The organism is Rickettsia sp. MAE-05, from assembly GCF_057319745.1.
This window is the reverse complement of record NZ_JBLTIO010000001.1, coordinates 457,378-625,210: the sequence shown is the minus strand read 5'-3', so window position 1 is coordinate 625,210 and position 167,833 is coordinate 457,378. Positions and strand designations below refer to the sequence as shown.

Sequence of the window (167,833 nt, the reverse complement as noted above, 5' to 3'; positions counted from 1 at the left end):
GAAAATTTAAACGAACGTTATTACATCGTGCTGCTGAGCGCAATAATATTCAAAAAGCTCAAGTGCTAATAAGCCATAATATTAATGTGCAGGCTCAAGATATCACAGGTGAAACTGCATTACATATGGCAAGGACACCAGAAATAGCAAAAATATTATTGAAAGCGGATTCAAATATAGAAGCTAAGAATAATTTAGGGCGCACCCCTTTGCATACTGCAATTCTTTATGCTAATAAGCCACAAGTTAATATTAAAAGTAACTATGGAGTAATATTAGAATTAATAAAAAGTGGCGCTAATATTGATGCTGAGGATTACTATGGCTTTACTCCAATAGAGTATGCTATTCGTACTAATAATCCTAAAATATTTAAATTGTTGATAAAAAATAAAGCTAAATTTAAAGAGAACCAGTATGAGCTATTTTGTCAAGCTTTGGAAAAAGGTAATTTTACTGCAACTAAATATTTATTTAAAAAAGAATTTTTAGATACAATAGATGATAAAAATGGACAAAATTATTTATACCATGCTGCTATTGGAGGAAATAACGAAATATTAGCATATTTAATAAAAGAAAAACATGTAACAGGAAAAAAAGTACTATCTCAGTTTATTGATTATCAAAATAATACTCCAATACATATAGCAATTCAAAATAGTAACTTTGAAATAGTAGAAAATTTTCAAAAACTTGGTTTTGATATCAACGCTAGAAATAAAGATGGTGAAACTGTTTTACATATTGCCGCAAAATCACATAATGGTGAACTAATTAAGAAATTAATAATGTTAGGGGCAGATATAAATATTAAAAATAAAATTGGCGAGACTGCTTTAGATGTAGTAGAAGAAGAGTTTAAAAATACTAATAAAAAGTTAAGTAATAAAGAGTTACAAGAGCTTTTCGAAGAATCAAATATAATAGCAAGAACAGGGCGTATTGAAGATGAGATTAAATATCTATATCAATACCGTCAAGATGGAGAATATAAAAATATTGAACGTGATGGTAATAGAGGAAGAAGTGCTACACTCTTAGTGCCGGAGGCAAATATCTCGTTATTTCCGACAGGTATAGGTTTATTATATAATGCAGATGAGTCTACTATTAGGCATTTTATGCCACATGATTTTTGGACAGATAATGCACGTAGAACAGACGATTTTTTTAATATGAAAATTGATAGTAAAAAGTTTGTTCAAACCCAATCAAAAGAAAAGTTTTTAGAAACATACAGGCATTTTCTAAAAGACAATCCTCAAAAAGATTATAACGAGATAATTGCTAATTTATATCCTAAAGGATTAGTAGGTATAGCTTTACAAGACGATGATCTTGATCATAAGGTATATGCTCTAGCATCAAAATATTATGTTTCTGAAAAATATAATATGGATTTACCTATGACCATAGTAAAAGATAAGAAATTAATACCTTGGGATCCTACAATAGCAGAAATTAAGAACTTATTACAAAAGGCTAAGGTTAAGGTTGAAGATTATCCTAAATATGGTTTTACTCATGAAGGCGAAGAATTAATTTCATTAAATAAGAATGAAGTAACATATAATGAAGTGAAAAAATTTTTTGACAATATAGACAGTAATAATACAGAAAATAATTTACACAAATTATTAAAATTAGTAAACAAAAGATTGCAAAATGATAATTTGTCTACAATTAATGATTTAAAAGATTTTATAATCCATAAACAAGATATTAAAAACTTAGTTGAGGCAAATTTCCCAGAATTAAGTAAGCACGCAATAGAAGAAAAAGCAGAGACAACTTTATTAGATATGCAAAACTTACGGTCTAATAAAGATAGTTTTCCCCAACTTAAAAATTATAAATCTATAGAAGATCTCTTATCAAAAGAATTAGCTGAAGAAAAAAGAATCCCTAGCATTATTAATAATTTAAAAGAATTATTACAAGACGAGATAATAGAAAATCTAAAGCAAAATCAAAGCTACAAAGAATTTAAAGAAAAAGTAACTGATATTATAAATACAGATAATAAAAAGGAACTTTTATCAGTAAAGCAAAAACTAAGAGATTTAAATGCTTGGTGTGAAAAAACTGTAGATACTAATAAATCTCATGCTTTGAGAAACTTTGGTAAGGTAGTGAAACACGCTATGCTGGCTATTTTAAATGCAGGTAATAAAACAGCTTTTGAGAAAGAAAAAAAGAAAATAAATTTTTATCTAGATGCTATGAAATATAGTAAACAAAATAGCTTAGCTGCTGTAGAAAAAATAAAAGAAAATATGGTAAAAGCACATACATTTACTCCACAAAATTTTAAATCTAAAAATTTAGGTAGAAATATATAAAATATGAGTAATTTTAACCTTAAAAACGCCAGTTTAGGATAAGGAGTGCAGAAAGAAGGAAATAAGAATAAGATATTTACAAGAGAAGAGTGTTGGGTTACAAAAGTTTTTGACAAAAAAACGAGCACCCAACAATGAAAAGACGTATCACAAGTTTATTCTACATACTAGATAATTTTTGCAAAATATATGAAGAATGGGAGAAGCAAAAGTTAATACCAACAGATAGGAAACGTGAAAGATCAGGAAGTTTAAGCCTTTCAGAGCTTTTAACTATCGTATTATATTTTTATTTATCTCCGTGCAAAGATTTTAAAAACTATTATTTATATCATCTGTCATATAAATATAGAGGTTATTTTAAATTACCAAGATATAGTCGAATAATACAATTATGGCCAAGATTAATTCTACCGCTTGTTATAATGCGGCAGCTATTTAGAGGAGAGAAAACAGGAATTTATTTTATAGATTCAACCAAATCATCAATATGCCATGCAAAACGTACAAATAGCAACAAAGTATTTAGCGGTATATCTAAAATGGGTATGAGTAGTTATGGATGGTTTATGGGCTTTAAATTACATATTGTAATTAACAATAAAGGTCAAATTATGGCGATTAAAATAACAAAAGGAAATGCTAGTGATTTATCTGCTGTAGACTCAATTACTAAAGGGTTATACGGTAAATTATTAGGGGATAAAGGATATATTTCCAAGGAATTATTTACCAATTTGTTTAGACGTGGATTACGTTTATTTACAGGGATACGTAAAGATATGAAGAATCATTTATTGGAAATGGAAGATAAGATTCTATTACGAAAAGGATCATTGGTTGAATCTGTATTTAATGTGCTAAAAAATAGGATGAATCTAGAACATTCAAGGCATAGATCTCCTCTAAATTTTCTAGTGCACATACTCGCTTGTATTAATGCTTTTAATCTAAATAAATCTCTTAATTCCTTGCCCAATTTATTCTTTATTCAGTCTGCCTTATCCTAAATTAGCGTTTAAAAACCGGCTTTTTCAATGAAACAGAAAATTTATGACCTAAAATCAGATACACAATCTCGTTTTGCAATAGGTATAGCTTGTAGAAATCAAAATGATCAAATCGCTGGTCTATTTGTAAATACTGATCCTCCTAATTCTGTAATATGCCGTGAAAGCGAGTTTCAGGCAAGCAAGTTTGAATTATTAATTACTCAGGGGCAAGCAAATAAAGTACTAAATATAGCTAATGCTTATCATAAAAAAGAAGGTCTCCCTATATTTGAATCTGCTCAAGAAGTAATAAAGCACATTAGAAGCCTAAAAGAAGCTAGGGCATCAACATTTACAAGAATAAGCGGTTTAAGTAAATTAAATCCTGACGGTTGGATTAAAAGAGAAAAATATGATATAATGTATAATATTCAAAAAAATTTTATTAAAAATGGAGCAGAAAGAGGTGTAGAATATGCAATCACAGCACTTGCGTTGTATAACTTAGGAATAGGAATAATTGAAAGTAGTAGTACTGACGGTCATTGGGGAGTAAAAGCAAGATATGTTAATGAGATAGGTAAAGGGACAAATGAATTAGGAACTATCCATACTATAATCGGTAAAGAACTAAAAGAAGCAGCTAAAAATGCCCATATGGGGCATTTTACATATAATGGAATAAAGTTAGACTTGAATATAGTAGAAGAAAAACAAAAAGAGATTGAAGAGGCAAAATTTAATGGAAAATTAAATATAATGGGTATTAAATATAATAATGATAGGTTTAATACTATTGAAGTTTTTCCAGCAAAATATAATAGACAATTAAAAACTGAAGCTTCTAAAATCCTTTCTCCATCTTTAACACCAAATTGCCCAATTAAAAAGAAAGGCTCTGTCGGCATCATTAAGTGAAATAAATGGCTCGGTCCAAGTAATCATATGCGTAAAGTTAAGGAAAAGGCATCGTCATATATGGACGCCTGGTTAAAAACAAGTACTAAAAATAAAAAACAGTTAATGATAAATGAAGCAGTCATATATTCGGCATCAAAGTGCCATAATGGTTTCTGCATTCTGCCTAAGATCCTAGAGAGATTCACTCAAGTTAGCGGTATCTAGGTACCATGACGTTAGCTCGGATTTCATCCAGAATGCTTATGTATTATCTCTTTAACCCGCCGTTTTATTATTCTACTTTGTTTTTATTTCTTTACCCCTATCTAGTTTAAAAATTATATAGTTTATAATTTATCCTAAATCTTAAGTACTATTATACCAATTGGTAATTTCTGTTCTTTACCAGACAGGCATAAGCGATTCTAGCCAATTTATTAGCTATAGCTACTGCAATTACATTGAACGATTTCCCTTTTTCTTTTAATCTTTCAATAAATTCTGATAACGCCCCTGATGTCTGATTAGTTTTATAGCTTCTCATCAATAAGGCCCGATACTAAAGATCGTGCAAGGAGCGGCAAAGTTATTGAAAGTACCGAGTTAAGAAATGACTTTCATAGTTAGAATAATTGTGCTATAAAAGCTTTCAGATTTTTTGCAGTTTTGGTTAATAATGTACCGAGACTGGGGATTATAGGAACTTTTTATGAAACGATTAAATTCAAAATTTACAGACTCACAATATAAATTAATTTCTTCCACTCAAAAGAAATTTCGTTGGTCATGCCTCCATATTGCAGTTACGCCTATTAAAAAGCTATACGTTCAATAAGAGTACCAATAACCTTATCATGAATATCCAATGACTTGGAAAAGCAGATTGTCTTACGTGCAAGCCTCTTGCATCTCGTTCTAAGGTTCAAGTTACTTCGTTCTATCCGTTGAGTGTATTTTTTACTGATAATATGCTTTTTAGGGTCTAATAACCTAGCATAACTCCCCCATCCATCTGTATAGTAAAAAGTCACCTTGAAATTCTCTAGTTTTTTCAGTAATGATTCTAATGTGCTATCACATCTTGTACCAAACGTATAAGCAACTACTTTTAACGAAATCTTATCCAAGGCATACCAAAGCCATCGTTGTCTGGATTTATTCTGTACATAAGACCATTGTTCATCTATCTCAGGAGCAATAATTACTTCTGTTGTACTGATAGAATGATTTATTGTTTTTAATACTAGATTTTTTAAAACACGGATAACTGTATTGATACCCACTTTTAATACTCTTACTGTATCTCTAACTCCAGAGCCGTTGATTGACATTTCTACTATTTGCTCCTTAACTCCAGGCTTAGATGCATTATTAATATACTCCAATTGAAAATATCGATTACACCGCTTGCATTGATATCTCTGTTGTTTTGAAATTGAATATCCTGACTTTATTACTTCTTCTGTGTTGTTACAATATCTACACTTAACATCTATTTTTGCCATAACTCCTTAACTATAATTCTCTCTTATTACTGTTTGAGGATTATAGACTATTTACTCTAAACTGCAATACGGAGGCACGACCGATAATATTAATAACAATAAGCGATATTATTATAGCAATCAAGTACTGGAGATAGAACAGACGGTACAAAAATCACATAGGGATAAGATATTTGATAAAAATAATAGAGTTAAAAAAATAGATTTAAAATTATGTGTATTAAATAAGTTAAGAAATAAACTTAGGAGTAAAGAAGTTTGGGTAAAGGGAGGTTATAAGTATCGTAATCCTGAAGAGGATTTACCACAGGATTTTGATCAAAATAAAGAAAAATATTTTAATATTCTGAGGCAACCACAAGACGCCGATACTTTTATCAATACACTAAAAGCAGAGTTAAAAAACTCATTATTTAGATTAAATAATTCTATTCCCCAAAATAAATTCGTGCATATTCTAAAAAAGCCAAAAGGTCATATAAGGGTTGCCAAAATAAAAGAGCAAAATCCACCAAAACAATTAGAATTAATAAAAGAAGAGGTGTTTAAGCGTTGGCCATCAACTAGCTTACTTGATATTTTAAAAGAAGTAGATCTGTTTGTTAATTTTACAGATGACTTTGTTGCAAGTGGTCCTAAAACAGGATTAGATAAAGAAATTATTTGTAAGAGACTACTTTTAGCTATTTTGGGATATGGTACAAATACTGGTCTTAAAAGTATGAGTAATGGAGAGATTAGTTACCAAGATTTACAATATATAAAGCTTAGATATTTTGATCAAGAAAACTTGCAAGCGGCTATTCGTAAAATAGTGAATAGTTTACTAAAGATTCGCTTCACATCACTATGGGGCGACAATACAACATCAGTCGCTTCAGATTCAAAACATTTTAAAGCATCTGATCAGAATTTGATGAGTAGTTGGCATCCTCGTTATCATAGCAAAGGAGTAATGATTTATTGGCACGTTGATACTTCATCTGTATGTATTTATTCGCAAATGAAAAGCTGTCATTCTTCAGAAGTAGCGGCAATGTTAGAAGGTATATTGAAGCATGCAACAAATGCAAATATAGACAAGAATTACGTAGATACACATGGTGCAAGCGAAATAGGCTTTGCATTTTCTTACCTATTTTCCTTTGCTTTGATGCCAAGATTCAAAAATATTCATAAACAAAGATTGTATTACACTGATAAAGAAGAGCAAAAAGGCTTAAACCATATAGAAGACATATTAGTGCGTCCTATTGACTGGGAGCTAATCAAAAGACATTATGAATATATTATACAACATGCTATCTCATTGAAATTAGGAATAGCTGATACAGAAGGATTACTCAGAAAATTTACTAAGGGTAATGTACAACATGAAGCATACCAAGCCATTAGAGAGTTAGGAAGAGCAGTAAAAACTATTTTCCTATGTAATTATTTTAATTCTCTAGAACTAAGACAAGAAATACATAGTGCATTAAATGTTGTAGAACGTTGGAATGGTGTTAATGACATTATATTTTATGGAAAAACGGGAGTATTTCGTAGTAATAACCCACTAGAGTTCAAATTATCTACTTTATGTTTGCATTTATTACAACTATCAATGGTGTACATCAATACTTTAATGCTACAACAAATATTAGTGGAATCATCTTGGTTAGAAAGGATGAGTAATGAAGATAAAAGAGCGATTTCTCCTCTAATTAGTGAACATATTAATCCATATGGTAGTTTTAGTTTAGATCTAAATAAGCGTTTAGCAATTAATGTTGACCAGGCTCTTTTTGCAAGGGAGGCAGCATAACCATGAATAAAAGAACTCCACCAAGAAAAAAGCTCTACAATTAGCTAAATACCTAAGATCTGAATCACCGGATTATGGCTATTTACGTACTGTATTTATGTATTTAAGGCAAGAATTAGAAGTAGTAGTTACAGCTCAACCTAAAAAATTACCTTATGTTCCAAATGAAGAAGAAATACAGAAATACTATGATGTAATATGGAAAAGTAAAAATATACAGGACATTATAATTATAAAAGTATTAATATATACAGGTATAAGAGTAAGTGAGCTGGTAAGGTTAAAAAAGCCTGATGTTGACCTGAATGGATGTCAAATTAGAATTATTGCTGGAAAAGGAAAAAAGATAGAATAGTACCGTTTCCAAAAAGTTTTCGGGAAACATTAGCAATGTATATCACCAGTACCGCAGAGAATAAGACATTGTACTTATTTGAGTCAAGCTGGAAAAAACCATATTCTGATAGAGGAATTAGAAGAATATTAAAAAATATAGTAATTTAGCTGGTATGAGGCAGAATATTTCTCCACATAAATTACGTCATTTTTTATTTACTTGGCTTAAAAAAAGAGGAATAGACGACGCACTCATCCAACCATATTCTGGTCATGAAACCCGCAAGTCTCTAGAGATTTATTCAAAATTATCATTATCAGAAGCTCAAAAAATATATGAAGAAAATATCAAGAATTTTCCAGTTTAAGCTGCTCAACTTTGCCGCTCCTTGCACGATCTTTAGTATCGGGCCTATTTGCTCCTTAACTCCAGGCTTAGATGCATTATTAATATACTCCAATTGAAAATATCGATTACACCGCTTGCATTGATATCTCTGTTGTTTTGAAATTGAATATCCTGACTTTATTACTTCTTCTGTGTTGTTACAATATCTACACTTAACATCTATTTTTGCCATAACTCCTTAACTATAATTCTCTCTTATTACTGTTTGAGGATTATAGACTATTTACTCTAAACTGCAATACGGAGGCACGACCCTAACATTTTCAATACCTTGATTTAGTTAATATAATTTAGGCTTTATTAAGAGAAATTAGATTATTATATTTTTGTAAAAATTAATAAGATTTGTACTAAAATAGCTACAATATATTAATTTACTTCTTCTTAATAAAAAGTAAATTAATATTAACTAAATATTTTTCTAGATATTAAGATAATATTAAATTTATATTAATAAAAATTAATGTTTGTGACTTTTATAAACTATAATATTAATAGTTGCTTGGATCAATTTCACCTCTGTCATCCCGTGGCTTGTCCACGGGGTCTAGTTAAAAATACTAATATTATTAGTATTTTTAGTTGTTTTACTGGATACCGTGGACAAACCACGGGATGACACCGAACGAGTTTTTCGAGCTATAAATTTTGTTGCATAATAAAACTATCACTTATATACTGTCGCTAATGATTAATTTGCTTAAAGTTTCATATGGTAAGTAGTAATTTTTATAAAAATTTAGGACCACGAAAACTAACGGCAATTATAGATTTTTTACACGACATTATAGAACCTCCTAAGATTCATGAAGATATAGCTATTCATGATATTAAAATTCTGCAGGAAGCATCACCAAATGATATTAGCTTCTTAAGCAATCCTAAATACTCCGAATTTTTAAAAACTACCAAAGCTGCTGCTTGTATAGTGCCGAAAAATTTTACGGGGGAAGCAAATCCAAATACTGTTTTAATACATGCGGAGAATTCATATTTTGCTTACGGCAAATTAATAGATTTTTTCTATACTCCTATTAAATCATACCCTACTAAAATAATGAAATCCGCTATTGTTGCAGATTCGGCGACTATCGGAAAAAATTGTTATATAGGTCACAATGTAGTTATTGAAGACGATGTTATTATAGGTGATAATAGTATTATAGAAGCCGGAAGTTTTATAGGTAGAGGCGTAAATATCGGCAGAAATGCCAGAATAGAGCAGCATGTTTCAATAAATTATACAATTATAGGTGATGAGGTAGTAATACTTGCAGGTGCAAAAATCGGACAGGACGGGTTTGGGTTTTCTACCGAAAAAGGCATACATCATAAAATATTTCATATAGGAATAGTTAAAATCGGCAATAATGTTGAAATCGGTAGCAATACTACTATTGATAGAGGTTCGCTTCAAGATACTATTATAGAAGATTTATGCCGCATAGATAATTTAGTGCAAATAGGACATGGCGTAAAAATAGGCAAAGGCTCTATTATAGTAGCACAGGCAGGTATTGCAGGTAGTAGTATAATCGGGAAATATTGTGCTCTTGGAGGGCAAGTAGGAATCGCTGGACATCTAAATATAGGCGACGGGACACAGGTAGCGGCACAAGGCGGTGTAGCACAAAATATAGAGGCAGGTAAAATTGTCGGCGGTAGCCCTGCAGTTCCTATCATGGATTGGCATAGACAATCTATTATTATGAAACAATTAGTAAAGACCTCTAATAGCAAATTAAAAAAGTAGTTTGCTATTGAAAAAATACTGAGTCGTCATTGCGAGGAGACATTGTTGCGTGGACCAGTTTTGCCTCTGTCATTCCGTGATTTATTCACGGAATCCAGTTAAAAATACTAGCATGCTAGTATTTTTAGTTATTTTTCTAGATCCCGTGGTCAAGCCACGGGATGACACCGAGTGCTTTTGTATATCCACATGCAATGACAGAACATTTACATTAAAGAAGAGACCTAAATAAATGATCATAGATATTACCGAAATCATGGATTTAATACCTCATCGCTATCCATTTTTATTAGTAGATAGGGTACTTGAAATTGATCTTAACAAATCAATAAAAGGTATTAAAAACGTTACCGTTAACGAACCACAATTTACAGGACATTTTCCGGCAAGACCTGTTATGCCGGGCGTTCTAATGGTTGAGGCTATGGCACAATTAGCTGCTATATTAGTTGCTAAATCTTTAGGCTCTACTAAAAATAAAGAAGTGTTTTTAATGGCTATCGAAAATGCAAAATTTCGGAGAATCGTTCAGCCCGGTGATACTATGTATATCCACGCTACTATTGACCAACAAAGAGCTAATGTGTGGAAATTTTCAAGTACGGTTACGGTTGAAGGTGAAATGGCTGCAGAAAGTAAATTTACCGCAATGATTAAAGATAAATCGTAAGGGATATAGTGTCAAATTCTAATATACATCCGACTAGTTTAATCGCAGAAAGGGCAAAGCTCGGTAAAAACGTAAAAATTGGACCGTATTGTATTATAGGTCCTGAAGTTGTGCTTCATGAAAATGTCGAGCTAAAATCTCATGTGGTAATTGAAGGGATTACTGAAATCGGTGAAAACACTGTAATCTACCCTTTTGCATCAATCGGCCAACCTCCACAAATCTTAAAATATGCTAATGAGCGATCAAGCACGATAATCGGCTCTAATAATACTATTAGAGAATATGTTACGGTACAAGCAGGAAGCCAAGGCGGCGGAATGGTGACAAGAGTAGGAAATAATAATTTATTTATGGTCGGCGTTCATATCGGTCATGATTGTAAAATCGGCAATAATGTAGTGTTTGCTAATTACGTAAGCCTAGCAGGTCATATTGAAGTAGGTGATTACGCAATAATCGGCGGGCTATCTGCCGTACATCAATATGCTAGAATCGGTAAATATTCGATGATTGGCGGGCTATCACCGGTCGGAGCAGACGTAATACCGTTCGGGCTTGTAAGTAGTAAACGTGCGGTGCTTGAGGGGTTAAATCTAATCGGCATGAATAGAAAAGGATTTGATAAAGCAGACTCTTTAAGTGCCTTAAAGGCTATCGAAGAAATTTTCTCAGGTGGAGGTAATTTTGCTGAACGTATTAAACAAGTTGCCGAGAAATATAAAAATAATTCTATAGTAATACAAATTATCGATTTTCTTAATCAAGATAGTAGTAGAGCATTTTGTCGTTTTGAGAAGTGAGTTTATAAATAGTGTACGGACATCCTTATGTCATTCCTGCGAAGGCAGGAATGACATAAGGACTCCCTACAGTTGCTCGCAATGACGGAGCATTTTTTCTTGTAAAGAATTTTGGCGTAAACGAGTTTTTAAGCTCTTAAAATCAATTATTTCTGCTTTTTGATTTTGACAAATACATGCAAAAATATATTTCTGCTCTCCTTTAACCTTTTGTATACATTGTCCGCAGATTCCTTTCATCATACATTGCATCGATGAATTAACGCTAATTATTAGCTCCGTATTTTCACCGAATATTTCATTTTTTAGGCTTTGCAATTCTTCTATTATGTCAGGAGAAGCATTAATTATTACTATATCCACTGAAACTAATTTACGGATTTTTATATCAGGATAGGTAACAAATATAACTTCATTATTATTTTCTTTTAGAACTTTTAATAAGCCTATATTACCTACTTCGGAATCAACCATAACTATTTTTTTATTTTGAGGTACTTCTAGCGGCGAGCCTGTCGGTCCCATTAAAGCTACTTTCTCATTTTCAGATAATGTTTTACATAAGCTAGTAGATTTACCGACTTCATAAATTACAAATCTAATTAAACCTTTTTCTACATCTATATCGGTAGGGCTTAAGGCTACCGGCTCTATTAACTTAGAAGCATCTTCAGAATAATTTTGTAAGCGAAAGAACTGTCCGAACCTAAAATTTTTAGCAGCAAGCGGTGAGTGAATTATAAGCTCAAAAATTTTATCATCTAGAATATTTATTTTATTAACCCTAGAAGTTAGCAAATAATCAAGCTGTGTACAAAAATCTTTATAACTATTTTTAAAGCTAGGGGAATTATTTATAAGTCTTTTATTAATAGCCTCATACCCTTCTTTGCTACTAGCAAGAGCTTTCACTACACTACCCGAATATTTAGGATTACAATCACCGAAATAACTGTATTTATCCTCATCGAATTGAGTATTATTTTCTATACCGATTGCCATAATCACGGTTTTAGCTTTAACGTCATTGCGAGGAAATGCGTAGCATTGACGCGGCAATCTTGTTAAGCTAAGTTCCTCAGATTGCCACGCAGTCTTTGACTGCTCGCAATGACGAGTCTTAAATTCCATCCCCTCCACATGACCGTATTTATCAACATTAATCCTTAAAGGTTGCATATTTTCTTTAAAATCAACACCGAGTGCTAATGTATATATTAGCTCTTCGTGATTTAATTTATATGCCGGCGAATCTTGCAATCTTCCACGATAATAAACAGTAGCTCCTCCAAGCTTATTAAAAACCTTTCTTAATTCTTCATTACTCTTAGCCTCTTTAAATAATTTTGCATGAGCAATAAATTCTTCAGCTATTTCTTTATCTTCATCCGTTAAATCTTTTTCTATATAATTTTCAGCAAATTCCTCTACTTGCTTTTTATAGTAATATAAACTTTCCGTTGCTGCATCTAAGGAAGTAAGGCCGCCGCCTATTACCGCAATCGGCATTCTAATTACCATATTAGTATTAGAATTTTTCAAAAATGCTCCTCCGCTTTGCAAAGTCATTAAGAAATCAGAAGCTGTTTTTACGCCCTTAGCTTCAAAATTTTCTATATCTAAAACTTTCGGCTGACCTGCTCCAATGCAAAAAGCTATATGGTCAAAACCCAAATCGAAAGCCTGTTCTTTCGTTATATTAAAATCTAGAGCTACCCCGTCATAATATTTGAAATTGTTATTTCTCTCGAGTATTAACCGTAATATATCAAGATTGTTTTTATCCCACCGCACGGTAATTCCATATTCTGCTACTCCTCCAAATCCTCTTGGCATTCTTTTCGATAACAAATTTTTATATTCATGCCAAAATTTGATAGGCTTGTGAACTTCAAAAGGTAGCGGAGTAATTTTCAAACCATCAATAGCCGTGACATTGTGACCTGAACGCAGCAAATAATAGCTAAGGCTAAAACCTGCAGGACCAAGACCGGTAACTAAAATATTATAATTAGTAGATTCTTGTGGTAGCGGTGCATAAATATTAAGCGGATTCCAGCGGGTAAGAAGTAGATATATCTCGAGTCCGTAAGGTAATTTAAGCGTTTCCTCTAAAATATTTGATTCTATTAACGGGATATTTACCGGATCTTGCTTTTGGTAAATACAAGCTTTAGAACAATCATTACAAATTCTATGACCCGTTGCTGCAACCATCGGATTATCAATAATAATAATAGCAAGAGCACCTAAGTTAAAACCTTGTGCTTTAACATAATTCATTTCGGAAATTTTTTGTTTTAAAGGGCAGCCTTGTTTTAAACCGTCTGAGCTATGCGACTGCAAGGAGCGTGGCAATCTCGTCAAATCTCCTGAGATTGGAACAAAGCTTCGCTCCTCGCAATGACGATTCTGAGGTTGCAGTAATCCCTTGGAACAGCTATCCTTATCCTGCTTATGGCAATAAATACAATAATGAGAATCGTTTAAGGCTTCATCTAGATTTAAAAAAGAATCTGTATAGTCAAAATCTACTCTCTCATTTTTTTGATATTTTAATATTTTTTTATCGTCTATTAGATTTTCTTTATCTAGTTTTTGAGGGAGGTTGAATAGGATGTCATCCCGTGGCTTGTCCACGGGATCAACTTTTCCATCATTGCGAGGAGAGGCAAAGCCTCGACGCGGCAATCTCAGGACATTTTTATGAGATTGCCACGCTCCTTTCAGTCGCTCGCAATGACGATTTGTGTCGGACAAGCCACGGGATGACACTCTGCACGCTGCATACCTAGCTGCTATATCTAACTCTTCTGCAAAATTCTCTTCATCCTGTTGCCATATAATTATTTGTTTGGCAAATTCTTTAGAGGTAAAATTCGTACCTATTAAATCAGTTAGCTTTAAATACACATCTTCAAAATCAATATCTTTTATTTTTTCCGGTGGGTATTTTTTTACGGCAACACGCTGAACAAATTTTCTTTTACATTCATAAATAATATCAAAATCTTTATGTTTTAACCTTGATATCGTTACTTCTTTTGAAATACAAAATAACTCTGCTAAAAAATCGTCTAAATGAGGGGAAATTTTTAGCAAAAATTCGGAATAATCTTGTGGAATAATGGAGAGAGGAGTCGATCTAAATAACATTAAATCTTTATACAGAGATTTATCGGCTTTAAAGAGATAATCTAAAAATATTTGATCTAATTTTTTAAGTCCGGTTAAATCTAATTCATTAAAATCTAGATTAAAACCAAGTTTCATAAATAATAAATAACTCTTTTAGAAAATTGTCTATAAATTAAATAACTGATACAAACAGTAATAAATGCAACTATAATAGACTTAACTATCAGCATCATATCCGGTAATGTTCCGTCAATCACCAACGCTTGTACGGGTCTTATAACTAAAAAGAACGGATTAAATTCAAAATATATTTTTTTAGATTCGGGAATTAGTGAATAAGGATAAACTATCGGTATACTCCAATAAATAACTCCAAGAATAACACTCAACATTTGTGGTATATCTCGAATATACGGCGTTAAAAATGCTACTGCGATAGAACCGCTAATCACACATATTATTAAGGGCAAAATTAATATCGGCATAAATATTATTTGCCAAGAAAATTTTTCCGGAAATAATAAAATAAAAGCAAAATACATTGCCGAAAATGAGCAAATTAAAGTATATAATTGCCCTAAACTATCCGCAACAGGAAAAAAAGTCTTAGAAATTCTAACTTTTTTTATTATTTGATCACGTGTAACTAAAGAACTTGAACAAATCGTTAGGCTGCTTACTATAAAACTCCATAAAGGAATACCGCCGACTAAGTTCATTACCATAAATTCTCTCGGTTGTCTTAATAAAAAACCGAAAAAATATGAAATTACCATTATGTGAATAAAAGGCTGAATTAAACCCCATAAAGAACCTAAAAAAGAATCCTTATTTTGCCTAATTATAGAAGCTTTAACTAGTAATGCTATTGCCCGCCAGTATTTTTTAGAAAAAAAATACTTTATCATTTATGAGTTTCTCCATTAGACTTCTTGGATAACCTATCTTATAAAGAGGAATTTGAAAGAAACACGGTAGCACTGCACCGCAGCGTACAAAAGCGTACGTGAGGATTCGAGTACCGGATTGACGTACAAATTACCTTTAGAAGTAGGTTATCCAAGAAGTCTATTATAAATTTTAAACATTTCTGATGGTGTTCCATCACCTATAATATTGCCGTCTTTTAATAAAATACATCTTTCGCAATTATCTTTTATAATTTCTTCTTGATGACTTACTATTATCGAAATAGGGGTATTTTTAAATTTACTTTTCATTAAATTAAGAGATTTTTCTATAAAACGGCTATCTCCTGCCGCAAAAACTTCATCAAGTAATAGAATTTGGGGATTTTGAAATATTGATACAGAAAAAGCAAGTCGTGATAACATTCCTGAACTATAATTTTTTATCGGTAAGTCGATTTTATTACCTAGTTCCGAAAAATCTATAATCTCCTTTTCAATTTTCCTGCTATATTTATCTAACATATTATTATATAGCATCAACATTTTTATATTTTCACGACCGGTTTGTTCCGGCTCAAAACCGACTCCCATATCTATAATTGCAGCAATATCTCCATGAACTTTAACCGTACCGGATTTTAACGGATATATTCCGGCGATTAGCTTCAAAAGAGAGCTTTTTCCGGAACCGTTACTTCCTATAAAAGCTATTTTTTCTCCTTCTTGGCAAGAAAAGTTAATATCGTTTAATATAGGTATATTTGGAGAAAGAGAAACTCCTTTTTTCAAAAAAAAATGCTTTAAACCTTGAGCTCTTTTATGAGTATCTATACCTTCTACATAACCATTTGTTATTTCTATAAATACTTTTGAATGGCTAAGTGACATAACTATTAAATAGATTTATTAATCCAATCTAAAAGAGAGTTTTTTTGCTGTGAACCTATTTTAGTATCTTTTTGTTCACCGTTTTTAAATAACATTATCGTTGGAATACTACAAATCCCGTATTCTGAAGGAATGTTAGGATTTTCATCAATATTCATTTTAAGTACTTTTACTTTGCCTTTTAATTCTTTACTGATTTCATCTATTATCGGTGTTAACATTTTGCATGGTCCACACCATTCTGCCCAAAAATCAACCAGTACCGGTAAATCCGATTCTAATACTTCCTTTTTAAAAGAGCTATCCGTTATTTTATCTGCCATAATTTCTCCTTTGTGTTTTTGTAGTATTGTACATATGGCTTTTATGTCATTCCCGCGGAAGCGGGAATCCAGTACTTTAAAATTTTTTGAAAAGCTCGATTTATCTCGCTTTACCCTAGATTCCCGCCTACGCGGGAATGACATAATGTTGTTTTCATATTCATATGGACAACATCTATATTTATAAATAAAATTATAAAGTACAGGCTTCTACTTGTAAATAATGAAAATCTTTTTATTTATTATATTTATTTTTTCTATTATAATATATCCGCATTATTAAAGCCGCTGTTTCCTCTATTGATCTAGTTGACACGTCAATTACCGGCCAATTTCTTTGATCACAAATTTTTCTAACTTCTAAACATTCTTTTTGTACTATATTAAAATCTGCATAGCTTTTATTTTCGTTAATTTGCAATAAATTTAACCTAGCTTCTCTTATCTCTATTAATCTATTTGGATTAATAACGAGTCCTACTACTAATTGATCTATGTCTTTTTCCATAAAATCAGGAAAGGGACAATTATAAACATAAGGAATATTGGCAGCTTTTAGACCGTTATACGCTAAAAATACGGAAGTAGGTGTCTTAGAAGTTCTAGAAGGACCTATCAATATTATATCGGCCTCCGACAACTCATTAAGCATTTGTCCATCATCATGTCTTATGGCGTAATCTATAGCATTGAGCGTATCAAAATAAGTTTTATCGAACTTATAATTGTAATTTTGTTCTTTTTCTATTTCAATACCTGAAAAAACAAACATTTCTTTAATAATCTTACCTATTACAGAAATACATGGAATTTTTAATTCATAGCAAAATTTCGTTAAAGCTTTTCGGAGTTCTTGATCAGCAATCGTGTATAATACTATCCCGTGTTTAGATTCTATTTTACTTAATACTTCATTTAGCAATTCCAAATTTCTAATCATTGGCCAATGATATAATTTTGGTTTTACGGAAGTAAATTGTGCAAGAGCAGAATTTGCTGCATATTTTGCAGTTTGCACGGAAGAGTCTGAAACCAAGTGAATAATTAGCTTTGTCATACTTTACACATGTAATTGTGGATAAATTTTTTAATAACTTATTATTTTTCCTATTAAAATCTATTAAAAATTTCCTCAAATCCTTATTAAATCAAGTAAATCTAGTGTATTTTCTTTTAAATAAATAGTTTGTGGATAAAATTGTGAATAAATCTCATTTTCCTTTGAAAAAATAGTCTTTTCTAAGCTATAAACGAATTTTACACTTAATTATCTACTTGTATAAATTCATTATAAACTTATGTGAATTATAATTAAAAATACCGATATTTTTAAGAAAATTTTAATGAAAGTTTTGTTGATAACTCTGTTTAAAACATTTAATCTACATAATTCTGTTTACATAAACAACAAATAATAAATATATTTATTAATTTAATATTTTTAGTAATAGTATGAAGCAAATTATAAATCCATTAAAAGGAAATAGTAATAAGATACCTATTTGGTTTTATGCGTCAAGCAGGTAGATATTTGCCGGAATATAAAAAGTAAGAGAAACAACAAAAAATTTTCTAGATTTTTGTTATGATGTTAATAAAGCAACGGAAGTAACTTTACAACCGATAAAACGTTATGGGTTTGATGCAGCTATTATTTTTTCTGATATATTAGTTTTACCTCATGCTCTTGGATGGGAAGTAGATTTTAAAGAAAACATAGGACCTATATTAAAGCAGTTCAAATCACAAGAAGATTTTAAATATCTACAAAGCAATCCGAATAATAAATTAGAGAAAGTTTATGAAATAATAAAAAAGTAAAAGAAGAATTACCTTCCACCACTTCCTTAATAGGATTTGTAGGTAGTCCTTGGACAGTGATGAGTTACATGCTAGAAGGAAAGGAAAACAGGATTTTAAAACGAGCAAAAAATTTATATATGAAAATAAAATACTTGCTAAAGAATTGTTGAATTTTATTATGGAAAAAACAGCTGATCATCTTATGAATCAAGCAAAATCGGGAGCAGATGTTTTAAAACTTTTTGATTCATGGTCAGGAGTACTTGGAGAAGAGGAGTTTACTGAATTTGTAATAGAGCCGACAAAAAAATTATATTAAAAGTAAAAAGATGCTTTTCCAAAAATTCCTATAATTGCTTTTCCTAAAGGCAGGATTATTGTACGAAAAATTTATAAAAGAAGTACCTATAGATATTTTAGCCGTAGATCAAATGGTTCCTCTTGAAAAAATGAAAGAATGGGTGATAAAGTAATAGTACAAGTAATTTAGATCCAGTCGTATTATTAACTAATAAAGAAATTATCAAAGAAAAAGCTTATAAAATTCTTCAGACAATGAAAGGAAAGAATTTTATCTTTAATTTAGGGCATGGTATTTTACCTGAAACACCTCCGGAAAATGTAGAGTTTTTGACAGAATATGTTAGGTTATATGAAGAAAGAATAGCAATAGTACTTTTAATTTAGGCGGTCAAAAAACCTTGAATCCGTAAAACCTTTTTTATTTAATTTATTCTATGACAAAGCTATAATTAATCTACCGAATCCATTACGCTATATTATTGCAAAAATAATTTCTACTACTAGAGAAAAAATCTCAAAAAATTTATTCTTTAATCGGTGGTAAATCTTCTTTACTTCAGAAACAGAGGAGCAGAAATTAGCACTAACCGAAAAACTAAAGCAGCTCATAAAGAAGATTTCGCTATTTTTATAAATATGAGATATTCAGCACCTTTTGCTAAAGAAGTAATAGGTCAAATAAAATATAATCCAAGTGAAATAGTATTATTGCCTCTATATCCTCAATTTTCAAGTACTACGACAGGATCTTCGGTTAAAAATTTTTTACAAAACTTTGATATTGATATTCCAATTAAAACAATTTGTTGTTATCCTCTAGAAGAAGATTTTATAAAAAGCCATGTTTCATTGATTAAGGAAAAACTATACGATGACGATAAAAATTTTCGTATATTATTTTCTGCTCATGGATTACCTGAAAAAATAATAAAAGCAGGCGATCATATAGTTTTCAGATAAAAGAAACAGTAAAAGCAATAGTTAAAGAATTAAATATGAAAGATCTAGATTATAAGATAACTTATCAAAGTAGAGTAGGACCTATAGAGTGGTTAAAACCGAATACGGAAGATGAAATAGAGCTAGCAGGAAAGTTAAAAAAAGACATAATTATCGTACCTATATCCTTTGTATCCGAGCATGTTGAAACACTAGTAGAACTTGATATTGAATATAAATTAATCGCAGATAAATATGAAATTCAATATATCCGAATTCCGACACTTGGAACAAATAAAATTTTTATTAATAGTTTGACAAATATATTGCTACAATTTATTAATAAGGTTGATACTAATTTAGTTACGAGTAGTTCTAGTACAAGAATATGTCCAAACGAATTTACTAAATGTTTATGTAAATTAACAAATTAACAAGGAAAAGAATGGCAAATTACTATCTATGGTTTAAGTCAGTCCATCTGATATCTGCTATATGTTGGATGGCAGGGCTTCTTTACTTACCTAGAATATATGTTTACCATACCAAAGCTAAAATAGGTAGTGAGCTAGATAATACCTTACAAGTGATGGAGCTAAAATTACTCAGGTTCATTATGAATCCGGCAATGATTAGCACATTTATATTTGGTTTAATAAATGCTCATATTTACGGGTTTGTTGCTCTTGATACTTGGTTTCACGTTAAAATGTTTGCAGTGTTAATTTTAGTGATATTTCACGGTTTACTTGCAAGATGGCGAAAAGATTTTGCAAATGGCAAGAACATCCATTCAGAAAAATTTTACCGTATAGTTAATGAGATTCCAGCTATTTGTATGGTTATTGCAGTAATAATGGTTATAGTGAAACCATTTGATTAATATTTAATCTGTTCTGTCACCGTGGCTTGACCACGGTATCTATAAATACAGCTTAAAATATTAAATAGTAGGAATGACATAAATGAAAGCAATGCCTGCTCACCGATGATATTTATACTTTAGCTACCAAATATTGCTTCTAGTTCTGCTAAGCGTTTCTCTATTGCGTCTATATCTCTCTTTTTCAAAGGTCTTTCTAACAGCTCTGCTATCTCAATTTTTAGAATTTCTAAATTTTCTTTTGAAGTAAACTCTGCTGCGAGTTCAGATAGGGTTTTGGTATTTTGGTTGGACATATGGACACTCCCGATTGATTAAGCTTAAATTGCTCAAGTTTTAACCACCGAAGAGAAATAAACCCTTGGTGGTCGGGGAAGTAAGAAAACCATCAACGATAGCCATAATAGTCTTTAGGTTTAAAGTATGCACTTTAAACCTTGGACATAACTATTATAACCCCGACCAAAATAAAGCCGAGGATAGTGTCATTTTATGGTCGACACAGATACCACGTTGATTAAGAGGTTCTTACGCCCCAAAATAGCATTTTGCTATTTCAGTTAAAGTTTATATCTAATTTCCTTTAAAAGTCAATCTATAACTTATTTTATTTAAACTAACAGTTTATTTACCTAAAAGATTTTTTATTTCTAATATAAGTTGTAAAATTTATTTAGAATATCTATAATTCATAAAAAATAATATAGAACATTATGAATAATAGCGATGAACTTAATAAGTTAGTAATTTTTAAAGATAAAACCATTAGAAGAATTTTGCATAATAATGAATGGTGGTTTTCAGTAGTCGACGTAGTAGGAACATTGACTGATAGTGCTATCCCACGGCGATATTGGTCAGATTTAAAAAAGCAATTATTAAAAACTGAAGGATTTACTGAGTTGTACGAAAAAATCGTACAGCTGAAACTTTTAAGTATTGATGGTAAACATTATCAAACAGATTGTGCAAATACAGAATCATTACTTCGTATTATACAATCTATTCCGTCTCCAAAAGCAGAACCATTTAAACAATGGCTTGCTAAAGTCGGTTATGAGAGGATTCAAGAAATTTCTGATCCGGAAAAGTCAATTGATAGAGCAAGGGATAATTGGAAACGACACGGGCGTAGTGAGAAGTGGATTCAGCAACGTATGATGGAGCAGGAAACACGAAATAAATTAACTGACTATTGGAAAAATCATGAAGTAACGAAAGAGAGTGAATTTGCTATATTAACTAATATTATTCATCAAGAATGGACAGGTATAAGCATTAAAGAACACAAAAATATAAAGGGCTTAAAAAATCAAAATTTACGTGATCACATGAACGAAGCAGAATTAATTTTTACTGCTCTTGCTGAATTATCTACTCGTCAGGTAGCAGAAACTAATAATGCAACAGGCATGGAAGAAAATAAAATTGCAAGTAAAATAGGAGGAGGTATAGCTAAAAATGCTAAAACGGCCTTGGAAAATAAAACCGGTAAGAAAGTAATCTCAACAGAAAATTATTTACCGCCTAAACTTACAAAGTAAAAAAATTTGTTATAGACCGTGAGGCGTTATTGCGTGGATTGGTAAAACCCACTGTGTCACTAGTTCGCTTGCTAACTAGGTCCATAAAAATAATAAACAAATACTAATAATTTTAGTATTTTAACTGGATCCCGTGGTCAAGCCACGGGAGGACAGAGATGAAATTAATCCACGCAATAATGCTAGAAGCCAAGGATTGCATCAGTTTTGTAAAAAATACTCTCACTTTTGACAGAGGTTTCGTAGCGTTTTACTATTTCGGTTATGGTTCTATATTAACTTCCAAAAAGTCAATTAAACTTTACTTCAGGTGGTAGCGACATTAATATTGCTTCAACATTTCCATCGGTCATTAAGCCGAATTTAGTACCGCGGTCATATAGCAAATTAAATTCTACATATCTACCCCGCCTTATAAGTTGGTATTCTTTCTGCTCAGTTGTCCAAGGTAAAAATAACTTACTTCTAACGATTTCAGGATATACCGACAATAAAGCTCTACCTACATCCTGCGTAAAAGCAAAATCCTGTTCAAAATTACCACTATTTAAGTAATCATAGAATATTCCGCCTACTCCTCTCGGCTCTTTTCGATGCTTTAGATAAAAATATTCGTCACATTGCTTTTTGAATTTAGGATAATAGCTAGAATCATACTTATCGCACGCTTCTTTAAAAGCTGTATGAAACTTTGCAGTTTCGTTTTCTTCCGGATAAAAAGGTGTTAAATCGCCACCGCCGCCAAACCAACTTTTAGAAGTTTCTATATAACGAGTATTGAAATGCATGGCAGGAATTAGCGGCGATTTAAGATGTGCGACTAATGAAATGCCTGTTGCAAAGAATTTCCCGTCTAGCTCTGCTCCTGGAATTTCACTACGGAATTCGGGAGAAAATTCACCGAATACGGTAGATATATTAACCCCGACTTTTTCAAATACTTCTCCTTTCATGAGAGACATAATACCGCCGCCACCGCCGTTACGTTGCCAGCTTGTACGTACAAACTTAGCTGGTTTTAAACCTTTTGTCTGTGCATATTCTTCTTCGATTTTTTCAAATTCTTTGCACAATAAATCACGTAAATTAGTAAACCAATTACTTGTTATTTCTTTATTTTCTATTTTCATAATTATTAAGCAACGATTTAATTACTTTCCTCATCATATACATAATCACTAAAAATACAGCAGCAATGATCATGATATAAAAAGCCGGAGCATAAAATAAACCTGTATGCTCTACAAGCCAACGGGAAATAATAGGTGAAGTTCCGCCGAATATCGCTATTGCAAAATTGTAGCTGAAAGCAACACCAGTGAATCTTTGTTCTGCCGTAAACAAGGATATAACGAATATATAAGCCGTACCTGCTATACTTCCTGCGAGCATACCAAGCATTGTAAGAGCTATAATTTGTTGCCACATCTCTTCTGCTGACATAAGTAACATGGTCGGTAAAATCAATATCAAAATAGCAGTACCAACAAGCATTGCCATTTTAAATTTTCCGATAATATCGGCAGTACCGCCGGCAAGCGGCATCGCTATCATTGCAATAAATGAACTATACGCTAAATATGATAAAGCAATAGTATTGCTAAGATGCATTACATTATAATAGAAAACATTTATATAAGTTTTTACTAAATACATAACACTGCTAGCAATAGCCCCTATACACATAGTTAAAAACATCGATCTCCAAGCAGTTCTAATTACATTGGAAAAAGGTGCTTTAAGAACTTGTTTCTTTTTCTCAAGCATTTTAAAAATCGGTGTTTCCGAGACACGTAATCGCAAGTAAAATCCGGCAAGACCCATAAATCCACCAAGCAGAAAAGCAAAACGCCAAGCAAAATCTATATGCGAAAAATAACGTTCAATTATAATACCGATAAATGTTGCAATTAAAGTACCTGCGATATTTGAACCATGTACTAACCCTGCCGTAAAACCGGCTCTTAAGTTTTGACGATGTTCAAGGATAAAAATAGCCGCTCCCGTTCCTTCACCGCTAATACATAAACCTTGAATAAGCCGCATTATAACTAAAGTTATAGGGGCATAAATCCCAATACTTGCATATGAGGGTATAAGACCCATAATAAAGGTCGGAATAGTCATACCTAGCATCGAGATTATTAAAGCGATACGTCTACCGTATCTATCACCGATATAACCGAATAATATACCTCCTATCGGTCTTGTCAGAAAGCCGACCGCAAATACTCCAAGGCTTAGAAGAGTTTTAATGAATTCTGATTCACCTGGAAAAAAAACTTGTCCAATAATCAACGAAAAAACTGAATATACCGTAAAATCATAATATTCGAGTACATTACCTGAAATAGCAGATAAAAAAATGAACTTAGACCTATTCATCGGGCTTTAAATAACTTAATTACTAATTAGTTATTATAGACGAGTTACATCATTTATAAAGTGTAAAGTTTTGAAATATCATTTAAACTAATTGGGATAAGAAAGTTTTAGCAGGAACGATTACAGGATAGTTATAACTGAAGCAATCAATTTCCTTATATTCCATGTTAAGTACTACTTGAAAGGCAAAAGGGCAATTTAAAAGTTCTTGAAAATATTTTAAATTTGAGTTTAATTCTTGATTTGAAGAAGTTTTAGCTTCAACTAACATCCATGGTTTGTTATTTTTTGTTACTAAAAAATCTACTTCTTTCTTTTGTTTATCTCTAATAAAATATAATTCATATTCACCAAATCCTAAATCACTCCAAAAATGACAGAATTTTAATAAATGATTTGCAATAAAATTTTCATATCTTGCTCCCATATCTTCTATAAGCGACCAGTCCCATAGATATATTTTTGGTTCTTTTATTAAACTTCTAGGAATATTATTTGACCATGGATAAATACGATAACTATAAAAAAACGACTCAAATGATTCAAGCCATCTTGTAATGGTTGGAATCGATACTTTAATTTTATTTGCAAGAGAGCTATAAGATGCTTGTCCTCCTATAGAGGAAGTCAAAAAGCTTCCTAAGACTTCCATTTGAGATAACTCTTGGATTTGTGTTAACTCTCTAATATCTTCTTTAAAAAGCTGAGTATTTTTAGTTTTCTTCCATCTATGCCAAAATGTGGAAGAATTCTTAAGATAAGGATCAGGAAAACCACCAAATTTAAATAAGGATTCAAATTGTTCTTCAGATATTTTTTTTGGTAGATTTATTTCTTTGGTTAGACTACTAAAATTTTTTATTACTTCAGCTAGTGTCAAAGGGTGCATACGATATGGGAAATATCTTCCCATCATACTATCACCGCCTTTTTTATATACTCCAAGCTTTGAGCTGCCGGTAACTATAATGTGAGCTTGTTCTCCATAAACATCATAAAATCCTTTTAAAAAAGTTTGCCAGTTTGAGAATTTATGTAGCTCATCAAAAATCACGATAGGGTTATTTTGATCCGGAATATGTAGATTTATAAAATCTGCTATTGCTGTTGTTCCTTTTAAAATTAGCAAACGAGCCTTTTCTTCATCCCAATTTAAGTAGTAATTTTTATCTATTACTTTTTTAGCTAAAGTAGTTTTACCGACTTGACGGGCTCCTTCTATAAAAATCATTTGCCTATTTTCTTGCAAGTGATTTTTTATTACTAATTCATAAATCCTTTTCATATATTTATTATGACTATTATAACGTGCATATTAATTTGGTCATAACTATTATAATATACACGTTATAATGGTCAAGTACTTATAACCTAGTTATCTATCTAGTGGGAACTACCGGAATTCCTACTTTTGTAAGTTTAGCACCTTTTGGCTTTTTAATTCCTGCAAATTTTTGGTCTTCTTGTTGTTTTCGTAGTTTTTCTCCTATTTTTGCAGCTTCTCTGCTACCTTTAAGAGCACTTTTTACAGGCTTTGTGTTAAGATTCGTAACACCTTTTGAAGTCTTAATATCTTCATCTTTATCAAAATATCTTATGTCTGTAGCAGTACTTAAATGATAAACTCCACTACTTTTTTGTATAAACTGATTTTGATTTTGTAAAGCTTTGCCTTCTAAATCTAAGAATTTACCATTTTTTTCAATAGCAAATACTTTTCCATTTTTTTGAAGAATAGTTTCATCAAGCTTAATATTCTCATCTAATACTACTTTTCCAAAATCACCTACCTCCCCAATTTTTGTACCACTAAGATCATATGCGTAAAGTTTTTCTTCATGGAAATCTAAGTTGTTTAAAAAATTCTCTATGGAATTCTTATCATTAGTAAAATTGCCTAATTCATAGGTGCCTATAATTTTTTCTTCTTTGCTTACTACTTTTTCCGTATATTTTTCTTCTTTAATAACTTTTTTAGTATTTTTAATAATTCCAAGATAAGCTAGAGCTTTTTTAAACTTACCTAAATTACGCTTTACCTCAACTTCTACGGGTCTAGAAAATTCTTTTTCTTTTACTTCTTCAACTTCTCCTATAACTAACTGCCCATCTATAGGTCTACCCAGTTCATCTTTAAAATGAATTAATTTGGCATTTTTTACTCTATTTAATTCAATTTCTTCAGTTTGAAAATGTAGATGTTTTTTTTCTGGCATAAATTCCTCCTTAGATAAATTTTGGTTTATTTCAACTGTAAAGGAGTAAATTAAATTTTTGCAAGAAATTTTTATTGTTAGTTATTTCTCAATAACTAACAAATATTAAGAATTAAAAACTACTGTGCCGTCCAGCCCCCATCTATCAAGAGTCCACTACCTGTTATTGATGATGCTTTTTCATCACATAAGAATATTACTAAGTTTGCTATTTCATCAGCTTCTACAAATTTTTTCGTAGCTTGAGATTTAAGGATTACATCCCGGAGTGCCGATTCTTCACTGATATGTCTAGCTTTAGCAGTATCTGCTATTTGATTCTGCACGAGCGGTGTGTTGACGTAACCTGGGCAGATAGCATTAACTGTAATATTATTCTCAGCCACTTCTAAAGCAACGGTTTTGGTAAGCCCAAGAATACCATGCTTTGCTGCTACATATGCCGACTTAAAAGGTGATGCAACATATGCGTGAGCGGAAGCGATGTTAACAATTCGCCCGAAGCCGTTTTTTTTCATAATCGGTATTGCATATTTCGTAGTATAGAAAGAGGCTATTAAATCTATACGCAAAATTTGCTCCCATTTATCTTCAGGAAATTCATCGATAGGAGCAACATGCTGAATACCGGCATTATTTACTAATATGTCTATTTTACCGAATTCTTTTATTATTGCCTCAAACATAGAGCGAATTTCATTTGGCTTTTCTAAATTTATTCCTTGATAAAATACAGCTCTTGCTCCAAGTTCTTTCAATTCTGCTGAAATTTTGGCTATTTCCGCCTCCTTTGCAAAACCATTAATAACTATTTTAGACTCAAGTTTTGCAAAATGTTTTGCTATTTCAAGCCCGATACCGCTAGTAGAACCGGTAATAACTGCTACTTTGTCTTTCATTTTCACCTCCTGCTATGTGTAATAACCGTGGCTTGTACCGGCTACATCGTCATTGCGAGCAGCCGTAGGCTGCGTGGCAATCTCATGAAGTAATAACAAAACTCCTGAGATTGCTTCGTCAATTGCTGTGCAATTTCCTCGCAATGACGATTTAGCCGGTACAAGCCACGGCATGATATAGTTAATCAAGTATTATTTGTCTTTTATTTAAAAGTAACTTATATTAGATTTTACTTAAAGAAATAATGTATATACTCGTTTAATTTGAAAAAGTGGCGTTGTCGTTCTACAAGGGCTACGGTACTCACATATTAATATATGCTCCGTTCCTCGCCTTGTGAACTCCTAGCTCTTTTCCAAATTAAACTTCGTCTACTCTTCATTTTAATTAGAGTATAATTTATGAAAATTGTTAATAGTGTTGATGTATCTGTATCTTGTCAAGGCAAAGAATATCCATATGACCATCCAAAAGTTTATTTAGAGATTGATAAAGAGAAAAAGGAAGTTATCTGTCCGTATTGTAGCAAGAAATTTAAACTAGTAACAAAATGACTATAAAATTTCTGTCAGAAAGTACTATAAACCGAATTGCTGCCGGTGAGGTTATAGAAAGACCCGCATCGGTAGTAAAGGAATTAGTTGAAAATGCTGTTGATGCCGGTAGTACTAAAATAGATATTATCTTAGAACGTGCCGGTAAAAATCTAATCATTATTTCCGATGACGGTATCGGTATGACTGATAAGGAATTAGAAATTGCCGTTGAACGTCACACAACTTCTAAGCTTGATGAAAGCGATTTCCTAAATATTCATACTTTCGGTTTTAGAGGTGAAGCACTGCCGTCTATTGCTGCCATTAGCAAAATGCTAATTACTTCTAAGAAACAAGGGGCTGACAAAGCATTTCAGATTAAGTTAATCGGCGGCAATGAAAAACAAGTTACTGTTTCTGTCCATAATGAAGGTACAAAAATAGAGATACGTGATTTATTTTTTGCAACACCTGCTCGCTTAAAATTTCTAAGAGCCGACAAGACTGAACTTGCAGCAACCGTAGACGTGGTTAAGAAAATCGCTCTAGCACATCCTGAAATTTCTTTTAGCTTAACACATGATGACAGAAATCTGCTAAAGTTTAAAGGACAAAATAAAGATGCAGAAACTAACCTAAAACAGCGTATAATCGATGTAATAGGTGATGATTTTATAAAAAATGCCGCTTATATAGATTTCAAAACTCCTGATTTCTCTATTTGCGGCTATACTAGTATCCCGACATATAATAGAGCTTCAAGTGAAGATCAGTTTTTATTTATCAATAATAGACCGGTAAAAGATAAGTTGCTACAAGTAGCTTTAAGGGTAGCATATCAGGATTATTTAACTCGTGATCGTTATCCGCTATGTGCTATATTCTTACAAATTGATCCACAACTTGTTGATGTTAATGTACATCCGGCAAAAGCAGAGGTTAGGTTTCATGACCCGAATTATGTACGAAACTTATTAATAGAAGCAATTAAAAATGCTTTAACGAATAAAAGCCATGTTACTTCTACTACTATTGCCTCTGATGCTCTTCAGTTATTTAAAAATCCTTTAGCTAACAAACAACCGTCAGTAAGTAAAGCTGTAAGCGTGAATAGTAAACCGACAGATTATAGACCTGCTATGTCGCCTAGTTTTAAATCTACGCCAAATACTGCTTGTCAGAAGCTAATTGATACGCTACCACATGCTAAAATAGAACAAGAAGTAAAAAGACGTATAGAACATGAGCAGCAAAGCCATAAACAATATAAGCTTGGAGCAGCTAAAGCACAGCTTCATACTACTTATATTATTTCACAAACCGAAGATAGTATAGTAATTACCGACCAGCATGCAGCACATGAACGTTTAGGATATGAAAAAATAAAAGATTACCTTAAAACGGAAGAGTTAATAAAACAGCGTTTGCTTATTCCTGAGATAGTAGAACTGCCAAATGAAAGAAAAGCAGATTGTTTATATGAAAATAGAGAAAAACTATATAAACTTGGTTTAACTCTAGAAAAATTCGGTGAGAAATCTATTATAGTGACTGAAATTCCAAATATCCTTGGAGATGTAAACGTACAAAAGTTAATTCAGGATCTCGCTGATCATTTATCGGATTTCGGTGAGAATATAGCTTTGACGGAGTTAATAGAGCATGTGACGGAAACTTATGCCTGTCATTATTCTATTAGAGCAGGACGAAAATTATTGGCAGATGAAATGAATGCCTTACTGCGTCAAATGGAAAATACGCCGTTTTCAGGTCAATGTAATCACGGCAGACCTACTTATATTGAGTTGAAGCTTAAGGATATCGAACGCTTATTTGGACGGTAACTCGTTTAATTTGAAAAATTGGCGTCATTGCGAACGACTGTAAGGAGTGCGGCAATCTCAGGACATTAAAACTAGATTGCCACGCAGCCTACGGCTGCTCGCAATGACGCATCTCTCTTTATTTTGCAATGCCTAGTTTTTACTTGACTATTTTTCAATTTCGTTTTATTCTGCTTTTCTTGAGTAGTAACAATAGACTTCTTGTATAACGCCGCTAATAAGGAGGAATTTGTAGGAGACACGGAAGTGCTTGCCACCGCAGCGCACACTTTAGTACGTGAGGATGCGAGTACCGGATCGACGCACAAATTACCCTTAGAAGCAAGTTATGCAAGAAGTCTAATAAATAATATCTTGATTTAAGGTGTCAGATAATGGCAAAGAAAAATAAAAATGTTTTGGTAAGGCTAGTAAGTACTGCCGGCACAGGTGTTTTTTGGGTAAAAAAACGTAATCCGAAAACCCAAACCGAGAAGCTTTCTTTTCGTAAGTATGATAAAGTAGTTAAAAAACATGTTCTTTTTAAAGAAGAAAAAATAAAATAATTGTAAGTAATATATGGCAGTAAAAATTCGTTTAGCTAGAGGCGGTGCTAAAAAGCGTCCTTTTTACCGTGTAGTAGTAGCTAACGCAACAGCACCTCGTGACGGTGACTTTTTAGAAAAAGTCGGAACTTATAATCCAATGCTTGCTTCAGATAATAGTGAGCGTGTGGTTTTAAAAAAAGATCGTATAGAATATTGGCTTGGCACCGGTGCTAAACCAACTGAACGAGTCGCAAAATTTATTGAGCAAGCAGGTGTTACTCTTCCTGAGAAAGTTAAAAAGGAAATGGAAGTTAAAGCAAAAAACCGCAAAGCTAGACCAAGTAAAAAGGAAGCTAAAGAAGCTTAATTTATAGTGTATTTTCGTCATTGCGAGGAAAAATTGAAAATTTTGACGAAGCAATTTCGTGCCAAAGTCCTGAGATTGCCACGCTCCTTGCAGTCGCTCGCAATGACGGTTTAGTATCCACGCAACAATGCTCGCCTGTGCGTGAATGATTTTTACACATATCCTTTCTCTATAATCACATTAATATGCCGGATTAGCTCAGTGGTAGAGCAACCGCCTTGTAAGCGGTAGGTCATCAGTTCAAATCCGATATCCGGCACCATCAAAAATTTTCTTGTCATTTGTCATATTGGGGCTATCTTTGTATAGATACCAAATCGTCATTGCGAGGAGGTATTGTTGTATAGATACTGAAGGTTGTCATTGCGAGGAAATTTACAATAGTAAATTGACGAAGCAATCTCAGGAGTTTGTTATTATTTCATAAGATTGCCACGTCGCTTCGCTCCTCGCAATGACGGATAAACAGACCCACACAACAATACTACGCAGGAACGACATAAGAGCCATGCAACAAAGCCGTTTTTAACTAAGATTAACATCCTTTAAACTATGATAGTAATCGATAAAACATCTTATAGGGCTGTGGGGTTTGATAAACGTATTAAATTCCTAGTGCTACATTATACACAGTGTGATTTTAAGCAGTCTTTAGATTTTCTAACCGGTGAAAAGTTAAGTAGCCATTATTTAATAAACAATGAAAACCCTGAACATATATTTCAATTAGTAGAAGAGCATGATAGAGCATGGCATGCTGGAGTAAGTTACTGGCAAGGTCATGAGCGTATTAATGATACATCAATCGGTATTGAAATCGTAAATCCTGCATTTGAAATAAATGCAAAAAACAATAATATAACCTGGCTGCCTTATTCAAAGCAACAAATTAACAGTGTCATAAGTTTGTGTAAACAGATTATCGCTAGATATGATATTAAACCCACTAGAGTGGTTGGGCATTCTGACATTGCTCCAGGTAGAAAACAGGACCCTGGTCCGCTATTTCCTTGGAAACTATTGTATGATAACGATATTGGAGCATGGTATGATGAGCAAATTTTTAACAAGCTATTGCCTCAAGTCGACATAACCGATATTAAAGCAATTCAGCAAAAATTTATTACATACGGTTATAAACTTGAAGCTACTGGAATTTTAGATTCTAAAATGAAAGATGTTATAATTTCGTTTCAAATACATTTTCGCCCTAGTAATTTTTCCGGCGATTTGGATGCTGAAACCATAGCAATTTTAGATGCCTTAATATTGAAATATAAATCTGAATTAATATGATAAGATTTATAACTATATCGAATCTTATGGATTATCGAGTTACTTTGAAATTAATGGAAGATTACGTTAACAGAGTAATTAGTGATAATGAGCCGGAAATTGTTTATTTAGTCGAACATTCGGAAGTATATACAGCCGGTACTAATTATAAACAAGAAGAATTATTAAATTACGATGATATTCCGGTAATTTACACAGGACGTGGCGGTAAATTTACTTTTCATGGACCGGGTCAGCGTGTTATTTATCCAATTCTTAATTTAGCCTTACCAAATCGACACAAAGATTTAAAGCTATATATAAAAATGCTTGAAGAATGGATTATAAATAGCTTAAATTATTTTGGAATTAAAGCATATATTATTAAAGATAAAGTAGGAATTTGGGTAAAAGTAAGGAAAGATGAATTTGCTAAAATTGCTGCAATAGGTGTTAGAGTAAGAAAATGGGTTACATATCATGGTGTAGCTATAAATATTTCAACAGATTTAAGTAAGTTTAGTGGGATTATTCCTTGTGGACTTGAAAATTCTTTAGTAACATCTTTAAATCAGTTAGGAATTCATATTGAAATGTCTGAATTTGATAAAATTATTCAAACTGAATTTAATAAAATATTTAAATGATCAGAAAATTTTTACTCACAATTTTAGCAATTTTTGCTCTTTGGGTCGGTGGTCTTGGTTATTATTTATATTTAATAAATTCTTATAAGCTCAATAGTAATACCACTAATGCAATAATAGTATTTGCAGGAGGAGGACATAAAATTGAAACCGGTATTGCTTTGCTTAAAGCAGGCTATGCACCTATATTATTTATTACCGGTATAGAATCTACAGAGCAATTAAAAAATTTGTTAAAGGAACGTAATGTTATAGAACAGCAGGTAATACTTGCTCCGAATAAAATAATGTCTGAAGAAGATAATATTAAGAAAGCGGTTGATTTTATTGTAACTTACAATCTTACTTCAATAATTTTAGTAGAGCATAATTATAATATGCCTTTTATGCTAAATAAGCTTGAAAAAGCGATTCCTTCTTCTAATAATATCTATATAGTGCCATATCCTGTTTTTTCCAAACAAAAATATGATATGTTATTAAAATCCTATCACCGTTATTTAATGAGTATAGTAAACTGATCCCCACTTTGTGCTTCGTTGTTAGCATTGTTGTGCAGATCAATTTTATCTCTGTCATCCCGTGGCCCTTCCACGGGATCCAGTTAAAAATACTAAAATTATTAGTATTTTTTATTGTTTTTATGGACCACGTGGGTTTTATCGGTCCATGCGACAATGTCTTTGTTGTTCGTTGGCTTGCCTATTATAGACTTCGCTCCTCACACCCGTCACAAAATGGGTCTGTTACTCAAGGTAGAGCTTCTTAGGTTCTTTACTCTTTGCTAGTACAATATTTTAGAACGGTTACGCCAAATAATGCAGAAATTAAAGAGCCTATTATTACTGCAGCTCTCATAGAGTTTGAAGGACAACTACTCTCAAACGTAATACTACCTATAAATAAACTTAGGGTAAATCCAATTCCTCCAAGTATAGATATAGAATAAAATTTTAACCATGAGGTATCACTTGGTAAATTACAGAGTTTAAATTTTACAAATGGATATGAAAATAGCATAATACCTAATTGCTTACCTACAAATAAACCAAATATTATCCCGTAAACTAAAGCAAGGATTGAGTTGGAACAGGCGCCTTTAAATACAAAATATTCTAAAAGGATACCGGAATTCATAAATACAAAAAGCGGTAAAATAAAGTAATTTACAAAAGGACGAGTTAAGTTTTCAAGTTTTTTAAAAGAAGTGTTAAATTCTCCTTTTATATTAACAGGTATAAAAAGTGCTATAATAGCTCCGCATAAAGTACCGTGAATACCTGACTCCACCATATTAATCCATAATAATAAACCTACAATTATATAATAAAATAATTGTTTAACTTGTCGATAATTCAATATAAACAAGATGAATATAATTACAGAGGAAATTAATAATGCCGGAGTATTGATTGTTTTAGTGTAAAACAAGGCTAGTATAATTAACGCAAAAGCATCGTCAATTAATGAGAAACCTATAATAAAAGCTCGTAATTCTAAAGATATATGTCGACTGAAAAAAGATAAAATACCAAGGACAAAAGCAGTATCGGTTGCTATAGGAATAGCCCATCCTTTTATTAATCCCGGTTTATCATAATTAAAAAACATGTATATTAAGGCAGGAACTACCACACCTCCAAGGGCTGCCGCCGCAGGTAATATTAGTTTTTTTTATTTTTATATTCACCTTCTACTAGGTGAAATTTCATCTCTAAACCTATTAATAAAAAGAAGAAGGTCATGAGACCGTCATTAACCAACTCTATAAAAGTTGTTTGTAAACTTACATTTCCTATTGTTAAAGAAAATTTACTGTAAATAAAAGAAGAATAATATTTTGCTAAGAAAATATTATTGCTGACAATTATTGCTAAAGTAAAAGCAATAATTAATAATATACCGGCAAAAGTACCAGATTTAATTAATTCTCTTAATTGATTATTTATGCCCATGATTTTAATATTAGTTATAACAAGCTCATAATAATAAGTTATTTAAATTCATTAAGAAAGTCAAAAATCTATATAAATTCATAGCAATAATTTATTTTTTAGTGAGATAAAAAGTTGTTTTTATACTTTTATAAACTTGTATAATAAGTGTAAGAAGATATAAATATGATATATTATGCACCTTAACTACTTAAAAGATTTGATTGGTTTTAAGTCTGTAACTCCTGAGAGTGACGGGGCTATTGAGTATATTGATGATTTGCTTAAACAGCACGGCTTTAAGACCGAAATAAAAATATTCGGCGATTCTAAAAGTGAGCAAGTCACTAACCTTTATGCTGTTTTCGGTAGCAATGAGCCTAATATTTGCTTTGTTGGGCATGTAGATGTAGTGCCGGCAGGTAATCATGAGCTTTGGCATAATGCGAGTCCATTTAAGGCTAGCCAGCAAGACGGTAAGATATATGGCAGAGGTGCGGTGGATATGAAAGGGGCGATAGCATGCTTTCTAGCAGCTAGCTTAGATTTTATAAAAAATAATACCAGTTTTAAAGGTTCTATTAGTTTCTTACTTACTAGTGATGAAGAGGGAAAAGCAAAGCATGGTACTAAAGAAATGCTGCAATATATTTATGATCAAGGGCATAAAATTGGTTTTGCTATTGTCGGTGAGCCTACTTGCGAAAAAGAGATAGGCGATACAATTAAAATCGGCAGAAGAGGAAGTGTTAACTTTAAATTAAATATAGAAGGTTTAGCAGGGCATGTAGCTTATCCTCATAAAGCAAATAATCCGTTGCCTTGCTTAATAAAAATATTGAATGAGTTAACAAATATAAGACTTGATGAAGGGACGGAATTTTTTCAAAGTTCAAATCTTGAAGTGACGAATATCGATGTCGGTAATAATACTTCAAACGTAATTCCGACAAGTACGGAAGCATCTTTCAATATACGTTTTAATAATTTACATAGTGCAGAAACTTTAGCAAAACAGGTAGAAGAAATTATTAAACGATATTGCAAAGAATATAAAGTAGATTATAAGTTAGAGTATAGTAGTTCTGCTGATAGTTTTATTCAAAATCCTAACGATAAAATAAAAGAATTTGCTAAAATAGTAGAGCATATACTTAAAATAAAGCCTGAATTCTCTACAAGCGGCGGTACGTCGGATGCAAGATTCGTCAAAAATTATTGTCCGTTAGTAGAATTCGGTTTATTATCCGAAACGGCACATAAAATAAATGAATACACAAAAATTAGCGATTTACAAAAATTATATGATGTGTATTATAATTTTTTGATGGAAATACTTTAATGTCATTCCAGCGTGGATACCAAGTCGTCATTGCGAGCAGCCATAGGCTGCGTGGCAATCTCGTCAAATATCCTGAGATTGCGTACGTACAATTATATTACATAATTTCCTCGCAATGACGGATAAACCCGATCCAAGCAACAATGCTGAGCTAGGAATAACATTACCATATGCGGATGTGATGAAACTGGTAGACATGCAAGATTTAGGTTCTTGTGCCGCGAGGCGTGGGGGTTCAAGTCCCTTCATCCGTACCATTTCTCTAATTTTGTAATCATTTAATTTCATAGTCTATTAATTACCTTGAAGTTACTTGTATATTAAATAAGCTTCTTGGTCGTGCCTCCGTATTGCAGTTTAGAGTAAATAGTCTATAATCCTCAAACAGTAATAAGAGAGAATTATAGTTAAGGAGTTATGGCAAAAATAGATGTTAAGTGTAGATATTGTAACAACACAGAAGAAGTAATAAAGTCAGGATATTCAATTTCAAAACAACAGAGATATCAATGCAAGCGGTGTAATCGATATTTTCAATTGGAGTATATTAATAATGCATCTAAGCCTGGAGTTAAGGAGCAAATAGTAGAAATGTCAATCAACGGCTCTGGAGTTAGAGATACAGTAAGAGTATTAAAAGCGGGTATCAATACAGTTATCCGTGTTTTAAAAAAATCTAGTATTAAAAACAATAAATCATTCTATCAGTACAACAGAAGTAATTATTGCTCCTGAGATAGATGAACAATGGTCTTATGTACAGAATAAATCCAGACAACGATGGCTTTGGTATGCCTTGGATAAGATTTCGTTAAAAGTAGTTGCTTATACGTTAGCTTCTTAATATTTTAATGATTTTTTAATTTAATAAGAGTAAGCTATGCGTCAACCTCTCAGCAACACAAGTGAAGTAACAGAAGTTCCTTCTCAACCCCCTACTTCCCAAGAATCGATAGCTACCACAACTATCTTTACATCAACCTTATCTGTGAAAGTAAACCAACCGGCAAATAAGGAAGAGGATAAGGAAAAAGAAGAATATGCAAAATTTTTGGAAGGTTTTACTAAAACTCGAATCAAAAAATATTCAGAACCTTTTGTTAGGCAACCTTTGGATCAAAGTAAAGTAACAGATTTAGAAAGTGAAAAAGAGAAATTTGAAAGCTTTTCGGAAAGTTTTACAGAAAGTCGACGCACGCTCCTTTCAACACCTATTTTGAGAAAACGTTCGGAAAAAAAAAGTAGAAAAGAAGGAAGGGCTGCAAGTTTCAAGTTTAAAACAAGAAAATATAGGAACTAATGAGTTACTGGAAAAAATGCTTATTAAGTTAAAAAACGAACCTACTAATGCTGTTAGTTACGAAGATAAAGTTAAAATAAAGAACATACTATGTGAAATACAAAATTTCGCTTCTGAAAAAGTGATTGAGGATATTAAAAATATTATACATAATAATAATATAACTAGGGAAACGCTAAATTATTTAAATGAAAATCTTGGGAGATTTATAGTCAATAAAACAAGTATAGCAAATGATGAAGTGTTAGTCCAAGGAGCAGACAATACTGATATACATTAATAATACGAACTTAGGATAAACACTTATCCTAAGTTCGATAAAAATACTGAATAAACAATTAATTATAAAATTCCATGCAGCAATTTAGTATTTATCAAACAAGCGATGAATTGCTTCTAAAATCGATATTGCTTCTGATAGAAAAATGCTATCACTCTGATCTTAAAAGCGTGATATTAACTGCAGATGCAGATCAACAAGAAATGCTCAATAAAAATCTTTGGACTTATTCACGTAAGCAATTTATACCTCACGGTAGTAAATTTGATCCGCAGCCTGAAAAACAACCGATTTATATTACCGATGAGTTACAAAATCCTAATAATGCTAGTGTGCTTGTTATTATTTCGCCTACGGATATAGGAAAAATTTTACAAGCAAAAGAATATATAAGAGTTTTTAAAAGGATAATTATAATAACCGATTTACCGGAAGATTTAAAAGAATTAACGGCAAAAATAAATAAATTTACCGAGCAGGAAAATAAAATCGATTGTTTTACTCAAAATCTTCGTGGAACGTGGAATAAGGTAGAATAAGCTTAGGTCCTGTGCACTTTTAATAGAATAATCATAATTATGGCTCTTTTTAGCTGCAAATTATCAGATTTTTTTGAAATATGAATAACTATTCCTTCAAAAATCTTATTAATTTTCGCTTAAAAATATCTCATAATTATAATCATTAATCAAAAGTGCACAGACCTAGAGTCTATCTATAAAGTAATTTTAAAGCTAATTAAATTCTTTTTTGCTACAAATTATAAATTTTTTTTGAAATAGGGTTAGCTATTCCAGCAAAAAACTTATTAATTTTCGCTATAAAATCTCTTTAATTATCAGTTAAAATTACTTTATAGATAGACTCTTATATTCTTTTACGTACAAATAAATATAATCCGATCGTTAAAGCAATAACCAAATTGGAATAACAAGCAAAAATAAAATCTAGATTTTTTGAAGCAAAATTTTGCAATATAAAATGAATTGAAGTAACTAGCAATATTGTTAAGGCAGAAAATAATACCGGCATAAAAGTTGTTTTTTTGCTATAAGGATATCTCAAAAAAACTGCAAGAGCTAAAAAAGGTAATACAAAATTATATAAAGGCCAAATTATTCTTTGATGTGCTTCAGCAATTAATTTAATTTTTTTAGTAATAGCTAAATCATGAGGAGGGGCAAGTAATTCGCTGATATAATATTCGTTTGCTTCTTTATTATGTTTAGTTCTTTGCGATACTAATGGATTATCATTTTGTAGTTTTATCATTAAAGAATCGAAAGTTAACTGAGTTAAATTACCGTTTACGTCATATTCTTGTCTTATGCCTTTATTAAGTTCAAAAATCGGGCTATTATCATATATATTAAGAGTACCTGAACCCGCAAATACTACTGATGGGTTATCAGCGTTGCGATTATCAAATATTATTACGCCGTTCATAATATTTCCTGCTGATTTTTTATCTATAAAAACAGTGATATCTTTCGTTACTTTATTAAAAGTTTTCTCTTCAATCATACTTGAGATATAATTATTCTTTATAAAGTTTAAACGTGATTTTAAGTTTATATGAGATAACGGCAGAATGGTAGAAGATATATAATAAGCAAGTAGCATAACTATTAATGCGACATATAAAGCAGGCAATGCTAGCTGTATATTATTAACTCCCGAAGCTTGTAATATAATTAATTGTCGCTCGACTTTTAAATTATTATAGATATAGATCACGGCAATAACCGTTATTACCGGTAACAGAATAAATAATAAAGTAGGAAGTACTAGAACTATTAAACTGAAGAAGTCCATAACTTTTATACCTTTATCAAATAAGTATAAAAGTTTTAATATTTGCGTTATCCATACTATACTAGTCACTGAAAAAGTAACAACTATAAGCAGCGGTAAGATATTTTTTATAAAGTATTTTCGGTATAGTAGCATATAAATGATTTAATTTAGAAAATTGACTATAATCGTCATTACTAAGAAATTGCGTAGGAATTTGAACGATTGATGGGTTTATAGAAACTCGTTCTTGGTTCATTTCAAAATCATTAAAAACCAAGTTCACTATGTGAACCTAATCGTATTAACTCCAATGTATCAGCATCGGGTTTTCTATAAATTAATACTAAATCCGGTTTAATATGACAATCTCTACAATCTTTCCAATTACCTATAAGAGCATGATCTCTCATATGTACAGGTAATATTATATCAGCAACCAAGTATTTAACTGCTTTCAACAAAATATCATCCAAATTTATTCCGTGTTTTCTACGTTTTTCACGCTTATAATCACGTTTAAACTGTGCGGTACGTTTAATCGTTCTCATTTAAATCGGACAACAAATTATTTATATTACCAACATGAACTAATTTGCCGCTTCTTGCAGCTTTCATGGCCTTAATTGTTTCATCATTTGGGATAAGCGGCTCAAACGGTAACGCTTTTTCACGAGCAACACGAAATAAAAGCATACGCACAGCGTCGGATAAAGTAAGTCCCATAGTAGCAAGCACTAAAGCTGCTTCTTCTTTCACATCTTCATTAATACGGGCTCGCACAATAGAATCAGCAGACATAAAAATCTTCTTTCAATAATGTAGCTACATTGTAGCACTTATATAAAAAATTTTCAAGATTAAAAATCAAGTTTTTTATATGTAGTAAGAATTAAATCCCCAATCTTTTTTATTAAATTACCCGCAAAAACTCGATAAATTAATTTACCTATCACTATTGTTATAAATGTAATAGCAATACCGTAAATTATATCACTTGGGTAATGCATGGCAAGGCTTATACGAGATAAAGACACGAGTATGATAACACAAATCATTAAGATTTTTAACGGTAATTTAATATAATCCCAAATAAAATATGTTACCAAAACGCTAAGAGCCGCGTGGCTGCTTGGAAAGCTTGAAAAGCATCTTTCATTTGCAGTATTTATTATGGTCATGAAACTATCCGCAGGAAGACTGCAATAAGGGCGAGGAAAATTAACTGAAAATTTAAGAGCGGTAAAAATTAAACCGAATACCCCGTATATTATACCGATTTCAACTAATTTATTATAATTGTGCCAAAATTTATTTTGCCGTTCATTATCATTTTTAATTTTCTTTAATTGAATATAAAAATATATACAGTATAAAATATATATTAAGGCGAAATTAGCTATATTAAAACAAAACGAAATTATTTTAAAAAAATAAGGTATTAGACCAATGTTAGTAACTTTATTCAAAAATAAGAATATTTCTTGATTTAAGCCGCAAAAATTATAAAAAACTTCAAACATTATTTTAAATATTTATGTTACAAGTAACAATACTTGGATGCGGAGCATCTCTCGGCGTACCGGTGATCGGGTGCGATTGCAGTATATGCTTATCGAATTCAAAGTACAATAAAAGAACTAGATCGGCAATATATATTAAAGATGAAAATAGTCAAATATTAGTTGATTTCGGTTTTGATATTAGAAATCAACTATTACGAGAAAAGCTAAATAAGCTCGATTGTGCTATATTAACACATTATCATTCTGATCACGTTAACGGCATCGATGATTTACGGGTATTTACTTTTATGCAAGGTAAGCCATTTGAAATCTATACAGATCACGATAGTACGGCAAAGCTCCATACAAAATTTGATTATCTATTTGATAATAAGTTATTTAAACTTGGGCGGTTGTTCACAACTCAATCTGTTAGTTTTTTTGATAAAATTAAAATTAATACTATTGAGATACAATTTTTTAGACAACATCATGGTCCTATAGATAGTTTAGGTTTACGTATAGGTGATTTTGTTTATTCGCCCGATGTAATCGATTTTCCTCCTGAATCGGAAGAGTATTTAAAAGATATAAAAATATGGATATTAGATTGTATGGATTATAAATCAAATCCGAATCATGCAGGACTTGATAAAGTTCTAGAATGGCGTGAAAAATATAAACCTGAGCAGATATTATTAACCAATATGAGACACACGATAGATTATCATGAAATTACGAAAATGCTTCCAAATAATGTTAAACCGCTTTATGACGGTTACAAATTTACGGTTTAGTTTATGATTATTTTAGAAAAAGTTTGTAAGCGTTACGGCAAAAATTACGCAATTAAGAATATTGATTTAGATTTTACTACTAAAGAAACTACTGTAATAATTGGACCTTCGGGAAGTGGAAAAACTACTCTGCTTAGAATTTTAAATAATTTAGAAGAACCGAGTAGCGGTGCTTTTTTGATAGACGGAAAGAAGCTATTATCTAAAGATAGGAGAAAGCTTCGTTTAAAAGTCGGTATGGTTTTTCAAAATTTTAATCTCTTTCCGCATTTAACGGTAGGAGAAAACCTAATTTATACACCGGTAAATGTATTAAATTTGCCAAAAGAACAAGCAATTTCTGTGGCAAAGGAATTACTTGCAAAATTTAAGCTAACGCAAAAATTTGACTCATATCCGGCAAATTTATCAGGCGGACAAAAGCAGCGAATAGCAATAGCAAGAGCCTTGATGATGAAACCGGAAATTTTGCTATTTGATGAACCAACCTCAGCACTCGATCCTGAAAACATTAAAGATGTTATAGAAAATATAAATTTATTAAAAGATCAAATGAGTATGGTAGTAGTCACGCATCATTTGAAATTTGCAAAATTAATAGCAGATCGTGTTATTTTTATGGATCAAGGGCAGATTTTAGCAAATCAGCCTGCTAAGGAGTTTTTTAATAAACCGGCATCGCATCGAACTAGGTTGTTTTTAGAGAATATCGGTGATTTAATGTAATATACGCACAGTGTCATGCCGTGGCTTGACCACGGCATCCAGAAAAATAAATAAAAATACTAATTTTTAACTGGACCCCGTGGTCAAGCCGGCGTTGCTGCATGGCTCATTTATGTCATTCCTGCGAAAGCAGGAATCCAAAAAAAAGTATAAATACAGTAATGAAATTAAAAGCGGAGGTTATCTCGCTTTATGATGGATTCCCGCTTCCGCACATGGGTGTCAACTTAAGGATCGATGTCATTCCCGCGAAAGCGGGAATCCAGTAAAAAATGGTAAAAATAAAAAAATCATATAAAAATTTAGTATATAATTTATTTAGAAAGCCGGATTCCTGCTTTCGCAGGAATGACATAGAATCAATAAATAATATCGCCATATGAATAAAAAGCTTATCTTATTTTTTAGTATAATATCATTATTGTTATGTTCTACAGTCTTTGCACAGACACGAGTAGAATTACCACAAAAACTAAAAAGTTTTATTAAAAAGCTTGAATTGCAAAAAGACGAATTACAAGGAGGAGCAATTGCAATTTTATACAAAGGTGAAGTTATTTATAAAACAACGTTTGGAAATCAGAAAGGTAATAAAGGAGCTATTACCGACAAAACTTTATTTCCGTTAGCATCGGTTTCAAAAGCTGTTTCAGCAACGGCAATTGCATTAATGGTAGATCAAGGAAGTTTAGATTTTGATGAAAAATTCAAATTACCATACTTAAAAAATACTATTAGTCTTAATAATATTTTAAGTCATACCACAGGTTATCAATTCTCAGGAAATATTGAAATTGAGCAAGGAATGAGTCGCTCAAAGCTTTTAATGCTGCTGCAAAAACAACAAGCTAGTTGTAAACCAGGGCAATGTTATAAATATAGTAATATCGTTTTTAGTTTGCTTGAAGAAGCTTTAAATTGTAAAAAATCAAGTTTAAATGCTGCAATAGATAATTTGCGTACAACGCTTAAAACGCAAGATATACAAATATTACCGCTAGAGCCGAATATACAACTTGCTTATCCGCATTCTAAATCAATAATAGACGGACAAGAGGTAATAACATTACTGCCGTTTCCGCCTTACTACCCAAAGACGGTACCTGCATCTGCCGGTATTTTTGCATCGATAGATGGAATGATTGAAATATTCAAACTTAGTTTTGGTTATAAACCGAATCTTATTTCTAAAAGTACTTTAGATCGTATGTATAAAATAGTAAAATCAAACAAAGATGTTTTTGAATTTAAATGGCAACCGATGTGGTCTATTGATAAAAAAATGATTGAGTCATATTACGCTCTTGGATGGCGTATTCTTAAAGTAAAAGGACGCTCAAATAAGGATTTAATTTTTCACTCAGGCTATATTAACGGTATTAATTCTTTTATTGGTTTTATACCCTCAGAAGAACTTGGAATTATTATTCTAGTGAACCAAGAAGGTAGTTTTCCACTTAAAAATGGGCTGGGACTTTGGTTTGATTATATAGGTTAAAAAAATTATATTATATGAATAAAAAACTTATAAAACTTATTTTTATAATTTGCAGCACCGTAATTGTAACTGGTTTGTTATACAAATATATCAATCAGCATTATCCAAAATTTTTCAAAGAGCCACAAAATATAGGGAGTTTTTGTGCGTCGTTATTAATATTATTTAGTATAATTTACAGTACTATTAGCCAAAATGAAGTGCGTAAATTTTGTTTGCAATTAGCAATGTGGGCAGCAATTTTTTTAGTTATAATAACCGGTTATGCTTTTAGGTTTGAGCTGAACTATGCTTATCATAGGGTAATGTCTGCTTTGATTCCCTCATATAAATGGTCTACTGAAGTCGGAGAAATTATTATAGCTCGTAGCGGGGACGGGCATTTCTATATCAATGCTTTTGTAAATAACGTTAAAATAAAATTTATGGTAGATACCGGTGCAAGCGATATAGCTTTAACTAAAGAAGATGCCCAAAAATTAGGCTTTGACTTAACTAAATTAAAATATACTAGAACTTATCTAACGGCTAACGGCGAAAATAAAGCTGCTCCTATAACCTTAAATAGTGTAGTAATCGGTACGGAATTTAAGAACATCAAAGGACATGTAGGTCTAGGTGACCTTGATATTTCACTACTCGGTATGTCGCTACTTGAACGTTTCAAAGGTTTCAGGATTGATAAGGATTTATTAATTTTGAATTATTAGACTTCATCGTCATTGCGAGGAAAAATTGAAAATTTTGACGAAGCAATCTCAGGATTTTGGCACAAGATTGCCACGCAGCCTATGGCTGCGTAGCTCATGACGATTTTAAACCATAAACGCCGTATTAAAATGGCATTTTGAAACCAGGCGGTAAGCTCATACCGTTTAAAGCTCCTGATAAAGAATTTTGAGAATCTTCATCACATTTTTGTTTAGCATCATTAAAGGCAACTTTAATTAAATCTTCAAGCATTTCTTTTTCTTCTACTTTTAATAAAGATTCATCAATTGTAATCTTTTCAACTTCACCTTTACCGGTTGCAATAACCTCAACAAGCCCACCGCCGGCTTTACCGGTATATCTTGCATTTGCCATTTGCTCTTGAGCTTCTTGCATTTTCTTTTGCATTGATTGGGCTTGCTTTAAAAACTGATTAAAATTTACCATAATTCTATCCTTTAATTTTTAGCTTTTAAGTAAAATATCTGAAATTACTATATTTGGGAAATGTTTTTTAATTAAACCAAAATCATTACTTACTTCAATCTTACCTATTAACTGATTCTTTAAGGTTTGCTTGCTCTGTTCCTTTATGATTACTATCTCAAGCTTTTCTTTAGTAAAAGCAACTAACAAATCTTCTATTTGTTTTTTTATTTTGCTTGTAATTTCAAGGCTTACGAGTTCTAATCTATTATCACTGAGATTTTTAAGTTCTGTGTTATTAAGTAGAAAGTAATATATATCTATCTCATTATTTTTATATAGATATTCAAGAAAATCTACAATTTCAAATTTTTTTTTTATTTCCGGATTAATTGGTTGATTTAAATTTTGATTATTACCGTCAAAATCTGCAAGCAAGGATAACGATGTCGAATATATAGATTTTATAACTAACATTTCCGTTTCTGTTAGCCCGTTATAGGAAATTTTTATTTCCCCTACTCCCTTATTATATATTTGCCATAAGATTGATAAATGCGGCAAACTGATTTTATCTAATATGCTTTTAGTTCTATCGTTAAATGATTCATATATTGGCAAACTATAATTAGGTAACATTTTTACTTTATTAAGATACGCAATAAAATCTGCTACCGATTCTATAAAAATCTCAAGATTAACCGAAAAACCGTAAAGTTTATTTATTAAATTTATAGCTTTTTCCGTCTCTTTGCGAATTATATATTCCACAAATTCTATTATAACGGAAGCGTCAACAAGCCCAAGCATTTGATTAATTACTTGAGGGCTAATTATATTATCGGATTTTGCAGACATACTAGCTGCTTGATCTAAAATAGACACTGCATCACGTGCCGACCCTTCAGACTTATGAGCTATAATTCTAAGGGCCTCTATATCGGTTTTTAAATTTTCCTGCTTAGTTATATATTCAAGTAGCTTAAAAATCTCTTCAAAATTCAACCGCCTTAAATCATAACGTTGACATCTTGAGATAATAGTTGCAGGTATCTTTTGTACTTCCGTCGTTGCAAAGATAAATATTATATGAGGCGGCGGTTCTTCTAAAGTCTTAAGAAGTGCATTAAATGCTCCCTTAGAGAGCATATGCACTTCATCGATAATGAAGATTTTATGCTTCCCTTGCAGAGGTTTATATTCAGCGGATTCTATAATTCTACGTATATCATCTACGCTAGTTTTACTTGCTGCATCAATTTCGATTATATCAGGGTGATTATGGTTATTAAAGCTGATACAGTTTATACACTGCTCACATGTTTTAATAGTCGTATTTTCAGTAATTAAAGCAGAGCAATTTACGGCTTTAGCAATAATTCGGGCGGAAGTAGTTTTGCCGACCCCTCTAATACCTGTTAAAAGATAGCCTCCGGTGAGCCTATCATTTAAAATAGTATAGCTTAAAACTTTGACTAATACCTCTTGCCCCTGAAGCTCGGTAAAATTACTAGGACGATATTTCCTTGCAAAAGGAATATACTGATTAGATGAATTTATATCTGTCACGATTGTTATAAGACTCTTTATGTCATACCTCGTCATTGCGAGGAAAAATTGAAAATTTTGACGAAGCAATCTCAGGATATTTGACGAGATTGCCACGTCGCTTCGCTCCTCGCAATGACGATTAATTGGTCAAGCCACAGCATGATAATATAACTGTATTTACTCGAAGTATTTTTGAAATTGAATTTTATTTTTTAAGAGTGAATAGCGGAGCGTACACTTAAGTACGTGAGCATATGAACTCTTAAGTAAAATAAAAGAGCAATTTTAAAAAGACGAGAAGTAAATGCTAGTAATGACCCACCGAATCCCACTCCGGCTGCTTCCTTTCAGACCTGACCGACTAAACAGGCACAATGCCCACTACTAGCATAATTAACATAACCTGTTTATTTTCAAGAAACAATATATTTTTTTTCTATTTCCGATTTTGTTAATCTTTCAGGTGGACCGAATATTTCAGGGTTTTTTAATTTGAATAAATCATCGGAAAATTTTTGTACTTTAGCTATTTTATCAAAAGTAATAGTGACTATATTATTATCTTCAAATATTTTTAATGCTTCAATTTGTTTAGTAGCTTTATTAAAAGTAATTTCGCTACGCTTTTCCGTTAGAGTATGATATATAGTAATTTTAGAAATATTTCTTTCATTAACTACCGATTCAAAAACAAAATCCTTGTCAAAATGCTTGTTATCTTCTAATAAAAAATTAAATGTATTTTCGCTTCTATTAATACGGCTTACTTGCTCCATATCATAATCATACATCGATACGAAATTTTTAGTACCTATTATAACTAAAGGGAAAGGAGGATAATAATTACATCTAAAATTATAAGGTTTGTGGATTAGTAATTTTCCTTTAACTATTTTACCGTACGAATCTTCTTGAGTAAAATCTATAGCAACCGATTTTATCGTATGTAGATAAGTTTTTAGCTCCGAAATAGTTGTTTTATCATCTGCTCCAAACGCTACGACTGAATTTATAAAAACACAAATAATAATTAAGAATATTTTTTTCATTTTTATTGTTTTATATTTTAAATTATGTTTAAAATACCTTAGTTATATTGTTAAAACAAATAATATTTATGAAAATCGTTGCTTTAAAAGAAAAAGCCAAGCATGAAACGCGAGTTGCTATAACGCCTGAAGTAGCAGGATTGTTAGTCAAAAAAGGCTATGCGGTTACGGTAGAAAAAGATATAGGGCTTCATGCCGGTTTTCTTGATGAAGAATATGTTGCTCTAGGTGCTAAAGTATCTTCGGTACCACTCGAAATTATTTCTGATGCCGATATTATATTAAAGGTGCAACCTTCATCCGTTACGGATAAATATAGCGAGCTTGAATTTGCAAAAAAAGGAGCAATTGTTATAGGCTTATTGTCGCCTTATTTAAATCATGAATATATCAAAGCAGCAGCTAAAAAAAATCTTACGACTTTTGCTATGGAATTTGTGCCGAGAATTACTAAAGCTCAAAATATGGACGCTTTATCTTCTCAAAGTAACTTAGTAGGCTATAGAGCGGTAATTGAAGCAAGCTATCATTACACAAAGGCTTTTCCTATGATGATGACGGCAGCAGGGACGATTTCACCGTGTAAAACTTTGGTGCTGGGTATCGGCGTTGCGGGTCTTCAAGCTATTGCAACGGCAAAAAGGCTTGGTAGTATTGTTGCGGGATATGATGTCAGAGCTGCTACCAAAGAGCAGGTAGAAAGCTTAGGAGCTAAGTTTGTTTCACCGGAACTACAAGAAGATTTGCAGGATAAATCAGGTTATGCTAACGAAAGTTCGGAAGATTACAAAGCTAAACAAGAAGAGTTCTTAGCAAAAATTATTAAAGGATATGATATAGTTATTACTACTGCACAAATTCCAGGGAAAAAAGCCCCTCTGCTTGTTACGGAAAAAATGCTAGAATCTATGAAGCACGGTTCAGTGATTGTTGATATAGCGACCTCTACAGGAGGAAATGTGGAAGGTTCAGAACCTGATAAGATCGTTACTAAACACGGTGTTACCATAATAGGTTTATCAAATCTTGCTACTAAAATTGCTACCGATAGCTCAAAACTCTACTCTAAGAATTTATATAATTTTCTTAGTTATGCCATGCAAGACGGTAAATTTAATATGGATGATGAGTTAGTACGTGATATGTTGATTACTAAAGACGGCAAAGTTGTGAGTGAGAAAATCAAATGATTATATCTATCGTCATTGCGAGCAGCCGTAGGCTGCGTGGCAATCTCATGAAATGATACTCCTGAGATTGCTTCGTCAATTGCTATGCAATTTCCTCGCAATGACGACTCGGGTATCCACGCAACAATGACATAATAAGAGAAAAAATATGAATCAATTACCGATAATGGCTAAACAAGCGGCTGAAATTGCCCATAATACTCAAGAATTATCAGATAAATTAAAAGATTTGGTAATAGATACTAGTTGGCAAACAAACACAAGTACTATAGACCCGCTAGTATTTGCTATAACCATTTTTGTATTAGCTTCTTTTGTTGGATATTATGTAGTGTGGAAAGTAACGCCTGCACTCCATACTCCGCTTATGTCCATTACTAACGCTATTTCAGGTATTATAGTTCTTAGTTCTATGATTGCCGCAAGTAGCTCTGCTTTTGGGTTTTTCGGTTTACTTGGGTATTTTGCAACGCTGCTTGCTTCTATAAATATCTTCGGCGGATTTATAGTAACAAAAAGAATGCTCGAGATGTTTAAGAAGAGGTAGTTATAAGTCGTCATTGCGAGGAAAATTACAAAGTAATTGTACGTCCGCAATCTCAGGAGTATTATTTCATGAGATTGCCACGTCGCTTCGCTCCTCGCAATGACGGACAAGTCAAACTACAACTCTAGTTCTTTATATTCAACGGTAACTACTTCGTATGATTTAGATCCTTTCGGTGTTGTAACTTCTACAAAATCACCTACCGATTTTCCAATCAAAGCTTTTGCTATAGGAGAAGCGATTGAAACTCTTTTTCTAGTTATATCGGCTTCATATTCTCCTACAATAATATATGTTACTTCTTCTTCAGTATCGTCGTCAATCAAAGTAACCGTAGCTCCGAATTTTATGTTATCTCCTGATAATTTACCAATATCAATAATTTCCGCTCTTGCCGTCATATCTTCAAGCTCTTTAATACGCCCTTCTATAAACGCTTGTTTCTCACGTGCCGCTTCATATTCCGCATTCTCGGATAAATCGCCGTGTTCTCGTGCTTCGGCTATATCTTCACTAATTTTTTTACGCTCTACATGTTTTAAATGTTTAAGCTCGTGTTCTAATTTTTCAAAACCTTTAGCGGTGATAGGAAATTTTGTATTCATAATTATATTGTATAGATTTAGTAATTTTAGTATACTATTTTCAATAATATAGATTTCAGCAAGTATATTTGTAATAGTTAAATTTGTCAAATAAGCCTTTTTAATTATTTTTCACATACCTAAAAACATATTAATGATTCTATGGAAATTAAAGATTTTGACTTTGAGAAAAAGCGTAAAATTTTCCACCTATCGGCTATAATATTTCCGTTGCTTTATTTATTTATTCCAAGAACCGCTATTACGTTATTATTATTTATAATAACGGCTATTACATTATATTTAGATGTATCACGTCATAATAATGCAAAAATTAGTGAATTTGTAACTAGATTTTTTTCAAGAGTTATAAGGCCCCTAGAAAATAACGGTTCTTTTGCTCTAAGCGGCATTAGCTTTATGATGCTCGGTTTTTTCTTAACTGCTCTTCTTTTCCCTAAAAATTTAGTGATTTGTTCGTGGTTGATTTTAATTATTTCAGATTGTTTAGCGGCTCTTGTCGGCGTTAAAATAGGAAATAGCTTAGGTAACGGTAAATCTATAGCAGGTTCTGTTACTTTCTTAGCTTCTGCAATTTTTATAAGTATATTAGTGTATTTCTATTTAGGGTACAATACGAGTTTTATTATTATCATTATAAGCTGCATAGGGGCTACAGCAGCTGAATTTTATTCAAAAGATTTAAGAATTAACGATAATTTATCTATACCGCTTTCTTATTGTTTATCTACAGCTATTCTTTCTTACATATTGTGATATACTCGCCCTACTTGAAAAATTGGCTACGTCGTCTTTGTAAGTCCTCGGATGCTGAACGTTTTAGTATACGCTCCGCTCCTCGGCTTACAGGCTCCTTGCTCTTTTCCAAGTTGAACTTCGTATAATAAGGAAATATATTATGAGAGTTGCACCGGAATTTTATGAGTTATTAAGAAACCGTATTAACATATCCGATGTAGTACGGCAAAAAGTAGCTTTAACTAGAAAATCCGGTAACTATGTAGGTTTATGTCCTTTCCATCAAGAAAAGACCCCATCTTTTACAGTTAGTGATAGTAAGAGATTTTTCTATTGTTTTGGTTGTAAAGCAGCCGGTGACGTTATAAAATTTACTTCTAATATTAGCGGTTTATCCTATAATGAGTCTGCTATAAAGCTTGCAACCGATTATGGTATAGAGATACCGAAATTAACTGCGAAACAGAAAGAATTTTATGAAGAATCCGATGAAATTCTAAATATTTTAGAACTCGCCAATAAGTTTTTCAGGACACAATTAACGCCTGAAATATTAAATTATCTACACGAAAGGGGTATTACCGAAGAAACAGTAAAAGAGTTTTCAATAGGCTTCGCTCCGAAGAATAATAAATTTGAAAAGTTTTTTCACGATAAAAATATAGATATTATAAAACTCGGCAAAGCCGGCTTAATAGGCAAACGAGAAAATGGCGAAATATATAATTTATTTTCTAACCGTATTACTATTCCAATTAGAAATATTTACAATAAGATTGTAGGTTTTGGCGGCAGAGTACTTGGTGAAGGGCTACCTAAATATTTAAATTCACCTGAAACTACAGTATTTCAAAAAAGTGAAACTCTATACGGTGAGCATAAAGCGATAAGCAGTAGCTATAAAAAAAATCACTCGATTCTAGTAGAAGGTTATTTTGACGTTATAGCACTACATCAAGCAGGCTTTAGCGAAGCGGTTGCGAGTCTTGGTACTAGCGTTACTGAAAATCATTTACATAAATTATGGCGTGCCGGCGATGAAATTATATTATGTCTTGACGGAGATAATGCAGGTATAAAAGCTAGCATAAGAACTATTAACTTAGCATTATCGCTTATTAATAGTGAAAAGAAAATTTCTTTTATTAGGTTACCAAACGGACTTGATCCCGACGATACAGTAAATAAAAACGGTGCTGATTTTTTTGCAAAGCTTATAGATAAAAGAATAAGCCTATCAGAAATGATTTGGTATATTGAGTATAGTGGCAAGAGTTTTAAAACTGCGGAAGAAAAAGCTAATTTAGAGAAAAATTTAAAAGATTACTGCAGTAAAATATCGGATAGTAATTTAAAAGCAAGTTATTACAGGTTTTTTAAAGATCAAATATGGCAAAATTTAGTCACAAAGCAGAAGAAAGCTACAACTAAAAACTCAAATTTGGCTCCTATAATTTCAAGTCACGGCTATTCAGAGCTTGAAATGCTAGAACACGCTTTTTGTGCTTTGTTGATTAAATTTCCTATAATACTTGAAGAAAAAGATATTAGAGATTTCATCTTAAATTTAAATTTTAATAATAAATCGCTTGAAGAATTCCGTAATTGGTATTTAAACGAGATTATAGATAATAACGTAGAAGCAAGTGAAATTACTGCAATTGTGGAAAAAACTAGCTTTTTTGATATTTTTTTATTATTATCAAAAACGGATAATTTGTTTTTAGATATCTCATTTAATAAAAATAATATCAGACTGGATTTGTTATGGCAGTGGCTACATAAGAAATATTATCTAATAAATTTACAACAAGAATACGCTATTACCATAAACAGTACAGACAATCAAGACTTTGAAAAAGTTTTATTGTATAAAAAAGAAATTCTGAGAATTGCAAATGAACTTCAAGTTTTAAACGAATCTTTTATTAATCACACGATAACTTAATTATTTCAAACTTCTTTTAAAAGAAAAAAGCATATAGGTATTTAATGAGCAATAGCAATATAGACAATGATCTAGATAAAATAGATAGTTTACTTAAAAAAGCTAAATCTAAAAAGATACCGGTCACTTATGATGATATAAACAAAGCTCTTCCTCTTAATAAAAATCCTTCAATAAGACAATTAGAGGAAGCTATATTAAAATTTTCCGATGCAGGAGTAGATATTTTAGAATCTAACGAAGATGATGAAATTAAGCTTGATATCGGAATGGATGAAGAATTTAAGCTATCTACCAATGTTGATAATGAACCTGAGGATGAGGTAGAAGAAGAAAATATAGGTACTACCGATGATCCCGTAAGATTATATCTTAAGGATATGGGAGGCGTCGATCTTTTAACTCGTGAAAACGAAGTAGAAATAGCAAAAAGGATTGAGGAAGGGCGTAAAACAATGACTGCTTCCTTATGCAAAAGCCCTATTGCTATGCGTTGTTTTATAGTATGGTATGAAGATTTAGTTAATGAAAAAATGTTACTACGTGATCTGATAGATTTAGAAGCTAACATGTTACATGACGAAACACCCGAAAATGATGAAGAACATAGTAGTGAGACCGAAGGAGAAGAGCATGAGGATAATCACTTATCTATGTCTAGAGTAGAAACGCAGATATTACCTAATATCATAGAGCGTATGAAAAAGATTTCTTTTATCTGCGAAGAGCTACTCATTGAAGCTAAAAAATGTTATGAGAAATCTTTTGAGCCGAAGGTTTTACAAAATAGCAAAAAATATAATAATAATTTGGAATTATTGATAAATGAAGTTTCGGAAATACATTTTAATTCTAAAAGAACAGAAGAAATTTTAGGTAAGATGTATGGAATAAATCGTGATTTAATTAATAAAGAAACAGCCTTTTTAAAACTTGCTGAAAAATACGGAGTAACTCGCCAAAATTTCCTAGATGAATATATAGGATCGGTGATCAATGCAGCATGGAAAGAAAAAATGCTGAAAAATAAAAAAGTCGCCTGGAAAGAGTTAATTACTAAAGAATCGGATTATATAGATCAAATGATTGCCGAATTATCGCTTATAGAATCTAATACCGGGCTTTTAGTTAATGATTTTAAAAAACTAGTGAATACTATACAAAAAAGTGAGAGACAAACGCTACAAGCAAAAAAAGATATGATAGAAGCGAATTTACGTTTAGTTATATCTATCGCTAAAAAATACGCTAATAGGGGATTGCAGTTTTTAGATTTAATTCAAGAAGGTAATATAGGACTTATGAAAGCGGTGGATAAATTTGAATATCGCCGTGGCTATAAATTCTCTACTTATGCTACCTGGTGGATTAGACAAGCTATAACAAGAGCTATTGCAGATCAAGCAAGGACTATACGTATTCCTGTGCATATGATTGAAACAATTAATAAGATACTGCGTACTTCAAGGCAAATGCTTAATGAACTCGGCTATGAACCGACAGCAACGGAAATCGCTAACCGTCTTTCAATGCCGCTTGATAAAGTGCGTAAAGTCATGAAAATAGCTAAAGAACCTATAAGCCTTGAAAATCCCGTAGGTGATGATAGTGACGGCGGTCAATTAGGCGATTTTATCGAAGATAAGAATGCAGTAGCACCGATTGATGCGGCAATTCAGTCAAACTTACGTGAAGTTACCACTAGAGTACTTGCAACCCTTACGCCACGTGAAGAAAGAGTGCTTAGAATGCGTTTCGGTATAGGTATGAATACTGACCATACATTAGAAGAAGTAGGGCAGCAATTTAAAGTAACTAGGGAACGTATAAGACAAATAGAATCCAAAGCTTTAAGAAAGTTACAACATCCTATTAGATCCAAAAAGCTTAATAGCTTTAGAAGCGGTGGAAAGCGTGGTGAAGGTAATCCATCAGATTTACTAGAAGCATGATATACTCATTTAATTTGCAAAATTGGCTACGTCGTCTTTGTAAGTCCTCGGATGCTCACGTATTATTATACGCTCCGCTCCTCGGCTTACAGACTCCTTGCTCTTTTCCAAATTAAATTTCGTCTATCTACTTTCATTTATAGCAGTATACTCATTATAATTTACAAAATTGGCTGTGTTGTTGCATGTACATGTTATGTCATTCCCGCGTAGGCGGGAATCCAGCATAAAGCGAGATAAATCGAGCTTTTAATTTCAAAAATTTGCTGTATTTATACTTTTTTCTGGATTCTCGCCTACGCGGGAATGATATCGAACGGATTTTTTGGTCCACGCGGGCAATGCTTGCTCTCAATGACGGCTTAGGTATCTTTTCCGCAGGAATGACAATAACAATCCCCTTATGTATCGATATAAGATTACTATTGAATATTTAGGCACGAATCTTGCAGGTTGGCAAAGGCAAGCAGGAGTAATGTCGGTACAGCAGATATTAGAAGAAGCGATTTATAAATTTTCCGGTGAACAGGTAATATTGTTTGGGTCAGGAAGGACAGATGCCGGTGTTCATGCTATAGGTCAAGTAGCACATTTTGATCTTTCAAAACATTTAGAACCTCACAAAATTATTACGGCTATTAACTATTTTGCAAGACCGTATGCTGTAGGAGTATGGAATTGTGAATTAGCCTCCAATAGTTTTCATGCTAGATTTTCAGCTACCTCCCGTCATTATATATATAGAATTATTAATAGGTCTTATCCATCCGTAATTGATTTAAATAGAGCATGGTGGATTAGTTCACCTTTAGATATTCTAGCTATGCAAAAAGCTGCCGCTTATCTATTAGGCAAACATGATTTTACTTCCTTTAGGGCTAGCTCATGTCAATCAAAATCACCGATTAAAACTTTAACTGAACTTAATATTGTTAAAGAAGACGAAGAAATAAAATTATATCTTTCAGCCCCATCATTTTTGCATCATATGGTGCGTAATATTGTCGGTAGTTTAGTGCTTGTCGGTAAGAATGTTTGGCAGGCGGAACAAATTAAAGATGTTCTAGAAGCCAAAGATAGAAAAGCCGCCGGTCCTACTGCTCCCGCATCCGGACTTTATTTTGTGAAAACAGAGTATTAACAACCATAGTATTACTCCTATCTACTTGCCAATAGTATAACCTCCGTTCCGTATTGCAACTTTCAATATTAACACTATTTACAAAAAATCAAAATAGTATTAATTCACTAAAAAATTAATGATCGGTTAATTATTATGATGAATCAAGGAGCTTTACAATCTAAACTCAATAATCCCCAAGCTATTACTTTTCCTGAAGGTAAAACCATTTTGGCCACCACGAATACTTCTAAAGAATTAGCATGTGTGTCAGAAACAAATCTAGACTTACAATTATTATATGACTCTATTGCTCCGGTAAAAAATGTTAAGTCTGCTGTAGAAATGGTGATTTATTTATTAAATTATTTATCTCCAAAAAATGAAATAATCGCTATGCAAAATACTATGCAGGCATTATTTATTAATTATAACTATGAAGAATTTATAAGTAATAAATTGCTTGATAGATACAAAATTACAAAAATATTTATGACTATCAAATAGGAAAAAATTCTTATTTATATGGTTTTAAATCAAACAAAATTAATAACTTGGAATACAAAGAAAGTATTTTTTTAAAAATACAAGCTACGGAGGTTGCTGTATACGCCGCTATAAAAAATGATCATAAACAAACCGCTGAAGAATTAATAAAAGAAGTATTAAAAAATGCAGACTTACACTTAACCGTGTTTTCAGCAAGTAAATATGATAAATACACCGAATGTTCTAACATTATTGCTAAATTAATAACTCTATTAGAACCGGAATCACAAATTAATGCTTTTCAAATATTAAAAAAGCATTATCAAGAAAATTTGCCGGTATTAACAAATTTTTCTAATGCTTTACTTGTAGAGGGACATTTTGATGAAGTAATAGAGTTGTTAGAAGATAAACTAGCAAACATAGATAATAAAGCTTCTTTAGCAAAGGTACATATAGGTAGTTGCGGTCATGCCTCCATATTGCAGTTACGCCTATTAAAAAGCTATACGTTCAATAAGAGTACCAATAACCTTATCATGAATATCCAATGACTTGGAAAAGCAGATTGTCTTACGTGCAAGCCTCTTGCATCTCGTTCTAAGGTTCAAGTTACTTCGTTCTATCCGTTGAGTGTATTTTTTACTGATAATATGCTTTTTAGGGTCTAATAACCTAGCATAACTCCCCCATCCATCTGTATAGTAAAAAGTCACCTTGAAATTCTCTAGTTTTTTCAGTAATGATTCTAATGTGCTATCACATCTTGTACCAAACGTATAAGCAACTACTTTTAACGAAATCTTATCCAAGGCATACCAAAGCCATCGTTGTCTGGATTTATTCTGTACATAAGACCATTGTTCATCTATCTCAGGAGCAATAATTACTTCTGTTGTACTGATAGAATGATTTATTGTTTTTAATACTAGATTTTTAAAACACGGATAACTGTATTGATACCCGCTTTTAATACTCTTACTGTATCTCTAACTCCAGAGCCGTTGATTGACATTAATTGAATATCCTGACTTTATTACTTCTTCTGTGTTGTTACAATATCTACACTTAACATCTATTTTTGCCATAACTCCTTAACTATAATTCTCTCTTATTACTGTTTGAGGATTATAGACTATTTACTCTAAACTGCAATACGGAGGCACGACCGGTAGTTGCTATTATAACCTTGGAGTCGCATATTCCTATAAAGCAGATTATCAAAATACAAAAAAATATTACTTAGCTGCTTTAGAATATTTACCGAATGATCAAGAAACGATTTTAGAGTTAATTAAAATTCATATAGAGTGTTATGAATTAGAAGATGCTGACAATTATATAAGTACATTGTCATCTAAAGATTTAAAAGCTACTCTTGAAATGGTTAGTAACTTATCTAGTGTTTCTACAAAAAAGTTGAAAGTAATTAATAAAGCTACGCTACCTAAATCGCTACACTCTTCAATTTTAAATTTAGAATATATAGCTAAATTTAATGAAGGTAGGTTTTCGAATAATGATAAAATTACTGCTTCTGAAAAACTTCTTAAAACTTGTCCTAACGATACAGAATTACTATCAACTGCGATTCATACTAAGCAATTTAATTTTGCAAAAGAAATTATAAAAAAAATTCCTGATGAAGTGCTATTTCAAAGTAAAACTCTTTGGAAATTTAAAACTTTACTCCAATTAAAATCCGATTATCAAGCTATTATTGATAAAAATAACCTTCAAGCAGCAGAAGCAGCTGATTTAATTAATATCTCGAATACTGTTTTAATTGCTAATGAAGAATTTAGTTCAGTTCCTGAAAAGGTAGAAAACGCTTTAAAATACGATCCTCAAAACGAAGAAACTTTAGAAATCGGTATAGCTGCTTCTTTATTAAATAATAATAAAGAAAAAGCAAGAGAATATGCAAATCAATTAACCGAAGAAAAACAGCAAGAAATTTCTGCAAATTACTCTACAGATAACAAGGCAGAAAATATAGAAGAGCTTATTAAAGAATATGATGCAAAAGAAATACATGCTCATTATCAACGGGTAAAACAACAAAAACTTTTTGAAATTAGTCAAAAAATCACTAATAACCAAATTATTAGCAGCTGGAATGTTAATAAACAGATTATTAAAAAAGATGATGCTTATTCTGTAGGTAAATATAAGGGGCTTAATTGTTTTGCAAAAATTGCGAAAGAAGTTGAAAAGAAACTAGATAAGAACCTCATTGATTCTTTTACTCGTGCTATAGAAAAAGGTATTACATATTGTAAAACAAGTATCAATGGAGTTAAATTTTTACAAAATAAAGCAGTAGAAGTTAAAATTGACGGCGAAATGCGTTTATTTACCAACATTTTTTATAAAAATTCTCAAGAAGAACTATTACTAAATTTTGATCATTACGGCAATCATAATGAGGTAGAAAATTTTGCTAATAACCATAAATTAGTAGAAGCACTCGGTGATTTAACGGTATTATAATATATAGTTGCGTGGATACCGATGTCATTCCTGCGAGGCATTGTTGCGTGTATACCACCCCGTCATTGCGAGCAGTCGTAGACTGCGTGGATCAATTTCACCTCTGTCACCCCGTGGTCAAGCGAACTAGGTGACACAGTGGATTTTACCAGTCCACGCAACAATACCTGCTCGCAACCACGTCCTAAACTAGCACACTATGATACTGTTAATAAACTATGTAATTTTTCCTGGATGTTAGTTAACTTACCTATATCATTTCCTCCGGCTTGAGCAAGGCTTGCTTGTCCACCTCCGCCGTTGCCTCCCAAGAATAAAGAGAGTTCTTTTGCAATTATCCCTGCATTGTATTTGTCTGTTATAGCTTTGCTCACCGCAACCGTAATAGATAATTTATCGTTATTACCCGTAATATATACTACTATTAAATCTTCTACTTTTTTCGTTAAATTTTCTGCAGCCTGACGCAATACTTTATTGTCTAAATTCTCTATATATCGATAAATTAACTTAACTCCTTTTATATCGTCAGCTTGCTTTTCAATTTGCTCTATACTTAAATCTAGACGAGCTAAATGAGTTTTTTCTAACTCTTTCTCAAGCTCTTTATTACGTTCTAAAATATTATTAACTTTAGTAATAAGCTCGTTTTTATTAGTCTTTAAACTGCTTTCTATTGATTTAAGTAAACTGTCCTTTTCTCTCATTAATTTAATTACGAATTCACCGCAAACTGCTTCAATTCTGCGAACACCAGCTGCTATAGCACTTTCGCTTATAATTTTAAAAGAGCCGATGTCACCGGTACGTCTGACATGCGTACCGCCGCATAATTCTAAAGAAGTCTCACCCATCTTAACTACTCTGACTTCAGAGTCGTATTTCTCGCCAAACAGTGCCATAGCTCCTTGTTTGACTGCATCTTCAGTTGTCATTAATGTAGTATCTACTTCATGATTATCTCTAATAATCTCATTTACCTTATCTTCGATTAAAGTGATTTCTTCATTAGTCACAGCTTTAGAATGGCTAATATCAAAACGTAAATAAGTCGGAGCGACTAAAGAACCTTTTTGTGTAACATGTTTACCAAGCACCTCATGTAGTACTGCATGTAATATATGCGTGGCCGAGTGATGAATCCTTAAATTTTGTCTATATTTTATGTCTATACTAAAATTAGCATTTTCGCCTATTTTAATCTGCCCTTTTTTCAAAATACATTTGTGGACTATAATAGAGCCTAGATATTTTACAGTATCTACTACCTCTATTGCAGAATCTTTTGCAAATATCGCTCCAATATCACCCATCTGACCTCCGGACTCACCGTAAAAAGGTGTTTGGTTGCTGATTAGCAGAAATTGCGTATCTATTTCTTTTATATCATTAACTAAATTATTATCTTTAATTAATGCGATTATTTTACATTCTGCTTCATTAAGAGTATATCCTAAAAACTCAGTGCTGCCATGCTGCTCTTTAATATCAAACCATATCTGATCGGTTTTGGACTCACCGGAGCCAAGCCAAGATTTTCTAGCACGTTCTTTTTGTGCAAGCATTTGCTCTTCAAATCCCTTATGATCAACGGAAATATCACGATTTTTTAGAATATCTTCGGTTAAATCAAGCGGAAATCCATAAGTATCATATAGTTTGAACGCTATTTCCCCCGACAACTCATTACCTTTTGTTAGCGTTTCTGTTTCTTCGGTAAGTAGCTTTAATCCACGTTCTAAAGTAGTTTTAAACCTAATTTCCTCTTGTTCTAAGATGCTGCTGATAAAGCTTTCTGCTCTCTTAAGTTCAGGATAAACATTCCCCATTAAATCAACAAGTTTTGGCAGTAATTTATACATAAGCGGCTCTTTGCTGCCTAACATATGAGCATGCCTCATGGCTCGCCTCATAATACGGCGAAGTACGTAACCACGCCCCTCATTTGAAGGGATAACACCGTCAGCTATTAAAAAGCTACTTGCTCGTAAGTGGTCGGCAATAACTCGGTAAGAAAATTTAGCTTCTCCCTCTATTTTCACTTTTACTATATTTTCGGTAAAATTAATTATTTCCTGAAATAAATCTATGTCATAATTATTGTTAACATGCTGTAATACTGCCGTCATACGCTCAAGGCCCATACCGGTATCGATAGATTTTTGCGGTAACTCTATTCTAGTATCTTTATCGATTTGTTCATATTGCATAAATACCATATTCCAAATCTCGATAAATCTGTCACCGTCTTCGTCCTTAGTGCCAGGTAGTCCGCCGTATATTTGTTCTCCGTGGTCATAAAAAATTTCAGAGCAAGGACCGCAAGGACCAGTATCGCCCATAGACCAAAAATTATCGTTTGTTTTAATCCTTATTATGCGATCATCCCCAAAACCTGCTATTTTTTTCCAATAAGAAGCTGCTTCGTCATCAGTATGATAAATTGTTGCATAAAGCTTGTCTTTTGGGAGTTCAAATTCTTTAGTTAATAAATTCCAAGCGTAATATATTGCTTGTTCTTTAAAATAGTCACCGAATGAAAAATTACCTAGCATTTCAAAAAATGTATGATGTCTTGCTGTATAACCCACATTCTCAAGGTCGTTATGCTTGCCACCGGCTCTAAGAGATTTCTGACTAGTTACCGCTTTGTTATAAGGTCTTTTTTCTTGTCCGGTAAAAACATTTTTAAATTGTACCATTCCGGAATTAACAAACATTAAGCTAGGGTCATTGTGTGGAATTAACGAGCTAGCCGGTACATGTGTATGATTATTTGCTTTAAAGTAAGTTATAAATTTACTTCTAACTTCTTCGGTGGTAAATTTAGTCATGGTAAGATATATTATTTAATGTTATGTCATTTTCGTATGGATGCCTAAGTCGTCATTGCGAGGAAAATTATGTAGTAATTGACGAAGCAATCTCGTGCCAAAGTCCTGAGATTGCCACGCTCCTTATCAGTCGCTCGCAATGACGGCTTGGGTATCCACGCAGAAATGACGTCCAGTATAGTAAAATACACTGAATTATGATTAAAATAAATTTATTTATGAAAAATATTTTTGATTCGATCAAATTACATTTTGTTACAAAATTAAAAATATTTTCTTTCAAAAGAAAAAAGATCGTGGTGTTACTAGGTAATAAAGGTGTATTTCTTAGTATTTTTCTTGATAATAAATTATTAGATAAATTATTTATCCCTACTCGGGAACAGATAGACTTAAACCCTTATAAAAATTTTTTTAGTAAATTTCCAAAAAGCGATATTTATTTTTTACTTGACGGTAGTGAATGTAAGACACGGCACGATCAAATACCTATATTACAGTCAATAGTTAAAATTGATCCTATTGAACAATTTATCGAAGGTTATTTTAATAAAGAAGACATTATAGCACATTGTGTTTACGAAATTACTACTACACCAAGTGAAATTTGGTCGACTTTAATTATGTCGTGTCCATTTGAAACACCTTTAAGTGATATAATTTCATGTATTATAGATAAAAGATCGCTTGATTTAAAAGGAATTTACTTTTTAACGTTAGAGCTAAAAGTTATTATAAATAAAATAGTTCAGAATATAGAAAATGATAAATATAATGATTATTTCCAAATTTGTGTATATGTCTCACAAGCTAGCGGTATAAAATTTATTATCAAACATAAAAATAATATAATAATAATTAGAAATCTTGAGTATCCATTTGATAAAACAACCGGCTATATTCAAGGTATTATAGAACAAGAAATTAATGATTGCTTTATATTATTTAAAAACTATATAAGTAATCTTGACCAAAGAGCCTGTATAATTCTTATAGTAGATGAAGAATTAAAATCTTTATTAGAATCAACAAATTTTGAAAATCGCCCTGTAATCTTTATACCGGTTGATAATATACTAAATAAGCAAACTCTAGAAAAAGAAAGATTTATAGATACGAATATTAGTAGGCTGTTTCTAGAATATAAGAGTTTTCCTGCTTATAATAATAATTTAAAATCAATAAAAAAACTAGTTACTATAAAGGATCTGACATTTAAATTATATAGTGCATTACTTATAATATTAATATTAGTGGTCGGTATTATCAAATATAATACAAAACAGAATTACAAAGACATAAACTCTATTAATGAAAAATATTATGCAACAAATCAAGAATATGATAGTATCAAATATAAATATCCTTATATTAAAAATACTACTAGCCTAGCTGATTTATATGTAATAGAAAAATTACTAGAAGCACCGGTACCGCTACCGTTTGATTTACTTAACAGACTTATAATTACTTTAAATCCGGCTTTTAAATTAGAAGAAATTAAATGGGAATTAACAAATATAGATAATATTTTGTTAGTTTCTAAGAGACAATTAATAATCAAATTAATACTTAAATATCATACTAATAATCTATCGGTAGATGAATCTCTAAAGATGCTAGATGATCATATGCAAAACGTAAAAAATAAATTACCTAATTTGCAGATAGATTATGTTATATATAAGTATAAAATACTTGATATATTCGGTAAGGTAGTAATTCCTTTATCGGTTAATATAATTGACGATAAGACTTGATTAAACTAAAAACGTCATTGCGAGCGATCTTTGATCGCGTGGCAATCTCATGAAATAATAACAAGTTCCTGAGATTGCTTCGTCGAATTACTATGTAATTCTTCTCGCAATGACGAAAAACCAAAGCCTAATAACCCAAGGTAAAGATAATGTTTGAAAAATATATTATGTATTTAAAGAATCTTATATTCTTTCAATTTATTATATATTTCTTCTTTATTTCCTTAACTATTTGGATAATAAAAAATTTCCAGCAAGAATACAGTAAATCTATTCTTGATAAACAAGTTTCACAAGAAAATCTAACAGAGGAAGTTTTAAAGCTTTATTCTGTCATTAACTCTAAAGAAGAAATATTAGAATCTTACAAAAAATATGTAGATTTAAGCGTTCCAAGTAATGTGAGTTGCTTAAATTATCAAGAACTAATTCCTAAAATAAAAAGCTTAAGCAATAAATATGATTTAGTAGAACCTATAGACGTATCTATAAATTCAGTATTTTTTAAAAATAATGTTCAGGCGATTGAAGGAGGAGAAGGTGAATCGATTCATGTAAATAATTATAGCATAAATATAAAATATGCCTGTGCAGATTTTTTGACTTTTTTAAAAATATTCTCTGAAATTTATTCTTATATGCCTCCTAATACTCTTATATCTTTTGTACGAGTGCGTAATGAAGAAGTGTTAACGCCTAAGAATATATATAAACTTTCAGTGAATCATGCTCCTAATCTTATTTATGCTAAATTGATATTATATATCAGAGAATTAGCCTCAAAATAAATTACTAAAATGAATAATACAATAGTACTTAATAACATAAATACTAATTTATTTAAAAAAGATATTGTTAATAATTTTGTCAATAATCTTACGAAATCTACTTGCTCTACTATTGCAAATATGCTTGCTATAGATTATACGCTAAGGCTTAATTCTAAGCCGGAAGCTGAAAAATATATTAATAAATGTATTTCTAGACTCAAAAATTATTTAGGTATGCGGGTTATTAACGATGATAATTTTTCCGTAGCATTAGAGTTATTTGCAATAATGATTACTTCTGAAGACGAAAATGAGCAAAATAAGAATAATATTTTAGAGCAATCACAAGATATAATAGCAGAAAATCTTGTAGAAGTTTATTTTGGAGATGAAAAAATAAATAGTACCGAAAAAGAAAAAATTAAAAATATATTTAAAACTCTTTTAAAAGAGAAGAATTTTGACAAAATAATAAATTATGCGGAATCTCATAAAAAATTATTTAAGGCTTCTGTAATGTATGCAATGAAGAAATATAATAATATTGATGAAGCAACAATCTATATAAAGAAAGAATTTAATAAAATATTAGAAATGTCTTTAGCATTTACACAAAAAAGTAATATATTTAAACAAGCAACCGGAAAAATCGCCGGTGCTGTTTGTGCTTTATTAGTCGGAGCAATTAGTGTTGCGACTGCGGGAGCGGCTTTTTCTATCATAGTTGTACCGGCATCGATTTTTGCAGTCAGATATGCACCTGAACTTGGTGAAAAAATTGGAGGATTAATTTTAAATAATGATAATGCAATAAAACTAGAACAAAGCAATATAGATAAGTTTATGAAAACATTACAAAATGATAAAGAAAGTCTTCTCTCTCAAGAAAAAACAAAAAACATCAAACAAAATATTAAAGTTTCTCCTTCTCAAATAAATGCTAAATTAACTAAGAAAGTGGTTAATGAAAAACATAGATAGGGTATACTTGCCCCACTTGAAAAATTGGCTACGTCGTCTGGTCGTGCCTCCGTATTGCAGTTTAGAGTAAATAGTCTATAATCCTCAAAGAGAGAATTATAGTTAAGGAGTTATGGCAAAAATAGATGTTAAGTGTAGATATTGTAACAACACAGAAGAAGTAATAAAGTCAGGATATTCAATTTCAAAACAACAGAGATATCAATGCAAGCGGTGTAATCGATATTTTCAATTGGAGTATATTAATAATGCATCTAAGCCTGGAGTTAAGGAGCAAATAGTAGAAATGTCAATCAACGGCTCTGGAGTTAGAGATACAGTAAGAGTATTAAAAGTGGGTATCAATACAGTTATCCGTGTTTTAAAAAATCTAGTATTAAAAACAATAAATCATTCTATCAGTACAACAGAAGTAATTATTGCTCCTGAGATAGATGAACAATGGTCTTATGTACAGAATAAATCCAGACAACGATGGCTTTGGTATGCCTTGGATAAGATTTCGTTAAAAGTAGTTGCTTATACGTTTGGTACAAGATGTGATAGCACATTAGAATCATTACTGAAAAAACTAGAGAATTTCAAGGTGACTTTTTATGCAAGAGGCCTGCACGTAAGACAATCTGCTTTTCCAAGTCATTGGATATTCATGATAAGGTTATTGGTACTCTTATTGAACGTATAGCTTTTTAATAGGCGTAACTGCAATATGGAGGCATGACCAATTCTTTTTACAATTTAATTTTTTATACAAGAATTATGCTAGGCTACGAAAAAGAACAAAGAAGTTTGACAAAAGAACAGAAGCAAGCCGTAGGGTTGTTATCTATAGGAACCTTATTGGAATATTTTGATCTTATGCTTTATGTGCATATGTCCGTACTTCTTAATGAACTTTTTTTCCCAAAAGCTGATGCTTATGCTACTTCGCTTTACTCTATAGCAGCTTTATGTGCTACTTTTATCTTTAGACCGCTCGGGGCTCTCGTTTTTGGATATTTAGGCGATACATATGGGCGAAAAACTACAGTAGTTATAACAACTATGATGATGGCTACTTCGTGCATAGTAATGGCACTACTTCCTACTTACAATGAAATTGGTATAACAGCTTCTATTATAATAATATTATGTAGAATTGTTCAAGGTATGTCCTCAATGGGAGAGGTAATAGGAACAGAAGTTTATTTAACCGAGTTTACTAAACCTCCAATACAATATCCTATTGTAGCCTTAGCTACGGTTTTCGCTACTGTAGGAACTTTCGCAGCTTTAGGGGTTGCTACTATTGTTACTTCTTATGGCTTTAATTGGCGTTATGCATTTGGTATCGGTGCAATTATTGCCGTTGTAGGAACATTAGCAAGAACCGCATTACGAGAAACTCCTGAATTTGCTAATGCAAAGCTTAAATTACTTAAAACTTTTGAAAAAGCTAATAGGGATATAAAAGTATTAGAAAATAATCCTATTTGGAAAGAAAAAATTAATAAAAAGACAGCAATAGCTCTATTTATAATGGATTGTGCATGGCCTGTATGTTTTTATTTTGCATATATTTATTGCGGCGATATTCTTGTAACCAAATTTAACTGTACTCCTGAACAAGTTATAAAACAAAATTTCAAATTATCTATAATAGAACTTATAAGTATAATAATAGTAGCAGCATTAAGTTATAAGATATATCCTTTAAAAATTCTAAAAGCATTATTAGGTATTTTTACTATTACAATATTACTATGTCCATATTTATTAAATAAGGCTTCTAATCCAAATCAAATATTCATTATTCAATCACTTATCATGGCTTTTGCCCTTAATGTTATGCCGGCTGTACCAAATTGTTTTAGACATTTTCCAATCTTTAAACGCTTTACTTCCGTAACATTTACATATGCTTTATCAGCTGCTTGTATGTATGTTATTAGCTCTTTTGGTTTTCCTCATTTAATAGAAGTCTTTGGAAACTGGGGAGTATTAATTATTATGATTCCAACAAGTATTGGATTTGGATTTGGTATATTTCATTTTGAAAAATTGGAGAAAGAAAGTGGAAATTATCCAACGAAATCTTTCACCCCTTCTCCAGTGATATCTGCTTAATTGATAAATATTTTTATATTTTATTATTAACCGGCAGTAGGTACAAAATCACCGCCTAACATACTAACATCATCATTTATATTTTGGCTATCAATTATTTCGTTAAGCTGGTTTTCTATAATCATAAGTTTTAATTTTGTAGATTTATCAACTATAAGCTCTTGCATACTAGCAGTTATTTTGTCTATATCGGTTGTATTATTAAGTTCTTTAGCTTTGTGTATTATCTCATCTATAGTGTCTTTTATTATAGCTTTATCTTTAGCATTTATTGCAATATTAGTGTCTACTTTATCGTTTATTCCATCAGCCAACTTTTGAAAACTCATTAAATTTTTATTTCGCTGTAGGTATTTCTCAATTATAGTTTTGCTTGTATTATCTATATTATCTTGCTCTAAATCTATATGCGTAATAGTAGTATTTTCTCTTAAAGCTTCAATAATTACTTTTATTCCTTCAGATGTTATTTTATTACCTAAAATATCAAGATGCTTTAAAGTTCTATTATTTGTTAAGAATTCAGCTATTAACTTTACTCCCTCATTATCTATATTATTGTTGTGTAAATCTAGATGTACAATATTATTGTTGAACTTTAAAGCTTCTATAATTGCTTTAATTCCTATAATACCTATGTTGTTTTCACCAAGGTATAAATTAGTAAGAGTAGTAATTTGTAAAATTTCAGCTAATATAGATATTTTTTGATCGCCTAAATTACTGCAACTAAAATCAAACTTCTCTAAGTTTTTGCTCGCTTTTAGGACTTCAGTAATAATTTTTAAACCTGTATCACTTATTTCACTGCCTGAGAAATTAATAGTAATTGTCTCAATGCTTTTTAATTTATCAGCTATTAGCTCTGCTAATTCATCGCTTATTGTTTGAAAACAAATATTAATAGAAGTAGGATTGTGGAAAAAGTTATTTACAGTTTCAATGAGTTCCTTATTTATGGAAGTGATAAGTATTTTTGCTTGTGGCTCGTCTTCGTTCTTATATATATTTGTTTTATTGAATTGATTATTTAGTTCGTTTATTCTTAAAATGAATAAGTCATATATTTTTTTAAAATTATTTTTTATAACTAAACTTAATACTGTTTCATCTTTATTATTAACATGCTGAATAGCTTGAATAGTCATTCTAGGTATTAGTAACTCACTTACCTTTTCTAAGCCATTCCATACGGCTAAAGTTAAGGCAGTATCACCTCCATTAGTTATATGATTAATAGCCTGATCCGCATTCTTGAAATTAGTTGCACGCATACCTCGCTTAAACCTTTCCATGCAGCACAAGTTAAGGCTGTAGTACCGTAAGTTTTGGTAATAGTATTAATGGCTTGATCTGTCATTTTGGGAATTAGTTGCAGGCATACTTTACTTAAGCCTTTACTAGCAGCCAAAGTTAATGCCGTTTCGCCGTTATTATTAATTTTGCTAAGCGTGTCGTTATTTAGCTCTTTAACTAACTTTTCTGCTTCTGCTGCTTTATTATCTCTTATTGCTGAAATTAGTTGATTATATTTTAGCTCATCAAGCTTTAGGCTCTGCTGTTGTTCTTTATATTTCTTTTCGGCGTTTGCTTTATTTTCTTCATATAATTTGTTTTCTTTCTGTAAAGATTTTGTAATTTTTATTGCTGCTTTATATTTTTCTATAGCTTCACTGTATTTTTCTTGACTGCATAAATTATTACCCTCTGCATTTAAGCTTTCTGCTTTTTTCTCGACTATATTTTTATTTCTATGTAAATATTCATTTATTGTTTTTAAGCTTTCATCCCCTATTTTGTTATTTCCAAGATCAAGAGTTGTAAGAGTAGAGTTAGATTTAAGAGAGTCAGCAATTAATTTCGCTCCTTCAGCCCCTATTTGGTTACTATCAAGATAAAGAGTTGAGCTACTCTTTCTTAAACTATTTGCCTCATCCTTTAATCCTCTTTTTTCTAGAAATTCTATTAATCTCTCATGCGGCGTTTTTGTTGTCGCTACTTCTTGTAGATTTCCTTTAAACATAACTATATCCTTATTAAATTCTATAAATCTTAATATTTTGTTAAAAATGAGCTTATAGACGAAAATCTAAATAAAGAGCTATAAGAAAGCAATAGAAATTTAGCTAAAGGTATGAATAAATTAGTTGGGGTTGATTTAAGGAATCTATGAATAGATTAAGGATTAGAGGAAATAATAAAAAATTTTAATAAATGCTAATAATTACAATTATTAATTTAGCATATCAGTTAATTATTTTAAATAATTAGTTTCTACATTTGAAGTGGCAGCAGCCTCATTAGCAATTGAGGCTGTAGCTGTTTCACTTTAAAATAAAGACCGCTCTAATGCTCGGCGTTTAACCAAACCTTGCAGCTTGGCACCGCCTTTAGCTTTTACCCATCGCAGCAACTCATCAGCAGCGTTTGAGTATTCGCCTCGGTTTAACTTTTGCCGCAAGGTTGATGCTTGAAATGCCGCAGCTCCACAGTTAAAAATAAATGAAATTAAGGCGACTTGTTGCTTAATTAAATTATTAATATTTCTTTTTGTGGGGTGGTAAATTTACTATTTAGAAGAAAGAGAAAGTTGCTTAGTTTAGAAATTCGGTGAAAGATAATTAATAAAAATTAGTTTTATCGAACCTTTCATTAAACGGCAAAAAGCTTGATTTTATGCTGCATCTGCGGTTTGATATTTTTGTAGAAATACTGAAAAATGAAGAATGGCGCACCCTAAAGGATTCGAACCTCTGACCCACAGATTAGAAATCTGTTGCTCTATCCAGCTGAGCTAAGGGTGCTAAACATTTACGGTAAACTTTATATCAGTTTTAATAGTTTTTTTCAAGTATTCTTTTATTATCATAAATAAATGTGATAAATAACATAATGAATAAATTCTATAATTACAATTCTTCTTCACATCAGGTTTTACTTAATCTTAAAGTAAAGCCTAATTCTAAACAGAATCTAATTAGCGATTTTGTAATCATCAATAATATCCCATATTTAAAATTATCTATAAAAGCAACACCGGAGCAAGGTAAAGCTAATGAAGAAATCATAAATTATCTAGCAAAAGAATGGAAATTATCACGCAAGGATATAGAAATTATTAAAGGTCATACTCATAGCTTAAAAACGATATTGATAAAAAATATTGACGAAGACTATTTAAATTTGATTATTAATTCCTATATTAAATAAATAAAGTTTTGTTACAAGATGCCAAAATCGTCATTGCGAGCGACTAAAAGCCTTGTTGCATGGCTACCAAATCGTCATTGCGAGGAGCAAAGCGACGTGGCAATCTCAGGACTATAGCACGAGATTGCTTCGTCAAAATTTTCAATTTTTTCTCGCAATGACGAAAAAACTGACCTAGTAACAAAGCTAAAAACAAGAATTTATAAATTGGTTTAATATGACACAAGAAAAAAAGAAATTTGACGCCGAGGTTGGCAAGATTTTAAATTTAATGATTCACTCTCTTTATAGTAATAAAGAGATTTTTATGAGGGAGTTAATTTCTAATGCTTCGGATGCTTGCGATAAATTACGTTATTTATCTCAAAGTAATAGTGAATTAGTAGCTGGCGATAGCAATTTTAAAATTACGGTTAAAGTCGATAAAGATAAAGGACAAATCATCATCCGTGATAACGGTATCGGCATGAATAAAGACGATTTAATTGAAAATCTCGGTACTATTGCAAGATCAGGTACGGCAAATTTTCTTAAAAGTCTTTCCGGTGATTCTAAAAAGGATAATATGCTAATCGGTCAGTTTGGTGTTGGATTTTATTCAAGCTTTATGGTAGCTGATAAAGTGACTGTAACTTCAAGAAAAGCCGGGGAAGATAAAGTCCATGTTTGGGAATCGGACGGACTTGGTGAATATACCGTCTCAGATTCAGATAAAGAGTTCACAAGAGGCACGGAAATCGTTTTACATATCAAAAAGGAAGAAGATACATTCCTTGATCATTTTAGATTAAAACACATCGTTAAAAGCTATTCCGATCATATAGCAGTACCGATATATTTCTTTGATGAAGCCGGTAATAATGAAATCCAGCTTAATTCAGCTTCTGCATTATGGACAAGACCGAAATCAGAAATTACGGAAGAACAATATAAAGAATTCTATAAAAGCTTATCTTATGCTATAGATGATCCATGGGTTACTCTGCATAATAAAAATGAGGGAGCTATAGAATTTACCAATCTGATTTTCATTCCCTCAAGCAAAACATTTGATTTATTCCATCCTGATCGCAAAAGGCGTGTAAAATTATATATAAAAAGAGTATTTATTTCCGATGAGAATATTGATTTAATCCCGTCATATTTAAGGTTTTTACGAGGGGTAGTCGATTCAGAAGACTTACCGCTGAATATTAGCCGTGAGTCATTGCAACATAATAGTGTACTTGAGAAAATCAAAAATGCTATTACAAAAAGAGTACTTGGCGAGCTTAAGAAAAAGAAAGAGGAATTACCTGAAGAATATAATAAGTTTTGGGCTAATTTCGGAGGTGCTTTAAAAGAGGGTTTATGCGAGGCTACAACCGATCATGAAAAATTATTAGAGGTATGTATATTCAGAAGTGCCTTGCATAATAAAATGATTAGCCTTGACGAATATATAGCAGGATTTAAAGAGGGGCAGAATACTATATATTATTTAAGCGGGGATAATCCCGATAAATTACTTTCAAGCCCACAAATCGAAGGACTACTTAGTAAAAATATCGATGTATTACTTTTTACCGATACAGTGGATGATTTTTGGGTAAATGTTAATAGCGAATATAAAGGACATGCTATTAAATCAGCAACAAGAAGCAATATCGATGTAGAGCAAACTACTTCACAATCTGAGGAGAAAAATGCAGATAGTAAAAAATCCGATGACGAATATAAATTGCTAACCGATTATTTTAAAGAAACACTTGGGGAGTTAGTAAAAGAAGTTAAGATCTCTAAAAAACTAACCTCAAGCCCTGCTTGTCTTGCCGTTAGCGACGCTGCTATGGATATTCGTATGGAGAGATTTTTGATTGAGCAGAAACAAATAGCTGCTGCATCTGCCAAAAATTTAGAGCTAAATCCTAAAAATAAAATCATAGAGAAAATCTTTAACGACTTAAAAGCAAATAATAAAAATAATGAAGAATTGGTTAATCTAATATTTGATCAAGCCTGTATTTTAGAGGGCGAACCGGTTGCTGATACCGGGGCATTTTCAAAGAGATTAAACGATATTGTACAAAAAGCTATATTATAACTTTAAACTTTTTTAATTTTAATGTAGAATGGTTGCTTAGATATCGTCATTGCGAGGAGAATTACATAGTAATTCGACGAAGCAATCTCAGGATATTTGACGAGATTGCCACGCAAGTACTACGACTGCTCGCAATGACGGGTATACAATTCACATAAAAAACTTCAAACAAATAATAGTTCTAATGTCTTATTACGATACTATATTTAGCAAACATATAGACAAAATTAAGAGCGAAGGAAGATATCGAGAATTTAAAGCCTTAAAAAGACAAGCCGATAATTTTCCTTTTGCACAGCACGAGAATAAACAAATAGTTATGTGGTGCATTAATGACTATTTGGGTATGAGTAAACATGCAAAAGTAATGCAAGCTTCTATAGATGCCTTGCTAAAATACGGTGTTGGATCAGGCGGAACTCGCAATATCGGCGGTAATAATATTGCCATTCTTAAGCTTGAAAAAGAACTTGCAGATTTACACAAAAAGCAAGCAGCTTTAGTTTTTACATCCGGTTTTGTTGCAAATGATACAACGCTTGCAAGTCTTGCTAAAATCATGCCGGATATAGTATTTTTCTCCGATGAACTAAATCATGCTTCAATAATTGCAGGAGTTACAAGTTCAAGAGCCGAGAAATATATATATAGACATTTAGACGTTAAGCATCTAGAAGAGCTTTTACAATCAGTCGATATTAATAGACCGAAAATTATTGTTTTTGAATCGGCTTACTCTATGGACGGTTTCTTCTCACCTATCAAAGATATAATCAACTTAGCCAAAAAATATAATGCTTTAACCTTTATCGATGAAGTTCATACGGTCGGTTTATACGGTAAACATGGAGGCGGTATTGCCGAGCTTCTTAATTGTAACGATCAAATCGATATTATTCAAGGTACACTTGCCAAAGCATACGGCACTATCGGCGGTTATATCACTAGCAACCATAATTTAGTCGATGCTATAAGGCTAACCGCTCCAGGATTTATTTTCACTACTTCATTACCGCCGGTAATTTCTACCGCTGCAACGCATAGTATTAGACACCTTAAAGAATCGAATGAAGAACGAATAAAACATCAAGAAGTAGTTACAAAACTTAAAAATTCTTTTGAAAATTTTAATATACCTTATTTGAAAAATGAAAGTCATATAGTGCCGATAATTATTGGTGATCCGATTAAAGCAGCTAGTGCCTCAAATATGCTCCTTAATGAATACGGTATTTACGTTCAACATATCAATTTTCCAACCGTACCGAGAGGTACGGAACGCCTCCGAATCATCCCAACCCCTGCCCATACCGATAAAATGATAAATGATTTATCTATAGCCTTAGTGCATATATTTGCCGAACTTGATATAGAATTATCTTCTACAAAAGAACTAAACGAAGAAGTACGCTTGAATCTTATTGCATAACTTCACGTCATTGTGAGGAATTTGCAACTTTGTTGCATGGTTCGTTTTATGTAATTCCCGCGTGGCATTGTTGCGTGGATCAATTTCACCTCTGTCATCCCGTGGCTTGACCACGGGATCCAGTTAAAAATACTAATATATTAGTATTTTTTATTATTTTTATGGACCCCGTCGTCAAGCGAACTAGGTGACACAGTAGGTTTTACCGATCCATGCAACAAGACCTTCTCGCGCAGGCGGGAAGCCAGAAAACAACCTTAATACTAGTACAAAAATTACATATTAATTAATAAAATAAACCTAAAAAAACAAGTTTTTTTAGGTTTTACTGGATTCCTGCTTCGGTCGTGCCTCCGTATTGCAGTTTAGAGTAAATAGTCTATAATCCTCAAACAGTAATAAGAGAGAATTATAGTTAAGGAGTTATGGCAAAAATAGATGTTAAGTGTAGATATTGTAACAACACAGAAGAAGTAATAAAGTCAGGATATTCAATTTCAAAACAACAGAGATATCAATGCAAGCGGTGTAATCGATATTTTCAATTGGAGTATATTAATAATGCATCTAAGCCTGGAGTTAAGGAGCAAATAGTAGAAATGTCAATCAACGGCTCTGGAGTTAGAGATACAGTAAGAGTATTAAAAGCGGGTATCAATACAGTTATCCGTGTTTTAAAAAAATCTAGTATTAAAAACAATAAATCATTCTATCAGTACAACAAAAGTAATTATTGCTCCTGAGATAGATGAACAATGGTCTTATGTACAGAATAAATCCAGACAACGATGGCTTTGGTATGCCTTGGATAAGATTTCGTTAAAAGTAGTTGCTTATACGTTTGGTACAAGATGTGATAGCACATTAGAATCATTACTGAAAAAACTAGAGAATTTCAAGGTGACTTTTTACTATACAGATGGATGGGGGAGTTATGCTAGGTTATTAGACCCTAAAAAGCATATTATCAGTAAAAAATACACTCAACGGATAGAACGAAGTAACTTGAACCTTAGAACGAGATGCAAGAGGCTTGCACGTAAGACAATCTGCTTTTCCAAGTCATTGGATATTCATGATAAGGTTATTGGTACTCTTATTGAACGTATAGCTTTTTAATAGGCGTAACTGCAATATGGAGGCATGACCTCCTGCTTCTAGCTAGGAATGACATAGTATACACGCAACAACGCTTTCAGTCTCTTAGCCCACGACAATATAGATAGTTACTAAGCAATACCGATGAGCTTACAAAAACTATTGCATATTTCGGCTCATTAGTTTATTTTGATTAGCAAACTATGTACAGAATTAATGGATTATTAAAATGGGAATTACCGTATTAAAAAACGAAGGATTGGATTTTCATGCAAGAATCTCTACTCCTTTAAGTGAGATAGATGACGATATTCAAAAAGAATTACTTGATTTAACCAAAAAAGTTAAAATAGCAGGTTTTAGAGCCGGTAAAGTACCGGTTTCAATTGTTAAGAAAAAATACGGTACTTCCGTCAGGAGTGATATAATAGAAAGAAGAATTAACCATTCGGTAAATCACGTTATTAAAGAGCATAATCTAAATATAATCGGTAGACCCAAAATTGAAGAATTGCAAAACGAACCCGATAAAGCTTTAGAATTTACCGTAAAAATAGAGCTATTACCTAAAATTACTATTCCGGATTTAAAGAAAATCTCACTAGATCGTCCAAAATTAGAAGTAAACTCTAAAGATGTTGAAGAACAACTAGAAAAACTTGCCGCACTAACAAAAAGCTATACTAAAGAAAGTAAAGCAAAAATAAAAGACGGAGATCAAGTTACTATTGATGCAATCGGGTACATCAAGGATGAAGCTTTTGAAGGCGGTAAATTAAATGATTTTAAGGTAGTAATAGGTAGTAATGCACTTATTCCAGGTTTTGAGAAACAATTAATAGGTTCTAAAACAGGTAGTGAAGTAGATGTTAATGTTACTTTTCCTGAAAATTACCATGCTAAAGATTTAGCAGGTAAGGATGCTCGTTTTGCAGTACAAATTAAATCAGTACATACTGCAGAACCTACTGTTATTGATGAGGAGTTTGCTAAAAAATTCCAAAGTAATAGCCTTGAAGAATTGCGTACACATTTTGCTAAACAAATAGAAAACGAATCGGAAGAAGCTATTAATACTATAATGAAAATGAACTTATTTGATAAGTTAGAAAAATTGTTAGATTTTGACGTACCGGAATCTTTATTAGAGCAAGAAAAAAATATTCTAAAGTCCGAAACCGATAAAAATGACCAAGATGAATCATTATTAAAAGATAAATCCCCTAAAGAAATAACAGAATATTATAATAAATTAGCCCTACGCCGTGTGCGAATAGGCTTATTACTTGCTGAATACGCAAAATCTAAAAATTTGCAATTAGAGCCTGATGATTTAAGAAAAGTTATTATGCAACAAGCACGTAATTTTCCTGGGCAGGAAAATATGATATTTGATTTTTATAAAAATAATCCTAGAGCAATTGAAGGACTTAAAGGTCCTGCCTTAGAAGATAAAGCTGTACAATATATATTTAATAACGAAATAAAGCTTAAAGAAAAGAAATATACTAAGGAAGAGCTAGAGAAATATCTAGAGGCAGAAGAGCAACGTATTACTTTGATTTAAAGTTTATTAATTGTCATGAGTGAACGTGGCGTTGTTGTATATGGCTCGAAGAATTCCCTCGGTGTCATACCGTGGCTTGTCCACGGTATCCAGAAAAATAACTAAAAATATCAATATTATTGATATTTTTAACTGGATCCCGTGAATAAATCACGGGATGACAGAGGTGGACTGGTCCACGCCAATCGGTATATATTACTCCTGATTTTTTATAGTCTTTAAAGCTAGTTTAACTATTTTATTTACCCCTAGGCTAGTGTAGGTAGAGATAGGAAAAATTTCTTTATTAGTAGCTTTTTGCAACTTATTTATTTTTTCTTGTATTTCCTCATCGGTAAGAACATCACATTTATTAAGACATATGATTTCGATTTTATTTTTTAGATAATCGGAATATGACTCAAGCTCAAGACGTACTGTATTATGATCTGCCATTACATCATTACTAGAGCCGTCTATTAAATGTATTAATACATTGCATCTCTCAATATGCTTTAAGAATTTATCGCCAAGACCGTGACCTTGATGAGCCCCCTCAATTAAGCCAGGAATATCGGCTATAACAAACTCTTCGTCATCAACATACACCACTCCAAGATTCGGCACTAAAGTAGTAAAGGGATAATCGGCAATTTTAGGCTTAGCTGCCGTTACAACCGATAAAAAAGTAGATTTACCAGCATTCGGCAACCCCACAAGCCCAACATCAGAGAGGAGTTTTAAGCTTAAATGAATCCACATTTCTTCAGCAATTTCCCCTTCCGTACGCTTTCTTGGAGCTTGATTAACCGACGTTTTGAAATGGCTGTTACCAAGACCGCCGCTTCCTCCTTTAATTATTTCAAAGCTTTGGTCATCCTCAGTGAAGTCATGCAATAATATATTGCCGTCCTCGGAAAAGATTTGAGTACCGATGGGAACATCAAGAGCTAACGATTTTCCTGATTTACCGCTTCTATTTGAACCTTTACCGTTTTCACCGTTTTCTGCGGTAAAATGCTGTTTATATCGATAATTTACTAGCGTATTAAGATGGTGATTACTCCTGAAAATAACACTACCGCCACGTCCACCGTCACCGCCGTCCGGTCCGCCTCTATCAATAAATTTTTCACGATGGAAACTAACGCAACCATTGCCGCCATTCCCACCTTTTATATATATTTTAACTTCATCAATAAAATTCATTATGTACCTCGGTGTCATACCGTGGCTTGACCACGGTATCCAGTAAAAATATCAAAAAATATACACCTTGAACTGCTTTTCTAGATACCGTGGTCAAGCCACGGTATGACACAGCGTGTTTTACCTCTCCCCGATACCCTTATACTCTCTATGTACATAACCGGTGTAAAGCTGTCTAGGTCTGCTAATTTTTTGTTCAGGGTCTTCGTGCATTTCTTTCCATTGTGCCATCCAGCCTACGGTTCTTGCTATTGCAAAAAGTACCGTGAACATTTGCGACGGTATACCCATAGCTTTATAGATAATACCTGAATAAAAATCAACATTTGGATATAATTTTCTCTCAATAAAATATTCATCTTTAAGAGCGATAGCTTCAAGTTCTATTGCTATTTGCAGGAGTGGGTTGTTTTCTAGCTGTCCGAGTTCCTTTAATACTTCTTTACAGGTTTCTTTAAGTACTGCGGCACGCGGGTCATAGTTTTTATAGACACGATGACCAAAGCCCATCAACCTAAACGGATCATTTTTATCCTTAGCTTTAGCTATATATTTAGGAATATTCTCAGAACTACCGATTTCTTTAAGCATATTTATTACCGCTTCATTAGCCCCGCCGTGAGCAGGTCCCCAAAGTGAGGCAATCCCTGTACTTACGCAAGCAAAAGGGTTAGCCCCAGATGAGCCGGCAATTCGGACTGTTGAAGTAGAAGCATTCTGCTCATGGTCAGCATGCAGAATAAATATTTTATTAAGAGCATTTTTTATTATTGGATTTACTTTATATTTTGTACAAGGCGTTGCAAACATCATATGCAGAAAATTTTCAGTAAAATCTAACGAATTATCAGGATAAATAAACGGTTGCCCTATAGAATATTTATAAGACATTGCGGCGATAGTTGGTATCTTAGCAATCATTCTAATAGCGGTAAGTTCGTAGTCTGCTTCTTTAAAATTCAGTAAATCAGGATAAAATGCCGAAAGAGAACCAACGGCCGCAAGCATAATAGCCATAGGATGAGAAGAGCTACAAAAGGTTTGAAATAAATAGTGTAATCTTTCATTCACTAATGAATGATGAGCAACCTGTTTAGTGAAATTATTATACTGCTCGATGCTTGGTAATTCTCCATAGATTAGCAAATATGCCACTTCTAAAAAATCACTTTTCTCGGCTAAATCTTTAATGTCATATCCTCGATGTCGCAAGATTCCTTTATCACCGTCTATATAAGTGATAGTAGACTGACAAGAAGCAGTAGACATAAAGCCCGGATCATAAGTAAAACAATCGGCTTCCGAAGATACCCTGCTTATATCAATTACATCCTCACCAATACTTGCTTTAAGTATAGGTAATTTAAATATTTTTCCTCTGATTTTTAATTCGGCAAATTCTGAATCATTATTATTTTCATTGGTCATATGGATATACCCTTTGTTGTTATATATCAATATAACCTTAATTTCAGAAAATTAGAAATGAATTATATGAAATCAGTACAAATTGTATAAGTTTATTTATTAAATTGATTAATTTTATTTAAAATAGTAAAATCTAAGAAATTTTTAATTTAATAAATTTAGTTATTTTTATGATAGTGCAGAAAAGTTATATTGATAATAACGGTAGGCTTGCAATTCCTATCAAAATAAGACAAAAATTAAAACTTAAAATAGGGGATGAAGTAACAATTAAATATAACAGAATTAATAGTTTCAACCTTTCATTCAAATATAGAAAAAGCAAGAAACATTTTGAATAAATATAAGAATGTTGATTTACATAAAGAATTAAAGCTTATTAGGTGCTGTAAATATTTCTAACATTTGATAAATTCGTTTAAAGCTTTTTTTACTATTCCATTTAAGGTATAACCGTGTTGCATAGCATACAGGCTTACTTCTTTATGTAATTCAGGCTCGATTCTAACATTAAAACTACCTTTAAACGGTTTATCGGGAATTTTACCGACTATATTACAATCTTCTAAGTAACTATCTATAGCTTCATGAAATGACTTCACTAAAGTTTTAGCATCAGAGCCTTCATAAGTTATTAAATCTCTTATAAATTCTACTTTGCCAAAAAATAATTCTTCTGAAGCGTCAAAATGTACTGATCCTAAATAACCTTTATAACTCATAAAATCGTTTTTTATCATATTAGTCCCTCTTCTTCTAATTTTTTAATTATTTGTTCAATTAAATAAGGTTTTATAATTGGTTTAGGGTGAGGCTTATGTAGATTAATAATTAAAGCTGTTTTTTTATTATAAAATTTCCTTCTAGAACCGCCGGTTTTACCCGTTTTAAGTTCTTCAAAATGTAAGCTACCTAGCAGTCTAGTTAACTCATCCCAAGTAAAGTCTTTTGGCTTTGATTTCAATCTTTTAATAAGTTTATCTATTGAACTCAATTTAATATTTTTTTAATTATAACATAACTATAGCATTATTTATTAACATAAGCAACTAAAATTAGTTACATAATATAAAAGTTTAGCTAGTAACCAAATCTTTATTTACAAGATACTCCTTAATCTTTAGTAAATCATACCAAGAGGTGCGTTTTTGCATAGGTTGGCGAAGTAAATAAGCAGGATGGAAAATTGCCGTAGTTTGGATAGGAGTGGATAGATATTTATTGGTATAAAAATAATATTCTTGTCTAATTTTAGTAATACCCGAATTTTTTCCAAGTAAGCTAGTTGCAGCCGTACTACCGACTAGAATAATTAGCTTCGGGTTAATAAGAGCAATATGTTTCTCGACAAACGGTCTACAAATATCGACTTCTTCGAGTGTTGGCTGTCTATTAGCGGGAGGACGCCAAAATACCGTATTAGTAATATAAGCGTTATTTTTCCGTGAAATTCCGATAGCATGCAGCATATTATCAAGTAAATTGCCGCTTTCACCGCAAAAAGGTATTCCTTTCAAATCCTCAGTACTTCCCGGAGCTTCGCCTATTAACATAATTTTAGCTTGTGGGTTACCATCACCGAAAACGGTATTAGTAGCGAATTTCTTAAGTTCACAACCGTTAAAATTTAGTAGAGATTCTTTTAGTTCTTCGATATTATTAGCTTTATCGGCAAGAGATCTTGCTTGGGTTATATTATCATGCACTTTATCATTCATATTGAATGCAGCTTCTTTTGTAGGCATAGGTTTTACTTGTGGTTTCTCAGTTAGTTCAATATTATTATGTACCTTTAATTTCGGCGGATGCTCAGAGCAGTAATATTCAACACCGATTGCACTTAACCATTTAAGCGTATTATTCATTATCTTAAAATAAAATATGTTAACATATAATGTACCAAACGAACTAAATAATATAAGACTCGACAAAGCTTTATTACATCTTTTTAAGAATGTACAGGGTAATTCAGAAAATTTCAGACAAGATGAATTTCAAGGCGAGCCTGCGGAGCGTATATTAATACGTGAGCACAGGCGAGACCTGCAAAATTCGCTTGTATCAAGTTTTCTGAATTACCCTGTTTCTAGAAACCAAATCCAAAAAGCTATTAAGAATTCGCAAGTACAGATTAATGATGTAATTATTTCTGATCCTGATGTTTTGGTCAAGGAGAATGATGTTATATTATTTTCTTTTAAAGAACCTGAAGAGCTAAAAATTGCAGCAGCAAATATAGCACTTGATATAATTTACGAAGATGATGATTTGATAGTAATTAACAAAGCGGCAGGTATGACGGTACACCCAGGGGCAGGACATCATGATGATACGCTTGTTAATGCATTACTTTATCATACGAAGAATCTATCGGATATAGGTTCAGCAGAAAGACCCGGGATAGTGCATCGTTTAGATAAAGACACTACAGGTTTGATGGTGGTTGCTAAAAATAATAAAGCCCATATGTTGCTTGCAAATCAGATAGAACAAAGGCAGGTAATACGGAAATATAAAGCTTTAGTCTGGGGAGTGATTAACCCGCTAGAAGGAGTCATTAAGAATAATATCGGTCGTAGCCGAGTAGATCGTCAAAAAATGACCATATTAAAATACGGTGGTAAAGAAGCCGTGACGCACTACAAGACTCTAGAGCTGTTTCACAAGGGTACTATTAGTATGGTGGAATGCAGGCTTAGTACCGGCAGAACTCATCAAATCAGGGTGCAGCTAAGCCATTTAAAGCATTCGGTAGTAGGCGACCAAACTTATGGTAATAATGACCGAAAAATTGCTCATTCACCTCCTGAGCTAAAAGCAAAATTAATCGATTTTAAACGCCAAGCTCTGCATTCTTGGTATTTAAGTTTTACTCATCCGACTAGTAATGAAATTATGGAATTTTCTTGTGAGTTGCCAAGGGATATGGAGGAGATTATAGCCACCGATGCATTGCACAAATTCATTGAACTTAAGAAACAAGCTCCTTTGGGTAATATAGAAGATATTTTAGAGATGAAAAATCTAGGTAGAAAATGAGAACTTGACATAAATTGTATTACAACTATAATGACACTATGTGTTTATAATTGTAATACTTAAGAGTTATGTCTGCACTTACTGTAAGATTACCCAATGATTTAGCCGAGGAAGTAGCTAAAAGGGCTAAAAAACTTCATATTTCACGTAGTCAATATATTAGAAGATCTATTGAAACTATGAATAAAAGCCTATATGAGCAAGAAAGAAAAGAAAAATTATTTGCAATTAGTATGCGTACAAGAAAAGAAAGCATGAAAATAAATTCCGAATTTTCTAATATAGAGCATGACCCTGAAAATTAATCTCGGAGAAATTTGGCTTGCCGATTTAAATCCTAGAGTTGGTAGTGAGCTTGGTAAAACAAGACCTGTATTGATTATTCAAGATCAAGTATTATTGGACGCAAAACATCCTTCTACTTTAATCATTCCGCTAACAACTAATTTAATAGACGATGCTTTCCCTTTACGAATTCGTATTAAAGCTCATAATAAATTAGAAAGAGATTCAGATCTTTTAATAGACCAAATACGTAGTATAGATAATAAACGGTTAATTTTAGGTCCTCTAACTACTTGCAGTCCTATCATTATGCAAACAATATATAAAGCAATATTAGAAATTATAGGAGTTGGACCTGTTCCGTGCAATATTCTATAAAACAAGTCTTGAGTAAAGCATCAGATAAATTAAATAAAATAGGTATCAGTTCGTCGCAATTAGAAGCACGAATCTTACTACGGCATGCTATAAATACACCTATCGAATATTTGCTTATTAATCTTGATGAGCAGTTAAATGAAGCTGAGATAGAAGCTTTTGAAACACTGTTAGAGAGAAGATTAAAGCATGAACCGATAGCATATATTACAGGTGTCAAAGAATTTTACTCACGTGAATTTATTGTTAATAAACATGTGTTAATTCCAAGAAGCGATACTGAAATTTTGGTGGAAATAGTTCTAGGGCTACTCAAACCGTCATTGCGAGCGACTAAAAGGAGCGCGGCAATCTCAGGAATTTTGCCTGAGATTGCTTCGTCGACGCCTATAGCGTCTTCTCGCAATGACGAATACACACAAATCCTCGAGCTTGGCATCGGTAGCGGTTGCATTGCTATCAGCCTATTATGCGAACTACCCAATGCTAATGTAATTGCCACCGATATAAGTCTTGATGCAATAGAAGTTGCAAGGAACAATGCTCTTAAACATCACATAACGGATCGCATTCAGATTATTCAAAGTAATTGGTTTGAAAATCTAGGAAAGCAAAAATTTGATGTTATAGTTAGCAACCCACCATATATATCGCACACCGAAAAATCAGAGATGGTACTTGAGACACTGAACCACGAGCCGCATCTTGCATTATTTGCTGAAGAGGACGGCTTACAGTGTTATAGAATAATTGCCGAAAATGCAAAAAAATTCTTAAAACCAAACGGTAAGATTGTATTAGAAATAGGTTTTAAACAGGAAGAGGCGGTAACCCAAATTTTCTTAAGTAATGGTTATAATATTGAAAGCGTTTATAAGGATCTACAAGGTCACAGTAGAGTAATATTATTTTCTCCTATTAATCTCAATCGTTCATATGCAAGGCGAATCGGTAAAAGCTTATCAGGGCTGCAACAAAATTTATTAGATAACGAACTACCGAAATATTTATTTTCCAAAGAAAAGCTTATTGATGAAAAACGTAAAATCTTTTTAGAAATAGGTTTTGGTATGGGCGAGCATTTCATTAACCAAGCCAAAATGAATCCTGATGCACTTTTTATCGGGGTAGAGGTATATTTAAACGGCGTTGCAAATGTTTTAAAGCTTGCGAGTGAGCAGAATATCACAAATTTTTTATTATTTCCTAACAATTTAGATTTTATATTAAACGATTTACCAAATAATAGTTTAGATGGAATTTATATTTTATTTCCTGATCCATGGATAAAAAATAAGCAAAAAAAGAAACGCATTTTTAATAAGGAACGTCTTAAGATTTTGCAAGATAAGCTAAAAAATAACGGTAATTTAGTGTTTGCTTCCGATATCGAAAATTATTTTTATGAGGCAATAGAGCTAATAAAGCAGAATAGTAATTTTGAAATTATGAATGAAGATTATTATCTAACCTCACATGATAATTATGTAATTACCAAATATCATCAAAAAGCTATTAAGGCGAATAGAACACCGAAATTTATCATTTTGCAGCACGTTTCAGGCGATCATTAATTGCAGCCCCTATATTCACTCGAGGTATAGGGCTAACAGCTATACCTCGTGCATCATGAGAGGCAGCATAATCGTCTAGGACTCTCAAATAAGCATAAAGATTTGCAGCAGCTTCTATAAGGTCGCCTTTAAGGCTTAGATTTAATGAGAATCTTCCCGTAAGATTGCTATTGCCAAAATTTAATCCAATTTCTCTATCCTCTAAATTTATAGCATTTAATCTAACCGGCACATTAGGAGAATAGTGCTTTGCAAGCATTCCAGGAGCTTTTACAGCGTCATTTGTTACTTTAAAAACTTTTACCCCAAGTACTTCTTCTAAAATTTCAGCAGTTATAAAGCCCTCTCTAAGAATAGTAGGAGTAGCGGTTGTTGTATCGATTATCGTTGACTCTAAACCATATTCAGATTGATAAATTTCAGGTGCTAAAATAAAAATTTCCTGATTATCCTTAAAATGTTTTGTAACATGCTCGGCGTTAGTCGAACTAATATAGTTTGAAGGGTTAGCACTTGGTGCGGCTATAGGTACACCTGATTGTCTGATAAGTTCTAATGCTAGCGGATAAGACGGTATCCGAATCGCTATTGTATTAAGCCCTGCCGTTACACTAGGAGCAATATTTGCATTCTCTTTTAAAGGGACAACTATAGATAATGGTCCAGGCCAAAATTTTTCTGCTATCTTTGTAGCTAAATCATTAAACTTTCCTATTTCCTTTGCTTGCTCTATGGATGATACATGCACAATAAGCGGATTAATAGCAGGACGATTTTTAAACTGAAAAATCTTTAAACACGCCTCATTATTTGTAGCATCTGCTCCAATTCCATAAACTGTTTCGGTTGGAAAAACAACTACCTTGCCGGATTTTATAAATTGAACTGCTTTACTGAACATTAATTTAGTTATTTTGGTTTTGTTATATATCTGCTTCTCTATGTCATTCCCGCTTCTAGCGACGTTGTTGCGTGACTCATTTATGTCATTCCCGCGGAAGCGGGAATCCAGTACTTTAAAGATCTTTAAAAGACTTTTTTAAAGCTCGATTTATCTCGCTTTACGCTGGATTCCCGCTTTCGCGGGAATGACACCGAGCGGGCTTTTTGAGCCATGCAACAACACTGCTTCTAGCTAGGAATGACATAGGAAAGTTTCAATCATAAGCGGTTAAACTTGGCTATCTTATCAAATAACTCGCAAATATTATGTAATAACGATAAGCGATTTTCTGCGATTTTTGGATCAGGATCATTAACTAGTACGTTATCAAAAAAGTTAGTAATGGGAGTTAATAGAGATGATAATAAATTTAAAGCTTTCTTATAATCTTTATCAGCTATACTATCTATAATTTGTGGTGAAATTTTTTGGATTACTTCAAATAATTCTTTTTCAGGTTGTGTACTAAAGAGGCTCACATCAACTAAGCCGGTAATTTTCTGATTACCGATTATATTGCTAGCTCGTTTGTAAGCATTTAATAATTGCTTGCCTGCATCTTCTATTAAAAATTCTTTTAACGCCTCAAGCTTAAATTTTGTATCTACTAAATTTAAGTCAAGAGCTGCATTAATTAATGCAATATCATAGTCATTTTTAAAGTAAAATTTTGCTCTTTCTTCAAAGAAAGATATTGTTAAATCCTTATTTTTATGAGAAGAATCTCTATATAAGTTTATAGAAAAACTAATTAAATCATTTAAATTTAGCTCTAATTTATTTTCAAGTATTATTCTTATTATGCCAAGAGCTTGACGTCTTAAGGCATATGGATCGCCTGAACCTGTTGGGGCTTCATCCGCTATCATTAAACCGACTAAACTATCTAGTTTATCAGCTAAAGCAAGCAAAGCAGCATTCCCGCTCGGTGTATTATCATTAAGTCCTTGCGGTTTATAATGGTCTCTAATTGCAGCGGCTACTTCTTCACCTAGCCCCTCATGCTTTGCATAATAATAGCCCATAATACCTTGCAAATCAGGAAATTCTCCAACCATCTCAGAAACAAGATCGCTTTTGCAAAGTTTAGCTGCTGTAATTAAATCTGTATTGTCTAGAGCTATATAACTACAAATTTTAGCTACACGCCCAACTTTTTCTCTTAAGTTACCAAGCTTTGCATGAAATGTTACAGCTTCTAATTTGCCTAATCCTGATTCTAAAGTTTTAGCTATATCTTGTTTATAAAAATATAAAGCATCCGAAAGACGTGCAGATAGTACTTTTTCATTACCTTTAATAACGAGTTCGGCATTTGCAAATCTACCATTACTGACAAAGAGAAAATATTGTGCGAAATTTCCTTCTTTATCGAATAGACAGAAATATTTCTGATGTGTACGCATCGAAGAAATAAGTACTTCTTTAGGTAGCTCTAAGAATTTTTGTGGGATTTTTCCAAGTAGCACAACAGGAAATTCACTAAGCCCTGCTACTTCTTCAATTAAACGATTATCTTCTTTTATGTTTAGATTACGAGAATTTGCCAGCTCTAATAAGCCAGTTTTAATTATTTCTTCTCTCTTTGTTCTTTCTAAAATAACATGATTTTCTAGAAGTTTATTTTTATAATCCTCAAAATCTGTTACTTCTAATTTTTTATTATCAGTAAGACGATGCCCGTACGTAATATTATTAGCGGTTAAATGCCCAAATTGCAGTGGTAGTACTTCGCCATCAAATATACATAAAATATTTCGCAGAGGTCTAATCCATTTTATTTGGTAATCACCCCAAAACATCGATTTTGCCCAGCTATATTTATTAATAGCTTCTATAATAATCTCGGGCAAAATTTCTTTTATCTCTCTTTCTTCTGTTTTTTTAACAAAGAAATAATATAGCTGATTATTAATTAATTTAGTAGAAAGCTCTAATTTACTAACGTTATGAGCTTTACAAAATCCATTAATTGCAGCTTCCGGAGCATCTATACTCGGTCCTTTAATTTCCATTTCTTTCGGTAGAGTTACTTTCGGTAAGTGGGTAGCGTGCAGCGTTATCCTACGAGGTCCTGCAAATAGTTGTACTTTTGCAAATATTTCATTTTCTTCAAAAATTTTCGTGAATATGTTTAAATAACCCTCTTCAGCATTTTTTTGCATGAATGCAGGTATTTCTTCACTAAATAGCTCTAATAATAATTCACTCACCGCTTAACTCCAACCATTTCATACAACAAATTTTAGCTAAGTGCCGTACTCTTAAAATATAAGAGGCACGCTCAGTAACGCTAATTACCCCAAGTGCATCTAATCGATTAAAGGCATCGCTTGCTTTTGTACATTCATAATAAGCAACATGTGGTACATTTTCTTTTACTAACCGCTCACATTGTTCTTCGCTATCTTTAAAATGTCGTACTAACATCTCACTATCTGCAAGCTCTAAATTATATTTTGAGTATTGTCGTTCAGCCTCGAAATCAACTTCCCCGTATTTTAAAGCTTTTTCTCCTATTTGCCCATTCCAATCCAGTTCCTTTACTTCATCGACACCTTGAATATATAATGCAAGCCGCTCAAGCCCATAAGTGATTTCACCGGCAACAGGACGGCATTCAATACCACCGATTTGCTGCATATAAGTAAATTGGGATACTTCCATACCATCACACCATACCTCCCAACCAAGCCCCCAAGCCCCGAGCGTCGGCGACTTCCAATCATCTTCAACAAAACGAATATCATGCGTTTTTAAATCTATGCCTAAACATTCTAAGCTTTTAAGATATAAATCTTGAATATTATCCGGCGATGGCTTTAAGATAACCTGAAACTGATAGTAATGTTGCATTCTGTTAGGGTGCATGCCGTATCTGCTATCGCCTGGTCTTCTTGATGGCTGAACATATGCAACAGACCAAGGTTTTGAGCCAAGACATCTAAGTACCGTTGCAGGGTGAAATGTACCTGCTCCAACATGTGCATCGTAAGGCTGCAATATTGCACAGCCGTAATCCTGCCAGTAATTTTGCAAGGCTAGTATAATTTGCTGAAATGATAGTTTTTTCATAAATAATTATGGTTATTATGTCATTCCCGCAGAAGCGGGAATCTAGTAAAGCATATAAAAAACAAATTTTTATATGCTTATTTATTAAATATGCACTTTTGTACAATGTCACGCAGCTTTGTTGTATGGCTCAGAAAAAGCATACAATGTCATTCCTGCGAAAGCAGGAATCCAAAAAAAATATAAATACAGCAAGTTTTTGAAATTAAAAGCTCGCTCTATCTCGCTTTATGATGGATTCCCGCTTTTGCGGGAATGACATAAAGAACAATGACCGGTCTACGCAACAAGACCTACGGCTGCTCGCAATGACGAAATAGCATAACACAAAGTTCTTAATAATACTCCTTACCGATCTCGATTTTAGGGCGGTTATTAGCTACACGCCAATCGTTAGTATCACGGAAAGAATAAACACAGCCGCAAAATTCTTGCTTATAAAAATTCTCTTCTTTGGCGATTTCATACATCCTACTAGCACCACCGTCTTTACGCCAATTGTAAGTCCAATATGTTATCCCCTCATAATGAGATGCGGCTCTAATCCCTGATTCATTAATTTGATTCATATCTTTCCATCTAGAAATACCAAGCGAGCTAGTTATAACTTTAAAGCCGTTCTCATAAGCATATAAAGCCGTACGCTCGAAACGCATATCAAAACACATTGTGCAGCGTTTACCTCTCTCAGGCTCAAACTCCATCCCTTTAGCACGCCTAAACCAATTTTGCGGATCATAATCTGCGTCGATAAATTCTATATTATGCTTCTCAGCAAACTTAATATTTTCATTCTTACGAAGCTCATATTCTTTTTTAGGATGAATATTAGGATTATAGAAAAAAAGCGTAAACTTAATACCAGTATCGATCATTTTCTCCATTAAAGGACCAACGCACGGAGCACAACAACAATGGAGTAAAACCTTACTTTCACCATCCGGTACTTCAAAAATTTCACTCATGATTAGCTGACCAAATTCTTTTTATATGTCTCTTTATAGAATTTTAGGATTATAGAAGATAACAAAGCAAGTGCAATTAAATAATATGCAATAGCATAATTGTCTCCGGTAACTTTCGTTAATATCATTGCTAACATTGGAGCAGTACCGCCAAATATAGCAGCTGCAAGGTTGTATGAAAGTGCAACACCGGTAAATCTTATGCTAGTTGGAAATATCTCTACTAAAACCGTTGGGATAGGTCCCATATAAATAGCGATAATTCCAGCAAATATTACTTGAGATATTATAGCTAAAGTAAAGTTCATTGATCCTAAGGCTAGAAAAATAGGATAGACTGATAAAATTAACAAGATAATCCCCCATATTAGTACAGGACGCCGCCCCACTTTATCCGAAACATACGCAGATATAGGAAATACTATCATCATTACGATTAATATTATACTACTAACAATTGCGCTTTGCTGACTAGTATAACCAAGCGTTTGCATAAAATTACCGATAAAAACCGTAGAAGTATAAAAAGGAGCAGTTACGGTAATATAAAGACCAAGTGCGATAATTAGTTCTTTTGGGTATTTTGTTAATGTTTCTCGTAAAGGAAAACGTGCTAAACGCCCTGTTTCCTTAGCTTTTTTATAAATAGGACTTTCTGCTAGGTTTTTTCTAATATATAAACCTACAGAGCTAATAAATAAACCGGCAATAAAAGGTATTCTCCAACCCCATTCAAATAGCATATCGGCGGGCATAAAATAAGAAAAACCGGCTGCTGTAGCAAGTCCAAGCAGCATACCGCCGCACATACTAACGAATGAGCTACTCCCCGCAAGTCCTCGCTGCTCGAACGAAGCATGTTCTACAATATACGAAATACAACCGCTAAACTCCCCTCCTAAAGAAAAACCTTGTATGAGTCTTATAACAGTTAAAATAATAGGAGCGGCAATACCTATAGTTTTATAGCCTGGTAAGAGACCTATCCCGGCAGTCGGTATTGCCATAGTTATAATACCCATTACCAAAGCGGTACGTCTGCCGAATCTATCACCGATATTACCGAAAATAATACCGCCGAGCGGTCGTACTATAAAGCCTGCAGCAAATACCGCAAAAGTTAAAGTCTCTCGCATTTCTGAATCCGGAAAAAAATGCTGCCCTATAATATAAGCAAATTGAGCATATAATGCATAATCATACCATTCTAAAGCATTGCCGATCATGCCGGATATTACTACTTTTCTCATTAAGTTATTTTATTGATTTTAAAAAAGATAATAAGAGGAATATTTTATATTCTCAAGTAAAAACATAATCCGAACAAAATAAGAGAGTAGTTATACGAAGATCAAATTTAAAAAGAGCAAGGAGTCTGTAAGCCGAGGAGCGGAGCGTATATTAAACATTCAGCATCCGAGGACTTACAAAGACGACGGGTCATGCCTCCATATTGCAGTTACGCCTATTAAAAAGCTATACGTTCAATAAGAGTACCAATAACCTTATCATGAATATCCAATGACTTGGAAAAGCAGATTGTCTTACGTGCAAGCCTCTTGCATCTCGTTCTAAGGTTCAAGTTACTTCGTTCTATCCGTTGAGTGTATTTTTTACTGATAATATGCTTTTTAGGGTCTAATAACCTAGCATAACTCCCCCATCCATCTGTATAGTAAAAAGTCACCTTGAAATTCTCTAGTTTTTTCAGTAATGATTCTAATGTGCTATCACATCTTGTACCAAACGTATAAGCAACTACTTTTAACGAAATCTTATCCAAGGCATACCAAAGCCATCGTTGTCTGGATTTATTCTGTACATAAGACCATTGTTCATCTATCTCAGGAGCAATAATTACTTCTGTTGTACTGATAGAATGATTTATTGTTTTTAATACTAGATTTTTTTAAAACACGGATAACTGTATTGATACCCACTTTTAATACTCTTACTGTATCTCTAACTCCAGAGCCGTTGATTGACATTTCTACTATTTGCTCCTTAACTCCAGGCTTAGATGCATTATTAATATACTCCAATTGAAAATATCGATTACACCGCTTGCATTGATATCTCTGTTGTTTTGAAATTGAATATCCTGACTTTATTACTTCTTCTGTGTTGTTACAATATCTACACTTAACATCTATTTTTGCCATAACTCCTTAACTATAATTCTCTCTTATTACTGTTTGAGGATTATGGACTATTTACTCTAAACTGCAATACGGAGGCACGACCAAAGAATTATACTGTTTTGTATAAAAGTCAATAAAGGATTTTTAAATAGATTAATAATATTTCTTAATGCTTAATTACAAATTAGAGGAGTATCTAATATATTAGACCAAACTTTATCCCAACCTTTTGCATGAGAAATATTAGGAAAAGTTTTCTTTTTTACACATGGTGAGTTACTTGTTTTTACGTAAAGTTCTGCTATGAAAGGCGGAACTCTTTTGTCATCCATGCCGGAGAGATGTAATTGAGGGATATTATTAACCTGTTTTGCATAATTTATCGGGTTTAACGATTTAACTAAGTAACCACGATAATTATGATATTTATCAAATTTTTCAGTATCTAAATTACCGGCAATCGTTATAATATCTTTAACATTACTATTTTGAGCGGCAATTAATATTGTAAGCCCGCCCCCACCGGAGAAGCCGACTAAGCTAAATTTTTGTCCGTTATTAATAATATTTATGACATTGTTAATTGAATCTACGACTTCCTGCCCCATTCTTTTATCTAACCAATAATCGCTAACGCATTTTGGATTCATTTCTAAAGGAGTATATTGACAAGGTCGTGCTATATAAACAACATTCGGTCTTTTATCCATTGTAGCAAGCTTTAAGAGCATCGGATTAACAGGGGTAGGGTTGTCAGAGTTAACGCCGCCATCTGCAAGATGCCCATCTCCCTCAATATAGAATACGAAAGGTAGGTTATGGTCTGTAATACGCTGATAAGTCGTAAGAGTAAAATCACCACCATTTACTAGCCTCATCTGAAAGTTATTTTGAGTTGCTATATCTTGTGAATGCTTTACCCTACTAGCTACATCATGGGTAGTAGAACAGCCTGAAAGAAATATTGGTATTAAAAATATTATTGCCCAAATAAATTTTTTCATTATTACAGAGGTTTAAAATTACTGATAAGTTTTTCTAAATTCTTAGTCATAATAATATCGATCTGTCCTGAAGATTTTAGTTCTTCATCTGTTAATTCTTTTAAACCGCCACTTAAAGTAATTTGAACAATCTTATAATTTCTAGAACGCCAAAACTTTAAATAGGTATCTATATCTTTCATCCAAAATGGTGACCATTCTTGGAAAACAGTTAAGTTCGGAGAACGATCAATTAATTTTTGAGCTCCATAAACGGCATTTTTTTCAGCACCTTCAATATCCATTTGTAAGATATCGATAGTTTGAATTTCTTTTATACTGTCAATATTTACTGCATCAACTGTAATAAGCTCCTCTTTTTGTGTGGTGTCGAGTCTTTTAATATGGGAAGCACCGGTATTACCAGTATCTTTTGCTAAAAAAGATACTGTAGTATTTTCAGAGAATGCGGCTTTAGGGTATATTTTAGCATTAGTAATATTATTTAAAACTAAATTAGTTTCTAAAAACTTTAACACATAAGGATTAGCTTCAAAGATTGAAATTTGTCCTTCGTTTGCTAGCTTACTAATAAGAACTGCATGTATACCGATATGTGCCCCTAGGACTAGTACTTTATCTCGTGGTTTTATTATTTGACGCAATGCATTTTGGAGATGTGGCTCCCATTCAAGAGTGTCTGCAATATAATTACTTACATCCTCTTTAGCTTTTAATAAAATATTTAAATTGTTTTTATCTTTAAATAAGCACCCCTCTAAAGTTAGAGTTTAAATTCAAGAGATTAGTATTACAATATGTCACTGGGCAGGGAGTGGATTCGGTCGTCACACATGTAGGATTACAAACAGACTCAAGTTTTGAGATTAATTGCTTATAATAGTTATTTCGTTTTTTGTGCTTATAAATTCCTACTCCTAGTAAAATTATTATAGAAATAATTAATAGCGTTATAATTTTGTTTTTATTTAATGTTGACATTTATGTATATCCTTGATTTGCTTATTAAAACGGTATTTCATCGTCTAGGTCGCTATGGTCAAAGGAATGATTTTTAGCTTCAGGATGTTTATATTCGCTATGCCCTGAATCTTGAGTATGATTATTAGAGTTTTTACTATCTAATAATATTAATTGTGAATTAAAATTTTGTAACACAACTTCCGTGGTATATTTTTCTTGACCTGAATTATCATTCCACTTACGGGTTTGCAATGAACCTTCAATATATAATTTACTACCTTTTGTGACATAGCGTTCTACAACAGATACTAACCCTTCGCTAAATATCACTACTCTATGCCACTCAGTTCGTTCTTTTCGTTCGCTGGTAATGCGATCTTTCCAAGTTTCGGTTGTTGCTAAGGAAAGATTAATGATTTTTTTCCCTTCGCCCGTAGTTCTAATTTCCGGATCACGCCCTACATTACCTATTAATATTACTTTATTTAAACTACCTGCCATAGATTACTACCTATTTTAAAATATTATTATTGCAATAATAAAATAAAAGAGCCTATAATACTACAGGTTTTTTAAAAAATATCTCAAAAATTTTGTAGTGAAGTGATTATGAACCAAGAATATATTAAGGTACGCGGTGCTAAAGAGCATAATCTAAAAAATATAAATGTTGATATTCCAAGGAATAAATTTGTTGTTATCACCGGTCTTAGTGGTTCAGGCAAGTCTTCTTTAGCTTTTGATACTATTTATGCAGAAGGTCAAAGGCGATATGTTGAAAGCTTATCTTCATATGCAAGGCAATTCTTGCATTTACAAAATAAACCGAATGTGGAATCTATTTCTGGATTATCGCCTGCTATTGCAATTGACCAAAAAACTACTTCTAAAAATCCTCGCTCTACGGTTGGAACTATAACGGAAATTTATGATTACCTTAGGTTATTATATGCAAGGGTGGGTATTCCTTACTCTCCGGCAACCGGTCTTCCGATACATAGCCAAACAGTTTCTGAGATGGTAGATATAATTAATGAACTACCTAAAGGCACGAAAGTATATTTACTTGCTCCTATTGTTAGAGGACATAAGGGGGAGTTCAAACGTGAAATTATGAATCTGAAAAAGCAAGGCTTTCAGAAATTAATAGTTAACGGTGAAGTTTGTGAAATTGATGATTTACCGAAACTTGATAAAAATAAGAAGCATAATATAGAAGTCATCGTTGATAGAATAGTTCTAGACGAAAGTTTAGGTAATAGGCTTGCAGATAGCTTAGAGAGTTCGTTAAATCTTGCCGAAGGTATTACTTATTTAGAAATTGTAGAATTACCGCCGGCAGTTAAGACCGAATTTGAAAAAAATCAGCGTATTACTTTTTCCGAAAAATATTCTTGTCCGGTATCCGGTTTTCAGCTTACTGAAATAGAGCCTCGAATTTTTTCTTTTAATAGCCCTTTTGGAGCATGTCCTAAATGTGAAGGAATAGGTAAGGAGTTTTTCTTTGATAGAGAATTAATTGTTCCAGATCAAAGAATTTCTATTAAAGACGGTGCAATAGTGCCTTGGGGTAGCACATCTTCTAAATTTATCCTAGAGACATTAAAGGCTCTTGCCGATCATTATAAATTTTCTATTGAAGTACCTTTTGTAAGTTTATCACAAAATGTTAAGGATATTTTATTTGAAGGTTCAGGAGAAGAAGCAATAAAATTTGAGTTTCACGACGGTTCTAAAACGCAAATAATAAAACAACCTTTTGCCGGTATAATACCAAGTTTGCAGGAAAAGGACCGTACTATAGAGTCGGTTTTAATTAAAGAAGAACTAGCTAAATTTAAGTCAGAACATAAATGTACTGCCTGCTCAGGGTTTAGATTAAAAGACGAAGCATTATGCGTTAAAATAGCGAATTTTCATATAGGCGAAGTAGCAGGTATGAGTATTGCAGCCTTGCAAAAATGGTTTAGTCACTTAGAAGAAAAATTAAATAAAAAGCAATTATTTATTGCTGAGCGTATACTCAAAGAAATTACTGAGAGATTAAAATTTCTTATGAATGTTGGGCTTGATTATCTAACGTTATCACGAGAAGCAGGTACTTTATCGGGAGGGGAAAGTCAGCGTATTCGTCTTGCATCTCAAATAGGATCAGGGCTTAGCGGTGTTTTATATGTACTTGATGAGCCGTCTATCGGTCTTCATCAACGAGATAATACAAGATTAATTGAGACACTAAAAAGGCTTAGAGATCTAGGTAATACCGTTTTGGTAGTCGAGCATGACGAAGAAACAATGTATGAAGCTGATCATATTATTGATATAGGACCGGGAGCCGGTATTCACGGCGGTCGTGTTATTGCAGAAGGCAATGCAGAAGAAATAAAGAATTTTGAAGAAAGTATTACAGGTAGGTATCTAAGTGGTCGTCAAACAATCAAAGTACCATCTGAAACAAGAGTAGGGCATGATAATAGGTCAATTGAGTTACTTGGGGCGGTTTCTAACAATTTAGATAATGTTGATATCAAAATTCCGCTTGGTACGTTTACCGCTATAACGGGAGTATCGGGAAGTGGTAAATCAAGCTTGATGATTCATACTCTATATAAAGCGGCTCTAAAGCATTTAGAGCCGACTAGCAAAGTATTTCCGGGAAAATATAGAGAATTAAAAGGACTTGAATATATTGATAAAATTATCGATATTAATCAATCCCCGATAGGTAGAACTCCTCGTTCAAATCCTGCGACTTATACAGGTGCCTTTACCCATATTAGGGATTGGTTTGTGGAATTACCTGAATCAAAAGCTAGAGGGTATAAAGTAGGCAGATTTTCGTTTAACGTTAAAGGCGGTAGATGTGAAGCATGCCAAGGTGACGGGCTGATTAAAATAGAGATGCACTTCTTACCTGACGTATATGTAAAATGTGATATTTGTAATGGTCACAGATATAATAGAGAAACACTTGAAATAAAATATAAAGGCAAATCTATTGCCGATATTTTGATGATGACGGTAGAAGATGCAATGCAATTTTTTGAGAAAATCCCGTTAATCTATGAAAAACTAATTACCTTAAATGAAGTAGGTCTAGGCTATATTAAAATCGGTCAGTCTGCTACTACTCTTTCAGGCGGTGAAGCACAACGCGTTAAGCTTGCTAAAGAATTATCAAGACGTTCAACCGGTAAAACGCTTTATATACTTGATGAACCGACTACGGGGCTACATATTGACGATATTAATAAATTGCTGAAAGTTTTGCATAAACTCGTTGATATGGGTAATACCGTTTTAGTTATCGAGCATAATTTAGATGTTATAAAAACGGCAGATTATATTATTGACGTCGGTCCTGAGGGCGGTGACAAAGGCGGTAAGATAGTTGTATGCGGTACTCCTGCCGATATCGCTGCTTGCAATGATAGCCATACAGGCAGATATTTAAAGCAATATTTGGAATAAGTCTAGTGCCTATGATCGTGGTGGTGGGTATAGAAGCCTAGAGAAGAAAGTGCATTTGAGAATTCAGAGTTAGGAGTTATTTCGTTTGGTATTCCGCTACAACATATATGACCGTTTAAGCATATCACTTGATCGGAGTTTTTTATTACGGTAAATAAATCGTGAGAGATCATAAAGACCGTAATATTTAGCTTTTTACGAATCAGATTAATAAGCTGATAAAATTCCTGCTGGCTTGTTACGTCTAAAGATTGCAGCGGTTCATCTAAAATAATTAAGTCAGGATTATTAACTATTGAACATGCAAGAACTACCTTTTGAAACTGCCCTCCTGAGAGCTTAGAAATTTCTTGATCTTTTATATGTTCCAAATCAATAAATGAGTTAATCTCTTTAATATTGTTATTAAAATTACTTGGTGCTAACAAATCTAAAAATTTTTTCACCGTAATAGGTAAATCAGGGCTTAGGTCGAACTTCTGTGGTACATATCCGATTTTTAATTTGGAATCAATTATAATCTCGCCGCTTGTCGGTTTTTCAAGCCCAAGCATTAACCGTACTATGGTAGTTTTACCTGCACCGTTAGGTCCGATTAAAGTAGTGATATTGTTTTTTTTGACGGTAAAGCTAACGTTATTTATCGGCAATTTATTACCGAATTTTTTAGATACGTTACGAAACTCGATTATAGGTTTTTGCAAGATAATATTTTGTGTTTAAAGTTTTATTCCTAGCTAAAAGCGTGGTTGTTGCATGGTTCGTTTTATGTCATTCCTGCGAAAGCAGGAATCCATCATAAAGCGAGATAAATCGAGCTTTTAATTTTAAAAATTTGTTGTATTTATACTTTTTTGGATTCCTGCTTTCGCAGGAATGACATCAAGCCGTTTCGCGAGCCGTGCAACAACGCCTATGATTGCTCGCAATGACGGTTTAATGTGAGTAAGCCATGACATTATGTAGAATAAATGCCGATTAATTCAGTTTCAGCTAGTAAATGTTTTTGTAGAGCCAGCACTAAATCTTGTTTGCTAGCATTCTCATCAAGTTCAAGATAATCATTTAGAGCGTATAGTTTGAAAAAATAACGATGAGGTTTACCGGCAGGTGGACAAGGACCTCCGTACTTCTTTTCTTTCCAGCTATTATCTAAAATTTTAATATTGCTATCTATTTGTCCTTCTGAAAGCTCAGTAATAGAAGCAGGAATATTATATATTATCCAATGATCCCATATACCGTGCGGTGGTGCTATTTCTATTGGTGCATCAGGATCATCCATGATAAGCACAAAAGATTTAGTATCTATAGGAGCATCACTCCACTCTAAATGCGGAGAAACATTCTGTCCTTTACAAGTAAATTTATCAGGAATACGCTCATTATGCTTAAACGCCGTACTTGTTATTATGAAAGTCATAGATTGTTCCTTAGGAATCGTCATCCCGTGATTTATTCACGGGATCCAGTAAAAAATGTACACTATAAGTTGTTGTTTTTCTGGATACCGTGGACAAGCCACGGTATGACAGTTAATTCACAACTTGCCATTGTCCGTCAGGTTGGCGGCATGCGTTACCGTATGCTTTTTGTTGTTTTCCGCCTATTACAACTGTTTGAGTGTACTCACGGCAATATTGACCAGTGCTATTTCTATAAGTTTTATTAGGTGTTACGTAACCATGATTACCGTTATCCGGATTACGCCATTCTACGCTAGTGCCGCTAGGTGTTGCTTCTAAAGCTCTTTGTGAAGTGAGTTCAGCAAGTCTTCTATCCTGCTCATCCATACCTGCACCTATTTGTCCACCAAGAACTGCCCCAAGTAATGCACCTACACCTACTCCGACAAGCTGTCCTTTGCCCTTGCCGAATTGAGAACCAAGTAATGCACCGCCGGCACCGCCAAGAAGTGTTCCCGTACCTTGTTTATTCATACCGCCTGGACCGTTACAGGCTTGTAACATAGAAGCTGCAAGAGCTATAATCATAATTTTAGATAATAGTTTCATATAAATTGTCTCTTATTAAATATATAATATAATAAGTATATGGTTTTTAGAATTTTGTAAAGTTAAAACTAGATTCTGCAAACAAAATTTAAATTATTTGTATTTTAAAATATTATTTTTAATTTTGTTCACGGAACCTAATTATAATTGAATTTTATATTTTCTTTGTTAAACTACAAAAAATAAATTGGAAAGATTCGTTATGGATACTAATAGCCGTAATCGGTTAATAAAATCGGCATCTTATTTATCGGTTACTACGGCATTAATTATTTTAAGTATAAAATTATACGCTTGGGTTGTTACCGATTCGAATCAATTCTTGCTTCTTTAATTGATTCAATGCTTGATATAACTTCTTCCTTTATTAATCTAATAGCTTTAAGATTTGCCCTGCAACCGCCCGATCATCATCATCGATTTGGGTATGAAAAAATGCAGGATTTAACAATTTTTTCTCAATCGATATTTTTCTTTGCTTCAGCTTTTTTGTAGGCTTTTCTTCGGTCAAATCTTTATTTGAAAAAACAAAACCGGAGAATATCAGTGACGGTACTACGGTAATGTATGTATGTATATTCTTAACAATTATTTTAGTACTTTATCAAACTTATGTAATTAAAAAAACAGGATCGGAGATAGTAAAAGCCGATAAGCTTCATTATTTCACAGACTTATTAACTAATGTTATAGTAATTATCTCTATAAATTTAAGTGATTATTTTTGGTTTGTTGACCCATTATTTGGTGTAGTTATTTCGTTATATATATTTCACTCTTCTTATTCTTTATTTAAAAAGGCATTTAAAAATTTAGTCGATCATGAATTACCTGAACAAGATAGACAAAAAATTATCTCGATAGTTAATAACCATTTAGGCGTAAAAGGTATGCACGAAATGAAAACTAGATATGCCGCTCAAAAAGCTTTTATTCAGTGTCATTTGGAAATGGACGGCAATATGTCGCTTTATAATGCTCATAAAATTAGTGATGAGATTGCTTTTGAAATATTGCAGGAATTTCCGGAGGCTGAAATAATTATCCACCAAGATCCTTTTGGAATCGAAGAACACGTAAATTACCGTGAATATATTGTTAGATAAAAAAACGGATTTTAATAATTTTTTTATGGAGCAAGCTTTAAAACAAGCACGGATTGCTTTTGATAAAAATGAAGTTCCGGTCGGAGCGGTGATTGTAGATAGGTTAAATCAAAAAATCATTATTAGTAGTCATAATAATACCGAAGAAAAAAATAACGCTCTTTATCATGCTGAAATTATTGCTATTAATGAAGCATGTAATCTTATATCTTCTAAAAATTTAAATGATTATGATATTTACGTTACTTTAGAACCTTGTGCTATGTGTGCGGCAGCTATAGCTCATAGCAGGTTAAAACGTTTATTTTACGGGGCTTCTGATTCCAAGCACGGAGCAGTCGAAAGTAATTTACGATATTTTAACAGTAGTGCTTGTTTTCATAGACCGGAAATATATAGCGGAATTCTTGCCGAAGATTCGGGGCTATTAATGAAAGAGTTTTTTAAGAGGATACGATAATCATGGTAGAACTGTTGATACCGGAGTCGTCATTGCGAGCAGCTGTAGGCTGCGTGGCAATCTCATGAAATAATAACAAACTCCTGAGATTGCTTCGTCGACGCCTATAGCGTCTTCTCGCAATGACGATTTAGGTATCCACGCACGCAAGCCTCTCGCAAGAATGACATAAAGAAGTAAGAAAACATGTTAAAACTATTAACCCCCTATTATTTTAATAAATTATCAAAGGTTATAATACCTATATTAGCTATATCTACTTTTGTCATGATGATTATAGGTCTTTATTTAGCTCTAATAGTTTCGCCGGTAGATTATCAACAAGGGGAGTTTGTACGCATTATGTATGTTCATGTTCCTGCTTCTTGGATGGCCCTTGGTATTTATATTTTCATGGCAGCATGCAGCTTTAGTTATTTAGTATGGAAAACTACTATTAGCTATTTGCTAGCCGTAGCTTCTAGTTACGTTGGAGCTACTTTTACTTTGATTAGCTTAGTAACAGGTTCTTTATGGGGAAAACCTATATGGGGAACATGGTGGGTTTGGGATGCAAGACTTACCTCTATGCTCATATTATTTTTATTATATCTAAGCTATATTATCATAGTAAATAGTGCGGATAATATAAGAAAAGCACAAAATCCTGCTTCTATTATTGCTCTTATCGGACTGATTAACATACCGATAGTAAAATTCTCGGTAAATATTTGGTATAGTCTGCATCAGCCTGCTAGTGTTTTAAGGCTAGGGAGTCCAACTATTCACTCTTCAATGCTAAAGCCTTTAATTATAATGTTTATCAGTTTTATATTATATTTTCTATTAGTATTACTTTTAAGAACTTCTATATTAATCGACAAAATCAAAAACTACTAGCTGCGAGTAGTTGTTATTTGCTTCTCTAATTTAATGATCCGTAGTTTTTTAAAATAATTTTCTGCTGGACAGTAAGTCGTATTTATGCGACAATATAATTATCTGAAGGCTAACTCTTAACATATGCAAAAAACTAAGCAAATACAATTTTTTATAACAGACAGTGGTAAATCTTATATTAAAGATTGGTTAGAGAAATTAGATGTTGAAACGCATAGCAGAATTATTAATAGATTAGTTCGTTTAGAATATGGAGTTTATGGGGATTATAAACAGATCAAAGGAAGATTATATGAGCTGAGATTCTTCTTCGGCAAAGGTTATAGAATATATTTTACTGAGAAAGATAACAAAATTATTCTTCTGCTAAATGCCGGTAGTAAAGATACTCAGGGTAAGGATATTAAAAAAGCTTTGGAAATAATAGAAAAAGTTTATAAATAAATTAGGTGTTATATGGAAAAATTTACAGATTATTTAAAAGAAAAATTACAAAATGAGGAAGTATTAGTAGCTTATATTAACGAAGCTTTAGAACAATATTCCTTAGATCATAATAAGGAGTTATTCCTTGCTACTTTAAAGGAAGCAATTATAGCAAGAGGCGGTGTAGCGAAAATATCTGAAGAAGCTCATATAAATAGGCAACATATTTATAAAATGCTATCTAGTAAAGGCAATCCAAGTTTTGACAATATCGGTTCTTTATTAAATACTCTAGGGTTGCAGTTGAAAGTCGAAACACGTGCTGCATGTTATAATAATACTTTCTAATACCTACTCTCACTACAATAGAAGTATAAAATGACCTATGTTATAACTGATGAATGCGTAAAATGTAAATATACCGATTGCGTTGACGTATGCCCTGTAGATTGTTTCTACGCGGGTGAATTTATGCTAGTTATCAATCCTGATGAATGTATAGATTGCGGTGTATGTGTTCCTGATTGTCCTATAGATGCTATCAAACCCGAATCACCGGAGTTAATAGAATGGGTAGAACGTGCAAAAGATTTTATAGAAAATAAAGGATGGAAAAATATTACCAAGAAAAAGCCTGCCTTACCTGATGCCGATAAATTTAAAGATGAGAAAAATAAGTTTAATAAATATATAAATAATATGAATTAAATACATGTGTTTATTTTGTCACAAAACTTTATAAAAGCTTTATTATATGAATCTAATTACCGATTAAATATAGAACTAAAAAATATAATATGTTATATATGCCATTAAAGATAATGTTTAATTATTTAATTTGAGGTGCTAACCATGAAAAAGTTACTTTTAATAGCTGCTACAAGTGCAACAATTTTATCTTCTAGTATATCATTTGCCGATGACATGGGTAATGATTGGTATTTAAGAATAGATGCCGGTGCAGCAATGTTTAATAAAGAAAAAGATAAGGCAACTGGTGTTAAATTAAAATCTAATACAACTGTTCCTGTTGATTTAGGTATCGGTTATTATATTTCCGAAAATTTTAGAGCCGATTTAACTTTAGGTACTATAATAGGTGGAAAGTTAAAGAAATCTGGAGCTGCGACTAATGCACCTTTTACCGGTACTAACATTTCAGCAAGCCATAAACCTACTATTACACGTTTACTTATTAACGGTTATGTAGATTTAACTAATTTTGATATGTTTGATGTTTTTGCCGGTGCCGGTGTTGGTCCTGCATTAGTTAAAGAGAAAATTACATATAATGGTATAACAGGTCTTTCATCTAACACTAAAAACAGAACTAATATCTCTTACAAGCTAACTTTAGGTACTTCTGCACAAATCGCCGACGGTGTTAAAGCAGAACTAGCTTATAGCTGGATAGATGACGGTAGAACAAAAAGTAAGAATGTAATTTACCAAGGAACAAGTGTACCAACCGGTGGCATGCGTTATCAAAGCCACAACTTAACAGCCGGTATAAGATTTGATATATAATTAACAAGAATATATTAATAGTTTTAGGTAAGTCGTCATTGCGAGCAGCCATAGGCTGCGTGGCAATCTAGAAAAAATAATAAAAAAATTCTGTAAATCAGAATTTTTTACTGGATTGCTTCGTCAAAACTTGCAGTTTCTTCTCACAATGACGATGAGGTCAACCCGTGCAATTAGCTAGGATGACAACTCAGAAATGTCACTTAAAACTATTTTTTATCGAATTTAGGTAAAAATTATTATCTAATATCGTTTTTACTAACAACTAATAAAATTTAAAGGAAAAATTTAACAATATGAAAAAATTACTTTTAATAGCAGCTGCAAGCACAGCACTTTTAACTTCCGGTCTTTCATTCGCTGATTGTGATATGAATTCTTCCGTAGATTCCTCTACTAATTCATCGATGTCATCATCTATGGAAAATCAATGGTATTTAAAACTTAATGCCGGTGGCGTGATTTTTAACAAAACAAAGCCTTCAAATAGCAGTGTTAAGTTAAAATCCAATACGGGTTTTACCGGTAATATTGGAGCAGGTTATTATATCATGGATAATTTAAGAACTGATTTTACAATTGGAATGGTAACAAATAACCACATGAAAAAGTCTACAAATGTTTCAGCCTCTAGCTCTACTGTTACTACTGTACCATCAGTTATTTCAGCAGGTGGACAACTTATTATTAATGGTGTTGTGATTCCAGGAGGTGTACTTACAAGTGGTCCTGGTGGCACTACCACTACCACCACTGCTACTACAGTATCAGTAAAACATAAACCTACTATTGTAAGTGCATTACTTAATGGTTATGTAGATTTTATTGATGTAAGTATGTTTAAAGTGTTTGCAGGAGCAGGTGTCGGTGCTGCGTTAGTAAAAGAAAAAGTAAATATTTCAACTAAGACTGTTGCTAATAATAATGTTATTAGTAGTACTAATTTTTCAGGAACCACTAAAAACAAAACCAACTTTGCTTATCAATTATCTTTAGGGACTTCATTTGAAGTAGCACAAGGTGTGAAAGCAGAACTAGTTTATAGCTGGACAGATTACGGTAAATCAAAAACTAATACTAAAAATGTTGCCGGAAATAAGGTTAAATTTGGTGGAACCCGTTATAAAGGTAATAACTTAATGGCAGGATTAAGATTTGATATGTAATTAGATCTCAAATCTTTTTATAAGCGATTAACACGAAAAAGGAGTCTTTAATTAAAGACTCCTTTTTTTGTTTGTATATGCCATAAATTATAGCTAGGGTTAAATAAAAATGGTATGATATTTGTCATCCCGTGGCTTGACCTATAGTACGGGACAATTTTTAAAAAGTCCTCGATGTCATCCCCGCGAAAGCGGGGATCCAGGCTAAAAAATCTTAATTTTAAAGATTTTTTATTATATCGTTTTTGGCAAAAATAGATGTTAAGTGTAGATATTGTAACAACACAGAAGAAGTAATAAAGTCAGGATATTCAATTTCAAAACAACAGAGATATCAATGCAAGCGGTGTAATCGATATTTTCAATTGGAGTATATTAATAATGCATCTAAGCCTGGAGTTAAGGAGCAAATAGTAGAAATGTCAATCAACGGCTCTGGAGTTAGAGATACAGTAAGAGTATTAAAAGCGGGTATCAATACAGTTATCCGTGTTTTAAAAAAATCTAGTATTAAAAACAATAAATCATTCTATCAGTACAACAAAAGTAATTATTGCTCCTGAGATAGATGAACAATGGTCTTATGTACAGAATAAATCCAGACAACGATGGCTTTGGTATGCCTTGGATAAGATTTCGTTAAAAGTAGTTGCTTATACGTTTGGTACAAGATGTGATAGCACATTAGAATCATTACTGAAAAAACTAGAGAATTTCAAGGTGACTTTTTACTATACAGATGGATGGGGGAGTTATAGGTTATTAGACCCTAAAAAGCATATTATCAGTAAAAAATACACTCAACGGATAGAACGAAGTAACTTGAACCTTAGAACGAGATGCAAGAGGCTTGCACGTAAGACAATCTGCTTTTCCAAGTCATTGGATATTCATGATAAGGTTATTGGTACTCTTATTGAACGTATAGCTTTTTAATAGGCGTAACTGCAATATGGAGGCATGACCCGTTTTTTTAAGATTAAACTTTAAAAAAGCTTTAAAGTACTGGATTCCCGCTTTTAGCTCACAACTGTCCGAAGTTAAAATGAACAAAAGCTATTTAATAGCTAAAAATGGTATTTTTAACGTAAAACACTAAAAATACTACCAGCAATAGTTGTAAAAACAATTGCTTACTCTACTTATTTTTCAACTTCGGACAGTTGTGCTTTTAGCTAGGAATGACATATAATAAAAATTGTCCGGTACTATAGGCTTGACCTAGTAGTAGTATTATTGATAAAAATCGAGTGGTATTTAATATTTCAGGTAACAAATATAGGCTAGTAGTTCATATAAGATACGATTTACAAATTATATACATAAGATTTGTGGGAACGCATGCAGAATATGATAAGATAAATGTTAAGGAGATTTGAGTATGGAAATAAATATTATAAAAACAGAAAAAGAATATGAAGAAGCATTAAAAGAACTAGATAATTTATTATATGCAAAAGAAAATTCTTCAGAAGTGGAAAAGTTAGAAATATTATCAATATTAGTAGAAAATTATGAGAATAAACATTATAAAATAGAAGCACCTGACCCAATTGAAGCAATTAATTTTAGGATAGAGCAGCTTGGACTTTCTAGAAAAGATTTAGAAAAGAGCATAGGCTCAAGAAGTAAAGTATCTGAAATTCTTAATAAAAGAAGACCTCTTACTTTATCTATGATTAGAAAATTACATAAAAATTTAAATATTCCAGCGGATATTTTAATTCAAGAAATCCACAAGAAGAGAGCATGACTTAATTCTCATACTTTAGGTTTTTCTTTGTAAAACGTTACGTTCATTTGATGTATTGCTTCAAAGCCTAAATAAATTTTAATACGTTCCAGAATAATATCCTGATAATAAGGTAGTTCTGCTGCCGTAGCATTATCTTCTGCTTGTATAAATAGCGTATTAATTTTCTGTTTTTTGTAAGTATATGTGGTGATTTTTAAAGGTAATGCTTTAGTGCTGAAATTAAACCCGACTATTTTATTCCAGTTAATCATGATTTCAGGCAGCAATGGATGTTGTTTGGCAAATATACGTCTAACTATTTTATCGATATCCTCTTTAATTAGCTTCATTTTAATAAACTCTGCACTGTTAAAGTTATGACGGCTATTGCAAGCATTATAGATATTACGGGAAAATATAAAGATGTAACCGATATAATCATTAAAAATATATTACAAACTGCTATAATCGATACTACTTGTTTATGAGACTTACCTTTTTGTACTGCTTTTTGAAAAAAATGCTTTAGATGAGGCTGCCAAATTTTTTCTTTATTGAGTAGCCGAATTAATATGGTTAGTACGGCATCGGTAATGTAATATAAACTAGCAATAGCACAAGATATAAATAAATTAGTGCTTGTAAGAGCAAGCAAGAGTAAGCAAAGACCCGTTAAGAATCCAAGGCTAATACTTCCCACATCTCCTAAAAATATTTTTGCCGGATGCCAATTAAATATTAAAAAACCACAAGAACAACCAAGTATAATGACATTTAGAGTTATTACAAAATATGGATTATTAATAGCCGAAAATTGTAAAAAACATAATATAAGCATAGTGCTAGATAGGTGGATAGATTCCACGCAACTCATACCATCTATACCGTCCATAAAATTATATATATTGATAAAGCCACTTAAAGCTATAACTAAAATAGAATATATTAGTATATGAATGGAATTTACCTGCGAAAAAAGAAAAATAGCAAAAGCTGCACAAATTAAGTGGAATATTAAACGAATTAGAATAGGTACGGCTTTTAAGTCATCTAAAAAGGAAATCGAGGCAATTATCAATAATAAAGGTAATATTTTTATTGAATTAGCAAGGTTATTGCTCGTTATATATTCAAATCCGCTCAAAGCAATCATTACGACAATTACAATAGCAAGACCGCCGCCGCGTGGTGTTATCTTATCATGAGAGCGACGGCTACTCGGTACATCAACTAAACCGATTGCAGGAAGATATTTAGTTAATATATATGTTAATATAGCGGTCGCTATAAAAGAAAAAATAAATAATGTGCTATAGCTATTTATATTCATAGTAACATATTAGATTTAAAACTATAATATTTGTTATTACTTATAATGACATGATCATGTACCATAATATTTACGGTTTGGCATGTCTCTACTATCTTATTTGTCATATGAATGTCGGCTTTTGAAGGTTCAGGGCTGCCGCTTGGATGATTATGCACAAGTATAAGGCTGCTTGCTTCATTAAATAAAGCTCGTTTAATTATCTCACGTGGATATACTGCAGCTTGGTCTATAGTTCCTTGACTTAAAACCTCATCGGCAATTAAAATATTTTTCTTATTCAAAAATAATATACGAAATTGCTCTAGTCGCATATTACCCATATTAACTTTTAAATAATCAATCAAAGAACTCCAAGAAGCAATAATATTTTTATTTATTATTTTTTGTTTCAATACTCTATTTATCAACTCACGTATTAAAGCAAAATTGGTATATAAATTTTCATTGGTGCCTTTAATACTAAGTAGCCTTTCCTTATCAAGGTTAATTAAATCCGTAATATCAAAATGATCCAAGTAATTTTTTAGCAAGAGGTTTTACGTCTTTACGAGGGATAGCAGAAAATAACATTACTTCAAGTAATGCATAATCGGAAAAACGTTCTGCTCCAGCAGCGACGAAGCGTTCTTTTACTCTTTTACGGTGACCTATATAATGAGGCGTATCATCATTACTAAATTCTATCAAATTATTTTCTAACATTCTTTATGTTTACTCAAATTTGTTGCTGATGTCATTCCTGCGAAAGCAGGAATCAAAGAAATAACCTATAATTATTAGTACAAAATACATATAAAAAACAAGTTTTTTAATATGTTCTGTTGGATTCCTGCTTTCGCAGGAATGACATCAAACCGCTGTGCCAAACCATACAACAAAATCAATTTTTATCCTATAGTTTAGTATGGAGGATAATCAAGTTTTTTTGGTGATAACGTAAATATTTCAAAGCCGTCTTTGGTCACGCCTATAGTATGCTCAAATTGAGCCGATAATGATTTATCACGTGTAGTAACCGTCCATCCATCTAATTTACTTAATATAGTATCATAATTACCGGCATTTATCATAGGTTCAACGGTGAAAAACATCCCTTCTTCTAACGTTAGACCCGTACCGCTGCGACCGTAGTTTAATATTGACGGTTCGTCATGAAACACTCTTCCGATACCGTGACCGGTATAATCTCTAACCACCGAATAATTATGCTTCTCAGCATAACTTTGAATAGCATGTCCGATATCACCGAGTTTAGCACCGGGTCTAACTACTTCTATCCCTTTCATCATCGCATCATAAGTGACCTGTATAAGACGCTTTGGCTTAATTGCTACGTCACCGACATAATACATACGGCTAGTATCGCCGTACCAACCGTCTAAAATTACCGTAACGTCGATATTTACAATATCACCATTTCTTAAAGGCTTATCATTTGGAATGCCGTGACAAACTACATGATTTATAGAAGTGCAAATCGATTTCGGAAAGCCTTTATAATTTAACGGTGCAGGAATGGCATTATGAGAAGTAATAAAATTATGACAAAGGTCATTTAAACTATTAGTAGTGACGTTCGGTTTTACGTAATCAGTAATAAAATCGAGCGTCTCTGCAGCTAATTTTCCAGCTAACCGCATCTTTATGAAATCTTTTTCCGTGTGGATTTTTATGGTCATGTTTAATTTAAATTCTTTTAAAAAATCATTATACTATAAGTTCTTTTAAAACACTAACTAATTAAGCTTGATGTTTGAATAAATTTAGTATAAAGTATTAGGTAACACTTTATATTTTACTACATGCAATATAATATTATAGATAAGAAAAAAAAGCAATTAGATGAGTTCCGTCCATTAAGCCCTGAATTGGCTAAAAATTTAGACGAATGGTTTAAAGTAGAGCTAACTTATACCAGTAATGCTATTGAAGGCAATACCTTATCACGCGGAGAAACTGCTATAGTTATTGAAAAAGGATTAACTATAGGAGGTAAAACGTTAGTAGAACATCTTGAGGCTATAAACCATGCAAAAGCTTTAGATGTAGTATACAAGCTTGCTAAGAAGAAATATAGTCAAATTACGGAAAAAGACATCTTAGCAATTCATCATACAATTCTTCATGGCATTGATGACTATAACGCAGGACATTATAGACGTGTACCGGTACGTATTTCAGGATCTACCGTAGTAATGCCTAACCCTATGAAAGTACCTGCTTTGATGGCAGATTTTATATCTTGGTTAAGTTCAGTAGAAAAAATTCACCCGATAGAGCTTGCGGCAGAATCTCACTATAGACTTGTAACAATTCATCCATTTTCCGACGGGAACGGTCGTACTGCCCGTCTTTTAATGAATTTAATTTTAATTATGAAGGGTTATCCTCCCGCAATTATAAGACCGCAAGAACGGTTAGCGTATATTACGTCTCTTGAAACTGCACAACTTGGAGGATCAAAAGAGAAGTATCAAAAAATTATTTACAACGCCATTAATCGCTCATTTGATATTTATTTGAAAGCAGTAGCAGGACAAGAAGCATCAGATATTAAAAAGCCGGAAAAATTAATGAAAATTGGAGAACTAGCTAAAGCTATCGGGGAAACTGTTTCTACGATTCGTTTTTGGACTAAGACCGGATTGCTTGAGATTGCGGATATTACTAGGTCAAATTATCAGCTTTATTCCATAGAGGCACTGCAGCAATGTAAGAAAATCCAGCAACTAAAAAAACAAAGACTAACAATAAATGAGATTAAAGATAAGTTATAAATTACTCTTGTATCATTTTAGTAAATTAGTTATATAAACACTATGCTATATTACATAAATAAAATTCTTTCAAACAATAAAGTACAAGCTGTTATCTTAGGGATAATCGGGCTTAGTATCGTTTTCGTTCTCACATCGTATAATATAGACGATCCTTCTTTTAACTCGGTTACAACAGAGTATCCTAGTAATTTAGTCGGAATTCCTGGCTCTTATTTATCAGACTTTTTATATCAATTTTTTGGGTTAGCTGCTTTTATCATACCGCTTGCTTGCTTTGTTTGGGGTAGAAATTGTTGGTATGGAAGATATCGCGGCTCATTTATCCGTATATTTGTAATGTTGCTTGCTCTCATTAGCAGTAGCACATTATTATCTAAGATTAAGCTAGAATTCATACCGGCAAATGCAGGCGGAGCTGTTGGAATAATAGCTTCTAATTTTTTTGAGCGATTTACAAATCAACTATACTTATTATTAATATTTTTTACCTTTATTATATTAGTTGTTTTACTTGAAATTAAATTTACTTCTTTAAGTAATTTTATTATTAAGCTAGGTAAATTTTTAATCTATCGGCTACAATCTTTTTTACATAATATATTTTCACAATTATCTTCAGTAAGATTATTCCCTACTAACAATAATGATAAGATAAATATAACTTCTTCTTACCAAAAGCCTGTAAGTGAAAAAGTAAAATTCACTGAAGAAGCAAAACCCGTACCTGCAAATCCTATAAAATTCTTTAGCAAACCCCCAGCAGTTCCTAAAATATCTCAAAGCGAAATAGCAGAATTGCCGCCTATTTCGTTATTACGTGATCCTGAAAGCCATCATGTAAAAGGGGCTTCTTCCTCAGAGCTTAAGCAAAAAGCTGAAGAGTTATTAACCGTGCTGAATGATTTTGGAGTTAAAGGGCAGATAATTAACATCAATCAAGGACCGGTGGTAACTCAATATGAATTTGAACCAGCAGCAGGCACAAAAACATCAAGGGTAGTAGGGTTATCTGACGACATAGCACGCTCGCTTTCGGCTCTATCGACAAGGATAGCAGTCATACCCGGTAAGAATGTGCTTGGCATTGAGCTTCCTAATAAGCAGCGTGAATTCTTTTGTTTAAAAGAACTGATAGAAACTCCCGAGTACCAAGACAAATCAACTTTATTGCCGTTAGTTTTGGGTAAAGATTTAGCAGGTAAGCCGCTGATTGCCGATCTTGCTAAAATGCCTCATTTATTAGTAGCAGGAACAACCGGCTCAGGTAAATCGGTCGGTATTAATGCTATGATAGTCTCGCTCTTGTACCGCTATACTCCTGAAGAATGCCGCTTTATCATGATTGACCCGAAAATGCTTGAATTATCGGCTTATAACGGAATACCGCATTTGCTAACTCCCGTAGTAACCGAGCCTTCTAAGGCGGTAGTTGCTCTTAAATGGGCAGTTAAGGAAATGGAAAATCGCTATAGAATGATGAGTAATATCGGCGTTAAGAATATCGCAGGTTATAATACAAAAATCTTAGAAGCAGTTAAAGAGAATAGAGTAATTGAGCGTTCGATTCAAACGGGTTTTGACCCTGAAACAGGTAAACCTATTTACGAAACTGTTACGATGAATATGGAAAAGCTACCTTACATAGTGGTTATTGTTGATGAGATGGCTGATTTAATGCTAGTGGCCGGTAAGGATATCGAGATGCTGATTCAAAGGCTTGCACAAATGGCAAGAGCTGCGGGCATCCATATTATTATGGCAACGCAAAGACCTTCGGTAGACGTTATTACCGGCGTCATTAAAGCCAACTTTCCAAGCCGTATTAGCTTTAAAGTTACCTCTAAAATCGATAGCCGAACGATTTTGGGCGAGCAAGGCTCCGAGCAATTACTAGGTATGGGTGATATGCTATTTATGGGGAACACTTCAAAGATTACTAGGGTACACGGTCCTTTTGTAGACGAAGCAGAAATCGAGCGAACTACTGAATATTTAAAAGAAACCGGTGCGCCTGAATATATCTCTGCCGTTACCGAGCAACCTGAAGAAGACGATAGTAGCATTGATATCGGCGACGGCACGTCTGATGAAGTGCTTTACAAAAAAGCCGTGCAGATAGTACGTGACGAACGTAAATCCTCCATTAGCTATATCCAAAGGTCGCTTAGAATCGGCTATAACAAAGCTGCTAATTTGGTCGAGAAGATGGAGAAGGACGGTATAGTTTCACCGCCTAATCATACAGGTAAAAGAGAGATATTACTACCTGAGAGGTAGGAGTTGTTTTTCGTCATTGCGAGCAGGTATTGCCCACGTGGACCTGTTGATCCGTCATTGCGAGGAAATTACGAAGTAATTGACGAAGCAAGGAAGAAAAAAAATTCTTATTTACAGAATTTTTTTAATTATTTCCTGGATTGCAGCAAAGCTTCGCTCCTCGCAATGACGACTTTCAGTATCCACGCAACAATGCCGCCCTAGGCTGCGTGGCAATCTCGTCAAATATCCTGAGATTGCTTCGTCAATTACTCCGTAATTTTCCTTGCAATGACGGCTCGGCTTACATTTATCATTGACATTATTATTAATATATTTTAATAATTGCCGCCGCAATATATTAAATAATGGAAATAATTCAATGACTACTTCTAATACTGGAACCAGATACCCAAGTTACTACATCCCATATACCAAAACTACTTCTAATATAATATCACGTCTTAAAGCGTTAAAAGCTAAGATAATGAAAGTAAACCCGATGGCTATAAGAGATAATAAATGGTCGGATTTACATATAGCGGTAGGAGCTAAAGAACTAAAGTTAGTAAAAGCTTTATGTAATGAAAAAAATATTAATGCTACAGATGCTAAATGCAGAACTCCTTTGGAGCTAGCAATACTTGGCAATGATTTAGAAACAGTAAAATTTTTAGTTCAGATGGGAGGAAAAATTGCTCCTAACATGTATGGTTGGTCTGCTATTCATTTAGCAATAAAAATCGGTAATGTAGAAATGGTAGAATATTTATATGAAAATACGGAATTTCAAAAGTACGATAAATATGGATATACTTTACATGATTGGGCAGAAGCAATGGGGCGAGGAGAAATAGTACGGTTTTTTCATGATAAAAATCATAATAATAATAAAACCCCTTTAGAGTTCGCCGTAGAATCGAAGAACATTTCATCAGTAAAAGCATTAATTAGCAAAGGTGCTAAATTTGATATTAAAAGCGAACTTGGCTATAAGATTTTTGAACTTGCTATTGATTCTGAAGATATGAAATTAATAGAGTATCTAGTAAATCATACGCTAGTCGGTAAAAACACGGGGCAGCAAACTCTTCTAGAAAAAGTAGCCCAAATTTACGATAAGAATATAAATCTCTCGAAACTAGTAAAAGTTTTGATTAAAAATAATGCAGGATTTGATAAAGCTTTAGGACAAAAGCTTTTACAAAAAGCAATATATGCTGATGATTTAGAGTTAGTAGAAACTTTATATAGTAAAGGTGTTGATGCCCAGTATAAAGACCAATTAGGACGTAGCGGCTTACATCATGCTATAAAAGCTAATTGCGGTGAAGAATTAATCCAGTTTTTGATTGAACACACTACGGATATTAATTATCGTGATAAAGCGGGCTTAAATCCTTTAGGCTTAGCAAAGAGTAATAATTGTACCGTAGCTACAAAATTATTACTCGAAGCCGGTGCTTATGAAGGTTATATGTATGATGATGTTATTAAGGTGTTAGGAGAATACGGATACTAAATAGTCATTGTGAGCGGGCGTTGCCTGCGTGGAGCGATTCCCTTCCTGTCATCACCGCGTGGATACCAACTCGTCATTGCGAGGAGCGAAGCGACGTGGCAATCCAGAAAAAATAATAAAAAAATTCTATAAATCAGAATTTTTAACTGGATTGCTTCGTCAATTGCTATGCAATTCTTCTCGCAATGACGGAAAACCGGTCTACGTCATAAAACTACCGTCCCTGCAGAATGCAAATGCCACATATTCATACTAAATTTGTAAAATGTGGTATATAATTATTAATTATAGATAGACATATTAAAAAAATTGTATTAAAATTGCAACAATTCCTAAGTTATTTAATTTTTATTAAGGTTTACATATTATGGCGAATATTTCTCCAAAATTATTTCAAAAAGCAATTCAAAAAGGTCTTAAAACCGCTTTATTCACCACCTCAACCGCAGCATTAATGCTGAGTGGTAGCGGGGCATTGGGTGCTGCAGTGATAGATGCAAATACGAACTTTACCGCAGGAGCGGGTCTTATTCCTGCAGGACCGTTTGGTGGTGGTATTTTACAGTATGGAAATAATGCTGTTACGGTTGACGCTGATGCAGCAGTAAATATTACGACAATAGATGTACACGGTTTTGCTCCGGCTTTATTTACGGTAAATAAAAATATTTCTTTAGGTTCTGTTTTGCTCGGTGGCGGTACGGCATTTCCTGTTAGCATTAGTAATAACTTTACGCTAACTTTAACTGGTGAAGATGGATTAGGAATTGGTGAGCACGATACTTATGACGGTTTAGGAGCTATTACCTTAAACGGTGCCGCTGCAGGTTTAACTATAAATTCCGGAACCCCGGACTTGATAACACTTGATGGGGCTATAGACGGTGGAGGTATAATAACTGCCAATACAAATGCTGCCATTAACGGAACAATAGGTAATACTAATCCGGCAGCTCAAATAAGCATTGGAGCAAGTACGCTTTCTCTCGGAGGGGCGGTAGTAAAAGCGAATGTAATAAACTTAACGGATGATGCGTCAGCAGTGACATTTACGAACCCTGTAGTGGTGACCGGTGCAATAGATAACACAGGTAATGCAAATAACGGTGTAGTAACCTTCACCGGTAATAGTACAGTAACCGGGAATATAGGTAACACGGCAGCATTAGCAGAGTTAAGCATAGGAGCAGGTTTGCTACAAGTACAAGGCGGAGTAGTAAAAGCGAATGCAATAAACTTAACGGATGATGCGTCAGCCTTGACATTTACGAATCCAGTAATAGTAACCGGAGCGATAGATAATACCGGTAATGCAAATAACGGTGTAGTAACCTTCACCGGTAATAGTACGGTAACCGGTAATATAGGTAACACGGCAGCATTAGCAGAGTTAAGCATAGGAGCAGGTTTGCTACAAGTACAAGGCGGAGTAGTAAAAGCGAATGCAATAAACTTAACGGATGATGCGTCAGCCTTGACATTTACGAATCCAGTAATAGTAACCGGAGCGATAGATAATACCGGTAATGCAAATAACGGTGTAGTAACCTTCACCGGTAATAGTACGGTAACCGGTAATATAGGTAACACGGCAGCATTAGCAGAGTTAAGCATAGGAGCAGGTTTGCTACAAGTACAAGGCGGAGTAGTAAAAGCGAATGCAATAAACTTAACGGATGATGCGTCAGCCTTGACATTTACGAATCCAGTAATAGTAACCGGAGCGATAGATAATACCGGTAATGCAAATAACGGTGTAGTAACCTTTGCCGGAGCAAGTACGGTAACCGGTAATATAGGTAACACGGCAGCATTAGCAGAGTTAAGCGTAGGAGCGGGTTTGCTACAAGTACAAGGCGGAGTAGTAAAAGCGAATGCAATAAACTTAACGGATGATGCGTCAGCCTTGACATTTACGAATCCAGTAATAGTAACCGGAGCGATAGATAATACCGGTAATGCAAATAACGGTGTAGTAACCTTTGCCGGAGCAAGTACGGTAACCGGTAATATAGGTAACACGGCAGCATTAGCAGAGTTAAGCGTAGGAGCGGGTTTGCTACAAGTACAAGGCGGAGTAGTAAAAGCGAATGCAATAAACTTAACGGATGATGCGTCAGCCTTGACATTTACGAATCCAGTAATAGTAACCGGAGCGATAGATAATACCGGTAATGCAAATAACGGTGTAGTAACCTTTGCCGGAGCAAGTACGGTAACCGGTAATATAGGTAACACGGCAGCATTAGCAGAGTTAAGCGTAGGAGCGGGTTTGCTACAAGTACAAGGCGGAGTAGTAAAAGCGAATGCAATAAACTTAACGGATGATGCGTCAGCAGTGACATTTACAAATCCAGTAACAGTAACCGGAGCAATAGATAATGCAGGTAATGCAAATAACGGTGTAGTAACATTTACCGGTGATAGTACGGTAACAGGTAGTATAGGTGGTACAGAATTCTTCGCAACAGTGAATATAGGAGCAGGAATAACATTACAAGCCGGAGGAAGCCTAGCTGCGAATAATATAGATTTTGGAGCCGCGAGTAATTTAGAGTTTAACGGTCCTGCCGGTAAGAATTATAACTTAATCGGAACTATAGCAAACGGTAATAATGCTACACTTAATATTAATGCTGCTGGTACAGTGATTGCAAATGATGCTAGTATAGGCACAGTTGCACAAATTAACATTCAAAATAATAAGATTTTTGTAATAAATGCTAAGAACGCTGATGTTGATATATTAGACGCTCAGGCGATTAGTTTTAAAGGAGCAGCTTCACGTCTTTTCTTAGCTAACGTTAGTACTACAGATGATAGAGTTATCACTCTTAAAAATCATTTACCCGGTCTTGCTAACGGTGGTGGTGAGTTAATTCTTTTGAGTCCAACAAAACTTATGACCGTACAAGGTGACGGTGGAGCTAAAACAATAGGTACGGCAGGAAATGCATTAGCATCATTAAGTGTTTTAGGTAGTGTAGCATTGAATGATATAGATGCTACAAATGTTCCTGTATTTAATATCCTAAATTTTACAGACTTTGTTGATGTAGGCGGTATTACTAACCAAATTAATGTAATAAATATCGGTGCTGCAGGTGTAGAACCTACAGGTGCAGCGATTGCTGCCGCTGCCGGTTCTTATACGATTGATGCAAATGGCGGTAATGTAGGAATTTTAGCCAACGGTCAGACTATTAATTTTGCCCATGAAGATGCAACTTTAGTATTACAAAATAGTGCAGCAGGAAACGGTACGATAACATTAAATGCCGCACTTGATCCTGGAGCTCCAAATAAAGGTAAACTTGCTGTAGATTCAGGAGCTGCGGGCGGGAAAGTAATTCTTGCAAGTGTCGGAAATGCTACTTACGGTACTGCAGTAAATAAATTAAAAGAATTAGAATTTAGAGGAACCGGAACATTCCAAATAGATACTGATATATTTGCTAACGATTTAGAATTATCAGTGCCGGCAATTACCTATAATAAGGATATCAACTCTAATTTATCATTCGGTGCTGCTACTGCTTTAACTCAAAACGGTAATATTAACGGTAATGTAGATTTCAATAATCAAGCAGCAGTTATAACACTTGGTGCAAATAAAAATATCACTGGTAGCGTTACAAGCAGCAATGGAGTTAACGGTACAATCATCGCAGGTGCAAGTACTATTAATGGACCTATTACTAATATTGCTATGTTAAAAGTAGGTGCCGGGGCTGTAAGCATAACCACAGGCGGTAATACTAGTATCACCGAAATCCAAGGTAACGGTACAGCACTCTTAACATTACCTGCAAACTTTAACTTAACAGGCAGCATAAATAAAACCGGCGGTCAGGCTCTGAAGTTAAACTTCACGAATGGCGGTAGTGTTAGCGGTGTTGTAGGTACAGCCGCAAATCCGGTCGGTGATATCACAACGGCAGGTACAACAAACTTTGCAAGCAGTGTTAACGCAAAAGGTGCGGCGACTCTCGGCGGTACTACAAGTTTTGCCGATACATTTACTAACACCGGTGCAGTTACTTTAGCTAAAGCTTCTATCACTAATTTTGCTAAAAACGTAACAGCTACCAGCTTTGCAGCTAACAATGCTACTATTAATTTCGGTAATAGCCTAGCCTTTAATAGTAATATAACAGGTAGCGGTACTACACTTACTTTAGGTGCAAGCCAAGTAACATATACCGGCACCGGTAGCTTTACTGATACGCTAACCTTAAATACTACTTTTGACGGAGCAGCTAAGTCAGGCGGTAATATCTTAATTAAATCAGGTAGTACTCTTGATTTATCAGGAGTTTCAACGTTAGCACTTGTTGTTACTGCTACTAATTTCGACATTAATAATATAAGTCCGGATACAAAATATACGGTAATATCTGCAGAAACAGCAGGCGGATTAAAGCCTACTCCCGCAGGTAATGTTAAAGTAACCGTTAATAATGACAACCGCTTTGTCAACTTTACTTTTGATGCATCAACTTTAACGTTATTTGCGAAAGATGTATCTCAAGAAGTTATAGATAACGACTTCAAACCGGGCGGACCGCTTGCAAATATCCCAAATGCTGCAAATGTAAAGAAATCGCTTGAGTTAATGGAGCAAGCACCAATCGGTTCAGATGCACGTTTAGCTTTCGGTAACTGGGGTAAACTGAATCCAATCCAAGAAGCAGATGCTGTAACTCACCTCATACAAGACGTTGTAAAGCCTAGCGATACTATAGCTGCTATTAATAATCAAGTTATACTAAGTAATATCTCAAGTAGCTTAATTAATCTAAATGCTAGAATGGATGCAATACAGCCGGCTGCCGTAGCTGCCGGTGATGAGGACAGAGATGCTAAGTTTGGTGCATGGATAAGTCCGTTTGTCGGTAATGCAACGCAGAAGATGCGTAACAATATAAGCGGTTATAAGTCTGATACAACCGGTGGCACTATAGGTTTTGACGGCTTAGTTAACGATGATCTAGCACTAGGGGCTGCATATACAAGAGCCGATACCGATATTAAGCTGAAAAATAATAAGACGGGCGATAAGAATAAGGTAGAGAGTAACATCTATTCCGTATACGGTTTATATAATGTACCTTATGAAAATCTTTTCGTTGAAGCTATAGCATCTTACTCGGATAATAGGATAAAAAGCAAATCAAGACGTGTTATTGCAACAGCACTAGAGACTGTCGGCTATCAAACCGCAAGCGGTAAGTATAAATCTGAAAGCTATACAGGTCAGTTAATGGCCGGTTATACCTATATGATGCCTGAAAATATTAACCTAACACCGTTTGCTGGGCTTAGATATTCGGCTATCAAAGATAAGGGTTATAAAGAAACCGGTACTACTAACCAAAACCTTACAGTTAAAGGTAAGAACTATAATAGCTTCGATGGTTTACTAGGCGGTAAAGTATCAAGTAATATCAATGTCAATGAAGAAGTAGTGCTAACACCTGAGCTTTACGCAATGGTTGATTATGCATTCAAGAATAAAGTTCCGGCGATTGATGCAAGATTACAAGGTATGACTGCTCCTTTCCCAACCAACAGCTTTAAGCAAAGCAAAACAAGCTTTGATGTCGGCGTCGGTGTTACTGCTAAGCACAAAATGATGGAATACGGTATTAACTACGATACAAATATCGGAAGTAAGTATTTCGCTCAGCAAGGTAGTGTAAAAGTTCGTGTAAACTTCTAATATACTCTAGCTCGTCATTGCGAGCAGCCATAGGCTGCGTGGCAATCTCATGAAATAATAACAAACTCCTGAGGTTGCCACGTCAAGGCTTCGCCTTTCCTCGCAATGACGATAAAATTTAAATAAAAAATTATGTTAGATAATATTAGAAAAACTGCCGATAGTTTTATAATGCGAGTTTTATTCGCAATGATAGCTTTTGCTTTTGTCGGCTTTGGTATTAAAGATGTATTAAACGGAAGAAGAAACGGCGATATTGTTACTTTTTCTCATGTGAAAAATATCTCTCAGGAAGATTTTTTGAGAGCAAAATCTTTAGAAATTAATGCTATAAGTAAGCAAACGGGAACAAGTTTAACCGATGAAGAAATAGCGCAGTTAAATATTGATAACCGCATCCTAAAAAGGCTTGTTTACGATAATGTCTTAGATTATTTAGTTAGTTATTACGACTTAGATCTAAGTGATGATACAGTTAAAATTTTAGTCAAAGAATCACCAGTTTTTAAAAATGAGCAAGGTGTTTTCGATATAAAAATTTTTAAAACTTATTTTAGAAATTCTTATATGGATGAAGAAAAATATTTATTAAACTTCAAAGAAAAAGCTTTAAAAAACATTCTGGTCGGTAGTTTTGTAGAAAGTTTCTATGTTCCTAAAGCTATGACTGACAATATAGTAGATTATATGGCTGAAAAAAGAGAAGTAGAATTAGTGCAGATAGATTTACAAAATAAACCGAAAGATTTACAAATCTCTACCCCTACCGACCAGCAATTAAAGGTTTTTTACCAAGATAATAAAACCGTGTTTGAGGTACCTGAGAAACGCAGCTTTTCTTATATTAAAGCTAATATTAAGGATTTAAAAGTCTCAATTACTCAAGATGAGTTGTTAGAATTTTATAATGAAAATAAAGATGAATTCGGTGATCAAAGTTTTGAAGCAGTACAGAAACAATTACATGATTTATTAAAGGCTCAAAAAATCGACATACTTAATATGGAGTTTGCTAAAAAGCTGGAAGATGAGACGGCAGCCGGTTCTAGCTTAGTTGAAATTGCTGAAAAATATAAGCTACCGATACAAAACGTTAACTATATAAGTTATGCAGAGCTTATTGAAGATAAAATAATTGCCGAAAATGCTGATAGTATTTTTGAGCTTTCGGAAGGAGAATTATCTTATCCTATAGAAGCAGAAGATAAAAGTTATCTTATATTGGTAGAATTAAAATCTATTCAGCCGGCAAAAATACCTGAACTTGATGCCATTAAAGAGCAGGTAAATAAAGTTTGGATAAAGCAGAATATCGCTGATGTAAACTTAAAAATTATCAAGGATTTAGCAAAAGAATATAATTCAGATCAAGAGAACATAAAAGAGCTTAAAGCAGCAGGAATAAAAATAAGCAAAAAAAGCTATATTAGAGCGGAAATGGAAAATGATCTAACATTAACTCCAGAGATATTATTATCAATTTTTAATACTAAAATAGGAAGTAATACACCTATATTCCAAGTAGGTGATGAAGTATATTTTGCACATATTAAATCTAGAAGTATAGATGAATTAACAGCTAAAAATATTCATATCAATTCAGAAAAAAATATAATATATAATATTAAAAATTCTGTAATTGACGAGCTAATTAACTACACAATTATTCAGAATGATATGAAAGTGAAGGGGAATTTTAGCAGGTAGGGAGCTGTCACCCCCCCCCACCGTCATTGCGAGGAGCGAAGCGACGTGGCAATCTTGTCAAGCATCCTGAGATTGCCACGCTCCTTGCAGTCGCTCGCAATGACGATAAAATAAGTCACGCATTATAAACAAAAAAATAGAACTATGAGCTTTAAAGATTTACCGGAGTTTTTAAAATTTTTAGAAAAAAACGGTGAGTTAAAGCGTATTTCTACCCCCGTTAAAACTGACCTAGAAATTACTGAAATTAGTAGAAGAGTATTAGCACAAGGCGGACCTGCATTACTTTTTGAAAATGTTATAAAAGCCGATTGCACTAAATCCGATATACCTGTTCTAACTAATCTTTATGCTAGTATAAATCGTATTTGTATGGGACTTAAACTTAAGTCACCCAAAGAATTAAGAGAGCTTGGAGTTTTACTAGCATTACTTAAACAGCCGCAACCTCCCGCATCTTTTAAAGAAACATTATCAATGTTACCGCTTGCTAAGCGTATATTTGCGATGTCTCCTAAAACAATATCAAAAGCAGCCTGTCATGAAGTCGTCATTGACAAACCGAATATCAATATATTACCGATTCAAAAATGTTGGCCTGATGATATTTCACCTTTAATTACTTGGGGTATAGTAGTTACTAAAGGTCCAACAAAAGATAAGGTGGATAATTACAACCTTGGCATATATAGAATGCAGGTTATTTCGGAAAATAAATTATTGATGCGTTGGTTAAAGTTACGGGGCGGAGCAGAGCATCATAAACGTTGGAAAGAAGCAAAAAAAGAGCCGTTTCCCGCCGCTATCGTTATTGGGGCAAATCCAGCGGTAACTTTGGCAGCGGTTACACCGATACCTGAGAATATCTCAGAATATAATTTTGCAGGTTTACTCGGTAATGAAAAAATAGAGCTGGTGCAATGCAAAACTATTGACCTTAAAGTACCTGCACATAGTGAAATAGTGCTAGAAGGTTATGTAAGTTTAGAGGAATATTTGCCTGAAGGCCCTTTTGGGGATCATACCGGATATTATAATGATGTTGAGGAATTCCCGGTATTTACCGTAACTGCAATAACGATGAAGAAAAATCCAGTATATTTAAGTACCTATACCGGAAAACCGCCTGATGAGCCGTCAATCTTAGGTGAAGCATTAAATGAAATCTTTATTCCTATCTTGCAGCAGCAATTTCCGGAAATAGTCGATTTTTGGCTTCCACCTGAAGGTTGTTCATATAGAGTTGCGGTAGTATCGATTAAAAAATCTTATCCCGGTCATGCTAAAAGAATAATGCTTGGGATTTGGTCGTACTTACGGCAATTTATGTATAGTAAGTTTATTATAGTTGTAGATGATGATATTGATGTTCGTAATTGGCAAGAAGTAATTTGGGCAATAGCGACAAGAAGCGATCCAAGGCGTGATACGAGCTTTATAGATAATTCCCCGATAGATTATTTAGATTTTGCCTCACCTGATTCAGGGCTTGGTAGTAAAATGGGAATAGATGCAACCGATAAAATATACCCTGAGACAAATAGAAAATGGGGTAAAAAAATAGAAATGAGTCAGGAAGTTATCGACAAGGTTGATAGTATGTGGGATGGTTTATAAGGCATTATGTCATTTCTGCGAGGCGTTGCCCGCATGGCTCAATGTCATCCCCGCGTAAGCGGGGATCCAGAAAAATAACTTCAATATTGATATAGAAATTAAATATTTGATAAAATGAACATATAAAAAACAAGTGTTTTATATGTTTTACTGGATTCCCGCCTACGCGGGAATGACATAAAGGCAATACCTAACAGGAATGACATCGATGGCTACAATCATATAACACTATTGAAGATCAACATGTATAACATCCCGCACGAGACGATAATTAATAATTTCAAAGAAATAGCCGATAAATATCAAGAGCTTATTTTGCATTTCATGCAAGGTAGGGGGAGTATGATACCTAGGAGCCTAATTGATAGTGATAAAAACAGGATTATAGCTTCTTTAATGGTAGAACAATTTTGGGCAAATCCTGAAAAATTTTGTCAGCTTAATATTGAATATATTGATAAGTTAAGAGAGCTTACAACGAATAGCTTTGCAAAATTTGTCGGTAGTCCGGCAAAAGCTGTATTTTCTCCGGATAATCGAGATAAAAGATTTAAAGATTCTTCGTGGGAGGATAATGCTTATTTTGACTTTGTTAAACAATATTATTTACTATCTAGTGAGTGGCTTAAGAAGAATATAGAACAGTATGAGCTATCAAATGATCTCAAGCAACATTTAGAGTTTGTAACTAAACATTTTATTGATGCTTTTTCACCTTCAAATTTTGCTTTTTGTAATCCTAAGGTTTTAAGTGAGACGTTAGAAAGCGGCGGTCAAAATCTAGTACAGGGATTAGAAAATTTCTTAAGAGATATAAAAAGCTCTGGTGATATATTAAATATTAAAACTACCGATAAATCCGCCTTTAAACTCGGTCAAAATATTGCGGCAACAAAAGGAAAAGTCATATTTCAAAATGATTTAATGCAATTAATATGCTATGAACCGAAAGAGAAAGTTCATAAGATTCCGATATTTATTATTCCGCCATGTATAAATAAATATTATATACTCGATTTATCTTCGCATAATTCTCTAGTATCTTTTTTGGTAGAAAATAATTTTCAAGTTTTTCTTATTTCATGGGTTAACCCTGATATTTCTCTATCGGAAAAAGGCTTCGAGGATTACTTAAAAGACGGTATTTTAGCACCTTTTGAGTATGTTAGAAATCTTGGTTTTGAGAAAATTGATTTTGTCGGCTATTGCATGGGTGGTACGTTCCTTGCTATAATTATCGCCTACTTTAAAGTAAAAAAAATAGATTCTGTTCACAGTAGCACTTTCTTTACTACTTTGCTTGATTATACTCACCCGGGTGAGCTTGGAATATTTTTTAATGAAGCTACGATTAATTACATTAAAGAAGATATAAAGCTAAAGGGCTATTTTGACGGACAATATTTATCAAATAGTTTTAGTTTGCTAAGGGCAAATGATCTAATTTGGACGTTTTTTGTCAATAATTATTTGCTTGGTAAAAAACCTATGCCTTTTGATTTGCTATATTGGAATGCGGATTCTACTAACTTGCCGGCAAAAATGTATGAGGAATATTTACAAAATACATATTGTAATAACTTGCTAAAAGAGTCTAATAATTTAGAGGTACTCGGAACAAAAATAGATCTTGGAAAAGTTGATTGCAACACTTTTTTCGTAGCTGCAAAAGAAGATCATATAGCTCCATGGCGTTCAATATATGATGGAGTAAAATTATTAAACGGACATAAGATTTTTTGTCTCACGGATTCAGGGCATGTAGCAGGTGTAGTTAATCCTCCTGCGATTGCTAAATATAATTATCGGCTTAACGATGACTTAAGTTTAAGTAGTCATGAGTGGCTTATGAAAGCTACGGAATATGAAGGCTCATGGTGGAACTATTGGCTTGATTGGCTTATAAAAAATAATGATAATAAGCTAGTAGATTCTTTAGATTATCAGAATCTAGAGGCTATAGAAGAAGCCCCGGGAAGTTATGTAAGAAAATAGTATACTCGTTTAATTTGAAAAATTGGCGTCGTTGTTTCATATTTTTTGTTCCTCACGTACTAGTTGTACGCTGCGGTCAAAAAATATAAAACGCCTTGTTCTTTTCCAAATTAAACTTCGTCTACCGATTTTTCATTTATTCAGAATATATAAAAATTGTGAAGAGAAAAAATAATAAATTTATAGAAATATCTATTGCCTTTATCTTAGGAGTTGCTTTAGGTATTTATGGACAGAATCCGGATTATTTTACTAATCTAATAAATCAAAAATCATTAGCTTCATCTGCACCGAAAATAAAGCATTACAATATTTCAGAGCTTTCAAGAAGTAAAGTTAGTACATGTTTTACTCCTCCTGCCGGTTGTACTAAGTTTATAGCAAATCAAATAGATAGGGCTGAAGAATCTATTTATATGCAAGCATACGGTATGAGCGATGCGTTAATTACTACTGCACTTATTAATGCACAGATGCGAGGAGTAAAAGTTAGAATATTGCTTGATCGTAGTAATCTTAAGCAAAAATTTTCTAAATTGCATGAATTACAACGAGCAAAAATTGATGTGGGCATAGATAAAGTACCGGGAATCGCTCATAATAAAGTTATCATTATCGATAGAAAGAAAGTAATAACCGGTTCGTTTAATTTTACAGCAGCTGCTGATAAACGTAATGCTGAAAATGTAATTATTATAGAAGATCAGGAACTAGCAGAGTCTTATTTACAAAATTGGTTAAACAGAAAGGCGAGTAATTGAGAGGAAAGCCGTTATTGTGAGCGGCTGAAAGCATGACCTGCGTGAATCGGTTTTCCGTCATTGCGAGAAGAATTACGTAGTAATTCGACGAAGCAATCTCAGGATATTTTATGAGATTGCCACGTCACTTCGCTCCTCGCAATGACGTTGAAAATTACGCAGATTTCTTATTAAAGTTTTTTTGTACTTGTTCTGCCATATTTTGCATATTATTAGAAGCATGATGAACATTTTCGGCAATATGCTTATTTGCGGCTTCAAATATTTTGTTTGAAGACTCATAAGCAATACTTGCTAATTCCTTAGCATTATCCATAGATGTTTCATAAATAGATTTTAAACATTTTTGATGACATTCACTAGCTTGTTTGAAATCTTTAGAATTTGCTGCTTCTTTAGTAGTATTCAAAATAGTATTAACATTATTTTGTATAATCTCGGAATTTTTCTTAAGCAAAGATTGCATACTTTCTGTGGCAATTTGATTAGTTGTTAAAAGAATATTCATAGCTCTTTGCATTGTATTCGTGATAGATGAAAGATCTACACTAGGGATATTTTTCATAGAACTCATATAAAATTCCGGATTCATATAGGATTTCATTAAATCTAAAAATTGTGTATTATTTAACATTATTCATTCTCCTAAAATAAATTAAATTTTTTACTTAAAAATTTTTTGTGTTTTATAGGTTACGTATATGTAAACATAAACCCTCAATTCATGCTAACATTTATAAAATTATGAGTCAATAATTGTTAGCATTAAGAATAATATTAAAAATAGTTAAGTTTTTATAAATGTTAGATACATCAATTCAAGAATTAATAGATAAGTGGCAAAAATACCTCGTTTTGCAAAGAAATTACTCTAATCATACAGTAATTTCTTATAATAATGACCTTAAGCATTTCCTTGAGTTTATGAATTATTATAATTCAGAGCTTGTAACGATAAATCATATTAAAACCGCAGATATAAGATTAATCCGAAGTTGGCTTGCAAAACGTAACTGTGATAATTTTACCACTTCTTCAATTTCACGTGGTTTATCTGCAGTAAAAAATTTTTATAGGTTTTTAGAGAAAACAACACAATTAAATAGTCATATAATTTTTTCTATAAACTCTCCTAAAAAGACTAAATTGTTACCAAAATCTTTATCGGAGGATGATGTAGTAATATCACTTGAACATATTGAAGAATACGGGAATGTTAAGTGGGTAGAACTTAGAAATAAAGCCCTACTTGTTCTTATATATGCTTCAGGTCTACGTATATCGGAGGCATTATCAATTACAAAACTTCATCTACAAAATCTAGAATTTATAAGAATAATAGGTAAAGGTAGTAAAGAAAGAATAATTCCGTGGTTACCGATTGCTAAAAATTTAATTACCCAATATTTAGAAATATTGCCGTATAAGCTAGGCGATAATGAACCAATATTTAGAGGAAAGCAGGGTAAGAAATTGCAGCCACCGGTATTTAATCGTGAATTAATTAAATTAAAGCATTTTTATGGTTTACCGCAGCATTTAACTGCTCATTCATTTAGGCATAGTTTTGCTTCACATTTGCTTGAGCATGGTGCAGATTTACGCTCTATTCAAGAGCTATTAGGTCATAAAAGTCTATCTACTACACAAAACTATACTAAAACAAGTATAAAGCATTTAGAGGCTGTATATACTACCGCATATCCAATTAAAAAATAAAATATATTAATATTCATAATCTTCTTGCGTTAATTTTAAGTTATATATTATATTATTTTAAAAACCTTATAAACATAATATATAAGAGGCTATCAGTAAATAAACTTTAATTAGTAATTAAAGAGCTTTTTTAGCGAAAATTAATAAGATTTTTGTCGGAATAGTTATTCATATTTCAAAAAAATCTTATAATTTGCAGCAAAAAAGAACTAAATTACCGGTTAAAATTTGTTTACTGATAGCCTCTTAAAAGCTAATATTGAGATATTAATATGCTAGAAACACCTAAATTACCTATGGGATATAAACCTTCTAAAGATGAAGAATATATGTGTCCTAATCACCTAGAATATTTTAGACAAAAACTTTTAAGATGGAAAGAGGATTTATTAAAGGAATCTCAAGAGACTTTAAATCATTTAAAGGAAGAAAATTTAAAAGAATCCGATCTTAACGATTGTGCTACTCATGAAACAGAAAGAGCTTTTGAGCTTCGTAGTAGAAATAGATATTGTAAATTAATGAGTAAAATAGAAGAAGCATTATCACGTATTAAAAATGGGGAATACGGTTACTGTGAAGAAACAGGCGACCCAATAGGTATAAAAAGATTAGAAGCACGACCTATTGCTGCATTATGTATTGAAGCTCAAGAGCGTCATGAAAATTATGAGAGAAGTCATTTGGATGAGCCTGGAAACTGAGCGGTTGGATATGAATCGTCATTGCGAGCCGGCATTTATGCCGGTGCGGCAATCTTGTCAAGCCTCCTGAGATTGCTTCGTCAATTGCTATGCAATTTCCTCGCAATGACGATTCGGGTATCCACGCGGGCAATGTCCCGACTATTAGCGATTATATACCTTAAAACCTAAAGAAGTTAGAGCATTTACCGTTTCAAATAAAGGTAATCCCATAACATTTGAATATGAGCCGGAAATAAATGAGATAAAAGCTTCTGCATAACCGGAAATTTTACACCCGCTGGCTTTATCTATCCCTTCATCTAAAGAACAATAAAAATTAATCTCTTCATCACTTAATTTTTTGAACTTAACAATAGTCTGAACTATTTTTTGTCTAACTGTAAGCTGATCATTCTCTTTTTTGATAATACATAAACCGGTATAGACGCGATGACGTCGTCCGGATACCATCTTAATACAATTCTTGACTTCTTCATAAGTAGTAGCTTTCGGCAATATTCTTCTACCTACTGCCGCTACGGTATCGGCAGCTATAATTATAGCGGATTCCTCTATTTGAGATGCAATTTTTATAGCTTTTTCGTAAGCAAGTCTTATGGCTAAGGGAGCGGGTAATTCACGCAAATTAGGTGTTTCGTCTATATCTGCCGGAATAATTTGTGAAGGGATAATTTTGATTCTGTTTAGTAACTCAATTCTTGCAGGAGAGCTTGATGCTAATATAATCGGTAGGTTTTTTTTGTTCTGCTTCATATTTATAAAGACTAGTGACGATGAATCACACGCCCCTTAGTTAAATCATAAGGAGTCATTTCTACCGTAACTTTATCTCCTAGTAATATTCTGATACGATTTTTACGCATCCTACCGGAAGTATGAGCAATAATTACATGATCATTCTCAAGCTTTACTCTAAAAGTAGCATTAGGTAAAAGTTCAAGTACTGTACCTGTAAACTGAATGAGGTCGTCTTTTGACATTATAATTTATGTTTTTATGGTCGGGGCGGAGAGATTCGAACTCCCGACCCTCTGGTCCCAAACCAGATGCGCTACCAGGCTGCGCTACGCCCCGAGAATTAATTATGTCTATACTATATACTCTATTATTCGTAGCAAATCAATTTGTTTATGCAAAAATTTATAGATTTTGCTCATATCGTCATTGCGAGCGAACGTAAATGAGCGTGGAAATCTTGTCAAATATCCTGAGATTGCTTCGTCGAAACTTGCAGTTTCTTCTCGCAATGACGATTTGGGTATTTCTTAAGTTTTATATACGATTTACTGAATTTCTATAAAAAATACTTTATCTATAAGTATTTTTATAGATATTTTAGTATTTAATTAATGTTTTTCAACTAAAAGTAATATGTTATTTATATAACAAAATTATAAGTTAGAAAAATTTTTGTTCTTTTAATAATTATTAATCATTTCATCTTATCCTCTTTTATTATTAATATTAATTAAAGCCCTGAATAAAAAATTAATTTTATTATTAACTTTTTTTAAAAGTGCAACATAGGTTCTGTGAACATCTCTAAAAAATAGTAAATTAATTAGAAATGTTCACAGAATCTAGCGAAAATATTAAGAATTTTTATCTTAATCTCATTTACCAAAGATTTTTAAAAATCTTCCAAAATACAGAAAATTTATATTTGTTTAATGAATACTAGTCTCGAATTGATAATTTAGAAAAATTAAGTCCAAATTTAGGAGATGTTATGTCAACTCAACGAAAAAATACTCTAAAAAATTTACTAAAAAAAGGCATGTTTGCATCAACTGCTGCAGTGATGCTGGCAAGTACGAGTGCACTTGGGGTTCGAACTGTCATAGGTCCAAATGCTGTGTTATCCACGGGCTTTAACCTTGACGGTGGAACGCCTTTTGCCCCAAATGACGATTTAGTACTTGGAGGACTGTACAATTTCACTGCTGATGTTTCAATGGGCTCTTTAAATATAGATGCCAATAATAACGCAGTTATGACTGTACCGGCCAATACAGCAATAAATCTTGGTAATGTTACATCTAATGGTGCTGGAGATGGACTAAGTGTCAATGTTCCTAATGATGGGGCGAGTCTAACTTTAACAGGTAACAATTATTACATTAATAATATGAATTTTAACGGTACTGCTAGTACTTTGAGTATTGCTTCTACTGTTCTTGCTCCTGCTAATTCTACTATTTTCTTTACTGAAGACACTATTATAACCGGTCTTCAGGGGCAAAACAATCTTACAATAGTTGTTAATACTGAATTTGTTGTTAAAGATCCGGCTTGGACTAAGGCAAATGCTATTAATATCGGTAACCTTGTTAACTCAAGATATAATCTTGTAACCGATACTTCAGATATAGTACTTTATCCAGGCGGTCCTCCTGAAGTTGTGGATGCACAACCTATAGCAAATATCAATTGGAGCGGTCCAAATTCTCTTTATGTAGTAACTAATGAATCAGCAAATCAAGCAAAATTTATAGCTACCGTACCACTAGTTCCTGCACAGGATTTATGGGGGCAATTAGGAGTACACGTGGCTGCCGGTAGCCGAGAAATTGCACTTAATGCAGGTAGCGGTAACGGAACAGGGGTGACAAAAAGGCTTAACATATTTAGTACCGATGGGATAGCTAATGAGGCAGGACAATCTCTAAATGAAAATCCGGTTACAGTTACAGGAACTATCTATGCGCAAACTATTCAGATAGGTAATCAGTATCAGCCTCTTGTTGGAGGAGATACGCCTTACGGTGTAGATTGGGAAACGGAAATTGATACCGGTGTTAAAGGGGTAGTACAATTTACGCACCCATCTTTAACGCGATTTCAACAAAACGTAATTTCTGACATAGATTTTAAAGGTACTGCCGCACAAGTAACGATAGCTAGCGGTGCAAATGTTGGCGGTGCTACCGGCGGGAATATAGATAATACAGGTCGTGCCTCCGTATTGCAGTTTAGAGTAAATAGTCTATAATCCTCAAACAGTAATAAGAGAGAATTATAGTTAAGGAGTTATGGCAAAAATAGATGTTAAGTGTAGATATTGTAACAACACAGAAGAAGTAATAAAGTCAGGATATTCAATTTCAAAACAACAGAGATATCAATGCAAGCGGTGTAATCGATATTTTCAATTGGAGTATATTAATAATGCATCTAAGCCTGGAGTTAAGGAGCAAATAGTAGAAATGTCAATCAACGGCTCTGGAGTTAGAGATACAGTAAGAGTATTAAAAGTGGGTATCAATACAGTTATCCGTGTTTTAAAAAAATCTAGTATTAAAAACAATAAATCATTCTATCAGTACAACAGAAGTAATTATTGCTCCTGAGATAGATGAACAATGGTCTTATGTACAGAATAAATCCAGACAACGATGGCTTTGGTATGCCTTGGATAAGATTTCGTTAAAAGTAGTTGCTTATACGTTTGGTACAAGATGTGATAGCACATTAGAATCATTACTGAAAAAACTAGAGAATTTCAAGGTGACTTTTTACTATACAGATGGATGGGGGAGTTATGCTAGGTTATTAGACCCTAAAAAGCATATTATCAGTAAAAAATACACTCAACGGATAGAACGAAGTAACTTGAACCTTAGAACGAGATGCAAGAGGCTTGCACGTAAGACAATCTGCTTTTCCAAGTCATTGGATATTCATGATAAGGTTATTGGTACTCTTATTGAACGTATAGCTTTTTAATAGGCGTAACTGCAATATGGAGGCATGACCAATAAAAGGACCAAGTAGTAAGCAATGGCTGACAAAAGGTAAAGTGATACTTGCTGATTTAGTTGATGATAAAGCTATATTATATGCTATGCATACAAATGAAGAAGATACTAATACTGCTTATGAAAGATTAAATGAGCATAGTAATAAATGGCATGATGCATCAAAAACTTTAAAACAAGGTCTTTTAGATGAACAAAAACATAAGAAATGGATAGAAAAACAACTTGAAGAGTAAATCTATATAAATTAATAAGGAGTAAAAATAAATTTTACTCCTTATATAATCTAAGCGTTATAAATATTAGCTGTGTGAATATTTCTAATAAAGAGTTAATTCTGGTTATTTTTTGCTGCAAATCATAACATATCTAAATCAACATTTAAAACAGTACTTAGTTTTTTTAGCGTATCTATTGTGCCTTTTCGTAATCCTTTCTCAATAAATGATATATATTGCTTAGTTTTACCAATTTTAATAGCTAATTGTTCTTGAGATAACCCTCTATATTCACGATAAACTTTAATAGGATTTTCGCCGTTTAGAATTTTTTGTACCAAATCTTCAGGAAAATATTCCTCATTTTTGGCTATAGCTTTGGCGTATAATGTTTCATCGGTAATACATTGTTTCTTATTGATAAGTTCCTGATATTCATTAAAAGGTATAACAACAAAAGCAGGCTTCCCTTGATATTCTATTATATGTTTATTACTCATTTATATACTTCTCCTCTAACATCAACATTAATTACTAGAATTTCTAACTTTCCTTTATTTATTCTATATATAACTCGATAATCTCCAACCCTTAATCTATAACCGTCATGTCCTATTAATTTCTTAATATTATTATTTTTCTTATTAGGATTTAACTTCAGTTGTTCTAATTTTTCTAATATAGCTTTTCTTTTATTTATAGAAATTTTGAGTAAATTTTTTAAAGCTGTTTTAGAAAAGTTGAGTTTATATTGCATTTAGAGCTAAGGATAGATTAATTTACAGTATACTCTTTTAAGAATATTAGTCAACACATTGTTGACTAATGCTAAGTAAGCATGAAACTTAAATTAAATAATAAGTTGAATTTGTGCAAGATTTATTATATTAATATTTGTAATTATTTTTCAGGAACTGCGATAGTTTTTATGGTAATTGCATGTAGTTTTTTATTTAATATTTCAGACAGGGCGTTTTTTACTAATTTATGTTGATTAATTAAAGAAAGTCCATTAAATTGAACATCTGATATTTCTAAGGCATAATGGTCTTGATCTCCTACTAAATCAGTAATTTTTATTATACTGTTTGGAAAGGATTCCTTAAGTATTTTTTCTAACTCTTCTGCAGATATTGCCATTATTTTATCACTTTTTAGATATAAAAGCCTAAAATTAATTAAAGTTTTTTTTAGTTAAAGTAAAGCTTTATATGAATTTTTATTATAGAATTTTAAACATTCATTGATAAACTCTACTCTTATGAATATAATAATTAATATTATTATGTCATTTATTAATTATTATGAAAAAAGAAGCTGAAGAATTAAAATTATTTATCTTAGAATGTTTGAATGAGAAAAAAGCAGAAGATATCGAGGTAATTGATTTAACAGGAAAACATAAATTAGCCGATTATATTATATTTGCTAGCGGCCGTTCGACTAAAAATGTTGGAGCAATTGCTGAATATGTAGCTTTAGAATTAAAAAATAATGCCGGTATAAATAGTAATATTGAGGGGCTGGGTAAATCAGAGTGGGTACTAATAGATGCAGGTACTATTTTAATTAATATTTTTTATCCTGAAGCACGGGAGCATTTTAAGCTAGAAGAAATTTGGAAAAGATGAACGATCATATTCTTATTAACGTTATAATTTTACTCGGTACTGCGGTTTTTATCGTGGCTATACTTAAGCGTCTTAGATTAAGTCCGGTACTTGGTTACTTAATTGCAGGAGCTGCAATAGGTGATCACGGTTTAAAAATCGTAACATATGACCAAACTAAGTTACTAGGTGAACTTGGTGTAGTATTTCTATTATTTGCAATAGGTCTTGAGTTATCCTTCGAGCGATTAAAAGCTATGAGACGATATGTCTTTGGTCTCGGTAGTTTGCAAGTTTTAACGACTGCTATAGTAATTGCCGGTGCAATGGTACTTATAGACGGTAATAGTAGTGCGGCTATTATTACCGGCGGTGGTCTTGCCCTTTCATCTACGGCACTTGTTATGCAGGTTATTGAGGAAAATCGTAGTCAATCAACGCAAATAGGAAGAGTTTCTTTAGCTATTCTGTTACTGCAAGATTTGGCCGTAGTTCCATTGCTTGTGGTAGTGCCGCTACTTGCCGACAGTAATAAAGCTTCGCTTGCGGCGGCTCTTGGTATTGCACTCTTAAAAGCCGTAACGGCCTTACTTACAATATTTATTGTCGGTCGTGTTTTTCTTCGTCCTGTATTTTCTTTCATTTCATCAGAAAGTAATAATGCAAGCGAGTTACCTATTTCGATGACTTTGTTAATAGTACTTTCTGCTGCTTGGGCTACCGAAACATTTGGTTTGTCTTTAGCTCTAGGAGCATTTGTTGCCGGAGTATTAGTTGCGGAAACCGAATTTAGATTGCAGGCAGAAGAAAGTATTTATCCTTTCAAAAGTTTATTTTTAGGATTGTTTTTCATGACCGTCGGTATGAATATCGACGCACTAGAAATGTATGAAAAAATATCTCATATTCTTACTTTATCTATTGCTTTAATAGGTATAAAAACCTTAATCATAACGGCTTTTTGTATTTTATTCGGTTTTAATAAAGGAGTTGCTTTTTATTCAGGCTTATTATTATCGCAAGGTGGAGAGTTTGGCTTTATATTATTCAGTTTAGGTAAAGATAGTGGAGTATTAGAAGAAAGTACTGCCGATATATTATTACTCGTAGTTACTTTTACTATGGCACTTACTCCATTACTCGCAGCTTTAGGGAAAAAGATTGCCGAGAAAGTTGATAAAGGACTTGGTAAAACTCCGACTCAAATGATTGAGCTTGGGGCAAGAGATTTAACAAACCATATTATTATTGCCGGACTTGGTAATACCGGTAAAATGGTAGCAAGAGTTTTGGAAGCGGAGGGTATAAGTTACGTAATACTTGATTTAGATGATGATAGAGTCAAAGAAGAGCTCTCAAACGGTTTACCGATTTTTAAAGGTGACGTATCGCAAGCCGATACTCTAAAGGCATTAGGTACGGAAAGAGCATTTGCTATAATACTTACTATGAATAATCAAGTAACTATCAAGAAATCGCTTAAAACAATTAGCGGTAATTATCAGGATATACCGATTGTCGTTAAGTTAAAAAACTTAAAAAATGCTAGAGAGTTTTATGATTTAGGTGCCACAACTATTATTCCGGAAAGTTATGAGACTGGATTACAAATCGGTGGAACAGTCCTAAAAAATATAGGTATTAGCGAGCAGGAAATTAATAGAATAAAAGTACAATTTAGGCTTGGTAATTATATAATAGCAAAAAAAGAGGATGCTTTATCTGAAGTGGAAGATAATGATTAAAGTTTTTATCATTTTAATTACGATAATATTATCAACAACAATTAACGCCGATAATAAAAAATTACCTATTCCAAGATTTGTTTCAATAAAATCTAATGAAGTAAATGCAAGGAGCGGACCAACCACTAAATCTGCCGTAGAATGGATTTTTGTTAAAAAAGGCGAACCGGTAGAAATAACTGCAGAGTACGAACAATGGCGACAAGTACGTGACATTAACGGCGAAGGCGGTTGGATACATTCAAGCGTTTTATCAGGTAAAAGATCAGTAGTTATTATCTCCGATAAGGAAATAGAGCTTACCAAATCCGCAGACCATAAAAGCCGAGTTATAGCAAAATTAATGCCCAAGGTTCGCTGCGGTTTAAAAAAATGCAAAGGACAATTCTGCCAAATTACATGTAAAGATTATACGGGATGGATCTCAAAGAAAGCAATTTGGGGGGTATATGATGATAATGATAGGTATTAATAGACTTTTTGCCTAACCTCTTTCTAAAGGTAATTTGTACATCAAGAAGGTAACTAGCATCCTCATGTATTTATATACGCTGCGGTGGCAAGTGCTTCCGTGTTTCCAGGGGGATTCCTCTTTATAAGATAAGTTATGCAAGAAGTCTAATACTTATAATAAATTGTAAAAGTAGTTTACTATCTAAGGTTAATTTGCTATATATGCAAACTTACTAAAAATATAATTATTTATGCAAAGATATTTAGACGGTACAAATGATGTCGCATTTAAAAAATTATTTAGCGATAAAGTAAAATTAATAAATTTATTGAACTCTCTTCTTAGGTTATCGAAAGGAGATAGAATCATAGATTTAAGCTATATAACTACTGAACAATTGCCTTTATTTCTTGAAGGGAAAAGAAGTTTGTTCGATCTAAAAGTTAAAGATGAAACCGGTAGATGGTATATAATCGAAATGCAGCGTAAAATGGAGAAAGATTATCGGTCATGCCTCCATATTGCAGTTACGCCTATTAAAAAGCTATACGTTCAATAAGAGTACCAATAACCTTATCATGAATATCCAATGACTTGGAAAAGCAGATTGTCTTACGTGCAAGCCTCTTGCATCTCGTTCTAAGGTTCAAGTTACTTCGTTCTATCCGTTGAGTGTATTTTTTACTGATAATATGCTTTTTAGGGTCTAATAACCTAGCATAACTCCCCCATCCATCTGTATAGTAAAAAGTCACCTTGAAATTCTCTAGTTTTTTCAGTAATGATTCTAATGTGCTATCACATCTTGTACCAAACGTATAAGCAACTACTTTTAACGAAATCTTATCCAAGGCATACCAAAGCCATCGTTGTCTGGATTTATTCTGTACATAAGACCATTGTTCATCTATCTCAGGAGCAATAATTACTTTTGTTGTACTGATAGAATGATTTATTGTTTTTAATACTAGATTTTTTTAAAACACGGATAACTGTATTGATACCCACTTTTAATACTCTTACTGTATCTCTAACTCCAGAGCCGTTGATTGACATTTCTACTATTTGCTCCTTAACTCCAGGCTTAGATGCATTATTAATATACTCCAATTGAAAATATCGATTACACCGCTTGCATTGATATCTCTGTTGTTTTGAAATTGAATATCCTGACTTTATTACTTCTTCTGTGTTGTTACAATATCTACACTTAACATCTATTTTTGCCATAACTCCTTAACTATAATTCTCTCTTATTACTGTTTGAGGATTATAGACTATTTACTCTAAACTGCAATACGGAGGCACGACCACCTCCTCTATTGACTCGAGAATTATTGATATCTCTGAATCGTATGGGATAATGTAATCTTTTGCTACTCCCATTTTTTCTAGTCTTTTATATATATCATCTTCTAGCCTTAAAGCAGCATGCCCTTTATATTTACCTTTTTTTAGAATTACCAAAATATCGGTATCACTATGATAACCGTTGAGTAGATCACGCACCCAGTCACCCCTAGCAAAAGAGCCGTATAAGATAATCATAGCAATTTTATCTCTTGCGACACCTAGAATTTGACCTACAATATAACTAATCTTTGCTCTAACTCTAATAGAACGTTCAGGAAATTCAGTCTTCATTTAAATATCTATATTTTACATTTCTGCTGTTAGTTTTTTTATTTCTTCTATTTTAAGCTTAGTATATCGTACTATTTTCTCTATAGGTTCATTCTCTATTAACATTTCTTTTGCTGTTTCAATTTTCTCTTGTTCTATGCCCTTCTCCATACCGGCATTAAACTTTTCCTCAAACTTGTCTATTTCTTGTTGTATAGCCATTTCAGCTCTAAAGTAATCATCATGCTCTTGGTCCGTCCATTTATATTGCTCTAAACTTGCATATGCCGATAACACAATTTCATTTTTAATCTCTTTTGGCGGTTCTTGTTCTTGCGAAGCATATTTTAATAAATGTAACCATTCATCGGTATCATCTTTAAGATCATTTTTTTTAAATTTTCCTAGTTCAATAAATACATAAGTTAACGAGGTCATGCCTCCATATTGCAGTTACGCCTATTAAAAAGCTATACGTTCAATAAGAGTACCAATAACCTTATCATGAATATCCAATGACTTGGAAAAGCAGATTGTCTTACGTGCAAGCCTCTTGCATCTCGTTCTAAGGTTCAAGTTACTTCGTTCTATCCGTTGAGTGTATTTTTTACTGATAATATGCTTTTTAGGGTCTAATAACCTAGCATAACTCCCCCATCCATCTGTATAGTAAAAAGTCACCTTGAAATTCTCTAGTTTTTTCAGTAATGATTCTAATGTGCTATCACATCTTGTACCAAACGTATAAGCAACTACTTTTAACGAAATCTTATCCAAGGCATACCAAAGCCATCGTTGTCTGGATTTATTCTGTACATAAGACCATTGTTCATCTATCTCAGGAGCAATAATTACTTTTGTTGTACTGATAGAATGATTTATTGTTTTTAATACTAGATTTTTTTAAAACACGGATAACTGTATTGATACCCGCTTTTAATACTCTTACTGTATCTCTAACTCCAGAGCCGTTGATTGACATTTCTACTATTTGCTCCTTAACTCCAGGCTTAGATGCATTATTAATATACTCCAATTGAAAATATCGATTACACCGCTTGCATTGATATCTCTGTTGTTTTGAAATTGAATATCCTGACTTTATTACTTCTTCTGTGTTGTTACAATATCTACACTTAACATCTATTTTTGCCATAACTCCTTAACTATAATTCTCTCTTATTACTGTTTGAGGATTATAGACTATTTACTCTAAACTGCAATACGGAGGCACGACCAGATTATCTTAATAGAACGCAGCTTTACGGTTGTTATACCTATGTTAGTCAAATTAAGAAAGGTATGAAACATAGGGATTTATTGCCGGTAGTAATAATTTCTATCATAGGAACAAAAGCTTTGCCTGATGAATTGCCGTATGTTAGCTATCATCATATAAAAGAAAGCAATACCCATAAACAATATTTGTTTTCGTTAACTGGTCGTGCCTCCGTATTGCAGTTTAGAGTAAATAGTCTATAATCCTCAAACAGTAATAAGAGAGAATTATAGTTAAGGAGTTATGGCAAAAATAGATGTTAAGTGTAGATATTGTAACAACACAGAAGAAGTAATAAAGTCAGGATATTCAATTTCAAAACAACAGAGATATCAATGCAAGCGGTGTAATCGATATTTTCAATTGGAGTATATTAATAATGCATCTAAGCCTGGAGTTAAGGAGCAAATAGTAGAAATGTCAATCAACGGCTCTGGAGTTAGAGATACAGTAAGAGTATTAAAAGCGGGTATCAATACAGTTATCCGTGTTTTAAAAAAATCTAGTATTAAAAACAATAAATCATTCTATCAGTACAACAAAAGTAATTATTGCTCCTGAGATAGATGAACAATGGTCTTATGTACAGAATAAATCCAGACAACGATGGCTTTGGTATGCCTTGGATAAGATTTCGTTAAAAGTAGTTGCTTATACGTTTGGTACAAGATGTGATAGCACATTAGAATCATTACTGAAAAAACTAGAGAATTTCAAGGTGACTTTTTACTATACAGATGGATGGGGGAGTTATGCTAGGTTATTAGACCCTAAAAAGCATATTATCAGTAAAAAATACACTCAACGGATAGAACGAAGTAACTTGAACCTTAGAACGAGATGCAAGAGGCTTGCACGTAAGACAATCTGCTTTTCCAAGTCATTGGATATTCATGATAAGGTTATTGGTACTCTTATTGAACGTATAGCTTTTTAATAGGCGTAACTGCAATATGGAGGCATGACCAGTTAGAAAAAGGACGTTATTTTTTCACTGATATTAAAAAAGAAGGTATTCTTTTATATGATAGCGGTGAATTTACTTTAAGCGAAGCTAAAGATTTGCCTTGGAGTGAGATGAAAGAAATTGCTAAAGATAATTATGATTATTGGTTTGGTAGAGGTAAAGGCTTTTTAAAAGGGGCAACTACTTATTTAAACGATTTGGAGTATGCTTTATCAGCCTTTTCACTTCATCAAGCTACCGAAAGTTTTTACAGTACTATTTTATTAGTTTTTTCTAACTATAAACCTAAATTGCATGATATAAAAAAGTTAGGAAGTAGAGTAAGAAAATATCATATAGAACTATTGCAAGTATTCCCTATGGAAACACCGGAGCAAGAGGAATGTTTTAAGTTACTACAAAAAGCTTATGTTGATGCGAGATATGATAAAAACTATAAAATTACTAAAGAACAGCTGCTTTATCTTATTGAGAGAATAGAAAAACTTAAAGAAATCACCGAAAGAATCTGTACAGCAAGGATTAATCAGTAAATTATGGGCATTGTTGCATGGATACCCAAACCGTCATTGCGAGGAGCGAAGCGACGTGGCAATCCAGAAAAATAATTAAAAAAATTCTGTAAATCAGAATTTTTTACTAGATTGCTTCGTCAAAATTTTCAATTTTTCCTCGCAATGACGTTAATTTATTAACTAATCCGCCTTTAGTTAGCAATACCTGCTTTCGGTTCATTTAAAATTTGATAAAATTATCTAAATATCGTATAGTATAGAACTTTTTATAATATTAAAAATTTTATGAGTAAGAAGCTTTATATTAAGACCTACGGCTGTCAGATGAATGTTTATGACTCCGTTAAGATGCAGGATTTGCTTTATCCTTTTGGTTATGAACCTACGGAAAATATTGAAGAAGCTGATGTTATTATCCTAAATACCTGTCATATCAGAGAGAAAGCAGCCGAGAAAACTTATTCAGAACTCGGACGTATTAAAAAACTACAAGATACAAGAAAAAGACAAGGCTTAAACTCTGCAATAATAGTTGTGGCTGGCTGTGTTGCACAAGCGGAGGGGGAAGAGATTTTCTCAAGAACTCCTTATGTCGATATTGTTGTCGGTCCGCAATCTTATTATAACCTACCGGAATTAATCTCAAAAGTCGTCAGACACGAAAAACATTTAATCGATCTTGATTTTGTTGAAGAAGCGAAATTTGATAATTTACCGGAACAATTATATCCGCAAGGTGCTAGTAGCTTTATATCGGTGCAAGAAGGATGCGATAAATTTTGTACTTTCTGTGTGGTGCCTTATACAAGAGGAGCTGAATTTTCAAGGAACGTAGAGCAGGTCTATAGAGAAGCGTTAAAAGTAGTTAGCAGCGGTGCTAAAGAAATTACACTACTTGGGCAAAATGTTAATGCTTATCACGGTAAAGGACCTGATGATAAGATATTTACTCTAGCCGATTTACTGGGACATCTAGCACAAATCCCAAATTTAGAGAGATTGCGTTATATGACGTCGCACTCGATAGATATGACTGATGATCTAATAAAACTGCACGGCACTGAACCTAAATTAATGCCGTTTTTACATCTTCCGGTGCAATCAGGTTCAAATAAAATATTAAAAGCCATGAACCGTAAGCATGATCGGGATTATTATTTTGATATAATTAATCGCTTAAGAGAGGCAAGACCCGATATAGTTTTATCCTCTGATTTTATTGTCGGTTTTCCCGGTGAAACTGATGAAGATTTTGAGGATACTTTAGATTTGGTCCGAAGAGTAAAATACGGTCAGTGCTATTCGTTTAAATATAGCCCTCGTCCCGGTACGCCGGGAGCAACTAGAACGGATCAAGTTCCGGAACATATAAAATCAGAAAGATTAAGTATATTGCAACAAGAACTTATGGCTCAGCAACTAGCTTTTAATGAAAGTTGTGTCGGTAGTACTATGAAAGTTTTATTCGACCGCAACGGTAAATTCGATGATCAGATAATAGGCAAAACTCCATACATGCAGTCCGTATATATCCAAAACCCTAATAAGTCTTTACTCGGTAAAATCATTGATGTAAAAATTACTAAGGCTGCAAGTAATAGCTTAAGCGGTGAGGTAATTTGATTATATAATTTACGTATACTCCGAAGTAAAATGAAAAGTTGATAGACGAAGCTCAATTTGGAAAAGAGCAAGGAGTCTGTAAGCCGAAGAGCGGAGCGTATAATAATACGTGAACATCTGAGGTCTTACAAAGACGACGTAGCCAATTTTTCAAATTCAGCGAGTATATTACAAAAATAAACGTTGTAAATAATAACTTATGTATGTTATTATTTACAGCATGATAAATAGACATATAACATCATTTGTAAAGCAATCTTTAAAAGATTTTTCTGCAGTGCTTATTATCGGAGCTAGGCAAGTTGGTAAATCCACGGTAGTAAAACAATTATATGACGAAGGAATTTTTAAGTCATATGTTACTTTAGACGATATTTCGCAATTAGAAGCAGTAACGGAGGATCCTCACGGGTTTATAAAAAATGCAAGTTATCCTCTTGCTATTGACGAGATTCAAAGAGCACCGGATCTTTTAAAAGCTATAAAAAAGTCAATTGATGAAGATAAGAGACCGGGACGTTTCCTCTTAACTGGCTCTGCTAATATTTTTTCTTACCCGGGAGTATCTGAAAGTTTGGCAGGGCGTGTTGACATAATACATCTTGAAGGGTTAAGTTTAGGAGAAATTTTAAATCAAAATAACCCTGCTACTTTTATATTAGATATTTTTTCAGGGGCAACTATTTCTGAATTAAAAGACAAATGGACTAAAGAGTTAGAATATAAACCAGAAATAAATAACCGATCTTTAAGTGAATATATTTTCTATGGCGGATTTCCGGAAGTTGTATTAAAAAAGCAAGAAAGATTTCGTGAACGTTGGTTTTCTTCGTATCAATCAGCCTATATTGAGCGAGATGTACGAAATATTAATAAATTTTTAGATGTTGTTTCTTTTGCTAGACTTTTTCGCTTGATTGGTTTACAAAGTGGTAATTTATTAAATCAAAAAAATTTAGGCATTGAAATAGGATTGGATCAAAGAACAATATCAAGATATTTAGAGGTTTTAGAAACAACTTTTCAAGTAACTCAATTAACACCTTGGTTTAGTCACACACGTAAAAGATTAATAAAAACCTCTAAGATTTATATGAATGATTCAGGTTATACATCGTATTTAAACGGTATAACCACTCCTAACTTATTGTTAAATAGTCCTTATTACGGAACAATATTTGAAACATGGTTATGGGCGGAACTTAGAAAAATATTAACTTTAACTACGGGTATAGAGCAAGCATTTTATCGTACGCATTTAGGAAAAGAAGTTGATTTTCTTTTATATAAAGGTGATATATTTTGTGGCATAGAGTGTAAAGCCACAGAAACTATTCAAAGCCGGCATTTTATGGGTCTTAAAGATTTATCAGAAGCATTAGCCCCGCGAATTATGCATGGCATTATACTTTATAATGGTAATGAAATAATCAGTTTTTCCGACAAATTTCTTGCACTTCCTTTAAAGTGTATAATTTAAAATATTATCTATTAAATGTATAAATCTCTATTTTTTTGTTTAAAAATTTTTGCCGTACTTATTTTAGTAGGTTGCGGGGTTACTGCTTATATAATATATCACTATTCACGTGATTTACCTGATTACTCACAGCTTGCACGTTATTATCCCCCGTCGGTAACGCGTATCTATTCTCATGACGGTAAATTAATGGAGGAGTACGCTTTTGAACGTCGTGTATTTGTACCGATTAATAGCATACCTAGTTCATTAATAGAAAGTTTTATCGCAGCCGAGGATAAGAATTTCTATAACCATCCTGGTGTTGATTTGCTTGGAATAATTAGAGCAGCATTTTTAAACATATCTAATTATTTACATCATAGGCGTATGGAAGGAGCATCTACCATTACGCAGCAAGTGGTTAAAAATTTTCTACTAACTAACGAAGTTTCTCTTGAACGTAAGATTAAAGAGGCGATTCTTTCTTATATGATTTCAAGAGTATTTACTAAGGATCAAATCTTAGAATTATATCTTAATCAAACATTCTTTGGTCGTGGTGCTTACGGTGTTGCGGCGGCTGCACAAAATTATTTTAATAAATCCGTAGAGGAACTTACCATTGCAGAATCAGCTTTTATTGCGGCACTTCCTAAAGCCCCTTCCGAACTTAATCCAGAGAGAAACTACGCTAGAGTAAAAGCTCGTCGTGATTATGTAATAGCACGTATGTTTGAAGATGGTTATATAACAAAAGATGCTGCGAAAGAAGCTATGGGTAGCCCAATAGTTTTACGTAAACGAGCTAAAGAAGAAACTGTTACGGCAGATTATTATGCTGCACAGGTTAGAGAAGAAGTAATTAGGATGTTAAATAGTAAGGAAGAATTTTATACCGGAGGTCTTACTATTATCACTTCTTTAGATGCAAAGATGCAGCAATTAGCCGAAAATTCTCTAAGGAAAGGTCTAAGAGAATTTGATAGAAGACGTGGTTTTAGAAAGCCTATAGCTAATATTCCTCTTGATAATTGGCAAGAGGAGATAAAAAAACTACCGACCCCTCCATCGCTTTTAGAATATAAATTAGCTGTAGTTCTAGATGTAGCCGATAATCATGCAGAGATTGGACTTATAGACGGCAGTAAATCTAAGATACCTATTGCTGAAATGAAATGGGCAAGAAGTAACCTTAAATCAGTGAAGACTTTGCTTAAAAAAGGTGATGTGATAGTGGTTGAGACTATAAAAGACGGCTATGCTCTTCGTCAAATTCCTGAAGTAAACGGGGCTATTATGGTTATGAACCCGAATACCGGACAGGTACTTGCAAGTGTTGGGGGATATGATTTTTCTACAAGTAAATTTGATAGAGTAACGCAAGCACTTCGTCAACCGGGTTCTTTGAGTAAAACCTTTGTTTATTTAGCAGCTCTTGAAAACGGTGTTAAGCCGAATCAGATTTTTAATGATGGACCTATTGAGATTCCGCAAGGTCCGGGTATGCCTAGCTGGCGTCCTAAAAATTATGAGGGTAAGTTTTTAGGCGAAATCACTATGCGTACCGGTCTTGAAAAATCTCGTAATCTTATAACTGTAAGAGTTGCAACTGCCGTAGGACTTACAAAAATCGTTGATATAATTAAGCGATTCGGTATTAATAATGAACCGAAAAAAGTTTACTCTATGGTACTCGGTTCAATTGAAACTACACTTAGCAGGATGACTAATGCTTATGCAATTATTGCTAACGGCGGTAAAAAAGTTGAACCTCATTTTGTAGAATTAATTAAAGACCGTAACGGTAAAATTATTTATAGGCGAGATAATAGAGAATGTCTTTCTTGTAATGTTTCGGACGCCAATTTAGATATCGCAATATTAGAAATACCGAAAGAAGATATTTATAGAGTTACGGATGAAGCTAGCGATTATCAAATTACTTCGTTTTTAACCGGAGCAATAGATAGAGGAACAGGTTATGCTGCGAAGAAGTTAGGGAAAATTATCGGTGGAAAAACCGGTACTAGTAACGATAGTAAAGATACATGGTTTGTAGGCTTTACGCCAAAAATAGTAGTCGGCAGTTATGTGGGTTATGATACACCGAAAGAGCTTGGAAAAAGAGCAACAGGTTCAAACGTAGTATTGCCGATTTTTATTGATTTTATGAGTAATGCTTATAAGGATGAGCCATCACTGCCTTTTAAAGTTCCAGATTCAATTAAGCTAATCGCCGTAGATAGAGCAACCGGTAAAATTACGCCAAGTGGCACTGTTATAGAAGCATTTAAAGTCAATAACATTCAGATGCTTGAGAACGAAGATATGATCGATAATCGTGATAATAACGATATTTTTGATTATGTGCCGAGTAAGGAAGATCAGTCTCAAGAGATTTATTAAGTATACTCGTTTAATTTGAAAAATTGGCGTCGTTGTTTTATATTTTTTGATCCTCACGTACTAGTATGTACGCTGCGGTCAAAAAATATAAAACGCCTTGCTCTTTTCCAAATTAAACTTCGTCTACCTGCTTATTCGTTTATTTGGAATTTTATTTTAACCTATGAAAAAAATTATTTTACACCTAATTGCCTTAATATCACTTACTATACCTTTTATAACTAAAGCTGATTGTTTTCTAGTTAAAGAAAATTATAAATTTATTAAACAAGAAGGTAATTGCGAGTCTCGTTATGCTCCATGTTCAACATTTAAAATTGTCTTAAGCTTGATGGGTTATGATGATGGGTTTTTAATTGATGAAACTCACCCGAAGTTACCTTTTAAAGAAGGATATGACGATTATCTTGAAGTTTGGAAGCAGCCGCATACGCCTAAAGACTGGATAAAAAACAGCTGTCTTTGGTATTCACGTCTTATTACTAAAGAATTAGGTTATGAAAAATTCCGTGATTATGTAACAAAATTTGATTATGGTAATCGTGATATTTCAGGAGATAAAGGAAAGAATAACGGTTTAACTAATTCATGGCTTTCTAGTTCTTTAGAAATTTCACCGGAAGAACAAATAGCTTTTCTTCAAAAACTTACGGAGAATAAATTGCCGGTAAGTGTTAAAGCCCAAGAAATGACTAAAAATATTATGTTTATTGAAGATTTTGCAGATGGGTGGAAGCTCTACGGCAAAACAGGTAGTGGAAATCGCCTTAATGAAGATAGAACTGTAAAGCTCAAAGATCGTCAAATAGGTTGGTTACAAAAAAATGACAGAAAAATTTTCTTTGTACATTTTATTGAAGATAAAAAACACCATGACTCTTATGCAAGTCTACGTTCTAAAGAAGCAGCAAAAGAAAAGCTAAAAGAATTGATAAATAAAGAATTGAAATAAATTTCAATTTTTATTTTCGAGGAACAACCAATAGTGAATTTGCTATTGGTTGTTGATTAAAAAGCAAGAATCTAAGTTATCTATACAGGAGTACCTTCGTCTTCATAGGATACTCCGGTCATATCTACCGTAGTATGATCATTATGCTCTGTGCTGTTGTTAAGTAGAGGAGCGTTATGCTCTTCAGTATCGTTAGCAGCAAGTTTATTTTCAGCAGCTCTTTCAGCTTCAATTTCATCAATATATTGTTTTAATTTAGCTTTTTTTGCGTTTTTATTTCTAACATACCAAGTTAATCCTGCAACTATTGCTACACCTATAACGGCAATTCCAGCTATACCAATTTTTATATACGGAGCAACTAAGGAATTATCGTTATCACTCTCATCAAACATATTTTCTTGAGGGTTATAAGTTGAATTGTAAGCAGTATTATTAAAATTTGCTACGGTGTTATTAATTAAATTTATTCCCGTTTCAGTCCAACTTTCAGTGTTATCGGAAAAGATTGATTCAGAAATTTCAGCAGTAGAATTTGTTAGTGTATTATTAACTGTATTAGTCGCCATTTCAGATAAATATTCTGTTACGGACTCTGTCCATCCCTCGGTTGTATTAATATCACTTGCTTGAGTAGTGCTAGATATCGGGTTAGCTATTAAATCCGTTATTTCTGAGAGAATCGCCTGTAGAGCATTTTCTTTCTCTACTTCAAATATTTCGCACCCTTTAATATCTCCTATAATAGGGTTATTATCCCCTGCGATATTAAGTATATCCTCAATGGTAGGATTTCCTTGAAGATTTTCTTGACATATTTTAAGCAAGCGTTCCTCATATATATAAGTCTTATCACCTTGTTTTTGCAATATATAATCCCGTATAGTCTTTCCATTATCATTAATCGCTGTAATAATAGCTTTATTTGCAGTTAATACTTCCTTTATTTTGAATATTCCTTCAAATACAAAATTGCTTGTTTCAGTATTTAATAATTCAATTCCTTTATTACACAGAGTTGTTAATATATTCTCTTTATGGCAAGTTGGTTCAATTAAACTAAGGGTAGGAGTAGTTAGATAGTAACTGGTCACATTATGCCCTATTTTAAGCATGTGGTATCCTTGACCACCAATTGTTTTTATTGTATTAGTAAGTCTTGCTGCGGTAGTTCAAGAAAAGTGTAATATGTAATTCATGCCGTTCTATCCTTAAGTTTTAAATTAAGGTGGCATAATAGATAAAACTAATAGATTAGTCAAGAAATTACTAATAAAAATTAATATTTAATATATAATCATTGCAATTGTATTCTTAATTGATAATTTTATTGTTTGAGTGATGTAAAAGTGTTACAACAATAATACTAATCAATAAAAATAAGTCTATATGTCTAAAAGTCCAAGAGTTAATGTTACTTTTGAGCCGGTAATTTCCACTTTGCTTAGTAATTTAGCAGTTCAAGAAAATAAATCTTTATCGAGTTTAGTCAGAGAATTAACACTTGAAGCTCTTGAAATGAGAGAAGATTTATTTCTGTCAAAAGTTGCTAAAAAGCTTGATAAAGAGAATGCTAAAACTTACTCTCACGAAGAAGCGTGGAAATGAATTATAAAATATGTTATCTAGAAGAAGTAACAAATAAGCATATCCCAATGCTTTCCTCCAATGCAAAAACTCTTATCAAATGTGCAATTGAAGAACGATTAATGTTTGAACCCATAGCTTTTGGTAAACCGTTACGCTATAGTTTGAAAGGTCATAGAAGATTCCGAATAAGTGATTATCGTATTATATACCGTATTGAACAAGAAACATCTACGGTAATTATTATTGCAATCAAACACAGAAAAGAAATATATCAGGAATTTATATAAGCCCTGTTATCTCTTGAAGTATCTAAAGAAATGTTATAAAGTCAAAAAGTTCATAAAAATTTGAGGATATTATGCAAGTAGTAAAAGCTTTAGAACAAATTTTAGCAGATAGTTATGCTTTATATTTTAAAACACAGAATTATCACTGGAATGTAGAAGGAGCAGAGTTTAGAAGTCTACATTTATTATTTGAAGGACAATATGAAGATTTAGCCGAAAGCTTAGATGAGCTTGCCGAAAGAATAAGAAGTTTAGGTGCTAAAGTCCCTGTATTATCAAATTTGATAAAACTTGCATCTATAGATGAGGCAAATCCAAACGTAACAGCAAACGAAATGCTTAAAAGTCTAACAAAAGATCAAGATATTATTAGAGATACATTATATAAGGGACTCAAAGTAGCACAAGCAGAGGGCGATGAGGGTACAGCTGATATGATTATTGGACGGATTAAAGTACATGAAAAAAACAGATGGATGCTGAAGAGTAGTATACTCTAATCGTCATTGCGAGCGACTGCAAGGAGCGTGACAATCTCATGAAGCAGTATTAGGATTGCTGAGATTGCCGCGTCGATGCTACGCATCTCCTCGCAATGACGTTGATACTTATAATAACAAAACCAACAAAATAAAAATAAAATGGAACAATACGATGTGGCCGTTATAGGCGGTGGTCCTGGTGGATATGTTGCGGCAATTAGAGCAGCACAATTAAAGAAAAAAGTTGTATTAATAGAAAAAGAACATTTAGGAGGGGTGTGCCTTAATTGGGGGTGTATACCGACTAAATCCCTGCTTAAATCTGCTGAGATTTTTGAATATATAAAACATGCTAAAGATTATGGAATTGATTCTAAAGGTGCTGAAATCAACATTAAGAAAATAGTTGAACGTTCAAGAGAAATTTCAGGTAAGCTAGCGGGCGGGGTTAAATTGTTACTTAAGAAAAATAAAGTTACCGTGATAGACGGAGTAGCAAGCCTTGCAGGAAATAAGGTAATAAATATAAATGATAACCTTAAGGTAAAAGCAGATAATATTATTATAGCTACCGGAGCAAGGTCTAGAGTGTTAAAAGGTTTTGAGCCTGACGGTAAACAAATATGGACTTCAAAAGAAGCTATGATACCGCAGCATGTGCCAAAATCTATGATTATTGTCGGCTCAGGTGCAATAGGTATAGAATTTGCTTCGTTTTATAATAATATCGGTGTGGATGTTACCGTAATTGAGGCACATAATAGAATATTGCCTGCCGAAGATACGGAAATTGCCGGAATCGCTCATAAGAATTTTGAGAAAAAGGGAATAAAAATTATTACAAATGCTAAATTAATTAAGCAAACAAAATCAAAAGATAAGATAGAAGTTGAGCTAGAGTTATCCGGTAAAGCGCAAAAGTTACAAGCCGAAATCTTGCTTATGGCAGTAGGCATTACGGCAAATACAGAAAATTTAGAACTTGAAAAGACCAAAATTAAAGTAGAAAACGGCTATATAGTTACTAACGGATTAATGCAAACTGCGGAATCAGGAATTTATGCTATAGGCGATGTGGCAGGAGTGCCTTGTTTAGCTCATAAAGCAAGCCATGAAGGTATTATTGCAGCGGAAAGCATAGCGGGCTTAAAACCCCATGCTATTAACAAACATAACATTCCAGGCTGCACTTATTCCTCACCGCAAATAGCAAGCGTTGGACTTACGGAAGAAGCAGCGAAAGCTTTAGGTTATGAATTAAAAATAGGCAGGTTCCCTTTTATAGCTAATGGCAAAGCTTTAGTAAGCGGTGATAGCGATGGCTTAATTAAAACTATATTTGATGCTAAGACGGGTGAGTTGCTCGGTGCTCATATGATAGGTTCGGAAGTTACGGAATTAATACAAGGATATGTGGTTTCAAAAAATTTAGAAGGAACGGAGTTGGATTTAATTAATACTATCTTTTCACATCCGACTTTATCGGAAATGATGCATGAGTCAGCCCTTGCTGCTTATGATAGGGCGATACATGTATGAACAAAGATAATTTAATCGAGAATTATGCAGTGGCGTTATTTAATAACGCTATGGTTGATAATATACAAGATAAAATCTTTGAAGAAATTACCGCTATAAATCGTATAATTACCGATAATTTTGATATTAGAGAGTTCCTATTTTCTCCTATAGTAAATAAGGATGATAAAATTAATGTGGTTAATTCGTTAGTAAAAAATACTAAATTTAACAAAATAGTGAATAATTTTTTATTGTTGTTGGTAAAAAATTCTCGTACTGCTATTTTATCTAATATAGTAGATGCTTATAATACTTTACTATATGAAAGTAAAAACATAAAAATAGTTCAGGTTATTTCTGCAAATAAGTTACAACCTAAAGAGCAAGAGTGGATTAAATCTCGTATAGAAAAAGAATTAAATCAAAAAACAGAAATATTATTTGATATTGATAGTACTATTATCGGCGGCATTATAATTAAATATGATAGTATGTTGCAAGATTACTCGATTAAGGGTAGTTTAGATAAAATAGCTAAGAGTTTGAAGAAAGTTAGGATTGCTGCGTAGGATCGATGTCATTCCTGCGAAAGCAGGAATCCAGCATAAAGCGAGATAACCCCCGCTTTTAGTTTCAAAAATTTGCTGTATTTATACTTTTTTTCATGGATTCCTGCTTTCGCAGGAATGACATCGATCCTTAAACTAACACCTATGAGGGAATAACATACAAATATTAGTAGGAGACATAAAACCCATGAAACTAAAGCCTATTGAAGTAGCTGAAATATTACAAAAGGAAATAGCTAATATTAATTGCTTGAGTGAGCTTGAGGAAGTAGGGCAGGTAATTTCGGTCGGTGACGGTATAGCCAAAATTTACGGTCTTGCTAATGTAAAATCCGGTGAGGTAGTAGAATTTAAATCCGGTGTTAAGGGTCTTGTTTTAAATTTGGAAAATGATAGCGTCGGTGCCGTAATTATGGGCGATGATAATCAAGTACAGCAAGGCGATAATGTCAAAAGAACTAAAGAAGTTTTAGAAGTACCGATAGGAAAAGCTCTGCTTGGTCGTGTTGTTGATGCTCTTGGTAACCCTATTGACGGCAAAGGCGATATTGCAAGTAAAGAGTACAGACATATCGAGATGAAAGCTCCGGGAATAATAGAAAGAACGAGCGTAAGCGAACCTGTACAAACCGGAATAAAGGCTATAGATTCGTTAATTCCGATAGGTAGAGGGCAAAGAGAGTTAATAATCGGTGATAGACAAACCGGAAAAACGGCGATAGCGGTTGATACTATTATTAATCAAAAACAAGCTCATTCACTTGCTAATGAAAGCGATAAAATTTATTGTATTTATGTAGCTATTGGGCAGAAAAGATCAAGCGTTGCACAGATAGTAAAAAAACTAGAAGATGCCGGAGCAATGGACTATACAATCGTTGTTTCGGCTACCGCATCGGAAGCTGCAGCTCTTCAATTCATTGCCCCTTATTCTGCCTGTAGTATGGGAGAATATTTTCGTGATAACGGCATGCACGCACTTATTATTTATGATGATTTAAGTAAGCATGCCGTTGCATACAGACAAATCTCATTACTTCTTAGAAGACCTCCCGGGCGAGAAGCCTATCCTGGTGACGTATTTTATCTGCATTCAAGATTGCTTGAGCGTGCTGCTAAAATGTCAGAGGAAAAAGGTAGCGGCTCACTTACTGCTCTTCCTATAATTGAGACGCAGGCAGGTGATGTATCCGCATATATCCCAACAAATGTTATTTCAATTACCGACGGTCAAATTTTCTTAGAAAGTGAGTTATTTTATAAAGGCGTAAGACCTGCCGTTAATGTCGGTATTTCGGTAAGCCGTGTTGGTTCTGCAGCACAAATAAAGGCTATGAAGCAGGTAGCAGGTTCGGTAAAGCTAGAACTTGCTCAGTTTAGAGAGCTTGAATCTTTCTCACAATTTGGGTCAGATCTAGACCCTGCCACTAAAGCACAAATCGATCACGGTAAAAGATTAGTTGAGATATTAAAACAAGCTCAATATCATCCTTTTCCGGTAGAAGAGCAAATAGTAAGTATTTATGTCGGAACTAAGAAATATTTAAATGATGTACCGCTTCAGAAAGTAAAAGAATTTGAAGAAGCAATGCTTGCTGAAATAAGGTTAAATAAAAAAGATATTTTAGAATCAATAAAAAACGAGCAACGTATAACCGAAGAAACCGAGCAGAAACTAAAAGCATTTTTAGAGAAGTTTGTTCAGGAATTTGTTAAATAATATGATGTTGTTTTTGTGTGGATACTAAATCGTCATTGCGAGGAGCGAAGCGACGCGGCAATCCAGAAAATAATAAAAAAATGCTACGCATTTTTAACTGGATTGCTTCGTCAAAACTTACAGTTTTTCCTCGCAATGACGAGAGTACACAAGAATGACATAAAAACCAAAAAACTACTATGTCAAATTTAAAGCAATTAAGAACTAGAATTAAAAGCGTTAAATCTACACAAAAGATTACTAAAGCAATGCAACTAGTATCAGCTTCTAAAATGGCAAAAATAAAAAGCCAAATAGCCAATTCAAATTTTTATATTGAGGCTATTAGTAAAATGATGTCCGACATATTATCAATTGATATGTATGAGCTATCTATAGAAGAGCAGAAATTTTTTAATACTATACCGAATAAAGCAAATTTATTGATAGTTATGACATCACAGCGTGGTTTATGCGGAACGTTTAATTACAGTATAATTAAGCAAGTTAAGAATGATATTAAAGGGTTAGAAAATAAAGGCGAACAAATAAAGCTTATCATTATAGGAAAAAAAGGTTATGAAGCACTAAAAAGGCAATATGCAAATTATATTGATAGTTATTTTGAGTTACCCAAAATTCATGATGAAAATCTGATGCTGCAAGTAAAGCAAAAAATCATGTCAGCGGTAGAAAATCTAGAAGTTAGTAATTGTGTTATATATTTTAATAAATTTAAAAACGCAATGACTCAAATTATGACTAGACAACAGATTTTACCGATAGAAAAATATCATGATGATTCTGCAGATAATTCTATAGTCAATTCAGTTGGATTTGGATACAAGGAGCAAGGAGCGAAGCCTATAAATAATAGGAGAGCGACGAGTGACACAGTAGGCGAGTCCAAATCAATTGACTATAATTATGAATATGAAGGAGAAAATCTAATTTCTAGCTTGATTAATTTATATGTTAATTCACAAATAAATTATGCTCTACTACAAAATAGAGCTAGCGAAGAGGGAGCGAGAATGACTGCAATGGAAAATGCAACAAATAACGCTAATGATTTAATAAGTAAATTAGTTTTAAAGCTAAATAGATCAAGACAAGCTATTATTACTACTGAGTTGATAGAGATTATAGCCGGCTCTGAAGCGGTGTGACTCGATGAACTTCAAAAATTGGCTACCTCGTCTTATAAGTTCTGCGGTGCTCACGTATTAAGTATACGCTCCGCTCCTCGCCTTATAGACTCCTTGCTCTTTTTGAAGTTGATCTTCGTCACATAAACCCTTAATAATGATTTTAAGTATTATAATAAAAGAAAAAATCATGACAAAAAATATTGGAAAAATTACTCAGATTATTTCAGCGGTGGTGGATGTAAAATTTACGAATAACGGTAAATTACCGGAAATTTTAAATGCTCTAGAGTGCTATAACGATAAACAAAGGATAGTACTGGAAGTAGCACAACATATAGGTGATGATACAGTACGTTGCATTGCTATGGATTCTACTGAAGGATTAGTGCGGGGTGTAGAAGTAATAGATACAGGTAGTCCTATTCGTATTCCTGTAGGTACTGAGACGCTTGGGCGTATTATGAATGTTGTAGGTGAGCCGATTGACGGTAAAGGAGACATTAAAAGCTCAAATATTTCTTCTATATATAAGTCTGCTCCTGATTTTACCAATCAGTCAACCGAGCGTAATATATTAGTAACCGGTATTAAAGTTGTTGATTTACTTGCTCCTTATACTAAAGGCGGTAAAATAGGACTATTCGGTGGTGCAGGTGTAGGTAAAACCGTGCTTATAATGGAGCTTATTAATAATGTAGCTAAGGCCCATGGCGGTTATACCGTATTTGCAGGAGTCGGTGAGAGAACTAGAGAGGGTAATGATCTTTACCATGAAATGATTGACTCCGGTGTGATTGACCTTGAGAAACCGGAAAATTCAAAAGTAGCTCTTGTTTATGGACAAATGAACGAGCCGCCGGGAGCAAGGGCAAGAGTTGCATTAAGCGGTCTGACCATTGCGGAAAGTTTTAGAGATATGAATGAGGGGCAAGATGTTTTATTCTTTGTAGATAATATTTTCCGTTTTACTCAAGCAGGTTCTGAAGTATCGGCACTGCTTGGTAGGATTCCGTCAGCGGTAGGGTATCAGCCTACTCTTGCGACCGATATGGGAGAACTACAAGAGCGTATCACCTCTACTAAGAACGGCTCAATAACTTCCGTGCAGGCTATATATGTACCGGCAGATGATTTAACCGATCCTGCTCCTGCTACTTCTTTTGCACATTTAGATGCTACAACAGTACTTAGCCGTCAGATAGCCGAACTTGGGATTTATCCGGCAGTTGACCCGTTAGATAGTAATTCTCAGGTACTTGACCCGATGATTGTCGGTGAAGAGCATTATAGCGTAGCAAGACAAGTGCAGCAGGTTTTACAAACTTATAAATCGTTGCAGGATATCATCGCTATTTTAGGTATGGATGAGCTATCCGAAGAAGATAAACTAACCGTGTCGCGTGCTAGAAAAATACAGCGTTTCTTATCACAGCCTTTCCATGTCGCTGAAGTATTTACCGGAGCTGAAGGCAAATTTGTTAATTTAGCCGATACTATAGCAGGCTTTAAAGGGCTTGTAGAGGGTAAATATGATGATTTACCAGAAGCTGCTTTTTATATGGTCGGAACTATGGACGAGGCTATAGAGAAAGCGAAGATTTTGAAAGGATAAATGTAACCATAATCGTCATTGCGAGCAGCCGTAGGCTGCGTGGCAATCTCATGAAATAATAACGAATTCCTGAGATTGCTTCGTCAATTATTTCATAATTTCCTCGCAATGACGAAAATATAATTAGCCCATGAACGAAACAACTCTAGTCAAAATAATTACTCCTTTAAGTATTGCATTTGAAAAGCAAGCTAAAATGGTAACAATGCCGGGTGAGGAAGGTATGTTTGGAGTGCTACCGAGTCATGCTCCGATGATTGTTAGTTTGAAAGCCGGTTTAGTACAGGTTTATATAGATGATATATACAACCCACAAATTACTTATCTTGTTTCCGGCGGTGTAACCGAAGTAACGGGAAGTTATGTTAATATAGCAACGGAAACTGCTATTAACGTTACAAATTTAAATGAAGCAGAAATAGCAGCTAAGCTTCTAGAGCTTCAAAAATCTTTATCAGAACAACATTAATTTGTTTTAAAAATCTACGTTTTGAGATAAGGTTATTTTAATGTCATTGCGAGGCTTTTTCCCGTCCTTGCGAGGAGCGAAGCGACGCGGCAATCTCGTCAAACATCCTGAGATTGCTTCGTCAATTACTTCGTAACTTCCTCGCAATGACGATGTTCATTCCACATAATCAAGTGAGAAACAAATGTCAAAAGTGCATAATTCAGAATATCTTAAAGAACTATCAATTGATAATACTTCCTACAAAATTTACGATATAAATAAAGCGGCAAGCGATATCGAACTTCCCTTAAAAAAGCTTCCATATAGTTTAAGAGTATTATTTGAGAACGTATTACGTTCTAATGGTTCAAAGCAAAACTTACTTGTATTTAAAGAATGGCTAAAAACTAAAAAATCTGATGCGGAAATAAATTTTATGCCGGCAAGAGTTTTGATGCAGGATTTTACCGGTGTGCCTGCTATTGTAGATTTAGCTGCTATGCGTGATGCGATGAAGAAAATAGGAGGAGAACCGTTAAAAATTAATCCGCTTATTCCTGTTGATTTGGTAATAGACCATTCCGTAAGCGTTGATTCTTATGCAGCTAAAGATTCATTCGATAAAAACGCGCAAATGGAAATGAAACGCAATATTGAGCGTTATCAGTTTCTTAAATGGGGGCAGCAGGCATTTAATAATTTTAAAGTAGTGCCGCCTGGTACGGGTATTTGTCATCAGGTAAATTTAGAATATTTAGCAAAAGTCGTGTGGCATAAAGACGGACTTGCTTACCCTGATAGTTTAGTTGGAACTGATAGCCATACAACCATGGTAAATGGATTATCGGTGCTTGGTTGGGGAGTTGGCGGAATAGAGGCAGAGGCTGCAATGCTTGGACAACCTCTTACTATGATTCTACCGGAAGTAATTGGGGTAAAACTAACAGGAAAATTAACAGGCATAGCTACAGCAACCGATTTAGTTTTAACTGTTACCGAGATGCTACGGAAAAAGAAAGTAGTAGGCAAATTTGTTGAGTTTTTCGGTGAGGGACTAAAAAATCTAACGATTGCCGATCGTGCTACCATTTCTAATATGTCGCCTGAATACGGTGCTACTTGTGGCTTTTTCCCGATTGACCAAGAAACTATAAAATATTTAGAGCTAACAGGTAGAGAAAAAACGCAAATCAAATTAGTAGAAAAATACGCAAACGAGCAGAATCTTTGGTATGATTTTGAGCATGAGGCAGAATATACCGAAATTTTAGAGCTAGATTTATCGAAAGTACAAAGCTCACTTGCCGGGCCAAGACGTCCGCAAGATAGAGTAAATTTAAACGATGTTGCAAATAGCTTCAAAAAAGAATTGCCGAATTTAGCTTTAGAAAATAAGGATATTGATAAAAAATATGCCGTAGTAAATCAGGCTTATGAAATCGGTAATGGTGATGTGGTAATTGCTGCGATCACTAGCTGCACTAATACCTCAAATCCTCCGGTGATGATTGGGGCAGCGCTTCTTGCCAAAAAAGCACTAGAACACGGATTAAAGGTAAAACCTTGGGTTAAAACTTCTCTTGCTCCAGGCTCAAAAGTCGTAACAGAATATTTGAAGCTTAGCGGTCTTGATAAATATTTAGATGAATTAGGGTTTAATCTAGTAGGTTACGGCTGCACTACTTGCATCGGTAATTCCGGACCTCTAAATCCGGAAATAGAGGAAACTATTAACAAAAACGGGCTAGTTGTTGCTTCTGTTTTATCTGGTAATAGGAATTTTGAAGGGCGAATTAATCCACTTACTAAAGCAAGCTATCTCGGTTCGCCTATTTTAGTCGTAGCATATGCACTTAGTGGCACTCTTAATATAGATTTAAATAATCAGCCGATAGGAAAAAATATTTATTTAAAAGATATTTGGCCAAGCAAAGAAGAGATAGATGAAGTTATTGCAAATTCAATTAATTCCTCTATGTTTATAGAAAAATATTCCGATATATTTAGTGGAACGAAAGAGTGGAAAGATTTACAGATTACAACTAGCTCTACTTATAACTGGAATAAGAACAGTACCTATATTAATAATCCGCCTTATTTTGAGGATATAGGCAGCAAGAATAGTATAAAAGATATAAAATCTGCAAAAATTCTAGCAATTTTCGGTGATTCTATTACTACCGATCATATTTCGCCGGCAGGAAGTATTAGTAAAACCAGCCCTGCTGCTAAATATTTAATGGACCATCATATAGAGTCTCTAGATTTCAACTCTTACGGATCACGTAGAGGGAATCATGAAGTGATGATGCGTGGCACATTTGCTAATATCCGTATAAAAAACGAAATGTGTAAGGGAGTAGAAGGGGGCTTTACTATAAACCAATTAAGTAGTACTCAGCAAACTATTTACGATGCGGCTATGGACTATAAAGCTAATGATGTACCTGTGGTAATTTTTGCCGGTAAAGAATATGGTAGCGGTTCGTCTAGAGATTGGGCGGCAAAAGGTCCGCAACTGCTTGGCGTAAAGGCAGTGATTGCCGAGAGCTTTGAGCGAATACATCGTTCAAATTTAGTTGGTATGGGTATTTTACCGCTAACTTTTACCGGCAATAATACAAGATTAGATTTAAAGTTAGACGGTTCGGAAACTATTGATATTATAGGCTTAAGTGAACAAATAAAGCCTTATAATCCTGTTAAATGCGTGATAAAAAAACAAATCGGTGAAGCAAGAACGATCGATTTAATATTGCAAATATTTACGGATAATGAGATAAATTATATAAAGCACGGCAGTATTATGCATTTTGTGGTAGAGAGTTTGAAGGGGTAGTTTTGTCATATCGTCATTGCGAGGAAATTACGAAGTAATTGACGAAGCAATCTCAGGATATTTGACGAGATTGCCACGCAGCCTACGACTGCTCGCAATGACGACTTGGTATCCATGCAACAATGCTACACGGCACGACATAAAAAGGAAAACATATGGACAAGCATCTTAAAGAATATACCGAGAGCGGTAAGAAAAACTTAATTGTAGTATATATATTATATTTATGCGGGGTAGTAGCACCGATATTACCATTAATTGGAGTATTTTTTGCATATCTTAATAAAGATAAAGGTGATAATTTTGCTACTAGTCATTACGTGTTTTTATTCCGTACTTTTTGCCTTGGGGTTCTTGGGTGGATTGTATGTTTCATATTTACGTTTATCATTATTGGAGTAGTACTATACTTTGCACTTGCTGTTTGGTATGTACTTCGTATTGCCATCGGTTTTAAATATATGATAGAGGATCAGGCATACCCAAACCCTATGACTTATTGGATAAAGTAAAAATGATAAAGCTGAATATAGACGGCTCTGAAATAGAAGTATCAGAAGGTAGCACCATTTATCAAGCTTGCACACAAGCAGGCAAAGAAATCCCGCATTTTTGTTATCATGAGCGTCTAAAAATCGCTGGTAATTGCCGTATGTGTTTGGTTGAAATGGAAAAATCACCCAAGCCTATAGCTTCTTGTGCAATGCCGGTAAGTAACGGTATGGTTATTCACACTGATACGCCTATGGTAAAAAAAGCCCGTGAAGGGGTGATGGAGTTTTTACTTATTAATCATCCTTTAGATTGCCCTATTTGTGACCAAGGCGGTGAGTGTGATTTGCAGGATCAGGCTTTTAGATACGGCAAAGGTACTAATAGATTTCATGAAAATAAGAGATCTATTAAAGATAAATATATGGGACCGCTGATTAAAACAGCGATGACTAGATGTATACAATGTACAAGATGTATTAGATTTGCAAATGATATAGCCGGAATAGAAGAAATGGGAGCTATCCATCGTGGCGAGCATATGGAGGTAACTTCATATTTAGAGCAAACGCTCGATTCTGAAATTTCCGGTAATATGATAGATATTTGTCCGGTCGGTGCTTTAAATTCCAAACCTTATGCCTTTAAAGCTCGTAAATGGGAACTAAAACATACCGCTAGCATTGGTGTACATGATGCCGAAGGTTCCAATATTCGTATAGATAGTAGAGGCGATGAGGTAATGAGAATATTACCTCGTGTTAATGAAGAAATAAATGAGGAATGGCTTTCTGATAAAAATCGTTTTAGTTATGACGGTTTGAAATATCAACGCTTAGATCTCCCTTATATCAGAAAAAACGGTAAGTTAGTAGAGGCTAGCTGGGTTGAGGCTTTAAAGACGATAGCAGATAAAATTAAATCCGTAAAATCAGAGAAAATTGCTGCTATTGCCGGCTCTCTCGCATCTGTTGAAGCAATGTTCATGCTAAAAACATTACTGCAAAAGCTTGGTTCTAATAATTATAGCGTTAATCAGTTTGATTATAAATTTGATACCACGCAGCGAGGAAACTACTTATTTAATACAACTATTGCCGGTGTAGAAAAGGCTGATTTATGTTTACTAATCGGAGCAAATCCAAGGCAGATAGCTCCGGTATTAAATAGCCGAATAGGGCAAAGAGTGCGTGCAGGCTCATTAAAAGTGGCAAGAATAGGTGAAGGACATAACCAAACTTATAGAATTCAGGATTTAGGAAGTGATATTAAGATTATTGAAGAGCTAGCTATTGGTACTCATGAGTTTACGAAAGCCTTAAAAGCAGCAAAATATCCGATGATTATAGTAGGTGACGGCGTATACGGGCGAGATGACGGATATGCTATATTGTCGCTTATTCATAAGATGGCGGCTGAATATAATATTATGCGTGATGACTTTCAAGGCTTTAATATATTGCATAATCACGCTTCTATAGTCGGCGGTCTTGACATAGGTTTTAATACTCCTATTAAACTTGAAGAGTTAGAACTCGCTTACCTACTTGGAGCTGATGAACTCCCATTTGATAAGCTAAAATCGGCTTTTATAATATATCAAGGACATCATGGGGATTTAGGTGCTGCGAATGCTGATGTAATTTTACCTGCGGCAGCTTATACCGAGCAGAGTGGAATTTACGTAAATTTAGAAGGAAGACCTCAAATAGCGGAAAAAGCAGTATCGCCTGTAGGAACAGCTAAAGAAGATATAGAAATTATTAAAGAGCTTGCCGGTTATCTGAAAATAGATATCGGAATGAGTGATTTACAAGAAGTAAGAGCCAAACTTGCTAAAGAATATAAGATATTTGCTAATATTGATAAAATTGTAGAGAGTAAATTTGCTAAATTTAGCTCTAAAGATAAGTTATCAAAAGAGCCTATAACTACGGGACCTATTAATTATTATATGACTGATGTAATTAGTAAAAACTCGGTCACTATGGCTAAGTGTGTAGAGGCTAAGGAAAAGAGAAATGAGAGGGCGGCATGAAGAGTCGTCATTGCAAGCAAACGCAAAGAGTGTGGATACCTAAACCGTCATTGCGAGAAGAATTACATAGTAATTCGACGAAGCAATCTCGTGCCAAAGTCCTGAGATTGCCGCGTCGATGCTTCGCATCTCCTCGCAATGACGGTTGTATGACAATTAAATAACATTATGACAGAACTCTTTTTTGAATATATTTTTCCGTTAATTATCATCGCTCTAAAGGTGGTGGCGATCACTATACCTTTAATTTTATGCGTTGCGTATTTAACATATGCAGAACGTCGTGTTATTGGATTAATGCAGCTACGACGTGGACCGAATGTCGTTGGTCCGTTTGGATTACTTCAGCCTATTGCTGATGCGGTTAAGCTTTTATTCAAAGAGCCGATAATTCCAACCAATTCCGATAAAATATTATTTATTTTAGCACCGATGATAACTTTTATATTAAGTTTAATCGGCTGGGCAGTTATACCTTTTGCAAAGGGCGTAGTTCTCGCAGATATTAATGTCGGTGTTTTATATATCCTTGCTATATCTTCTTTAAGTGTTTACGGCATTATTATTGCCGGTTGGGCTAGTAACTCAAAATATGCTTTCCTTGGTGCTATACGTTCATCTGCTCAAATGATTTCTTATGAAGTATCGATGGGACTAGTTATTATTACCGTGTTACTTACTACCGGTACTCTCAATTTAAGTGGGATTATTGAAGCACAAAGAACTCTGCCGTGGTGGATTGATTTAATGCTACTACCTATGGGCGTCGTGTTTTTTATCTCGGTGCTTGCCGAAACAAATAGATTACCTTTTGATTTACCCGAAGCAGAATCGGAATTAGTCGCCGGCTATAATGTTGAATATTCCTCTATGGGATTTGCTTTATTTTTTCTAGGTGAATATGCTAATATGATACTCGTTAGTGCAATGACTACGACTTTCTTTTTAGGAGGTTATCTGCCGCCCTTTAATATATCGTGGTTAGATTGTATTCCGGGGTTCTTTTGGTTTGTATTTAAGGTCGGATTCTTATTGTTCTGCTTTTTATGGATTAGAGCAACCTTGCCGAGATATCGTTATGACCAACTAATGCGTTTGGGGTGGAAAGTATTTTTACCTCTAACTTTATTTTGGGTGGTATTAGTCTCTAGTGTGCTTGTTTATACTGATAATTTGCCGAGTGTTTAGGTGTTGTTGTATGGATCTATGTCATTGTTGCGTGGATACCCGAGCCGTCATTGCGAGGAGCGAAGCGACGTGGCAATCCAGAAAAATAATAAAAAAATTCTGTAAATCAGAATTTTTTACTGGATTGCTTCGTCGAATTACTACGTAATTCTTCTCGCAATGACGGAAAACCAGTCCACGCAACAATGCCACGCAGGAATGACATAGAAGCTGCAATAATGCCATCGACCTTTAATATATAATTTTTATGATAAACTATTTAAAATCATTTTTTCTATATGAGATAGTAAGGGGAATGGCTTTGACTTTAAAGTATTTCTTTAAGCCCAAAGTTACCATAAATTATCCTTATGAAAAAAGCCCTGTTAGCCCTAGATTTAAGGGCGAGCATGCACTTAGACGTTATGAAAACGGGGAAGAGCGTTGTATTGCTTGTAAGCTCTGTGAGGCTATTTGCCCTGCTCAGGCTATAGTTATCGAGGCTGACGAGCGAGATGACGGCAGTAGACGCACCACTCGTTATGATATAGATATGACAAAGTGCATTTATTGCGGATTGTGCCAAGAAGCTTGCCCTGTAGATGCGATAGTTGAAGGACCTAATTTTGAGTTTGCAAGCCTAACTCATACCGCACTTATTTATGATAAAGAAAGATTACTGCAAAATGGCGATAGATGGGAGCAGGCACTAGCTAGTAAATTACATAAGGATTACGAGTATAGGTAATATACTCGCCTATCGACTGTTCATTTATACTGAGAAATTATGCTTATAAAACAAATTTATAGTATGGTAGTTTGCTTTGTTACTACTATAGTTTTATTGATAACGCTCTCTATTACATTTAATGCATTCATTATATTATTCCTACCGGAATATATTAATAAAGAGGAACTCATAAAATATAGTACTAATGAGCAATATTTAAAGCTAAAATCATATGATAAGGATTTATATGAACAATTAAGAGTTTTGCCTCTAAAAGAGCTAGAAGAAAAGAGAATTAGTTATAGAAATGAATGTATAGAAGTTACTAAAGCACGTGCTGTAAGTACAATAATTAATTGTTCAATTTGGATTATAGTTAGTCTTATATTTTTTATTGTACATTGGAAGATTTATAAAAATACTCAAAACAATAATAATTAATCAAGCTGCAATATCTGTGCGGATTTTATAGAACTTTCTAGATGAGAGGATAGAAGGACAATACCTCCGCTATTTGCTTTCATAACAATTAAATTATTTAGCAGATCTCTATTTTCTTTGCTTAAATTAGTTTCAACTTCATCAAGTAGCCATAAGTCAGATTGGCAGGCAATAAGTCTTGCTGCGGCTACGACTTTCTGCATTCCGCTAGATAAACTATAGCATTTTTCATCTAATAAATCTTGTAATTTAAAGTAATGAATAGCAGCGTATAGGGTTTCAGCGGAATTATAAATTTCCGACCAAAATTTTAGATTCTCAAAAACAGTCATTTCAAGTTTTAGCCCCAAATTATGACCGATATAAGTGCAGTAAGGTTTAAGAGTATTATTAATATTATTATTTTTATAGTAAATATTACCGCTACTTGGTTGCATAATTCCTGCCATCATTCTTAGTAATGAGCTTTTACCGCAACCATTAGCTCCTTTTATATAGGTAATAGAAGAAAGAAGAAAAGTAATACTTAGATCAAATAAATTTCTTTGTTTTATATTAAATTGTAATTGATGAAGTGATAGCATTTTCTTTTGCCATGTTTTCCCGTCATTGTGCGGATACTGAAGATCGTCATTGCGAGGAGCGAAGCGACGCGGCAATCTCATGAAATAATAACAAACTTCTGAGATTGCTTCGTCAATTACTTCGTAATTTCCTCGCAATGACGATTATTATATATAGGTTATCAAAATTTTACTAGCAAATTATTCACTGATAAGTTAAATACATTTAAAATAGAACTCGGCATTAGCCCAAAGTAAATAATTAGTAGTATTAAAGGAACTATTGAGATTATTTCATATTTATATAAATCTCTGAAATGTATAATTTCTTTATTGGTAATTTCACCGAGCATTACTTCTTTATATAATTTCAGCATATAAACCGCCCCAAGGATTATGCCGAGAGCCGCTATAAAGGTTGCTGCTACATTCACCTTATAAATCCCAAGCAGGCTTAAAAACTCTCCGATAAATCCGCTAGTACCGGGAAGACCGACAGAGCCAAGCATTGCAATCATAAAAAACGTGGCAAGCACAGGCATTTTACTTGCAACACCACCATATTTAGCTATTTCTTTTGTATGCAATCTTTCATACAAAGTACCGACTATTAAGAATAGGCACGAAGAAATCACGCCGTGGCTAAGCATCTGAAATATTGCTCCGCTAACTCCGGCTTCGGTAAAGCTAAAAATACCTATCGTAACATATCCCATATGCGCAATTGATGAATAGGCTATCATCTTCTTCATATCTTTTTGAGCAAGAGCAACAAGGGACGCATATATTATTGCAATAACGCTAAGGTAAATTACATAAATTGCAAATTCTTGTGATACACTCGAAAATAGCGGTAGTAATACTCTTAAGAAACCGTAACCGCCGAGTTTTAGCAAAATACCGGCAAGTATAACAGAGCCGCTGGTTGGAGCTTGTACGTGTGCATCGGGTAGCCAAGTATGAAACGGAATCATGGGAATTTTAACGGCAAAAGCAATAAAGATAGCCCACCATAAAATTTGCTGAGCAAATAATGGAATATTACCGGTAAGTTCAGGAATATAGGTTAAATCAAAACTATGAATTTTGCTATAAATATATATTAATGAAAGTAGAAAAAATACCGAGCCGAAGAAAGTATATAAGAAGAATTTAAGAGCTGCATATATTCTATTTTCGCCGCCCCATACACCGATAATAATATACATCGGCACTAATATTGCTTCAAAAAAGAGATAGAATAATAATAAATTTACTGAGGTAAATGCCCCTATACAAAAAGATTCCATTAATAAAAAACATACTAAATATTCTTTAATATATTTTTTAACGGTAAATAAGCTTCCTATTATGCAAATAAGAGTAAGAAAAGAAGTTAGAGCTACGAAAAATATTGATATACCGTCAACACCTACATGGAATTCAAGCCCGATTTTATCAAGCCAAGCATAGCGTTCAACAAATTGATAAGCGGGGTTTGAAGAGTCAAACTCTATTAAAATATAAATAGTTGAGATGAATGTTAAAACAGAACTAAGTACTGCAACATACATTACATATATCGCTTTATCTGCCTTTTTACTTTGACTAATAAACAGCAAAATATATAGCACGCTTATTAGCGGCAGGAAAATACTGATAGATATAATAGGTAATTCTAACATGTTATTTTAAGATTTTATAAGTTTTTTCCGTCATTATGAGTGATTTAGGACCGTCATTGCGAGCGACTAAAAGGAGCGTGGCAATCTCGTGAAGTAGGATAAACTCCTGAGATTGCTTCGCCTTTATTACTACGTAATTCTTCTCGCAATGACGGTTTTAGTTTTTAATGCCATAAATACACTAGCCTCTCCAAACGAAAACGCTAATTACAACAACAATAAACGATACCATATACAAAGCATAATTAAAAACATATCCTGTTTGTGTTTTACCGGTAAGAACGCTAAAGCAATTAACGACTCGTGAAAAACCGTTTGGTCCAAAACGATCGATTATTTTCTGATCGCCAAGATAAAATAAAGAAGCTAAACAGTTAATAGGCTTTACAATTAAGAAATTATATATTTCGTCGAAGTAATATTTGTTTTTTATTATATTAGACAGGAATGTCATCCTGTGGCTTTTAGTGGATTTCTGCTTCCGCAGGAATGACATAGAAGAAGGCTGAGATGACAGAAAACCTTTATATACACAAACGCCAATAACAATCCCCACTATACCGACCGCCATAGGTAGTAATTTTATATATAAAGGCGGATGAGAAATCAGTAGCTTATAAATATGTAAGTTAAATAAACTCTCGTGAAAATAGCCGTTTGGTTTGTCCATAGAAAGTAAATAATAGCCTATCATACCGCTAAAAAAGCTTCCTGCTACGAGTAATATAAGCGGATTATTCATTATTTTAGACGGTTCGTGAGCATGCTCAAAAACATCTTTTTCTAACTTAGTTTTGCCATGGAACACAAGCATAATAATCTTCATCGAATAAATAGCGGTAAGTATTGCGGCCGCTACTCCAAAAATGAACATAAACGATCCGCTACTATAGGCTGCTTCTAAAATCGAATCTTTAGAGTAAAACCCTGCCAAAGGATAAATACCTATCAATGCAAGTGAGCCGATTAAGAAATTTCCGTAAGTTACCGGCATTTTATTTCTTAAATCACCCATTTTAAAAATATCCTGCTCATGAACTGCATGTATTACACTGCCGGCTGATAAGAATAATAAGGCTTTAAAAAAGGCATGAGTTATTAAGTGAAATATCCCGCTATTATAGGCAGATACCCCGCAAGCCATAAACATATAACCAAGCTGGCTACAGGTAGAATAAGCAATAATCTTTTTGATATCGCTTTGCATAATAGCAATGCTTGCGGCAAAAAGACAAGTAACACCGCCTATTATTGTA

The 167,833-nt window shown here is 33.2% G+C and carries 157 protein-coding genes, 4 tRNA genes, 1 other RNA gene and 16 pseudogenes (1 of these 178 cut by a window edge); 111 read left to right on the top strand and 67 right to left on the bottom strand.

Annotated elements, in window-relative coordinates; genetic code table 11:
- The 4 genes from ACNFN7_RS03545 to ACNFN7_RS03530 all read left to right on the top strand — a co-directional run.
- Positions 1-2,345, top strand: a 2,345-nt coding sequence (locus ACNFN7_RS03545; protein WP_485440842.1) for an ankyrin repeat domain-containing protein, incomplete at its 5' end; no start/stop codon positions are given.
- Positions 2,346-2,479: 134 nt separating this feature from the next.
- Complete coding sequence (locus ACNFN7_RS03540) at positions 2,480-3,355, top strand: IS982 family transposase (RefSeq protein ID WP_485440841.1); 876 nt, start codon at positions 2,480-2,482, stop codon at positions 3,353-3,355.
- 27 nt (positions 3,356-3,382) lie between these two features.
- The gene (locus ACNFN7_RS03535) at positions 3,383-4,255 is read left to right on the top strand and encodes a hypothetical protein (RefSeq protein WP_485440840.1); all 873 of its coding nucleotides are present in this window, start codon (positions 3,383-3,385) and stop codon (positions 4,253-4,255) included.
- Between the two features lie 691 nt (positions 4,256-4,946).
- Positions 4,947-5,072 (top strand): hypothetical protein, encoded by a 126-nt coding sequence (locus tag ACNFN7_RS03530; RefSeq protein WP_485440839.1) that lies wholly within the window; start codon positions 4,947-4,949, stop codon positions 5,070-5,072.
- On the opposite strand, the gene ACNFN7_RS03525 is transcribed toward ACNFN7_RS03530, so the two are convergent.
- Entirely contained in the window at positions 5,050-5,742 is a 693-nt protein-coding gene (locus tag ACNFN7_RS03525) for an IS1 family transposase (RefSeq protein WP_485440838.1), read from the bottom strand. The two genes, ACNFN7_RS03530 and ACNFN7_RS03525, sit on opposite strands and share 23 nt — an antisense overlap.
- A gap of 49 nt (positions 5,743-5,791) precedes the next feature.
- Between ACNFN7_RS03525 and ACNFN7_RS03520 the strand changes: the two genes are divergently transcribed.
- The 3 genes from ACNFN7_RS03520 to ACNFN7_RS03510 all read left to right on the top strand — a co-directional run bounded on the left by ACNFN7_RS03520 (position 5,792) and on the right by ACNFN7_RS03510 (position 8,253).
- The gene (locus tag ACNFN7_RS03520) at positions 5,792-7,549 is read left to right on the top strand and encodes a Tn3 family transposase (RefSeq protein WP_485440886.1); all 1,758 of its coding nucleotides are present in this window, start codon (positions 5,792-5,794) and stop codon (positions 7,547-7,549) included.
- 97 nt (positions 7,550-7,646) lie between these two features.
- Positions 7,647-7,904, top strand: a complete 258-nt coding sequence (locus ACNFN7_RS03515) for a tyrosine-type recombinase/integrase (RefSeq protein WP_485440837.1) — start codon at positions 7,647-7,649, stop codon at positions 7,902-7,904.
- Positions 7,905-8,031: 127 nt separating this feature from the next.
- Positions 8,032-8,253, top strand: coding sequence for a tyrosine-type recombinase/integrase (locus tag ACNFN7_RS03510; RefSeq protein ID WP_485440885.1), 222 nt, complete (start codon positions 8,032-8,034; stop codon positions 8,251-8,253).
- On the opposite strand, the gene ACNFN7_RS03505 is transcribed toward ACNFN7_RS03510, so the two are convergent.
- Positions 8,203-8,466: an IS1 family transposase gene (locus tag ACNFN7_RS03505; protein WP_485440836.1), complete on the bottom strand. Its 264-nt coding sequence runs from the start codon at positions 8,464-8,466 to the stop codon at positions 8,203-8,205. The genes ACNFN7_RS03510 and ACNFN7_RS03505 overlap by 51 nt on opposite strands.
- Positions 8,467-9,006: 540 nt before the next feature.
- Between ACNFN7_RS03505 and lpxD the strand changes: the two genes are divergently transcribed.
- From lpxD to lpxA, 3 genes are all read left to right on the top strand, one after another.
- Positions 9,007-10,047: a UDP-3-O-(3-hydroxymyristoyl)glucosamine N-acyltransferase gene (gene lpxD / locus ACNFN7_RS03500; protein WP_485440835.1), complete on the top strand. Its 1,041-nt coding sequence runs from the start codon at positions 9,007-9,009 to the stop codon at positions 10,045-10,047.
- Positions 10,048-10,279: 232 nt separating this feature from the next.
- On the top strand, positions 10,280-10,717 hold the full coding sequence (gene fabZ / locus ACNFN7_RS03495) for a 3-hydroxyacyl-ACP dehydratase FabZ (RefSeq protein ID WP_011270364.1): 438 nt from the start codon (positions 10,280-10,282) through the stop codon (positions 10,715-10,717).
- Between the two features lie 8 nt (positions 10,718-10,725).
- Positions 10,726-11,520 carry an acyl-ACP--UDP-N-acetylglucosamine O-acyltransferase gene (lpxA, locus tag ACNFN7_RS03490; RefSeq protein ID WP_485440834.1) on the top strand — a complete coding sequence of 265 codons (795 nt, stop codon included), beginning with the start codon at positions 10,726-10,728 and terminating at the stop codon, positions 11,518-11,520.
- Positions 11,521-11,586: 66 nt separating this feature from the next.
- Here lpxA and ACNFN7_RS03485 read toward each other — a convergent pair whose 3' ends face one another.
- The 5 genes from ACNFN7_RS03485 to ACNFN7_RS03465 form a co-directional block, all read right to left on the bottom strand.
- Positions 11,587-14,793, bottom strand: coding sequence for an FAD-dependent oxidoreductase (locus ACNFN7_RS03485; RefSeq protein WP_485440833.1), 3,207 nt, complete (start codon positions 14,791-14,793; stop codon positions 11,587-11,589).
- A complete protein-coding gene (locus ACNFN7_RS03480; RefSeq protein ID WP_011270361.1) occupies positions 14,790-15,566 on the bottom strand; it encodes an ABC transporter permease in 777 nt (258 codons plus the stop codon). The genes ACNFN7_RS03485 and ACNFN7_RS03480 overlap by 4 nt, the downstream gene beginning before the upstream one ends.
- A gap of 147 nt (positions 15,567-15,713) precedes the next feature.
- Positions 15,714-16,457: an ABC transporter ATP-binding protein gene (locus ACNFN7_RS03475; RefSeq protein ID WP_485440832.1), complete on the bottom strand. Its 744-nt coding sequence runs from the start codon at positions 16,455-16,457 to the stop codon at positions 15,714-15,716.
- Positions 16,458-16,462: 5 nt separating this feature from the next.
- Entirely contained in the window at positions 16,463-16,780 is a 318-nt protein-coding gene (gene trxA, locus ACNFN7_RS03470; RefSeq protein WP_485440831.1) for a thioredoxin, read from the bottom strand.
- Between the two features lie 235 nt (positions 16,781-17,015).
- Complete coding sequence (locus ACNFN7_RS03465) at positions 17,016-17,837, bottom strand: pyruvate, water dikinase regulatory protein (protein WP_485440830.1); 822 nt, start codon at positions 17,835-17,837, stop codon at positions 17,016-17,018.
- Positions 17,838-18,391: 554 nt separating this feature from the next.
- Between ACNFN7_RS03465 and ACNFN7_RS03460 the strand changes: the two are divergent.
- From ACNFN7_RS03460 to hemJ, 4 genes and pseudogenes are all read left to right on the top strand, one after another.
- Positions 18,392-18,902, top strand: a pseudogene (locus ACNFN7_RS03460) (uroporphyrinogen decarboxylase family protein); the annotation flags it as partial.
- 200 nt (positions 18,903-19,102) lie between these two features.
- Positions 19,103-19,171: pseudogene (locus tag ACNFN7_RS03455) on the top strand (hypothetical protein); the annotation flags it as partial.
- Between the two features lie 52 nt (positions 19,172-19,223).
- Positions 19,224-20,259 (top strand): annotated as a pseudogene (gene hemH / locus ACNFN7_RS03450) (ferrochelatase).
- Between the two features lie 11 nt (positions 20,260-20,270).
- A complete protein-coding gene (gene hemJ / locus ACNFN7_RS03445; protein WP_485440829.1) occupies positions 20,271-20,708 on the top strand; it encodes a protoporphyrinogen oxidase HemJ in 438 nt (145 codons plus the stop codon).
- A 119-nt stretch (positions 20,709-20,827) separates the two neighbouring features.
- Here hemJ and ACNFN7_RS03440 read toward each other — a convergent pair whose 3' ends face one another.
- On the bottom strand, positions 20,828-21,004 hold the full coding sequence (locus ACNFN7_RS03440; RefSeq protein ID WP_485440828.1) for a DUF5320 domain-containing protein: 177 nt from the start codon (positions 21,002-21,004) through the stop codon (positions 20,828-20,830).
- A 417-nt stretch (positions 21,005-21,421) separates the two neighbouring features.
- On the opposite strand from ACNFN7_RS03440, the gene ACNFN7_RS03435 reads away from it, so the two are divergent.
- Positions 21,422-22,252, top strand: a complete 831-nt coding sequence (locus ACNFN7_RS03435; RefSeq protein ID WP_485440827.1) for a BRO-N domain-containing protein — start codon at positions 21,422-21,424, stop codon at positions 22,250-22,252.
- A gap of 290 nt (positions 22,253-22,542) precedes the next feature.
- Here ACNFN7_RS03435 and hemF read toward each other — a convergent pair whose 3' ends face one another.
- The 6 genes from hemF to ACNFN7_RS03405 all read right to left on the bottom strand — a co-directional run bounded on the left by hemF (position 22,543) and on the right by ACNFN7_RS03405 (position 27,941).
- On the bottom strand, positions 22,543-23,382 hold the full coding sequence (gene hemF / locus ACNFN7_RS03430) for an oxygen-dependent coproporphyrinogen oxidase (RefSeq protein ID WP_485440826.1): 840 nt from the start codon (positions 23,380-23,382) through the stop codon (positions 22,543-22,545).
- On the bottom strand, positions 23,366-24,637 hold the full coding sequence (locus ACNFN7_RS03425; protein WP_410526782.1) for an MFS transporter: 1,272 nt from the start codon (positions 24,635-24,637) through the stop codon (positions 23,366-23,368). The genes hemF and ACNFN7_RS03425 overlap by 17 nt, the downstream gene beginning before the upstream one ends.
- An 82-nt stretch (positions 24,638-24,719) precedes the next feature.
- A complete protein-coding gene (locus ACNFN7_RS03420; RefSeq protein WP_485440825.1) occupies positions 24,720-25,922 on the bottom strand; it encodes an ATP-binding protein in 1,203 nt (400 codons plus the stop codon).
- A gap of 94 nt (positions 25,923-26,016) precedes the next feature.
- Complete coding sequence (locus ACNFN7_RS03415) at positions 26,017-26,853, bottom strand: hypothetical protein (protein ID WP_485440824.1); 837 nt, start codon at positions 26,851-26,853, stop codon at positions 26,017-26,019.
- 119 nt (positions 26,854-26,972) lie between these two features.
- Positions 26,973-27,752, bottom strand: a complete 780-nt coding sequence (locus ACNFN7_RS03410) for a 3-hydroxybutyrate dehydrogenase (RefSeq protein ID WP_485440823.1) — start codon at positions 27,750-27,752, stop codon at positions 26,973-26,975.
- A 12-nt stretch (positions 27,753-27,764) separates the two neighbouring features.
- On the bottom strand, positions 27,765-27,941 hold the full coding sequence (locus tag ACNFN7_RS03405) for a hypothetical protein (protein WP_485440822.1): 177 nt from the start codon (positions 27,939-27,941) through the stop codon (positions 27,765-27,767).
- A 213-nt stretch (positions 27,942-28,154) separates the two neighbouring features.
- Between ACNFN7_RS03405 and ACNFN7_RS03400 the strand changes: the two genes are divergently transcribed.
- The 8 genes from ACNFN7_RS03400 to ACNFN7_RS03365 all read left to right on the top strand — a co-directional run bounded on the left by ACNFN7_RS03400 (position 28,155) and on the right by ACNFN7_RS03365 (position 33,470).
- Entirely contained in the window at positions 28,155-28,307 is a 153-nt protein-coding gene (locus ACNFN7_RS03400; protein ID WP_485440821.1) for a zinc-finger domain-containing protein, read from the top strand.
- A complete protein-coding gene (gene mutL, locus ACNFN7_RS03395; protein ID WP_485440820.1) occupies positions 28,304-30,133 on the top strand; it encodes a DNA mismatch repair endonuclease MutL in 1,830 nt (609 codons plus the stop codon). The genes ACNFN7_RS03400 and mutL overlap by 4 nt, the downstream gene beginning before the upstream one ends.
- Before the next feature lie 374 nt (positions 30,134-30,507).
- Positions 30,508-30,678 (top strand): 50S ribosomal protein L33, encoded by a 171-nt coding sequence (gene rpmG, locus ACNFN7_RS03390; RefSeq protein WP_485440819.1) that lies wholly within the window; start codon positions 30,508-30,510, stop codon positions 30,676-30,678.
- 13 nt (positions 30,679-30,691) lie between these two features.
- Complete coding sequence (gene rpsP, locus ACNFN7_RS03385) at positions 30,692-31,027, top strand: 30S ribosomal protein S16 (RefSeq protein ID WP_040256643.1); 336 nt, start codon at positions 30,692-30,694, stop codon at positions 31,025-31,027.
- A gap of 187 nt (positions 31,028-31,214) precedes the next feature.
- Positions 31,215-31,289, top strand: a tRNA-Thr gene (locus tag ACNFN7_RS03380).
- 290 nt (positions 31,290-31,579) lie between these two features.
- On the top strand, positions 31,580-32,323 hold the full coding sequence (locus ACNFN7_RS03375) for an N-acetylmuramoyl-L-alanine amidase (RefSeq protein WP_485440818.1): 744 nt from the start codon (positions 31,580-31,582) through the stop codon (positions 32,321-32,323).
- Positions 32,320-32,949: a lipoyl(octanoyl) transferase LipB gene (lipB, locus tag ACNFN7_RS03370; protein ID WP_485440817.1), complete on the top strand. Its 630-nt coding sequence runs from the start codon at positions 32,320-32,322 to the stop codon at positions 32,947-32,949. Before ACNFN7_RS03375 ends, lipB begins: the two co-directional genes overlap by 4 nt.
- Complete coding sequence (locus ACNFN7_RS03365) at positions 32,946-33,470, top strand: YdcF family protein (protein ID WP_485440816.1); 525 nt, start codon at positions 32,946-32,948, stop codon at positions 33,468-33,470. The genes lipB and ACNFN7_RS03365 overlap by 4 nt, the downstream gene beginning before the upstream one ends.
- A 253-nt stretch (positions 33,471-33,723) precedes the next feature.
- Here the strand turns inward: ACNFN7_RS03365 and nhaA are convergent.
- Positions 33,724-34,904, bottom strand: a pseudogene (nhaA, locus tag ACNFN7_RS03360) (Na+/H+ antiporter NhaA).
- A 175-nt stretch (positions 34,905-35,079) separates the two neighbouring features.
- Here nhaA and dapE point away from each other — a divergent pair.
- From dapE to ACNFN7_RS03325, 7 genes are all read left to right on the top strand, one after another.
- Positions 35,080-36,225 carry a succinyl-diaminopimelate desuccinylase gene (gene dapE, locus ACNFN7_RS03355; RefSeq protein WP_485440815.1) on the top strand — a complete coding sequence of 382 codons (1,146 nt, stop codon included), beginning with the start codon at positions 35,080-35,082 and terminating at the stop codon, positions 36,223-36,225.
- Positions 36,226-36,397: 172 nt separating this feature from the next.
- Positions 36,398-36,482 (top strand) — tRNA-Leu (locus ACNFN7_RS03350).
- A gap of 160 nt (positions 36,483-36,642) precedes the next feature.
- Positions 36,643-36,960: an IS1-like element transposase gene (locus tag ACNFN7_RS03345; protein WP_485440814.1), complete on the top strand. Its 318-nt coding sequence runs from the start codon at positions 36,643-36,645 to the stop codon at positions 36,958-36,960.
- On the top strand, positions 36,917-37,069 hold the full coding sequence (locus tag ACNFN7_RS03340; protein WP_485440884.1) for an IS1 family transposase: 153 nt from the start codon (positions 36,917-36,919) through the stop codon (positions 37,067-37,069). The genes ACNFN7_RS03345 and ACNFN7_RS03340 overlap by 44 nt, the downstream gene beginning before the upstream one ends.
- Positions 37,070-37,105: 36 nt before the next feature.
- Positions 37,106-37,525, top strand: coding sequence for a hypothetical protein (locus ACNFN7_RS03335; protein ID WP_485440813.1), 420 nt, complete (start codon positions 37,106-37,108; stop codon positions 37,523-37,525).
- 16 nt (positions 37,526-37,541) lie between these two features.
- Positions 37,542-37,805: a hypothetical protein gene (locus ACNFN7_RS03330; RefSeq protein WP_485440812.1), complete on the top strand. Its 264-nt coding sequence runs from the start codon at positions 37,542-37,544 to the stop codon at positions 37,803-37,805.
- A 74-nt stretch (positions 37,806-37,879) separates the two neighbouring features.
- Complete coding sequence (locus ACNFN7_RS03325) at positions 37,880-38,344, top strand: DNA polymerase III subunit chi (protein WP_485440811.1); 465 nt, start codon at positions 37,880-37,882, stop codon at positions 38,342-38,344.
- 328 nt (positions 38,345-38,672) lie between these two features.
- Here the strand turns inward: ACNFN7_RS03325 and ACNFN7_RS03320 are convergent, their stop codons facing one another.
- The 4 genes from ACNFN7_RS03320 to ACNFN7_RS03305 form a co-directional block, all read right to left on the bottom strand.
- Complete coding sequence (locus ACNFN7_RS03320; RefSeq protein WP_485440810.1) at positions 38,673-39,755, bottom strand: LptF/LptG family permease; 1,083 nt, start codon at positions 39,753-39,755, stop codon at positions 38,673-38,675.
- 113 nt (positions 39,756-39,868) lie between these two features.
- The gene (locus tag ACNFN7_RS03315) at positions 39,869-40,150 is read right to left on the bottom strand and encodes a type II toxin-antitoxin system YafQ family toxin (protein WP_485440809.1); all 282 of its coding nucleotides are present in this window, start codon (positions 40,148-40,150) and stop codon (positions 39,869-39,871) included.
- Positions 40,137-40,400: a type II toxin-antitoxin system RelB/DinJ family antitoxin gene (locus ACNFN7_RS03310; RefSeq protein WP_485440808.1), complete on the bottom strand. Its 264-nt coding sequence runs from the start codon at positions 40,398-40,400 to the stop codon at positions 40,137-40,139. The genes ACNFN7_RS03315 and ACNFN7_RS03310 overlap by 14 nt, the downstream gene beginning before the upstream one ends.
- Before the next feature lie 59 nt (positions 40,401-40,459).
- Complete coding sequence (locus ACNFN7_RS03305) at positions 40,460-41,122, bottom strand: phosphatase PAP2 family protein (RefSeq protein WP_485440807.1); 663 nt, start codon at positions 41,120-41,122, stop codon at positions 40,460-40,462.
- Between the two features lie 14 nt (positions 41,123-41,136).
- Here ACNFN7_RS03305 and ACNFN7_RS03300 point away from each other — a divergent pair, with 14 nt between their 5' ends.
- From ACNFN7_RS03300 to ACNFN7_RS03285, 4 genes are all read left to right on the top strand, one after another.
- Positions 41,137-41,901 carry an MBL fold metallo-hydrolase gene (locus ACNFN7_RS03300; protein ID WP_485440806.1) on the top strand — a complete coding sequence of 255 codons (765 nt, stop codon included), beginning with the start codon at positions 41,137-41,139 and terminating at the stop codon, positions 41,899-41,901.
- 3 nt (positions 41,902-41,904) lie between these two features.
- Positions 41,905-42,627 (top strand): amino acid ABC transporter ATP-binding protein, encoded by a 723-nt coding sequence (locus ACNFN7_RS03295; protein WP_485440805.1) that lies wholly within the window; start codon positions 41,905-41,907, stop codon positions 42,625-42,627.
- Positions 42,628-43,006: 379 nt separating this feature from the next.
- On the top strand, positions 43,007-44,125 hold the full coding sequence (locus ACNFN7_RS03290) for a serine hydrolase domain-containing protein (RefSeq protein WP_485440804.1): 1,119 nt from the start codon (positions 43,007-43,009) through the stop codon (positions 44,123-44,125).
- Positions 44,126-44,139: 14 nt separating this feature from the next.
- Positions 44,140-44,835: an aspartic protease APRc gene (locus ACNFN7_RS03285; protein ID WP_485440803.1), complete on the top strand. Its 696-nt coding sequence runs from the start codon at positions 44,140-44,142 to the stop codon at positions 44,833-44,835.
- Between the two features lie 124 nt (positions 44,836-44,959).
- Here ACNFN7_RS03285 and ACNFN7_RS03280 read toward each other — a convergent pair whose 3' ends face one another.
- The 4 genes from ACNFN7_RS03280 to ACNFN7_RS03265 all read right to left on the bottom strand — a co-directional run bounded on the left by ACNFN7_RS03280 (position 44,960) and on the right by ACNFN7_RS03265 (position 47,862).
- Positions 44,960-45,283, bottom strand: a complete 324-nt coding sequence (locus ACNFN7_RS03280; RefSeq protein ID WP_485440802.1) for a YbaB/EbfC family nucleoid-associated protein — start codon at positions 45,281-45,283, stop codon at positions 44,960-44,962.
- 18 nt (positions 45,284-45,301) lie between these two features.
- Positions 45,302-46,831, bottom strand: a complete 1,530-nt coding sequence (gene dnaX, locus ACNFN7_RS03275; RefSeq protein ID WP_485440801.1) for a DNA polymerase III subunit gamma/tau — start codon at positions 46,829-46,831, stop codon at positions 45,302-45,304.
- Positions 46,832-47,112: 281 nt separating this feature from the next.
- Positions 47,113-47,206, bottom strand: an RNA gene (gene ffs, locus ACNFN7_RS03270) — signal recognition particle sRNA small type.
- Between the two features lie 20 nt (positions 47,207-47,226).
- Entirely contained in the window at positions 47,227-47,862 is a 636-nt protein-coding gene (locus tag ACNFN7_RS03265) for an outer-membrane lipoprotein carrier protein LolA (protein WP_485440800.1), read from the bottom strand.
- Between the two features lie 68 nt (positions 47,863-47,930).
- On the opposite strand from ACNFN7_RS03265, the gene ACNFN7_RS03260 reads away from it, so the two are divergent.
- Together ACNFN7_RS03260 and ACNFN7_RS03255 are read left to right on the top strand one after the other, a co-directional pair.
- Positions 47,931-49,052 carry a Re/Si-specific NAD(P)(+) transhydrogenase subunit alpha gene (locus ACNFN7_RS03260; protein WP_485440799.1) on the top strand — a complete coding sequence of 374 codons (1,122 nt, stop codon included), beginning with the start codon at positions 47,931-47,933 and terminating at the stop codon, positions 49,050-49,052.
- A 148-nt stretch (positions 49,053-49,200) separates the two neighbouring features.
- Positions 49,201-49,599, top strand: a complete 399-nt coding sequence (locus tag ACNFN7_RS03255; RefSeq protein WP_485440798.1) for an NAD(P) transhydrogenase subunit alpha part 2 — start codon at positions 49,201-49,203, stop codon at positions 49,597-49,599.
- Positions 49,600-49,715: 116 nt separating this feature from the next.
- Here the strand turns inward: ACNFN7_RS03255 and greA are convergent, their stop codons facing one another.
- Entirely contained in the window at positions 49,716-50,204 is a 489-nt protein-coding gene (gene greA / locus ACNFN7_RS03250) for a transcription elongation factor GreA (protein WP_037213737.1), read from the bottom strand.
- 141 nt (positions 50,205-50,345) lie between these two features.
- Between greA and ACNFN7_RS03245 the strand changes: the two genes are divergently transcribed.
- From ACNFN7_RS03245 to rpoD, 3 genes are all read left to right on the top strand, one after another.
- A complete protein-coding gene (locus ACNFN7_RS03245; protein WP_485440797.1) occupies positions 50,346-50,960 on the top strand; it encodes a diacylglycerol/polyprenol kinase family protein in 615 nt (204 codons plus the stop codon).
- 142 nt (positions 50,961-51,102) lie between these two features.
- A complete protein-coding gene (gene dnaG / locus ACNFN7_RS03240) occupies positions 51,103-52,890 on the top strand; it encodes a DNA primase (protein ID WP_485440796.1) in 1,788 nt (595 codons plus the stop codon).
- A gap of 44 nt (positions 52,891-52,934) precedes the next feature.
- Entirely contained in the window at positions 52,935-54,842 is a 1,908-nt protein-coding gene (rpoD, locus tag ACNFN7_RS03235; protein WP_485440795.1) for an RNA polymerase sigma factor RpoD, read from the top strand.
- 9 nt (positions 54,843-54,851) lie between these two features.
- On the opposite strand, the gene ACNFN7_RS03230 is transcribed toward rpoD, so the two are convergent.
- Positions 54,852-54,953: a palindromic element RPE5 domain-containing protein gene (locus tag ACNFN7_RS03230; RefSeq protein WP_485440794.1), complete on the bottom strand. Its 102-nt coding sequence runs from the start codon at positions 54,951-54,953 to the stop codon at positions 54,852-54,854.
- Between the two features lie 292 nt (positions 54,954-55,245).
- Between ACNFN7_RS03230 and truA the strand changes: the two genes are divergently transcribed.
- From truA to ACNFN7_RS03215, 3 genes are all read left to right on the top strand, one after another.
- Positions 55,246-55,983 carry a tRNA pseudouridine(38-40) synthase TruA gene (truA, locus tag ACNFN7_RS03225; protein ID WP_485440793.1) on the top strand — a complete coding sequence of 246 codons (738 nt, stop codon included), beginning with the start codon at positions 55,246-55,248 and terminating at the stop codon, positions 55,981-55,983.
- A 135-nt stretch (positions 55,984-56,118) separates the two neighbouring features.
- A complete protein-coding gene (locus ACNFN7_RS03220) occupies positions 56,119-56,469 on the top strand; it encodes a hypothetical protein (protein WP_485440792.1) in 351 nt (116 codons plus the stop codon).
- Between the two features lie 47 nt (positions 56,470-56,516).
- Positions 56,517-57,005 carry a hypothetical protein gene (locus ACNFN7_RS03215; protein ID WP_485440791.1) on the top strand — a complete coding sequence of 163 codons (489 nt, stop codon included), beginning with the start codon at positions 56,517-56,519 and terminating at the stop codon, positions 57,003-57,005.
- Here ACNFN7_RS03215 and ACNFN7_RS03210 read toward each other — a convergent pair.
- Positions 56,949-57,539: pseudogene (locus ACNFN7_RS03210) on the bottom strand (IS1 family transposase). The gene ACNFN7_RS03215 and the pseudogene ACNFN7_RS03210 overlap by 57 nt on opposite strands.
- A gap of 262 nt (positions 57,540-57,801) precedes the next feature.
- Between ACNFN7_RS03210 and ACNFN7_RS03205 the strand changes: the two are divergent.
- On the top strand, positions 57,802-58,944 hold the full coding sequence (locus tag ACNFN7_RS03205; RefSeq protein WP_485440790.1) for a hypothetical protein: 1,143 nt from the start codon (positions 57,802-57,804) through the stop codon (positions 58,942-58,944).
- A 197-nt stretch (positions 58,945-59,141) separates the two neighbouring features.
- Here ACNFN7_RS03205 and alaS read toward each other — a convergent pair whose 3' ends face one another.
- A complete protein-coding gene (alaS, locus tag ACNFN7_RS03200) occupies positions 59,142-61,778 on the bottom strand; it encodes an alanine--tRNA ligase (protein WP_485440789.1) in 2,637 nt (878 codons plus the stop codon).
- 197 nt (positions 61,779-61,975) lie between these two features.
- Between alaS and ACNFN7_RS03195 the strand changes: the two genes are divergently transcribed.
- The 5 genes and pseudogenes from ACNFN7_RS03195 to ACNFN7_RS03175 all read left to right on the top strand — a co-directional run bounded on the left by ACNFN7_RS03195 (position 61,976) and on the right by ACNFN7_RS03175 (position 67,395).
- Positions 61,976-63,538 carry a hypothetical protein gene (locus ACNFN7_RS03195; protein WP_485440788.1) on the top strand — a complete coding sequence of 521 codons (1,563 nt, stop codon included), beginning with the start codon at positions 61,976-61,978 and terminating at the stop codon, positions 63,536-63,538.
- A gap of 149 nt (positions 63,539-63,687) precedes the next feature.
- On the top strand, positions 63,688-64,326 hold the full coding sequence (locus tag ACNFN7_RS03190) for a hypothetical protein (protein ID WP_485440787.1): 639 nt from the start codon (positions 63,688-63,690) through the stop codon (positions 64,324-64,326).
- 9 nt (positions 64,327-64,335) lie between these two features.
- The gene (locus ACNFN7_RS03185) at positions 64,336-65,289 is read left to right on the top strand and encodes an RP853 family protein (RefSeq protein ID WP_485440786.1); all 954 of its coding nucleotides are present in this window, start codon (positions 64,336-64,338) and stop codon (positions 65,287-65,289) included.
- 112 nt (positions 65,290-65,401) lie between these two features.
- A pseudogene (locus ACNFN7_RS03180) lies at positions 65,402-65,982 on the top strand (IS1 family transposase).
- Between the two features lie 66 nt (positions 65,983-66,048).
- Complete coding sequence (locus ACNFN7_RS03175; RefSeq protein WP_485440883.1) at positions 66,049-67,395, top strand: MFS transporter; 1,347 nt, start codon at positions 66,049-66,051, stop codon at positions 67,393-67,395.
- Positions 67,396-67,421: 26 nt separating this feature from the next.
- On the opposite strand, the gene ACNFN7_RS03170 is transcribed toward ACNFN7_RS03175, so the two are convergent.
- The 4 genes from ACNFN7_RS03170 to ACNFN7_RS03155 all read right to left on the bottom strand — a co-directional run bounded on the left by ACNFN7_RS03170 (position 67,422) and on the right by ACNFN7_RS03155 (position 70,199).
- Complete coding sequence (locus ACNFN7_RS03170) at positions 67,422-68,669, bottom strand: leucine-rich repeat domain-containing protein (RefSeq protein WP_485440785.1); 1,248 nt, start codon at positions 68,667-68,669, stop codon at positions 67,422-67,424.
- A complete protein-coding gene (locus tag ACNFN7_RS03165) occupies positions 68,621-69,418 on the bottom strand; it encodes an ankyrin repeat domain-containing protein (RefSeq protein ID WP_485440784.1) in 798 nt (265 codons plus the stop codon). Before ACNFN7_RS03165 ends, ACNFN7_RS03170 begins: the two co-directional genes overlap by 49 nt.
- A 306-nt stretch (positions 69,419-69,724) precedes the next feature.
- The gene (locus ACNFN7_RS03160) at positions 69,725-69,937 is read right to left on the bottom strand and encodes a lysozyme (protein WP_485440882.1); all 213 of its coding nucleotides are present in this window, start codon (positions 69,935-69,937) and stop codon (positions 69,725-69,727) included.
- 185 nt (positions 69,938-70,122) lie between these two features.
- Positions 70,123-70,199, bottom strand: a tRNA-Arg gene (locus ACNFN7_RS03155).
- Between the two features lie 88 nt (positions 70,200-70,287).
- Between ACNFN7_RS03155 and ACNFN7_RS03150 the strand changes: the two genes are divergently transcribed.
- From ACNFN7_RS03150 to tig, 5 genes are all read left to right on the top strand, one after another.
- Positions 70,288-70,605, top strand: a complete 318-nt coding sequence (locus tag ACNFN7_RS03150; RefSeq protein WP_485440783.1) for an A1G_07140 family DUF167 domain protein — start codon at positions 70,288-70,290, stop codon at positions 70,603-70,605.
- A gap of 217 nt (positions 70,606-70,822) precedes the next feature.
- Positions 70,823-72,688 (top strand): molecular chaperone HtpG, encoded by a 1,866-nt coding sequence (gene htpG / locus ACNFN7_RS03145; RefSeq protein ID WP_485440782.1) that lies wholly within the window; start codon positions 70,823-70,825, stop codon positions 72,686-72,688.
- A gap of 184 nt (positions 72,689-72,872) precedes the next feature.
- The gene (hemA, locus tag ACNFN7_RS03140; protein ID WP_485440781.1) at positions 72,873-74,117 is read left to right on the top strand and encodes a 5-aminolevulinate synthase; all 1,245 of its coding nucleotides are present in this window, start codon (positions 72,873-72,875) and stop codon (positions 74,115-74,117) included.
- Positions 74,118-74,542: 425 nt separating this feature from the next.
- Positions 74,543-75,236 (top strand): IS1 family transposase gene (locus tag ACNFN7_RS03135; protein ID WP_485440658.1). Its coding sequence is split into 2 segments (ribosomal slippage): positions 74,543-74,829 and positions 74,828-75,236, totalling 696 coding nucleotides; the frame shifts between segments, so codons are not numbered across the junction.
- Between the two features lie 208 nt (positions 75,237-75,444).
- Entirely contained in the window at positions 75,445-76,782 is a 1,338-nt protein-coding gene (gene tig, locus ACNFN7_RS03130) for a trigger factor (RefSeq protein WP_485440780.1), read from the top strand.
- 195 nt (positions 76,783-76,977) lie between these two features.
- Here the strand turns inward: tig and obgE are convergent, their stop codons facing one another.
- Both obgE and ACNFN7_RS03120 read right to left on the bottom strand, forming a co-directional pair.
- Positions 76,978-77,970, bottom strand: coding sequence for a GTPase ObgE (obgE, locus tag ACNFN7_RS03125; protein WP_485440779.1), 993 nt, complete (start codon positions 77,968-77,970; stop codon positions 76,978-76,980).
- Between the two features lie 120 nt (positions 77,971-78,090).
- Positions 78,091-79,398 carry a citrate synthase gene (locus ACNFN7_RS03120; RefSeq protein ID WP_485440778.1) on the bottom strand — a complete coding sequence of 436 codons (1,308 nt, stop codon included), beginning with the start codon at positions 79,396-79,398 and terminating at the stop codon, positions 78,091-78,093.
- 170 nt (positions 79,399-79,568) lie between these two features.
- On the opposite strand from ACNFN7_RS03120, the gene ACNFN7_RS03115 reads away from it, so the two are divergent.
- Positions 79,569-79,739, top strand: a complete 171-nt coding sequence (locus ACNFN7_RS03115; RefSeq protein ID WP_485440777.1) for an AbrB/MazE/SpoVT family DNA-binding domain-containing protein — start codon at positions 79,569-79,571, stop codon at positions 79,737-79,739.
- Positions 79,740-79,796: 57 nt separating this feature from the next.
- On the opposite strand, the gene ACNFN7_RS03110 is transcribed toward ACNFN7_RS03115, so the two are convergent.
- From ACNFN7_RS03110 to ACNFN7_RS03100, 3 genes are all read right to left on the bottom strand, one after another.
- Positions 79,797-80,138, bottom strand: a complete 342-nt coding sequence (locus tag ACNFN7_RS03110; protein WP_485440776.1) for a type II toxin-antitoxin system HicB family antitoxin — start codon at positions 80,136-80,138, stop codon at positions 79,797-79,799.
- Entirely contained in the window at positions 80,135-80,392 is a 258-nt protein-coding gene (locus ACNFN7_RS03105) for a type II toxin-antitoxin system HicA family toxin (RefSeq protein WP_485440775.1), read from the bottom strand. Before ACNFN7_RS03105 ends, ACNFN7_RS03110 begins: the two co-directional genes overlap by 4 nt.
- A gap of 82 nt (positions 80,393-80,474) precedes the next feature.
- Positions 80,475-81,263, bottom strand: a complete 789-nt coding sequence (locus ACNFN7_RS03100) for a uracil-DNA glycosylase family protein (protein ID WP_485440774.1) — start codon at positions 81,261-81,263, stop codon at positions 80,475-80,477.
- 217 nt (positions 81,264-81,480) lie between these two features.
- Between ACNFN7_RS03100 and ACNFN7_RS03095 the strand changes: the two are divergent.
- The 4 genes and pseudogenes from ACNFN7_RS03095 to trmB all read left to right on the top strand — a co-directional run.
- A pseudogene (locus ACNFN7_RS03095) lies at positions 81,481-82,437 on the top strand (RluA family pseudouridine synthase); the annotation flags it as partial.
- A 68-nt stretch (positions 82,438-82,505) separates the two neighbouring features.
- Positions 82,506-82,742 carry a ribbon-helix-helix protein, CopG family gene (locus ACNFN7_RS03090; protein ID WP_485440773.1) on the top strand — a complete coding sequence of 79 codons (237 nt, stop codon included), beginning with the start codon at positions 82,506-82,508 and terminating at the stop codon, positions 82,740-82,742.
- Positions 82,726-83,100, top strand: coding sequence for a type II toxin-antitoxin system PemK/MazF family toxin (locus tag ACNFN7_RS03085; protein WP_485440772.1), 375 nt, complete (start codon positions 82,726-82,728; stop codon positions 83,098-83,100). Before ACNFN7_RS03090 ends, ACNFN7_RS03085 begins: the two co-directional genes overlap by 17 nt.
- Positions 83,085-84,674 (top strand): bifunctional peptide chain release factor N(5)-glutamine methyltransferase PrmC/tRNA (guanosine(46)-N7)-methyltransferase TrmB, encoded by a 1,590-nt coding sequence (trmB, locus tag ACNFN7_RS03080; protein ID WP_485440771.1) that lies wholly within the window; start codon positions 83,085-83,087, stop codon positions 84,672-84,674. Before ACNFN7_RS03085 ends, trmB begins: the two co-directional genes overlap by 16 nt.
- Here trmB and ACNFN7_RS03075 read toward each other — a convergent pair.
- From ACNFN7_RS03075 to ACNFN7_RS03035, 9 genes and pseudogenes are all read right to left on the bottom strand, one after another.
- Positions 84,643-85,575: an L-threonylcarbamoyladenylate synthase gene (locus ACNFN7_RS03075; protein ID WP_485440770.1), complete on the bottom strand. Its 933-nt coding sequence runs from the start codon at positions 85,573-85,575 to the stop codon at positions 84,643-84,645. The genes trmB and ACNFN7_RS03075 overlap by 32 nt on opposite strands.
- Before the next feature lie 260 nt (positions 85,576-85,835).
- On the bottom strand, positions 85,836-87,830 hold the full coding sequence (gene glyS, locus ACNFN7_RS03070) for a glycine--tRNA ligase subunit beta (protein ID WP_485440769.1): 1,995 nt from the start codon (positions 87,828-87,830) through the stop codon (positions 85,836-85,838).
- Positions 87,823-88,692 carry a glycine--tRNA ligase subunit alpha gene (locus tag ACNFN7_RS03065; protein WP_485440768.1) on the bottom strand — a complete coding sequence of 290 codons (870 nt, stop codon included), beginning with the start codon at positions 88,690-88,692 and terminating at the stop codon, positions 87,823-87,825. The genes glyS and ACNFN7_RS03065 overlap by 8 nt, the downstream gene beginning before the upstream one ends.
- A 335-nt stretch (positions 88,693-89,027) precedes the next feature.
- Positions 89,028-89,657, bottom strand: a complete 630-nt coding sequence (locus tag ACNFN7_RS03060) for an epoxyqueuosine reductase QueH (protein ID WP_485440767.1) — start codon at positions 89,655-89,657, stop codon at positions 89,028-89,030.
- Between the two features lie 2 nt (positions 89,658-89,659).
- Positions 89,660-90,907, bottom strand: coding sequence for a metabolite/H+ symporter (locus ACNFN7_RS03055; RefSeq protein ID WP_485440766.1), 1,248 nt, complete (start codon positions 90,905-90,907; stop codon positions 89,660-89,662).
- Positions 90,908-91,125: 218 nt separating this feature from the next.
- Positions 91,126-91,819, bottom strand: a pseudogene (locus ACNFN7_RS03050) (IS1 family transposase).
- Between the two features lie 152 nt (positions 91,820-91,971).
- On the bottom strand, positions 91,972-92,802 hold the full coding sequence (locus ACNFN7_RS03045; protein WP_485440765.1) for an alpha/beta hydrolase family protein: 831 nt from the start codon (positions 92,800-92,802) through the stop codon (positions 91,972-91,974).
- A 2-nt stretch (positions 92,803-92,804) separates the two neighbouring features.
- Complete coding sequence (locus tag ACNFN7_RS03040) at positions 92,805-93,446, bottom strand: FkbM family methyltransferase (protein WP_485440764.1); 642 nt, start codon at positions 93,444-93,446, stop codon at positions 92,805-92,807.
- Between the two features lie 361 nt (positions 93,447-93,807).
- A complete protein-coding gene (locus ACNFN7_RS03035; protein ID WP_041079061.1) occupies positions 93,808-94,266 on the bottom strand; it encodes a single-stranded DNA-binding protein in 459 nt (152 codons plus the stop codon).
- A 108-nt stretch (positions 94,267-94,374) separates the two neighbouring features.
- On the opposite strand from ACNFN7_RS03035, the gene uvrA reads away from it, so the two are divergent.
- On the top strand, positions 94,375-97,236 hold the full coding sequence (uvrA, locus tag ACNFN7_RS03030) for an excinuclease ABC subunit UvrA (protein ID WP_485440763.1): 2,862 nt from the start codon (positions 94,375-94,377) through the stop codon (positions 97,234-97,236).
- A 2-nt stretch (positions 97,237-97,238) separates the two neighbouring features.
- Here the strand turns inward: uvrA and ACNFN7_RS03025 are convergent, their stop codons facing one another.
- From ACNFN7_RS03025 to ACNFN7_RS03015, 3 genes are all read right to left on the bottom strand, one after another.
- Positions 97,239-97,940, bottom strand: a complete 702-nt coding sequence (locus tag ACNFN7_RS03025) for an ATP-binding cassette domain-containing protein (protein WP_485440762.1) — start codon at positions 97,938-97,940, stop codon at positions 97,239-97,241.
- Between the two features lie 254 nt (positions 97,941-98,194).
- Entirely contained in the window at positions 98,195-98,659 is a 465-nt protein-coding gene (locus tag ACNFN7_RS03020) for a YbhB/YbcL family Raf kinase inhibitor-like protein (RefSeq protein ID WP_485440761.1), read from the bottom strand.
- A gap of 112 nt (positions 98,660-98,771) precedes the next feature.
- On the bottom strand, positions 98,772-99,251 hold the full coding sequence (locus ACNFN7_RS03015) for an RT0821/Lpp0805 family surface protein (protein ID WP_485440760.1): 480 nt from the start codon (positions 99,249-99,251) through the stop codon (positions 98,772-98,774).
- Positions 99,252-99,453: 202 nt separating this feature from the next.
- On the opposite strand from ACNFN7_RS03015, the pseudogene ACNFN7_RS03010 reads away from it, so the two are divergent.
- The 11 genes and pseudogenes from ACNFN7_RS03010 (at position 99,454) to ACNFN7_RS02960 (ending at position 106,568) form a co-directional block, all read left to right on the top strand.
- A pseudogene (locus ACNFN7_RS03010) lies at positions 99,454-100,357 on the top strand (cation diffusion facilitator family transporter).
- Positions 100,338-100,817: a nucleoside deaminase gene (locus ACNFN7_RS03005; protein ID WP_485440759.1), complete on the top strand. Its 480-nt coding sequence runs from the start codon at positions 100,338-100,340 to the stop codon at positions 100,815-100,817. The pseudogene ACNFN7_RS03010 and the gene ACNFN7_RS03005 overlap by 20 nt, the downstream one beginning before the upstream one ends.
- 186 nt (positions 100,818-101,003) lie before the next feature.
- The gene (locus ACNFN7_RS03000) at positions 101,004-101,696 is read left to right on the top strand and encodes a heme ABC transporter permease (protein ID WP_011271618.1); all 693 of its coding nucleotides are present in this window, start codon (positions 101,004-101,006) and stop codon (positions 101,694-101,696) included.
- A 123-nt stretch (positions 101,697-101,819) separates the two neighbouring features.
- Complete coding sequence (locus tag ACNFN7_RS02995; RefSeq protein ID WP_485440758.1) at positions 101,820-102,140, top strand: type II toxin-antitoxin system RelE/ParE family toxin; 321 nt, start codon at positions 101,820-101,822, stop codon at positions 102,138-102,140.
- Between the two features lie 12 nt (positions 102,141-102,152).
- The gene (locus ACNFN7_RS02990) at positions 102,153-102,470 is read left to right on the top strand and encodes a helix-turn-helix domain-containing transcriptional regulator (protein ID WP_011271616.1); all 318 of its coding nucleotides are present in this window, start codon (positions 102,153-102,155) and stop codon (positions 102,468-102,470) included.
- Positions 102,471-102,500: 30 nt separating this feature from the next.
- A complete protein-coding gene (fdxA, locus tag ACNFN7_RS02985; protein WP_485440757.1) occupies positions 102,501-102,830 on the top strand; it encodes a ferredoxin FdxA in 330 nt (109 codons plus the stop codon).
- A gap of 144 nt (positions 102,831-102,974) precedes the next feature.
- Positions 102,975-103,649 carry an adhesin Adr gene (gene adr, locus ACNFN7_RS02980; RefSeq protein ID WP_485440756.1) on the top strand — a complete coding sequence of 225 codons (675 nt, stop codon included), beginning with the start codon at positions 102,975-102,977 and terminating at the stop codon, positions 103,647-103,649.
- A 296-nt stretch (positions 103,650-103,945) separates the two neighbouring features.
- On the top strand, positions 103,946-104,815 hold the full coding sequence (locus ACNFN7_RS02975) for an outer membrane protein (RefSeq protein WP_485440755.1): 870 nt from the start codon (positions 103,946-103,948) through the stop codon (positions 104,813-104,815).
- A gap of 245 nt (positions 104,816-105,060) precedes the next feature.
- A protein-coding gene (locus ACNFN7_RS02970; RefSeq protein ID WP_485440754.1) for an IS1 family transposase occupies positions 105,061-105,751 on the top strand; the annotation gives its coding sequence in 2 pieces (ribosomal slippage) (positions 105,061-105,347 and positions 105,346-105,751; 693 coding nt in all).
- A 296-nt stretch (positions 105,752-106,047) separates the two neighbouring features.
- Positions 106,048-106,194 carry a type II toxin-antitoxin system HigB family toxin gene (locus ACNFN7_RS02965; RefSeq protein ID WP_485440881.1) on the top strand — a complete coding sequence of 49 codons (147 nt, stop codon included), beginning with the start codon at positions 106,048-106,050 and terminating at the stop codon, positions 106,192-106,194.
- A 2-nt stretch (positions 106,195-106,196) separates the two neighbouring features.
- On the top strand, positions 106,197-106,568 hold the full coding sequence (locus ACNFN7_RS02960; RefSeq protein WP_485440753.1) for a helix-turn-helix domain-containing protein: 372 nt from the start codon (positions 106,197-106,199) through the stop codon (positions 106,566-106,568).
- 8 nt (positions 106,569-106,576) lie between these two features.
- Here the strand turns inward: ACNFN7_RS02960 and ACNFN7_RS02955 are convergent, their stop codons facing one another.
- The 4 genes and pseudogenes from ACNFN7_RS02955 to map form a co-directional block, all read right to left on the bottom strand.
- Positions 106,577-106,900 (bottom strand): DciA family protein, encoded by a 324-nt coding sequence (locus ACNFN7_RS02955; RefSeq protein WP_485440752.1) that lies wholly within the window; start codon positions 106,898-106,900, stop codon positions 106,577-106,579.
- Positions 106,897-107,880, bottom strand: coding sequence for an MraY family glycosyltransferase (locus ACNFN7_RS02950; protein WP_485440751.1), 984 nt, complete (start codon positions 107,878-107,880; stop codon positions 106,897-106,899). Before ACNFN7_RS02950 ends, ACNFN7_RS02955 begins: the two co-directional genes overlap by 4 nt.
- Positions 107,877-108,585 (bottom strand): annotated as a pseudogene (radC, locus tag ACNFN7_RS02945) (RadC family protein). Before radC ends, ACNFN7_RS02950 begins: the two are co-directional and overlap by 4 nt.
- 197 nt (positions 108,586-108,782) lie before the next feature.
- A pseudogene (gene map / locus ACNFN7_RS02940) lies at positions 108,783-109,565 on the bottom strand (type I methionyl aminopeptidase); the annotation flags it as partial.
- A gap of 120 nt (positions 109,566-109,685) precedes the next feature.
- Here map and ACNFN7_RS02935 point away from each other — a divergent pair.
- The 9 genes and pseudogenes from ACNFN7_RS02935 to pld all read left to right on the top strand — a co-directional run bounded on the left by ACNFN7_RS02935 (position 109,686) and on the right by pld (position 126,243).
- The gene (locus ACNFN7_RS02935) at positions 109,686-110,660 is read left to right on the top strand and encodes a Fic family protein (protein WP_485440750.1); all 975 of its coding nucleotides are present in this window, start codon (positions 109,686-109,688) and stop codon (positions 110,658-110,660) included.
- Between the two features lie 42 nt (positions 110,661-110,702).
- A complete protein-coding gene (locus ACNFN7_RS02930) occupies positions 110,703-112,940 on the top strand; it encodes a DNA translocase FtsK (RefSeq protein ID WP_485440749.1) in 2,238 nt (745 codons plus the stop codon).
- Between the two features lie 466 nt (positions 112,941-113,406).
- A pseudogene (locus ACNFN7_RS02925) lies at positions 113,407-113,802 on the top strand (ankyrin repeat domain-containing protein); the annotation flags it as partial.
- Positions 113,803-113,946: 144 nt separating this feature from the next.
- Positions 113,947-114,441, top strand: coding sequence for an ankyrin repeat domain-containing protein (locus tag ACNFN7_RS02920; RefSeq protein WP_485440880.1), 495 nt, complete (start codon positions 113,947-113,949; stop codon positions 114,439-114,441).
- Positions 114,442-114,808: 367 nt separating this feature from the next.
- The gene (locus ACNFN7_RS02915; RefSeq protein ID WP_485440748.1) at positions 114,809-120,163 is read left to right on the top strand and encodes an autotransporter outer membrane beta-barrel domain-containing protein; all 5,355 of its coding nucleotides are present in this window, start codon (positions 114,809-114,811) and stop codon (positions 120,161-120,163) included.
- Positions 120,164-120,295: 132 nt separating this feature from the next.
- Complete coding sequence (locus ACNFN7_RS02910) at positions 120,296-121,870, top strand: SurA N-terminal domain-containing protein (protein ID WP_485440747.1); 1,575 nt, start codon at positions 120,296-120,298, stop codon at positions 121,868-121,870.
- A gap of 144 nt (positions 121,871-122,014) precedes the next feature.
- Positions 122,015-123,487: a UbiD family decarboxylase gene (locus tag ACNFN7_RS02905; protein WP_485440746.1), complete on the top strand. Its 1,473-nt coding sequence runs from the start codon at positions 122,015-122,017 to the stop codon at positions 123,485-123,487.
- Between the two features lie 243 nt (positions 123,488-123,730).
- Positions 123,731-125,482, top strand: a complete 1,752-nt coding sequence (locus tag ACNFN7_RS02900) for a PHA/PHB synthase family protein (protein WP_485440745.1) — start codon at positions 123,731-123,733, stop codon at positions 125,480-125,482.
- 158 nt (positions 125,483-125,640) lie between these two features.
- Entirely contained in the window at positions 125,641-126,243 is a 603-nt protein-coding gene (gene pld, locus ACNFN7_RS02895) for a phospholipase D (RefSeq protein WP_485440744.1), read from the top strand.
- Positions 126,244-126,397: 154 nt separating this feature from the next.
- Here the strand turns inward: pld and ACNFN7_RS02890 are convergent, their stop codons facing one another.
- Complete coding sequence (locus ACNFN7_RS02890) at positions 126,398-126,877, bottom strand: phasin family protein (RefSeq protein WP_485440743.1); 480 nt, start codon at positions 126,875-126,877, stop codon at positions 126,398-126,400.
- 167 nt (positions 126,878-127,044) lie between these two features.
- Between ACNFN7_RS02890 and ACNFN7_RS02885 the strand changes: the two genes are divergently transcribed.
- Both ACNFN7_RS02885 and dksA read left to right on the top strand, forming a co-directional pair.
- Positions 127,045-127,962, top strand: coding sequence for a tyrosine recombinase XerC (locus tag ACNFN7_RS02885; protein ID WP_485440742.1), 918 nt, complete (start codon positions 127,045-127,047; stop codon positions 127,960-127,962).
- 272 nt (positions 127,963-128,234) lie between these two features.
- Positions 128,235-128,666: an RNA polymerase-binding protein DksA gene (gene dksA / locus ACNFN7_RS02880; RefSeq protein WP_032073655.1), complete on the top strand. Its 432-nt coding sequence runs from the start codon at positions 128,235-128,237 to the stop codon at positions 128,664-128,666.
- Positions 128,667-128,810: 144 nt separating this feature from the next.
- Here dksA and ACNFN7_RS02875 read toward each other — a convergent pair whose 3' ends face one another.
- The 3 genes from ACNFN7_RS02875 to ACNFN7_RS02865 all read right to left on the bottom strand — a co-directional run bounded on the left by ACNFN7_RS02875 (position 128,811) and on the right by ACNFN7_RS02865 (position 129,743).
- Positions 128,811-129,422, bottom strand: a complete 612-nt coding sequence (locus ACNFN7_RS02875; protein ID WP_485440741.1) for a Maf family protein — start codon at positions 129,420-129,422, stop codon at positions 128,811-128,813.
- Positions 129,423-129,433: 11 nt separating this feature from the next.
- Positions 129,434-129,649, bottom strand: a complete 216-nt coding sequence (gene infA / locus ACNFN7_RS02870; protein WP_008579354.1) for a translation initiation factor IF-1 — start codon at positions 129,647-129,649, stop codon at positions 129,434-129,436.
- A gap of 17 nt (positions 129,650-129,666) precedes the next feature.
- A tRNA-Pro gene (locus ACNFN7_RS02865) sits at positions 129,667-129,743 on the bottom strand.
- 655 nt (positions 129,744-130,398) lie between these two features.
- Between ACNFN7_RS02865 and ACNFN7_RS02860 the strand changes: the two genes are divergently transcribed.
- From ACNFN7_RS02860 to ACNFN7_RS02850, 3 genes and pseudogenes are all read left to right on the top strand, one after another.
- A complete protein-coding gene (locus ACNFN7_RS02860; RefSeq protein ID WP_485440740.1) occupies positions 130,399-131,661 on the top strand; it encodes a hypothetical protein in 1,263 nt (420 codons plus the stop codon).
- Positions 131,662-131,701: 40 nt separating this feature from the next.
- Positions 131,702-132,395: pseudogene (locus ACNFN7_RS02855) on the top strand (IS1 family transposase).
- A 73-nt stretch (positions 132,396-132,468) separates the two neighbouring features.
- Positions 132,469-132,663, top strand: a complete 195-nt coding sequence (locus tag ACNFN7_RS02850) for a hypothetical protein (RefSeq protein WP_485440739.1) — start codon at positions 132,469-132,471, stop codon at positions 132,661-132,663.
- Positions 132,664-132,785: 122 nt separating this feature from the next.
- Here the strand turns inward: ACNFN7_RS02850 and ACNFN7_RS02845 are convergent, their stop codons facing one another.
- The 3 genes from ACNFN7_RS02845 to ACNFN7_RS02835 all read right to left on the bottom strand — a co-directional run bounded on the left by ACNFN7_RS02845 (position 132,786) and on the right by ACNFN7_RS02835 (position 133,785).
- Positions 132,786-133,145 (bottom strand): helix-turn-helix domain-containing protein, encoded by a 360-nt coding sequence (locus tag ACNFN7_RS02845; protein ID WP_485440738.1) that lies wholly within the window; start codon positions 133,143-133,145, stop codon positions 132,786-132,788.
- On the bottom strand, positions 133,142-133,402 hold the full coding sequence (locus tag ACNFN7_RS02840; RefSeq protein WP_485440737.1) for a type II toxin-antitoxin system RelE family toxin: 261 nt from the start codon (positions 133,400-133,402) through the stop codon (positions 133,142-133,144). The genes ACNFN7_RS02845 and ACNFN7_RS02840 overlap by 4 nt, the downstream gene beginning before the upstream one ends.
- A gap of 143 nt (positions 133,403-133,545) precedes the next feature.
- Positions 133,546-133,785 (bottom strand): BolA/IbaG family iron-sulfur metabolism protein, encoded by a 240-nt coding sequence (locus tag ACNFN7_RS02835; protein ID WP_040256476.1) that lies wholly within the window; start codon positions 133,783-133,785, stop codon positions 133,546-133,548.
- 164 nt (positions 133,786-133,949) lie between these two features.
- On the opposite strand from ACNFN7_RS02835, the gene rsfS reads away from it, so the two are divergent.
- The 4 genes from rsfS to ACNFN7_RS02815 all read left to right on the top strand — a co-directional run bounded on the left by rsfS (position 133,950) and on the right by ACNFN7_RS02815 (position 137,013).
- Positions 133,950-134,276 (top strand): ribosome silencing factor, encoded by a 327-nt coding sequence (gene rsfS / locus ACNFN7_RS02830; protein ID WP_011271584.1) that lies wholly within the window; start codon positions 133,950-133,952, stop codon positions 134,274-134,276.
- Positions 134,273-136,000: a cation:proton antiporter domain-containing protein gene (locus ACNFN7_RS02825; protein ID WP_485440879.1), complete on the top strand. Its 1,728-nt coding sequence runs from the start codon at positions 134,273-134,275 to the stop codon at positions 135,998-136,000. Before rsfS ends, ACNFN7_RS02825 begins: the two co-directional genes overlap by 4 nt.
- Positions 135,993-136,472 carry an SH3 domain-containing protein gene (locus tag ACNFN7_RS02820; RefSeq protein WP_485440736.1) on the top strand — a complete coding sequence of 160 codons (480 nt, stop codon included), beginning with the start codon at positions 135,993-135,995 and terminating at the stop codon, positions 136,470-136,472. Before ACNFN7_RS02825 ends, ACNFN7_RS02820 begins: the two co-directional genes overlap by 8 nt.
- 232 nt (positions 136,473-136,704) lie before the next feature.
- Entirely contained in the window at positions 136,705-137,013 is a 309-nt protein-coding gene (locus ACNFN7_RS02815) for a PD-(D/E)XK nuclease family transposase (RefSeq protein WP_485440735.1), read from the top strand.
- Here ACNFN7_RS02815 and ACNFN7_RS02810 read toward each other — a convergent pair.
- The 4 genes and pseudogenes from ACNFN7_RS02810 to ACNFN7_RS02795 all read right to left on the bottom strand — a co-directional run bounded on the left by ACNFN7_RS02810 (position 136,991) and on the right by ACNFN7_RS02795 (position 139,233).
- Positions 136,991-137,684 (bottom strand): IS1 family transposase gene (locus tag ACNFN7_RS02810; protein WP_485440526.1). Its coding sequence is split into 2 segments (ribosomal slippage): positions 136,991-137,399 and positions 137,398-137,684, totalling 696 coding nucleotides; the frame shifts between segments, so codons are not numbered across the junction. The two genes, ACNFN7_RS02815 and ACNFN7_RS02810, sit on opposite strands and share 23 nt — an antisense overlap.
- 81 nt (positions 137,685-137,765) lie before the next feature.
- Positions 137,766-138,098 (bottom strand): annotated as a pseudogene (locus ACNFN7_RS02805) (nucleotidyltransferase domain-containing protein); the annotation flags it as partial.
- Between the two features lie 192 nt (positions 138,099-138,290).
- Positions 138,291-138,515: pseudogene (locus ACNFN7_RS02800) on the bottom strand (PD-(D/E)XK nuclease family transposase); the annotation flags it as partial.
- A 24-nt stretch (positions 138,516-138,539) separates the two neighbouring features.
- Positions 138,540-139,233 (bottom strand): IS1 family transposase gene (locus ACNFN7_RS02795; protein WP_485440658.1). Its coding sequence is split into 2 segments (ribosomal slippage): positions 138,540-138,948 and positions 138,947-139,233, totalling 696 coding nucleotides; the frame shifts between segments, so codons are not numbered across the junction.
- Positions 139,234-139,262: 29 nt separating this feature from the next.
- Here ACNFN7_RS02795 and ACNFN7_RS02790 point away from each other — a divergent pair.
- The 7 genes and pseudogenes from ACNFN7_RS02790 (at position 139,263) to blaOXA (ending at position 147,281) form a co-directional block, all read left to right on the top strand.
- Entirely contained in the window at positions 139,263-139,559 is a 297-nt protein-coding gene (locus ACNFN7_RS02790) for a PD-(D/E)XK nuclease family transposase (RefSeq protein ID WP_485440878.1), read from the top strand.
- 40 nt (positions 139,560-139,599) lie between these two features.
- A protein-coding gene (locus ACNFN7_RS02785) for an IS1 family transposase (protein ID WP_485440658.1) occupies positions 139,600-140,293 on the top strand; the annotation gives its coding sequence in 2 pieces (ribosomal slippage) (positions 139,600-139,886 and positions 139,885-140,293; 696 coding nt in all).
- 29 nt (positions 140,294-140,322) lie between these two features.
- Positions 140,323-140,856, top strand: a pseudogene (locus ACNFN7_RS02780) (HEPN domain-containing protein); the annotation flags it as partial.
- Between the two features lie 267 nt (positions 140,857-141,123).
- Entirely contained in the window at positions 141,124-142,461 is a 1,338-nt protein-coding gene (gene miaB / locus ACNFN7_RS02775) for a tRNA (N6-isopentenyl adenosine(37)-C2)-methylthiotransferase MiaB (protein ID WP_485440734.1), read from the top strand.
- Between the two features lie 199 nt (positions 142,462-142,660).
- Positions 142,661-143,941 (top strand): ATP-binding protein, encoded by a 1,281-nt coding sequence (locus tag ACNFN7_RS02770; protein WP_485440733.1) that lies wholly within the window; start codon positions 142,661-142,663, stop codon positions 143,939-143,941.
- Between the two features lie 15 nt (positions 143,942-143,956).
- Complete coding sequence (locus ACNFN7_RS02765; RefSeq protein WP_485440732.1) at positions 143,957-146,329, top strand: penicillin-binding protein 1A; 2,373 nt, start codon at positions 143,957-143,959, stop codon at positions 146,327-146,329.
- A 163-nt stretch (positions 146,330-146,492) separates the two neighbouring features.
- A complete protein-coding gene (gene blaOXA, locus ACNFN7_RS02760) occupies positions 146,493-147,281 on the top strand; it encodes a class D beta-lactamase (RefSeq protein ID WP_485440731.1) in 789 nt (262 codons plus the stop codon).
- 80 nt (positions 147,282-147,361) lie between these two features.
- Here the strand turns inward: blaOXA and ACNFN7_RS02755 are convergent, their stop codons facing one another.
- Positions 147,362-148,396: a hypothetical protein gene (locus ACNFN7_RS02755; RefSeq protein WP_485440730.1), complete on the bottom strand. Its 1,035-nt coding sequence runs from the start codon at positions 148,394-148,396 to the stop codon at positions 147,362-147,364.
- Positions 148,397-148,670: 274 nt separating this feature from the next.
- Here ACNFN7_RS02755 and ACNFN7_RS02750 point away from each other — a divergent pair, with 274 nt between their 5' ends.
- From ACNFN7_RS02750 to ACNFN7_RS02675, 16 genes are all read left to right on the top strand, one after another.
- The gene (locus ACNFN7_RS02750) at positions 148,671-148,889 is read left to right on the top strand and encodes a DUF6290 family protein (protein WP_485440729.1); all 219 of its coding nucleotides are present in this window, start codon (positions 148,671-148,673) and stop codon (positions 148,887-148,889) included.
- Between the two features lie 47 nt (positions 148,890-148,936).
- The gene (locus tag ACNFN7_RS02745) at positions 148,937-149,158 is read left to right on the top strand and encodes a type II toxin-antitoxin system RelE family toxin (RefSeq protein WP_485440728.1); all 222 of its coding nucleotides are present in this window, start codon (positions 148,937-148,939) and stop codon (positions 149,156-149,158) included.
- A 71-nt stretch (positions 149,159-149,229) separates the two neighbouring features.
- Entirely contained in the window at positions 149,230-149,658 is a 429-nt protein-coding gene (locus ACNFN7_RS02740) for a Dps family protein (RefSeq protein ID WP_485440727.1), read from the top strand.
- 141 nt (positions 149,659-149,799) lie between these two features.
- Positions 149,800-151,179, top strand: coding sequence for a dihydrolipoyl dehydrogenase (gene lpdA / locus ACNFN7_RS02735; RefSeq protein WP_485440726.1), 1,380 nt, complete (start codon positions 149,800-149,802; stop codon positions 151,177-151,179).
- On the top strand, positions 151,176-151,730 hold the full coding sequence (gene atpH, locus ACNFN7_RS02730) for an ATP synthase F1 subunit delta (protein WP_485440725.1): 555 nt from the start codon (positions 151,176-151,178) through the stop codon (positions 151,728-151,730). Before lpdA ends, atpH begins: the two co-directional genes overlap by 4 nt.
- 187 nt (positions 151,731-151,917) lie before the next feature.
- Positions 151,918-153,450, top strand: a complete 1,533-nt coding sequence (atpA, locus tag ACNFN7_RS02725; RefSeq protein WP_485440724.1) for a F0F1 ATP synthase subunit alpha — start codon at positions 151,918-151,920, stop codon at positions 153,448-153,450.
- A 17-nt stretch (positions 153,451-153,467) separates the two neighbouring features.
- Entirely contained in the window at positions 153,468-153,608 is a 141-nt protein-coding gene (locus tag ACNFN7_RS02720; RefSeq protein WP_485440723.1) for a hypothetical protein, read from the top strand.
- 21 nt (positions 153,609-153,629) lie between these two features.
- Positions 153,630-154,598, top strand: a complete 969-nt coding sequence (gene atpG / locus ACNFN7_RS02715) for an ATP synthase F1 subunit gamma (RefSeq protein ID WP_485440722.1) — start codon at positions 153,630-153,632, stop codon at positions 154,596-154,598.
- A 169-nt stretch (positions 154,599-154,767) separates the two neighbouring features.
- Entirely contained in the window at positions 154,768-156,192 is a 1,425-nt protein-coding gene (atpD, locus tag ACNFN7_RS02710) for a F0F1 ATP synthase subunit beta (RefSeq protein WP_485440721.1), read from the top strand.
- Positions 156,193-156,322: 130 nt separating this feature from the next.
- Positions 156,323-156,661: a F0F1 ATP synthase subunit epsilon gene (locus ACNFN7_RS02705; RefSeq protein ID WP_485440720.1), complete on the top strand. Its 339-nt coding sequence runs from the start codon at positions 156,323-156,325 to the stop codon at positions 156,659-156,661.
- A gap of 184 nt (positions 156,662-156,845) precedes the next feature.
- Entirely contained in the window at positions 156,846-159,482 is a 2,637-nt protein-coding gene (acnA, locus tag ACNFN7_RS02700) for an aconitate hydratase AcnA (RefSeq protein ID WP_485440719.1), read from the top strand.
- Positions 159,483-159,637: 155 nt separating this feature from the next.
- Positions 159,638-159,994, top strand: coding sequence for a DUF4870 family protein (locus ACNFN7_RS02695; protein WP_485440718.1), 357 nt, complete (start codon positions 159,638-159,640; stop codon positions 159,992-159,994).
- A gap of 2 nt (positions 159,995-159,996) precedes the next feature.
- Positions 159,997-162,012: an NADH-quinone oxidoreductase subunit NuoG gene (gene nuoG, locus ACNFN7_RS02690; RefSeq protein ID WP_485440717.1), complete on the top strand. Its 2,016-nt coding sequence runs from the start codon at positions 159,997-159,999 to the stop codon at positions 162,010-162,012.
- A gap of 168 nt (positions 162,013-162,180) precedes the next feature.
- On the top strand, positions 162,181-163,200 hold the full coding sequence (nuoH, locus tag ACNFN7_RS02685) for an NADH-quinone oxidoreductase subunit NuoH (RefSeq protein WP_485440716.1): 1,020 nt from the start codon (positions 162,181-162,183) through the stop codon (positions 163,198-163,200).
- A 247-nt stretch (positions 163,201-163,447) separates the two neighbouring features.
- A complete protein-coding gene (nuoI, locus tag ACNFN7_RS02680) occupies positions 163,448-163,927 on the top strand; it encodes an NADH-quinone oxidoreductase subunit NuoI (protein ID WP_011271560.1) in 480 nt (159 codons plus the stop codon).
- Positions 163,928-163,966: 39 nt separating this feature from the next.
- Positions 163,967-164,350, top strand: coding sequence for a hypothetical protein (locus ACNFN7_RS02675; RefSeq protein WP_485440715.1), 384 nt, complete (start codon positions 163,967-163,969; stop codon positions 164,348-164,350).
- Here the strand turns inward: ACNFN7_RS02675 and ccmA are convergent.
- From ccmA to nuoL, 3 genes are all read right to left on the bottom strand, one after another.
- Positions 164,347-164,934: a heme ABC exporter ATP-binding protein CcmA gene (ccmA, locus tag ACNFN7_RS02670; protein WP_485440877.1), complete on the bottom strand. Its 588-nt coding sequence runs from the start codon at positions 164,932-164,934 to the stop codon at positions 164,347-164,349. The genes ACNFN7_RS02675 and ccmA overlap by 4 nt on opposite strands.
- Positions 164,935-165,095: 161 nt before the next feature.
- Complete coding sequence (locus ACNFN7_RS02665; protein WP_485440714.1) at positions 165,096-166,577, bottom strand: NADH-quinone oxidoreductase subunit M; 1,482 nt, start codon at positions 166,575-166,577, stop codon at positions 165,096-165,098.
- Between the two features lie 181 nt (positions 166,578-166,758).
- Positions 166,759-167,833, bottom strand: partial view of an NADH-quinone oxidoreductase subunit L gene (gene nuoL, locus ACNFN7_RS02660; RefSeq protein WP_485440876.1) — the 3' portion only. Its footprint extends 833 nt past the window's final position; the window shows 1,075 of its 1,908 coding nt (coding positions 834-1,908); the start codon falls outside the window, past its right edge; the stop codon is at positions 166,759-166,761.

What these genes read in the sequence shown, in the direction of transcription:
- ACNFN7_RS03540 (WP_485440841.1), top strand. Translation starts at nt 2,480, where the DNA reads ATGAAAAGACGTATCACAAGTTTATTCTACATACTAGATAATTTTTGC.
- ACNFN7_RS03535 (WP_485440840.1), top strand. Translation starts at nt 3,383, where the DNA reads ATGAAACAGAAAATTTATGACCTAAAATCAGATACACAATCTCGTTTT.
- ACNFN7_RS03530 (WP_485440839.1), top strand. Translation starts at nt 4,947, where the DNA reads ATGAAACGATTAAATTCAAAATTTACAGACTCACAATATAAATTAATT.
- ACNFN7_RS03525 (WP_485440838.1), bottom strand. Translation starts at nt 5,742, where the DNA reads ATGGCAAAAATAGATGTTAAGTGTAGATATTGTAACAACACAGAAGAA.
- ACNFN7_RS03515 (WP_485440837.1), top strand. Translation starts at nt 7,647, where the DNA reads ATGTATTTAAGGCAAGAATTAGAAGTAGTAGTTACAGCTCAACCTAAA.
- ACNFN7_RS03505 (WP_485440836.1), bottom strand. Translation starts at nt 8,466, where the DNA reads ATGGCAAAAATAGATGTTAAGTGTAGATATTGTAACAACACAGAAGAA.
- lpxD (WP_485440835.1), top strand. Translation starts at nt 9,007, where the DNA reads ATGGTAAGTAGTAATTTTTATAAAAATTTAGGACCACGAAAACTAACG.
- fabZ (WP_011270364.1), top strand. Translation starts at nt 10,280, where the DNA reads ATGATCATAGATATTACCGAAATCATGGATTTAATACCTCATCGCTAT.
- ACNFN7_RS03485 (WP_485440833.1), bottom strand. Translation starts at nt 14,793, where the DNA reads ATGAAACTTGGTTTTAATCTAGATTTTAATGAATTAGATTTAACCGGA.
- ACNFN7_RS03480 (WP_011270361.1), bottom strand. Translation starts at nt 15,566, where the DNA reads ATGATAAAGTATTTTTTTTCTAAAAAATACTGGCGGGCAATAGCATTA.
- ACNFN7_RS03475 (WP_485440832.1), bottom strand. Translation starts at nt 16,457, where the DNA reads ATGTCACTTAGCCATTCAAAAGTATTTATAGAAATAACAAATGGTTAT.
- trxA (WP_485440831.1), bottom strand. Translation starts at nt 16,780, where the DNA reads ATGGCAGATAAAATAACGGATAGCTCTTTTAAAAAGGAAGTATTAGAA.
- ACNFN7_RS03465 (WP_485440830.1), bottom strand. Translation starts at nt 17,837, where the DNA reads ATGACAAAGCTAATTATTCACTTGGTTTCAGACTCTTCCGTGCAAACT.
- hemJ (WP_485440829.1), top strand. Translation starts at nt 20,271, where the DNA reads ATGGCAAATTACTATCTATGGTTTAAGTCAGTCCATCTGATATCTGCT.
- ACNFN7_RS03440 (WP_485440828.1), bottom strand. Translation starts at nt 21,004, where the DNA reads ATGTCCAACCAAAATACCAAAACCCTATCTGAACTCGCAGCAGAGTTT.
- ACNFN7_RS03435 (WP_485440827.1), top strand. Translation starts at nt 21,422, where the DNA reads ATGAATAATAGCGATGAACTTAATAAGTTAGTAATTTTTAAAGATAAA.
- hemF (WP_485440826.1), bottom strand. Translation starts at nt 23,382, where the DNA reads ATGAAAATAGAAAATAAAGAAATAACAAGTAATTGGTTTACTAATTTA.
- ACNFN7_RS03425 (WP_410526782.1), bottom strand. Translation starts at nt 24,637, where the DNA reads ATGAATAGGTCTAAGTTCATTTTTTTATCTGCTATTTCAGGTAATGTA.
- ACNFN7_RS03420 (WP_485440825.1), bottom strand. Translation starts at nt 25,922, where the DNA reads ATGAAAAGGATTTATGAATTAGTAATAAAAAATCACTTGCAAGAAAAT.
- ACNFN7_RS03415 (WP_485440824.1), bottom strand. Translation starts at nt 26,853, where the DNA reads ATGCCAGAAAAAAAACATCTACATTTTCAAACTGAAGAAATTGAATTA.
- ACNFN7_RS03410 (WP_485440823.1), bottom strand. Translation starts at nt 27,752, where the DNA reads ATGAAAGACAAAGTAGCAGTTATTACCGGTTCTACTAGCGGTATCGGG.
- ACNFN7_RS03400 (WP_485440821.1), top strand. Translation starts at nt 28,155, where the DNA reads ATGAAAATTGTTAATAGTGTTGATGTATCTGTATCTTGTCAAGGCAAA.
- mutL (WP_485440820.1), top strand. Translation starts at nt 28,304, where the DNA reads ATGACTATAAAATTTCTGTCAGAAAGTACTATAAACCGAATTGCTGCC.
- rpmG (WP_485440819.1), top strand. Translation starts at nt 30,508, where the DNA reads ATGGCAAAGAAAAATAAAAATGTTTTGGTAAGGCTAGTAAGTACTGCC.
- rpsP (WP_040256643.1), top strand. Translation starts at nt 30,692, where the DNA reads ATGGCAGTAAAAATTCGTTTAGCTAGAGGCGGTGCTAAAAAGCGTCCT.
- ACNFN7_RS03375 (WP_485440818.1), top strand. Translation starts at nt 31,580, where the DNA reads ATGATAGTAATCGATAAAACATCTTATAGGGCTGTGGGGTTTGATAAA.
- lipB (WP_485440817.1), top strand. Translation starts at nt 32,320, where the DNA reads ATGATAAGATTTATAACTATATCGAATCTTATGGATTATCGAGTTACT.
- ACNFN7_RS03365 (WP_485440816.1), top strand. Translation starts at nt 32,946, where the DNA reads ATGATCAGAAAATTTTTACTCACAATTTTAGCAATTTTTGCTCTTTGG.
- dapE (WP_485440815.1), top strand. Translation starts at nt 35,080, where the DNA reads ATGCACCTTAACTACTTAAAAGATTTGATTGGTTTTAAGTCTGTAACT.
- ACNFN7_RS03345 (WP_485440814.1), top strand. Translation starts at nt 36,643, where the DNA reads ATGGCAAAAATAGATGTTAAGTGTAGATATTGTAACAACACAGAAGAA.
- ACNFN7_RS03335 (WP_485440813.1), top strand. Translation starts at nt 37,106, where the DNA reads ATGCGTCAACCTCTCAGCAACACAAGTGAAGTAACAGAAGTTCCTTCT.
- ACNFN7_RS03330 (WP_485440812.1), top strand. Translation starts at nt 37,542, where the DNA reads ATGCTTATTAAGTTAAAAAACGAACCTACTAATGCTGTTAGTTACGAA.
- ACNFN7_RS03325 (WP_485440811.1), top strand. Translation starts at nt 37,880, where the DNA reads ATGCAGCAATTTAGTATTTATCAAACAAGCGATGAATTGCTTCTAAAA.
- ACNFN7_RS03320 (WP_485440810.1), bottom strand. Translation starts at nt 39,755, where the DNA reads ATGCTACTATACCGAAAATACTTTATAAAAAATATCTTACCGCTGCTT.
- ACNFN7_RS03315 (WP_485440809.1), bottom strand. Translation starts at nt 40,150, where the DNA reads ATGAGAACGATTAAACGTACCGCACAGTTTAAACGTGATTATAAGCGT.
- ACNFN7_RS03310 (WP_485440808.1), bottom strand. Translation starts at nt 40,400, where the DNA reads ATGTCTGCTGATTCTATTGTGCGAGCCCGTATTAATGAAGATGTGAAA.
- ACNFN7_RS03305 (WP_485440807.1), bottom strand. Translation starts at nt 41,122, where the DNA reads ATGTTTGAAGTTTTTTATAATTTTTGCGGCTTAAATCAAGAAATATTC.
- ACNFN7_RS03300 (WP_485440806.1), top strand. Translation starts at nt 41,137, where the DNA reads ATGTTACAAGTAACAATACTTGGATGCGGAGCATCTCTCGGCGTACCG.
- ACNFN7_RS03295 (WP_485440805.1), top strand. Translation starts at nt 41,905, where the DNA reads ATGATTATTTTAGAAAAAGTTTGTAAGCGTTACGGCAAAAATTACGCA.
- ACNFN7_RS03290 (WP_485440804.1), top strand. Translation starts at nt 43,007, where the DNA reads ATGAATAAAAAGCTTATCTTATTTTTTAGTATAATATCATTATTGTTA.
- ACNFN7_RS03285 (WP_485440803.1), top strand. Translation starts at nt 44,140, where the DNA reads ATGAATAAAAAACTTATAAAACTTATTTTTATAATTTGCAGCACCGTA.
- ACNFN7_RS03280 (WP_485440802.1), bottom strand. Translation starts at nt 45,283, where the DNA reads ATGGTAAATTTTAATCAGTTTTTAAAGCAAGCCCAATCAATGCAAAAG.
- ACNFN7_RS03265 (WP_485440800.1), bottom strand. Translation starts at nt 47,862, where the DNA reads ATGAAAAAAATATTCTTAATTATTATTTGTGTTTTTATAAATTCAGTC.
- ACNFN7_RS03260 (WP_485440799.1), top strand. Translation starts at nt 47,931, where the DNA reads ATGAAAATCGTTGCTTTAAAAGAAAAAGCCAAGCATGAAACGCGAGTT.
- ACNFN7_RS03255 (WP_485440798.1), top strand. Translation starts at nt 49,201, where the DNA reads ATGAATCAATTACCGATAATGGCTAAACAAGCGGCTGAAATTGCCCAT.
- greA (WP_037213737.1), bottom strand. Translation starts at nt 50,204, where the DNA reads ATGAATACAAAATTTCCTATCACCGCTAAAGGTTTTGAAAAATTAGAA.
- ACNFN7_RS03245 (WP_485440797.1), top strand. Translation starts at nt 50,346, where the DNA reads ATGGAAATTAAAGATTTTGACTTTGAGAAAAAGCGTAAAATTTTCCAC.
- dnaG (WP_485440796.1), top strand. Translation starts at nt 51,103, where the DNA reads ATGAGAGTTGCACCGGAATTTTATGAGTTATTAAGAAACCGTATTAAC.
- rpoD (WP_485440795.1), top strand. Translation starts at nt 52,935, where the DNA reads ATGAGCAATAGCAATATAGACAATGATCTAGATAAAATAGATAGTTTA.
- truA (WP_485440793.1), top strand. Translation starts at nt 55,246, where the DNA reads ATGTATCGATATAAGATTACTATTGAATATTTAGGCACGAATCTTGCA.
- ACNFN7_RS03220 (WP_485440792.1), top strand. Translation starts at nt 56,119, where the DNA reads ATGATGAATCAAGGAGCTTTACAATCTAAACTCAATAATCCCCAAGCT.
- alaS (WP_485440789.1), bottom strand. Translation starts at nt 61,778, where the DNA reads ATGACTAAATTTACCACCGAAGAAGTTAGAAGTAAATTTATAACTTAC.
- ACNFN7_RS03195 (WP_485440788.1), top strand. Translation starts at nt 61,976, where the DNA reads ATGATTAAAATAAATTTATTTATGAAAAATATTTTTGATTCGATCAAA.
- ACNFN7_RS03190 (WP_485440787.1), top strand. Translation starts at nt 63,688, where the DNA reads ATGTTTGAAAAATATATTATGTATTTAAAGAATCTTATATTCTTTCAA.
- ACNFN7_RS03185 (WP_485440786.1), top strand. Translation starts at nt 64,336, where the DNA reads ATGAATAATACAATAGTACTTAATAACATAAATACTAATTTATTTAAA.
- ACNFN7_RS03175 (WP_485440883.1), top strand. Translation starts at nt 66,049, where the DNA reads ATGCTAGGCTACGAAAAAGAACAAAGAAGTTTGACAAAAGAACAGAAG.
- ACNFN7_RS03170 (WP_485440785.1), bottom strand. Translation starts at nt 68,669, where the DNA reads ATGCGTGCAACTAATTTCAAGAATGCGGATCAGGCTATTAATCATATA.
- ACNFN7_RS03165 (WP_485440784.1), bottom strand. Translation starts at nt 69,418, where the DNA reads ATGTTTAAAGGAAATCTACAAGAAGTAGCGACAACAAAAACGCCGCAT.
- ACNFN7_RS03150 (WP_485440783.1), top strand. Translation starts at nt 70,288, where the DNA reads ATGAATAAATTCTATAATTACAATTCTTCTTCACATCAGGTTTTACTT.
- htpG (WP_485440782.1), top strand. Translation starts at nt 70,823, where the DNA reads ATGACACAAGAAAAAAAGAAATTTGACGCCGAGGTTGGCAAGATTTTA.
- hemA (WP_485440781.1), top strand. Translation starts at nt 72,873, where the DNA reads ATGTCTTATTACGATACTATATTTAGCAAACATATAGACAAAATTAAG.
- tig (WP_485440780.1), top strand. Translation starts at nt 75,445, where the DNA reads ATGGGAATTACCGTATTAAAAAACGAAGGATTGGATTTTCATGCAAGA.
- obgE (WP_485440779.1), bottom strand. Translation starts at nt 77,970, where the DNA reads ATGAATTTTATTGATGAAGTTAAAATATATATAAAAGGTGGGAATGGC.
- ACNFN7_RS03120 (WP_485440778.1), bottom strand. Translation starts at nt 79,398, where the DNA reads ATGACCAATGAAAATAATAATGATTCAGAATTTGCCGAATTAAAAATC.
- ACNFN7_RS03115 (WP_485440777.1), top strand. Translation starts at nt 79,569, where the DNA reads ATGATAGTGCAGAAAAGTTATATTGATAATAACGGTAGGCTTGCAATT.
- ACNFN7_RS03110 (WP_485440776.1), bottom strand. Translation starts at nt 80,138, where the DNA reads ATGATAAAAAACGATTTTATGAGTTATAAAGGTTATTTAGGATCAGTA.
- ACNFN7_RS03100 (WP_485440774.1), bottom strand. Translation starts at nt 81,263, where the DNA reads ATGAATAATACGCTTAAATGGTTAAGTGCAATCGGTGTTGAATATTAC.
- ACNFN7_RS03090 (WP_485440773.1), top strand. Translation starts at nt 82,506, where the DNA reads ATGTCTGCACTTACTGTAAGATTACCCAATGATTTAGCCGAGGAAGTA.
- ACNFN7_RS03085 (WP_485440772.1), top strand. Translation starts at nt 82,726, where the DNA reads ATGACCCTGAAAATTAATCTCGGAGAAATTTGGCTTGCCGATTTAAAT.
- ACNFN7_RS03075 (WP_485440770.1), bottom strand. Translation starts at nt 85,575, where the DNA reads ATGTTCAGTAAAGCAGTTCAATTTATAAAATCCGGCAAGGTAGTTGTT.
- ACNFN7_RS03065 (WP_485440768.1), bottom strand. Translation starts at nt 88,692, where the DNA reads ATGAAAAAACTATCATTTCAGCAAATTATACTAGCCTTGCAAAATTAC.
- ACNFN7_RS03060 (WP_485440767.1), bottom strand. Translation starts at nt 89,657, where the DNA reads ATGAGTGAAATTTTTGAAGTACCGGATGGTGAAAGTAAGGTTTTACTC.
- ACNFN7_RS03055 (WP_485440766.1), bottom strand. Translation starts at nt 90,907, where the DNA reads ATGAGAAAAGTAGTAATATCCGGCATGATCGGCAATGCTTTAGAATGG.
- ACNFN7_RS03045 (WP_485440765.1), bottom strand. Translation starts at nt 92,802, where the DNA reads ATGAAAAAATTTATTTGGGCAATAATATTTTTAATACCAATATTTCTT.
- ACNFN7_RS03035 (WP_041079061.1), bottom strand. Translation starts at nt 94,266, where the DNA reads ATGGCAGGTAGTTTAAATAAAGTAATATTAATAGGTAATGTAGGGCGT.
- uvrA (WP_485440763.1), top strand. Translation starts at nt 94,375, where the DNA reads ATGAACCAAGAATATATTAAGGTACGCGGTGCTAAAGAGCATAATCTA.
- ACNFN7_RS03020 (WP_485440761.1), bottom strand. Translation starts at nt 98,659, where the DNA reads ATGACTTTCATAATAACAAGTACGGCGTTTAAGCATAATGAGCGTATT.
- ACNFN7_RS03015 (WP_485440760.1), bottom strand. Translation starts at nt 99,251, where the DNA reads ATGAAACTATTATCTAAAATTATGATTATAGCTCTTGCAGCTTCTATG.
- ACNFN7_RS03000 (WP_011271618.1), top strand. Translation starts at nt 101,004, where the DNA reads ATGTTAAAACTATTAACCCCCTATTATTTTAATAAATTATCAAAGGTT.
- ACNFN7_RS02995 (WP_485440758.1), top strand. Translation starts at nt 101,820, where the DNA reads ATGCAAAAAACTAAGCAAATACAATTTTTTATAACAGACAGTGGTAAA.
- ACNFN7_RS02990 (WP_011271616.1), top strand. Translation starts at nt 102,153, where the DNA reads ATGGAAAAATTTACAGATTATTTAAAAGAAAAATTACAAAATGAGGAA.
- fdxA (WP_485440757.1), top strand. Translation starts at nt 102,501, where the DNA reads ATGACCTATGTTATAACTGATGAATGCGTAAAATGTAAATATACCGAT.
- adr (WP_485440756.1), top strand. Translation starts at nt 102,975, where the DNA reads ATGAAAAAGTTACTTTTAATAGCTGCTACAAGTGCAACAATTTTATCT.
- ACNFN7_RS02975 (WP_485440755.1), top strand. Translation starts at nt 103,946, where the DNA reads ATGAAAAAATTACTTTTAATAGCAGCTGCAAGCACAGCACTTTTAACT.
- ACNFN7_RS02960 (WP_485440753.1), top strand. Translation starts at nt 106,197, where the DNA reads ATGGAAATAAATATTATAAAAACAGAAAAAGAATATGAAGAAGCATTA.
- ACNFN7_RS02955 (WP_485440752.1), bottom strand. Translation starts at nt 106,900, where the DNA reads ATGAAGCTAATTAAAGAGGATATCGATAAAATAGTTAGACGTATATTT.
- ACNFN7_RS02950 (WP_485440751.1), bottom strand. Translation starts at nt 107,880, where the DNA reads ATGAATATAAATAGCTATAGCACATTATTTATTTTTTCTTTTATAGCG.
- ACNFN7_RS02935 (WP_485440750.1), top strand. Translation starts at nt 109,686, where the DNA reads ATGCAATATAATATTATAGATAAGAAAAAAAAGCAATTAGATGAGTTC.
- ACNFN7_RS02930 (WP_485440749.1), top strand. Translation starts at nt 110,703, where the DNA reads ATGCTATATTACATAAATAAAATTCTTTCAAACAATAAAGTACAAGCT.
- ACNFN7_RS02920 (WP_485440880.1), top strand. Translation starts at nt 113,947, where the DNA reads ATGAAATTAATAGAGTATCTAGTAAATCATACGCTAGTCGGTAAAAAC.
- ACNFN7_RS02915 (WP_485440748.1), top strand. Translation starts at nt 114,809, where the DNA reads ATGGCGAATATTTCTCCAAAATTATTTCAAAAAGCAATTCAAAAAGGT.
- ACNFN7_RS02910 (WP_485440747.1), top strand. Translation starts at nt 120,296, where the DNA reads ATGTTAGATAATATTAGAAAAACTGCCGATAGTTTTATAATGCGAGTT.
- ACNFN7_RS02905 (WP_485440746.1), top strand. Translation starts at nt 122,015, where the DNA reads ATGAGCTTTAAAGATTTACCGGAGTTTTTAAAATTTTTAGAAAAAAAC.
- ACNFN7_RS02900 (WP_485440745.1), top strand. Translation starts at nt 123,731, where the DNA reads ATGTATAACATCCCGCACGAGACGATAATTAATAATTTCAAAGAAATA.
- ACNFN7_RS02890 (WP_485440743.1), bottom strand. Translation starts at nt 126,877, where the DNA reads ATGTTAAATAATACACAATTTTTAGATTTAATGAAATCCTATATGAAT.
- ACNFN7_RS02885 (WP_485440742.1), top strand. Translation starts at nt 127,045, where the DNA reads ATGTTAGATACATCAATTCAAGAATTAATAGATAAGTGGCAAAAATAC.
- dksA (WP_032073655.1), top strand. Translation starts at nt 128,235, where the DNA reads ATGCTAGAAACACCTAAATTACCTATGGGATATAAACCTTCTAAAGAT.
- ACNFN7_RS02875 (WP_485440741.1), bottom strand. Translation starts at nt 129,422, where the DNA reads ATGAAGCAGAACAAAAAAAACCTACCGATTATATTAGCATCAAGCTCT.
- infA (WP_008579354.1), bottom strand. Translation starts at nt 129,649, where the DNA reads ATGTCAAAAGACGACCTCATTCAGTTTACAGGTACAGTACTTGAACTT.
- ACNFN7_RS02860 (WP_485440740.1), top strand. Translation starts at nt 130,399, where the DNA reads ATGTCAACTCAACGAAAAAATACTCTAAAAAATTTACTAAAAAAAGGC.
- ACNFN7_RS02845 (WP_485440738.1), bottom strand. Translation starts at nt 133,145, where the DNA reads ATGAGTAATAAACATATAATAGAATATCAAGGGAAGCCTGCTTTTGTT.
- ACNFN7_RS02840 (WP_485440737.1), bottom strand. Translation starts at nt 133,402, where the DNA reads ATGCAATATAAACTCAACTTTTCTAAAACAGCTTTAAAAAATTTACTC.
- ACNFN7_RS02835 (WP_040256476.1), bottom strand. Translation starts at nt 133,785, where the DNA reads ATGGCAATATCTGCAGAAGAGTTAGAAAAAATACTTAAGGAATCCTTT.
- rsfS (WP_011271584.1), top strand. Translation starts at nt 133,950, where the DNA reads ATGAAAAAAGAAGCTGAAGAATTAAAATTATTTATCTTAGAATGTTTG.
- ACNFN7_RS02825 (WP_485440879.1), top strand. Translation starts at nt 134,273, where the DNA reads ATGAACGATCATATTCTTATTAACGTTATAATTTTACTCGGTACTGCG.
- ACNFN7_RS02820 (WP_485440736.1), top strand. Translation starts at nt 135,993, where the DNA reads ATGATTAAAGTTTTTATCATTTTAATTACGATAATATTATCAACAACA.
- ACNFN7_RS02815 (WP_485440735.1), top strand. Translation starts at nt 136,705, where the DNA reads ATGCAAAGATATTTAGACGGTACAAATGATGTCGCATTTAAAAAATTA.
- miaB (WP_485440734.1), top strand. Translation starts at nt 141,124, where the DNA reads ATGAGTAAGAAGCTTTATATTAAGACCTACGGCTGTCAGATGAATGTT.
- ACNFN7_RS02770 (WP_485440733.1), top strand. Translation starts at nt 142,661, where the DNA reads ATGTATGTTATTATTTACAGCATGATAAATAGACATATAACATCATTT.
- ACNFN7_RS02765 (WP_485440732.1), top strand. Translation starts at nt 143,957, where the DNA reads ATGTATAAATCTCTATTTTTTTGTTTAAAAATTTTTGCCGTACTTATT.
- blaOXA (WP_485440731.1), top strand. Translation starts at nt 146,493, where the DNA reads ATGAAAAAAATTATTTTACACCTAATTGCCTTAATATCACTTACTATA.
- ACNFN7_RS02755 (WP_485440730.1), bottom strand. Translation starts at nt 148,396, where the DNA reads ATGCTTAAAATAGGGCATAATGTGACCAGTTACTATCTAACTACTCCT.
- ACNFN7_RS02750 (WP_485440729.1), top strand. Translation starts at nt 148,671, where the DNA reads ATGTCTAAAAGTCCAAGAGTTAATGTTACTTTTGAGCCGGTAATTTCC.
- ACNFN7_RS02745 (WP_485440728.1), top strand. Translation starts at nt 148,937, where the DNA reads ATGCTTTCCTCCAATGCAAAAACTCTTATCAAATGTGCAATTGAAGAA.
- ACNFN7_RS02740 (WP_485440727.1), top strand. Translation starts at nt 149,230, where the DNA reads ATGCAAGTAGTAAAAGCTTTAGAACAAATTTTAGCAGATAGTTATGCT.
- lpdA (WP_485440726.1), top strand. Translation starts at nt 149,800, where the DNA reads ATGGAACAATACGATGTGGCCGTTATAGGCGGTGGTCCTGGTGGATAT.
- atpH (WP_485440725.1), top strand. Translation starts at nt 151,176, where the DNA reads ATGAACAAAGATAATTTAATCGAGAATTATGCAGTGGCGTTATTTAAT.
- atpA (WP_485440724.1), top strand. Translation starts at nt 151,918, where the DNA reads ATGAAACTAAAGCCTATTGAAGTAGCTGAAATATTACAAAAGGAAATA.
- atpG (WP_485440722.1), top strand. Translation starts at nt 153,630, where the DNA reads ATGTCAAATTTAAAGCAATTAAGAACTAGAATTAAAAGCGTTAAATCT.
- atpD (WP_485440721.1), top strand. Translation starts at nt 154,768, where the DNA reads ATGACAAAAAATATTGGAAAAATTACTCAGATTATTTCAGCGGTGGTG.
- ACNFN7_RS02705 (WP_485440720.1), top strand. Translation starts at nt 156,323, where the DNA reads ATGAACGAAACAACTCTAGTCAAAATAATTACTCCTTTAAGTATTGCA.
- acnA (WP_485440719.1), top strand. Translation starts at nt 156,846, where the DNA reads ATGTCAAAAGTGCATAATTCAGAATATCTTAAAGAACTATCAATTGAT.
- ACNFN7_RS02695 (WP_485440718.1), top strand. Translation starts at nt 159,638, where the DNA reads ATGGACAAGCATCTTAAAGAATATACCGAGAGCGGTAAGAAAAACTTA.
- nuoG (WP_485440717.1), top strand. Translation starts at nt 159,997, where the DNA reads ATGATAAAGCTGAATATAGACGGCTCTGAAATAGAAGTATCAGAAGGT.
- nuoH (WP_485440716.1), top strand. Translation starts at nt 162,181, where the DNA reads ATGACAGAACTCTTTTTTGAATATATTTTTCCGTTAATTATCATCGCT.
- nuoI (WP_011271560.1), top strand. Translation starts at nt 163,448, where the DNA reads ATGATAAACTATTTAAAATCATTTTTTCTATATGAGATAGTAAGGGGA.
- ACNFN7_RS02675 (WP_485440715.1), top strand. Translation starts at nt 163,967, where the DNA reads ATGCTTATAAAACAAATTTATAGTATGGTAGTTTGCTTTGTTACTACT.
- ccmA (WP_485440877.1), bottom strand. Translation starts at nt 164,934, where the DNA reads ATGCTATCACTTCATCAATTACAATTTAATATAAAACAAAGAAATTTA.
- ACNFN7_RS02665 (WP_485440714.1), bottom strand. Translation starts at nt 166,577, where the DNA reads ATGTTAGAATTACCTATTATATCTATCAGTATTTTCCTGCCGCTAATA.